Genomic DNA, 230686 nt, shown 5'->3' with positions numbered 1-230686 from the left:
GATTCCAGTGGCTTTCTTCTCCTTGGAGATGTCTTCTATACAGCTTATTACCAGGCTTATTGCTTCTGAAACAGGGATAAGCTCTGATAAGCTCCGTACAGGAAAACTCAATGTGGAGGACTTCGAACGCCTCAATACCAAGACTCAGGAACTCTTAGAAGCTCCTTTGTATATCGACGATACGCCTTCACTTTCTATCTTTGACCTCCGTGCCAAGGCGCGCCGTATGGTATCTAAGTATGGGGTTAAGATTATCTTTATTGACTACCTTCAACTAATGACGGCCAATACGACCAACAAGGGGGCAGGGAATCGTGAACAAGAGATCTCAACCATCTCTCGTAACCTCAAGGCGCTGGCAAAAGAATTGAATTTGCCCGTGATAGCGCTCTCTCAACTTTCGCGTAATGTCGAGAGTAGGCCAGGACATAAGCGCCCTCAGCTCTCTGACCTTCGTGAGTCTGGAGCGATTGAGCAAGATGCGGATATCGTTACGTTTCTCTATAGACCAAGCTATTATAACTTAGAAACATGGGATGATAGCGCACAGACTCCTACGGAAAACCAAGCCGAATTTATTGTTGCTAAGCACCGTAATGGTGGCTTAGACAATATTCGCCTGCAGTTTGTCAATGGGGTCTTTAGCAATCTCAAAAACCTTTTGTATGCTGAGGAACAGACCGACCAGGTACAATCCTTCTCTTCTAAATATAATAATCAGGAAGAGGAAGCTTCTTCTACAGGACTCCCTAAGGGAAATCCTAACAATGCTTTCGGCTCAGGAAGTGATATTCCTGATGTACCTTTCTAAAGGATTTTATTTGATAAGTTTCGCTATATCTCGGAACTTCTCGTGCTTAGCAGTTCTCAAAAGTGAAAATAAGGCTCCCTCTACACAGGTGAGCCTTCCTTGTGCTTGTTCTATCATCTGAAGTCCTATTTGTTTGTTTTCCAGAGTACGTGAGGAGACTGCATCACAAGGGACAAAAACTTCATAACCTGCTTGAATCAAATCCTCTGTGGTTTGCCAGATACAGATATGGGTCTCTATTCCTATTAGTAGGACTTGCTTGCGCTGGTGACTTTGGATTTTTTGCGCAATTTCTTCAGTGGCATAGGCTGAAAAAGTACATTTTTCCATAGGGGACAGTCCACTGAGGCATTCGGCAATTTCTGGAGTGGTCTGTCCTAATTTCTCCGGAGTCTGTTCTACCCAAGTGATAGGGATTTCTAAGTGCCTAATACCTTTGATAAGGGCACTTGCTTTCGATAGGACAGTTTCACTCTGGTATACAATCTGGGATAACTTGCCCTGAAAGTCAAGTATAACTAATTGAGTATCATTGATTGATAACATAATTTTGAATTTGTGTTTTTGATAGTACAAAGATATTAAAAAATCATAAATGTTGATTAAAAAAATTAATGAAATAAAATTTTTACAAATAGTTGCTTATAACTCCAAAAAGTATTACCTTTGCAACCAAAAAGTAAGGGGTTTTTCTCTATAGAATTATGGAAGAATGGATACAAAAAATAGAATTATTACTTCCTCAAGTGCAGCTATATGTACGTTCTTTAGAAGAAAAAAATAGTATGCTATTAGGGCAAGTTGAAGCTCTTACTCATATGCTTGACAAGGCTCAAAGTGAAAAACAAGCCTATGAACAAAAGTATGAAGCCCTAAAGGTAACCCAAGCTCTTTTAGGCAGTGATGAAAAAAGAACGGAAGCCAAACTCAAAATAAATAGCCTTATTCGCGAAATAGAACAATGTATTGTCCAACTTTCTCAAGATAAGTGACCCAATAATGAGTGAAAAATTACGCATATCCTTAAAAATAGCCGATAGGGTATATCCTTTGAAGATTTTTCCTGAACAAGAGGAAGCCTATCGTAAGGCTACGCAAAGGATCAATGAGCAGATTAGGTTTTTTGAGCAAAACTTTCCAGTGAAGGACAGACAAGATTCCTTAGCTATGTGTGCTATTTCTTTAGCCATGCCTCTCTCTCATGAAGGCTTGACTGAAGAATACCAAACAGAAGAAAATATTGAAAAATTAAAAAATATATATCAAACACTGACAGAACTAAGTAATAAAGATTACTGCCTGCAAGAATAGTTTTTTTGGTAAACTCAACAGAAAATAATTCAGAAGGGTGAGTCAAGCCACCAAAGCGTGCCGTCTTCACTTGGCGGATACTTGAAGGGCTTGGTAGCTCTAAATATGCTTTTAGGAGTTTATTCATATGATTTCTTCTTGCAGGCTTTTTGTATAATTATTTTATTTTTATGGAAATAACAACATTAGTAGTAGGTGCCATTATTGGAGTATTCATAGGGGGTATTTTGGTGTGGTTTGTCCTGAAGAAAAAACAAGAAAAATATGCTTTCAAGGTAGTGAAAGATGCTCAAGAAGAATCACAGAATATCCTTAAGCAGGCTAAAGTAGAGGCTGAAAATATTAAAAAAGAAAAAATCTACCAAGCTAAAGAAAAATTCTTGGAACTTAAGTCTGAACATGAAAAACTGATTCTTTCTAAAGAAAAGAAAATATCTGAAGCAGAAAAGCGTATTAAGGATAAAGAATCTCAAGTATCCAATGAACTGGCTCAAACTAAAAAACTCAATGAAGAGCTTGAACAGAAAAATCAAGAGTGCGCTCATCGTATGTCTTTGGTAGATAAAAAACAGGAAGAGGTAGACAGGCTGCACAAGAGTCAGGTGAAACAGTTGGAGGTAATATCTGGACTAACTGCCGAAGAAGCTAAATCTCAATTGGTAGACTCTCTCAAGAATGAGGCTAAGACCGATGCTATGGCTTATATCCAGACAACTATCGAGGAGGCCAAGCTTACTGCCCGTCAGGAGGCCAGAAAGATTATTATCAATACTATACAACGAATAGGTACGGAAGAGGCTATTGATAACTGTGTATCTGTATTCAATCTTGAATCAGATGATGTAAAAGGACGTATCATCGGTCGTGAAGGACGCAATATACGTGCTTTGGAGGCTGCCACTGGAGTGGAAATTATTGTAGATGATACTCCCGAAGCTATTATCCTTTCTTGCTTCGATTCCGTACGTAGGGAGATTGCACGCCTCTCTCTTCATAAGCTCGTGACTGATGGGCGTATCCATCCCGCTCGTATTGAAGAAGTCGTAGAAAAAACAACTAAACAGGTAGAAGATGAAATTGCTGAAATAGGTAAGCGCACCATTATTGATTTAGGAATACATGGCTTGCACCCCGAACTTATCAAAGCGGTAGGGCGTATGAAGTATCGTTCGTCTTACGGACAAAATCTCTTGCAACACTCTCGTGAGGTGGCTCGCTTGTGTGGACTCATGGCTGCCGAATTAGGACTTAATGTCAAATTGGCTAAGCGCGCAGGGCTTCTTCATGATATAGGTAAGGTTCCCGAAACAGATACTGAAACTCCTCACGCTCTCTTGGGTATGGAGTGGGCTCAAAAATATGGGGAAAAACCTGAAGTGTGCAATGCTATAGGGGCTCACCATGATGAGATTGAGATGACTTCTCTGCTTTCTCCTATTGTACAAGTATGTGATGCAATCTCAGGAGCAAGACCAGGAGCACGAAGACAAGTGCTTGATTCTTATATCCAGCGCCTTAAAGAATTGGAAGATACCGCTTTCTCTTTCCAAGGGGTTAAAAAAGCTTATGCAATTCAGGCGGGTCGTGAACTGCGTGTGATTGTCGAAAGTGAAAAGGTATCCGATGAAAAAGCAGCGGAACTCTCCTTCAATCTCTCTCAGAAAATACAAACGGATATGACTTATCCTGGTCAGGTAAAAGTTACCGTTATCCGTGAAACAAGAGCTGTGAATATCGCTAAATAATGAGAAATTTATATAAAAGATAGTAGTAATTAGAAAGAAGTTAAGGTTTTTCTTTGCTTCTTTCTTTTACTTTATAGATTTTTATCCTGAATTGTTTTGCTGGTTTAAAATAAATATTGTAATTTTGCCCCGTTAATCAAAAAGAGAAAGTGAAATATTGCTATCTGAATATCCTTTTTTTGTGCTTGATAGCTTGTTCTCAAGTAGTTACTCCCCCGAAGAAACTCTTATCGGAAGAGGAGATGGAAGCTGTGTTCTATGATCTGGCCTTGCTCAATGCGGCCAAAAGCATAGACGCTACTTTCTATGAGCAGAGCGGTATACTCACCTCAACGATGTTGTATAAAAAATATGGGGTAGATAGCTTACAATTGGCAGAAAATATTTCTTATTATTCCTCCGACCCCCAGAAGTGTAATAAGATACTCTCCGCCGTGAGTATGCGACTGAATAAGGAGGATAGCCTATTGCAAAAACAGCTGACACCTCCTCAGCCACCCTCCCCTCAGGAGGAATTGCCCTCTGATACTTTAAAATAAGATGTATGAAGTGGATCCCTGTCTCTTTTGAAAATAAGGATTGGATATCTTTCCTATTTGTAACAATCTTAGCTCTTTTGGCTTTTATAAAGACATATCATGTCTTTCGATTCAAGGAGTTTCTGAATCTATTGGTCAATAATAAGTATATTATTATATTCAATAAAAAGGAAAGAAGTGGCGTACTCTTTACCTTTTTGTTATTACTGGTACAAGGAGGGATACTTAGTGTAGCGATTTGGCTATTGTTAGAATTTTTTGCTATAAAAATTTCTTTTTATAATATACCTCAGCAGTATCTGGTGATGTTGGGAGTGGGACTTTTTATATTCTTGAAATTTATCTTTCAGCGATTCGTAAGTTATGTGTTTGATTTTGACACTTTCTCTCGTTCCTTCCTGTTCATTCGCTTAAGCTATTCTAATTATGCCGCTTTTGTTTTGGTATTTTTACTTTTTTTGAATATATATGCCACTGGAAATAATATATATCTCTTGGCTTTTTCATTAGTAATATTTTTGTATATACAAATTCTTGGAGTCATTTCATTTGCCAAGCTATATAAAAATGAAATAAAACAATATTGGTATTATTTTATTTTGTACCTTTGCACCTTTGAAATAGCACCTTATGTTTTTGTTAATTATTTGATTATATCTCAATAAATAAAGATTTTATGAAAGTTAAAACAATCTTGGTTTCTCAACCTGAACAATCAGAAAATTCACCTTATCATCAGATTATAGAGAAATACAAAGTAAAAATTGATTTTCGTCCTTTTACTGAAGTACAAGGGGTAACAGGAAAAGATTTGAGAGCGCAAAAGATTGAACTTCAACAACATACGGCTATTATTCTCACCAGCAGGAATGCCGTAGATCACTTCTTTAGAGTAGCCGAGGAAATGCGCTTTAAAGTGCCTGACACTATGCGCTATTTCTGTCTCTCTGAAGCGGTAGCTTTCTATCTGCAAAAGTATATAACTTATAGAAAGCGAAAGATTTATGTAGGAAAGAAGGATTTTGCGGATCTTATTCCTTTCCTTAAAAAGCATAAGGAAGAAAAATTTTTCTTCCCAACCTCTGAGCTCTTGAGCCCTGCCATAGAAAAGTCATTGAATGATCTGAAAATTAATTGGAAGCGGGGAATCTTGTTTAAGACAGCTCATGCCGATATTACCGACCTAAAGGATGTAAAATACGATGTTATCGCTTTCTTTAGTCCAGCAGGGGTCGAGTCCCTCTTCCAGAATTTTTCTGACTTCAAGCAGGGAACTACTCGAGTGGCTGTCTTTGGGGCTTCTACTCTTAAAACAGCTGAGGAGGCGGGCTTGCGAATTGATATTCAAGCACCTCTGCCTGAGACTCCTTCTATGACCATGGCTCTCGAAAAATATTTAGAGAAAGTAAACAAACGATAAAAAAGAAAAACTACTCTTTTGAAGTAGTTTTTTCTTTATAAATCAATCACTTAAAAGGGATAGAAGGCGTCTTCTATATGTTCTAAGTGATACTCGGCATTGTTTTTTACAATAGAGATGATGTCAAACCTTACTTCCATATCTAAGTCATTGATCTTGATATAGTGATTGGTGGCTTTGGCCAATAGCTGTATCTTATGGGGGTTGACAAAGGAATAGGGCTCTCCGAAATAGGCTGATTTTCTTGCCTTTACCTCTATAATCACAAGAATATTATCCTTTTTAGCGATGATATCTATCTCGGCACTCTGCCAATAGAAGTTCCGTGCTAAGATTTCATAACCTGAGTTTTTGAGGTAGTTGGTGGCTTCCTCTTCGGCTTCTTTGCCAAAATCATTATGTTCTGCCATAGTTTATTTTGTTTTTAATAAATAGATTTTTATGATATTATCGGATACTTACTTCATGCAAAAGGCCTTACAAGAGGCTCAAATTGCCTTTGAACAAGGGGAAGTGCCTGTGGGGGCTGTTATTACTATCGGGGAGCGAATTATTGCTAAGGCTCATAATCTTACCGAAAAACTTACTGATGTCACTGCTCATGCCGAGATGCAAGCCATTACAGCTGCAAGTGAGTATTTAGGGGGTAAGTATCTGATGGATTGTACTTTATATGTAACCTTGGAACCCTGTGTCATGTGTGCAGGGGCGCTCTATTGGAGTCAAATAGGCAAGGTGGTCTATGGAGCTACGGATTCCAAGCGGGGTTACCATCTTTTTGGTAATTTGCTACACCCCAAGACTCAGGTAGTACAGGGAGTGTTGGAAGAGCCTTGTAGCCAGATAGTTAAGGATTTCTTCCTTCAAAGGCGTCTCTAATCTTCTTCCTTCTCAGCACGGCTATAGGCATTGATGATTTCCTTGACCAAGGGGTGGCGTACTACATCTTTATCATCCAAGAATAAGGTGCCTATCCCTTTGATTCCTTTTATGATATGTAGGGCTTCACTCAGTCCACTGTTTACCTTCTTAGGGAGGTCTACCTGTCCAGGGTCTCCTGTGATGATGAACTTGGCATTGCGTCCCATACGAGTGAGAAACATCTTCATCTGTACATAGGTGGTATTCTGTGCCTCGTCCAAGATTACAAAAGCATTGTCCAAGGTACGCCCTCGCATGAAGGCTAAGGGAGCTATCTGAATGGTGCCATTCTCTATGAAGTTATTGAGCTTGTCGATAGGAATTATATCCATCAGGGCATCATAGAGGGGTTGCATATAGGGGTCAAGCTTGTCCTTGAGGTCTCCCGGAAGGAAGCCCAAGTTCTCTCCTGCCTCTACTGCAGGGCGTGTGAGGATAATACGCCTGACTTGCTTGTCTTTCAGCGCTCTTACCGCAAGGGCTACACTTGTATAGGTTTTACCTGTACCTGCAGGACCTATGGCAAAAACCATGTCGTTTTTCCCAATGAGCTCCAATAATTTTTGCTGATTAGGGGTCTGGGCACGGATGATCTTCCCTTTTACTCCATGAACAATGAAGTCTTTGTCCAAAAGGGTAGAGGGTAACAAAGTGCCATGATCAGAGGTGAGTATACGCTCAATCACATTTCTATCCAAGTGATTGTATTTTTCCAAATGTAGAGTAAGCTGTTCTACACGTCTCTCAAACTCATCTAAGATGGCTTCTTCTCCGAAGATGTGAATCTCATTACCACGAGCTACAATTTTTATTTTTGGGAAATAGCTCCTAAGTAGTTCGATATTACTGTTCTGTTCTCCATAGAACGACTGTGGATTTACTTCTAATAAAAGGGTTCTCTGGTTCAAATCTTACTTTTTTGGCAAAAGTACGTATTTTTTTGAATTGTGAGTAAATAAAGTGTAAAATCCTTTTTTATGTCAAAATAAATTCTTTTCTTTGTCATGTGGAAAGATTATTCAAAATGAAAACCTTATGAAACACTTACTTATTTTATTCTTCCTCCTTACGACCAATGCCTTTGCGCAAACTCCTCTTGGAGATTATGCCGTAGTAAAAGACAAAGACGGCTATGTAAACATTCGCGCCAAAGAAAATGTAAAAAGCAAAATTGTAGGTACTTTGCCTAACAATACACTTGTGTATGGTTTCTTTGATAAAGAATTTAACCCTACTAACTGGATTGAAGTTGATAAAGGGTATGTGCATCAAAGTCGCTTGAAAAAAATATTTGACTTTCGTGCTATAGAAGGAAAAGTGCAAGGCAATAGTCTCGTCTTTGATGATAAGGACGTAAAAGTAACCATTACCAAACAGAAGTTCGACAAAACCAAGCACAAGATTACTAAGAAAGGCCAGGGAAGTTATGAACAATTAATCATTGATGGTAAAGAAATAATATATGGAGAATCCGGTTCACTAACTCAAGACCATTACAAAAGTATTACTGTAACTATGAAAGGTAAGAACGTACCTATCCCTAAAAGTGCTTATGATGATTTGCATGGAATTTTATATGACAGATATTTAAACAGATTTATATATTACGATGAGGAAGCTGAAGCACTTTATATTTATGCAGTTAATGGCGAAGCTGGTTTAGCTTACCAAGTGTGCTGGCAAATAGTAAAAGGCGAGTACATAACCCGTATCATCGGAGAACAACTATAGGACAACCACTTTAATGATGTAACTAAAAATTACCAAATATATGACACCAACAAATAATAAACTTAAAGTACAAGATGTTGAAATATCTTTAGCTACAATAGACAATCAGGACTATATTTCATTAACAGATATGGCTAAAGGTAAAAATGATGAAGCAAGAGCTGCTGATATAATAAAAAACTGGATAAGAAATAGAAGTCATTAGAATTTTTAGGTACTTGGGAAATACTTTATAACCCTAATTTTAAAGTGGTCGAATTCGACCACTTTAAAAAAGAAGCAGGATTGCCAACATTTACTATTAGCGTTTCAAATTGAGTAGAGAGTACAAATGCTATTGGAATTTTATCACGAAAAGGAAAATACGGAGGAACTTATGCCCATAAAGATATTGCTTTTGAATTTGGAGCAGCTATAAGTCCTGTTTTTAAACTATATCTGATAAAAGAATATCAACGTCTCAAAGAGTTAGAGAGCAATCAGTACAATTTGGAATGGAATGTGAAAAGGATTTTAAGCAAGGCTAACTATCATATCCATACCGATGCTGTTAAAAACTATATACTTCCTACTCTTTCTGAGCTAAAAGAGGCTTTTGTATATGCTGATGAAGCCGATTTGCTAAATCTCGCTATGTTTGGCTGTACGGCTAAACAATGGAAAATAGCTAATCCTGAAAGAGCATTAAAGGGTGAAAATATAAGGGACATCGCCAGTATTAATGAATTAGCTATACTCAGCAATATAGAGAGTCTTAATGCTTCTCTGATTAAACACAATATTGCCAAAGAAGAACGTTTTAAAATTTTAGTAGAAACCATCAAAGAACAACGTGCTGTTTTAGACAAAGTAGATTATCTGAAATCTATTAAAAAACTTTCAAACGATACTTATATAAGTATGGAAAGCAACAAACAACTTGATAAATAGCTTGTTATCAATTACTTTTTTAATATGAAACACTTACTTATTTTATTCTTCCTCCTTACGACCAATGCCTTTGCGCAAGGGCCTTTTGGATATTATGCCGTAGTAAAAGACAAAGACGGCTATGTGAACATTCGCGCTAAAGAAAGCGTAAAAAGCAAAATTGTAGGCACTTTGCCTAATAATACACTTGTGTATGGTTTATTTGATACTACACAAGATGAAACTGGTGAAGAGATATTTTTTAATTGGATTGCTGTAGATAAAGGCTATGTGCATAAAAGTCGCCTAAAGATGATAGGCGAATTTCCTTCTATTGGCAAAGGTAAAGAGCAAGGCAATAGTATCACTATTGCTGGTAAAGGCATTAGTGTAACTATTACTACCCAAAAGTTTGATAAAACCAAACACAAGATTACTAAGAAAAAACATAAAGAGTATAGTGAGTATATTATTGATGGAAAGAGAGCTCAAGGGTTAGATGGAGGTTTGTTTTTACCTGAAAACCATTACAAGAGTATCACTGTAACTATCAATGGCAAAAACGTACCAATCCCTAAAAGTGCCTATGATGATTTGTATGAAGTATGGGTACATCCGTATAATAATATGGTATATTATGATAAGGAAGACGATGTACTCTATATCTTTGTTCGCTGTGGTGATGGCGCTTTTTCTTATGAAGTATGTTGGCAAATAGTAAAAGGTGAGTATAAAACCCGTATTATAGGACAACCTTTCTAGTCTCACAGAATTTGCTAATCTGCTAATTTTCTAATTTGCTAATTAACACTATGAATATACAAAATCTTTTTAAAATAGCGTGGCGAGCCCTTTTGCCTAACAAAACAAGGGCTATGCTTATGATGCTGGGCATCATCATTGGGGTGGGCTCAGTGATAACAATGCTTACCATTGGCGAGGGCTCTGGTGTGAATACTGAATATTTGTCCATACGCTAATGGAGTATAGCTGAGGGGAGTATGTTTGGTGAAGATGAGATTACTAATTTTGCCAAATAGGTAATTAAAATAATAAGAACTGATGAAAATAAGTTTACAAAATAGAGAATTTAGGCTATGGAAGTTTTCCATTAGTCATTCTATGTTGTTGATTAGGAGTTGTAAGAACGCGTTTTTTTCTAATAACATAGACCTTTATTTTGCTGATGTAAAACTCATAAAATTTCATCAGTTTTTTCGAGCAGAGGCACTTACTTCGTATATAGCTGATGAGGATATGGATATTTTAGAAGATTGTAACAAAGCGAATATTCCTTTTAACGAAGACCAAATTTTTGTTTTTAGAGGAGAACAGCAAAAATGTTATATTATTGCTTCTACTTTTCAAATGGAAGAAAACACAAATGAATTAATGGAAGTATCATTTTGATATGGGAAAACAAGTACACTTTATTCCTTTCGATATAGAAGATAAATTTCCTTTTCGGTTGGAGTTTATTGAAAAGACAGTTTTCAAAAATACCTATTTTCAGATAACTTACTTAAAGTTTAAGGGGTGTATAAATACCCCTGATGAGCAACAATTATTGAGCTACTTTATAGAAAAGAATTTAGATGAAAACGCTAAAGCTGTATGTCGCATTTTAGATTTTACAGAATTGATTTTCAATACTATTCCTAATATAAGAGAGGAAGTGATTATCTCACTTCAAAAAGTATTTTCCAATCCTTTTACAAGCAAACTGGATGCTATCAATTTTTTGATAGAAAAGAACATCAAAAAGTTTCCCAATGCCTCATATAAGCATTATGAGCAATTGCCTAAAATGGAAAAATTAGAACGAGATAGCCAGCTAAGCAAAGTAACAATAGAAACATTGCTATCTGAAAATGATACTATTGGAATGCTTAAGCTCATAGGTATTTATCCTTATAAAGGAAGTTTAGAGGCTAATTATATTCAGAACAACATAGATATATTTGTAGAACTGACTCCTATACAAGCACTTATAGTAGATGTTACCGATTTCAGTTTAGAATATGATTGGGATAACGATTTGTGTGACCTAAAACCTACCCATCCTAAATATGAGCATATACCCATTTATTATTTGGATAAAGAAAAGCGTGATTTTATGTCAGAACACAATAATATTATTTTCAATCTAAATGAAATTAATGGATTATAAGAATTTTGAAAAGAATTACAGAAATGAATACTATAACAGACCTCACAGCTATCTGTGCCATACTTAAAGAATTCAAAGTGGATAGTGTTCTTCTGACTCAGTATACTCCTACATTTAGGAGAGTAGTGCTATACCTTACAGAAAAGGACACAACAGCAACTTTATATCTTATAGTTATAGGAAGTAAATATATACAAGGAAATTTCAGCTGGCACAATCCTTCTTTTGAGATTACCTATAATGAAATAACCCAAGAATATCTTATTGAAGATAAGGCAAATGGGTTTTGTCTTATCTGTGATGGAGGAGTTATACTTGTAGAGAGTACTAAAGGAAGTAGTTTTGAAATTATACAATGAAACAATGTATTTGTAACCAATTAGCTGATATTGTAGAGGGGGAATCAATCAAAAACTTTCAAGGTAAAATAGCTTATAAAGAGATAGCTTTTTATCCTACACAATGGGTTACCCTTTATAAATGTGAATGTTGCCATACATTTTGGAAAGAAGCCTATAAAGCAACAGGACACGGAGAAGTGCCATTTCTTACGAAAATAACTTTACCTCCCTATGCTACTGCAGAAGACCTGCAAAAATGTATGGTTATTGTTAGAGAAATATTAGATAGCAAAGCTATTACTATTAATGAGGAACACTGTCAAGCCTTGGCTTTAGAAGTTATGGGTATTTCTTATGCCAAAGGAGGTGACTATTCCCCTGAAATTATCAAGAGTTTTGCCGAAGGTTATTTGAAAATAGTTGAAATATGAAATTACAAGCAACTCTATACATTCCTCAAGATAAGGAAGATTTTCATATAGATATTTATGATGAACAAGCCCCTGACTATCAAATAGCAGAAATATTCAGAAAAGGTGATAAAACGATTATTGATATATACAACAATCCTAATGATACCCATAAAGAATTGGATTTGAAAGAATTTATTGAGGTACTTTCAAAGTGTTATAATAAATTGAAAATGTGATTATTACAAAGTTTTGATACAGTAACGAATAACTTTATCTCTTTATGTTACAGATGAAAAAGAAAACTACAATATATGGAAAGCTCCTATATATAACAGTATTTGTAGCACTGTATGGGCTTTTCCGTTTTCAGGCAGAACTTACCGAACAATGGTATAGTACAGGAATTTATCCCTATATAGGAAGGACAGTACGTTTTTTGTTAGGTTGGATTCCCTTTTCTGTAGGAGATATTCTATATACAGTACTTCCCTTGGGAGCTATCCTCTATATAATCAAGTATTTTGGAAAGATACGTAAGGCACCTCTTCGATTTCTTAAAAAGGTAGGGGAGAGTCTTGTTCTGGTAGTGAGTTTGTTTTATTTTCTATGGGGATTCAACTATTATAGGCAACCCCTATCGGTGCAGTTGGGTTGGGATTTTTCCTATACCGAATCAGAGTTGGAAGCAGTTACCAAGAGGCTTATCATAGAAGCTAATACCTTACATAAACAATTGTCCACTGCTGACACACAAGCGGTGCAAATGCCTTTCGCCCCCAGAGAAGTCTATGAGAAAATACCTCAGGGCTATAGCAAGCTTTCTGATAAGTTCCCGAGATTCGCCCTATACACCCTTAGTGTCAAATCCTCTTTATATAGCAAGGCGCTTACCTATATGGGGTATAGTGGTTACCTGAATCCCTTCACAGGAGAAGCTCAGGTCAATGATTTGGCTACTCATTATAGTTTCCCTGTGACAGCAGCACATGAGGTTGCCCATCAACTGGGATATGCCTCCGAAAAGGAAGCTAATTTTATAGGCTTTTTGGCCATTTACCATCACAGGGAACCTTACTTCAAGTATAGTGCAACACTTTTTGCTCTACGCTATGTGCTCAAGGAGGTCAGGCAGTTGTCGCCTGAGCGGCACAAGGAGTATACACAGCAGTTACGTGCTGGGGTCTTACAGAACTATACAGAAGCTTTTGAGTTTTGGAGCCAATATGAGAATCCTATGGAAGAGGTGTTCAAGAATAGTTATGATACCTTTCTCAAGGCCAATGCCCAAGAGGGAGGAATACAGAATTATGATTATGTGACAGGTATGCTGATCTACTACCTCACTCATATAGATAAGTGAAAAAGGACTGCCTATCTCAGGGCAATCCTTTTTCTTATCAATTTCTCAGAAAAGTCCATGTATCGAAGTATCTATACGCTGGATTACTTCTCCTAAATCTTCTGGATTCTTTACGAAATCCATATTATCGACCTCTACAATGAGGAGTTTTCCCCTATCATAGCTACGTATCCAGTCTTCATAGCGCTGGTTGAGCCTATTTAGGTACTCTATGGAGATACTATTCTCATATTCGCGACCTCTTTTTTGGATTTGATTCACTAAGTTAGCAATAGAACTCCTCAGGTAAATGAGCAAGTCAGGTGGCTGAATGAAACTTTCCATAAGTTCGAAGAGCGAACGATAATTACAGAAATCCCTTTCTGTCATGAGCCCCATTGCATGCAGGTTGGGCGCAAAAATGTAAGCATCCTCATAGATGGTCCTATCTTGGATAAAGTTCTTTTTGCTTTGACGAATATCCACAATTTGGCGAAAGCGACTATTGAGGAAAAATACCTGCAGGTTGAAACTCCATCGCTCCATATTGGCATAGAAATCATCCAGATAGGGATTGTCGGACACATCTTCGTAATGTGCTTCCCACTTATAATGCTTGGCAAGAAGCCCTGTTAGGGTGGTTTTCCCCGCCCCTATATTTCCAGCAATAGCAAAGTGCATCTTAGTTCTCCTTATTTTCTTCGTCCAATATACACTTGATCATAGAGGTATTCTTAATGCTTTGGATAGTGAAAGCACTTTGAATATTGGAGATAATATCCAATTTCGAGATCTTGTGAACCACAAAGTTCTGATAGTCTTTCATATCCTTAAGAATAAGCTTGAGCAAAAAGTCATAAGGACCAGCCATGTAATAGGCCTCCTGTACTTCGTCCAAATTGCGAACATATTGTTCAAACTCCTCAAAGAGTGTCTCCTGATGGCGTACAAGCTTCACTTGGCAATAGGCTACCAAGGTCTTCCCTAAGGCATCGGGATTGACTACAGCTACATAATTTTGGATTACATTCAGCGCTTCCAATTTCTTGATACGCTCATGTACTGGGGTGATAGAAAGATTCACTTTCTTAGCGAGCTCCTTGACGGATTGCTTGCTATCACGTTGTAATTCATCTAATAGAATTAAGTCGATTTGGTCAAATGAAATCATATATTTTGTGTATTTGTGTGCAAAGATACGAATTTTTTTCTATAAAACACATGCTTTATTCTATAAATAAAACTTAAAAATATCATGAGTTATTCTACTTTGATCCAGCTGCCTTTGTTATGGGTGTTATACTTAGCATCATACATGGCCTCTGCAAAGCTGCCTGGAAGGTAGTAAGTACCCTTATAAGAGGCGTTGAGCTGGAGGGTGAACTTCTTGGTTTCTCCTGCCTTAAGTCCAAAATAGATATGGGCTCTATCATCGCGGATATCGGCATAATCCCACTTGCTACTATCGGTATCATAGTCGGTAAAGCGGGTGTTCACAATCTCCCATCCGGAGGGGACAAATTGAGTAAGAGCAATGTTGGACACGGCACTCTGAGTGGTGTTTTTCACCGAAATCTCACAGGTAAAGCTGGTTCCTTGTGGTAGAGATTCTACAGAAAGACTGCCATTCTTATTCGAATAGTGAGTGCTTACCGAAAGACCATTCTCTTGTACCAATTCTTTTCCTACAGGGAGGATACCACTGCTTACTACGCGAGCATAGAGGGTTACTGCCGATTTGTTCTGTACGCTAACCTTATGGTTACCTATCTGTGAGGAAAGGGCTTTTGAGGCATATCCGGTGGAACTGCTCGTAAGGCTACCTGAGTCTTTTCCTTCTTGGTAGGTAGCTGTCCATGACTTGCCGGTCTTGTTCTTGGATACATAGAGTGCCATGGCATACAAGCCATAAGCAGTTGTCTGGGTACTAAGCCACTCACTGGAAGAGAGCTTTTCTGAAATCTTCAATGCCAACTCAGCAGCAATCTGTGATTTGCCTAAGTATAGGGCAGTCTCCAAGGACATGGCGTTGTTGCGTATAGGAGAGCCATAGCCGTAGTAACTGTCTTCACTTCCACTATCGAAGGTTACCTTGCTAAATAGGGAGGCGGCTACATTTTTTTGTCCAGCTATAGCATAGGCTGCTGCCAAGCGTGAAAGGGCTTCGTTGGAGATACTGCTGGTCTCTCTCAATCGGTTCATGGAGGCCATATCGGGACTCTTAGCAAGGGCTAAGGTATAAAGGCGATAGGCCTGATTGAAGGTGGAATGAGCTCCATTATACGTCCAGTTGCGAGCCATAGTCTTTTGGTAGTTCAACCATTTGGATTTGCTGCCCATAGGAAGAGAAAATCCTTTCTTCTCGGCTTCTATATAGAACTGCCCGATATAGGAGGTTACCCACTCATCGGCATAATCGGAACCTTGCCAATACGAGAAGCCTCCATTGGAAAGCTGATGCTGAGAGAGCTTGCGTATGGCTGCACTTACATTCTGTTGTACCTCTTGCTGTTGTTTTGAAGAAAGATTTTCAAAATCAGACAGATACAACTGAGGGAAGGCGCCTGAGGTCACTTGTTCCCCACAGCCATGTGGGTATTCTATTAAGTACTTGAGGCGCTGGGAAAGGTTCACTCCAGGGAAGGAGGATAGCTCCAAAGTGCTTGTATTGGTTCCTTTTTCTCCAAATACCTCAAAGGCAATACTTTGCGAATTATTGGGCTGTAGGATTACGTTCTTTACTTGGTATATCTTAGGATTAGGATTGAGTACATCCATATCCACACTATAGGTGGATTTTTCTCCACCGGAGAGGGCTTCTACGGTGATTTTGCCTATTCCTATTTCTTTTACCTTTAGGGTGAAGTATACCATTTTTTCTCCTGGCTGGTCGAAGCTCACTTGTTGAGTGCTACTGCTGAGGGAGAATTTATCATTTGTCTTTACACTGACACTAACATTTTTCACCTGTTTTTCGTTCGCAAAGACAGTAACAGGCAGGGTGATAGTCTCTCCAGGTACGGCTTTTCGTGGAAGAGAGGCCAATACCATCACAGGGCTCTTGATAGTAGCGGTTTTCTCAGCGCTACCAAAAGCATTATTTTTCACATCGGAAGCCACTACCATCACACGGGCAGAGCCTATATAGTTAGGTAGCTTGATCTGATGGGTCTTGGTGCCACCACTCAGGGTGAAGGGACCTTCTACGATACTTAAGGCCTTGAAGCGATTGGCTTTTTTGGTATTTCCAGCTCCTAAATCTTCGTCACCACCTATACTAAATATCTGATTGATAGTGCCTCCAAAGGCTCCGATAACATCGTTGTAGATGTCCCAGGTTTTCACTCCTAAAGCAGCCTTGGCAAAGAAGGTATTCCATGGGTTAGGGGTCTTGAAGCGAGTAAGGTCTAATAGACCGTCCTCTACGATAGCCAAGGAGTAGGTCATAGGCTTGCCGCTCTTTTCTCTGACCTTGATAGTTACTTGTTTCTCAGGGCGAAGTACTTCTGGCATTTCTATGATAGGCTCTATCTTGGTCTTAGGATTATATACCGAGATAGGTGCGATACCATATAGGCGGATAGGGGCATCATTCTTGGTCTGAGCATGGGGTTGTAGGAGGGTTACATATAGGTACACATTAGGTGCCATATCCTCTGATACAGGAACCTCATAAGTGGTTTTTCCTTTTTGGGTATTTACCCAGTAGGTTCTGAGCACTTTGCTACCATTCTCAACGGAGATAAGGGCACGTCCGTTAGCATCTGAAGGGAAGGTAACGATGGCTTTTTCCCCCACCTTGTAGTCCTTCTTGTTAGTGGTGAGCATGAGCATAGTAGCTTCAGTACCTGTATTCTCTCCACTTTCTCCCCAAGAGTAGAAGCGTGCATCGATACCAGCTTCGTGCTTACTTTGGCTGTCTTCTACCAAGAGGAAGTAGCGACCTGATTCTCCATTTTTTATTTGGATATTGAAAGTAGCTTTTCCGTCCTGTCCTGTAGTGGCTTCGGTGCTGAAGGCGGGACTTTTGGAGTCTGAGGAATTATAGCTGGAGATATTGTATTCTGAGATATCCCACCACCAGTTTTTCTCTATTTTATAAGCATAGAGCTTTACCCTATGGCCTGCCACAGGTTTTCCTTCCTCGGAGAGGACTATTGTTTGGAATTTGGTAGCCTTTCCTGTCTCATAGTAATAGTTGTCATTAGGTGCTTTTATCCCTACATAGGTAGCAAAAGGAGAATAAGTAGCCGAAGTCACATCGGTACTGAAGTCTCCGCCTTGCTCATTGGCTTTGGTCAGGAAGTTTATTCGAAGCATCTGGGTAGCATTTTCCAGCTTCTTGGGTTGGAAGAAGAAGGAAGCACTACCTCTTTCATTGGTTTGTCCCTCAAAGATAGGAATCTCTTCAGAGGAAGAAGGGAAAGAAGTATTGTTAAAGGTGTAACTTTCGTAACCTTTGAAAGGATTTACTTTCGGATAAAGTTTTCCTGTAATCTCTACTTTTACATTACTTGCAGGAGTACCTTGTAGCCAGTCTACTTGTAGAGAAGCATTTTGTCCCTCGTTGGAGATAAATTTCTCAGACAGACTATTGTTGATTTTGAGTCTGTTAGGCTTGATCGTCTCTATCTTAATTGTTTTGGAGTAGGTAGAAGCTCCTACTTTTATCTGGCATGACCAATTTCCTGTAATAGCCTCAGGTTGTGTATGAAGGGTAAAGAGGTAGTGGTTTTCAGTGGTAGAGTTCTTGACCAACTGTTGTACTACTTTTCCATTAGGATCGGAGAAAGTGAGCTTGATAGGAAGGCTCTCAGGTAACTTATTAGCAAAGTCATTGAAGATAAAGCCTACAGAGATAGTATCTCCAGGACGCCATACTCCGCGCTCAGTATAGATGTATCCACTACGCCCTTTCTCTAATTCCAGACCTCCTACCTCATAGTTGCTCACCGATTGGGAGGCGCCATCTTCTATTTTGACATAGGTAGTGTTGTTGTCCTTGTAAGCAACAGCAAAGTAGGCACGTTTTTGAGTAGTCATAAGGGCTTTCCCTTCATTGTTGGTAGTGGCTTCTGTAAGTTTCTGTTGCTGATAGTCAAAGAGGGCTATCTTAGCTCCATTTACAGGTTCGGTAGTAAGAATATTATTGACTACCACGGTATAGTCATTGTTCTGACCACGCTTTACCACTACTCCTAAGTCAGTGGCCAAGATATTGGTTTCTACTGATTTACGGTAGTAATAACTGTCCTTACAAGGATCGTCTCTTTCCTCCCAGTCATAGTCATAATCGTAGTCGTCATAGTCATAGTAATCACTATTGCCGTCTTCTTCTAAGACCAATAGATTTTCTTCCTTGATAGGAGTTTTGTCGTTGTTACAATTTAGAGCATATTCTTTTTTGAAGTCAATCTTCACACGATAGATAGCTCCAGGTTCAGGAGTGATAATCTTGGAGAGGTCTATGGCATGAGTACTCCATTTGGAGAGGGAATTCTTGGTGGTAGCCTGTATAGGAACTACCTTTTGGGCAACTGTAGCTCCCACTCGACGAAGGCGATAAGCGCCACCCAAATCATTCTCCTGAAGGAATTGTAATACGTTGTTCTGATAGATTTTTAGTACACTAATCTCTACTGCTTTTAGGTTGATTGTCTGGAAATTAACCTTGAGGTTCTGTGAGCTGGGTAGGATAGTACCATTGCGTACCAATCTCACCTGTGGCTTGATAGGGTCAAAGGCAAGTTTTCCAGAGAAATCATACTTCATGCGTTCTCCATATTGGCTTTTAATTCCTTGGAAAACAGATATTTTTACTTCGTTCTCAAAGTTTGAGTCGGCATATACTTTCAGGGTATTCCCAGAGGTAGAGAAGCGGAAATCTCCATCATAGTTTTCGGCAGCTATCAGTCCTCGGAATTCTTGATTTTTCTGCAAGGGAGCTGAAAATACTATATTGAAAGAATTGTTTTCCCCTTCGTTTTGCAGAAGCTGTACCACTCCAAAATCGTTATTGGTAGGGATATTCAGTGAGCTGCTGCCACTACTTTCTATATCATATTGACTACCATTCCATTCTATAATCAGGGTTTGGCTCTGATCGGTAGGGGTGGGAATGCTGTCAATAATAATAGGTATTTCAGTATTTTTTTCGTTGGTCAAGGCTCTTACACTAAGGGATTTCCCATTGATATTCGCTTTTACGATATCAGAGACAATCTCAGGGGAGAGATTGTCACTAGCTTCAATAGAGGCGTTAAGGAAATAGTAGTTCTGGTTATAGGATTGCAAATCACGTACATTTACCTCGAATTGAAGGCTTTTGGTACGGATATGAAAATAGAAATTGGCCAAGTCTTTTTTTACTTTAAAGAGCTTGTCCACATGGAAAGTGATTTGGTATTCCTTGTTATGTTCTAAAGGATTTTCAGGGGTAAATTTTACGAAATTCCCATTGATAGTTGTCTTTCCTTCTACTTTAGGAGAGAAGTCGAAGAGCTTATCTACCTCCACCCCTTCAAGTGCTTTACTATCCAATTGGGTGAGGACTACTTCGATAGGGGCATCTGCAGAGATGGATCCTGAGCTAAAACCAGAGATATACTCTTTGAAAAGAGTAGGATCACTGTCTTTGAAACCGCCCTTCTTGGCACATGAGGCTACCAAGAATAAGGCAATGAAAAAGGTAAAAAAGTTCTTCATTGTTTTGAAATTTATTAAGGTGTTAATTTTGATTTTTCTTTAGGAAATGCCTTATCCAAGTATTTGGAAAAGAAAGACTTTCGAAGGGCAAATGTAAAAAAATTTTTTTTATTATACAAGCATTATTTAAAAAAAGTGAAGAACACCTTCGAGTGAAGAATAAGCCCCTTGCTTATTCTTTATTTTTTCACTTCTTCTTATTATCAAAAAAGAAGTATCTCCCAGAGAATGGAAAATACTTCTTTTTGAAATTAATTTAAAACTTAAAAAATGAGGTTTATCGTTTGATCACCCATTCTCCTTTTTCTAAGAGAGGAATGGCTTGCTTGTACTTCATTTCTTTGATTTCTCCGTTGAGGATATTCTGAATGGTCACCTTGTCATTACGTCCTATTTTAGGTTGTTCACGTACGATAGGCTCTGTTACCTGAGGAGCAGGGGAGGCTTGTTGTCCTACCTCTCTGTTTCTCTGTGCTAACTCATCGGAGTTGAGCACTTCCTCCTTGGAAGTTTGTAAGTGTTCAGGGGCACGTCTTACCTCATGAGCTTCTTGTACAGGTGGCTCCGCTGTAGGGAGTTGTGCATGGAAAAGGAAGGAAACAATTTCCTTATTCACCTTGTCCACCATATCCTTGAAGAGGTTGTAAGCCTCGAACTTATAGATAAGAAGTGGATCTTTCTGCTCATGAGTGGCCAACTGTACAGATTGTTTGAGTTCGTCCATCTGTCTGAGGTGGGTTTTCCAAGCATCATCAATGATGGCCAAGGAAATATTTTTTTCAAAATCCACAATGATTTGCTTACCTTCGCTCTCGTATGCCTCCTTCAGGTCAGTGGTGATATTGATACCCTTCTGTCCGTCAGTGAAAGGAATAACAATACGTTCGAACTGATTGCTCTGATCCTCATATACATTTTTGATCACAGGATAAGCAATAGCAGCATTGCGATCACATCTCTCTTTGTAAAGAGCAAGGAGTTGTGGATAGAGGACTTTGATAAGCTCTTTTTGAGGTTTTTTATGAAAATCTTCTTCAGATATTTTAGGTTCTATACCAAAATATTTGAAGTGTTCATACTCAAAATTCTTATAGTCATTTCCAGGCTTGTTGCTCTCTAAAATAGCCTCACAGGTATCATAGATAATATTGGCAATATCTACCTGTAGGCGCTCTCCATATAGGGCATGGCGACGACGCTTATAAATCACCTCACGCTGTGCATTCATTACGTCATCATATTCGAGCAAACGCTTACGGATACCGAAGTTGTTTTCCTCTACTTTTTTCTGTGCTTTCTCTACATTGCGAGTGATGATAGGATGTTCTAATACCTCTCCCTCTTTGAGACCTTGTCCTAAGCGGTCAAGGAACTTAATGGCACGCTCCATACCATAGAGGCGCATAAGGTTATCCTCGAAGGAGACAAAGAACTTAGAGCTACCGGGGTCTCCCTGACGTCCAGAACGACCACGTAGCTGCCTATCCACACGGCGGGAGTCATGCCTTTCGGTACCGATAATGGCTAATCCTCCAGCTTCCTTCACCTCATCGGTGAGCTTGATATCCGTACCACGACCAGCCATGTTGGTAGCGATGGTCACTACCCCCTTCTTACCAGCTTCGGCTACAATTTCAGCTTCCTTCTTATGAAGCTTGGCATTCAAGACATTGTGAGGGATATTGCGAAGCTTGAGCATACGGCTTAGTAGTTCAGATACTTCTACAGAAGTAGTACCGATAAGTACAGGGCGGCCTGCCTGAGATAGGCTAACTACCTCTTCGATAACTGCGTTGTATTTCTCACGTTTGGTTCTATAGATTTGGTCATTTTGGTCTTTGCGAGCGATAGGACGATTGGTAGGGATTTCCATTACATCCAGCTTATAGATTTCCCAAAACTCACCTGCTTCTGTGGTGGCAGTACCTGTCATACCAGCGAGCTTGCGGTACATACGGAAGTAGTTTTGTAGGGTGATGGTCGCATAGGTCTGGGTAGCGGCTTCTACCTGTACGTTTTCTTTCGCCTCAATAGCCTGATGCAATCCATCGGAATAGCGGCGACCGTCCATGATACGGCCTGTTTGCTCATCTACGATAAGGACTTTATTGTCAATAACTACATATTCTATATCTTTTTCGAATAGGGTGTAAGCCTTCAGCAATTGGTTTACTGTATGGATACGTTCACTCTTTTCTCCAAATTCTTGATAGAGCTTGTCCTTAAGAGCATTTTCTTCTTCCTTAGGAAGGTTCTGTTTCTCTATATTGGCAATTTCAGCTCCGATGTCAGGCATCACGAAGAAGTTTTTATCTTCCCCTTGGGACATCTCATTGATTCCCTTATCAGTGAGTTCTATTTGGTTGTTTTTCTCGTTGATAACAAAGAGTAGATCCTCATCTATCTTATGCATTTCTCGGTTGTTATCCTGCATGTAGTAGTTCTCAGTCTTCTGCAAGAGCTGCTTCATACCCTCTTCACTAAGGAACTTGATGAGGGCTTTATTCTTAGGTAGACCGCGGTGTACACGGAGTAAGAGTACGCCTCCGTCCTTTGTATTGCCCTCTGTGATGAGTCTCTTAGCCTCGGCAAGGACATTGGTTAAGTGCTTGCGTTGTTTCTCCACAAGGGCTTCTACTGCAGGTTTGAATACATCGAACTCATGGAATTCTCCACGAGGCATAGGTCCAGATATAATAAGTGGTGTACGAGCGTCATCGATAAGCACTGAGTCTACCTCATCGACAATGGCGAAGTTGTGAGGGCGTTGTACCAGCTCGTCTGGAGTATGTGCCATGTTGTCACGTAGATAGTCGAAACCAAATTCGTTATTGGTACCATAAGTGATATCCGCTGCATAGGCCATACGGCGACCTGGAGAGTTAGGCTGATAATTGTCAATACATTCTACTCTGAGTCCATGGAACTGAAAGAGAGGTGCCATCCAAGCGCTATCTCGGCGAGCCAAATAGTCATTGACTGTGACTAAGTGTACTCCATTGCCAGTGAGAGCATTGAGGTAGAGAGGTAAGGTTGCTACCAATGTTTTTCCTTCCCCAGTCTGCATCTCAGCAATCTTTCCTTGGTGAAGAGCAATCCCCCCAATAAGCTGTACATCATAGTGTACCATATCCCAAGTGATAGCCTTTCCAGCTGCATCCCATGAGTTTTTCCAGAGGGCTTTTTCTCCTTCGATAGTTACATAGTCTTTTAGGGAGGCAAGTTCTCTGTCATAAGGAGCGGCGGTTACCTCAATAGTAGAATTGTCTACAAACCGCTGTGCTGTTTCTTTCATAACGGCAAAAGCTTCAGGAAGAATGTCATTGAGGACTTTCTCTCCAGCTTTGTAAGCCTCATCAGTCAGCTTATCTATTTCAGTATAAAAATCTTCTTTTTGGTCAATGTCTTCGGTGGTATCCGCTTGTGCTTTGAGTGATTGAATTTTTTCTTCATACTCCTTGCGAGCGGTGGCTATACGCTCCTTGAACTCTGTAGTCTTTGCTCGTAACTGATCGTTAGTCAATGACTTATACTGAGCCTGATGGGCGTTGATTTGAGTTACCAAAGGGGCGATCTCCTTCATATCTTTCTTGGCCTTATCACCGACAAAGATTTTTATTAATGAACTTATAAAACTCATAAAATGTATTTGATTAATTTTTGATTAAATAAATTTTAAAAAACGGTATACCCTATTCAAAAAATATACCATAGTTAATTTAGCTGACAAAAGTACAAAAAATATTGGTTACCCATCAAAAAAAACTGACATTTTTTCAGTTTTTGATTGAAATTAGGATTAAAATAAAGTAACTTTCTGATTTTCAATATCTATATGTAAGGAGGTGTTGAGGTTCTATATCATTAAAGTATATGGGAAATCGTTTTAACTTGTTATTAGTATTTTTACTATTGACTTTACTTCTTAAAAGTTGTAATTTTGCCTCTGGATATTTAAAGAATTTAGAAATGAGGGGTAACCCTATATCCTGAATAATCTTATACAAAATGAAAAAGCAAATAATTCAAGTGCTTTGGTCTATTGCCAATGGAGTAGGTCAGAAGCAAAATGAAAAAATTGTCTACCCTTCCATACGGGAACAACTTAGTGCAATCAAAACTCTCATGAGTATCAAAGGCTGGGAAGAAGAGCTCCTTGTACTACAGCAGACAATATCTGTACAACAAAATAGTATGGATAATCAAGAAATACTTTCTGTAAAAACCATGGATACTACGTCTGTTGTAAATGAAAAAACTGAAAGTAAGGAGGAATTCATAGCGCCTTCTATTGAAAAGGAGGCAGTATTACCCTTGAAGGAAAAAGATGAATTGCCCTCTACATTAGAGAAGAACGAATTGTCCTCCACTTTAAAAAAGGATGAATTGTCCACTACTTTAAAAAAGGGCGAATTGCAATTCGCCCCTACAGTTGATGATCCTATCGCATCGTTGCCCGCTTGTTGGCGCAATGCTTTTGGATAGGAGTCAGGCACTCCACTGATTGGTAGGGAGTAGTTGGATTTTCTCCTTGTCCAACAGAAGGGTGAGTACATGTAGTATCTCCCATTCGTGGTAAGAGCTCTTACGACAGAGTTCCTGTGAGGACATGGGATGGCTGCTTACAAGGCGTAGTATTTCTTCGGATATGGATTCGACAGAGGCCTTTGAGAGATTTTTCTGTTTGCGTGCGATACAATAGGAACAGATTCCACAATCTTCCTTTGTCTCTTCTGAAAAGTATTCCAGAAGAAATCGCTGGTTGCACTTTTCTTCTTGCTCTATATAGGCGAGGACTTCATTGCATTGGTTTACTTTGTTCTCATTATACCACCTCACCTGTGGGGAGATGTAGTTGATGGTTCTCTCGTCATCACGAGGCATGAGAAAGGTAATTTCAGCATCAGTGTTTTCACTACGGTAGCTGATAATACCATCTTGTTGTAGTTTTTCTAATTTTTGCTGAATCTCTGGAGAGGTCAGGTGTAGGTTGCCAGCTATTTTTTCTATTCTGAAGGAAATAACTTGTTCGTGTATCCCTGAGTATTTGCGCATGAGAAAAAAAAGCAGTTCTTTTAGCTCGGTGTTGTTGTCTAAATAGTCAATTACCTCACGACTTGAGAGGAGAATCTGTACATTGGCTTTTCGGAAGAAGGCTTGGCTTAGGGAGAGTACCCCATTGCGGTCTAATACCTCCAATCCTTGATAGATTTTCAGAGCATCCATCTGTGTTTTGGAGGCAAAATCAGCCAAGTTGAACAAATGGCTTGTTCCTTCGCCTTCTCCAGTAGCGATGATAAAGTGGCTACATAGCTTGGGGTAGAGTTCTTTGAGAAACTCAGGGGACACTTGGCTCCTCTGGGTATCCACTAAGAGTTTTTTTACATCATTATCGTTATATAACACAATAGCAAAAGCCTTGTGTCCATCCCTACCTGCCCTACCTGCTTCTTGGAAATAGTCTTCCAAGGAACTGGGCAAATCCCAATGGATAACGGTGCGTACATCGGCCTTATCAATCCCCATTCCGAAGGCATTAGTGGCGACCATCACTTGCACATCGCCTAATTTCCACATGCCTAAGCGTTTGCTCTTTTCCTCCACAGGCAATCCTCCATGGAAGCTTGTAGCGGTGAAGCCTTCCTCAGTCAGATGCTGTGCCAGTTCTTCACTAAGTCGGCGGTTGCGTACATACACAATGCTACTTTCTTTGTTTTTGAGAAGAATACGAGTGAGGCGTTCCCACTTATCATCTATACAGTAGGTCATATAGGCTAAATTGGAGCGGATAAGACTCCCCTTGATGATCTGAGCTTGTGGAATCTGTAGGTGTTCTATGATGTCCTTTTGGACTCTTTCAGTAGCAGTGGCTGTAAGGGCTATGATAGGGAGGGTAGGGAACCATTCTCTGAGGTTTTTGCAGGCTAAATAAGCAGGACGGAAGTCCTTTCCCCAGTGGGAAATACAGTGCGCCTCATCGATAACTATATAGTTCAGTGGGGTACTTTTTAGATAGAAGATTACTTCCTCATTTGCAAGTCGTTCAGGGGAAAGGTATAAGAATTTGTAGGCTTCATGTTGCACATTGTGCATTAGTCGCTCTATTTCATAGTAGGGAATACTTCCTGTGAGGGCTAAGGCAGGAATACCATGCTCTGAGAGGTTCTTGACTTGGTCTTCCATGAGCGAAATCAAGGGAGAGATTACCAGACAAATACCCTTTTTGACCATGGCAGGGACTTGAAAACAAATAGACTTTCCCCCGCCTGTAGGTAGCATGGCTAAGGTGTCTTTTCCCTCAAGGATTGAAGTCACTATGGGCTCTTGTGCTGGACGGAACTGCTCATATCCCCAATGTTTCTTAAGTATTTCTAAGGCAAGTGGGTGCATAGGAAAGGACTTTTTAAGAGGACAAAGGTACAAAATAATGACTAATTATCAAGGATTAATTTTTTACTTGTGTAGGTGTAAAAAAAGTACTACCTTTGGCCGTTATTAGGAAAAAAATGAAAAAGACCCTACGTATAGGTACTCGAGATAGCGAGTTGGCACTTTGGCAAGCCAAGAAGGTACAAACACTCTTAGAAAATTTTGGATATACCACCTCTTTAGTCCCCGTGAAGTCGCAGGGTGACCTCTCTTTAGATATTCCTCTGTATGAGATGGGAATCACTGGGGTATTCACTAAGGTGCTCGATGTGGCTATGCTACAGGGCTCTATAGATATAGCCGTACATAGTATGAAGGATGTTCCTACTTCACTCCCCAAAGGGATTGTCAAGGGTGCCGTACTTACCCGAGCCAATGTGCAGGATGTCTTGGTCTATAAGGACGGTTTAGACTTTCTCAGCCAAGAACAGGCTACCATAGCCACGGGAAGTCTTAGGCGCAAGGCTCAGTGGTTGCGCCGCTATCCTACCCACCAAGTGGAGAATCTCAGAGGAAATATTGCTACTCGGCTTCACAAGCTACATGAGCACTCTTGGCATGGGGCTATCTTTGCTGCAGCGGCATTGGAACGCTTAGCGCAAGACCACCTACAGCGCCTCTCCCTTGAGTGGATGACTCCTGCTCCTGCGCAAGGGGCTATCTTGGCGGTGGCTATGGATAGTGATCCTTATACTTTAGAGGCTCTCTCTTTGATCAATGATCCCAAAGCCGATACAGAAACCCAGATCGAACGCCGCTTTCTCAAGCGCTTAGAAGGAGGTTGTACAGCACCTATTGGCGCCAAAGCTACCCTCGAAGGAGACACCCTTTCCTTCGTAGGAAATCTCTTTTCTTTGGATGGAAAACAGGCTGTAGAGGTCAGAAAATCTATACCCACCCATAGTATAGGAAGTTTTCCGGAAGATTGTGCCCAAGAACTGCTCCATAGTGGCGGAGAGGGTATCATGCAAGAAATACGCAAAGTAATGAATATCCAAAAATAATGTTGGTAAAAATCTTTAATTTTGTTTCCAAACACAAATTTTTCTCTTTATTATGCTTGGTTCTTTGGATAGGAATAGCATTGTGGGGAGTGGTGCGCTTACACTTTGAAGAGGATATCACCAAGGTACTTCCACAGAATGAAAAAACCTCTCTTACAGCTAAGGTGCTCAAACAGCTGAACTTTTCCGATAAGGTCTCAGTGATCATCACTCAAGAGGCAGAAGGGGATTTCGCTACTATGCAATCATTTACCGATGCACTCTGTGACAGTCTTCGCCAGCGAGTTCCTAATTATTTTTCTGATATTCAAGGAATTGTACCAGAAGAAGAGGTGGATGAGGCTTGGGGATTTGTCTATGAGCACCTGCCTTTGTTTTTGGAAGAGGAGGATTACCAATACCTCTCTCGAAAGTTGGAACCCGATAGCCTGCGTGCTTTGGTGGGAGCTCACTATCGCATGATGCTCACCCCTGCGGGTATGGTAGCCCAGCAGTTTGTTCGTAAGGATCCTTTTTCCCTAACTTTCAGAGGACTTCAGAAGCTCCAGCAGCTCAATGTAGGTACAGAACTCACGCTCACTCAAGGGTATCTGACCACTCAAGATCAGCGCCACATCCTCTTTTTTCTTAACCCTACTTTTGATGGAAATGATACAGAGCACAATGCAGCCTTTGTAGCTGCTTTGGAACAATTGCAGAGAGAATTCAATCAGCAATATGTAGGTAAAGCTTCTTGTGAGTTCTTTGGAGCGCCCTTTATCTCGGTAAGCAATGCCACACAAATCAAAACAGACATACTCACCACAGTACTGATCTCTCTTTCAGCCTTGTGCCTGCTTCTTATCTTCTTCTACCGAAGTGTTACAGTGCCTGTGATTGCTTTTATACCCTCTCTCTTTGGAGTACTTACAGCCTTGGCTTTTCTCTATGTACTCAAGGGAAGTATTTCAGCCATCTCTATTAGCTTAGGGGCAGTATTGCTGGGAGTGACTATCGATTATTCTTTGCATATCCTCACCCACTACAAGGCGACTCAGGATACACAAGAGCTCTATCATTCGGTAACTACTCCCATACTACTGAGTAGCATCACGACAGCGATTTCTTTCCTATGTCTCCTCTTTGTACATTCCGAGGTTATGCAGGATTTGGGAATATTCGCCTCTGTAGGGATTATGACCTCCGCCTTACTCTCTTTGGTGATGATTCCTCATTTCTATAGGAAAAATAAAAATATAGAAGCCCGCAAAACCATACTCGATAGGGTAGGGGCATATCCCTTCCATCGTAATAAATGGGTGGTAGCAGGGGCTTTTTTGCTTATTGCAGGGAGTTTTGCTGCCTTTCATGATGTGAGATTCAATGGGGATATAGCTTCTGTTAATTTTCTCAGTGAGCGCTACCAGAAGGCACAGACACATTTGGAGAGCCTTACCGATAGTAAGTATAAGTCGCTCTATACCACTGCTTATGGAAATTCGTTGGATGAGGCACTGACACAAAATACCCAGCTCTACCATGCCCTCACCCAGCTAAAGGATCAGGGTAAGCTCCAACAATTCTCCTCCTTAGGGGGAATCATACTCCCCTTGGCAGAGCAGCAAAGGCGCTTGACACGATGGAGGACTTTCTGGAATGTAGAGCGCTGTGCTACAATTGAATACACTCTGGCAACTCTTGCACAAGAAGCAGGGTTTAAGCCTGCTATGTATACTCCTTTCTTTGCCTATCTTGGTGAGCCTAAGCAACCAATAACCGATTTGCAAACCTATAAAGCGCTTTCGGCTATTCCTATTGGGGATTTTATTACTGAAAAGGACGGCTTCTATACAATAGCCAATCTGGTTAAGCTTACCGAGAGACAGCGTACAGCTTTTATTGAGCAGATACAACGGCAGACTCCTACTATTGTCATAGACCGCAAACAGATTAGTGAAACTTTCTTAGGCAAACTCAAGGATGATGTCGTGGCTTTGGCTACCTATGCCTCCTTTGCGATTTTCTTTATCCTCCTGCTCTTCTTCCGCCGTATAGAGCTGGTGCTACTTACTCTTATTCCCATAGCTCTTACAGGGGTAGTGACTACGGCGCTAATGAATCTATTTGGCTTGGAGTTCAATGTCTTTAGCATGATCGTCTGTACCTTAGTACTGGGGCATTCGGTGGATTTCAGTATCTTTATGACCTGCGCCCTACAGAAGGAATATTCTACAGGCAAGGATGAACTCCCAGTATATAAGGTGTCGGTATTGCTCGCTTCTATTACTACTTTCTTAGCCATAGGGACTTTGATTTTTGCTAAGCATCCCGCCCTGAAGTCTATCGCGTCAGTATCTCTGATTGGGATATTTTCAGCCTTGCTTTTGACTTTTGTTTTCTATCCTTCTCTGTTTAAGTTTTTTATTAGTCGTCGCCCAGAGAAGGGGCTGTCACCTATCTCATTGAGGATATTTGTAAATACCATTTTGTCTATTACTTATTATGTAGTCTTCTCTATAATTCTTTCGAATATAGGGTGGTTACTTCTAAAAATATTTCCCACGAGGAAAACGCTCTGGTTGCGTACCTTGGCTGCCAAGCTCACCACCTCGGTACTCTATTCGAATCCCTTTGTGCGCAAGCGGGTGGAAAATCCCTCAGAGATTGATTTTTCCAAACCTTCGGTGATGATTGCCAATCACAGCTCTTGGCTTGATACCCTTGCCATAGGCATGCTCACCCCACGGGTAAGTTATATGGTCAATGATTGGGTGTATCATTCCGTAGTATTCGGTCGTTATGTACAAGCGATGGACTTTTACCCAGCCTCTGAGGGAATAGAAAAAGGAATGCCTATTTTTGCTAAGAACTTTGCCAATGGCTACTCCGCTATGATCTTCCCAGAGGGTAAGCGCTCGGAGAGCAATGTGATTCACCGCTTCCATAAGGGGGCTTTTGTGGTAGCTGAGCACTTTAAAAAGCCACTGACCTTAGTCTACATACATGGCAACTCTGAGGTGCAGCCCAAGGGAGATTTCGTTATTTATGATGGTAGCATCACCGTAGTAGCTGCCGAGCAGATAGCTCCCGATGATCCTCGTTTTGGCTCGTCCCCAAGAGAGCGTGCTAAGGCAATAGGCAAGTACTTTCGAGAGCAATTTTCCCTACTACGCCAGCGTATAGAGGGAGAGGACTATCTTAAGAAAAAGCTTTTTCTGAGCTACTTGTACAAAGAGCTTTATATAGTAGATGCCGTCCGTGCTGATTTTCAAAAGCGCAAAGGGCAGTATCATCGTCTTTCCCTTGCCCTGCCTCAGGAGGGGATTATCCTTCACTGGGCAGATGACTATGGTCAGGCAGATTTCCTATGGTTGCTGACCCACCCTCAGCGCACCCTTATCACCATAATTGCTGATGATCATAAGCGCGCTATCGCCCAGCAATCCTACCTCACTCGCATTCGTAAGATACAGTACTACAAAGAGCTCCCCGAAGGAGTTTCCTACGATTGGGAAGTGGATACGAGAGAGGGGAAAGAGGTGGTTAATAAAATGACAAATTAGTGATTAATCTTGTTTATTACAAGAAAAAAACCTATATTTGCGCGGCTTAAAAACTGAACAAGATTAAATTTATCATATATGAAGACCATCAATGATATCTCTTGCAAAGGCAAGAAAGTGTTGGTGCGTGTGGATTTCAATGTACCTGTCAATGAACAATTTGAAATCACCGATACCACTCGTATTGAGGCGGCTAAGCCTACGATTATGAAAATCGTAAGGGATGGAGGTAGTGCTATTCTGCTCTCTCACTTTGGACGCCCTAAGGGTAAGGATGATAAGTATTCTTTCTCTCACTTGGTAAAACAAATTGGTCAAGTATTGGGGTTACCTACTCATTTTTCGCCTGATTGTATAGGTGATGTTGCTGAAAATACAGCTAAAAACCTACCTGTAGGGGAGGTACTCCTACTGGAAAATGTACGCTTTTATCCTGAGGAAGAAAAAGGAGATGAAGCTTTCGCCGCTAAGCTCGCTAAGCTTGGGGATATATATGTAAATGATGCTTTTGGTACAGCTCACCGTGCCCATGCTTCTACTACAATCTTAGCCAAGTTCTTCCCTCATGATAAGTACTTCGGTTATCTCCTTGCCAAGGAAATAGAAAGTATCGACAAGGTGATGAAATCAGGTGAAAAACCTGTAACGGCTATCTTAGGAGGCTCTAAGGTATCTTCCAAAATTACCATCATAGAAAATATTTTGGATAAGATAGACCATCTAATCATTGGTGGAGGGATGGCTTTTACCTTTGTCAAAGCACAAGGAGGACAGATAGGTAACTCTATCTGTGAGGAAGATAAGCTGGATTTGGCTTTGGATATTCTTAAAAAAGCTAAAGAAAAGGGTGTACAAGTACATCTCCCTGTGGATGTAATAGCGGCTAATGACTTCAATAACAATGCTTCTACTCAGTTAGTGCCTGTCGACCAAATCCCTAATGGATGGCAAGGCTTGGATGCTGGAGAAAAATCCTTGGAAATCTTCAAGAAAGTAATCTTGGCTTCTAAAACTATTCTTTGGAATGGCCCTGTAGGGGTGTTCGAAATGCCTAATTTTGCCAAAGGGACTATTGCAGTAGGCGAATTTGTCGCTGAAGCAACAGCAAAAGGAGCTTTCTCCTTAGTAGGAGGTGGTGACTCAGTAGCGGCAGTGAAACAATTTGGCTTCGAAAACAAGGTGAGTTATGTCTCTACCGGTGGAGGTGCCATGTTGGAAAGTTTGGAAGGAAAGATACTCCCAGGTATTAAGGCTATCAATGATTAATAGTAAATGATAAAAGGAATAAGGGCGAATTTTGATTCGCCCTTGTTTTATATAAAAAATATATAAAAATAAAATAGATTTCTTAATTGGATGATAATTTTTCTCCTATAGTAAAAAAATATTCCATTTTAAAAAAACTTTTAGAAAAAGTATTGTAGTTTTGCATGATATTTGTGGCAATGATCAATGTTTAGTGATTAGTGTCGGTGTAATAATAGTACTAACTATTGATAATTGATCATTAATCATTAATAATTAACCATTGACTATTGATAATTAATCATTAAAAAATTGGATACAAAAGAAATTTTAAAGAAGGTAAGAAAGATAGAGATAAAGACCAAGAGGCTGAGTGACAACATCTTCGGAGGGGAATATCATTCTGCTTTCAAGGGGCGTGGAATGACCTTCAGTGAGGTACGCCCTTACCAATATGGAGATGATATCCGTAATATTGATTGGAATGTAACAGCTCGCTACAACGAAACCTATGTCAAGGTCTTTGAAGAAGAGCGAGAACTTACTCTCATGCTACTGGTGGATGTCAGTGGTAGTGAGCTCTTCGGTTCTTTACAACAGTTCAAAAATGAGATACTCACTGAAATAGCGGCTACCTTGGCCTTTGCCGCCCTGCAAAACAATGACAAGACAGGACTTATACTCTTCTCTGATCAGATAGAGCTCTATATCCCACCTAAGAAAGGGAAATCTCATATCTTACGTATCATACGAGAACTCATTGAGTTTCAGCCTAAGAACAAACAGACGGATATAGCCAAAGCTTTTGAGTTTCTCAATAAGATAACTAAGAAGAAAACCATTACTTTTGTACTATCGGATTTTATAGGGAATGATTACCAAAAACCTCTACAGATAGCCGCTCGTAAGCATGACCTGACAGGTATACGCTTATATGATCCTAGAGAAATGACCCTGCCTAATGTAGGGGTGATATTGGCCAAAGATGCTGAGACAGAAGAACTCTCTTATATAGATACTACCTCAAGCAAAGTACAAAAAGCTTATGAGGCTTTCTATAAGGAGCGAACCAACTATTTCGAGACAACCTTCCGGCGCTTGGGAGCAGGAATACTTCAGTGCCGTACCGATGAGAGTTATACCAAGAAACTATTAGGATATTTCAAATATAGGGCTTAAGCTATGCAAACAAAAATATATCTCCTTTTTCTGCTGTTGCCTTTCCTCTCTTATGGGCAACAGGTGAAAATTTCTGCAGCCCCTGATCGCAGTGAGATGAAAATAGGGGAACAGATTCATTATAAAATTGCTGTAGAAGCCGACTCTACCGCCAGGGTTTCTTTTCCTGATGCGCAACAGTTTGCTCCCTTTGAGGTCGTTAGCCAGACTCCTGTGGATACTTTCAAGGAGCGTGACCGATTCCGATTGATTAAGGAATATGCTCTCACTCAGTTCGATTCAGGACATTATACCCTGCCTTCGCTGCGAATTGGGGTTAATAAGGATCAGTACCAGACCGATTCTCTCTCTTTTGTGGTTCATGATGTGGTCTTGGATACTATTAAGCAGCCTCTCTATCCTATAAAGCCAGCTATAGAAGTAAAAAAAGCTAAGAGTGATAGCTCTTTTTGGTATTGGATAATAGGAGGAATTGTATTTTTGGCTGTACTTTTTAGTCTTTATTGGTTTTTTATCAGGAAAAAGAAAGGTCAACAATTGGATACTGAGGCAGCACTACCTCCTTTTGATAGAGCATTACTCAAGCTCAAAAACTTGCAAAATTCTCGCTATTTGTTAGAATCCAATCACAAGGAATATTATTCCGTTCTCACAGATATTATTCGTAAGTATTTGGAAGAAGAGATACATATCACCGCTACAGAAAGTACCACTGATGAGCTTTTGGCCAAACTACAAGTATTCTTGGATGCAGGAAAGCTCCATCTCTCTTCTCAAGTAATGGATGAACTCAGAACGGTATTGAAGAAAGCCGATTTGGTTAAGTTTGCCAAGTCCAAACCCGAGGATTACGAGGCTGAGAGTGATCGCAAGGCTATAGAGTCTATCGTGGTAAAAACCAATGAAGGGCTACCTGATATGACTCAAGAAGAGGATATGCAGGACGAATATCAGCGTATAAGGCTTGAAAAACAGCGAAAAACAAAGCGCAGAAAATATATAATCACCCTATCGGCAGCGGTAGTACTGCTTTTTGCATTGTTAGCAGGTACTTGGTATGCCTTTACCATAGGTAAAGAAAAGACTTTCAATACAGAACATTGGGTCACTAGCTCCTATGGCTATCCTGCTATTACTCTTTCTACTCCAGAGGTGCTCAAAAGGGAAAAGAAAGCCAATGAGTTAGACCGGTTCACTTATATTACCTCCGACAGTCCGATTTCTATCATGTTGATTACTAATAGCTTGAAAGAATATCTAAGCGAATTTTATACAGGACAAGAAGGGGAGGCTTCTCAAGAAAGAACCCAAGAAGAGCTCAACGAATTGGTACTTAGGATGATAGAAAAGGAGCTAAAGAAATACTTCAAAGGAGAGAATATACTCATAAAAGATGATACTTACACCACAGCACAAGGAGTAGCTGGGCATAAGGTATTTGGCTCTTTTACACAAAAGGAAAAAGAGGTAAGAAAGATGCGTTATCAGAGTTACTTCTTTATAAGAGGAGAGGCTATTCAGATGATTCTTTTTGCCTATCCTGAGGATGAAAAGACAGTAAGTAGCTCCTTGGTTGAGAAAATTATGACAACTGTAAAAATGTAATCAAATGAAATTGGTATTTGCTACTCATAATAAGAATAAACTAAAGGAGGTACAGAGTATGCTCCCTGCTGATATAGAACTCCTTACCTTGGACGAAATCGGCTGTTTTGAGGATATTCCTGAGACTTCTCCCACTATAGAAGAAAACGCATTACAAAAGGCGCTATATGTAAAAAAGAAATATGGATACGATGTCTTTGCTGATGATACAGGCTTGGAAGTCGAGGCTTTGGACAATGCTCCTGGGGTATATTCAGCACGGTATGCTGGGGAAGAGAAAAATAATGAAGCTAATATATCCCTATTGCTTAAGAATATGGAGGGTAAAGGGGAAAGACAGGCTCGCTTCAAGACTGTTTTTGCCCTTTGTATAGGGGAACAACATTATTCTTTTGAAGGGATAGCTCAAGGGGAGATCACTCAAGAGCGTAGGGGAGAAGGTGGTTTTGGTTATGATGCTGTATTTTTACCCAAAGGGGAAAAACTTACTTTTGCCCAAATGACTCCTCAAGAAAAAAATAACATAAGTCACCGAGGAAAAGCCTTGGATAAATTAGTAGCTTTCTTTCAAAAAAAGAAATTATAAGAAATAGTAGGGAGGAAGATATATAAGAAGTATTATTGTCGGGGTGGCAGGATTCGAACCTACGACCTCCTGGTCCCAAACCAGGCGCGATAACCGGACTACGCTACACCCCGAAGGTGATCACGACAGGATTCGAACCTGTGACCGTCTGCTTAGAAGGCAGATGCTCTATCCAACTGAGCTACGTGACCTCAAATTTAAAAAATTAACTATGCCACAAAAAATAAAGTCGGGGTGGCAGGATTCGAACCTACGACCTCCTGGTCCCAAACCAGGCGCGATAACCGGACTACGCTACACCCCGAATAAGTTAAGATAAAAAAGCGGAGAGACTGGGACTCGAACCCAGGCGACAGTTACCCGCCGACAGATTAGCAATCTGCTCCGTTACCACTCCGGCACCTCTCCTAAACCATAACTATAAACTCACTATTGCAAATAATAATAACTCTTAATTGCGGGTGCAAAGATACAACTTTTTTTTGTATTTACAAATATTTTGAATGATTTTTTTTGATTAAAAATAAAGAATTGAAAATCAATATAGTTATATCAAGGAAAGAAAAACTGCCCTCTTTACAAGAGCAGTTTTTACAAATAGTATGACACTCTTTTCGGAATTATTCCAGTAGAAATGCTCTCCCTTAGGCTTCTTCCTCCGCAGTGACAGCTTCTTCCTTAGCTTCTTTTAGGCGAAGTTCTTTTAATTTTTCTTCCCATAGAGTTAAGGATTCTCGATGATCATGAAGGCTCTTTACTGCCTCTCTCATCAGAGGATGCTTTTCGTCCATATTGGTGAAGAATTGTAAGTTGTTCTCCAATTGTAGAATTTCCTTACGGGTATCTTCTATTTTCTTGCGAATGAAGATTTCTTCTCGCATAAGAGAGTTACTTCCTTCAGGGAGATGATCAAGCTTGTTATTGTATTTGATAAGTTCTATTTGCTTTTTATCGAAATTCAATTTCTTATAGATAGCCTCCATAATTTTATTGAATCGGGTGTCTACCATACGCAATCTTTCAGGAAGTTTGCCTAAAGCATTCCATTTTTCTTGGAAATCTTCAAGGACTTTTATGTCTTCCTCTTTATTGCCTGTAAGGACGAAAGCTTTTAGCTGATCAAGGAGTGCTTTTTTCTGTTCTATATGAGCATCTTCTTCCTTGTGCTGTTTCTTTCTTTCCTTGTGTAGTCTGTCGAAATAATGGTTACAAGCGCCTCGGAATTCTTCCCACAAGGCATTGGAGAGCTTGCGAGGGATTGCTCCTATCTGTTTCCAATCTTCTTGGATTTTTTGGATAAGAGGGGTTACCACTTCCCAGTCAGAGCTATCTTTGTGCTCATTGGCAATAGCAATCAGTTCTTGGCGTTTTGCTATGTTCTCATTTTGAGTCTTTTTATTCTCTTTGTAGAAGTGATTCTTTTGCTTGCTGAAAGTGCGTATAGCCTCGATGAATCGCTGCCAAATAGGTTCTGAATCTTCCTGAGGTACACGACCTATCTTTTGGAACTCTTCGCGCAATTCGTTCACCCTTGCAATGGCTTTTTGGTAATCATTGTGAGAGGAGAATTGTTGTTTGTTGATTTCTTCTATTTGGCTAATTACGCCCAATTTTTTATGTTTGTTATCTACAAAAGAAGCCTCTAAGCGCTTGAGGAAGGCTTGTCGCTTATCGTGAATTTCCTTAGTAATAGTACTGAACTCTTCCCATAGCTTTTCACGGTATTCTTTTTCCACAGGTCCGGTTTCCTCCTTCCAGATTTTGTGAAGAAGTTGTAATTCGCGGAAAGCCTTCTGAATATCAGCTTCCTGAAGAAGTTCTTTTGCTCTTGCTATCAGTTTGTTTTTCTTTTCCAAGTTTTGCTTGAAATCGTTTTCTTGATAGTTACGCGTGAGGCTCAGATAGTCAAAGAAGTTATCTGTATGATGATTGAAGTTATTCCAAATGTCATTATAATGTTCTCTAGGGACAGCTCCTATCTCATACCATTTTTTCTTCAGGTCAAGGAATTTGCGCAAGAGGGTATTGGTATCCCATGCGATATCGTCCTTGCCCAAGGAAACAAGATTCTTTATTTCATTGATAATCTCTTGTTTACTTTCTAAGTTTTTCTTGAGATCTCCTTCTATTTGTTTTTGATAAGCAGCTTTTTGTTGTTTGTATAGCTGATAAGTTTTGTAGAAGGTATCACGAATAGGAAGGGAGAAAGAAAAATCTTTTTCTTCAGCCCCCTCTTCGCTTAGGAATTGTTGTTTTTTCTCTTCTATAAGCTGAGCATAGTGGTTATCAAAGGCTTTTTTAATAGCCTCTACGTGAGTCTTGATAGAAGGGATTTTTTCAGTATCTATGAGTTTTTTCAGCTCATGCTGTAGTGTTTCCAAATCCATATTCTCATAATTGAGCATAGGAATATCATGTCGTTTTTTCTCCTCCGCATCTTCGGCACTGCGAGCATTCTCCTGCTGGATTTCATTTAAGAAATCGGGAGATGATTCAAGAGAGGTGTTTTCTAGCTTCTCCTGCAAGGGAGTTTCCAAAGAAACTTCGTTGATGGATTTTTTTTCGTTTTCTGACATTGAATGAAATACTATTGTGATTAATTTTCCCCAAAATTACAATTTTTTCGTCAATTTGCCAAAAAAAATCGCAAAAAAATTGTAAATATCCTGAAAATAAAGACGAGGGACTCTTATAAAAGATTGAAAATAAATACAATAGAAGACTGAAAAAATTACTTTTTTCTTTGAAAAATATCGGAAATACAGCTACAAGCGACGATGGCAGCGGTCTCCGTGCGTAATCGGTTAGGGGATAAAGAGATAGGTAGGAACCCCTTGGAGCATGCTTTTTGGATTTCTCTTTGAGAAAAATCTCCTTCAGGGCCTATGAGTACCCAAAGATTGGTGGTCTCTTGAGGAAGCTCCTCAAGCCTATCCAATAGGAGTACACGTGCTCCTTCTTGGCAGTGGGCGACATATTTTCCAACACTATTACTCTCTATGGTATCCAACCATTCAAGTAGACTTATGGGAGGGTTCAGTTGTGGCTTATAGCATTGTAGGGATTGTTTCATGGCCGAGAGGAGAATTTTCTCAAAGCGTTCAGTTTTGATTGTCTTTCTTTCAGAGTGATCACACAGGATAGGCGTAACCTCATGTACACCTATTTCAGTGGCTTTTTCTAAGAACCACTCATAGCGTTCGTTCATCTTGGTAGGGGCAACAGCTATATGTAAATGGTAAGCTGGGGTAGGGGCGAGGCTATGAGAGAGGATATGGGCAGTGCATTTTTTGTCTGTAATATATTGTATTTGTGCTTCATACAGGTATCCTCTGCCATCGGTGATGAAGAGTAGATCTCCGGTTTTTTTTCGTAATACCTTGTGAATGTGGTTGCTCTCTTCCTTGTCAAAGGTAACTTCTTGTACTTGAGGATATAGGGAATCGTTGTAGAATAATTGCATGGTTTTTGGGGCAAAGATACTATTTTTATTTGATATATACCTTAATATCTTAGGTTAAAAAATAGTTTGAATAAGTTGGAAAATTATTTTGAATATCAAAATATTTTTTATACTTTTGTTCCGTAAAACAAATAATCTTTTGCTAAGGTTAAAGATTTGTTATTTTTTTAGATTTCTTGTTTTTTTAAACGAATTTTACGGCAATTTTCTAAAGCAGTTATGGATAAAACCATTTCCCAATATAATAAGGTAATAGCACACTGTCAGTCTATTTTTTCTTATAAGATGAAGGATTATGGGAGTGCATGGAGAACCCTTCGCTTGCCTTCACTTACGGATCAGATATATATTAAAGTACAGCGTATACGCACCCTTCAGGAGACTAAAGAACGAAAAATACAGGAAGATGAGACTACCGAGTTTGTAGCAATAGTCAATTATTCCATCATGGCACTGATACAAATAGAAAAATCAGTAGTTAATGAACCTGATCTGAATTACGAACAAGCACTATCCCTCTATGAGCAGATGGTGGAGGAGACACGCGCACTAATGCTCCGCAAAAATCATGATTACGGGGAAGCATGGCGCAGCATGCGTATTAGTTCTCTAACGGATTTGATCTTTCAAAAAGTTCTTAGGATCAAACAAATAGAAGATAATGATGGAAAAACGCTTATCAGTGAAGGAGTTAAGGCTAATTATCAAGATATGATAAACTATGCTATTTTTGCACTGATTCTTTCGCAAGAAAATAATATAAAAAGCAATGAAAAAAATTAGCGTTTCTTTGGTACGCCTCTTAGTAGGGGTGGTATTTATTATTAGTGGTTTTGTGAAGCTGGTCGATCCTATAGGCTTCTCTTTCAAGCTGGAAGAATACTTCGAACCCCATGTACTTGACATGCCCTTTTTTATTCCTTATGCCTACCCTATAGCTATTTTTGTGGTGGCATTTGAACTTATTCTGGGAGTGTTGTTGCTTTTGGGGTATCTGAGAAATTTTACGCTACTTTCTCTCTTAGGGCTAACTATTTTCTTCGGTTTTCTTACCTTCTATAGTGCTTATTATAACAAAGTTACAGATTGTGGTTGTTTTGGAGATGCACTGAAGTTTACCCCTTGGGGATCTTTTACCAAGGATATGGTACTCTTGGTATTGGCAGCTGCACTGTGGTATGCTCGTGGATATATAAGCCCTCTCTTCTCACCCCAAAAATGTCTTACTATATTGGTAATCACGGTGCTTGCTTGTATGGGATTGGTATACTACACTCACAATCACTTACCTATAATTGATTTTCGTCCTTATAAAGTAGGGGTGGATATCAATAAGGCAAAGGAAATTCCCGCCAATGCTCCCAAGGCAGTATATGATTATCATTGGAAATTCAAAGTAGGGGACAAAGAACAGATTATTACCACTCAAGGGGCTTACCCCGAAGTGGAAGGAGGTACCTACATTTCTGTAAAAACAGAGCTGGTTTCCAAGGGGTATGAGCCTCCTGTTCACGATTTTGTGATAATGAAAGACGGAGAGGATGTTACCAATCAAATACTTGCCGAACCCAAGTTACTTTTGGTTACTTCTTATGATCTGGGAAAAGCCAATTTGGAGGGTTTCCGTCCTATCAAAGAACTGACAGATAAGGCTCTCAAGCAAGGGTACAAGGTCATAGGACTTACTCCTTCTCCTGAGAAAGCTCAGGAACTATTGGGACAATATGGACTTTCTTTTGATTTCTATGCGATGGATGTTACCCCGCTGAAAACAATGGTTCGTGCCAATCCAGCGGTGATTCGCTTAGAGAGAGGTACGATCAAGCAAAAAGTAAATTATAACGATACTCAAAAAATAGATTTGTAATGGAGAGACCTCAAGAGGAAATGTCTTTTCTTGACCATTTGGAGGTGTTGCGCTGGCATGTGATTCGCTCTATCGTTGTTGTCATCACTGTAGCTCTCTTGGCCTTTTTCTTTAAGAGTTACATTTTCAAATATGTGATTCTACCCCATACCATGGGGGACTTTCCTACGTACAAATTTTTCTGTGAGATAGGGCGGTTCTTAGGTTCTGAAACAGATTTCTGTAATGACCGTTTGCCACTGGTGATACAGAATAGAACGATGACAGGACAGTTCTCGGCCACCCTATGGATTTCATTTTGGACAGGTATTGTAGTTGGATTCCCCTACCTGATGTATGAGATGTGGCGCTTTATCTCCCCAGGGCTCTATGAAAAGGAGAGAAAAATGGCACGAGGATTCATAGGGGTTACTTCTGTATTATTCTTTGTTGGGGTACTTTTTGGGTACTATGTCATAGCCCCTCTATCGATTCATTTCTTTGCTACCTACTCTGTCGTAGGAGGAGAGCAAATGGTTAAGAATGAGATAGATATAGCTTCTTATATAGATATGCTACGCTCTTCAGTTATCTCTTGCGGGCTTATCTTTGAGCTACCTGTGATAATCTATTTCTTAGCAAAATTAGGAATTGTTACTCCCGACTTCATGCGCAAGTATCGTAAGCATGCCATTATAGTTACCTTAATCGTTGCTGCAATTATCACTCCCCCTGATGTGGCTAGTCAGGTGATCGTCTCTATTCCTATACTTATACTCTATGAGGCAAGTATATTTGTGGCCAAATATGTACAGAAAAGACAAAAAATTAAATTAAATTGATATACCAAAAATGAATTTTACTCCTGATTTAGAGCAGATACCTCATTGGTTGACGTTAAAAAAAATCTGTAAGGCACAAGCCGTATTGGACTTGCTTATCTGTGGACAAGAGTTCGAGACTTATCACCGATATGCACCAGCTATTCAAGAAGAATATGAGGGACAAGAAGCACGTATAGGCTTTGATTTTGAGGAAGAAGATGGCCCTTCCCTTCATTTGTTCTTCACAGAGAAAGGGTGTATCATCGTCCCCAGTGTCTGTGAGAATTTTCAGACAGTTTCAGCTGATTTTGAAAAACGAATTCCTAAGGAATTTCAGGCTTTCTATCGAAAAAATTATCACGAACAGGATATTCCTTTTGTGATCTATGCTCAAGAGAATAAGCCTTGGGAACTTATCTGGCAGTTCGAGACTGAGCAAGAGATATTTACCCTAAAGCACCTCTCGACTGATCCAGAGTTCTATAAGGATTGGGCTACTATTTTCTTTGGAGAGGAAACAGAATATCTCAATGATGAAGCTTCTTTGGAGACTATCGAAAAGCTGTACAAAGGGGAAGTACTCACAGAGAAAATGGTGTATTCTATAGTATCCAATGTACAAGATTGGCTTTTCTTAGAAGAGGAATTCAATCACATGCCTTATCGTTTTGATTTCTAAAAAATAAATCACCTTACTCTTGAGAAGAGTTCTTTTCTTTTTTAGTCTACTATAATGCAACTGAGAGAATTATTAAGAAATAGTAAAATAAGCTTACGAACCTATAGTATTTGCCTACAGCAACAGTGGCATACCTTGGACGATATTCGCAATTATTATCGCGAACAGGGGCATTTTATGTCTGTAGAAAATACAGATACTTATATAGAGGAGGAGCTTAAAAGTATTATATTTACGACTTTTGAAGAATCCTTTTCCGACATTCCCTATGAACCTTCTCACTTCAGTATAGATACCTTGTCGCCTGCTGCTCAAGAGATTCTCCAGGAGTATATAGGGATGCTCACAGAGTCCCTCTCTCCTAGACTAAAAACTGTGATTAATACCTATTTTAGGCAAGGAGTACCTTTGCAGATTTTCTGTGAATATGCCTTAGATCCATTGTGTAAATCTTTTAAAATGAAAGGAATAGGACGTAGAAATGGAGGGGAATTTCATGCCTATTTCGAGCATATAAAGAAATTTGTTACTGCACTATCCACAATAACAGATCCCGAGCAGTTGCCTGAGTTTAAGAAAAAGTTTTTTATACAAAGTATCTATCCTATAGAGAAAATTCCTAAGGAGGTGACCCTATTGGGAATTTTTAAAATTGTAGATTATTTTCTCAAGACTCCAGCCTTGTTCGATGAAAGTAAAATAGCACTTTTTTCTAAGGCGTTTAGGATCTATAATCAGACACAAGGTGCAAAGCTTAAGACCATAGGCAAGCAGATGCAGATTACTCATGAGCGAGTAAGGCAAATTCGCAATCAGGCTGTTTTAGATTTTCTTAGCAAACTAATAATCATTCAGTCCTTTGAAACAGATCTATTCGCTCGTGGTCAGATAGATATTTCCTCGGAAGTACTCTCTCTCTCCCCTGAGCAAGTACAATGGATCAACCAACAGAGCCATACTGATTTTACGGAGAATTTTATTTATTTTATTCTTCATATCTATTTAGAGCGATTCAGTATAGTAGGGAATCTTGCCGATGTATTGTATCTGCGCTTTTCACAGAAGAAAACCAGACATAATTGGAAGGGAATCTATTTGGTTTCCAGTGAGATAGCATCTGTGCTACCATGGGAAAAGCTGATAGAGAGTGTAAGTGAACTCCTTAAGGAAAAGGTAGAAAAGGACTATGGCTTGCCATTAAAGGAGTACCTGCTAAAGTTTAGGAAAGCAGATGCTGCTCTTTGTGAGCGAATGATACCTATAGTAGCTCATGTACTAAAGGGAGAGTTTTCTCTCAGAGTAGAAGAAGGGATGCTTATCATTCCTCGCAATACTTACAAACAGATTCATGAGTATGCTTATGAGGCCTTGGATATATTAGGGAAACCCTCATCAGTGAATGAAATTACAGAAAAAGTTAAAGAGCTATATCCCAATACTCATATTACCCATACAGGAGTTCGTTCGGCACTGAGAAGAGCCTATGGCTTTATTCCTATGGGGAGAAGTAGTTACTTCGGGCTCAAAAAATGGGAGAAAAGTATAAAGAATTTCAAAGGAGGAACCATTAGAGACATCGTCAGGGAATATTTGCAAGACAAGAGTTTGCCCATCTCCCTTAAGGAAATCATTCAATACTTAGCCCCATATAGGCCTAATGCCCGTTCTAAAAGTGTATTGACCAATCTCAAAGCTGATGCTTCGGATACTTTTGTTTTTTTCCAGCGATCCTATGTAGGGCTGAAAGGAAAAGAATACCCTGAAGATTACGAGATTATCATAGAAAAGGCAGTAAAAAAGCGTACATGGGAGGAGAATTACAACTCATTGTCTGATTTTGTACAGAAAAATGGTCGCTTGCCCATGTCCTCAGAGAAAACACCACAGGCCATTATTCTATACAGATGGATCAGTGTACAGAAAAACCTTATGAAGAACCATAGGCTTACCCCAGAAAAGGAAAAATTATTTCAAGAATTGATCAAAGTAAAATATGAAAACACTAAGAGCTGAAAATATAGTCAAAGAATACAAAGGAAGAAGAGTGGTCAAAGGGATTTCTTTGGAAGTAAAACAAGGAGAGATCATAGGCCTTCTGGGGCCTAATGGAGCAGGGAAGACTACCTCTTTTTATATGATAGTAGGTTTTATAAAGCCCAATGCTGGGCATATCTATCTGAATAATACAGAGATTACTAAGTTTCCTATGTACAAGCGTGCTCAGCATGGGATAGGATACTTAGCCCAAGAGCCCAGTGTCTTCAGAAAGATGAGTATAGAGGATAATATACTTTCGGTACTACAGCTTACCAAGCTCAGTAAGAAAGAACAAATCCATAAGATGGAGTCCCTTATTGATGAGTTCAACCTAGGACATATTCGCAAGAATAGGGGAGACCTACTCTCTGGAGGGGAGCGCCGACGCACCGAGATAGCACGTGCCTTGGCTACTAGTCCTGACTTTATCCTCTTGGATGAACCCTTTGCAGGGGTAGACCCTATCGCAGTGGAGGATATACAGAATATTGTTTTTCAGCTCAAGAACAAGAATATAGGTATTCTTATTACCGACCACCGTGTAGAGGTAACCCTCCCAGCCACAGACCGTACTTACCTTATGTACGAAGGAGGCATACTCAAGGCCGGCCTACCAGAGGAATTGGCCTATGATCCTATGGTACGAGAAGTGTATCTGGGGAATAACTTTGAACTTAAGAAAAGAAATTAAAATATTGATAACGAGTATTTTATAAAATAAACACACATAAAATTATAGTAAAATGTCAGATATTCAACAACTTACAGACCTTACCACGCAAGTGCGTAGGGATATTTTGAGAATGGTACACGGAGTTAGCTCTGGACACCCAGGCGGCTCATTGGGCTGTGCTGAGTTCTTAGTCTGCCTATATAATGAGGTAATGGACATCAAGCTACCTTTTACGATGGATGGGAAGGGAGAAGATTTATTTTTCCTTTCCAATGGGCATATTTCGCCTGTATTCTATAGCGTATTGGCTCGTCGGGGTTTCTTTCCAGTCAGTGAACTATCTACCTTTCGTAAGCTCAACACACGCTTACAGGGGCATCCTACCCCATGCGAAGGTTTGGAAGGGATACGTATAGCCTCAGGTTCTTTAGGACAAGGCCTTTCAGTGGCCATAGGCGCCGCTTTGGCTAAGATGCTCAACGGAGACCCTCACCTTGTCTATACCCTGCATGGAGATGGAGAACTACAAGAAGGACAGATATGGGAAGGAATGATGTATGCTGCTGGCAAAGGGGTAGACAACCTTATCGCAACCGTCGATTACAATGGCAAACAGATAGATGGGCCTACCGATAAAGTACTCCCCTTAGGAGATCTCAAGGCTAAGTTTGAGGCCTTTGGCTGGAGTGTGGTAACCATAGAAAAAGGAAATGATATCGCGGCTATCTTGGAAGGACTCAAAGTAGCAAAAGCACTTACAGGCAAAGGAAAACCTGTATGTATACTCCTTCACACCGAGATGGGACATGGAGTAGACTTCATGATGGGTACCCATGCATGGCATGGCAAGGCACCCAATGATGAACAATTGGCCAAAGCATTGGCTCAGAATCCCGAAACCCTTGGTGATTATTAAGCATAAAAAAAGGCTGTCCTACTGGGGCAGCCTCTTTTTTTCTCTAAGAATTAGACTCTTACACGCCATCCGAAAGGATCTTCAGACTTATTATATTGTATATTAAGTAAGAATTCTTTGATACGCTTGGCGTAACTATCCTCCAAATCAGGTAAACGATATTCCTTACCCTCATAGCCAAATGCATTTACGGGACTGATTACCGCTGCGGTTCCACAACCAAAAATTTCCTTGAGGGTACCTTTGCTGGCTGCTTCCAATACCTCTGTTACTGTGATAGAGCGAGATTCAATGGCAATGCCCAACTTCTCAGCTACAGCAAAGACACTCTTGCGAGTGACCCCATCCAAGATACGTTCGGTAGGAGGAGGAGAGATTAGGGTATCTCCTATACGAATTACCACATTCATGGTACCACATTCTTCTAACTTCTGGTGAGTAGCATCATCCGTCCAGATAATTTGTTGATAACCTTCCTCTTTAGCCAAGGCAGTAGGGTAGAATTGTCCAGCATAGTTACCTCCTGTTTTAGCAAACCCTACACCTCCATTGGCTGCACGACTATAGTGATCGGCTATTTTTACCTTTAGTTCTCCCCCTTTGTAATAGCTCTGTACAGGAGAGGTGATGATCATAAAGCGATATTCAGTAGAAGGATTGGCTTGTACTCCAGCAGAAGTTGCAATCATGAACGGACGTAAGTATAGAGCATTACCCAGTCCTGGTTGTATCCATAGCCGGTCTAAATCCACAAGAGTTTTTAGTGCCTTGTCAAAAAGTTCTTCAGGGAACTCTGGCATGGACATACGCTTACAAGATTTGTTCATGCGCGCATAGTTTTCCGTAGGACGGAAGAGGAATACCTCCCCGCGGTCATCTTTGTAAGCCTTCATTCCTTCGAAAATGGTCTGTCCATAGTGGAATACACTAAGGGAAGGTTCCACAGAGAAAGGTCCATAAGGCACTATACGAGCATCTTGCCATTGTCCATTCTTATAATCACAGATGAACATATGGTCAGAGAAGATTTTCCCAAAGTTAAGTTTTGAGAAATCAACCTCAGATAGCCTACTTTTGGCTACTTTTTCAATAGAGATGGGAAGATTGGTTGTATCCATTATATTCTTTTTTAGCGCAAAGATACGAAATTAATAAGTAATGGCTTATAAATCACGATTAATTAACGTAATTTTGATTTTGTCTCTTGATTCCTCCCTAAATCATGCTATACGAGTTTGTAACTTTAAACATATCGTTACAATCTTTTCAATTCCTTTTACGGAAAATATCTGTAGTAAAAACTTCTAATTTGTATTCATGCTTTAGCTATTTAGGTTTTATTTCTTTATAAAACCCTTTTTTATTTTTTTGTGCTAAAATGTTTGTATTTAAAAAATTAAGTACTACTTTTGTGCCACATATAAAGTACTAATAAATGAAGAAGTATACCAAAAAACTAACAATTTTTCTTGCGCTTTCCCTCCTTGTAGGAGCTTGTGGAGGCAGCGAACCCGAAAAAACAACAACCCCTATCCCCACCACAGATATTTCTGTAGAAGGAGAAGCTGTAGCCGCAGAGCTTACCTCTCCACCTCATGTACCTAAGCCAGTAGGCACACGTAAAGCGATGAAGCTAAAAGTAGATCTGGAGATTATTGAGAAAGAAGGAGAAATCATGGATGGTACCAAGTATCTCTTTTGGACTTTTGGAGGTACTGTACCAGGAAGCTTTATCCGTACTCGAGTAGGTGACGAGGTAGAGTTTACTCTGAAGAACCACCAAGACAACAAGCTTCCCCACAACATAGACCTCCATGCTGTAACAGGCCCTGGAGGAGGAGCAGAAGCCTCTTTGGTAGCTCCCGGTCAGCAACGTACCTTCAGCTTCAAATGCCTTAACCCAGGACTCTATGTATACCACTGTGCTCAAGCCCCTGTGCCCTTGCACATCGCCAATGGGATGTATGGACTGATCTTAGTAGAACCCGAAGGAGGACTCCCCCCAGTGGATAAAGAGTACTACGTGATGCAAGGAGACTTCTATACCGATGGATCCTATGGTGCAGGCGGTACTCAAGCCTTCAATCAAGACAAAGCCTTGGCTGAAAAGCCTGATTATGTAGTCTTCAACGGAAAGGTAGGTTCCCTTACCCAAGATGGAGCTCTTACAGCCAATCCTGGAGAAACTGTCCGCCTATTTGTAGGAAATGGAGGGCCTAATATGGTATCCTCATTCCACGTAATTGGAGAAATATTTGATCGTGTACATGTAGAAGGAGGAAAACTTACCAATGAAAATGTACAGACTACCCTTATCCCTGCTGGAGGGGCTGCTATTGTAGAGTTCAAAGTAGATGTGCCAGGCTCCTATGTACTGGTAGACCACTCCATCTTCCGCGCTTTTAACAAAGGAGCTTTGGGATTATTGGTAGCCAAAGGGGAAGAGAATCGTAAGATATATGGTAAGAATGAACCTAAACCCTACGTATCGGATGTCACTATAGCAGTAACTCCTAAAGAAGATGTTATTGTCAATAAGACAAAAGAACAACAAATAGCCGATGGGAAGGTAATCTATACCAAGACTTGCGTGGCTTGTCACCAAGCACAAGGACAAGGATTAGAGGGAGCTTTTCCTCCACTAGCCAAATCAGACTTTCTTAATGCAGATGTAGATAGAGCTATCGACATAGTACTACACGGAAAACAAGGAGAGGTAACCGTAAATGGGAAGAAATATAACAATGTAATGACCCCTCAGCCACTTTCTGTACAAGAAGTAGCCGATGTACTTACCTATGTGTACAACACTTGGGATAATAGCAAAAAGGTTGTTACCCCAGAAATGGTACAAAAGATAAAAAAATAACAAGATAAAAAGGGGGGCTTTTTGTGCCCCCCTTATTTTTTACTCACTTATGAAAAAACGACTATTAGTCTGCTTGCTATTCTTACTTGAGGGCATATATGCACAAGATCCTACCCCTATGGTAGAGATAAAGGGGGGGAGCTATATCCCTATGTATGGCGTCAAGGAAGGACAGAAAAAGACCAAGGCGGTAAGGGTAGCCTCATTTTTCTTGGATGTATATCCGGTTACCAATGCCCAATATAGAGATTTTTTAGAGAAAAACCCTCAGTGGCAACGTTCTAAGATTAAGGGAATCTTTGCTCAAAAGAGCTACCTTGTAGCTTGGAAAAGTGATTTGGATTTTTCTCCCCTAGATTCTGAAGCTCCTGTGACAAATGTGTCTTGGTTTGCTGCTAAAAAATATTGTGAATGCCAAGGGAAACGCCTTCCTACAATAGATGAATGGGAGTATGCCGCCCGAGCTGATGAGGCTTCGGCAGATGCGCGTAAGAAGAAAAGCTATTCCGATTATATCACCCATTGGCTACAGACCCCCAACACCTATGCTAACAAAATAGGAAGTACCCAAAAGAACTATTGGGGGGTGTATGATATGCATGGTCTGGTATGGGAGTGGGTGAGTGATTTTAATAGTGTGTTCTTCTCAGGAGAGGCACGCAAGGATAATTTTGGAGATGATGGTCTCTTCTGTGGGGGGAGTGCTCTGAATGCTACCGATCTTACGAACTATGGAGCCTTTATGCGCTATTCCCTTCGTGGTAGCCTCAAGGCCAACTATACTACAAAAAACTTAGGGTTTAGATGCGCAAAATAATGATTAATGTTCAATGATCAATATTTGTGTTTTTTCTCTTAACCCCTTGAAAATAGGTAAAAAATAACAATTAATAATAAACCATTATGAAAAGGTTTTTCCTTTTGGCTATGGGGGTTATATGTCTCCAAGCCTGTAAAAACAATACAACAGATACGGCTAAGGAAGCCGAAACCCCTTCTGAGACGGTAGAGAATACCGCCACAAAATCTCAAAAAGAAGAGGGGGGAGCTACTGAGATTTCAGATCTCTCTATCTATAATCTTCCAGATACTTGGACTACACAGAATGGAAATCAGGTACAGTGGAAGGATTTCCAAGGGAATGTCCTGGTGGTGGTGATGATTTATACCTCCTGCAAGGCAGCATGCCCTATCCTTATTGCGGATATGCGTGAGATACGCAAAACCGTAGAGGCCTCAGAAGCTCCTCACAAAGAGAAGGTAAAGTATATCTTGGTAAGTATAGATCCTAAGGTAGATACTCTAGAACACCTCAAGAAGTTTGCCCAAGAGAGCCATATGGATGATGACCAATGGGTATTCTTGCGTTCGGATGAAGAAAAGACCCGCGAGTTTGCCGCTGTGTTGGCAGTGAATTACAAGCAGATATCTCCTGTGGATTTTTCCCATTCGAATATTATTAGTGTCTTCAATACAAAAGGAGAGCTCGCAGCCCAACAAGAAGGCTTGGGAATAGACCGCAGTAGCATAGTTCAACAAATAAAAGAACAGCTTGAAAAAATCAATTAATCTCCCTTTTTGAGAATCAGTAGAGATATAAAAAAATAGAGAGAACACTTTAGAAATTAATTATAAATTCGTAACTTTGCGAAAAATAATTTCTGTAAAATTCTATGGAATACGTAAGTGTTTTTGAAATGCTTAAGATAGGGGTAGGCCCCTCCAGTTCCCATACCTTGGGACCTTGGCGTGCAGCAGAAGCTTTCCTAAAGGAGCTAAGGCAAAGACAAATATTAGAAAAGGTACAACATGTGCGTGTGGATCTATATGGTTCTCTTTCACTCACTGGGAAGGGACATGCCACAGACTTAGCTGCTATGTTGGGGTTGAGTGGTACTGATCCTGAATATATACCTGTGGATAGTATCAGTACTATCATAAATCAGATAGGTAAGGACAAAAAATTACACTTAGCAGGGGAGCGATTTATTGATTTTGATCCAGCAACAGATGTTGTTTTTAATAAGAAATTTCTTCCATTCCATGCCAATGGGATTACCTTTACCGCAACAGGAGAAGCAATAGAAGACTATGCCTCAACCTTTTATTCCATAGGGGGAGGATTTATCGTTAAAGAAAAATCAGAAGAGAGTGCAGTAGAGAAAAAAGAAGATCAGAGGCCATTTCCTTACGAGTTCGAATCTGCAAAAGAGCTCCTTGCTCACTGTCAGCGAGAAGAAAAGAATATATCCGATATCATTTTTGAAGATGAAAAGACCCTAAGAGAAGAATCCAAGATCCATTCGGAGCTACTTCGGATATGGCATACAATGATAGAATGTGCCTATATAGGCTGTCATACAGAAGGAACTCTGCCAGGAGGGCTGAATGTAAGAAGGCGTGCCTTCGATATTCATAAGAAACTCATGGGCGAACATCTGCCCTATACCAATTTCGAAGGATGGCTTGGAGCTATTCGTCAAAAGAAAGTAGATTTTAGAGAAATACTCAAGTGGGTAACCTGTTTTTCCCTTGCTGTCAATGAGGTAAACGCCTCTTTGGGGCGTGTAGTTACAGCGCCTACCAATGGTAGTTCGGGGGTTATTCCTGCCGTATTACTCTATTACTTAGCCATAGATAATCCTCAGGCAGGTGACAGGGAGATAGAGCGTTTTCTGCTTACCTCGGGTATTATAGGAAGTCTCTTCAAAAAAGGGGCTACCATCTCTGCCGCTATGGGAGGCTGTCAGGCTGAGATAGGAGTTTCTTCAGCCATGGCGGCAGCGGGACTATGTGAATTATGGGGAGGTACTCCAGAGCAGGTGATGATTGCCGCTGAGATAGCGATGGAACACCATTTAGGTCTTACCTGTGATCCTATTGGAGGCTTGGTACAAATTCCTTGTATAGAGCGTAATGCCATGGGAGCTATCAAAGCGATCAATGCAGCCGAGCTGGCACTGGATACAGATCCAAAGAATGCCAAAGTTCCTTTGGACAAAGTAATTCAGACTATGTGGCAAACAGCTCAGGATATGAATACAAAATACAAAGAAACTTCCGAAGCAGGACTTGCGGTAGCGGTGAGTATGGCTGATTGTTAGCCTATAGAGATACAAAAAGCCTATGAATAAGAAAGAGAAGCTACACTTTATCACCGAGACCTTGGAGAAGCTATATCCAGATCCTCCTATACCCTTGGATCACAAAGATCCATATACCCTACTGATTGCAGTGTTGCTCTCTGCCCAATGTACCGATGCGAGGGTGAACCAGATCACCCCTTTGCTTTTTGCTAAGGCGGACAATCCCTATGATATGATCAAGCTCACCCAAGAAGAGATACAAGAGATCATAAGACCAGTAGGGCTATCCCCTATGAAGTCGCATGGCATCTATCATCTATCGCATATCCTTATAGATAAGTATGGAGGGGAAGTTCCTCAAAGTTTTGAGGCCTTGGAAGCGCTGCCATCGGTGGGGCACAAGACAGCCAGTGTAGTGATGAGTACTGCCTTTGGTGTGCCAGCCTTTCCTGTGGATACCCATATACATAGGATGCTTGAGCGCTGGGAAATATCCAATGGTTCCACAGTCGTACAGAGTGAGAAAGATGCTAAGAAGTTTTTCCCAAAAAGCAAATGGAATAAGCTTCATTTACAGATTATTTACTATGCACGCGCCTATTCGCCTGCGCGCAATTGGGATATCACTAAGGATATTATCACCAGTGGTATAAAAATGGCAAAGAAGAAAAAATAGAAAAATGAAAAAAGGCTAAAAGTGAGAAACTTTTAGCCTTTTCTAATGAAAAAGATTGGTTTTAAGCAATTTATTTACATAGCTTGGAAGAATTCTTCCATTTTTTCTTTTTCTTCACGAGCCAAATCAGGGTCAATAAGGATACGGCCGCTGTGCTCATCGGTAATAATCTTCTTGCGGGTAGAGATTTCTACCTGTACTTGAGGAGGGATGACAAAGAAAGATCCTCCAGAAGCACCACGTTCTACAGGTACGATAGCTAAGCGATTTACCACACTATTTCTGATACGCTGATAGGCACTAAGCAAGCGAGGTTCTATCTGAGAAGAGATTTCCAAGGATTTCTTCAAAAGTGTTTCCTCATCTTTTTGAGTTTCTTCAAGGATAGAGGAGAGCTCTTCCTTCTTATGTTGTAAGTGTTTTTTACGCTCTTCTAATTGGTCTTTTATCTTAGCGATAGAGAGTTTTTTCTGTTCTATCTCTGCTTTGAATTCCTTCAAATGTTTTTCAGCTAATTGGATTTCGAGCTCTTGGAACTCAATTTCCTTAGATATAGCATTGAACTCACGGTTGTTGCGAACATTTTTTTGTTGTTCTGCATATTTTTTGATAAGCCCTTTGCTCTCTTCGATGAGATTTTTCTTGGTAGAAATGTCAACATTTATCTTCTCAATATCATTGACAAGACGTTCTGCACGGCTTTCTAATCCAGCCACTTCATCCTCCAAATCTTCTACTTCTAAGGGGAGTTCGCCGCGTACGTTTCTTAGTTCATCTATCTTACAATCAATAAGTTGTAAGGCGTATAAGGTTCTTAGTTTGTCCTCTACGGATACTTCTTTTTTCGTCATAACTATAAATAGTTGATAGGATTTGTATTTGTATTCGCTAAATAAAATGCAAAGATAGGAAATTTTTTCGTAAGTTGTTCCCATAAAAGCATTTTTGTGAATTGTTCACTTTCATAATGTCCAATATCAGCCAAAAGTATCCTACCTTCAGCCTTAAAAAACTCATGATATTTGACATCAGCTGTGATATACGCATCGCACCCAGCCTTCAGGCAAGCTCCAATAGCCGAAGCTCCACTTCCCCCTAAGACGGCTACTGTCTGTATTTTCTTTCCTAAGAAGGGAGAGTGCCTGATACAAGAGGTCTGCATACGTTCCTTTACATACAAGAGGAAATCCTTTTCCTCCATAGGCGTGGGGAGCTGGCCAATCATACCCAAACCAATATGTTGGTGCTCGTTCTCCAAAGAAAGAATCTCATAAGCCACCTCTTCGTACGGATGGTGCGCAAAGAGTGTTTGCAACATTTTGGTTCTTAGATGCTTAGGGAATATGATAGAGATGCGAGTTTCTTCTTGTTGCTGGAATACCCCTCTTTCCCCAATAGTAGGATGGCTGTGCAGGTTGCCCTGATAAGTACCTACTCCCTGTAGGTTAAAGCTACAATGAGAGTAATTACCTATATTGCCTCCTCCCGCTTCAAAAAGTTTTTCCCTCAGTGTTTGGGCATGCTCAGAAGGAACATAAGTTATCAATTGCTCAATAGTATGAGGTTGAGGAAGGAGAATTTTTCTCTCAGAGAGTCTTAATTGGTCACAGATACGAGCATTGACTCCCCAGAAAGAATTATCTAAGGCTGTGTGTAGAGAATAGATAGCTATATGGTGCTCAATCGCCTTAATTACAGCACGCTCTACATAAGTTTTTCCTGTAAGGCTTTTAAGCCCACTGAAGATAATGGGGTGAAAACTTACAATAAGGTTACAGTCCCTTTGGATGGCTTCCTCAACCACTTCTTCCAAAGTGTCCAAGGTGATAAGAGCCCCCCTGAAAGGCTCTTGAGCATTTCCTACTAATAGTCCTACATTGTCAAAACTCTCTGCATAGTCAAGCGGAGCTAAAGTCTCCAAGTACTGGATGACATCTTGTATTTTCATTTGTTAGATAAAGAATTAGTCCTATCTTTTTAGAAAGTATTATTTTTGGTAAGGTCACTTACCTTGAGATATTTGGAAGAAGCGAGATACCTTTTGTTGGTATAATAAGCGAATACCATAGTCCCTTCTTTGATAGTTTCAATCACCTGTTTGTAGATGTCAGTAGGGAGTACTGGACATCCCAAACTGCGTCCATAGCGTCCATTTTTTTGAAAAAAATCCTCATTCATATAATCGGCAGTGTGGATAACAATCCCACGCTTATAAGCATTAGAATTGTAATTGCGTTCATCTCCGTAGAGCTTAAGACTAAAGCCAGCATCTCCATTGTAAGTTTTACCTGTAACATAGAAGCCTAAGCTACTCTTGTGAGATTCATTTTCATTGGAAAAATAAGTAGAGGAAGACATCCCAGTCTTTTTCCCATGGGCTACATAAGTGTAATAGAGAATTTTTTTAGCCTCCAAGTCAATAGTATAGAAACGTTTTTTATCGCTATCCTTTGTGAAATCAATGATAGATAACAAGCGTTTTTCATTGAGTTTGTTCTTTAGCTTCATGTTTTGATATCCTATGTATGCATACCGAAAAGCCTTAAAATCAAGATTGTGTTCGCTTCCCTTGATATCGATATATAAGCGCTTGATAGCATACTCGAAATTGTCATGAGGAGCAAAGAGACTGTCCTTGATAATCTTAGTAATCTTGGGGGAGATGGGTTTGGATGCCTGACTATAAGAAGAAAAAGAAGCCAAACAAAAAGAAATGAGACAAAAATAGACAAAATTTTTCATATTGGATAAAGAAACTTATTGATAACGAGGCAAAATTCCGAAAAACTATGGAAATATACAAATGTATTTTATGTTAATCTGTTAATAAGTTTTTAGTATGTTGATAATTAATAAAGAACTTTAATTCATAAAAAACTAAAAATGAATTAATTGTATTTTAAATTAATAATAAAAGTGTTTTTAAATAGATAACAAACTTTAACCTTTTAAAACAAAACTTTAACTTACATGAGATTAAAAAGTTTTAGAAAGTATTCAGTTTATAATAAGTGTTAAAGTTATTTTTTAGAAAATATTTGGTTGGAGGATGTATGTGTTTTTCTAAAAATGATATAACACCAATTTCCTACTGCTATAAAGAAAAGAGTGCTGAAAACCACTAAAAGAATAGGGTAATTATTGGGGAGGAACCACTGAGCATAGATGGCTATACCCTTGTAGGTGATTAGTGTTTCGGTGCCTATAAAAGCAGTAGTGTAGAGAGAGAGACTCCACCAAGGGAAGCGTATATGTAAGTTCTTGCTTAGGAAATGGAGCACCCCAAAGGCAATGACACCTAAAAAAGTAAAGTGTAAATAGCTGATGATAAACTCTCTATTGGGGAGAATCACTTGAGCAATCCAAGGAAAAGATCCTAAGAACATTAGGAGTGTTTTTATAGCCCATAACAAAAGGAAGGCTTTCATGAGGAAAGCGGGTTTTTCCAATTGGTTATAAGCTTTATAAATCTCGAAAACACTGATCAGGAGTAGGAATCCAGATATATTGCCAATAATATATAGCAAAGGATGATCAAAGAAGCCTACCCAAGATAGGGTTACAGACCCTATAGTACCTAAGATAAAGCAATAGAAAGCTTTATAGAGTTGCTTGTTAATCAATAGACTTTTGTGTTCGATTTCCCCTACCAAAAGGCTCAGGATTACGGCTAAGAACCAACCATTATACTGAAAGTGTAGGAAAAAATATAGGGCACTATTGTACCAATCCCCTTTGCCTGTCTTGACAATAGCTACAGGGAGCAACCAGATACCGATACTTGATAATACCAAAAAATAGATCCCCCAGCGGACAAAGCGCAGGGATAAGGGATGTTCACATACAGGCTCTACACTCTTGGAAAGGGTAAAGCGCAAATGAACGAACTTTTTACTCCTTTTGAGGAAAAATATGCTGAAGGCATAAGTGCAGAGTACAAAAAGAGAAGAAAAGATAATAGAATATAGGTAATACCCGCCAAAAGGGAAAGTAAAAAGCATTCCTAAAATGGTCACTTGGGTACAGAGAAATAGAATACGATAGGGCTTTCTGTCTTCTTCTTTGAGGAAATATTGACAGATGAGAGAAGTGAGTATAGTATATATCCAGCCTAATAGTCCCACATGAGAATGTGAATGTGTTACATGACGAACATTGAAAAAAGTGTTCGTAACGTAAGACATCCTAAGGGAGAAACCCAGTAGTACGGTGATGATAAAGTATAGAAAAGCCCACTGAATATCTTTGCGAGTATTCATAGATAATATCTCTGTAGTAACAGAGGGCAAAGTTAGAAATTAATTATGAAATAACAACCTTTAGAAATACTAAAATTTTAGGTGCTAAGGGCAGTGCTTTTTTATCTGTACCCCAGTTAAAGTCTAAAAAAATAGTCTGCCTAAGAGAAGGCAGACTACTCAACACTAATAAAAATCAAACTTTAAAGGTATGAATATAAATAAATATACTTTTATAAGAAATAGCGTTCTTTTTCACCATTTTTGTTTTGTACAATGATGGCATAGCGCTGTGATTTGTTGTTCTCAAGGATACTCTTGGCACTATCAATGTCTTTTACTTCTTTTCCATTGATAGAAATTAGTACTTTTCCGTCCAAATTAATTCCATTTTCTGCATACAGAGGACTTGTTTTGGTTATTTTGACTCCTTCTTTTAGTTTGAAATCCTTTTTATCCTTGTCAGAAAGGTTTTTGATAATAATACCTAAGTCATTGGCTATAAAGGAATCATTTTTCTGGAGTTTTACAGTGATTTCTTTTTCTTTACCATCCCTGAGAACTACGATATTGACATTGTCATTAGGTCTTTTGGTATTGATATGTCCGCTAAGGTCGGAGAAAGAGCGTATCTTGATGTTGTCCATCTGAGTGATGATATCTCCTTTTTTGATTCCCGCCTTCTCAGCACCAGAACCATCTTCTACACTATCGATATAGAAACCTTCAGTTTGTTTGGTTTTGAGTTTTTCAGCTGTCTCAGAATTGAGCTCAGTACCCGCAATACCCAAGACACCACGCTGTACATTTCCGTATTCGATAAGGTCTTCTACTACCTTCTTGGCTATATTGCTTGGTACAGCAAAAGAATAACCTACGAAGGTACCAGTATTGGCAGAAGCAATTGCAGTATTGATACCGATAAGATCTCCATTAAGATTCACGAGAGCTCCCCCACTATTTCCAGAATTGACAGCAGCATCCGTCTGTATATAAGACTCTATCTTTCCGTTGTACTGGTTGCCTAAGTTTCTTGCTTTGGCACTGATAATCCCTGCCGTAACGGTAGAGGTAAGGTTAAAAGGATTCCCTACGGCCAATACCCATTCGCCAATCTGAGTATTATCTGAATCGGCAAAAGAAAGGAAAGGCAACTTTTCAGGAGCTTTTATCTTGAGTAAAGCAATATCAGAACTGCTGTCAGAACCAATGATTTCTGCCTTGTACGTTTGGTTGTTATTTAAGGTTACTTGTACAGAAGAAGCCCCATTGATCACATGGTTATTAGTAACAATATATCCATCAGGAGAGATAATCACTCCAGAACCTGTTCCAGCCAATCTTTCCTTACCTCCTTGCTGAGGAGTGTTTCCACTGAAGAGGTCAAAGATAGAAGTGATCTCTGGCGCTATGGTCATATTCTTTACATGGACAACACTGTTGACAGTCTTCTTGGACGCATTGATAAAGCTATTCTCATCAAAGTTGAAGTTGGCTACTTGACGGAAATTTGTCTGAGCCACATGAGTACTATCTCCTTGAGAAGAGAAAGAAAAAGTACTATTCTCTTGATTTTTAGTAATAAAATGATAGCCACCTAAGGCAATAGCTCCGCCCATAATAGCGGAAATAACTGATGTAAAATATTTTTTCATATCTAAAATCTTAAAATAATTAATAATATCTATTTTTTTAACTCTAAAAATACGAATAATGCTTATCAAAAACAATGCCAAAAAGAATAGGATTAAAAAATTAACAAGAATTTAATGTATCTTCTAATTTAGTTCATTGATATTCTTATCAATAGCTTTTGGGTAGGAAGAATAGAGGAGGAAATAAAAATGTCAGTTATATTGGTCAGGTAGAAAAAAAATTGTAATTTTGTACCAAATAAATATATAAGTAATTCGACTCTTTTATGAAGCCATTAAAGGAGAAAACAACTGCTTCAGAGAATGATTCCTTAGTAGATAGGGTAGAGAAGCATATTATTGAGTATATTAAGGAGAATGCGCTAAAGGCTGGAGATGCACTGCCTAAGGAATTGGAATTTGCCGAGACCTTAGGAGTGAGCCGTACAGCGATAAGAGAAGCCATGCTACGACTTAGGACTTTAGGCTTGGTAGAATCTCGCAAGCACAGAGGGATGGTCATTCTGGAGCCTGATTTGGTGCACAATTTTGAAAAGATGCTCGACCCTGCTTTGGTAGATGTAGGGCGACTTTCGAACCTCTTTGAGCTTAGGCTGATGCTGGAAGTAGGTATGGCAGACTTTGTATTTGCTCGTAAGACCCCTCGACAACTTAAGGACTTGGAGGATATAGTAAAAAACTCAGAAGAACAGCGCTGTGATAGTTTTAATTTCTCTATAGAAGAGGAACGACAATTTCATGGAAAACTGTATGAGATGGCAGGGAATGATATTTTGAAAAAATTTCAGGATGTCTTTATGCCTATTTTCCAATATGTACATGATCTGAATCGTTATCAAGCCGCTTATATACTCCCCGAAGGGGGCAAACAAGTTACCCACCGAGACCTCTTAGAAGAACTCAAGCAAGGTACTCCTTTTTCTTTCAGAGAGCTTATGAGAGAGCATCTCAATGCACACTATATCAAAGTATTGGGGATTAGTTACTAATCCCCAATACTACTACTCGCTGATTGAACCTTTTATAAAAATAGGGAATTTTGTAGAGCATTCTAAAGATAAAAGGATAACGCCCTCGGTTGTAATCACTCATAAAATATTCTCTTTCTACATGTAGGGCAGGGTGCCAGTGCTCAAGTGTGTGACTATCTCGCTCACTCCATCTAAATTCGGGGCGCTGTTCCTTGTCCATAGAGCCGAGAGAATCGTGATTTTTGGCATGACCCACAAGACTGTAAGCCAACATGTCAAAGAGAAGGGTAGCCTTCTCGCACTTTTGACAAAGGTTCTCAAAGAAAGCCTTCACTTGTGCACGCTCAAAGTACATCAGTACCCCCTCTACAATGATAAGGATGGGCTTCTGATGAGCCTTGATGGTTTCTATCCATTGGTAGTCAAAGAGGGAAAGAGGGATAAAGGTACGCCTATCATTCTCCTCGAAGAACTTTTTACGCAATTCAATCACTTCCGGCAGATCCAATTCGTACCAATGGGTCATCGTAGGGCTTCCCAAGCGTTCGTAGCGAGCGTCTAAGCCAGCGCCCAATTGTATTACTACCGCATCGGGATGGGCAGAGATGAAGGTTTGAGCTTCCTTATCTATAAGGCTTGCCCTGAGACAGACCCCCGCTTGGCTGAATTTAGATTTGTTGAACTTGGAAAAGTCATAATCTATCTGAGGAATCATCTCTTCGGCCTTCTTGTCTATGAGAAAGGGAGGGGAGTAGTGGTGTTCCTCAGCTTTTGCCCATAAGGTAATGAGCATGGTTTCAGGTATTTTTCCTAATTTCATAATTCTATTCAAAAGCGTGGAAATAAGCGGGATTTCCCTGAGTGCTAAGGAGTTGTTGTAAGGCTCCTGTAGCAGGATCAAAGGAAAACAGACCTACCTTATCGGTTCCAAAAGCACCGAAGACAGCATTAGTTCCTACTTTGTTAATGGATATACTATGCCCATCGGTGAGAGGAATACCCTCTATCTTTTTGATTGTCTTAGCATGAAGGTCAATGAGAACAGCCAAAGCACTTTTGGCAGTATAGGGGTTTTGGGAAGCTAACTCATGAATACCTACATAAGCAACTACTTTGTTATTACCCACATATTGAGCACTGAAGACAGAAGCTGCCTTATACTCAAATCCCTCAATAGCAGTAGTGGAGATATCCCAAGACCTATTGGTGTCAAACTCAGTGGCTCCTTTAGGAATACAGATAAAGCCACATTTTTTATTTGCAGGATTAAATCCAAAGTATCCCACCGTAGCTATGTAAATATCACCTGCTTCATTAGTGAATATCATACCACTACATTGGGACATAGGGCGTGTAGGAAAGGTAAGTTTTGTCTCTTTTTCGGAGGCTATCTTCTCTACCTTATCGGTTTGGATATCAATAATCGCTACATCACTCTGCTGATAGTCAGCATAGGGCTGCCAACCTTTTCCAGAGTCTACTTGGGTGAGACATAAGTAGTATTTGCCATCATGGATAAGTCCCATAGCAGGCTCAGGGTTGGTATCTCCATGAGCATATTGGTTTAGGGCAATTTCCCCTGTTTTCTCCATGGTTTTGGGATTGATGATCCATACAATTCCTTGTCCATAGAGCGGTAAGTAAGCCTTGGTATCACTTACTTTTTCAAGGTGTCCTACCATAGAGTTAGCAGGTGCAGGAAGGTTAGCCCCTTTGGTGAGTTTTTTAGTAGCGGAGTCATAGCTCCAACGGGTTATCCCCCCGACACCTTTCATGGTATCAAAGATATAGACGTCATTACCTTCTACTTGTACAGAGGAGCCAAACTCTATTTGTTCTCCTTGAGAGTTGTTTATATCTCCTACAAGTTTATCAGTCAGCTGTATATAGGAGACACCACTCATTCCATCCTCATTTTTTACAGAGGTTTCCAATAAGTATTTACCACTACTTTTAGAAGTGTGAGCAGCCACTTCTTCTTTTTCATCTTTCTTGCAGGCAGTACCCAGTACAGCGCAAGCACATAAGGTTAAGAAAAATTTTGAATACATGATAATATGATTTTTAGTTGATTTTAGAATATAAGTCGGAGTTTTACCCCTCCATTGATACCTGGGAGGGGACGGTTGAACTCGGTGAGTACTTTTTGGTCAGTAAGATTGCGTATTTTTCCTGAGATAAAGAGTTTGTTGTTGAGAAAACTATGCTCAAAGCCCAAATCAAAGGTCATACTACGAGGAATACGACGCTTGTCGAGCTGGGTCATCTCAAAATCATAGTAATATTCTTCAACAAAAGCATAATCCAAGAAGATACGGGTATTTTGTCCCAAACCCCCAAAGAGGTTTTCTCGGTGGAACTCCAAGCCTATATTGCCCATGAGATAAGGGATATTAGGCATACGCTTGTCTTTGGTAGGATTGGGTATAGTGCTGGCAGGCTCATAGTCGCGTATGTCCCTAAGGTCTTGATAGGTGGTATTTACATAAGCATAGAGGGAGGGAAGAATGTCCGCTTTGGCTTCGAACTCGACTCCTATGGTGCGCATTTCCCCGAAGTTTTGATACTGAGCTCCTATAAGTCCTGCAGTATAGCGGATCATATCCTTCAGATGCATATAGAAAAGATTCAGCTCGATCTGAGCATTGCTTGGGTGCTTGCCTACCAGATCCAGTAGGCAGCCCACATTGATATTAGTATTGCGCTCAGGGAGCAAATCTCCACTGGGGACAATAGCAATCCCATCGCCTAAGAGTTCGCTCTCTGTAGGGATACGGACATCATGCCCTACGGATAGTTTTCCCATAAAGGACGGGAGAAAACGATAACGCAAGGCATCACTGATTCCAAAGCTGCTTTTGTTCAAATCTACATTGTACTGACCAGGAACAAAGAGGGGTGCCCTCTGGGTATGCATGGTATAGAGATAGTAGCGCCCTGTAAGAGAGTTGAGGAAGACATCATCGGAAGTACGGAAATCATACGTTAGCCCACTGACCCAGCTGAGCATGTGAGAATCAAAATTCACTTGCTTACCCAGACTTTGCTTCTTGAGTTCGTCCTTAGGGGTACCTTTGGCAACAGAGAGTACTGTATTGAAATTCAAGGAGTGGTTTTGATTGATCAGATACTCCAAGTTGGTCTTATTGACAAAAGAAAACTTTCGATCATCGGAATCCGAAGGGAAATTGTAGCCCACTTCACCCCCATAGCGAGAGGGAGTAGGGTAGGAGGCTCCATCCCATTCGTACCGGCGGGTAGCCTTGTCTATGAAATTCATCTTGGTGAATACCAGTCCATTGAGCATGTCAAAGTTGAGCCCATCCAAGAAAAAATGGTCTTTTGTTAGCTTGGTTGCCAATCCTGTCATAAGTGAACGGCTATGTGCCTCACGGATATCATACTCTATCCCTTGAATTTCTTTGTAAGTTTTGACCACAACAGGCTCTACTTCTACCTCATCAAACCACCATTTGTGAGCTTTAAAACTTCCCCCTACTAGTATTTTCTGGTATTTATCATGATTACGAGTGATATATAAGCCCTTGCGGTAAGGAGATTCAAAAGTATAGTTGTTATCAGCAGTAGTATAGCTACCGCCAATCCCAAAAGTAAGGCCTTTTTCCTTGAGGTTGCGCTTGAAGACCGCTTGCAGCTTATGTGTATAGAAGGACTCCAACCCATAGCTCAGGTCGGCATATTTCTCAGGATACTCACGAATGACGATATTGACCGCCCCACCAAGAGAGGAACCACCGAAGCGGGCAGGTACTACTCCTTTGTAGATCTCGATACGGTCAATCATATCCACAGGAATATCATTGATGTCAATATAATCTGTCTGTTCGCTCAAAGGGAGTTCGTCTATAAAAAAACCGATACGCTTGCCTTCCAAGCCACGTACAGAAAGGCGAGAGGAACTTCCTACCCCGCCAGAGGAGCGGATGGTAACCCCCACAGTCTTAATCAATATGTCCTGTACGCTGCTCACAGTACCCCGCATATTGGATAGGTTAATTACAGTAACAGGCATGGCTTCCTCTTTTTTCTGGTGAGCAATAGTCTTGGCAGTGAAGACCATTTCTCCGATTTCTTGCTTTTCTTCCTTTAGGGATACACTCAGGTGTGTTTGTTCAGTAATATTAATCCTTTTGCTTACACTCTGATAGCCAAGATAATAGAAAGATACAGTGTAACTGCCTAAGGGCAGGTTGTGTATCTGATAGAAACCTTTATCATCTGTAGTGGTACCTTTGTTCAAGTCCTTGATGATGATTTCAGCATTGATCAGGGGCTCTCCAGTGCTCTTATCAAGTACTTTTCCAGAGAGAACTCCTTTGTTTTGGGCTATCAGAGTGGGAGAAAATAGTAAAAATAGATAGAAAATCTTTTTGAATAACATAACTTTATCTCTTTGATTGATGGTGTTTTAGATATTTTTGTTTTGTTAAAAAGGGAAATAGATTTGTCAGTATCAGGGAAATTATTTATTTTTGTTCTAAATTACTAATAAGGTTGAGCAAACTTACGTTTTTTGTTTTTATTCTATTTTAATCTCAATAGCAAAGATTTTAATCTCAATAGCAAAAATAAGATGAAGCGATTATCAATATTAGATATGCAGGAGCTGAGCGTAGCGCAAGTAGAGGTTCCACTCATAAAGAGTGAACAGGAGATGGAGGCTTATTATGGCAGGCTTCAGAATAAGATAGGGACATTCATCACCCAAGGGAAAGAAATAGGACAGCATACCTATTATAATTGGACAGCACAAGTAAATGACAATTATTCTTTTGAAGGACGTATGGCCATTCCCTCAGTACGTTTTTATTTTGTAACGAAGTCCCAGAAAGGAATATTTGTAGATATAAATGGGCAACTTTTTTCCTCCAAACAAGGAGGGCATAATCTTTTCTTCTGCAAGGAAGAATGCTTAGGAAGGGATATTTTTCTCAAAAATGATACCTTGGAAGTGATTACCATAGCTGTAAGTGAGGCAGAATTTTCCCAAATGGCAGAAAAATATCCTGATACCTTTAAGAATATCTATGAAAGATACCAAAAAGGAGGGAATTTTTTGCTCAATAATAGGGGTAGTTTCTGTACTTCTATGCAGATGCAGGCTATTTTGCAGCAATTAGACAATACTCAGCTCTTGGGTAAGGCCGCAGGTGCTTATGCCGATCTTAAGGTATTGGAATTATTCTTGTTGCAGCTTCAGCAGATGGAGGTACAAAAGTACCAAGCCTATCAGTACTGTAAGACCCATACCGATATAGACAAGATACATGAAGTAAGTGAGCTGATTGTCAGTGATTTGCTACATACTCCCTCTATCAGTGAGTTGGCTCGGGAAGTGGGAATGAATGAGAAAAAACTCTGCTATGGGTTTAAGGAAGTTTTTGGCAATACCATTTTTGGTTATTTGTATGATTATAAGATGAACTTAGCCCAACAGCTATTATTATATACAGATAAGTCCATCAGTGAAATAGCCTTTCAGTGTGGATATGAGTACCTTTCACACTTTTCTACAGCTTTCAAGCGTAAGTTTGGCATGACTCCGCAGGGGGTAAGGGGGCAATAAATAGAACCTACCAGTATCCTCCCACTAAGAAGGTAAGTCGAATAAAGGTGATAACAGTATCAGCCTCAATAGTCAGGGGAGCGTCCAAGCTTTTAACTTCCTCATCATTGATAAAAACAGTAAAAAGCCCATCGGTAAATGCCAATAATGCCGTATCAAGAGCTGTGTCTAAGTCTGCCAGAGTCCTATTCTCTTTTTCTCCAAAGGTGATTTTCCCTCCTTGGGCTTGCTCGCCTATCTCTTGGGGAGAGAGGAAGGGTAGGAGAGAGGTTTCCTCCCGTGACTCATTGAAGCGTTCCACCTCGCTCCTCACACACTCGGTGATGAGTTCCCTCAGGGTGTGGGGAGTATGAGCCAAAGTTACCTCTACTAAGTGTACTTTCTTCTTGCCTAATCTCTTTAGCTGTATTTGCATACTATAAATATAACGGAGTTATAGTTGTCGGATTCCTTTGAGGAAAATCCAACGCATCAGTAGGATTTCCTTTCCCTCTTGCTCAAAAGCTGCAAAGCGGGGAGAGAGTAAGATAGAGAGAATCCCAGTAATTGCAAAAGTTACTGCATAGGAAAGCTCAGGAAAAAAATAGAGAATCCCTAAGCGAATAAGGATAAATAAGGCTCCAAAACAAAGAAAATTGAAGAGGAAAGCTCGTACTTTAGCCGACATAGTAAGGTATTTTAGGTTAGCATCTTCTGCCGTGAGGGCAGGCAAATCCTTGGAAAGCGCCACAGCTGCTCGCCAATAGCCCTATACTTAGGGCTATACATACAATCTTAAACCAATTTTTCATTCTTATAATTGTTGCAATTTTTATTTGTAGACACCATAACTGGTGTATTTGTCCATTCTCTTTTCGATAAGTTTTTCCACTGAGAGTTTGGAGAGTTTTTTAAAGGTATCCTCAATAGCTTTCTTGACACTTTCGAAGACTGCTTCTCGGTCGCGATGCGCACCGCCAAGAGGTTCTTTGATAATTTCGTCGATAAGGCCATTGTCTTTCATATCCTTAGCGGTGAGTTTGAGGGCATCAGCGGCACGCTCCTTGTACTCCCAAGTACGCCAAAGGATCGAAGAGCAAGATTCAGGAGAAATTACGGAATACCAAGTATTCTCCAGCATAAATACCTTGTCACCCACCCCTATACCGAGTGCACCTCCAGAGGCACCTTCGCCTATGATAAAGACAATGATAGGCACTTGCAAGCGCGCCATTTCTAATAAGTTGCGTGCGATAGCCTCTCCCTGACCTCTTTCCTCAGCTTCTATACCAGGGTAAGCACCAGGGGTATCAATAAAGGTAACTACAGGGATATTGAATTTCTCGGCAGATTTCATCAGGCGTAAAGCCTTGCGATATCCCTCAGGGTTGGGCATCCCAAAGTTGCGATACTGGCGACTTTTGGTATTATTCCCTTTTTGTTGGCCTATAAACATATAGGATTGGTCTCCTATTTTTCCTAAGCCTCCGATCATGGCCTTATCGTCTCCTACAGTACGGTCACCATGGAGCTCCAAGAAAGTATCTCCACAGAGCGCCTTGATATAATCAAGAGCATAAGGGCGGTCAATATGTCGGGATACCTGTACACGCTGCCATGGAGTAAGGTTCTCATAGATCTCTTTTTTTACCTGTTCTAAGCGCTTGGTAAGCTTCTTACAAGTGTCAGAGACATCTACATTACTTTCATTTCCAAGGGCAATACATTTATCTAATTGTTCTTCGAGTTCCTTGATAGGTTGCTCAAAATCTAAATATTCCATATTCTTTAAGTTTGAAAGAAAGTAGCAATAAAAGCTACACTATTAGCGGTGCAAAAGTACGTATTTTTTTCGAAAAAAGCAATAATTAAGTTTTGAGTTTTAAGTTTTAAGTTTTGAGTTAGTCTTTAATCATTGATCATTAACCATTAACTGATTAGGTTCCATATTCCCTTATTCTTTTTGAGCATATTCAGGGTATGGGCTACCTGCAGGTGGGCGGGGTCAGTCAGTTCAGGGTCTACACGGATAAGGTCAGTGGCATAGTCACGAGCTACTTTCAGTAACTGGCTGTCCTTGACAAGGTCAGCTATTTTCAGAGAGAGCACTCCACTCTGCTGCCTACCCATGAGGTCGCCAGGGCCTCGTAGCTTCAGATCTACTTCTGCGATTTGGAAGCCATCACAAGTGGCCACCATGGTCTCCATACGTGTACGAGAGTCATGACTGAGCTTGACATCGGTCATCAGTATACAATAGCTCTGCTCAGCCCCTCGTCCTACCCGTCCTCTCAATTGGTGTAACTGAGAGAGTCCAAAGCGCTCAGCACTCTCTATAAGCATAACCGAAGCATTGGGAACATTGACTCCTACTTCTATCACAGTAGTGGCGACCATAATCTGCGCTTTACCTTCTACAAAAAGCTGCATCTGAGCTTCTTTTTCTTCAGGTTTTAGCTGCCCATGTACCATTGCTATAGTGTACTTAGGGGGTGGAAAAGCACTACAGAGCTGCTGGTATCCTTCGGAAAGATTCTTAAAAGACAGCGCTTCTGATTCTTCAATCAGAGGGTACACCACATATACCTGTCGTCCCTTAGCAATCTGATCATGAAGAAACTGGTATACCTTAGCCCTATGGGTATCATATTGGTGCAATGTCTGTATAGGTTTTCTGCCAGGAGGAAGTTCGTCGATAACCGAGACATCCAAATCCCCATAGAGGCTCATAGCCAAGGTGCGAGGAATAGGAGTTGCTGACATGATTAGCACATGAGGAGGTAGAGCATTCTTGTGCCAGAGCTTAGAGCGCTGTTCTACACCAAAACGATGTTGTTCGTCTATGATAGAAAGGCCTAAGTTGTGGAACTTGACCTTGTCCTCCAGTAAGGCGTGGGTACCTATGACAATCTGTAGTTGCCCATTTTCCAGTTCTTCGAGAATCTTCCTGCGCTCCTTGGTTTTTGTGCTACCAGTCAGTAGAGCGGGCTGGATATCCATGGGGGCAAGTAGAGAAGCTATGGACTGATAATGCTGTTGCGCAAGAATTTCCGTAGGAGCCATCAGGCAGGCCTGGTATTGATTATCCAAAGCTAAGAGCATGGCAAAAAGCGCTACGATTGTCTTCCCAGCTCCTACATCTCCTTGTAGAAGGCGGTTCATCTGTGCTCCTGTAGCCATATCGCTACGTATCTCCTTGATAACCCGTTTCTGAGCATTGGTCAGAGGGAAGGGAAGGTGCTTATGGTAGAAGGTGTTAAAATAATCCCCTACCAAAGGAAAGGGATATCCTTTTAGCTTTTTGTTGAGATAGTTTTTCTGGATTAGTTGTAGCTGTATATAGAAGAGCTCTTCTAACTTCAGGCGGAACTGAGCTTTGGATAGAAGTTCTTGTGACTGAGGGAAATGTATCTGAAAGAGTGCTTCTCCCTTAGGAAGTAGTCGCAGGGAGGTAAGCAGCTGAGGTGGGAGTGTTTCGAAAAAATTCTTGCCAACCTCCTGAAAGAGCGATTCTATGAGCTTGCGTATCACCTTTTGAGTGATTCCTTTTTTGGTGAGCTTCTCTGTAGAAGGATATACTGCTTGTATATTTCCCTGAAGGGAATGCTGATGCTCCTCAAGTGTTTCCATCTCAGGATGTGCCATGGAGAATACCCCAGAGAAGGGGGTACATTTGCCAAAAATCACATAAGGAACATTTAGGAGCAAGTGATCCTTGATCCATTGAGAAGGACGAAACCACACCAATTCCATGTTGCCAGTCCCATCGGTAAAGGTGGCCACCAAGCGCTGTTGAGTTTTGTTTTTCCCCTCGACCGTTTTCAGGTGAATGATACGCCCGACGACCTGAACCTCGGTTGTGGTTTCTCTCAGATCTTGTATTTTGTAATACTGTGTTTTGTCAATATATCGCGTAGGAAACAGATGTAGCAAATCTTGAAAATTAGCCACTTGAAGTTCACTCTTGAGCAAGAGCGCTCGCTGAGGGCCTACTCCTCTTAAGTATTCAATAGGTGTCTCCAGCATACGAATAAAAGGTTTTAATCATTGACAAGGTCTATCGTAACAATACCATCAGGATCGATCTTCTTGAGTACCACTTTCTGTAAGGTATTGACCAGTTCAGGAGCGAAAGGAGTTTTTACCTTTACATAATTCTCGGTGAATCCATGCATGAATCCGTCCTTATTATCACTCTCGAAGATCACTTGATGGGTAGATCCGAGCTGCTGTTCGTAGAAGTGATGACGCTTCTTAGCAGAGAGGCCACGGAGCATACGGCTTCGCTTGGCACGTACCTCACTGGGGACTACTCCCTCCATTTCCACCGCCTCGGTATTGGCACGTTCGGAATAGGTGAATACATGTAAGTAAGAGATATCCAGCTGGTTTAGGAAATGGTAAGTCTCCAAGAAATGTTCGTCCGTCTCGCCAGGGAAGCCCACAATCACATCGACCCCGATACAAGCATCCGGCATGAGTTCACGGATTTTAGCTACACGATCCTCATAGAGCTCGCGGAGATAGCGGCGCTTCATCTTCTTGAGGATATCATTGCTTCCACTCTGTAGTGGAATGTGAAAATGTGGAACAAAGCTGCGGCTCTGGGCTACAAAAGCAATGGTCTCATCCTTGAGTAAGTTAGGCTCAATAGAAGAGATACGCAAGCGCTCAATTCCCTCAACCGTGTCCAAGGCTTGGATCAGCTCCAAGAAAGTGTGTTCGTGCTTTTTGTTGCCAAATTCTCCTTTGCCATAGTCTCCTATATTGACTCCAGTAAGAACGATTTCTTTGATGTTATTCTCGGATATCTTTTTGGCATTTTGCAAGATATTCTCAATGGTATCACTGCGAGAGATACCACGAGCCATAGGGATAGTACAGTAAGTACATTTGTAATCACAACCGTCCTGAATCTTGAGGAAAGCGCGAGTACGGTCGCCTATAGAATAGCTTCCTACATAGAAATCAGCCTCATTGATATCACAGGAATGAATCTGCCCCTTGTTGAGCTTGGTCAGGTCGTCAATATACTGAGTGATGTTGAATTTTTCCTTGGCACCCAATACCAAGTCCACCCCATCGACAGCGATGAGGTCTTCAGGCTTGAGCTGGGCATAGCAGCCTACTGCGGCTATAAAAGCATTTTCGTTGTGCTTAAGCGCTTTGCGAACAATCTGCCTGAACTGCTTGTCTGCATTTTCCGTTACGGAACAAGTGTTAATGACATAGATATCAGCAGGTTCCTCGAAATCCACCTTGTCAAAACCTTCATTCTCAAAACTGCGGGCAATGGTAGCCGTTTCAGCAAAATTCAGCTTGCATCCCAAGGTATAAAAAGCAACACGTTTTTTCATAAGGGTAAAAGAAATTTGGGGGCAAAGATACAAAAAAATAATGATTAATGATTAACGACAAGGAGCGAAAGTTTTTAGAAGAAACCGTATTTCTATCTAAAAAAGAAGTATCTTTGTACGCTGTAAAAAAATAGCTATCATGGAGCAAACACATACTTTCTTAGATACTACAAATGGTGATTTCTTACTGATAAAAGGAGTTGTAATTACAAAAGATACCACCTACTCAAGCCTTCGTTTGCAATTCCCCTCTCATAAAATATGGGAAGTAGGAACTGGGTATTATTGGATATATTTTGATAAATGTCTCTTCGAAGGAAAACTATTCTATGTGGAGGTTTGTTTCAAAGGAGAAAGCCTATCCGTTATAGAGTTTTCTATGAATGAGCGACAAACCACTTGGGAGAATTGGAGCGAGGCTTATGAACTACAAACAGAGAAATATTATAAACAATGGCTCACCACCCATATAGGAGAAGAACGCTTTTTCGATTGGGGTAAGGTAGGAGTTCATTATGACCGCAAAGGAGGAAGTACTTTTATGTGGGTAAACTATTTAAGTTAGGTAACATATGGAAAATAACAAACTTATCCCTTATATAGAAGAAGCTTATAGGCTTTTTGCCCCCTATAACATTAGCCTTCCACTTACAGTCTGTGATTGTGGCAACTGTATCACTGAGAAGGAACAAAAGCTATTGATAACCAAGCATTTGCGAGAGCTTTCTAGGGATTTGATAGAAACCTATATCAGTGCCATGTTTGACAATGAAGACAAGGCTATAGTAGAGCTTCGTTATTTCCTGCCCCGTATGTTGGAGCTACTTTCGGTAGGGGAAACACTCTATATAGATGAGGGCTTTTCCCTCTCTCGTTGTCATTTTGAGCGCACTCATATATGGAAAGAGGGAGAAATAGCTTTTATGGAGCGCTTTGCAAAAGCCTTTTTCGAAGAAGTACTTGAGGGTGAGTGTCCCCACCTATATAGCACAGCAGAGGATTGGTTGGTTTGTTTTGGCTTGAGTGGCTTACCTATAGCTCCCCTTTTGGAGACTTGGCTACAGCAATCCGGTAAGGTAAAGGCATTGTACGACTTTCAAGAACTTCTCACCTATAGCTTACACCATATAGGAATAGTGTTCAAGCATAGCTATTTTAAGGACAAGCGCCCAGAGCTCAATGAGCAGATAACCACTTGGCTTACGGCACCTCATACCCAGCGCACCTTCCTACAAGCCACAGAAAATCTACTCCTTTCCGATGTAGTATTGGAAGAGGAGGTAGTCTTCGCCTTAGAAACTCTGTATAACCAACTGAGACAATTGAGTGAAGAATGAAAAACGAAAAGTGAAGAATAATCATACTCACTCACCCAGCTATGGGTACTTGCTGGCTTTATTTATTACCTAATTCTAAACTTTTTCTTTTCTCTTTTCCTTAAATTTTGTACCTTTGTACTGCCTAAAAATATAATATTATGGATATAGCACAGTATGTATTAGATTTTGTCAATCAAACACATCGTTCTATTTTCCTAACTGGAAAAGCAGGTACAGGGAAGACAACTCTATTGCATCAGATCATTGCAACTACTTACAAAAATGTAATGGTAGCAGCCCCTACAGGGATTGCAGCCCTCAATGCCAAAGGAGTTACCCTACACTCTCTTTTTCAGTTGCCGTTGGCTACCTTTGTCCCTACTTATAAGGAAGAAGCTGCTTGGCCAGGTAACCTCAATATAGTGACCTCCAAGACCCTTATGAAGCAGCAAAAGATGAATACCTATAAGAGAAGAGTACTCCAAAAATTAGAACTCTTGATTATAGATGAAGTGAGTATGCTCCGTGCTGATACCTTGGATATGATCAATACTGTTCTAAAGTCCATAAGAGGTTCTTCGGCTCCTTTTGGAGGGGTACAAGTACTTTTTATAGGTGATTTGCTACAGCTTCCCCCTGTGGTGAAACAGAGCGAATGGGATATCTTGCAGCATTATTACAAAGGAATCTCCTTTTTCCATGCTAAAGTGATAGAGGAAAATCCTCCCTTGTATTTAGAATTGGAAAAAGTATACCGACAATCCGATGAGGACTTCGTGCAGATACTCAATCACTTGAGAACCAATGAAATTACTCAGAAAGATATACAAACACTGCAACAGTATATACAACCTACTTTTAAGCCTTCTTATAATGATGGCTATATCACCCTGACTACCCATAACTACAAGGCAGATCAGCTCAATGCAGCTGCTTTCAGTGCTATTAAGGCGCCAGTATATACCTATCAGGCGGAGGTGAAGGATGAGTTCCCTGAATATCTCTATCCCTTGGATACCCAACTATCCCTGAAGGTAGGTGCTCAAGTGATGTTTGTCAAAAATGATTTAGAGATTCCTAAGCGCTACTACAATGGAAAAATAGGTGAAGTGGTATACCTTTCCAAGGATGAAATACGAGTGAGACTTTCGGGCGAAGATACTATTATTGAGGTAGGGAAGTATATGTGGGAGCATGTTCGGTATAAGAGCAAGACCAATTCCGAGGAGATAGAGCAAGAGGTATTGGGGACTTTTACTCAGTATCCTTTGCGCTTAGCATGGGCTATTACAGTGCATAAAAGTCAAGGGCTTACCTTCGATAAAGCCGTGATTGATTTGGCCGATGCCTTTGCTTCAGGGCAGACTTATGTAGCTCTCTCACGGTTAAGAAGCCTTGATGGACTTGTCCTGCTCTCCTCCCTCAATGCCAAAGAATTCTTTACCGCTACCGATGTGATAGACTATGCCTCGCAGAAAGCCGATCCAGATACCTTAGCCGATACTTTTTCCTTAGAAAGAAAAGCCTTTTTGGAGAAAGAAGTACTTAAGACCTTCTCTTGGTTGGACTTAGCGGTACAATGGGGGGCACATGTCAATTCGTATAAAGTGGAGAATGCTCGAAGTCTCAAGAGTCAGTTCCGCCAATGGGCTCAGGAGCAGGCTAAGACTTATGATACCATAGTGCAACATTCGGAAAAGTTTCTCAACCAGCTCAAGGGAATCCTCTCCCAACCAAACTATGACAAACACTACTTATTGGAGCGTTTTCACAAGGCTTATGATTATTTCTTTCCACAACTGGAACGATTGACAATAGAGACTTTCTATACCCACTTGCAAGTAAATGGAAAAAAACAAGTGAAAGCCTTTAGCGAAGAGCTTACCCAGTTAGAAGATATACAGATAGACGCTATTACTCAGTTACTTAAAACAAAAATTATCTTAGAATCCATGATAACTCCTTCTTCAGAACAGGAGGAAAAGAGAGCATTCGAGAGAGCTAAGAACTATAGAGAGCGCTTGATAGGACGTGCTTTGGAGAAGTGGAGAGAGGATTCACTTAATGGAAAATTCTCAACAGAAGAACCTACCCTTGTTGCCGAAGGAAAGAAGGAGAAAAAGGGGAAAAAGGAAAAAGCAGAGAAGATATCTACCTATGCCCGTACCTTAGAGCTTTGGAGAGAGAAAAAGAATGTGGCGGAGATTGTGGCAGAGCGAAAGCTTACCGAATCCACCATCTATGGTCATCTGACTAAGTATGTAGAAGAAGGCGTTATTTCCATAGAGGAAGTACTTTCTTCCCAAAGATTGCAACACCTACAGGAGACCTTGCCCACTATATCCGAGGAAGAAACCCTCAATGAGCTCAGGGCAAGAGTAGGGGAGGAGTATAGTTTTGGAGAGATAAAGCTCTTCAGAGCATATTGGTTTCGTCAGAATAAAATCAAAGAAGCATAAAAGAAAGAGGCTATTTTCAAATCAAGAAAGTAGCCTCTTTTATTCCTTTAGAAAAAGTTCTTCATTCAAAACCTATTCTTCATCTATAGGGATATTTTTGATTTTGCTTACAAGGAAGGTGAGTTTTTCATCCTTATCAGCATAGTCTACCGAGATAGTGTCTCCTTCTCTCACTTCGCCTAAGACAATCTTTTCCGCGATTTCATCCTCTATAAAGCGTTGAATAGTACGCTTGAGAGGACGAGCTCCAAACTGTTTGTCATATCCTTTTTCAGCAATAAAGTCCTTCGCCTTGTCTGTGATACGTAGTGAGTATCCCAGTCCTTTCATTCTATCCAATAGTTTTTGGAGTTCTACCTGGACAATACCTTTGATATTATCCTTGTCAAGAGCGTTGAACATCACCACATCGTCAATACGGTTGAGGAACTCAGGAGCAAAAACCTTTTTAAGAGCCCCCTCTACAACAGAGCGTTCGTACTCTTCCGCTTGGGCTGTTTTAGCCATAGTGGAGAAGCCGACTCCCTGTCCGAATTCCTTCACTTGTCGGGCACCGATATTGGAAGTCATGATGATAATTGTATTGCGAAAATCTACTTTTCTGCCTAAGCTATCGGTAAGGAAACCATCGTCCAATACCTGTAAGAGCATATTGAATACATCAGGATGAGCCTTTTCGATTTCGTCCAAGAGGATAACAGAATAAGGCTTACGGCGTACACGCTCAGTGAGTTGTCCTCCTTCCTCGTGACCCACATATCCGGGAGGAGCTCCGATAAGACGAGAGGTTGTGAATTTTTCCATATATTCACTCATATCCAAGCGGATAAGAGATTCCTCAGAATCAAATAATTCACGAGCCAAGATTTTGGCCAATTGTGTTTTTCCGACCCCTGTTTGTCCTATAAAGATAAAGGAACCGATAGGTCGGTTAGGATCCTTAAGTCCGGTACGGTTACGCTTGATAGCTTTTACAATCTTGGAAATAGCCTCTTCTTGTCCGATGACCTTCTCTGTAATGATCTGTTCCAAGGACGAAAGTTTCTTCATCTCGGATTGTTCCATACGGGTGATAGGCACTCCACTCATCATGGAGACTACCTGTGCTATATCGTCGAAACCTACTTCACTACGGTTCTTAAGAGACTCTTTTTCCCAAAGTTCTTTTTCATGGTCTAACTGCTTGTATAAGGTACGTTCGTTGTCTCGATAACGAGCGGCTTCCTCATAGCGAGCTCCACTTACAGCCTCATTCTTAAGCTGTTGTATCTTAGCGATTTCTTCCTCTAAGGCTTCCACCTTTTTAGAGACCTTTATCTGAGAGATGTATACACGTGCTCCAGCTTCATCCATAGCATCTAGCGCCTTGTCTGGGAGGAAGCGGTCTGTAATATATCTGGAGGTAAGCTTCACACAAGCCTCAATAGCCTCGGGAGTATATTTTACATGGTGGTGGTCTTCGTATTTTCCCTTTACATTATTGAGGATTTCTATAGTTTCTTCATAAGAAGTAGGCTCAATAATCACCTTTTGGAAGCGGCGCTCGAGGGCACCATCCTTCTCGATAGATTCCCGATACTCATTCATCGTAGTAGCGCCAATGCATTGGATTTCTCCACGTGCCAAGGCAGGCTTAAACATGTTAGAAGCATCCAAGCTACCAGAAGCGCTTCCGGCACCGACTAAAGTATGAATCTCATCTATGAAGAGGATAACATCCTTATTCTGTTCCAGTTCGTTCATGATAGCCTTCATACGTTCCTCAAACTGCCCGCGGTACTTAGTTCCAGCTACTAAGGAGCCTAAGTCCAGGGTAACCACTCGCTTGTTGAACAAGGCGCGTGATACCTTACGCTCTATGATACGCAGGGCAAGCCCTTCGGCTACAGCACTTTTACCTACTCCAGGTTCTCCTATGAGCAGTGGGTTATTCTTTTTTCTACGGCTAAGAATCTGGGAGACACGCTCTATTTCCTTGAAGCGTCCCACTACAGGGTCTAGTTTCCCTTGCATGGCCATGGCTGTTAAGTCTTTACCAAAATTATCTAAAACAGGTGTATTAGTTTTTTGGTTAGGATTATTTTTCTTAGAGTTAGAGGCTGACAAAAAGTCAGGTTTTGCATCCTCCTCGTCATCTTCGTAAGCATAAGAATCAGAAAAAGCCTTTTCGTCCTGTTTCTTTTCGTTGTTAATGACCTCAAATTGCTGTCTTACATTCTCATAATTAATCTTTTCCAAATTAAGCAATTTGGTAGTGGGATCGCTCTGATTCCTTAAGATACACAAAAGAAGATGAGCGGTATTGATCTGGCTATTTTTGAAAGTTTTCTGTTCTAATACAGTTGCTTTCATAGCTTTGTCAGCTTGTAGGGTCAGTGGGATACTTTTTTCCATTTGTGTGGCAGCAGTATCCGAATAAGAATTGACAGAATTGGCTAAAGATTCTGTTTTTCTCTTCAAAACAGAGAAGTCAGCATGTAGCGCTGTGAGTATGTCAAAAGCACTTCCTTCGGTTTCTTTAAGGAGCCCCAATAGTAAGTGTTCTGTTCCTACGGCACTATGTTTCAGGCGGATAGCTTCAAGCTTTCCGCTATTGACTACATTCTTTACTCTTGGTGAAAAGTTATCATTCATAAGTTGGGTTGTCCTTTCTTTTTATATGGCTAAATTATAAACTTTATTTCATATGGCAAAAATAATGCCATTAATTTTTTGTACAATAGCTATAATATAGCACAGAAATATTTATTTGTTAAAAAAGTAATATCTGCAAAGAATATTTTATCTTAAATTTTCGATACTTTTTTGAATAGTTTCTATCTTGGCCAAGGCATCTGCTTCTTTCTTTCTTTCGTTCTCCACCACTTGTGCAGGAGCGGAGTTGACAAACTTCTCATTGGAGAGTTTGGCACGTACTGACTTGAGGAAGCCTTCTGCATAGGAGAGCTCTTTTTCCAATTTTTCAATCTCTTGAGCTACATCGATCTTGTCCAAGATAGGGATAAAGTACTCATTGGATTTCACACGGAAAGAGATAGCTCCTTCGATGGTTTTTTCTGTATAAGAAATAGAGGAGATATTTCCTAATTTCTGTATGATACTATCCCACTGATTGCCTAAGTGCTCATTGTCAATAACTGATAGACTTATTTCTTCTTTGAAAGCGATGTTTTTTTCCTTTCTTATGGTACGAATACCAGAAATAATCTCTTGAACAAACTCAAAAGTATGTAATAAGGACTCATCAAAAGCCTCCTCTTTAGGATAAGAAGCTACAATAAGTGCTTCTTGAGTGCTTCTTGGTGCTATTTGTTGCCATATTTCTTCGGTAACAAAAGGCATGAAAGGGTGTAAGAGTTTTAGGTTCTCTTCGAATAAGGAAATTACTTCACGGTATGTTTCCTTATCAATAGGGCTACCAAAAGCAGGCTTGATCATTTCCAAAAGCCAAGAACAAAAATCATCCCATACAAGCTTGTATATCTTCATTAGTGCGTCCGAGATACGGTATTTGCTAAAATCATCCTCAGTTTCGCTCAGTATTTTTTGAAATTTGTTTTTGAACCAAAGAATAGACTGTTTGGCATAATCTGGTTGTGGTATGTCAGCCACCTGCCATCCTTTGATCAGGCGGAAAGCATTCCATATCTTATTGGCAAAGGCACTTCCTTGTTGGCAAAGAGCTTCATCAAAAAGTAAGTCATTTCCAGCGGAGGACGATAGCAAGAGCCCTACACGTACTCCATCGGCACCGAAATCCTTGATAAGCTTTAGTGCATCAGGCGAATTGCCCAAGGACTTGGACATCTTGCGGCGGAGCTTATCCCTTACTAATCCTGTTAGGTAGACATTGGTAAAAGGTTTTTCACCGGCAAATTCGTATCCTGCGATAATCATTCTGGCTACCCAGAAGAAGAGAATATCAGGACCTGTTACCAAGTCTTGAGTAGGGTAGTAGTACTTAAACTCCTTGTTGTCAGGATCTAGCACCCCATTGAAAACACTCATCGGCCATAGCCAAGAGGAAAACCAAGTATCAAGAGCATCCTCATCTTGGCGAAGATCCTCCAGAGTGAGGTTCGGGTTATGGTTTTTTTCCTTAGCTAAAGCAAGCGCTTTTTCCTTGGTTTCGGCCACTACATAATCCTCCTTGCCAGTTCCATAGTAATAAGCAGGAATTTGTTGTCCCCACCAGAGTTGGCGAGAGATATTCCAATCACGTACATTCTCCAACCAATGGCGGTAGGTATTGTCAAAGCGCTTAGGGTAGAGTTTGATCTCTTCCGATTCCAAAACGGCTTTCAGTGCAGGCTTAACCAATTCCTCCATCTTGAGGAACCATTGGTCTAAGGGGCGCTGTTCGACCACAGCTCCTGTACGTTCGGAAGTACCTATATTATTGGTATAGTCCTGAGTTTTGGCAAGTAACTTTTTCTCTTCCAATTCTTTGACAATTTCTCTACGAACCTCAAAGCGGTCTTTGCCCTGGTAGTGCATCCCCTGTTCGTTGAGTTTGCCATCATCGGTAAAGGTATCTAAAATAGGCAACTGATATTTTATACCTATCTCATAATCATTGATATCATGTGCAGGTGTAATCTTGAGAGCTCCAGTACCGAATTCCATATCTACATATTCATCTTGGATAATTGGTACAGCGCGCCCTACTACAGGGACAATTACTTTTTTCCCATGTAGGTGCTTGTAGCGCTCGTCATTAGGATTCACACACACAGCCACATCTCCAAAAATCGTTTCAGGGCGGGTAGTGGCTACAGTGAGATATTCCTCGGAATCCTCTACTTTATATATAAGGTAGAAAAGCTTTCCATTCTGTTCTTTGTAGATAACCTCTTCGTCCGAAAGAGTAGTCTTAGCTTCAGGATCCCAATTGACCATACGATATCCACGGTAGATGAGTCCTTTGTTATACAGATCGACAAATACCTTGATGACAGATTGGTATAGCTCATCATCCATGGTGAACTTGGTGCGATTCCAGTCGCAAGAGCAGCCTAATTTTTTTAATTGTTCAAGGATAACCCCTCCATACTGATGAGTCCATTCCCAAGCATGTTTGAGAAATTCCTCACGAGAGAGATCACTTTTTTGGATACCCTGTTCTTTGAGTTTGGCCACTACCTTAGCCTCGGTAGCAATAGAAGCATGATCGGTACCAGGTACCCAACAAGCATTCAGTCCCATAAGGCGTGCACGGCGGATAAGTACATCCTGAATCGTATTGTTCAGCATGTGCCCCATGTGCAAGACACCCGTTACATTTGGTGGAGGGATAACTATGGTGTAAGGGGTTCTCTCATCGGGGGTTGAGGAGAAAAAACCATTTTCCATCCAATAAGAATACCACTTATTTTCGAAATCTTCAGGAGAATATTTTGTTGTAATTTCCATCTTTGGCATGATATTTGTTAGTGTATAAATGTCGCTATTGATTTAGGGGACAAAATTAAAAAAAAAAAATCATATATAATTGGTTTTTTAAAAAAGTATCGTAATTTTGCACCTGCATTCAAAGCGAAGAAACTAAATAGTAATTATAATTTTTAGAACAATGAAAAAAATTTTATTTTTCTTACTTGCTGTAACATTTGGATTTGTTGCACAAGCACAAAACAAAGCTGAAATCAAATTCGTAACTGAAGAGATTGACTATGGTACCATAAAACAAGGTGCTGATGGGCTTCGTGTATTTGAGTTCAAGAACACAGGAAAAGCTCCTCTTGTAATCTCTGGAGCAAGCTCAAGCTGTGGATGTACAGTGCCTTCTTATCCTAAAGATCCAATCGCTCCAGGAGGAACTGGTAAGATTGAAGTAAGATATGATACTAACCGTGTAGGTGCTATCGCTAAAACTATCATGGTTACTTCCAATGCTACTGATACTCCTAACGTAGCCCTTAGAATAAAAGGGAAAGTAGAATAATCAGGAAAAGTTAAGATTTAATATTAACCAAAAGCTGTCTTACAAGACAGCTTTTTTGCTATCATTACTTTATGAAACGAAATCCAAATATAGTACCTCTTTCCAAGGATCATCACTTTGGCTTGCTCCATGTATGGAAGATAAGACAAGGGTTGAAAAAAGAGATAGCCCCAGCACGGATAGCTCAATATGTCGTTTTCCATTGGGAGCATGAGCAAAAAGCACATTTTGAAGAGGAAGAGAAATATCTATTCCCCTATATCACCAACAAGCTCATAGATCAGGCCTTGGAGGAACACGACCTCTTAAGAGACCTTATTGCACAGATAACCACTCAGCCTACTGCGGCGCTATTAGAGGAATATGCTACCCGCCTCAATGATCATATCCGCTACGAAGAGAGAGTGCTCTTTCCCTATATGGAAGAAAATCTCTCAGAAGAACAGCTCACAGAGATAGGAAAAAACCTCTCAGCAGATCCCCATACAGAGGAAGAATCCTATAGTGATGAATTTTGGCAATAGTTTGTAAAATATACCAATATTCAAAAAAAATAATGTATCTTTGCACCCTAAATAAATATAGTTATGATATTACCTATTGTAGCTTATGGAGATCCTGTACTAAGGAAGGAATGTATGCCTATAGCCAAGGATTATCCAGAGCTTCCCAAGCTTATAGAAGATATGTATCAGACCATGTATCACAGTAATGGTGTAGGGCTTGCTGCTCCACAAGTGGGGCTTGCCATCCGCCTTTTTGTGGTAGATACAGAACCTTTTTGTGAGAATGACGATCTGAGTGATGCTGAAAGAGATTATTTGAAGGGCTTTAAAAAGGCTTTTATCAATGCTAAAATTCTCAAAGAAGAAGGAGAGCCATGGCCATTCAGCGAAGGGTGTCTCAGTATTCCAGGTATTAGTGAGGATGTCCTACGCAAGCCCACAATAGTAATTGAGTATCAAGATGAACATTTTGCGACCCATACCGAAACCTTTTCAGGATTGGTAGCCAGAGTGATTCAGCACGAATACGACCATATAGAAGGTATATTGTTCACTGACCACCTTTCTTCATTTAAGAAACAATTGCTTAAGAACAAGCTTAACAATATAAGCAATGGAAAGGTCAAAGTAGGTTATAAAATGAGATTTTTCGAAACCAATAAGAAAAGAACCCGTTAAAATATAATTACACATGAAGTTAAATCAGATATTAACTATTTCAGGCAAACCAGGTCTTTACCAATTACAATCTCGTACTCGTTCAGGATTCTTAGCTCTTTCCCTTCTTGACCAGAAGCGTATCAGTATAGGACTTCGCAACAATGTGAGTCTGCTCTCAGAAATTGCTATTTATACCTTGGAAGGCGAGAAACCTCTTGAAGAAGTATTCAAAGCCATAAAAGAAAAAGAGAATGGGCAAAAAACAGCCGTTTCTCACAAGGCAACAGAGGATGAATTGGAAGCTTATTTCTTCTCTGTAATTCCTAATTATGATGAAGATAAGGTATATCCCAGTGATATAAAGAAGATTATACAATGGTATAACATACTTATTGACAAAGGATTCCTCGAAGAAGAAGCTCCTGTAGCCTCACAAGAGGCTGAAGCCTAAATCTATATAAAAACTAAGCATACACTTTGTAAGATTATTTTTACAAAGTGTATTTTTTTGTGTAAAAAAGTAGGAAATTTTTTTGTATTTTTTAAAAATAAAATTATAATTTTGCCACAATGAAACTCAATAGATATTTTTTTTCAAAACGAACTATAGGGATACTTTTCTGTATTCTCTTGGCAGCACTTACTTGGTTGGTAGGAAAGTTATCCAAGGAAGCGACCCAGCAATATACTATTAAGTTACGCTACATGGAAGTGCCTACTGAGAGATTTGTAGAGATGGAGGCATCCCCTACAATAAAAGTAAAACTCAGGGGAGTAGGTTTTTCTTTGTTCAAATATACCTTCTCGCCCCCAGTGGTTTCCCTCTCAGTACACAAGTTGAAAAAAGTAGGAAGAGATAAGTATGTTTTTACAGAAAATCTAAAACAGCAGCTTAATAGGCAGTATTTTCCAGATGTGAGAATAGAAGAAATACAGCCAGATACTATAAAAATATATTTGAAAAAGATAAAGCAGAAGAAGGTGCCTGTAAGATTACAATTTTCAGGAACTTTACAAGAGGATTATCAAGTAGATTCTTATAAAGTATTTCCTGATTCGGTTGTAGTGAGTGGTTTGGCTGCCGATTTGGATACCATCACAGGAGTCTATTTGCAGAAGAAATATAAGAGGAATGTAACCACCTCTTATTCAGGAGAAATACGCATTACTGATACCCCTAAGCTGCATTATGATACAGACAAAGTAACCTTCTCCCTACAAATGGTACATGTAACTGAGCAAGAAATTAAGGCCAAGGTGCAACTCATACACCAGCCCTTCTCAGTAGAAGTGAAGCTATTTCCAGAAGAAGTACCCCTATTGCTCACAGGAGATGTGGAGACCATACGCAATCTCAAGCCAACGGACATTACTATAGTAGCAGATTATAATCAGCGTAAAGATAGATATATACCATTGGAGGTAAGGAAGAAACCCGCATCCTTGAACGTGAATTTTACCGAACAAAAAGAAGTAGAATACCTTATAATACACGAATGATAGCAACTGTAGGACTTACCGGAGGGATAGGTAGTGGCAAGACAACTATAGCCAATCTGTTTGCTTTACACTTTTCTATACCTATATACATAGCCGATACCAAGGCAAAGGAACTTGTGGCGAATAACAAGCAACTACAGCAGGAAATAGTCGCTCTCTTAGGAGAAGAAGCCTTTGTGGAGGGAAGGTACAATACCTCCTTTGTAGCTCAAGAGGTTTTTTCTAATAAAGAAAAATTGGACAAACTCAATGCTATAATACATCCTTATGTGCAGCAGGACTTCCTCCAATGGAAGAAATCCCAGCAGGCGCCCTATGTGATCAAAGAAGCTGCTATCCTCTTTGAGAGTGGCTCCTACCGAGATTGTGATTTTATTATTATGGTAACCGCTCCATTAGAAGAGCGAATAAAAAGAGTTATGCTTCGTGATAAGATTGATAGAGAAACGGTAGAAAAAAGAATAAAAAATCAATGGAATGATGAAAAAAAATAGAATTATCAACATTTGTTATTGAAAATAGAGAAATCGATAAAAATTTGGATAAAATCGAAATAATTCATTCTAAAATAGTGAAAATGACAGCTGAAAATGTAAGAAATTAACCAAAAAGTTAAACGTTGTTAAAAATGAATTATATAAAAAAAATAATTATAATTTTGCCTGATGAATAAGAGAAGTTATATTGTTACTTTAATATTAATGCCTATAGCTCTTATAGGTCTTATTTCTATTCAGTTTTATTGGGTTAAGGGCTCTATAGATAATAAAGAAGAAGCTTTTACCCATTCGGTGAAACAGGCTTTGAATTCAGTTTCAGAATCGGTAGAACTGAAGGAAATAAATAAGTATATCACCCGATTCATAGAATTGAAAGGAAAAGATAGCTTAGGTTCTTTGAAATCCTCACAGATTCGTGATTTGGTTTTTGTTCAAGAGAATAAGAATACAAAGGAGACATTCACTTACAAGCATCAAGTATTGGAGGAAGGGTATACCGTACCTTCGGAGCTTTTCAATTTGCCTAAAGGAGATACTACTCAGATACGCAATTATGTAAGCCGACAGACCTCTCGTACTTTTGGCCCTAGTAAAGGGTTAGACGGACAGCGATTCAGTAGTACCACTATTAAGGAAAAGACAGGTCGCATTACCTCCTTTGACAAAGCCATGTTCGAGGAACTCTTTCGGGAAGTTTCAGTGAAGCTCTCTATAGAGAATAGGATAACGGCTTCGCAGCTGGAGATACTCATAGAGAGAGAGCTTAGAAACAGAGGACTGAACTTAGATTTTGAATTTGCCGTATATGATAAGTCTCTTTCTGTAGATAAGGAAAAAACCTCTGTTGCTAGTTCGAGGTTCAACCCTTCAGCAAGGAATATGTACACCATACCCTTGTTCAGAAACCAAGAAGGAGAATCTCATTATGAGCTAAAGGTACATTTCCCTGATAAGCAACGCTATCTGCTATCCTCAGTTATCGTAATGGCTATTTGGGTATGTATTTTTACAGCAATTATCATCTGGGCATTTGCCAAGACCTTTATCCAGATGCGTACTCAGAAACAGATTAATGAAATCAAAACCGATTTTATTAATAATATGACCCACGAGTTCAAAACTCCTATAGCCACAATCAATTTGGCTTTGGATGCGATGAAAAACCCCGTGGTGATGAAGGATACTGAGAAAATGTCTTTCTATCTGAAAATGCTCCGAGATGAGAATAAGCGTATGCATGCCCATGTGGAAAATGTCTTGCAGATCTCAAAGCTCGACAAGAACCAAGTAGAAATAGAGAAAGAGCCACTGGATGCTCATGAGCTCATAGACAATGCCATCGCTCATGTACAGCTACTGATCGATGATAGAGGAGGAAAGATCAAGAAGCACTTACATGCAGAAAACTCAGATATATTAGCCAATGAAATGCACTTTACCAATGTGATTGTCAATATATTAGAGAATGCTATTAAGTACTCACCGCAGGCGCCAGATATAGATGTCTTTACAGAAATTGCTCATAACAAATTGGTGATCCGTATACAGGACAAAGGACAGGGAATGAGCAAGGCTGTACTGAAGAAAATCTTTGAAAAATTTTACAGGGAACATACAGGCGATTTGCACAATGTAAAAGGTCATGGGCTCGGGCTTGCTTATGTAAAGCGTATTGTAAAATATCACGATGGGGAAGTATATGCCGAGAGTGAAAAAGGAAAAGGAAGTACGTTTGTGATCAAGGTGCCCCTTATCATCTAATAAATGAAATTTTGTATAAACGTAAAAAAATATATTATTTTTAAATGTTGAAATTATGGAAGCAGTTAATAAAAAAATTCTTCTTGTAGAAGATGACCCAAACTTTGGGACCGTATTGAAAGATTACCTATCCATGAGTGGCTTTGATGTTACTTTGGCCAAGAACGGGATGGAAGGTTTTGATAAGTTCCGCAAGGATCCCTATGATATGTGTATTCTTGATGTTATGATGCCTTACAAAGATGGTTTTACCCTCGCTAAGGAAATTCGTGAAAAGAATGAGAAAGTGCCTATCATTTTCCTTACAGCAAGAACTATGCGTGAGGATGTGATCAAAGGATACAAATCAGGAGCCGATGATTACTTAAATAAACCTTTTGATTCAGAAGTATTGCTCATGAAGATTCGTGCAATGCTCCAAAGAAAGTCAATTGATACAGTAATAGATAGCAAAAAATTCGAATTCCAAATAGGAGACTTTTTCCTAAACTCTAAGCTTCGTTTCCTACGCTACAGAGATGAAGAACCTCTAAAACTCTCTCCTAAAGAAAATGAATTATTGCGCCTATTAGCCCTTCATGAAAATGATTTGATGCCTCGTGAGTTGGCACTGAACAAAATATGGAAAGATGACAACTACTTCACTTCTCGTAGTATGGACGTGTATATAGCAAAACTCCGTAAATATCTCAAGAAAGACGAGAATGTAGAAATTGTAAATATCCATGGCGAAGGTTTCCGACTTCTTACAGGAAAAGAAGAGGAAGAAGAAAACGCCTAATATAGCATAAAAAGATAAAATAACAGGTAATAGGCAAAGTGTTTTTGTTTGTTACCTGTTATTGCATATACAGCTGTGAACACTGGCTGGTTTTTACTCACATACTCGCTTATGCGACTTTATCTAAATAAAATGGTTTCTCTAAAAGAAAAAAGAAATACCTTCCCCAAGGCAGAAAGATTGTGTAATTACCATAGGGTAAACAAGCTCTTCCGAGAGGCAAAGGTATTGAAAAAATATCCATTGAAGCTCCTATATACCCCTATAGAAGGCTCTACACAACCTACCCAACTGCTCATCAGTGTTCCTAAAAGGCTTATGAAAAAAGCAGTGGATAGGAATAGAATGAAGCGCCTGATAAGGGAGAGCTATCGCCATCAGAAGTCGCTGCTCTCTACAGAGCGTACCTACTCCTTGGCGTTGCTCTATATGAGCAAGGAAGAACTTTCCTACAGAGAGATCTATGCCTTGGTGGGAGAATTGTTAAAAGAACTCTCTACACAAGACTGATTTCTAAGGAAAAAAGGATTGAGAAAAAAAATATGAAAAAAACATGGAAATGTCATATTTTTTTGTACATTTGCCACTACAAATTAAAGTTATATTATGAATTTACATGAATATCAAGGAAAGGAAATTCTCTCAAGCTTCGGTGTACGTGTACAGCGTGGTATTGTAGCCACTACAGCCGATGAAGCTGTCAAAGCAGCAGAAAAGCTTACAGAACAAACAGGAACACAATGGTATGTAGTAAAAGCTCAAATCCATGCAGGAGGACGAGGAAAAGGAGGAGGCGTGAAGCTTGCTAAGAACTTGGAGCAGGTTAAAGAAATTTCTTCCCAAATCATAGGGATGCATTTGGTAACTCCACAAACCCCTAAGGAAGGAAAAAAAGTACACCAAGTACTTATCGCTGAGGATGTATTCTACCCAGGAGAAAGCGAGCCTAAGGAATACTACATGTCGATCCTACTGAATCGTGCTAAAGGAAAGAATATGATTATGTATTCTACCGAAGGAGGTATGGATATAGAAGCAGTCGCTGAAAAAACTCCTCACCTAATCTTTACTGAAGAGATAGACCCAGAATTGGGATTGCTCCCTTTTCAAGCAAGAAATGTAGCTTTTAATTTAGGACTGGAAGGAGAGGCTTTCAAGGAAATGGTCAAGTTCGTAACTTCACTATACAAAGCTTATATCACTTCTGATGCGAATTTGTTCGAAATCAACCCAGTGCTCAAAACCTCTGATAATAAAATACTTGCGGTAGATGCCAAAGTTACCATAGATGATAACGCTCTTTTCCGTCATAAGGACTATGCCGAATTGCGAGATACTCGTGAGGAGCGACCTATCGAGGTAGAAGCCAAAGCCGCGGGTCTTAACTATGTAGACTTGGATGGTAATGTGGGATGTATGGTCAATGGCGCTGGTCTTGCGATGGCTACCATGGACCTTATCAAACAAGCGGGAGGAGAACCTGCTAACTTCTTGGATGTAGGAGGTACTGCCGATGCCGCTCGTGTAGAAACAGCTTTCCGTATCATCCTAAAAGATCCAAATGTAAAGGCAATATTAGTGAATATCTTTGGAGGTATCGTACGTTGTGACCGTGTAGCACAAGGTATTGTAGATGCTTATAAGAATATGGGAACTGATATTAAAGTGCCTATTATCGTTCGCCTACAGGGAACTAATGCTGAGATTGCCAAAGAGATTATTGACAAATCAGGATTGGCTGTGCATTCAGCTATTCAGTTCCAAGAAGCAGCTGACAAAGTAAAAGAAGTACTAAAGTAACCAAGTATCATATTGTAATAGAAAGCCTTGTTATCAAGGCTTTCTTTTTAATGTTAAATAACTTATGTATAATTCAACTATTATAGGAACAGGCTATTATGTGCCAGAAAATATTGTAACCAATGATGATCTCTCTAAGCTGATGGATACTTCCGATGAGTGGATTAGAGAGCGTACAGGGATAGAACAACGACGATTTGCCACCCGAGGGAAAGATACTACTACCTCCATGGGGGTACGTGCCGCCGAGAGAGCTATAGAAAAAGCGAAAATAAATAAGGAAGATATCGATTTTCTTATCTTTGCGACCCTTAGTCCCGATTATTATTTCCCTGGTTGTGGGGTTTTAGCTCAGAAAGAGTTAGGTCTTGGTACCATAGGAGCTTTGGATATACGCAACCAATGTTCAGGCTTTGTATATGCCCTATCAGTAGCAGATCAGTTTATCAAAACAGGGATGTATAAGAATATCTTGGTAATAGCTTCTGAGATGCAGTCGCCCGCCTTAGACCTCAACACACGAGGGCGCAATATGGCAGTACTTTTCGGAGATGGGGCAGGAGCTGTGGTACTCTCTCGCACTACCCAGGAAGGTAAAGGTATTCTCTCTTCACACCTACACAGTGAGGGTGCGCATGCAGAGGAATTGGCTATCGTTACCCCTGGAGTAGGGAAGAAGTGGGTTACCGATCTTATCAAGGAAAATGACCCAGAAGATACCTCCTATTACCCTTATATGAATGGACAATTTGTCTTCAAGAATGCTGTGGTACGCTTCTCAGAAGTGATTATGGAGGGGCTTAAGGCTAACAACCTTACCGAAGGGGATATAGATCTATTCATCCCCCACCAAGCCAACTTGCGTATATCCCAGTTTATCCAACAGAAATTCAAACTTTCTGATGCTCAGGTGTTCAACAATATTCAGAAATATGGGAACACGACAGCAGCGTCTATAGGAATAGCCTTAGCGGAAGCGGTGGAACAAGGACGTGTCAAGGAAAATGATTTGCTTGTCTTAGCTGCTTTTGGTAGTGGTTTCACTTGGGGAAGCGTAGTGATTAGGTATTAGTCCTTTATGCGACTCCTTGATTAAGAAGCTAATTATATCCTTTTAGAAAAACATTTAGAGCCCTGAGTACCTTCAGGGCTTTTTTATATATTTACACTTTGGTTTATTATTTCTACTTGTGAATTGCTTTCAAATTCGTAACTTTTTGATCTGAAAAAAACTACTAATATGGGTGTAAAAGTATAAGACTACTATTACCCACTCAAACAATAAAATAAAGGAATTTATAGTCTTTCCAAACAGGATAAAAAGGATAGTAAGTGGGAGTAAAACAAGGTTTTTCTATTTCTATTATATGTACAATAAAATCTTTAGTGAAATTAAATAAGGGAGCTTTAAGCTCCCTTATTTAATTTGCTGCATAAAAGAAAAACAATATCTTATACATCGAAATCTTTCCAAGTTTTCATTACTTCCCTAATTACCTCCCTGATTTCTTCATAAAGAGGTTGGTTATCTAATAAATCCTTTAGTTCACTACCATACTTCTCAATAATTCGTCTCTGAGCTACTCTATTGACGAGCATTTCCATATCCCCTTGCTTTACAAAAGGTATTAAATTATCAAGGAAATTTCGGTACTCTTCAAATTCGTCCTCTCCCAAAACCTCCTGAATAATTTCGAAAGCTAAGCTTCCATAATTTAAACGTAGATATTCGCTTAGGATAATCCTCATATTTCCTGTTTCCAGGTCTACAAGTTCATCCTTTAGTTCATTATTGATGATATTATCAATAAACTCTCTACTGGGTTCGAAACCTGGTCTGTTATAATAGAACCAGGTATCTATATCATTTCTTAATTTATCTTGAAACATGGCAAATTAATTTTAATGTATTATATTTAATATATGTATTATAATTATTATTATTTTGTATTATTTTTTTCTATAAAGAAGGTTTTTGAATAGTCTACATAGTTTAAATCCAACATAAAATTAGTAGGAGCTGTTTTTTTGTTATAATAGAATTTTTCTCCCTTTTTTATCTTGCATAGAAATACATAATTACCTTTCACTCCTGATATATTTAGTTCATATCTTGGAATTTTTTTAGAGGATCTTTCTATGACTTCTTTTTCAATCATGGAAAGAGTTGGTTGCACATTAAAATCTTTGAGAGTATCAGCTAAAGCAACAAAGTGATAATCATTATTAAATTTTTCAACCTTGGCGAATGGTTTTCCTCCATATAGGATTTTTCCATCTTCATCATAGGCTATATACTCCCCTTCAAAATCACTTACAGAATTATAAGAAGGAGAAAATACGGAGGGAGTACCACCATTACATCCTGCCAAGAATGTAAGAATTAAGCTTAGTTTTAAAATACTTTTCATTTTAATTTGACTTTGCAAAGATACAACTTTTAAAATATTTGTACAAATATTTTAAAGTTGTGAATTGCTTTCAAATTCGTAACTTTGTGACCTCAAACAACTGGTAAAACAAATATTGTACATCTTCGCGTTGTGAATTGCTTTCAAATTCGTAACTTTGTGATCTCAAACAACCTTTCTTTGTAACCTCAGTTTCCTTATACAGTTGTGAATTGCTTTCAAATTCGTAACTTGTGATCTCAAACAACATCGCCCAAATGCTGATACCCTCAAGCTAAGTTGTGAATTGCTTTCAAATTCGTAACTTTGTGATCTCAAACAACACCTTTCGGCTGTCAAGTCCTACTGAATTAGGTTGTGAATTGCTTTCAAATTCGTAACTTTGTGATCTCAAACAACAACACGGGCTACGCTTTCCGGTTGGTGGTTGTGAATTGCTTTCAAATTCGTAACTTTGTGATCTCAAACAACATTATTTCATAATCAAATGCTGTATAGTGTTGTGAATTGCTTTCAAATTCGTAACTTTGTGATCTCAAACAACGACTATCTAGTATATATTGTTTTTTGCAGTTGTTGTGAATTGCTTTCAAATTCGTAACTTTGTGATCTCAAACAACTTAACATTACACGCCAAGTACAAGCGAGGGTTGTGAATTGCTTTCAAATTCGTAACTTTGTGATCTCAAACAACATAACATTCAGCCTTATGGAGAATACCCGCGTTGTGAATTGCTTTCAAATTCGTAACTTTGTGATCTCAAACAACCTTTCAATCTGCAAGAAAAGTTCGCAGAGTTGTGAATTGCTTTCAAATTCGTAACTTTGTGATCTCAAACAACTAAAGAAGTATGGTTTCAAGGAAGATTGGGGTTGTGAATTGCTTTCAAATTCGTAACTTTGTGATCTCAAACAACCTCTATACAAAGGAAAAAGGTGGAGATATGTTGTGAATTGCTTTCAAATTCGTAACTTTGTGATCTCAAACAACACAGATGAAGATCTTACAGGTACGAGAGTGTTGTGAATTGCTTTCAAATTCGTAACTTTGTGATCTCAAACAACGTGTTCAGGGAAACCCCAACCCTAATTGGGTTGTGAATTGCTTTCAAATTCGTAACTTTGTGATCTCAAACAACCTCAATCTTTAAAAAGAGATTGATTGTCTGTTAGTTATCGTAAAAGTTCAAAAAGAAAAAACCTTCTCTTTTATTCTATCAAGGGAATAAAAAGGAAGGTTTTTCGTTTTCTAAAATTTAAAAAAGAGAGAGTTGAATGCACTCCTTTGGAGGAGCTTTTTTCGCCTGACAATAGAAGATTTCTATTCCTTCAAATTGCTTGTCGGTGATAGTCAGTATAGCTACTTTTCCATAAGGAGGTAGCCATTGCTTGACACGGTTGATATGTACCTCGGCATTCTTCTTGCCAAGGGGACATGCCGCTCATCGCAGCTGATAAGGATTACATTATTCTTCATGAGTTCCTGTATCAGCTGGTGAGAGAGGGTAATTTGGTAATGATCAAGCATCAGTAGCCCTATATCTTCTATAGGGACACTGCCTTTTTCTTCTTTGGTTTCAGGGTCAGTAACCTTTAATTGTTTGTCTTTCAGCTTCAAATAAGCTGGGTTACCTATATAAATAGAACGGTATAACATAGCTTATTGATGTTAAGTATTTTAGGCTTTACTAATATTCCCTAAACGGTCTACTTTTAGTTTGATACAGACTTCTTTTATTTGAATTCCTTCCAGACTTGCTGTTTTAGTATCATAAGAACCAGATAATTTATCTCCTTTTCTTTGCAAATCAACTTCCTTAGGGAAAATAGCTTTTGCAATTCTATTAGGCGTAAAATAACAAGTAGAAGAAAAATCATTTACATTATATATCCTCTCTTTTTGTTCTTTAGAAAGGTTTCGGAAATCAATATTTTCTATGATTTCTCCTTCTATAGGGACATATACCAAGTCATTGGGAGATAGGCTAAAGAGCAAGAGGTCTCCTTTTTCATTATACTCAGGGACAGAGGGCAGACCTTGTTTCTGGCGTTCAATCACTTCATTGAGCGGAATAGTTGCGAAGGAACGCTTAGCCCCTTGATATATGCCAAAATATAGATTAGAAGCTCCCTGTACATATTTTTTATATTTTCTACCTTTTTCTCCTAATGCAAATCGACCACTTCCCTTTTCATAGATTCTTACTTTATAGATAGGTTTATGAGGCTTCCCATCATTATAAATAGATAAATTTTTATTAAGTTCTTCTAATCCTTCGGGGGAAAAGGCTATTTCTGGACTTCCTTTATACTTAAGATAATTAAGTAGTATCTTTTGAATTCCTGTGTCTGTAATTTTTTTTATTCTTTTGTCATCAAAACTACTATCAACAGTTTTTCTAGTAGCAGTAAGTATATCATTCTTAGTTATTTTTTCTCTATCTAAATAAATTTTACCTGAAATGGTTTCCTCATGCAGAGGTTTTCGGATAGCCCAGTTAGTACCCTCCTGCTTGACCATTTTCTTAATATACTTACCATTTTCTTCTACCCAACGTTCATAATAGTTGGTGGCTTTGTTAATCACACGTAGGTTTTGTTTGAAACTTACCACAATATCTTCTAAGGCAACTCGTACTTCTTGAGTAAAAGTATCCCAAGGTTTTTTGAATATCCAACTATAGTTTCCTTCACTTCTATTATTGTACTTTTTGATGCAAAGTTTTTCTCTAAGTTTGTCACGTTCTTCTTGTTTTTCCTTTTTATCTTTTTCCTTCTCCAAGGCATGTTGGTTGTTTATATAGTTAATATGCTCTCGGGTAGTACAAGCTATAATTATGGCATCCATAGCGTGATGACGATGATCTATACGCTTCTTTTGGAAACTCTTAAATTGATCATTGATAGGAACTACGGGAATTTTCTTCTGTTTTTCTATACTATATATTGTAAATTTTTCTTTTTGTAACAAATTATTCATTCGTTCAAAACGAGGCAAGATAAGGTTATCCCATATATCATTAAGTCCCCAATCCTGTCTGAGGATAGAGGTAATTTTACCTGTGCATAGAATAACATTTTTGGAATGAACCCCTTCGTCTTGCTCATCTGAACGTACTATCTTAGAAAGAATTTCCGAAATAAACTTACTGATGTAGCACGTATCATTCATTTGGCGAGCAACCATTTTTTCAGGAATTTCTTCTAAAAGAAGTTTCTTTGTTTTTTCAGGGTTGTTACTATAATGTTCCTTTATAAATGTTCTGTATTGTTCCTCGGTAAATATTTTTATGGTTTTATTTTCCTTGGAGAGTTCTTTAACTATTCTTCCTCCTTGATTTTTAATGAATTCTAAACCTAATTGCCGGTCTTTGTAAGGAGCTTTATTTACAATAGATTCACAGACGACTTTATTAGAAAGACTATCGTCGAAAAATCGACTTTGTGGGATAATATGTTCTATTTCATAATTATCTGTAAAGAGATTTTCGGGGGAGATAATCTGTCCTGTGTAAGGGGATATATGTTTCTGTTCCAACCATAGTTTATATTTTTCCTGATGTGTAATAGAGTAAGCTCTTGTATTATACTTTTCCAATTCTTTAAGTTTTTCCTTAATAGATAAATTGATATCTTCATTCTTTTGGTTTTGTTTGGATAGTTTTTCTCTTTCTTTAGCGGTTTTCTTAAGCTCTCTTCCGAGTTCTATATGAATTTCATTAAAGAAACTGGCTTGTCCTTGTCCATATTGTTGCCAAATATCTCTGACTACACGTAAGGTTTCCATAACTACCTGTTCTACTATAGGGTTTCTAAGCGAATGTTGCTTGAACTCATTGAGGTAGGTCTCCAAATCATTTACTGAAGTCCATTTCTCAAGAGAAGAAGCCTCAGCATGTCGGTTATAGACAATATATTGAGCCAGCCAAAGAGGTAAGTCTTGAAAATCAGTTTCCTTTTCAAGCTGATACTTTTCGGCTTTTTCTCGGAGAATAGTACGTATTTCTTCATTTTCTACTCCTGTGATAAGGTCTTCTATACGCTTTTGAGTATTCTTATCAATATGGTTGAAGTCCCAATGAGCGCCAAAACGCATCAGAGGAAGTAGTTTTCGGATAGCTTTTTCGGAAAAACTACCATATTCACTGGGGTAAGGATTGAATTTCTTGAAACTCTCTACAAAAGAATCTTTATCTAAGTGATGTTTTTGAGCAAATTTCTTTAGGCCTTTCTCATATGCGACCTTATCTTTAACCGAATAGATCAAATGCCATAGCAGGTATTCTACTTCTGAGGAAAGGAAATCATCAGGTAAGTTGGCTACTTTTTCTAAATGTCGCTTAAGCTCATATCTGGTCTCATTCATAGGATATTTCTTGGACGATTTTTCTCCTATATCATATACATAGTTCCAGCGATAAGTATCTTTCCATTTCTTCAGCTCACTCTTTAGTGCTTTTTCTTTGGCATTTGGATAAGTTTGGTTAAGGAAATACTTTAGTAATTCCTCACAATCAATCTCTTTTTGAGCCATTAGAAACTCAAAGAGTTGCTGTTTGTCTTCTAAGGTCTTTATAAATTGATGGGTTACTTCTTGATCACTATCTATCTCGTATATTTTGAGGTTTTGCAACCATTGGAGTACTCTAAACTCTTGATAATAGGGGTTAGATTTGGGGCATACCTTCAAAGGGGCTTCTTTACGAGTATGGCTATCCTTATCTATGTAGGAACGAGATTCCAAGCTACAATTAGCAAGAGTTGATTTCTGCCTGCGCAAAGGGCGTTGATAGAAAATGATATCTTCTACAAGCAAATGTACAAAATCTCTTGCTGCGAGATTTCGCTGTTGTGCTTCATTCTTGCTATAGAGTTCTCGAATACAATCGGCTAACAATTGATCTGTAAATAGTTCAGGCTGTAGAGCTATTTGTTTTTCTAAAATAGCCTTTAGTTCTTCTTTGTAATATTTTCGCTCAATGGTACGGACTAATTTCCCTTTGATTTTTTCATTAGGGTTTTGCAGAATATGATCATAGATATAGCATCCTACTGTTTTATTTCCAATACTATTTTCGGTTTTAATTTTTATCTTTTTGTAGTATTTATCCTGTTCTTTCTTATCCATCTTATCAATTTCATCAAAAGTAGGTAGATATGAAAGTTTTACTTTTTCAGCCCCATTTTTTAAAGAAGTTCGTTCTATTATGAATTCTCTATCCTGATTAATCCAGTTATATACAAAATCATTATAAAAAGCAGCTTGGTATACCAATCCATTTTCTAAAATTATATCATACCAATACTTATTATATTTTTTATCTTTATCTTTCTTAATAACAGATATAATTTTTGAGGAAATAATCTCAAAATCATTCTCCTTATTTCCCTCTTCTTCACGTAATTGATAATACCCTCTCTTTTGGTTGAAGTTCAGAATAATCCAAGCCAACTCTTCTTTGCTGATTTTCTGTGAAAGTGCTTTTTTCCTAAGGTAATAAATTGTCCAGTCATAGGGAATTTTGCTTTCTTCTCCATTCTTTTTAGTATAGAATAAGTCAGGCTGATGTGATTTAAAATCACTCAACATCTCTTGAAAACTATCCATAAAGAGGAATTTCCCTTCGTTATAGGCTATTTTAGGTTCTGTATTATCTACAAATTTGCCATATCTCTTTGAAAAATCAATCTGCTTATCATAGTGAGTAGGCAGGAAGCCTAAAATATGGAGTACCCTATGAAGACGTTCACGACGTAGCAAATGCCGTTCTCGACAATGTCGTGCATTTCTATAGGAGGTTCTTTGAGCAGTCGGAGAAATAGTAATTCCTTTTCCAAAATCACTTAAAACTTTCTGATCCATAGGGATAATTCTACTTCCTGCGGCAATAATTCTTTTTGTTTTTTGCAAGAGATCTAGCTGAATAAGCGCCCAACCAATGGAGTTGGAACCTATGTCTAATCCTAATATGTATTTTATGTATTTCATATATTTAATAAGTTTAATTCGCTACAAATTTAATAAAAAAATTTCATATTTAAGTTTGTTATTTAGAAAAAAAGTTGTACTTTTGTCCCATATTTGAAAGCAACTCACAATAAGGATTATTCCGTTGTGAAAACATCTAAAGGAGCCCCTATAGTAATATAGGGGTTGTTTTTATATCTTTGCACTTTATTTTTCACCTTTCACTATTCATTCTTCACTTCCCATGACAGATACCTATAAAACCATCACTCAACCCGTTACTAACATTATCTATAAGGATAAAAGTAGTAAGTTTATAGGTTATTTGTACCCTATTACTACCGAAGAGGAAGTAAAAATGCACTTGGAGGCCATAAAGAAAGAACACTTTTCTGCACGACATTGGTGCTATGCTTATCAGTTGGGCAAAGAGCAATTTACCTATAGAGCGAATGATGATGGAGAACCCAGCGGCACGGCAGGGCTACCTATCTATAGGCAGATACAATCCTTTGAGCTGACCAATGTCCTACTGATTGTAGTGCGCTACTTTGGTGGGATTAAGCTGGGCGTGGGCGGACTTATTACCGCCTACAAAACCACCGCTCAGCTCACTCTTCAAGAGGCTGAGATAGAGGAACGCACCATTGACCTTACTTACCAAATTGTCTTTGATTATAAGGATATGAATAAGGTGATGAAAATCATCAAGGATAGGAACCTGACTGTTGTTTCCCAGACCTTAGAACTGAACTGTACGCTCCTTGTAGAGGTGCGTAAGGCTGAAGCCAGCTATGTAGAACAGCTTTTTGAGCAGCTTTATGAAGTTACTATCACACCGATAGAGGGATAAAGTTAGTAAAAATTAAATAATAAAAGAATGAACACACAAGTAGAAGATATTTTAGATAGGATATTACAATCTTATTCTCAGGACGTATTTACAAAAAATATTGAATTTATAAGAAAGACGAATGCTAATTTAGAGAATGTAGATACCATACAGAGTATAAAAACATTGGCAATATTATTAGAAGTATTGGGAAATGCAGAATTAGCTTTACAAACCTCTAGTATAATTGATAAAATAGAGTTTACAGGGGATATGCTTATCTGGGAAAAAGTGAGAGATGTTCTGATATTAGAATACTTCATATATCAAGAAAGGAAAGAATTTCAAAAAGCTAAAGCCCTTATGGACAAAATGGCTCTAGTATTTGAAAGAGGAGATGAAGCTCAACAACGTAAATCTAAGAGAATATTGGATAGGGTGCTAAATGGATCTCTATTACATACGGAAGAAATAGAAAATGCAATAAAACGCAATGATATTAAGGCAGAGATTCATCATCATTACCTCCAATATAATATACTTAAATATATGAAAATTAGAGGAGGCTCAGAAGCTTATCCCATTGAAAAGTTGGATCCTATGATTGAGGAGGAAAAGCAATTTATTGCAAAGCATATTGATAAGGCTTTTTTTAACTGAACCTTATTTTGTAAAGAAAATAGTGTTTTTTTATTGACTATTTTGTAGGGAAGACGTATTTTTGTAGATTGCCTACATGGACAAAAAACTATCTGAATAAAAACAGTATTATGGCAGGAAATACATTTGGGCATCTTTTTAGGCTCACTACCTTTGGCGAATCACACGGAGAGGCTATAGGTGGTGTGATTGATGGTTGCCCTGCGGGAATCGCATTGGACTTTGAGGAAATACAAAGGGAGCTTGATAGGCGTCGGCCTGGGCAGTCAGCTATTGTAACCCAACGTAAGGAAGCTGATAAGGTACAGTTTATTTCGGGTATCTTTGAGGGAAAGACCACAGGGGTACCTATTGGATTTATCATAGCCAATACCCAACAACATTCTCAGGACTATGACCACTTGAGGGAGCTATATCGCCCCTCTCACGCGGATTATGTGTATGAGCAGAAATATGGCTTGCGCGACCATCGTGGGGGCGGACGTAGTTCTGCACGGGAAACAGCTGTTCGCGTAGTGGCAGGAGCTATCGCCAAGCAGTTCCTAAAGGGGATAAAAATTACTGCCTATGTATCAGCTGTAGGGGAGTTGGCATTGCCTGAAAAGGATCACCAATTGCTTGATTTTTCCCAAATAGAAAAGAATCCTGTACGCTGTCCAGACCCTGTGTTGGCAGAGCAAATGGAAGCCTATATCAAAGAGGTACGCAAGGACGGAGATACCGTAGGAGGGATTGTTTCTTGTGTCATACAAGGCGTTCCTGTGGGACTGGGTGAACCCGTTTTCGATCGCCTGCACGCTGAGTTAGGGAAAGCAATGCTCTCTATCAATGCTGTAAAAGGTTTCGAGTACGGAGGGGGATTCGCCTCTACTAGAAAAAGAGGTAGCCAAAACAACGATATATTCCTACCTGATGGAACGACTCGTACCAACTACTCGGGGGGCATACAAGGGGGCATTTCCAATGGGATGGATATCTATTTCCGAGTAGCCTTTAAGCCGGTGGCAACCCTTATGCAAGAGCAAGAGACAATCAATAGGGCAGGGGAGGTGGTGCAGTTCCAAGGAAAAGGCAGACACGACCCCTGTGTAGTACCTCGTGCGGTACCCATCGTAGAGGCGATGTCTGCCTTGGTGCTTGCCGATTATTTGCTGATACACAATGCCTATAGGGAGCTTTCTTGAAGCTTTTCCTGAAGCTCCTTGAGTAGGTCTCGATAGTGTGCCGCTTGAATGAAGTCCAATTCTTTGGAAGCGGCTTCCATCAGCTTGCGAGTTTGTTGTATTTCTTTCTCAAGTTCTCCTCTGCTCATAGGTTTGGTAGGGGAGTGTTCTTTCTTTTTCGGGGTATTCTCGTAATGAAATTCTGTAATGGGGCTTTTGCTGAGCGCATTTTCAATCTTTTTATGGAGAGGCTGAGGGGTGATGCCGTGGGTAAGGTTATAGTTCATCTGCTTTTCCCTTCGGTAGGCAGTTTCCTCAATGGTTACGCGCATACTGTCGGTAATTTTATCGGCATACATAATTGCACGTCCGTCTATATTACGGGCAGCGCGTCCTACCGTTTGCGTCATAGAACGAGCTGAGCGCAAAAATCCCTCCTTATCAGCATCCAAGATAGCGACCAAAGAAACCTCAGGCAAATCCAATCCTTCCCTGAGTAGGTTCACTCCTATAAGTACGTCAAAAAGCCCTTTTCTAAGGTCTTGCATAATCTCGATACGCTCCAGCGTATCCACATCACTATGCACATAGCGACAACGTACCTCCATCTTGGTTAGGTACTTAGTCAGCTCCTCGGCCATACGCTTGGTAAGGGTGGTTACCAGTACGCGCTGGTCTTCCTCTACACACTTCTGTATTTCTTCCAAGAGGTCATCTATTTGGTTTTTGCTTGGGCGTACCTCTATCTTAGGGTCGAGCAAACCAGTAGGGCGAATGACCTGTTCCACATATACGCCTCCGCACTTCTGCAATTCGTAGTCTGCGGGGGTAGCACTCACATAGATCACCTGATTCTGTAGCGCTTCGAACTCTTCGAACTTAAGCGGACGGTTGTCCATCGCTGCAGGAAGGCGGAAACCATACTCTACCAAGTTCTCTTTTCTACTCCTGTCGCCCCCATACATAGCGCGTACTTGGGGAACGGTAGCGTGGCTCTCGTCTATCACCATAAGGAAGTCCTTAGGAAAATAATCTATTAGGCAGAAAGGGCGACTCCCTGGGGGACGCCTGTCCAAGTAGCGCGAATAGTTTTCTATTCCAGAGCAATAGCCAAGCTCACGTATCATCTCTAAGTCAAAATTAGTACGCTCTTCCAAACGCTTTGCTTCCAAGGTTTTTCCTACCGATTGGAAGAACTCTATTTGCTTGACCAAGTCATCTTGAATATCACGAATAGCGGCCTGCAGCACATCGGGAGAGGTAACAAACATATTGGCAGGGTAGATATTGAGTTTATCCAAGCGTTCTATGGTCTTGTTCGTCTCGCGGTCAAAGGATTCTATTAGTTCGATTTCATTCCCGAAGAAATGTACCCGAATAGGTGTTTCACTATACCCAGGGAAGACATCAATAACATCCCCCTTTACCCTGAAGTTTCCGTGAAGGAAGTCGGCCGTAGTACGCGCATAGAGGCTTTGTACCAGTTGGTGCATAAACTTGGTACGGGTGAGCGTTTGCCCTTCTTCTATAGAGATGACATTCTTCTGGAACTCCAAAGGGTTTCCGATACCATACAGGCAGGACACAGAAGCTACCACGAGCACATCGCGACGGCCAGAGAGTAGGGCAGAGGTAGTACTAAGGCGCATTCGCTCGATATCCTCATTGATAGACAAATCTTTCTCTATATATACCCCAGTAACAGGGATATATGCTTCTGGTTGGTAGTAGTCATAATAGGATACGAAGTACTCTACTGCATTATTGGGGAAGAAAGCCTTGAACTCATTATAGAGCTGAGCCGCAAGGGTTTTGTTATGCGCTAAAACCAAAGTAGGCACCTGTACCTGCTCTACTACATTGGCTATGGTAAAAGTCTTTCCAGAGCCTGTAACCCCTAAGAGCGTTTGGTATTTTTCTTGGTCATTAATACCATTCACTAAGGAGGCAATGGCTGCAGGCTGGTCGCCCATAGGTTTAAAATCGGATACTAATTGGAATTTCATTTGAGGTAATGTTCGTACATCATCTTAACGCCTTTTTCTAAGGAAACCGAATGTTTCCAACCTAAGTTGTGTAGCTTGGTAGGGTCGGTGAGTTTTTTCATAGTCCCATCAGGTTTGGAGCTATCGAACTCTATTGTTCCCTTGTAGCCAATAGCTTCACGAATCAGTTCGGCAAGAGCTTTAATACTTAGATCGGAACCAGTACCTATATTGATATGAGTATTTCGTATTTCCTTGTTATCGGTAGTATAGGTGTCCTTAAAGTTGATACGTTCCATGATAAACACACACGCATCGGCCATGTCCTCACTCCAAAGAAACTCTCTCAGAGGTGTGCCAGTACCCCAAAGTTCTACTTTGTCCTTGAATATACCATATTTGGCAAGTGCCAAGATAATATCTTCTTGTTTGCTCTCTCCTGTGATATAGCCCTCAATAGGGCGCTTGTTGAGGTCTTTTTTGATTGTCTGCCAATCATTCTCAAGGAGGGCTTTGGCCAAGTGGATCTTACGAATCATAGCTGGCAATACGTGAGATTTCTCTAAGTCAAAATTGTCATTAGGTCCATAGAGATTGGTAGGCATTACTGAGATAAAATTGGTATCATATTGTAAGTTATAGCTCTCACACATCTTGATGCCAGCAATCTTGGCAATGGCATAAGGCTCATTGGTATATTCCAAAGGAGAGGTAAGCAAACAGTCCTCAGGCATAGGCTGAGGAGCTTCCTTAGGGTAGATACAAGTACTACCCAAGAAAAGAAGTTTCTTTACTCCATTCTCATAAGCTGCATGGATCACATTATTCTGAATCATGAGATTTTCATAGATAAAGTCTGCACGATAGGTATTATTGGCCAAGATACCTCCTACTTTGGCAGCAGCCAAGAATACATACTCGGGCTTTTCTTTTTCAAAGAAAGCATTGACTTCTTGTGTATTGCGCAAGTCTAACTCAGTGTGAGTACGTCCTATGAGGTTTGTATATCCCTTATTTTTAAGATTTTTCCAAATAGCCGATCCTACAAGACCTCGGTGTCCAGCTACATAAATTTTCGCATTTTTGTTCATAATAGTGTAATAAGTAAAAAAAATCAATTTAGAATAACCAAGAAAGTATTCTAAATTGATTTTTCATAGTTGTTAGTTTATAAATGATTAATCGTCATCAACTTCCTTAGCACGTTCTTTGATAGCGGATTTCTGTCCTTGTATATCCACCATGTATTCTTGTCCGTTTTCAATGAGTAGTCCTTGGGTAGTTCCTTGAGCATGAAGTACATCCAAGTCAATTACTTGCTTGTCCATAAGGTAGGTTACTGACTCATGAAGGGTATGACCGATGACAAACTTCTTAGCCCCCATATTCTTAGCGATGGCAGCAAACTCATTTTTGTCAATAGTTTCCTTACCATATCCGCGGTACCAGGTAGGACTTTTTCCACGCATATAGACTACAGAACGCAAAGGATCCACCCCTGCTCTGTCCTCTACATTATCGAAGTAGAAGCTTCTGGCGAACTTATTAATACCCTCTACTCCAAGGTTAAGATCACTTACTTCCTTGGAAATACCAGCATGGATAAAGATATAGTCCCCAATCTTTTCTAAGATATTTTTAGTAGCTAACCAACGGCCTAACTCTGTATTAGGTTTGTACAAATCGTAGTATTCTACGCCCATAAGTTTGGCATTTTCAAGGTATTTCTTGCGAGTGTAGCGGAAGTCATTCTTCATATTCATGAGGTCGTGATTTCCTAAGATAAAATGCACTTTTCCCCCTGCTTTTTCTGCTTGTTCTTCCAAAGAGTAGATAAGCCAAAGTGTCTGATTGACTAACAACCCACGATCAAAGAAATCTCCTACAGTTACCAAATGTCCTTTACCAAAAGTCCATTTGTAGTTTTTGTCCATCACTTTGTTGGCGATAAGGAACTGCTTGAATTCCTGATAACGTCCCTCTATGTCAGAGATAGCAATGAGCTTTTCAGGCATTTGATACACAGAAGGTTGGTTCTGTAGTAGCTCCTGTACTTTAAAAGAGAAATGCTCTTTGTTGTCTACATAACATGTGAGTTTTTTTCCTGCAATAGGATTCTTGAACGTCTCACTTACCAGAGTCGCTTGTTGATTTTTTTCAACAATTTGTTTTACCACTGCCTCTGTCTGGGTGTAGAAGATGTAAGGCCCATCAAAATCCGCTTTTGAGGTATCAGCCTTCAACCTTTTCTCAGAATAATGCACTTTTGTCTGTGCATTTACGGATAGATTACTGCCCAAGGTAAGCAATCCCATAGCGGCAGCATACATAAAATTAAATCTTCTCATAAAATAATAATATGAATTTGTGTTTTATTATATTACGTGTTGTATTTTTCCTCTATTTCTTCAGTGCTGATAGGCTCTAAGCTATTCAGATCCGTTTTATATAAGGCATTGATTTTGGAGAAATAGGCATCAATCGTTATGTTGAGCTGTTCTGTTACATTTTTCCAACGAGCTATAAACCAATGAGTGAAAATAGATAGTTTTTCTTTTCTATATTCACTTAAAAGGTCTTCTATTTGGGCTTCCTCAAGAGAGGTTTCATATAAAAGATCTTCCAAGATCTCCTCCTGCGAGGCATACCTATCCGAAGGAAAGTGATTTTCTTCCCTTTCAGTAAGGAGTAGGCATATGTCTGAGATTATTTCACTCTTTTCCCCTAAGGCATAGAAAGAAATAGACATGTCGTCATGGTCATACTCAAAGCAAAAAGCCCTCACATCTGTTTCATCTTTGCCTTCAAGGTAGGGAATGGTACTATTGGTAAGTAACCCTTTCAAATCCTCTTCCATAAGAGGAGAGCACTTTTCTAAGTCACTGATGAAGATATGTCTGAGCTTTTGAGTAAGTTCCATAGAGTCTTTTTTTATTCGAAATAATTCATAATAGTAAAACCACCTTCCTTAAGGTAGGCATCCCGCTTAAAGAGCTTGATATCGGAACGCATCATATCTTCCACCAATGATTTGAGATCATACTGAGGTTTCCAACCCAAGACAGTTTGTGATTTGGTAGGGTCTCCTATAAGCAAATCCACTTCGGTAGGGCGGAAATACTGAGGATCCACTAATACTACAGCTTCATTTTTAGCTATTTTTTCTTCTATATGAGGGAGGTATTTTTCGCCTACTTTTTCAGAGAAAACTACTTTATCCACCGCGGTGATATATCCTTTTTCCTCGATACCTTCACCCTTGAATTCTACGGTGAGGCCAATTTCCTTTCCAGCCAAAGCAATGAAATCACGGATAGCCGTAGTGATACCTGTAGCGATTACATAGTCAGAAGGTGTATCTTGTTGTAGGATAAGGTACATAGCCTTGATATAATCCTTGGCATGTCCCCAGTCACGCTGAGAGCTGAGATTTCCCATATAGAAACGCTCTTGCATACCCAAGGCTACACGGCTTAGGGCGCGAGTTACCTTGCGTGTCACGAAAGTTTCCCCACGGATAGGCGATTCATGGTTGAAGAGAATCCCATTGGAAGCGTGCATCTTGTATGCTTCACGATAATTCACGGTAATCCAGTACGCATAGAGCTTAGCCACTGCATAGGGAGAGCGTGGATAGAAAGGTGTTCTCTCACTTTGTGGTACTTCCTGTACCAATCCATATAGTTCTGAAGTAGAAGCCTGATAGATACGTGTTTTCTCAGTTAGCCCTAATAAGCGTACAGCTTCCAAGATACGTAAGGTCCCCAATCCATCAGCATTACCTACATACTCAGGGGTTTGGAAGCTCACATGTACGTGGCTCATGGCTGCCAAGTTGTAGATCTCATCAGGTTGTACCTCTTGGATAAGGCGGGTGATGTTCATACTATCGGTAAGGTCGCCATAGTGCAAGATAAGATTGCGGTTTTCTAAATGCGGATCCTGATACAGATGGTCAATACGATCTGTATTAAACAAGGACGAACGGCGCTTCATGCCATGTACTTCATAACCTTTTTTTAGCAGGTATTCAGCGAGATATGCGCCATCCTGTCCTGTAATTCCTGTAATGAGTGCTTTTTTTGCCATTAGTGATTTGTTTGTGCAAAGGTACGATTTTTATTGATTTATAAGTAAGTTTTTCGCTAAATCTTTTGCTTCTATAATATTGTCCTCAATAGAACAATATGTCCAACTTCCATAACGTCCAATAGAATAGATATTATTTTGAGCCAACTGTTTTTTATATTTTCCTACACTTTGAATTCCTTTTTGGTTAATATGAACATAGGCAGGATCCATTACTACAGAATGATAATCTATAAGTTCTTCATCTTTTACTACACCTATTTTTTTCAAATCTTTGAGGACCTTATGTAGGTACTTTTGTTCATCTTCTATAATAAAACTGTTAGGGAATCCCATTTCTATATATAGAGACATTTTTGAAGTACCTAAGATGTTATCATAATATCCCATACGATAGAAGCAGATTTCTTTATCAGGAATATATACCCAACTACTTTCTGTGTCAGATCCTTTTTTATTGAAACCTAAATTGAAAACTAATACTTTGTTCCAAGTAAAATATTCTTTAGTATAGGAAATATCACAAAGTTCTAATAATAAAGGAAAAGGTATAGTGGAAATTAGGTTGTCATACTTTATTTCTCGTTTATTTGTGTAAGCGATTTTGTTATGAATATCTATTTTTATTACTTTTTCGTTCAAAGAAACTTTAGTATCATCTACATTTTTATAAAGAGAATTAATATATTCAATAGCTCCTCCTGTTGGATATACAAAGTACTCATTATAGGAAGTACTTGCTTGTTCTTTAAAGTTTAAAATAATTTCTTCCTTATTAGCTTTTGGGAAAAATCTTCCCATGGCATTGGCATCTAAACTATTTAGATCACAAGCATAAAGTTTTTCATTGTAAGGAATGAGAAATTTTTCAGCAATACTTCTGCCTAATTTGGCATATACCATGTCTTTGAAAGATTCTATATTCCCATATTCATCTGCTTTGAATAAGTCATATAAACAATCTATAAATTCGTCTTTTTCAAGTTGATGTATGTTTTTCTGGAAAGGGAAATCAATATACTTACCCTTATATAGAATTTTTGTATTTTTCTTAACTTTTTTAAGTGTTTTGGGATCTATATATTTACATATTAATTCCTTTAATTTTTCATCCCTAAAATGGAAAAAATGACCAGAATAGTCCCAAACAAACTCTCCTCTTTTTATAGTTTTACAATATCCACCAATCTCATTGGTAGCCTCTACCATACAATAATCATTCTTGGTAAATGTTGCATATGAAATACCAGATACACCAGCACCTATAATTAAATCCATATTATTTTCTATATTTTAAGAAACCATTTATAGCCCAACAGCTTAAATAGTATAAACTTTTTATTAAACCTAACTTTTCAACTTTGTAATAAACCATGAACTGAGGTTTAATTACTTTCTTTTTATTTCCTGTAGTACTGCTTGCGAAAACGCGATAAGATGCTAAAATATCTTTATTTCCATAAGCTATTTTTATTTTCTTAAGTGCCTGTAGCCAAAACACAAAATCATCTCTCAAACTCTTAAGCTCTTCTTTAAAATATTGCTCTCCTATCTGTGTTTTATCATACAAAGCTGTAAGACAGGAAATAGAACATGTTTTTAACAAATCAGTATAAGTTACTGTTTTTGGTACAATAAAAGGGTCTAGTTTCTTTTCACCTTTTTCATCTATTCGTCTATAAGAAGAAAATACTAAAACGGCATTTTTCTCTTTTAAAAAATTAAGTTGTTTCTCTAAAAAATTATTATCCCATAAGTCATCAGTATCAAGAAAACAAATATATTGCCCAGCTGCATTTCTAAGGGCATTATTTCTTGCAGCAGCTGATCCAGCATTGGGTTGATTGATTAGTTTTATTCGTTTGTCCTTTTGAGTATATTCTTTTACAATCTCAGCACAATTATCTTTTGATCCATCATTTACAATAATCATTTCCCAATCACTATATGTTTGGGCAAGTACAGACTCAATAGTTTGTGCAACATATTTTTCTGCATTATACATTGGAGTAATGATAGATACTAAATGTTGTTTCATCTTTATTTTTTTAATAGATTTATCAGTTTACTAATACAATTTTCGGCTTTTAATATAGAATTTTTTACTTTATTATGAACAGCATAATTAAACGACTCCTCAATGCTTTCAATATTCAAAGGGTTAAAAACAATAGAAGGTTCACATACCGCATAAGTGTAAGGTAAATTGGCTCCAATAATCTTACAATCAAATTCAATTCCTTCAATCAAACCTAACCCAAAACTTTCAGAAGTTGATGGAAAAATAATAAATTCACTCTGTTTATAATATTTCACTAAGGCTTCTTGAGAAACATATCCTAAATTTTCTATAGGATAGTTTTGAGCAATCTTGATATTAATAAAATTTTTAACTTCTGTAAAGTTATCACTTACAGTAACTATTAGTTTCCCTTTCTTATACTTATCATAAAAATTACAGAAAGCATCTATCAGGCGAAGGTGATTTTTATTAGGATAAGCATTACTTACATATAAGAAAGAATTGGGAATTTTTTCAATATTCCCAATATCTTCATTCTTTTTGAAAGACTTATAGAAAGGAATGATTTCTATTTTATTTTTGTTTTCTCCATACTTTTCTATCATTTTCTGTTGTACATACAAAGATTGCACAATCCATTTGTTAGTATTATTTTTCCATACAGAAAGGATTTTTCTTTTTAGAAAAAAAAGGAATCTATTTTTTAAAGAGAAATCTTTCTTAGAATAAGAAATATAATTTATATTCTGAAAATATGTGAGAACATCACTTTTCAATTTAATAGGAGGAGGGATATTGCCAAAACAAAACACTTTACTAAATCTATTTTTGTTTTTTTTGTAAAAATTCATTCTATCAAAAAAACCCGATTTTAAATATAGTATAACATTTGTAGATTTTACAACATATTTTTCCTTTTGAATACGCTTATCTAACAGATAAAAAATTTGCTTATCTGTTTTTTCTAATTCTTCGATGAGATAATCTAAGAGAATTTTTCCTCCTCCAGTATTTATGTATATAGCATCAATTAGTAACACTTGTAATTTTTTCTAAAATAAATTAATATCAATAAGATTTCTTTTAAGCTGTTCAGTTATTTTAGAAATATTCATTTCTTTTTGTATAGAATCAAAATCAAATGACAAATCTTCCTTTCTAATTGTTTTCAAAATTGTAGCCATTTCTTCAACTGAATTAACTAAAAAGCCAAAACGTCCAAATTTTCTAAAAATATATTCAAAATAATCATTTTTAATAGCTAAAATGGGTTTTCTCATATTTATTGCATCCATAATAGCGCCACTAGCTATTAATTTATAGGAAGTTTTAGGGTAAAAAAATAAGATAATATCTAACTTTTCTATTCTTTCTTCTAATTCATTTCTTGGGATCATATTTTTTCCTCTATTTTTAGGGATATCTATTTTCATAGAATCAAAAATATATGACTCATAGAAGATTCTTCCTGTTATAGAAAAGTCCACTTTATCAGGACCTATCAGATTATATAATTTAAAAAAGTCTTCTCCTCCTTTTATTTTCGAAAAAGTGCCAACTGTTCCAATTTTTATTTTCTTATTATTAAATGGAAGTTCTGAGTTTTCTTTTCTTCTAAAGAAATAAGAATGGTCTATAGAGATAAAAGATTTTGAAATATTATTAGGAATTACACTCTTTATATTTGATAATATAGAATCCCCCATTACTACAAATTTTATTTTAGGGTGCATTTTTATTTGTTTATTTAAGAAAAAATTTTTTCCAAAATAAGTCAGAATTGTATTTAGAAGTCCATATTGTTTTGTATCAGATATTAGGAACTCCATTTCACCATGACAAAATATAAGGATATTCCTATTAAAAAATTTATTGAAAAAATTTATACTTCTTACAGAAAATAAATTATTATAGTTAAATACTAAAAGATCATTTTTTCTACTAGAAATTATGAAGTATAAATTGTAAAAAAAACTTAAGCAAAATGTTAAAAATGCACGAATACCAGAGTGGGTTGTGATTAGATATAGATTTCTTTTTCTAACGTTCTTAACATCAATATGGTTTTCTTTCAAAATATTTATCACATCACTCATATTTCTTTTTTCGCCAGAAAAAATAATATCAGAGTACAAATTGATTAACATAGCCAATAGAGATGCATTAAAAATAGCATGCATCTTATTTGTGCAGATTGTGTCTATATATTTGACCCTCATATACAATAAGTTTTTGTAAAAATCTAAATAAAAATAAAGTTATGAAAAATATGACTACTATTATCAGATTAAAAGCATATTCCCCTGCTACACCACTTAGTGTAGGGCCAACTAATAATAAATATGCTAACTCTTTATTATATTCAAATTTAATTCTTAATAAAATTCCATATATTATTAGTGATACAATGATGATAGAAAAAAGATTTAAAATAAAAGCTATTGGTGAATTATACAAAGAAAAAATTAGAATTCCTGTTGTTCCTAACATAAATGAAGAACCATCAGGAGTATCAGGTAACAGAACTTTTTCAGGAGTTTTAAAACCTCTTTTTTCATAGGAAGTACTTATAGCAACAAGCATTCCCTTTTGATAAAAATAATTATCAAATGTTTGAGCTAACAAAAAATATGTAAAAACATTATCTACTAAAATCGCACTGTTGGAAAAACTAGACATTCTTCCTATCAATTTTCCTGCAATAAGACTTTGATTTTCTATCTTTTTTTCATTACTATTCCTTATAATATCTCTTTGTGAATAAGCAAATTCCACAATAGCTGGGAAAAAAGCAATTCCTATAAGGACAAAAACGATTTTTTTCTTTATAATTCTTATAATGCTATTGAAATATTTTATTAAAAATAATAAAAAAACACTGTAAATTACACCAAAAGACCCTCTCAATATACCTATTAACAGCATTAAAAATATTGTTAAAATCAACGCTCCTTTATTTTTCTTAGGGAGTAAAAAAAACAGAAAGGATCCCCATAAAAAAGAATTAAATCTTAAAAGAATTTGTATGAAAAACTTAATAACAATAGGGGCTTCATATGGAGGCGCACCAACTCTATTTACGTCGAAAATAATAGTTGCAAATACATGTAATAATAAAATTATGTAGACAAAGTTTTTAATATATTGAATATCAATATATATACTTTTTCTTCTTTTTTCCTTTTTTTTGAAATATTTGTAAATTTTCCATTGGACCCAATAAGGTAATATGCAAAAAAAAACAATGAGGGTTAAAAAAATAAAGTCTAAATTCACTGAAACATTCAAAAAATCTCCATTATAAGACCCTACAAATATAGCATGAAGATAACTTACTAAAATGTAAAAAACATTTAAGTAGAAAATAACACGCACTCCCTTATAAGCTTCTTCCTTTTTTATCAAACTTGTACTATTTTAATTTAAAAAAATATTTTTCATATTACTTCTAACAAAGTCTAAATTATCTTTGAAAGAATATTTGAATTGTAAAAATCTTATTGGAGTTATCAAAAACTCATATAGTCCATATAACCAAAAAAACTTTGAATGATTAAGTTTAAAATAAAGTGTTTGACTATTTTGGACAATCTTTCGTTTCCAATTGGAATAACTCATACTTCCACCTTCCAAATGAATTATTTTTGTAATATTTGTGATATAATGAGAGCATCCTAATTTCATAAGTTTATACTCCATATCTGTTTCTTCATAATAAAGAAAAAAGCGCTCGTCAAATCCTCCTACCTTATCAAAACTTTTTTTTGATAAAAACATATCGGCTCCTGTTACCATATCTACTTTAGTCAGGGTGTCATTGTAAGAAAATTTTTTAAATGTACTTTTATTTGTTTTAAAAATCTTATTTAGAACTCGTAATGGATTATCAAAAATATACCTCCAAATGGTAGGGAAATCACCCCCAGAATGTATGAGATTTAAATCTTTATTTACTAAAGTACAACCTAAAACTCCTATATGAAGTTTTCCTTGATTTTCTATATAAAAATCATATAGTTTTTTAATACTATTCTCTATAAGTAAGGTGTCACTATTGAGTAAAAATAAATATTCGCCTTTAGCATATTTAGCACCAAGATTATTAGCTCTACCAAACCCTAAATTTTCATTAGGTTCTATCACTTTTACTAAAGGAAAGGTTGCTTTTATAGCTTCTACTGAATTGTCGGAGGAAGCATTGTCTACTACAATGATCTCAAAATCTATTTCTGTTGTATGATCATAAATAGATTTAAGACAATCCAAAGTAAGTTGTTTAGTATTATAATTGACTATGATGATAGAAACCATTTTTAAATTTTATGGAGTAAGGCGGTTAAACTATTGACTTGAGTTCTAGCAATTCGTTTTATAAGATTAGTATTGTTTATTTCATCACTAATTTTAAGTATAGGTAATTCTTTTACTTTTAGCTGATTGGCATATATATAAATATTAAAAAGTCTTTCCCCCATATATCCAAAAATACGTTTTTGGACAGAATTGTAATTGGTTATGTTAATCTCTTTCTCAGCAATCACTAAAACAGAAAAAAGCCATTGGCAATATCTATCAAACTCTTTCCAAGACATTAAAAACATATTATAGTGACTTAGTTTGTTATTATGATGAATAACTTTACTAAAAGCTTCCTTATATTTATCTTCACAATGAATATTAATTATTTCTTCTAATTTACGAATATCTTCACTTAAGTGATGAATGCTATAATCAATGTATAGTGGATATTTATAAGTTATTTTCTTAGGAATAAAGATGTAGCCTTTCTCCAATTCTTTTAAAACATTTTTAGGAACTGACAAATCTAATTTTGCAAAATTTTTAGAAGGAATAATCGTGCTGTGTGCTATCATATTCCCCTGCTTATGAAAATCAAAATATCTCCTATAATGGCAAAGTCCAATATAATCTACATTTTTTAAATTCTTCCAAGCCCAATAGATACCTGTAAGTTCACAATAACTTTGGTTTTTTTCACTTATGTTATCTCCAGTATTGTCACCTTGTACTCCTAAATCTGTATTAGATATAGCCTTACCTACTTGTATAGGTAGATAAGGTGATTGAGTTGCCATTACATCTTTTTTATGGCAACAAACTAATACTTTAATATTTTTATCTTCACTCATAAGTCTATTATTTTTTTTCTTCTAATATAGATATATGCTATTATAGAAACTAATGACTCTACAACTACATTGGTAGCTGTAAGTGTATATAATGATATAGAATGGAATCCATAAAGTGTCAAAACGATTAATGAATAAGAAAAAGCTGATAAAAAGACAATTCTTGTGAAAACTTTATTATATCCAAAAGGTAACAAGGTTAATATCATTAATACGTTGCTTATTCCTATGATAGGTACTGTTAGGAATAGTATTCTTAATACTATTTCATTCCCTCCAAAGTAAGCTACAATCTCATTTGAAAATAAAAAAACCATTAAATATAAAAAACTATTCATAAGAATTGAACCTTTGAGAACTTTCCTTAAAAAAGAACCATTCTTCTCTAAAGATATTTTAGGATATAAAACCTGATTAATCATTCCCTGAGGAACTTTTCCCATATTAGTAATTTTTTCAGCTAAATCATAATAAGTAACCTCTCGCATACCCAAAAAATGACCAATAATAATCTTATTGGCATTTACATATATCTGAATAGAAATATTAGATATAAATAAATGGTATGATGATTTTATATATTCAATAAGTGTTTTTAAAGGAACTCTTATTAATTGTAATTTGTATTTTCTATATAATAAAGAGAAACTAATAATTCCCGCCAAAAGAGCCCCAATTCCATTCAGCAAAGGGAAAAATAAATAGTCATCAGGTGATTTTATAAATACAAAAATCATTCCTATAAACAAAACACGTATTCCAAAATTGATAAAAGTAATATATTTCATTTCTTCTATTCCCTGAAAAAACCAAGTAGGAAATAGAATTTCATTGAGACATATCCAAAAGGATAAATAGTATAAGCTATAATCCATTTTGGAGGTATAAAACATATAACATGATATTAATAATAATGAAAGTATCAGAAATAATGTTTTGATAATAGTCACTGCACTAATAATTTCACTCAACTTTTTAGGGCTATCTCTATGTAAACTAACGTCTCTTGCTGCAGTGAAATTAAAACCAAAAACAACTAAAATATTAAAATAAGTAACTACAGCCTGTGCAAATACTACAGTTCCATACATCACCTCTCCTAAAGTTTTTACCAAATAAGGATAAGTAATTAAAGGAGTAATTAATGAGAGTATTTGTAAAAAAGACAAATAAGAAAAATTTTCAATGAGCTTTTTATGTTGTTTTAGTTTATCAAATACCATCCTATCAGCTATTTATTGTTTTTACTCTCTGTAATGCTGAAGCAATTACTTGATGCATATCATAATACCTATATTCTGCCAATCGTCCTCCAAAAATAACATTGGTCAAAGTAGAAGCTTTCTCTTTATACTTATTATACAACTCTTGATTAGCTGTATTATTTATAGGGTAATAGGCTTCTTTTTCTCTATCCCAATTCTGAGAGTATTCCTTGGTAATAACTGTATGTTTTTGTTTGCCAAATTCAAAGTGTTTATGTTCCACAATCCTAGTGTAGGGCGTTTCAGCATCAGTATAGTTCATCCCTGCGCATCCCTGGAAGTTTTCCATCTCTAAAATTTCTGTTTCAAATCTCAAAGAACGATATTCCAGTTCACCAAAGCAATAACCAAAGTACTCATCAATTTTACCAGTATATACAACAGTGTTAGCTATATTATCATAATAGCTCTTATTTTTAAGGTAATCTACTCCTGTTTTGGTTTCAATACCTTTGAGCATATTCTCTATAATAACATTGTATCCCCCTATAGGAATACCTTGATATCTATCATTAAAATAGTTATTGTCAAAAATATAACGCAAAGGTAATCTTTTGATAATAAAAGAAGGTAATTCTGTTGCTGGTCGTCCCCACTGCTTCTCTGTATATCCTTTGATAAGTTTTTCATATACATCTCGCCCAACTAATGAAAGAGCTTGTTCTTCTAAGTTTTTAGGAGAAGAAATACCACTTTCTTTAATCTGTTTTTCTATAATTTGTTGAGCTTTTTCAGGTGTGGTAACTCCCCATAATTGGTAGAATGTATTCATATTAAAAGGCAAACTATACAATTTACCCTTATAATTAGCTACAGGACTATATATAAAATGATTAAATTCAGCAAACTGATTTACATAATTCCAAATATCTTTATCATTAGTATGGAAAATATGTGGTCCATATTGGTGAACTTGTATTCCCTTTATCTCTTTACAATATACATTTCCTCCTAAATGTTCTCTTTTATCAATAACTAAACATCTTTTTCCTTTTTTAGTCATTTCACAAGCGAACACAGCTCCAAAAAGCCCAGCTCCAACAATTAGATAATCATATTCTTTCATTACCAAATATTATTTCTCAACCCTTCAATGAATTCCTTTATATGTCTCTTGGCTTTCCAACCCAATGCTTCTGTTTTTTGGGTAACTACTTCAGCGGTCATACGGTTTCCCTTACGTTCGGGAAGCATTTGTATCTCACCTCCAAATAACTTCGCTATCTCTAAAACAGTATAAGTTTCGGGACTTCCTATACCAAAACCATCTCCATTACCTTTTTCTCCTACAATAAGTAATCCAGATACTATATCCTCAATATGAGTAAAGTTACGTTGTTGCGTACCAGGGCTTACTACAGTAAGGGGTTCTCCTTTCTTCATTTTTTCAGTAAAGAGTGCAATAAGGGTTGCATATTTACCAGTGCGGATCTCACGCTTACCATAAACATTGTAAAAATAAACAATAGCATACTCTAAACCATACCAATTACCATAGTTTTTCACTAACTCTGTGTTGGACGATTTACTCCAAGCATAAGGACTTTGATCTTTACCTATACCTCCATCACCAAACTTAGTGCTACTGCCCGCATATACCAACTTACACTTATGTTTTCGACAGAATTCCAATACTTTAAGAGTACCTATTTTGTTAAATAATAATACTTTATCTATATCATCAAAACTCTGTTCTACACGAGAATATTCCCCCAAGTGATAGACAAGATCAGGGATAAAGTCGATCAGTTCAAAGATATGTTCGGTACTCCCTTCTATATAAGTGACACCTTCTACATGGTTTTCTCGACTTCCTGTAAAATAGTTGTCTAATGAATAAACCTGATTGTTAGGGTTTTGAGCTAAGGCCTCACAAAGATTAGAACCAACAAAGCCTGCCCCTCCAGTTACTAATATTTTCATGTTATCTATTACCTGATTAAACTCCTATTTGTATATATTCAAACCCTTTGTTAGGTAAATCAAAAGCATTATACTGATTGCGTCCATCAAAGATTACCTTTTCTTTTAGTAACTTGCCGATCTCTTCAAAATCAGGTACACGGAACTCTTTCCATTCGGTAAGGAGAAGGAGGGCATCGGCTCCTTTGAGAGCATCATATTTACTTTCTACATAAGTTAGCTCAACACCTTTTAGGTAACATACTTTGGCTTCATGTACAGCTTTAGGGTCATAGGCTTGTATCTTAGCGCCTCGTTTTACTAATTCCTTGATGATATAGATAGCAGGAGCTTCCCGCATATCATCCGTTTCTGGTTTGAAAGAGAGCCCCCATACAGCAAAGGTTTTTCCTGTAAGGTCTTCTCCATATTTTTTTATCACTTTTTGTGCAATGACATATTTCTGACGATTATTGACATTGTCCACAGATTCTATAAGCTCAGCTTTGTAATTGACTTCCTCAGCCAATTTCTTTAGAGCCAAAACATCCTTTGGAAAGCATGAACCTCCATATCCACAGCCAGGATAGATAAAACTGTAGCCAATACGACTGTCTGACCCTATCCCTATACGTACTTTATTCACATCAGCACCTACACGCTCACAGATATTGGCAATCTCATTCATAAATGAGATTTTAGTGGCTAACATAGAATTGGCAGCATATTTGGTCATTTCAGCCGAACGAATGTCCATTGCGATAAAGCCATCATGTTGCATAAAGAAAGGTGCATAGAGAGCCTTCATTTGGCTTAATGCATAGTCGCTATCAGCCCCTACTACAACTCGGTCAGGTTTCATAAAATCTTGAATAGCTTTACCTTCTTTGAGAAACTCTGGGTTGGATACTACATAAAACTCATGAGAGACACCTCGCTTATCCAAGGCTTTCTGTACAGTAGTATGTACCTTATCAGCAGTACCTACAGGTACAGTCGATTTATCTACAATGATGAGCTTTCCCTGCATGGTCTCTCCAATGGATTGTGCTACAGAAAGTACATATTGTAAGTCAGCAGAACCATCATCTCCCATAGGAGTACCTACAGCAATAAAAGCAATCTCAGCATCTTTGATGGCTTCACCTATTTCTGTTGTAAAAAATAAATTCTTATTAGCTACATTATTGAGTACCATGGCCTCTAACCCTGGTTCATAGATGGGGATAATTCCCTTTTTTAGATTTTCTATTTTTTCTTTATTGACATCTACACAAGTAACTTTGTTGCCCATTTCAGCAAAACAAGTACCTGATACCAAACCGACATAACCGGTTCCAATAACTGCTATTTTCATGTAAAAAATATTTTTGGCAAAGTTACAAAAAATGTTTTAATAGATAGGGGTGAGTGTTGTTAAATTCACTAAAAAGAATTATATACTCATAATCTCAGCTATACGGATAAGATCTGGATCAAGCTTGCTCTCTCCTCCTTTAATGGCTTTTTCTAAAGGGGTGAGATCAATCTTGTCATTATTGATACCTACCATATAGTTAGACTTACCTTCGAGGAGAGATTCCACAGCTTTTACCCCCATACGGCTCGCCAATACACGGTCAAAGCAGGTAGGGGCACCGCCTCGCTGGATATGTCCCAATACAGTGACACGAATATCGTAATCGGGGTTTTGCTTTTCTACATATTTTTTAAGTTCGAAGACATTCTTTCCTGTAGTGTCTCCTTCGGCAACTACAATAATATTGGACATTTTTCCTTTATTGTGGTTGATCTCTATCTCGCTTACAAGTTCTTCCAAGGTGCTATGTTGCTCAGGAATAAGGATTTTTTCGGCACCTCCTCCTATACCAGAGTTCAGAGCGAGGAAGCCAGCATCACGCCCCATTACCTCGATAAAGAACATACGATTGTGGGAACTGGCGGTATCACGGATCTTGTCGATGGCTTCTACTACGGTATTCAAGGCTGTATCATAACCTAAGGTATAGGTAGTCCCATAGATATCGTTGTCAATAGTACCAGGGATTCCCATGACAGGAAAACCAAATTCTTGATTGAAGAGAAGAGCACCAGTGAAAGATCCATCTCCACCAATAACTACTAAGGCATCAGCTCCGGCTGCAACAAGATTTTCATAGGCTTTCTTACGGCCTTCAGGAGTGCGGAAATCCTTAGAACGTGCTGATTTAAGAAAAGTACCTCCTCGGTTGATGAGATTGCGTACACTACGAGCATCTAAGGGAGTAAAGTCATTCTCTATCATTCCTTGGTAGCCTCGGTATACTCCTAATACTTCTATATTGTGATAGACAGAGGTGCGTACTACTGAACGTATGGCGGCATTCATCCCTGGAGCATCTCCTCCTGAGGTGAGGACGGCTATTTTTTTTATGTTTGTCATAATCGTTATAATTGGTATTATTTATTGGGGCAAATTTACGGAAAAAATCTATAATAGCCCCAAAAATAAAAGTTTTTTCTCTATTTTTTATATCTCTGTGGTAGTCAGAGGGTTTATTCAGAAGCAAACTGCATATTGTACAGGTTTTTATAGTATCCGTTGGGAATTTCAAGTAGCTGTTCATGAGTACCTTCTTCTACGATATTTCCTTTGTTCATGACAATGATCCTATCGGCCTTGCGAATGGTGGAGAGGCGGTGGGCAATCACAATTGAAGTACGCCCTTGGGTGATCTTCTCTGTAGCTTGCTGTAGGAGCTTTTCCGAATGCGAGTCCACTGAAGCGGTAGCCTCATCAAGGATAAGAATTTTTGGCTTGTGTACATAGGCACGCAGGAAGGAAATCAGTTGTCGCTGTCCGGCAGAAAGTACAGCTCCTCGCTCCTTCACATCAAAGAGATAGCCGTTGGGCAGCTGTTCTATGAAGTCGTGAATGCCTATTTCCTTAGCTGCTTCTTTGACCTGTTCTAAGGTGATGTTCTCATCTCCTAAGGTGATGTTGTAGAAAATACTATCGGCAAATAGAAAGACATCTTGGAGGACAACGCTTATCTGTTTGCGGTAGTTTTCCAGATTATAGTCGTTGCAATCCACCCCATCTATGAGTATTTTTCCAGAATTGGCCTTATAAAAACGAGAGAGGAGCTGTATCACGGTGGATTTTCCTGCTCCAGTAGCCCCGACAATGGCTATAGTTTCTCCTTGTTGGGCAGAGAAACTGATTCCGTGAAGTATTTCTTCTTCTTTTTTGTAACCAAAGGTAACCTTGTTAAATTGAATATTTCCTTCTATGTCTCTGCAGATACCTCCTTGAGCATCTTCTTGGTTTTCCTTGCCCTCCTCCATAATATCAAAAACACGTCCGGCGGCAACCATCCCCATTTGTAGTACAGTAAACTTGTCTGCAATATGGCGCAGTGGACGATATAGCTCCTGAACCAATTGGACAAACATAAAGATTACCCCCAGACTGGCCATTTCATGGTGGGCAACTTGTAAGCCTCCATACCAAATAACCAAAGCAATAGCAATAGAACTTAATATTTCAGCAATAGGAAAGTAAATAGAGTTCTGGAGGATATTGCGCAACCACGCTTTTTTATGTTTTTCATTAATCTCTTGAAAGGCTTTGTACTCCTGCTCCTCTCGGGTGAATAGTTGGACAACTTTGATTCCTGTGATGCGTTCCTGTACAAAAGAATTCAAGTTGGCTACCTCTCGACGGATGTCTGTAAAGGCAGCTTTGCTCGCCTTCTGGAAGAGATGGGTAGCATAAATGATAATTGGTAAAGTCAGGAAAGTAAGGAGTGATAATTTCCAATCAGTCAGCAACATCAGGGACATAATCAGTAGCATTTTGAGGATATCCGAAATAATCTCAAAAAATCCTGCACTGAAAATCTCTCCAATACGTTCTAAGTCATTCACTGCACGAGTAATCAATACTCCTACAGAGGATTGGTTGTGGTACTTCATATTGAAGCGAAGCATTAGAGAGAATAACTTCTTTCTCATGTCATAAATCACCATTTGTCCTATCCATCCTGAGTAATAAGCAAAAGAAATCTGAGAGATAATTTCTGATAGGAGAATCCCCACCAAGAGCAAACTGGCATATAATAAGCCTTCGTAGTCCTTGGGAACAATATAAGTATTGATAATTTCCTTGGAGATATAAGCCCTCAGAGAACTTGCTCCTGATATATAGATGGATAGGAAGGCTACTAAGGCAAATATCCATTTGTATGGTTTGGTGTAGCTAAAAAGTTTTTTTAAGATACTGAAATCGTTGGCTTTAGTTTTTTGTTGAGACATTTTGTTTGTATGATTATCTAGTAGAGTAGCTCGAGTCCTTACTTATCGGTGTGCGAGCATATCTGTATGGTATTTAAGGCTATTGTTATGTGCTTCTAAGGTTCTGGTATAGAATTAAGGATCATTTTTTATATTAGTTACAGCATATAAGTTTCAGCATTTTTTACACAGAAAAAGGTCAAGCTAGATAAATATATGCTTTTTCATACTTATGTGGTAATTAAAAAAAGAGTAGCTTTTTCCCCATCAAAAATCGTTCCAAAAAGGTTATTTTTAGAATTGTTTTTTCTTTTTGATAAATATTTTTCTGATAAGCAAAAATACAGCTATTAAGAATAATAAATGATGTAAAGGATCCATCATTATTAAAGGAAATCCTTCTGAGATGTCGAACATACGATCACTATAATCAGAAGGGGACATACGAATATTCTCGAACATTTCTCCGAAAAAGAAAATGTAGCTTACTGTACAGAGCATCCAATTAATAAAGCAAAAGTATAAAAACTTATTCTTTTTGACAAATAAAAAAGTAATCAATAGGCTTACTAAGTAAAGCAACACAGTAGGAGATAATAAGTAAAAATATTCACGTATTGTCATAGTTTGTAGGTTTTTAAAATGAATAATTCTCTTATGTTTTCTATTTTTTCTCCAATATTATCTTTCTATATACATAGAGTAGGGGAAGAGAACATATTATCCCAATTCCAATATTAGTAAGACTAAGAATTTCCACAAAGATAAGTTGAAAAGTTTCTTTCACATATTTTACAACCTGCGAATAATTATAAAATGACCGAGAGTAATTTATCAATATGAAAAATAATTTTAACACGAAAAGGATAATAAAGCTTGAAGCAAACCAGTTTACAAAAAATTTGAGATAGAACCTTATTCCATTTTTGATATATTTCTCTGCAGGAAGAAGCGTTAAGAAAAAAGTAAAACTCAATAAAAAGGGAATAATAAGATCAAGAATAAATCCTATCTTATAAGAGTCCGTCACCTCTTCTTTGTTAGCAAGAGCAAAAGGTATCATTGAGATGATTAAGAAAAGAGTACTTAATGCAAGGGCAAGCTTTAATTTGTTGAGAAAAGAAGTTTCTTTTTTCATATTCATTATTTTTACTTATCCTTTATGTATTTTTTTAGTACTATATAGGAAGAGACAATAATAATACAAAAATAACTAGTGGTAGAAAATCTAAAATAAAGTAAATCCATAATATATGTTATTTTTGAAACCTCTTCATTTGAGTAAATAGATATAGTTTCATCATTGAAAATTTGTTTTCCAAAATGATAAATAATATCAACGATGGTGGCTATAAATATAAAACAACTGTAGAACAGAATGTAAAATGAATAAGTATCCTTCTTTATTTTCCTAAAAAGTATGAGTAATATAAAAAATATGAGCACTAAAGAAAGATAATTGAATTGATAAATTAAGAATAGTATGAGTACCTCTTGTTTGTTTTGATATCCTAAACAAGGAAGAAACATCATACATTCAAAAAACAGCAAAAATAATAAGCTGTAGATTGCATATTTTTTTATATATAATACGGTTGATTCCATAATATTATTTTTTTAATAGGAGATGAGTATTTAGAATTATATTTTGTGGTTTGCATATTTTTTTAGAATGAAAAAAGAGGAAACTATATAAACAGAAATGATATCAGTGTCCAAAAATCTGCTGAGAAATAATTGCATTATTTCCTCTCTCTGTGAGAATAATTCGTTCCAAAAATGGTATTCAAAACGTTCATCTCTTCCTATGTAAAATTCTATACATTGGTATATTACAAATGATATAACGGATAAAAGATGAAAACAAATATAAAATAGTGTATAGAACTTATAGGTATCCCTTTTTTTCTTTTCACATAGTAAAAGCAAAGCAAAGAATACAACAAAAGAGATAATATCTACTCTCTCTAATTGTATCATCTCTTTAAAATTATCCATATTTATAGTATAAAATATAGGTATATAGAAAATGAATTTACCAATAAGGACAACTAAAATACTATAAAGAAAATATTTTGTGATTTTTGAAATTATGTTATTCATATTTGTAAATTTTTATATGTTATCGTATTTATTTTTATTTGAAATCATTGTCATAAGGTTATGGTGATGTGGTAAAAAATATTTTAATAGTTTCTGATAGTAAGATTTGTTATATTCAAAAATTTCAATGCGTCTGACTATAAAATGTATTAAAAAATATTTTGTAACCTATTTCTTATTATCTAAAAATGATTTTATTAGTTGTGTGATTTGATTTATAATTTACATTATTCTCCTTTGAAAGTAGGAATCCAATTTAGCTGAGAAGCTATATAGCAAAATATATTAAGCAAACCAAAAAGTATTACTACATAAATCATCCACTTTCCGCCAAATACTTTATAATTACTATTAGGGAATTTCTTTCTGCTGGCACATGCTAAAAGTGCAGGTATGATAATCATCCAAAAACTTACAGCGAGCCCAGCGTAAGCAATTGCGGTAACAAATCCATAAGGATAAAAAAGACTCAATAATAAAGGAGGCAAGAAGGTAACCAAGGCAGTTTTTATTCTTCCTCCTAAGTGATTACCCCATTTGAACAAATCGGATATATAATCAAAAAGCCCTAAGGTTACTCCTAAGAAAGAACTGGCTATAGCCATATAAGCAAAGAAGTCAAGGACTATGCTTATGGACAAAACGGGGATATATCGATTTAAAGCACTTAGTAAAGTGGCTACATCGCCACCTTTGGATATGATGGGAGCAAATTCTCCTCTGGGAAGGTTGCCTTGTACCGCCATCTGCCAAGATATGTAAATAATAAGTGCTAAAAGAGACCCGATAAGTATTGAATAGATTACTTTTTTACTCTTCTTATCATAATAATTGACCAAAGTAGGTACACAAATATGATATCCAAAGGATACTAAGCAGGTAGGAATGGCTGAAAATAGATAAGGAAGGTAGGAAGTTTCCGTATGTGCTACTGTATTGAGTAAGATCTCGCTCTTGGCAGAACTTAGCAATCCTGTTGTCGATAAGAAAAAAGCTATCACCATACCAGAAATAAGAATTGTGCTCATCCTGTCCACTGCCTTAGTAGAAATACTTACAAAAAGGGCTAATACAAAGCAGAAAAGAAGAGCTGAAAAAGTATGATTGATAGGAAGTTCTGGAACAAACCGATTGAGCAAACTCTTGGTGATGCTTCCTCCTGAGGTAATATAAGCATATGTAAGGATATACAGGGTGAAGGCCACCGAAATTCCATTGAATATATTCCAGCCTTTTCCCAATAGTTGGGTTGTGATTGTGTCAAAATTAGCACCTTTCTCAAAGTGAAGATTGGCTTCTAAAAGCATTAATGCCGATAGGGTGGTGATGCCCCAAATGATAAGGAATAAAATCACCGAACCGAGAAACCATATCCCCGACATAGCTGTCGGATTGGCAAGCATTCCTGCACCAATAGCAGTTCCTGCGATGATCATTGACCCACCTAAGAGTGAAGGAAGTTTTTTTTGTTTCATTTTTTGTTTATTTATGGTTCTATTGCTCACTATCTGTTATTTATTCCCTGTGAAAATGGGTATAATTCCTGTCTGTATGCCTATTTGTATTGCTATATTTAGGATACCGATAATTATTATAAAATAAATAAGTGGTGTTCCTCCGAAAGTACGATAGGTGGTTGCCTCAGGGAATTTCTTTCTGCTGGAGCGCACCATCAGTGCTGAAATCATTATTGAGGAGAAGCTCACAGCAACTCCAGCATAAGCGATGGCGGTAACAAATCCATAAGGATAAAAAAAACTCATCATCAGTGGAGGGAGAAAGGTAACCAGGGCAGTTTTTATTCTGCCCCATAAGGAGTTGCCCCACTGAAGCAAATCTGTAATGTAATCAAAGAGCCCCAAGGTTACTCCCAAGAAAGAACTGGCGATAGCCATATAGGCAAAAAAATCAAGCACTATGCCAATGGTTTGTGTCGGGATATATGTACTTAAAGCAGCCAGAAGGGCTGCTACATCCCCTCCCTTGGCAATGACAGGTGCAAATTGTTCTCGAGGAAGGTTTCCTTGTACAGCCATTTGCCATAATATGTATATGAGAAAGGCAATTCCGGTACCTATGAGAATCGATTGTATAACCAACCGGCTTTTCTTGTTATAGTAACTCACCAAGCTGGGTAAGCATACGTGATATCCAAAAGATACCAAGCACATAGGTAAGGCAGAAAGTAGATAAAGAATATAGGAAGACTCCTTTTGCGCGGTAGTATCGAACAGTACAGAGGGGCTCACCGAACTTAGTAAGCTTGTTGTTGAAAGGAAGAAGGCAATAATCATACCTGTGATAAGAATCGTGCTCAATCGGCTTACGGCTTTGGTAGATATACTGACAAATAAAGCTAACGCAAAGCAAAATAGTAGGGAACTTTCCTTATGGGAAATTCCTAGTTCTGGTACAATCCGATGTAAGAGATTTTCAGTGATTCCGCCTCCAGAGGTAATATACGCATACGTGAGTATATAAAGGGTGAAAGCCACAGCAAGTCCGTTGGCTATATTCCAGCCTTTTCCTAAGAGTTGGGTAACCATTGTGTTAAGATTAGCCCCTTTAGGAAAATGCAGATTGGCTTCCATAAGCATCAGTCCAGCCACTACGGTGTAGAACCATGTAAAGAGGAACATCATGAGAGAACCTACAAACCATATCCCCGACATAGATGTAGGGTTGGCAAGCATCCCTGCACCAATAGCAGTTCCTGCGATGATCATTGCCCCGCCTAAGAGTGAAGGAAGTTTTTTTGAGGTCATTTTTCTTGCCTAATTATACATTATCTGTTACTTGTTATCCATTACCTATTTAAAGGTTGGGATAATCCCCATTTGTATTCCTATTTGAGCTATTATATTGATAAGCCCAAAGAAAATAATAAAGTAAACCATTCCTTTTCCTCCATACACTTTATAAGAAGACTCAGGAAACTTCTTACGGCTGGCCTGTACCAATAGAGCGGGAACTATGGCTGCCCAAAGAGTAGCTGCCAATCCTGCATAACCAATGGCGATGACAAAGCCATAAGGAAACTGTAAGCTCAGTAGTAGAGGAGGGAGAAAGGTCAGTAAGGCTGTCTTAGCCCTTCCCCAGGGGGTGTCAGGTAGCTTGAGCAAATCCGCTATATAATCAAAAAGTCCTAAGGTTACCCCCAAGAACGAACTGGCAATAGCCATATAAGCGAAGAAGTTTAGAGCAATACTTATATATTGGATAGGTATATAGGCACTTAGTGCTTCCAAAAGAGCCGCTACATCTCCACCCTTGGCTATGACAGGAGCGAATTTGTCTCTTGGGAGGTTTCCTTGTACTGCCATTTGCCATAATATATAGATAAAAAGCGCTAAAAGAGTTCCGATAAATATGGATTGCATCACACGGCGTCCATCTCGATTATAGTATTTGACCAAGCTGGGAACATTTCCATGAAAGCCAAAAGAGACTAAGCACACAGGGAGTGCTGTAAGCAAGTAGGGGAGATGTGCTGTTGTATTTTTATTTTGAATATCCAACAATATATGACTGCTTACCGAAGAGAGTAGTCCAGTTGTTGAGAGAAAGAAAGCAATGATCATACCTCCAATAAGAATAGTGCTTAGCCTGTCTACAGCTTTAGTAGAAAACCATACAAAAAGGCCTAATACTAAGCAAAAAAGCAAAGATCCTATGCTTCTAGAGATTTGTACTTCTCCTTGTAGGCTATTAATAGCATTTTCAGTAATACTTCCCCCAGAGGTAATATAGGCATATGTCAGGATATAGAGCACAAAAGTCACAGAAAGCCCGTTGAGAAAATTCCATCGCTTTCCAAGCAAATCTGTAACAATGGTATCAAAACTAGCTCCAGTAGGGTAGTGGAGATTGGCCTCCAAGAGCATAAGTCCGGAAGTAGTCATACAGAACCAAGTATAAAACAGAATGATTGCCGAACCCACAAACCATATTCCTGCAGTAGAGGTAGGATTGGCAAGCATTCCAGCCCCAATGGCCGTTCCGGCAATAATCATAGCGCCTCCCAGTAGGGAGGGAATTTTTTTTTGAGTCATGTTTTAGTTTGATTTACAATAACATATATAATAGAAATCCCTGTAAAAGAGCATTGATAATCAGCGCCCAGAGTACCCAATAGCCTCGGCGCTCATCTTCCACGCTCTCCTGCATATAGTGTTGTACTTTTTCATATAGGACATCGCTTTGCTTCTGTGGGGAAGTAAGGGTAGGAGTGGCTACAATATCGGCGACAAAGCCTACCATAGGAGTAAAAGAAAGCACAAAGAGCAGGTGCTTTTGGAAAGCCTTGGGAATCTTAGGAAGAAAACGCTGGAAGGTATCTTGTAACTGCCCTTTACTGATAATTTTTTCAGTGGTATTCTCTGCTTTTTGGAAAATACTTTCGAATACTTTTTGAATCTGAGGTTGAAATTGATTGAAAAGATAGGAAGCATATTCCATTTTAAGCAAATCAAAAACTTTTCTGATGGCGATAAATACAAATAGTACACCTATTCCTATCATAAGAAGCAGGAAAAATAGTTTTTTATAAGCAAAAGTATGGCTAAAAAGTAGATAAACCCCCACCAAAAAAAAGATAAGATTCACTATGGTAAAGAATAAGATATTCTTTACAGACTTTACCCCAGAGCCAATTCCTAACACACTCATTTCTTTAAATATTTTCAGAGGATTAGAGCTCCTCTGTAGGCGTTTGAGTTCGTTAGAGAGTTCTAAAGACCCCTCTGAGTTCTCTTTATTTTTTTCCAGAGTTTCCATAAGTGATATTTTTTTGCAAAGGTATAAAAAAATTTTTTTATTAAAAATATAGTTGTACTTTTGCAAAAAATTTTCCGTTGAAAAAACTAATTTTATTTTTGTGCCTTTTATGTGGTATATCCTCTTGTGGTATCTATAATTTCACAGGAGGAAGCACAGGGAATGCCAAAACTTTTCAGGTAAATTTTTTTCAAAATAGAGCGCCATTGATAGAGCCAGGAATGGATAGAGAGTTCACTTTCTACCTACAGGATTTGATTAATAATCAAACAAATCTTTCGCTTACCAATAGCAATGGAGACTTGGTCTATGAGGGAGAAATAACAAACTTTACAGTGGCTCCTATGGCTGCTACAGCTGATCAGCGAGCAGCACAGAACCGCCTTACAGTAACAGTCAATGTGCGCTTTACTAATAATAAGGAAGAGGACAAGGATTTCGAAAAACAGTTTTCTCACTATTACGATTTCCCTGCCAATGCGCAGCTTAGTTCGGTTAAGAGTGCTGCTTTTGAGGCTATTTTTGAGCGAATAGGACAGGATATTTTTAATGCTTCTTTAGCGAATTGGTAAAATGACAGCAGCAGAACTCTCTCTTATCATGAAGCAGCCCAATCATATCACCTTGTCACAGGTGTATGAGCTGGAGAATATCATACACGAATACCCTTATTTTCAGGTAGTAAAGGCTGTGTATCTGAAGATATTATATGCACAAGAGAGCTATCGTTATAATAAAGAACTGAAAATAACAGCTGCTCATATAGGCAATAGAACTTTATTGTTTGATTTTATCACCTCTTCTTCTTTTAAGGAAAAGAAAGATTTCTTTAAGAAGAGTTCCATGCCCAAAACTTATGCTGATGAGGCCATTCCGTCAGAGTTTACCACTTATGTAACGGGAGACGCCTTTGAACGAAAGGAGTATTATCCTATAGAGAATCGCAATGCATCTTCTGTGAGAACGGAGCAAGGTGAGCAGACAGAGCAAAATGATATAAAGGGCTCTTTTGTTCCCACTTCAGAGCAGACAAGAGGTGAGGAAGAGGCTTTACAGATGGGTAAGCCTATAGAATTTCAAAAAGCAGATAAGCATTCTTTTGCCCAATGGTTAGAAGTGACACGCTACAAACCTATTGATAGAAGAGTCCATGCAACTGCTTCAGTAGATTTACCTTTTGTGGATAAGAATATATTTGAGGAAGGGGATGCCCGTGCTAAGAAGTTTGATCTGATAGACAAATTCTTGGAAAGCAATCCTAAGATAGAAGTTAATAAGGATTATGATACACCGAATGCAGTGGAGATTGTGGAGAAGAAAGATATAGGACGACAGTTCATGACTGAAACTTTGGCAAAGGTATACCTTGAACAAGGAAAATATAGTGAAGCTATTCAGGCTTACCAGATATTAATGCTTAAAAATCCAGCTAAAAGCGGTTATTTTGCAGAACAAATTGCAATTATTAGAAAATTACAACAAAATAAATTATAATTATGCTAACATTCAACATTGTTTTAGGGCTTATTCTATTGGTATCTTTCTTATTGATATTAGTAGTCATGGTGCAACAGCCTAAAAGTGGAGGTCTTTCATCTTCTTTTGGAGGGAATGCACAGATCGTAGGAGGGGTAAAGAAAACAGGAGATTTTCTTAATACAAGTACATGGACACTAGGGGTGTCTCTTATTGTACTTTCCCTTATCAGTAATCTTATTCTTACCAACGCACATCCAGAGCGAGGCGGAAGTGTTTTAGATGGGGTAAGCACACCTCCTGTCTCTACACAACAGCCTGTACAGACCCCTCCAACACAACAACAAAGCAATCCTCAAAAATAAAATGTAATAAAAATCAAAAACAATATTAATTTATATTAATATTGTTTTTGTTGTTGTTAATATAACTTTTTGAAAAGAGGTTTGTATAGGAGGCTATCTTTCTGATAGAGAGTGTCTAATATTACTATGGTAGAACCCTTGGTATGGTATTAGAATTTATAAATTTTAAAAATAGAGATATATAAAATGTTGATAACTTCTGCGGAATAACTCCTTGTAGAATTGAAATAATCTCTATATTTGCAATTACAAATAAAAGAAATAAATTTTAAAATAAAACGAAAGATGAAATTAAGACTATTCCTATTATTATTAGTTAGTGGGATGCAGGTATTTGCACAGGTGGGCAACTCAAGAGAAAGTAAGAACCACTTGAAGGATATGAATCTTTACGGAAAAGTAAAGACATTCAAAATAACTCCCTATAAATTAGTAGATTATTTTGGAAAAGTAACAAAAGGAGATAAACAAGACTTCTGGAGAGGAGATGTAGTCATTGTTTTTGATGAGCAAGGCTACAAAGCAGAGAATAATACCTATAATAAGGTAGGGCAACTCTCTCAAAAAGTAGTCTATAAATATGATGCTAAAGGCAAACGTACTTCTCGTGACTTATATAACTCTTATGGTAAGTTACAGATGAAATTCCTTTATGTATATGACAATAAGGGATACAAGACTGCCTATAATAGCTATTCTCCTACAGGAGAACTCAACGATTCTTATCTATATAAAAATGATGATAAGGGACGTATGATTGAGGAAACTTGGATTAAAAAGGACAAATCTTTCGGATCAAAATATACTTATGAGTATGATAAGTTAGGAAAATTGATAAAAATGTGCCAATATACTACTTCTGAAACTCAAGTGGACAACTGTACTTCTTACAAGTATGATAAATTGGGGCAAATAGTGGAGATGGAAATTTATAGTAATAATGCTCTATCAAGAAGAAGTGTTATTACATATGATGACAAAGGTAATGAAAAGGAAATAAAATACTATGATGGTAAGGGAGTATTCTTGGAAGAAAGAGCTTACGAATATAAGTTTGATAAGCATGGAAATTGGATAGAAAGAATAGAGTACATCAATCAGTTCCCTAAGAGTTTCTTAGAAAGAGAAATTACTTACTATTAGGATTGTTTTTATTTGACATATGTTTAGAAGGGGTTGTTCTATTTCTCATAGAATAACCTTTTTTTATTTTTTAATAGATAAAATCATGCAAGAAAAAAGAGAAAAACAACTACAGGCCTTTGGTCGCCTATTGGATATTATGGATGAGCTTCGTGAGAAATGCCCATGGGATAGGAAGCAAACCATGGAAACCCTTCGTCCCCTTACTATAGAAGAATTGTATGAACTTACCGATGCCATTCTGGCAGATGATTCTCAAGAGATTAAGAAAGAATTAGGGGATCTTCTTCTGCATATAGTCTTCTATGCTAAGATTGCAAGTGAGAAGAATTTGTTTGATATAGAGGATGTTATCCAATCCATCTGTGAGAAACTTATCCAGCGACACCCTCATATCTATGGAGATGTATCGGTAAGGAATGAAGAAGAAGTCAAGCAGAATTGGGAAAAGATAAAACTACAGAAGGGAAGTAAAGGAGTACTTTCGGGAGTTCCTAAGAGCTTACCTTCCTTAGTCAAGGCTTATCGGATACAGGAGAAAGTGGCCGGAGTAGGTTTTGATTGGAGCAATAGGGAAGAGGTATGGAAGAAGTTTCAAGAAGAACTCTCTGAACTTGAGGCAGAGATAAAGAAAGGAGATTCACAGAAAACAGAAAAGGAAATGGGAGATGTCTTCTTTAGCTTGGTTAATTATGCTCGTTTTTTGAAAATAAATCCCGAAAATGCTTTGTCGCTAACTAATGAAAAATTCTTACAACGTTTTGATTTTATTGAGAGTAGCGCTAAGTCGCAAGGTAGAGATATCACCGATCTCACTCTTGAGGAAATGAACGATCTATGGGAACAATCGAAAGTCTATTTCTATTAAATAATTGTTAATGTTGTGTAGATATTTTTTTCTATAATTCAGATATACATAGTATTGCTTTTTGGTAATAAAAAGACATTGTTAAATCTTTTGATAAGTGGGTGGGTATTGGAGTTTATTTTATATCTTTGCGCACTGAGAAACGATTTGTATAACCATGAGATTCTACCTAATAATTGCCTTATTATTAGGTATCTTTTTTACAAAACAAGGAACAAATAAACAAGAAAGGACAAAATAATGAACCAAGAAAATGACATTTGGTGGCTTAATGACGAATCTGAACAGATACTCAATCGCGGGTATTTGCTCAAGGGAGAAAGTGTAGAAGGCGCAATAGAGCGTATCACGAGTGCTGCAGCTAAGCGATTGTATAAGCCTGAGTTACAACCTGCATTCAAAGAAATGATTACTAAGGGTTGGATTAGTTTTTCTTCTCCTATATGGGCGAATATGGGTACCGAGAGAGGACTGCCTATTTCCTGTTTCAATGTACATATTCCAGATAGTATAGAAGGGATCACCCATAAGCTTGGGGAGGTAATTATGCAAACAAAGATAGGTGGAGGTACCTCTGGATATTTTGGAGAGTTGCGTCACCGTGGTTCTGCCGTTACGGACAATGGAAAATCCAGTGGTGCGGTGAGCTTTATGAAGCTATTTGATTCAGCTATGGATGTAGTCTCTCAAGGAGGCGTACGTCGTGGCGCTTTCGCAGCTTATTTAGACATAGATCACCCAGATGCAGAGGAGTTCCTACAGATAAAAGATACAGGCTATCATATACAAAACCTATTTTTTGGTGTGTGTGTGCCAGACTATTGGATGCAAGAAATGATTGAAGGGGATACTGAGAAGCGAAAGCTATGGGCAAGAGTCTTGGAATCACGCCAGCAAAAGGGGCTTCCTTATATTTTCTTTACAGACAATGTAAACCGTAAGCGCCCACAAGTGTATAAGGATAACAATATGTTCATCCATGCCAGCAATCTTTGTAGTGAGATCATGCTTCCTTCCAGCGAAGAGGAGTCTTTCATCTGTTGTCTTTCTTCTATGAACTTAGAACTCTTTGATGAATGGAAGGACACCAAGGCAGTGAAGTTGGCTATCTTTTTCTTGGATGCAGTACTCTCTGAATTCATTGAGAAGACCAAAGGGAACTACTACCTACAGTCAGCACGTAACTTTGCCATTCGCCATCGTGCAGTAGGCTTAGGGGTATTAGGTTATCATTCTTACTTACAGAAGAATATGATTCCTTTTGAAAGCTTTGAGGCTACTCAGTTCAACGCTCGTGCTTTTCAGCACATCCAGAGTGAGGCAGAGAAAGCCACTCAGGAGTTGGCACACATCTATGGAGAGCCAGAATTACTCAAGGGATATGGCAGGAGAAATGCTACCACTATGGCCATAGCACCTACTACATCCAGCTCAGCTATCTTAGGACAGGTATCTCCAGGGATAGAGCCTTTCTCTAGCAACTACTACAAAGTGGGGCTCTCTAAAGGAAACTTTATGCGTAAGAACAAATACCTCACTCAACTCTTGGAAGAAAAAGGACTTAATAATGAGGATATTTGGCGAAGCATACGTCTTTCTGATGGTTCTGTGCAGCACTTACAAGAACTCACTCAGGAGGAAAAGAATGTATTCAAGACCTTCAAGGAAATATCTCCTATGGAGATCATTACCCAAGCGGCACAGCGCCAACAGTATATAGACCAGTCTCAGAGTCTAAATCTCAACATACCACCTACCATGCCTATAAGGGATGTGAACAAGGTGCTTATTGAGGCTTGGAAGTTAGGAGTAAAGAGCCTTTATTACCAGCGCAGCCAGTCGGTAGCCAAGGAGATGATTATGAACTTTGTCAATTGTAGTAGCTGTGAGTCTTGATTTAGATGTTAGTAGTTAGATTTTAGGTGAAATTAAGCATTATTATCATTGAACATTCATCATTAAAAAAATATTACGAATTATTAGTCAAATTGATTAATAATTCGTATTTTTGCTTTATGATATGTGGAAGAAACTTTTAAAAGATTTTGAGCATTACCTAAAGATAGAGAGAGGGATGTCTCCCAATTCAGTACAATCCTATCTCTTTGATTTAGAGAAGCTCAGTGACTATATAAACCTTCATCAGATAGAGGAGCGTCCGGAAAATATCTCGGCAGAGACACTCAGAGAGTTTGTCTATCAGCAGAGTAAGGAGCTACAAGCACGTTCTCAATCACGGCTTATATCCTCTTTGAAGAGTTTTTTCAAGTATCTGCTCTTGGAAAACTATCGGGAAGATTTCCCTATGGAGTACATAGATACTCCTAAATATGGTATGAAGCTACCTGATACCCTCTCTGTCGAGGAAATAGATGCGCTTATTGCAGGGATAGACCTTTCCACATCGGAGGGGCATCGCAATAGGGCTATTATAGAAACTTTATATGGGTGTGGGCTACGTGTATCAGAGCTGGTAAACCTACACCTCTCAGACCTTTTTTTCGAAGAAGGATTTATACGAGTATTGGGTAAGGGAGACAAACAGCGCTTGGTACCTATCAGTGAGTATACACAGAAACAGATAAATAACTATATACAGCATCAGCGCAAGGAAGTCCCTCAAGTGAAGGAATTTACTGATATAGTATTTCTCAATAGGCGTGGCAAACAGCTCACCCGAGCGATGATCTTTACCATAATAAAACAGACAGCAGCTGCCATAGGGCTGACTAAAACTATCAGTCCGCACACCTTTAGGCATTCTTTTGCTACCCATTTGTTGGAGAATGGAGCTAACCTTAGGGCTATTCAGCTTATGTTGGGGCATGAGAGCATTACCACAACAGAAATATATACACATATAGACCATTCTTATCTTTCACAAGTGGTAAATACTTATCACCCAAGGAAATAGAAAAGAGAAATAAGAAAAAATATTTTAATTTATTTTGATATATGATACGAAAATATCTATTATTTGCTATGCTTGCAACCTCTGTGGGAGCCATAGCACAGACTGAAACTTCTGGGCGTTCCCTCTATCACGCTGAGGCTACTAAGTACAGTGCCTTGGATCATACCAAGCTACGTGTATCTTTGAATTTTGAGAAAAAAGAACTCTATGGAGAAGAGTGGCTTACTGCAGCCCCTTATTTCTATCCGACCGATTCTCTGATGCTGGATGCACAAGCTATGCTGATCCATAGTGTAAATCTCAGTGATAAGAAAGGAACTATAGGAAAACCACTTACCTATAAATATGATAAGGACAGACTCACTATTCGCTTGGACAAAACCTACCAAAGAGGAGAAAAATATACCATATACATTAAGTATACAGCTCAACCAGAGAATGTAGGCAAACATGGTAGTTTGGCTATTAGTGATGCTAAAGGGTTGTACTTTATCAACTCCAACAAAGAAGATAAAGACCGTCCTATACAAGTATGGTCACAGGGAGAAACTAAAGCCAATTCTTGTTGGTTCCCTACCATCGATGAGACCAACCAGAAATCTTCTCAAGAGATATACATCACAGTACCAGACAAATTTGTCACTCTCTCCAATGGGGTACTTTCCTCTTCTAAAAGAGATGGAAAAGGGATGCGTACCGACTATTGGGTGATGAATCAAAAACATGCCCCTTACCTCTTCTTCCTTGGGGCAGGAGAGTATGCAGAAGTTAAGGACAAACCATGGAGAGGTAAAGTGCCTATCGTGTACTATGTAGAAAAAGAATATGCAGATGTAGCTAAGAGAATCTTCGGAAAGACCTCTGAAATGATAGAGTTCTATTCTAAAAGATTGGATTATGACTACCCTTGGCCAAAATATTACCAAATGACTGCTCAAGAGTACGTAAGTGGAGCCATGGAAAATACTACAGCTGTACTACACAGCTCTATGGCTCAGCAAGATGCAGAATCTCTCAACGACCAGAATATCTGGGAAGCTACTATAGCACATGAGCTTTTTCACCACTGGTTTGGAGACTTAGTAACTGCAGAAAGCTGGGCTAACCTTACTGTAAATGAGTCTTTTGCTAACTATTCTGAATATCTTTGGTTAGAACACAAATATGGGAAAGACTATGCAGACTATCATATGAACCGTGATATCACAGGTTATAAGAATAGCGGCTCTTTTGATAAGGACTTAGTACGCTTCAACTACAAAGAACGCGAAGATATGTTCGATGCCGTATCCTATAACAAAGGAGGAGGGATCCTCCATATGTTACGTAACTATTTGGGTGACAAGGCATTTTTCGAAGGGATTTCTAAGTACTTAAAGAACAATCAGTTTGGAACAGGAGAAGCACATCAGTTACGTCTTGCTTTGGAAAAAGTAAGTGGACGTGACCTCAACTGGTTCTTTAACCAATGGTATTTTAATCATGGAAATGTAGTGATGACTCCTAAAGTAACTTATGATAGTGCTAAAGGAGAAGCTGTATTGGAAATTGCTCAGGATGAGAAACTTATGTTTCAATTTCCTTTAGAGGTAGACATCTATGACGCAGGAAAATATGTGCGTAAAGAGGTATGGGTGGACGCCAAAGCCAAGAATGAGTTCCGCTTTAAAGTATCTCCTAAGTATAGCCTAATCAACATTGACCCTCGTGGACTGATCGTAGGAGATGAAGCTGCTTACAAAACACCCGAACAATATCTCTTCCAGTACCAAAATGCTAAAGACTATAAGAGCCGTAACCAAGCCATTGAGTATGCTGTTACTACAGGGAATTCAGATATTCTTCTCTTAGCTCTAAAAGATCCTTTCTTCCGCTTGCGTATCAAAGCTATCCAAGGACTCAGACCTGACAACGTAGCACAATGGGCACCTGTGGTAGAGAATTTGGCACAGAATGATCCAGAAAACTTGACCAAGGCAGCTGCTATTGCACAACTCTCTCGCCTAAGAGATGCTAAATACAAATCCTTGTATGAAAAATCAGTGAAACTTCCTTCACGTGCTGTTAAAATAGCTGCAGCTTCTGCCTTAGTAGCTTTAGACCCTTCTCAAGCAGGGCAGTATATTGATATGATCGACTTAAAAGGACTTAGCTTTGAACAATTTATGCCCTTCTACCCTTATATACTTAAGAGCCGCAATGAGAAATATTTGCCTGTATTATTGGATAAGGTTATCTATTACCCATTGTACCCAGAACAATATCAAGCTCCTATCAAAGAAGGATTTACCTGGCTGATGAGTGTAGACAATACAGAATATACCAAGAAAGTAACCAAATCACTAAGCAATGTATTTGGCTGGTTGAATGAAGAACAGAAAAAACACTTACATGCAGTAGCTGAAGAAGGACTCAAAATAAAGGAAGATCTCCTAAAGAAAAATCCTAATTCTCAGTCTATCAAAGCACAGGTGGAACTGTTGAAAAATATCAAATGGTAAATGTAGCGTATAATTGATTTTTATTTTTAGGTTAAGTAGGTCATTTCTTTTTGGGGTGACCTACTTAATTTTTTCCTATGGAATACTTCTAATTCAAAAAAAAGATGTACATTTGCACTTGTTATTAAATAATAGAAAATGAAAAAAATACTTTTAATAGGAATTTTATTAGTCGTTTCTTCCTGTAAAACCAATCCTTTTACAGGAAAACAAACTTTGAACTTCATGTCGAATAGTTCACTTTTCCCAACCTCATTTTCTCAATATAATGAGTTTCTCTCTACCAGTAAGGTCATTAAAGGTACTCCCGAGGCCGAGATGATCAAGCGTGTAGGAGAGCGTATTGCTAAGGCATCACAACTATGGTTGGATAGAAATGGGTATAAGAACTATCTGAAGGACTACCGCTGGGAATACAACTTGGTAGAGAACAAAGAGCTCAATGCGTGGTGTATGCCAGGGGGAAAAATTGTATTCTATACAGGGATACTTCCTATAGCTAAGAATGAGCGTGGTATTGCTGTGATTATGGGGCATGAGGTAGCCCATGCTTTGGCTGATCATGGAGCACAGCGTATGAGCGCTTCTACCCTTCAACAGATAGGAGCATTGGCGGGAAATGTACTACTAAGCAATAGCAAATACCTTAATGAGTTTAATACCGCCTATGGCTTAGGTACCCAAGTAGGGGTAATGCTCCCCTTTAGCAGAAGTCATGAGAGCGAAGCCGATGCTATAGGTCTTCAGATTATGGCACTGGCAGGCTATGATCCAGATGAAGGGTATAAACTATGGGAACGCATGAGTGCTGCCTCAGGAGGAGGAAGCTCCAGCTCACTTCTAAGTACTCACCCTTCCAATCAGTCGCGTATTGCTCACCTTAAAGAGTTGGCTCCCAAGGTGAAAGCAGAAGCTAAGAAATATGGAGTGACCCGATTCGAATAATAGAAAAATAACCATTAAGAAAAAGGAGTATTTGTTTGCTCCTTTTTTCTTTTTTATTACCTTTGTACCTTATTCTTTTATTTATGACAAATATCCAATTCATTAAGGCTCAAGTGTCCACCACTGAAAAAGCTATTGAGAATACACTGACTTTGCTTTCAGAAGGCTGTACGATCCCCTTTATAGCACGCTATCGCAAGGATAGAACAGGCAATCTGGATGAGGTTGCCATTGAGAAAATAGCTAAAGCACAAGCCGATTACGAAAATATCTGCAAGCGTAAGGAGACCATTCTTTCCAGTGTAGAGGAACAAGGAAAGCTTACCGAAGAACTCCGCAAGCGTATAGAAGCCTCCTATGAGCTGACAGAATTGGAGGATTTATACCTTCCCTATAAGAAAAAGCGCAAAACTAAAGGCGATGTAGCTAAGGAAAATGGTTTAGAACCCTTAGCTAAACAGCTCATGAGCCAGAGAGTGACTGACATGGAACAACTTGCCTTGCGTTATCTTTCAGACAAGGTCGCTACAGTCGAGGATGCTCTACAAGGAGCATCGGATATCATAGCCGAGTGGATCAATGAAAATATGTATGTGCGCCGTACTCTCAGAAGGGTTTTCCAACGAAAAGCTCAGCTCTGTACAGAAGTAGCCAAAGGTAAAGAAAATGACGAAGAAGCTCAAAAATATGCTCAGTACTTTGATTGGAGTGAGCCCCTATCCAAGGCGCCTTCCCATCGTGTATTGGCTATGCTACGTGCTGAAAAAGAAGGATTTGTTCGCCTTAAAGTACAAGTAGAAACAGAGGATACCCTTCCTTTTATAGAAGAAACTATCATCAAAGGCAACGGTCAGACCGCTGACTTTCTAAAAAAGGCCATCAAGGATAGCTATAAGCGTCTTTTAGAGCCCTCTATCTCCAATGAAACTCTCCAAGAAGTTAAGGACAAGGCAGATGCCAAGGCCATAGAAGTCTTTTCAGATAATCTTTCTCAACTATTACTCTCTTCTCCCTTAGGAGAAAAGCGTATATTGGCGATAGATCCAGGATTTCGTACCGGATGCAAGGTAGTTTGTTTGGATGAAAAAGGAGATTTATTACACAATGAAACCATTTTTCCACACGCCCCTCAGCACGAGACTGCTATGGCAATGAAGAAAATTCGTACAATGGTCGAGCAGTATCGCATAGAGGCTATTAGTATAGGTAATGGTACCGCTTCGAGAGAGACAGAACGCTTCATCAAAGAGATTTCTTTCCCTCATCCTCTACAGGTCTTTGTAGTCAGCGAAGCTGGAGCATCGGTGTACTCAGCCTCAAAGATAGCTCGAGAGGAATTCCCTACATACGACGTAACGGTGCGTGGTGCCGTCTCTATTGGTCGTAGATTGTCCGACCCCTTGGCAGAGCTGGTTAAAATAGAACCTAAGAGTATAGGAGTAGGCCAGTACCAACATGATGTAAACCAAACCCTACTCGAGCAAGAACTCGATGCTACAGTGATTCGCTGTGTGAATAAGGTAGGGGTAAACCTCAACACCGCCAGTGGCTCCCTGCTTAGTTACGTATCGGGCATAGGGGAGAAAATGGCAGAGAATATTGTTGCCTATCGTTCGACCAATGGAGCTTTCCGTCGAAGAGAAGACCTCAAGAAGGTACCTCGCTTAGGCGATAAGGTCTACCAACAGGCTGTAGCCTTTCTAAGGGTACACAATAGTGAAAATCCGTTGGACAACTCGGCAGTACACCCCGAAGCCTATCCTATCATCAAGCAAATGGCTAAAGATTTGGGAATCTCAGTAGAAAAGCTCATAGGAAATAAGCAAGCTATCTCAACTATTGATATAAAAAAGTACAAAAATGAAGAAGTGGGAGAACTTTATCTCAAGGATGTGCTCAAGGAATTGGAAAAACCAGGTCTTGATCCGAGAAAAACCGCTAAAGTATTCGAATTTGACCCCAATGTAAAGACTTTTGATGATGTGAGAGTGGGTATGATACTACCAGGAATTGTTAATAATATCACTGCCTTTGGCTGTTTTGTGGATATAGGTATCAAGGAAAGTGGTTTGGTACACATCTCTCAGCTCAAAGATGGCTATGTGTCAGAGGTAAGTGAGGTGGTCAAGCTCCATGAGCAAGTGCAAGTAAAAGTCACTGAAGTGGATACTGCCCGTAAGCGTATTTCCTTGAGTATGATACTATAACCAAAAAACAAAGCAAGTTAAGAAAACGATGAATATAACACCCCCAAAGGCTCCTAAGCGACAGACGATATTGGAGGCACACTCCGACAAACGTATAGATAACTATTTTTGGCTCAATGAGCGAGATAGCCCTGAGGTATTGGCATATCTTGAGGCAGAAAATGCCTATTTTAAGCAGCAGACTCAGCATACTCAAGCTTTAGAAGAGACTCTTTTTCAGGAGATGAAGGGACGTATCAAAGAAGATGACCAGTCGGTACCCTACAAGTACAATGGTTATTGGTACTTCTCTCGTTTTGAACAAGGGAAGGAATACCCTATTTACCTACGCCAAAGGGACGAAGAAGGAGCAAGAGAAGAAGTGCTTTTTGATGTCAATCAGATGGCGGAAGGGCACAAGTTTTATCAGTTTGCCGAATATTCCATAAGCCCTGATAACCAGTGGGCATCTTTTTCTGTGGATACCCGTGGCAGACGAATGTATTCCCTTTTTATCAAGAACTTGAAAATAGGGGAGATCCTTCCTACCGAGATAAAAAACACCGATGGAGGGAGCTGCTGGGCAAATGATAGCAAGACCCTTTTCTATACCAAAATAGATCCTCAGACTCTGCGTTCGCATAAGGTATATCGTCATCGAGTAGGGCAGACTTCCCCTAAGGATGTATTGGTTTTTCATGAAAAAGATGAGACCTTTAATACTGGCATCTTTAAGTCAAAATCAGAGCAATATCTTATCATTGAGTCTGATAGCACTCTTTCTACCGAAAGCCGCTTCTTGGATGCCTCCACACCTGAAGGCGTCTTCAAGATATTTCAACCTCGCCAAAGGGGATTGGAGTATGATATTGCCCATTATGGAGAATATTTCTATGTGCTGAACAATGCTGATGGAGCGACTAATTTCAAGTTGGACAAGACTCCTATCACTCATACCGAGCTTGAACACTGGAGCGAAGTACTCCCTCATAGAGAGGATACTCGCTTGGAGGAAGTGGATATCTTTAAGGAATATTTGGTAGTTACCGAGCGTTCTCAGGGGCTTTCTCAGTTAAGAATCATCCGCTGGGATGGCACCAAGGATATGTATTTGCCTTTTGACAACGAGACCTATACGGCTTCTACAGGGCTCAATTTGGATTTTGATACCCATTGGCTGCGCTATATCTATAATTCTATGACAACTCCTTACTCTATAATAGATTATAACATGCTTACTTCAGAACAGCAGGTCAGAAAGGAGCAGGAGGTGCTGGGAGGGAAGTTTTCCAAGGAGAATTACCACTCGGAGCGTATCTGGGCAACAGCTCCTGATGGAGTTAAGGTACCTATTTCATTGGTCTATCGTAAAGGGCTAACTTTAGATGGCAGTCACCCTCTATTACTTTATGGCTATGGTTCTTATGGCATCACTATAGATCCCTCTTTTTCGACTACACGCTTGAGCTTGCTTGATAGAGGATTTGTATTTGCTATTGCACATATACGAGGCGGAGAGTACTTAGGTCGTCCCTGGTATGAAGCAGGGAAGCTCATGCAGAAGCAAAATACCTTTACTGACTTTATCGCCTGCGCTCGACACCTGATAGGGGAGAAATATACCAGTGCCCAGCATCTATACGCTATGGGAGGATCTGCAGGAGGATTGCTTATGGGAGCGGTAATCAACCAAGCTCCCGAGCTTTTTCATGGAGTGGTAGCCAATGTCCCCTTTGTGGATGTACTCACTACCATGTTGGACGATTCTATTCCCCTTACCACAGGCGAATATGATGAATGGGGCAACCCTAATGACAAGGCTTATTATGATTATATGAAGGCCTATTCTCCCTATGATAATGTACAGCGTAAAGCCTATCCACATCTGCTGGTGCTCACAGGTTATCACGATTCTCAAGTACAATATTGGGAACCGGCCAAGTGGGTTGCCAAGCTTAGAGAACTCAAGACAGATAACCATATCTTGCTCTTTTATACCGATATGAGTTCAGGACATAGTGGTGCTTCGGGGCGCTATGAAGCACTTCGGGAAATAGCAAGAGAGTATACTTTTCTCTTGGATTTGGAAGGAATTTATCTATAGTGAAAAGTGTAGGGGCGAATTGCTCACATACTCCACTCCACCAGCTTGTGGACTTTGCCCCTACACCGATTCATACCAACTTTTTGTAAACCATTTCCTATTGACTACAAATATTATTCTTTTTCTTCTTAATTTGCATGATAAGAGAACTTTTTCTCATTTTTTCCGAAAAAGAGCTGTAAGAAATGTGTCAGTAGGAGGAAGAACTTTTGAGTGAAAAGGAAAGAGCATTTTAGTAATATGTATAGTAGATATTTATTGAAACTCTTAAAATAAAGACAAAAAAGAATTTTTATAAGAATTAATGTTGTAATTTTGTGGTCAGAAAGTAAGTACTTATTTCTATGAAAAAAATACAACTATTAATGATACTTTTCCCTATAATAGCTTTCTCACAAAAGGCTGAAAAAGAGGTTTCTAAAGCAGAACTAGCCAAGAGGGAGAAGGCACAGCGGCAGTCACAAGCCTTTGCCTACCAAGGGTATCAGGCGGAAAAAGCACATAAGCTATTGGATTCAGAAATGGATTATAGAAAAGCTATATCCAAAAACAAAGAAAATGCAGTAGCTCAATATAATATGGGTGATGTACTCTATTCTCAAGAGGCTTATAATGAGGCTACTCATTATTATCAAGAAGCATCGGTCAATAAAGAAGCATCTAAGGAGGACAAGCATAAGGCATTTCATAACTTAGGCAATTTGGCTATGCAAAACAAAAAATATGAAGAGGCAGTACAATTCTACAAAGAAGCTCTTAGAAACAATCCTACCGATGAACAGACACGCTATAACTTGGCTATAGCTAAAGAAAAACTCAAAAAAGAACAACAAGAGAACAAAAAAAATCAAAATAATCAAAACAATCAACAAAATAAAGATAATAAAGATAACAAAGATAATAAAGATAATCAAAATAAGGATAATAAAGATAATCAAAATAAAGACAATAAGGACAATCAAAACAAGGATAACAAAGATAATAAAGATAATCAAAACAAAGATAATAAGGACAATAAGGATAACAAAAATCAAGGAAGTCCTGAAAGGGATAAACAAGAAAATAATAATCAAGATAACAGAGAAGGCAATACCCCAGAGGAGGGAGAGAGAAAAGAGCTTTCTGCTGAACAAATGAATCGTATTCTCAATGCCATCAATAATGAAGAGAAAAAAACTCAAGAGAAGCTCAATGCGAATAAAGTGAAAGGGAAGGCAAAGAAATCAAATACGAAAGATTGGTAAATACTTATATTGGTTCCTACAAAAGTAGTTTATGCGTAGTTTTTTATTTCAAATATTATTTTTTTCATTCACTACCCTGCTTTCTGCACAAGGAGTATCCTTCAGGGCAGAACCCTCACGTAAGTCTTTAGGGGAAAATGAGCGCTTGAGGGTCGATTTTATCATGAATAGAGAAGGAGATAATTTCACCCCACCTTCGTTTGAGAATTTTGAATATTCAGGACCTACCCAATCCGTTTCTAATTCTTGGATCAATGGTGTACGCAGTTTTTCCAAGACCTATACCTACATGCTACAACCCAAGAAGAAAGGGAAACTCACCATAGGGGCAGCATCGGTCATTATAGAAGGTAAAGAGTATAAGACTAAACCCCTCACTATAGAGGTAACCAATCCTGTGGCCAATCCCCGAAGTGCACAAACGACTCCTCCAACCAGTCCCTTTGGTAATAATAGCCCTTTTGGCAACTTCCCCTTTGGCTTTGATCCTTTTGGAACAGAAGAGGTACAACCTATGGAAATCATAGAACCTACCAAGGAAGATCTCTTTATCACAGCAGAAGTGTCTAGTAATCATGTATTTGTAAATCAGCCTGTTACTATTACCTATAAGATGTACTTATCAGCTCGTTTTGGCATTGCAGGCTTTGAAAGTATAGAAGATCCACGCTATGCCAACTTCTGGAGCCAACAGCTATTGGACAAACTACAAGTGACTGAGGTAATGCACAATGGAAAGCTCTTCCGTTGTATTACCCTCAAGCAAGTATTGCTATATCCTCAACAATCAGGAGAACAGGAGATTTCCCCTCTTTCTACCTCTTTCGTATTACAATTGCCCTCCAATCAGGTAGATTTCTTTGGAAACCGCTCTTATGTAACTCGTAGCAGAAGACTGCAATCCAATGCGCTGAAGATAAAAGTATCCCCCTTGCCAGAGGAAGGTAAGCCGGCCAACTTTTCTGGAGCTGTGGGTAAGTTCTCCCTATCGGTGAATTTTCCTACCCGTACAGTCAATGCTGGAGAAACTGCTCAAGGAGAGGTGATTATCTCAGGAAAAGGGAACTTCAAACTCTTTGATATGCCTAAACTGACTTTCCCACCAGCCTTAGAGGTATATGCTCCTAAGGAAGAAGAGCATCTGAACCACAGTGCTACGGGAGTCAGTGGAGATATCACCCATACCTATACCATAGTACCCCAATACAAAGGAAAATTCCCTATTGCTCCATTGAGTTTTACCTTTTTCGATCCAGAGACACAGAAGTATGAGACTCTTACCTCAGATCCTTTGACCATAGAAGTACCCAATGGAGAAGAATATAATGCCACTTCCCCAGAAAATACCTCTGAGGTTGCACAAGAGAAAGGCCAATTCGCCCCTCTTAAAACAGAAGCAAAACTTGCTCCGATCAATCGAGCAGTATTCTTTGGGTCAGGCTTATTCTACCTATTATGGCTTTTACCGATAGTTCTGATTCCTATAGTACTTCTCCTTAGGTACTTCTATCAAAAAAGAAATGATGATACTGCTGAGAATAGAAGCCGTAGAACAAACCGATTGGCTAAGAAATACCTATCAGCAGCTAAGAAAAATATCCATAATAAGGAACTTTTCTACGAATCCATGGAAAGAGGATTACACACCTATCTCAAGGCAAAACTTCATATAGAGACCAGTGAATTGTCCAAAGATAAGGTGCGAGAGTTACTTGAGGAAAAACAAGTAGAGAGCAGTGCAATAGCCAGATTCTTGCAGCTACTTTCCAACTGTGAAATGGCTCGTTATGCTCCTTATACACAGGCTGATATAGATAATGATTACGAGCAAGCAGCCTCCATCATAGCCTTACTAGACAAACAATTATAAAGATATAATCATGAACTCAACCACAGAAATTCCCTTAGTAAGCAGAGAGCTTAGCTGGCTCTCCTTCAACGAACGTGTATTACAAGAAGCCAGTGATGCCCGAAATCCACTGGTAGAGAGGCTACGCTTTGTGGGGATTTTCTCCAACAACTTGGATGAGTTTTTCCGTATACGCTATGCTATAGTCAAGCGAGATTTCAAGTTGATCAAAGATAAGGAAGCCGCCAGTAAGGCACAATTGTTCTTAGAACAGATCAATGAGCAAGTAGTCCTACTACAGCAGAAGAGCCTCGCTATACTCGAATGTATAAAGGAAGAACTAAAGAAGGAAAAGATTTATATTATCAATGAAAAAGAACTTCTACCCCAGCATGTGGAGTATGTGAAGGAATATTTTATCAATACCATCAGTCCTGCTCTTTTTACCATTATCTTAGATGAAGTAGCGGCTTTGCCTACTCTTAAGGACGATGTGGCTTACTTGGCTGTAAGGATGTTGCTCAAAACAGAGGAAAAAGAGAAAACAAAGATACAATATGCTCTGATAGAACTGCCTAAGACCTTAGACCGCTTTGTGGTATTGCCTAAGGTGAATGGCAATAACTATATTATTCTCTTGGATGATATTATCCGCTTTTGCTTGACTACACATTTCTACATCTTCCCTTGTGAGGAGATTTCAGCCTATATGATCAAGATCACTCGTAATGCTGAACTGGACTTGGATACAGACCTGAATAAGAGCTTTATAGAGAAGATTTCCCACAGTGTAGAAGGGCGCAAACAGGCTGAGCCTGTACGCTTTATCTATGACAAACTCATAGACGAGCAGATGCTTCATTTTCTAAAAGAGAAAATGGGTATACAAGCTACTGATAGTATCATTGCGGGAGGGCGTTATCACAACCGACGTGATTATATGAGTTTTCCCGCTTGTGATAATCAAGGATTGCTCTATCCTCCTTTCTATCCCTCCCCCATTAGGAAACTTAGGGTAGAGGAAAGTCTCTTTGCACAAATCGCTCAAAGAGATTATCTGCAATATACTCCCTATCATAGTTTTTCGTACTTGATTCGCTTCTTAAGAGAAGCAGCTTTAGATCCTAAGGTAAAGACAATCAAAATTACTATTTATCGCTTGGCCAAACAGTCTCAAGTGATTAACTCACTGATCAATGCTGTTAAGAATGGTAAGAAAGTAACAGTACAGATAGAGCTCCAAGCTCGTTTTGATGAGACTGCCAATATTCACTATGCAGAACTCTTACAGCGAGAAGGAGTTAGAATTATCTTTGGAATACGAGGGCTTAAGGTACATAGCAAAATAGGAGTGATAGAGCGAGAGGAAGCAGAAGGAATACGCCGTTATGGCTTTATTAGTACAGGTAATTTCAATGAGGATTCAGCTAAGATATATACTGACTATACTCTTTTTACCGCTCATAAGGAGATATTGGAAGATGTGGATCGGGTATTTGCTTTCTTTGACACCCCATTTCAGATATTCCAGTACAATCATTTATTAGTTTCTCCTCACTATACCAAAAATACTTTTCTTTCACTTATAGATAGGGAAATAGCTTTGGCTCAGCAGGGGAAAGAAGCTTTTCTAAAGCTTAAAATGAATGGTCTTACGAGTAAAACTATGATAGAGAAGCTCTATCAGGCCAGTCAAGCGGGAGTCAAAATACAGATGATCGTTCGTGGAGTGTGCTCCTTGGTACCTGGTCTTAAGGGAATAAGTGAACATATAGAGGTTATCAGTATAGTGGATCGCTTCTTAGAGCATTCTCGCTTGTATATCTTTGGGAATGGAGGAGCCCCTATTTATTATATTTCTTCAGCAGATTGGATGTCTCGCAATCTTAATAATAGGGTGGAGGTTTCTTGTCCTATTTATCAGGAGGATATACAACAACAGTTATGGGATACTTTCCATTTGGCTTGGGAGGATAAGGTGAAAGCACGTGTTATAAATCAAGCACAAGATAATGTATATCGCTCTAAAAAAGAAGGAAAATCCTCTCAAGAGGCTATCAACGAATATTATATAGGTAACAGATAAAGTTAGTGAGTGCTCACAACAGGGTATGTGAGTAATAATATGAATCAATAGTTAAAATATTATTCGTTAATTTTCTAATATGTAATAAACTCATATTTCTACCCTGTCGTTGGTCAAGTCCTATGCTGATTGGCATAAGTTACTCGTAGAGACGCAATTTATAGTGTCTTAGAATATCGTATTAATAAATAATATCTCAAGAAAAGGTATGAAGCAGGGGCGAATTGTAATTCGCCTTTTTGCATATAATGTGATTTGTCCTCCTTGTATAATATATCCTATATATGTGATGCTATTTTTATAGATGAAAGTAGTAGGTAAAAAAATAAAGACTATTTTGTTATCAAAATAGTCTTTATTAATAGTAATTTTAAATATTTCACTATGAGCAAATGATTTTTTTAAGCTACTAATGAATTAACATGTTTCATTAGGTTGCTTTTTAGATTACCCGCTTTATTTTTATGGATAATGTTTCTTTTTGCTAACTTATCAATCATAGAAACTACATTAGGTAAAAGTTCTTTAGCTACTGAAGCATCAGTAGTAGTGCGTAAACGCTTGATAGCATTACGAGTAGTTTTATGTTGGTAACGATTTCTAAGGCGAGCTGCCTCGTTTCTTCTAATTCTTTTGATTGCTGACTTATGGTTTGCCATTTTCTTATCTCAATTAAAGTGGTACTTACTAAAATTACTAAAAAATATGTAGTCCGTAGGGGAATCGAACCCCTGTTACAAGGATGAAAACCTTGCGTCCTAACCCCTAGACGAACGGACCGCGCAATTCTAAAACATAATTTTAAGTAGTAGTCCGTAGGGGAATCGAACCCCTGTTACAAGGATGAAAACCTTGCGTCCTAACCCCTAGACGAACGGACCATTGAGTGGTATTATGTTTCTCAATTGCGAGTGCAAAGGTACAACTTTTTTTTAATCTGCAAGAGTTTTCAACAAAAAAATTAATTTTTTTTTCATTTTTTTCTTTTTCTGTTGATTATCAGTATTTTGTATTGTTCAAAAAATAAAGGTAAAGGTTAGGATTTAGTTTCTAATAGTAGGAAAGACAATCATCCATTATTGTTTTTTATATCCGAATAGTTCTATTTTTGTGCCTTCAGGAATAAGGTAATATACTTCCTTGTTAGTACAGTCCTCTTTTAGTGCTGGATGTAAATCTTTTTCTAAGTATATTTTCCGTACTCTTTTTACAGCAGGCTCGAAGATTTTTTTACTAAAGGATAATTTTTTAGCTCTATACATTTTGTAAGAGATAATAGTGTCATTTTCTATATTCCCAAAAATAACATCTGTGTAAATACCTGCATTATGTAGTCTCCCAAAAGGCAAATTACCTCCTAAGTTAAAGAAATGATCTTGAAAAATGAGCTTATTATCCTCTAAGAGGAAAAAACCTCCACCTTCTAAGTGTATTTTTATTGCTGTTTTGGTATAACAAATTCCTTCGTCATTGGGTTTAGATAGTTTTTCGTTGTCAAGCTCTATATAAGAACGAAAGACCTTTCCTGAAGGATGAAAAATATACAAGGAAAGCATGGGATATGGTTCCTCTTGTATATATATTCTATTATATTTTAAAGAAGTAGAATCTTTATAATGGGTTTTATTGCCTATTTTACAGAAAAAATCCTTATAGTAAGAAGAATATATGATATCTTTATAATTGATTTTCTCTTGTCGGAGAAAATCTTTGAACATTTCAGTATTTTCTTCTTTTATTGTCTTGCAGCTAAGTAATAAGAATAATATAACTATAGTCAAGCCCTTTGCTTTGGAAAGGAGTTTTTTCATATTAATCAGTTATTAGTCTTTATTACTGGTGCCAGTATGGTGCTGCAGGGGAGAATTGCAATTTGCCTCCCCAAAAAAGAATTTTTTGAACAGCTTTCATGGTAGGAAGAACTGCAAGCGCACGACAGCGCATGAGATCATTAACCATTGATGATCATTGAGTTAGAATTGGAAATAGATAAAAGGTTGTGGGCCTGCAGAAGCAGTGGCATAGATAAGCCAAAATACAAAAGCTAATACTACAGATTTGAACAATAGAGGCATTCTTTGAAATAAGTTACAGAGACCATTGCTCCACTTCTGAGGAAGGAAATGCCAGAGGAAACCTATGACAAGTAGCAAACAGATATTTCTATATCCCTCAATGATGACCCACCATTGGTGTGGATCATAGGTGATCTTGGAGATATTGGTGATGACCTCCATAGCTGAGGATAAGTCTTTAGCTCGGAAGAATATCCAACAGAAGGCTACAAAATGGAAAGTGATAATTATTGATACTAACGAAAAAAGCCATTTCCCAAAAGTTTTCTTTTCTGGATTTTTTTCAGGAAATATCTCACGGAAGGACTTATGGAAAGCCAAAGCCAATCCATGAAGAGCTCCCCAAATGATAAAACGTATATTTGCTCCATGCCAAAGGCCTCCCAATAACATGGTAGTTAGTTGATTGAAATGACTTCTAAGAGATTTTCCCTTGTTCGGAGATAGTAGAATAGAGACTTCAAAGAGAACAATCACGCCAAAGACTGCCAATAAGGGAATCAGGCTTTGTTTGCTCACTCCATACGCCCACCAGATGGTAGCTGCAAAGAATAGGGTAGGGAATAGGTAACCCAAGAAAGAGCCCTTGCGGTTCCCTCCTAAGGGAATGTACAAATAGTCCTTGAGCCAAGTGGAGAGTGAAATATGCCAGCGATGCCAAAACTCTGTGATATTTTGCGATTGGTAAGGAGTTCGGAAGTTAATCGGAAGAGTGAAGCCCATCAGTAATGCTAAGCCTATGGCAATGTCCGAGTATCCAGAGAAATCACAATAGATTTGCAGTGAATACCCATAAGTGGCCATCAGATTTTCAAAGGGAGTATAGCTATTGGGGGCATCGAATACACGATCTACAAAATTGATAGATATATAATCCGAAATCACAGCCTTTTTCAAGAGCCCTCCTATGATAAGGAAGAGGGCATAGGAGGTTTCCTCCTTGGTTAGTGTTACTTTTTTATATATTTGAGGGATAAAATCCTTAGCCCTTACAATAGGCCCCGCAACTAACTGAGGAAAGAAAGTCACAAAAAAGGTGAAATCCAAAAAGTTCTTAGCCGGAGCGATTTCCTTTCGGTATACATCTATGGTATAGCTCATGGTTTGAAAGGTATAGAAAGAAATACCGATGGGCAAGGCTATATTCTGGAACTTGAGATTGCCATTAAAGAGTTGGTTGAAGTTCTCAATGAGGAAATTGGTATACTTGAAGTAGCCCAACATAGACAAATTCGCCACCACACTTAGCACTAAGAAAAAATAACTGACATGCTTATTTTCCGAATTTCTGTGCATAAGAACAGCGATGATATAATTCACCACTGAGGAAGCTAATAATAGAATAAAGTACTCACCTCCTGCTTTATAATAGAAGAAAAGAGAAAAGAGCACTACATATAATGTGCGGAAATATGTGTGCTTTTTAGTGAGTATGTATATTAAATAGAAAACAAGGAATAGTCCTAAGAAAAGACTACTATTGAAGAGTAGAGGATATTCCTTATTGTAAAGGAACCAACTCTTTAGCTGCTCCCAAGAGCAGAGGTCAAGCAACCATCGTTGCACGTCTGTTATTTTCAAAAGTATAGATTATTTTTGCTGATTTTTATATTTTAGATAGTTACTCATCAGGGCATCGAAGAGCATGCCTCCTTGTTCCACATAGCCTGCATGGGTGTAGTGTACACGGTCATGAGCGATTAGGTTCTGAGCAATAAGGGAGGACATAGCCTCACTTCCTCCTAATATTTTGTAGAGGTCGAATACCCCATAATTCTTTTTCACAGAGTTGTCAATCAATATATTAGCATATTGCTCACAATAAGGATTAGGAAGCTTCTTTTTGAACAAAGAAGGTGGAGGGGAAGTGAGCAAAATAGGGCAATCTCCATAATGAGAACGTATCTGCTGAATGAAAATTTCTACTTGTTTGTCATAATCTTCGGCAGAAAGTCTCGAAAAAGTTTCATTGGTACCTAGGGAAACAATGATCAAGTCGGGCTGTAGTGCTTGTATCTGTTCGAAGAACAAGTTACACTTGTTATAATCAGAGAAGCGAGCCCCATTCACACCAATAGTATGATAGATAACTCCATTTTGGTTATTTTCCAATACAATTCCATTGAGTGCAAAGTAAGAACTTTCTGTATTGGGGGTTAGGTATATCTTGTCAAATCCTTCTAAGTTGTTATAAGTATAGCCATAAGGAGTATCTGCCTTGTTGGTAAGAGCTTCAAATCCATTGAGATTCACCGATTGCTCAGTGGAAGTATTGCTGACAATTTTCTCTTGAGAAGGAATCTTAAGGATGGCATTTTCCTTGATAGTATTTCCTTTTATGCGGTTTGCCTCTTGTATTTTCTTTTCAGTAGTTTTGTATTTTCGGGATAGTCCATAGAGTGTTTCTCCTTTTTGTACCTTGTGAAGGATCATCTTTTGGGAGATGTGAGAGGATACTACCGCTGGCTTGATAGCTACCCCCATTTTGTTGGTAGCCACTTCAAAGAGATGTTTGTTGTGAGGGGTGAGTACACGCAAGGAATTGAAAGAATAATCCTTATTTTTTACATTGAGTTCTATGACAAAATTTTTGTTATTGGTCAAAAGCGAATACCCTGCAATACCAATGGCATCGGTATCTGTTCTGCTCGTATTCTTTTGGCTATCCCAAGTGATATTAGACGAAAAACGTACATAACGTTCGCCATTGGTACGAATCAGCGAATAAGGAAAAACAATCCCTAAGCCTCCATTTCCGAACTGAGATTGGAACTGTTGGCGTATTTCATTGGTCATGGCATCTCCTTGTATATGAGAATCCCCTATGTGAACAATATTTAGCTTTTTGTTTTTATGCTGATCCAATGTATTGAGCTTTTCAAAGAAAGGATCTAATGCCTTTGGGTTGTAGATGTATTCATACTCTACAGGGGCTTCCTCTGCTTTAGCTTCATTAGAGGACACAGGAGGTACTCCTAAGGTCTTATGATTGATCTTAGAATACAATAGCATGGTGGTTACCATAGCACCTGAAAGTGCAAAAACTCTTAATAATTTGGTTCTCTTTCTCATTGTTTAGTGTTGTTTTATTGAGAGTAGGAAACAAGATCTACTCACAAAAATTGTGCAAATATAGGACTTTTGTATTTTATTTAACTATATATCTCTTTTTTTAAGATTTTAAAATGAATTTCCTTAAGTGAATATATTTGTTAAAACACTAAAAATCAGTAATTTATATAGATATTTTTAAGAAATAGATACTTTTGAAACATAGTTATCCACAAAAAATATCAGTTGTTCATAACTTATTCTAAGTAAGTTTGTCCGCAAAAAGAGTTGCGTACTTCCTTATTGTCTGTTTGTCAAAGTAAGGTTCTTCATCAATACGTCCCAGAATAGGAAGCTTCGTATAGGATGAAATCCAAGATTCAGTAGCTGGATTTTCAGCGCCACTGAAAAGGATACCAAAAATGGAGAGACCTCTTCTTTGTAGTGCTTCTACAGAGAGAAGTGTGTGATTGATACTGCCTAAGTAATGCCGAGAGACCAAGATAACCCTATCAGAAGGGGCAATCAGTTCCATCATGATATCATGATCATTGAGTGGAACAAAGAGTCCTCCAGCAGCTTCTATGACCAAAGGGCGAGAGGTCACAGGGCGTACAATCTTGTCTTTCTCTATAGTAATACCCTCCATTTGAGCCGAGAGGTGAGGACTAGCAGGGTACTCAAACTCATAGGAAGAGGGGAAGAAGTGGGTCTTAGAATTGGAAATAAGCTCTTTTACCTTCATGGCATCAGAAGCATGTTTGTCTCCTGATTGTATGGGCTTCCAATAGTCTGCTTGAAGGGCTTCTACCACTATGGCAGAAGTGAGAGTCTTGCCTACTTCGGTAGAAATACCTGTAATAAAATATGTATGATTCATTATATTCTTGAAGTAGCTTTTTCAGTGCACAAAGATACAAAAAATATTTTTTCGAAACTACCAAAATTGTTGAAAAAATTTTTTTCATAGCGAATCTATTTCTTAAGATAAAGGGAGGTTTATTTTTAATATATTAATATTCAGTTAGTTGTCTCTGAGTTATATCATTAAAAATTCAGAAAGTATTGTTTTTTTGCTTTTAGTGTAGAAAATAATTTGTACTTTTGTACTCAAAAAGAAACCTTGTGTCAGCTATATTAACACTCTCTAAAACTACGACAAGGAAAGCCACAATTATCCAAGAAGGAAAAGAAGAAGTAATCGTTGTCTATTATATCTAACTTCTCTAATCCATCCCCCTAATCCTTAAATGATGTCCGAATTAGCTCTTCAAGTACAAACACTTCCCGATAATCCTGGTGTCTATCAATTCTATGATAGCACAGATACTATTATCTATGTAGGGAAGGCAAAAAATCTTAAAAAACGTGTTTCTTCTTATTTTAACAAAGAACATGACTCGCCTAAGACACGAGTATTGGTAAGCAAAATTGTCCGTATAGAACATATAGTGGTAGCTACTGAAAATGATGCTCTACTACTGGAAAACAACCTGATTAAGAAGTATCAACCTCGCTATAATATTCTTCTGAAGGATGGGAAGAGCTATCCGTGGATTTGTATTTCCAATGAGCGTTTTCCTCGGGTATTCTTTACGCGTAAGATGCTTAAGGATGGCAGTACTTACTTTGGCCCTTATACGAACCTGAAGATAGTACGTACCCTCATAGACCTTATCAAAGACCTTTACCCTCTGCGCAATTGTAGGTTAGACCTATCACAGGAGAATATTGATAAGGGCAAATTCAAGGTTTGCTTGGAGTATCATATCAAGAACTGTCAAGGACCCTGCGAGGGCTTGCAGAGTGAAGAGGAATATAATCACAATATACAGCAAATCAAAGAAATACTCAAGGGGAATCTCAAGGAAGTGATTGCTTATTTTAAAGAAGAAATGCAGGAGCATGCTGCGGCACTGCGCTTTGAAGAAGCTCATCAGATTAAGCTCAAGCTGGAGAGTTTGGAGAACTACCAACACAAATCGACTATAGTGAGCACTAAGATCCACAATGTAGATGTGTTCTCTATCGTTTCTGATGGAGAATATGCCTATATCAACTTCTTGCAGGTAGCACATGGGGCTATTGTCAGAGGACACACCTTGGAAGTAAAGAAAAAATTAGAGGAAACAGAGCAAGAATTGTTAGAATTGGCGATTGTAGAGCTTCGGGAGCGTTTTCATTCGGCTTCTAAGGAGCTGATTGTACCCTTTCCTCTCACAATGGAGTTTGCCGAAACGCTTACGATTCCCAAGGCAGGGGAGAAGTTTCAACTCTTGCAACTCTCTGAGCGCAATGCACAAGCCTATCGTCAGGAGAAGTTCAAACAAGTAAAAATTACCGATCCTGAGCGACATACCAATCGCCTACTAACTCAGATGCAGCGAGACCTTAGGCTCTCTGAACCTCCTGCTCATATAGAGTGTTTTGATAACTCCAATATACAGGGTACCAATCCTGTAGCTGCTTGTGTAGTCTTCAAGAATGCCAAGCCTAGTAAGAAGGACTATCGCCATTTCAATATCAAAACAGTAGAGGGGCCTAATGACTTTGCTTCGATGGAGGAGGTGGTTTATCGTCGTTACCGTAGGCTATTGGATGAGGATGAACCTCTGCCACAGTTGATTATTATCGATGGAGGAAAAGGGCAGTTAGGAGCAGCTCTAAAATCGTTAGAACTTTTGGGGTTGAGAGGTAAAATAGCTATAGTAGGAATCGCTAAGCGCTTGGAAGAAATTTTCTATCCAGGGGATTCTGTTCCCCTATATTTGGATAAGAAATCAGAAACGCTCAAGGTCATTCAGCACCTGCGCAATGAGGCACACCGCTTTGGGATCACTTTCCACCGACAGAAGCGCAGTGCCAGTGCTATTCATTCTGAATTAGAGCAAATCAGTGGAGTAGGTAAGCAGACACAAGAAGCTCTACTCAAGCAATTCAAATCTGTAAAGCGCCTCAAAGAAGCCTCCAAAGAAGAAATTATCGCTTGTATAGGACACTCCAGAGCCCAGAAAGTATGGGAGTATTTCCACCCATAGGGGCAAATTGTAATGTCCTTGAATTGTAATTCGCCTAATTCGCCCCTCTCCTTTAGAGAGGGGCGAGAGGCTAAGAATTATTTCCTATGCAAATCATATAATAAGGCTAATCCCTTGATTGTATGATATTTATCATCTATTTGTATTTTTTCTGTTAGTTTACTGAATACATGCCCCACGCCACCGGTGGAGATGACTAAGAAATCACTTTGGTAGGTTTGCTTGATACGTTCTATAAGTCCCTCAACCATAGCTGTATAGCCATAGATCATACCACTCTGCATACAAGTCTCCGTATCCATACCTAAAACAGATTTGGGTTCATTCAGCTCTATATAAGGCAGTTGTGCCGTGCTGTTAACTAAGGATTGTAAGGAAGTAACCACCCCAGGAGCAATGATTACCCCCAACATCTGTCCCGTTTCAGCAACTCCTGTAAGAGTGAGTGCTGTGCCAAAGTCAATGATAATTTTCTTCTGCTCAGGGTAGAGATAGTGTGCGGCTACAGCATTGGCATATAAGTCAGTACCCATTTGGTTAGAGTGATGTGTGACCTCACTGGGTGTATCGCGATTCACAATAAAAGGCTTTAAGGAAAAAGTCTTTTGTAGCATCTTAGCGATAATTTGCGTTTGCTGAGGTACTACAGAACCCACTACTATCTTTGTAATTTTTCCAAAAGCATTTTTGTACTGTTCCTTATAGGACTGAAAACTCATATAGAATTCTCCAGCCGTACGATACGGCTTGGTCGCAATTGTCCAAGACAGATGCACTTGTTGTCCTTCTACGACGGCAAAGCGAATGTTAGAATTGCCAATATTAACAGCTAATAACATGTAAACAATGAATTATATTATTGATTATCAGAAGCGAACCATTCAGCAAAAGAGCTTTCAGTTTCCTGTAAGCGGAGGCTGTAGAGGGAGATATTCTCAGGCAAATGTTGCTGTAGGCGTTGGGCAAAATCGGCAATCAACATCTCGCTGGTAGGCTGGTAGGGAAGTAGCACGATGCGGTGTCCTTCTCCTTGAAGTTTTTCGGCCAAGGCGCGGTGAGGACTATTCCCATTGAAGAAGATAGTGTGATCCGCCTCTTTGATAATATGCTCATTGACAATCTCCTTGATATCACCGAAGTCAATAACCATTCCATTTTTGACATGAGAACTATCCTCTATAGGACTGCCGACGACCGTTACCCAGAGTTTATAGCTATGTCCGTGAATATTCTTACACTTGCCATCATAGCCATAGAGGGCATGACCAGCTTCAAATTCAAATTTTTTAGTAATGCGTATTTTCGTCATTAGCTATTGTATTTTATGCGTTCTTTTATAGGCGTTGAGAGTATTTTTCATCAGCATAGCGATAGTCATAGGGCCTACACCTCCAGGCACAGGGGTGATGTAGCTGGCTTTCTCTTTTACATTTTCGAAATCTATATCTCCTACAATACGGAAACCTTTCTTAGAGGAGGGATCTGCTACTCGAGTGATACCCACATCGATAATTACTGCTCCTTCCTTGATCATTTCAGCTTTGAGGAAGTTAGGGCTTCCTAAGGCAGCTATGATGATGTCTGCTTTCTGAGTAAGAGCAGCGAGATTCTGGGTGCGGCTATGGGTGAGGGTAACGGTGGCATTCCAAGGTTTTTGGGAGAGAAGGATACTGATGGGACGACCTACAATATCTGAGCGACCGATAACTACGACATTTTTCCCATCAGTGGGAATCTGGTACTGGGAGAGAAGCTCCAAGATACCATAGGGAGTGGCAGGGATGAAGGCCTCCAAGCCCAAGGCCATGCGCCCAAAGTTGGTTGGATGAAAACCATCTGCATCCTTGTCGGGGTTGATTGCCAAGAGCACTTCTTGTTCCTTGATATGCTTAGGTAGTGGCAGTTGTACGATAAAGCCGTCTATGGTGGTGTCTTGGTTGAGTTTTTGGATTTCTCCAATTAATTCCTCTTGGGTTACACTTTCAGGGAGGTTTACCACAGAAGAGGCAAAACCTACGCGCTCACAAGCGGTGACTTTGTTGTTTACATAGGTCATACTAGCACCATTTTGGCCGACTAATATAGCCACTAAGTGAGGAGCTCTGTGGCCTTTTTCTTTGAGATAAGCAACTTCTTTGGCAATGTCTTCTTGTACTTTAGTTGCTGCTTTTTTTCCGTCTAATAATTCCATCTCTTTTAAGGGGTTAATAGTGGGGGTGAAAAGTGAAAAGAAATCACTGTTGACTGACATTTTATAAAGAATGTAGGAGCGAATGGCATTCGCCCCTACATCAAAAGTAATTGTTCTATTAAAAACTATTTTTTTAATAATTAAATATCAATAGCTTCTCCATAAGCAGCTGCTACGGCCTCTTTTACTCCTTCGCTCATGGTAGGGTGAGGGTGTACTGCTTTGAGGATTTCGTGAGCGGTAGTTTCGAGCTTGCGAGCCACTACAGCTTCGGCAATCATATCGGTAACACCGGCACCGATCATGTGGCAGCCAAGCCATTCGCCATATTTGGCATCAAAGATTACTTTGATGAATCCTTCGGTAGTTCCCGCTGCATTGGCTTTACCAGAGGCAGTGAAAGGGAATTTACCTACTTTGATTTCATAACCTTTTTCTTTGGCTTGTTTTTCAGTAAGCCCTACAGAGGCGATTTCAGGAGTACAGTAAGTACAGCCAGGAATATTGCCATAATTGATAGGCTCTACATGTAAGCCTTTGATCTTTTCTACACAGAGGATACCTTCAGCAGAAGCCACATGTGCCAAAGCCTGCCCAGGGACTACGTCACCGATAGCATAGTAGCCAGGTACATTGGTTTGGTAGAACTCATTGACTTGAATTTTGTCTCGTTCAGTTTTGATACCTACTGCTTCCAAACCAATATTTTCTATATTTGTTTTGATACCTACTGCAGAGAGAAGAATATCAGCTTCAAGAATTTCTTCACCTTTAGCTGTTTTTACATAAGCTTTTACTCCTTTTCCTTTGGTATCTACTTTAGTTACTTCAGAAGAAGTCATCACATTGATACCCATTTTCTTGAAGCTCTTTTCAAGTTGTTTGGAGATTTCTTCATCCTCTACAGGGACAATATTAGGCATGAACTCAACCACAGTCACTTCAGTACCCATAGAGTGATAGAAGTAAGCAAATTCGATACCTATGGCACCACTACCTACAATAATCATCTTTTTAGGTTGTTCAGGGAGAGTGAGAGCTTGGCGGTAGCCAATGATTTTTTTACCATCTTGAGGAAGTGCTGGTAACTCACGAGAGCGAGCTCCAGTGGCGATGATGATATGGTCAGCACTGTATTCAGTAGTCTTGCCATCAGCGGCTTTTACTTCTACTTTTTTACCAGGCTTTAGAGTACCATAGCCATTGATCACCTCAATTTTATTCTTTTTCATAAGGAACTGAACCCCTTTGCTCATAGTTCCTGCTACATCGCGGCTACGCTTTACGATAGCAGAGAAATCCTTATCAAAACCTTTGTCTTTTACCTTGATACCATAGCTATCAGCATGCTTGAGGTATTCGAATACCTGAGCTGATTTCAAGAGAGCTTTGGTTGGGATACATCCCCAGTTGAGGCACACCCCACCCAGGTTTTCTTTTTCAATAATCGCTGTTTTGAAGCCTAACTGAGAGGCTCGGATAGCAGTAACATATCCTCCAGGACCGCTACCTAATACTATAACATCGTACTTATTCATTGTAAAATATTTTATGTTCTGAAAAACGGCACGAAATTACGAATTTTATTTTTTATAAAGAAAAATTTTTTGCAAAAAAAAACATGATGAAAAATAAGTGTCTAAAAATCAATATGTTAAAAAATATAATGTTTTTTCAGTAAAAACATTTTCAAAATTCAAAAAATAATCTTATTTTTGCGGGTGAAAAATGAAGCAATTATGCAGTATCTGTATAGCAATCTTTCGTTTGAATTATTATCATTATTGATTGTATTGCAATCATTCGTAGTTTCCTATTTGATTATACCACGTATTATCTCCATTGTCAGGACTAAGAATCTTATGGACAATCCTAACCAGAGAAGTTCTCATAAGGAGCGAACTCCAACTATGGGGGGAGTGGCTTTTTTTGCTAGCATTGTCTGTAGTTTGTACTTACTACAAGCTCATGATGCATATAAGATAGGACTTTCTTTGGCAGTAGGACTCTTGATATTATTTTATATAGGTGTAAAGGATGATTTGGTGGGAGTGGCTCCTTCTACCAAGATTATAGGGCAGATGCTTGCTTTTATTTTTATGATGGATAGCAGTGAGCTGGCTATCAATTCTTTCAATGGTTTTTTAGGAATCTATGAACTCCCCCTGTGGTTTTCCTATGCCTTAGGGGCTTTTATTATTATCTCCATAGTTAATGCTTTCAATCTCATAGATGGGATCAATGGTTCTGCTTCCATGTTAGGAATCATGATATTTGCAGCTTTTTCCTTTATCTTTTATCAGACAAAGGATTATTATTTTGTATTACTTTCTCTAAGTTGTATTGGTTGTTTGTTGGCTTTCCTCCGTTACAATATATCTAATAATAAGAGCAAAGGTATCTTCATGGGGGATACAGGCTCTCTTCTGATAGGGCTTATTATAGGGGTCTGTACTTTGCGCTTTTTGAACTTATCGGTAGAGGATCTCCTTTTAGCCAATGTAAAGTATTATAATAAGTTTGTCCTTATATTTATTATTCTATTTATTCCTTTTGTGGATACTATGCGTGTTTTTCTTATTCGTATTCTCAAGCATAGAAGTCCTTTTTTTGCGGATAGGAATCATATACATCATATTATGATTGACTATATGAAGCTTAGTCATATACAAGCCAGTTTATTATTGGCTTTCTTTAATCTAATTGTTTTTGGGTTGTTCTATGTGGCTAATTTATATTTTTCCACCACTACTTTGTTTGTCTTGTTGATTCTTTTCGTCATAGGAACTACCTTACTTGTTTTTTACTATAATAGGAGCTTTGCTGTAAGGCGCAACAAGCAGAAAATACAAAAGATTTTAGACAATACTCCTATAGGAAGGAAAAAGAAAAGATGTAAGTCGTAAAAAGAAAGAAACTGTCCAAAAAGTCGAAAAACACTGCATTTTAAAGTATAAATTGTTTAATTTGAATATTTAAAAAAATTACTTCTTTGATAATCAGTTGTTTTTATTTTTTTAATAGGCAAATTTTATTTGCCCACTAAAAAGAAGACTTTTTGGACAGTTCCTTAATTATATGGATTATTTTCCAAATATCTGAATAATCTGCTGTGCTAGCTCATTCCCTATACGATCTTGTGCCTCAGTAGTGGCTGCTCCTATATGAGGGGTGAGGGAGATGCGCGGATGCATCAGTATACGAATGGAAGGGGTTGGTTCACCTTGGAAGACATCCAAGCCCGCAAAGGCAACCTTCTCATGCTCCAAGGCATGTAAGAGTGCTTCCTCGTCCACTATACCACCTCTGGCTACATTGATGATTCCTACACCATCCTTCATCAGTTGGAACTCTTTTTCTCCTATCACAGCCTCCTGTTGTGTAGGTAGGTGTAGGGTGATAAAATCGGATTGCTTGAGTAGTTCTTCCTTACCTATAGTCTGTAGAGTAAAATCCAAGGTACGCCCGTCAAAGAAAGAAAGGGTAATGGTCGCCTCCTCGTGGTGAGGATCATGGGCAATTACCTTCATTCCTAAGGAAAGAGCTATAGCTGCAACAGCTTTTCCGATACGTCCCAAACCTATGATACCCAATGTCTTTCCCTTGAGTTCTTGACCTTTGGCATAGTTTTTCTTCAGTTGGGCAAAGTGAGTGTCTCCTTCTAAGGGCATGTTACGATTGGCATCATAGAGGAAACGAACGCCAGAGAAAAGGTGAGCAAAAGTCAGTTCTGCTACCGAATACGAGGAAGCATTGGGGGTATTGATAACCTTGATTCCTTTCTCTTGAGCATATTTAACCTCTATATTGTCCATACCTACGCCCCCACGTCCGATGAGCTTCAGGGAAGGACAAGCGTCAATAAGATCCTTCTTGGCCTGTGTAGCTGAGCGTACTAAAAGGATTTCTATCCCTTCTTTGTTGATGAAATCAGCTAACTGATTCTGAGCAACTTTTGTTGTAATTACTTCAAAACCAGCTTCTTTTAGGGTTTTTATAGCCTCAGGGCTAATACCATCATTAGCTAATATTTTCATAAGCAATATTTATACAGTTTTTTCAAAATGTTTCATGACTTCTACCAGTAGCTGTACGCTTTCTATAGGCATAGCATTGTAGATAGAGGCACGGTAGCCTCCTACACTTCGATGACCTTTGATACCACTGATGCCAGCTTCTGTCCAAAGAGCATTGAATTGGTCAGTAAGTGTTTCATCCACAAGGTTGAAAACTACATTCATCCTTGAGCGGTCTTTACTCTCAGCATAGCCCTTGAAGAGAGGGTTTCTGTCTACTTCTTCATAAAGGATACGTGCTTTTTCCTTGTTTCTCTCCTCAATGACCTTGATTCCTCCTTGCTCTTTGATCCACTGCATGGTAAGCAAGCAGGTATATACTGCGAAAGTAGGAGGTGTATTGGTCATACTTTCGTTTTTGATGTGTACTTGATAGTTCAGATGAGTAGGAATCTTATGACTTACTTTTCCTAAAATATCTTCACGTACGATAACCAAGGTAACCCCTGCAGCTCCTATATTCTTCTGAGCGCCCGCATAGATTAGGGCAAACTTATCCATAGGCATTTCCTTCGAGAAAATATCTGAGCTCATATCAGCTACTAAGGGAACTTCTACTTCAGGATAGTGGGAGTATTCGGTACCATATATAGTATTGTTGGTGGTGATGTGGAGGTAATCAGCATCTTGAGGTAGGGCGAAGTCGGTCGGGATATTTCGGTATCCGTTCTCACGAGAAGAAGCTACCACTGAAGTAGCTCCGACAAACTGAGCCTCGGTAAGAGCTTTGTGTGACCAAGTACCAGTATCGATATATGCCCCTTTTCGCTCTAATAGGTTCAGCGCTGAAGCATAGAAATGTAGGCTCGCTCCACCATGGAGAAATAAGGCTTGATATCCCTTACCAGTAAGACCCGAGAGCTCCAAGGCCAAGGCTCTGGCTTCTTCCATGATCGCGATAAACTCTTTGCTACGATGGGATATCTCCAAGATTGAGAGTCCTGTATTACCCAATTCCAATATAGACTGTGAGGCTTTCTCAAAAACAGAAGCGGGAAGAATAGAAGGTCCTGCACTAAAATTATGTTTTTTCATAAGTTGTTGCATTTTACTTAATTATAATTAGTTGAATTGAAATAAAGTACAAATATATCTGCTAATAAATACATTATTTCAAAATAACGTTGCAAAAGTAGGACGAAAAAATAAGGTGCGCAAATTAATTAATACTATTTAAGAAAGCTAAGGTATCCACTCCATCGGCATAATCGGTGAGCGATGGTACTTGGGTTTGTCCAAAAGGAATAGCTTCAGGAATTTCCTTAGAGCCAACAACACATTGCAGAAGTTCACGTTCCTTCTCAAGTCGCTGGCTGAGGATAGTAAGGTCATCATACCTCTCATAGAAAAGAGTAGCGATAGGAGAGGCATATTTCTCGTCTTCTTTGAGCAAGAGAAAACCATTTTCCAAGAGTGGACACAAGCTCATGAGATATACTGCCTTGTTATAATCATAGTTGTTGATATACTTTTGGTGATCTAAGAGTGTGTGATAAGGGTAGATAGCCTGAAAGAAAGGGGCAAAATCATAATCCCTTGGGACAAAAAGTTTGGAGACACTGCGACAACCCAAACCGAAGTACCTAAAGATGTCTTCGCCTAAGCGATATAGCTCCTTAGGGGTCTCTTTGCCCGTAAGTATAGCTACCGAATTGCGGTTTCTGCGAATGATATGAGGCTTCCCTGCGAAATAATATTCGAAATAGCGGGCAGTATTGTTGCTCCCTGTAGCAATGACAGCTTCGAAATCGGTGAGTCTTTCCTGAGTAAAGGAGATGAATTCTCCTATCTCAGGGGCTATCTCAGTGAGCTCTTGGACGATAAAGGGCAGTAATACTGTATCATGAGAGGAGAGCTTAACCACGGCTTTATTGCCAGATAAAATTACACAAAGTAGGTCGTGAAAGCCTACCATAGGGATATTTCCAGCCAAGATTAGAGCAACACGCTTAGGGGTTTTCCCTTCAAAGGAATAAGCTGAAAGCCACCTTTGGAGCTGCTCTTGAGTTAGACACTCTGCCCAATGTTGAAGTGCAAAGAGACAATTATCTCGGTCAAACCACGCATTGTGTAGGGAGGCTCTTTCAAGAGCAGCTTCCATGCGAGGGTATATTGGAGCTTTTTCTCCTATAGAAAAATATTCTTTCAATCGTGCACCTAAAGCGGTGAAGGCTTGTATTTTGGACATTTTTTTAATGATTAATGATCAATGATTATTCCTCTACCCCCCGAAGGGGGAACTGCGCATCGGTCACTGAAAAACGTTGCAAAGATACAATTTTTCCTGCAAAAATCAAGAATGTTTTTTAGTGAAGAGAGAAGAATGAATAGGAGTGTTGTGTCACTTCTGTAGGGGCAAAGTTCGCGAGATAGTACAGCGGGGTATGAGTGCAATTTACTCTTTTATGTGATGCAATTCATCCCTACTTTCCTAAGGAGAATTATTACCTATTACCTAATGAAACATATTACTTTAAAAAAAATGCTACTTTGTTTTGCATAGTACCAAAAAATGTTGTAACTTTGCAGCGTCAAAACAAATGTTTATGGAAGCGATTAATTTAGAGAAAATCAAAACCCAAATGCGTAAGGGTGTTTTGGAGATGTGTATCCTTTCAATTATCCACAAGAGAGAAGAAGCCTATGCATCAGACATTATGGAAGCACTCAAGCAGGCGGATATGATCGTGGTAGAGGGGACGCTATACCCTCTGATGACACGACTTAAGAATGCTGCCTTGCTCAACTATTCTTGGCGGGAATCCACCGCAGGCCCCCCTAGAAAGTATTATACACTTACTGACAAGGGAAATGACTTTCTTCGAGAAGCCCTTGCCTCTTGGAATGAATTACAAACAATGATAACCAAACTTATTTGATCATGGACCAAACACATAATATCAGTTTAGGCGGTTTCTCTTTCGTGATAGAGAACAATGCCGCTAAGGAACTTTCTTCCTATTTGGCTAAGGTACGCCAATTCTTAGGGGAATCTCCCGATACGGACGAGATCCTCACCGATGTAGAACAACGCATGGCAGAGCTCCTCAGAGTACGTATGCAAAATACTGAGGTAGTGACTTCCTCCGATGTGGCTTATCTCATACAAGTGATGGGACAACCTGAACAATATGTAGATACAGAGACTCAGGAGGACATCCCCTCAAAAAAGGCTAAATTCTCATTCTCAGGGAGAAGGCTCTATCGAGATGGTGAGGATGAGAAAATAGCAGGGGTGCTCTCTGGGGTGAGTCATTATTTCCAAATAGATGTAACTCTCTTGAGAATCATTTACTTATTGCTCTTAGTGGCCAATGGTATACTCTTTTTGCCGTCAGCATCTTTTTGGGTGTTGCTCTATATTATCTTTTGGGTAGTGGTACCTAAGGCCAATACTACTACGGAGAAGCTTGAGATGAAGGGTGTCGAAGCTAATTTGGATACAATTTCTTCCTTCAAGACACAATCTCCCCTCAAGCAGCAATGGTGTAGGAGCCAGACAGATAAAAAGATAGCAGGGGTCTTGGGCGGATTGGCTGTATATTATGGTATAGGCAGTACACCGCTAAGGATAGGATACCTCCTTTTCTGTTTGCTTTTGGTGGCTACCAGAAGTGTAGGCATGCTTTTCCCTATACTACTTTACCTTGTCCTATGGTATTTGCTTAAGAAAGAAAAGGGAGACGAAGAGAAAGAAGAAGAACGTGATCTTGTAAGGGAAAAAGAGGTGAAACCTCATAAAAAATCTTTCTTTTGGAGCTTTTTCGGTATACTATTTAAAGTAATAGGATATTTTATCGCCACTATCTTCTTTGTTTGCCTCTTTTTAATATTAGTAACAGGGTTACTTAGTATATTTGGAGTAGGAGTTGCTGGTGGAATTACTTCAGTATTTCTCTTGGACTATCTTCCATTTGTTTTTTCTCCTATAGAGCAAGTTCTTTTCTATGTGATTTGGGGAATGGTCTTTGTACTTTTCTTTTCTGTATTGGTACTTTTCTGCTACAAGATTTTTTCCAAGGGACATTACAACACGCCAAAGGCTTGGTTCTTGGCTAATGTCTTACTATTTGTCTTGCCACTATTAGGGGGAATTGCCTTTGCTTCCAGTGTAGGTAGAAAATTTGTCTCTAATAATACCGTAGAAAATAAAATAGTGATAGATTCGGATACAGATACTCTTTTTCTTAATGAAAAAAAGACAGCTTCCTTCTCCACTATGAATATAGATAGTGCAGGAAATGGGGTAAGCGGAGAGGTATACTTTATAGGTATATACCCCACCCAAGAGGCACATCCTTTTCTACTGATAAGCACTTCTTCCCAAGGGAAAAATACAGATGATGCCCAGCTACATGCTCAAAATATAGATTTTCCTTTGGAGATTAAGGATAACCAATTGTGGATTCCTGATGGTTATTTTCTGCAAAAAGGAAAACCTTATCGATTTCAAAGGGTGAATATAAGGCTCTTCGTTCCTAAAGGGAAGAAGGTGGTAAGTTATTCTATGATTTCTAAGAGGAGAGGTCTGGGTCTTCCTAATGGAACTTTTCAAGTAGAAAATGATAGTATCATAAAATTATAAAAAGGAAAATATTTCTTCTGTTTTTTTAAAGGGAATAGATATATTTGATTAGATGAAAAAGAGATACTTAGAAGTATCTCTTTTTTTATTATTGTTTGTTATCATTTATCAGCTTAAGCTGCCAATAATTAAAGGAAGAAAAATATTCATTTTTTTCTATCAATTTTTAGGTTTAATCACTCTATAAAATCAAATTATAATAGTCATTACTCTTACCTAAAGCAAATTAATCTTCTGTCCTCTTATTTTTAAAGGTCTCAATTTTATAAGGATTTTAAGGGTTAAGTTTTAGTCTTCCGAAAACTCAAAAATTCAAAACTCAAAAATTCAAAAAAAAGTATTATTTTTGCACTTTGTAAATAAGAAAAGTATGTTAGCACGCTTAGATATTGTAAAGCAACGATTTGACGAGGTTTCAGACCTGATTATCCAACCCAATATCATCGCTGACCAGAAGCGATATGTACAGCTCACCAAGGAATATAAGGAGCTCAAGCAGCTTATGGACAAGCGTCAGGAGTATATCACTGTAACGAGGAATATCACCGAAGCAGAGGAGATTATCAAGGAAAATATAGATCCTGAGATGACCGAAATGGCACGTTTGCAGCTGGAGGAAGCTAAGGAGAGGCTTCCACAACTGGAGGAGGAAATCAAGTTCTTACTTATTCCAAAAGACCCTGAAGATAGTAAGAATGCGGTGATGGAAATTCGTGCAGGAACGGGAGGGGATGAGGCTTCTATCTTTGCTGGTGACCTATATCGTATGTATAGCAAATACTGTCAGGATAAGGGATGGAGTGTGTCAGTAATGGATATGAATGAGGGTACCTCTGGTGGGTTCAAGGAGATTATTCTAGAAGTCAATGGGGAGGATGTGTATGGTACGCTCAAGTTCGAAGCGGGAGTACATCGAGTACAACGAGTGCCACAGACCGAGACTCAGGGGCGTGTACACACTTCTGCGGCAACGGTCATGGTACTCCCCGAAGCTGAAGAGTTCGATGTAGAGTTGAATATGGAGGATGTCAAGATTATCCGTACCACCTCCACTGGCCCAGGAGGACAATCTGTCAATACTACCTATTCTGCTATCCAATTGCAGCACATTCCCACAGGGATAGAAGTGCGTTGTCAGGATGAGAAGTCCCAACATAAGAACCTAGACAAGGCACTGAAGGTACTACGTTCTCGCCTCTATGAGATGGAACTGGCCAAGAAGATGGAAGCAGATTCTGCACGTCGTAAGAGCATGGTATCCAGTGGAGATAGAAGTGCTAAAATACGTACCTATAACTACCCACAAGGGCGTGTAACAGATCACCGTATTGGCTTGACTCTCTATGATTTGGGTAATATCATGAATGGGGATATTCAGCGCCTTATCGATGAACTTCAATTGGCTGAAAATACCGAAAAACTAAAAGAAGGGGACATTTTTTAATGATCAATGCCTAATAACTATTCTGTTACTCATGTTATTAGCCGTTAGTCAATATAACGTTCAAGCGCTGGTGCGATTCGCACCAGCGCTTAAATATTAAGCTATTAAATATTCATTATCAAAGGATATTGAGCACCTGTTCCTTTATTTTCTCCAATTCATTTTTCATTAGTACGACGATTTGTTGCATCGCGGCATGGTTGGCTTTGGAGCCTAAGGTGTTGATTTCACGCCCCATCTCCTGCGCGATGAATCCAAGTTTACGTCCGTTGGACTGTGTTTCTTCCAAGGTAGCGAGAAAGTAATTCAAATGGTTGGCCAAGCGTACCTTTTCCTCGGTAATATCCAATTTTTCAAGGTAGAAAATTAGCTCTTGTTCAAAGCGGTTTTCATCCACACGCTCTCTTATTTCGTCAATAGCGCGCTCCATACGGCTACGTATGGATTGGAATCGTTCTTCATCAAGCACTTCCACCTGCTGTAAGAGATCTTGTATATTGGAGATACGAAGCGAGAAATCCTTCTTGAGGATAGCCCCTTCCTTAGAGCGGAAGTCTTGCAAATGTTCCAGTGCTATAAGTAGTTGTTTTTCTATCAGAGCAAATTCCTCTTCATTCACCTCTTCCAGAAGAGTTGATATAGCCTCGGGGAGACGCATGGCTATTCCAAGGAGATCTACAGAAGAGGCCTCAGGAGTTATTGTCTGTAGCTGCTCCATATATCCTCGTACAACAGCCGTATTGATCAGGGTAGCGCTTGACTGAGAGGTATTCTCCACGGTGAGGGTAAAGTCAATTTTACCCCTCTCCAAGCGATCGGAAATCACTTTCCTTAGCAACAATTCCTTTTCTCTATAAGCCTGAGGGATACGGACATTCAGGTCAATAGCCTTACTATTTAGAGACTTTATCTCAAGAGTGATTTTTTTGTTTTCCAGCTGAAGGGTACTCTTCCCAAAGCCGGTCATAGACTGTATCATTGTTGGTGTGTTTTCTAAGGGCAAAGATAGTAAATATATTTTTAAAGCAGGTAAAAAATCCTTTAAAATTGTGTATTGTAAATTTATTTTGTACATTTGCAACGTTTTTTATTTAAAAGGAAATCCATCACATGGACATTCAATCTGTTAAACAACGTTTTGGCATAATAGGCAATGACCCTAAGCTGAACTTGGCGATAGAAAAAGCCATTCGTATAGCTCCCACCGATGTTTCGGTACTTATCACTGGCGAGAGTGGGGTAGGGAAGGAAGCCTTTGCTCGTATCATACATACCCTATCGAGCCGTAAACATGGCAAATATATCGCAATCAACTGTGGAGCTATTCCCGAGGGGACTATTGATTCTGAGCTCTTTGGATTCAAGGCAGGGAGCTTTACCCATGCTGGTAAGGAGGATAAAAAGGGGTATTTCGAAGAAGCGAATGGAGGAACTATTTTTCTGGATGAAGTAGGCGAACTTCCTCTTTCAGCTCAGGTTAGGCTCTTAAGGGTCTTGGAAAATGGTGAGTTTATTCGAGTGGGAGACTCCACCCCTCGCAAGACCGATGTACGTATTGTTGCCGCTACCAATGTCAAAATGCAGGAGGCTCTCAAGAAGGGACGCTTCAGGGAAGATTTATATTATAGGCTCAATACGGTAGAGATATACCTGCCGCCACTGAGGGATAGAAAGGAGGATATTCATCTGTTATTTAGGAAATTTGCTTCTGATTTTGCTCAGAAATACCGCATGCCTACCCTACAACTCTCTGAGGGAGCTGTAAGGGAGCTTTTGCGTTATCGTTGGCCGGGGAATATTCGCCAGCTAAGGAATATAGCGGAGCAAATCTCCGTGGTAGAACCTAAAAGAGATATTTCAGCCGAGACCTTGCTTTCATATTTACCTCAAGAGGGGGGGAACCACCTGCCAGCTACTGTAGTACAAGCTAAGGGAGAAACCGACTTTACCTCCGAGAGGGAAATTCTCTACAAGGTTCTCTTCGATATGCGCAATGACTTGAATGATCTCAAACAGCTGACTTTTAAGCTCATTCAAGAAGGAAATACCCCCAAAGTACAGGAGGAAAATCAAAATCTAATACATAAAATATATGGTTCTCAGCCAGTTACTTATTCTTCGGAGGAGAATGAACCTGCTATGATGCTCCTCTCTCCAGAGAAAACGACTGTTTCTCGTGGGCACAATACCTATGATTTTGCTGAAGAAATCCAAGAAGAAGAACCTATCTCATTGCAAGATAAGGAATTAGAGCTTATTCAAAAATCTTTAGAGAGACATAAAGGTAAGCGCCGAGAGGCTGCCAAGGAGCTTGGAATTTCTGAAAGAACACTTTATCGCAAAATAAAACAGTATGATTTGGAGTGATTTTTTACTTCATTATGAGAAAAATATCATATTTTATTCTATAAAAAAATAAGTGGACTAATATAAAATAATAAAAAGGATTATCGGATGTAATATTAGGTAGAAAAATTTGTTTATTTCAAAAAAAAAGGTATTTTTGCTAAACAATTAATTCTATTACAAAATGAAAAAAATGATAATCCTTGTAGCCTTACTACTGACAGTGTTGGTACAGGCTCAAAGCTATGATGCTTACTTCACTAAGGAGGCATTGCGATTGGACTTTTACCTCTATGGTACCAAGAGTACAACCTATGCTTCTCTTAAAGGAATGAAGAAAGAACCCCTTTTTGGTGGTTCTCATACCCACCTGATACATCCCAACCAAGGGGAGTACAGAGTACAAGTATTGGAAATAGGCTCTGGAAAAGTGCTCTTTTCCAAGGGAATGGTTACCCTCATGGAAGAGTGGCAGGGCATGGAGACCGATGCTACTAAGACTGAGTTTTTTGAAATACCTTGCCAAACACCTTTTCCTAAGGGACCAGTAGAGGTAACCTTTGAGAGAAGGACTAAGGAAGGAAATTTCCAAAAGATTTTTACCACTAAGGTTGATCCCACAGACTATAGAATAGTCAAGGAAGTTCCAGTGAAATATCCTATCAAACCTATTTTGCAGAATGGTTCCCCACAGAAGAAGGTGGATATAGCTGTGATCCCTGAAGGGTATACTCAAGAGCAAATGGACAAGTTTGTCGCCGATGTCAAGAGGCTCTTTGACTACCTTTTTGCAACTCCTCCTTATAACAAACACAAAAAGGACTTCAATATTCAAGCTATCTTAGCACCTTCTCAGGAGAGCGGAACAGATATGGAGGGGAGTCCTACTACTTATAAGAATACGTTACTTGATTCTCATTTCTATTCGTTCGGTATGGACAGATACCTCACTTGCCCATCCTTGTTCAAGGCTGCCGATGTAGCTGCTGCAGTGCCTTATGACCAACTCTTTGTAGTGGTTAATACCAAAGAATATGGAGGAGGAGCTTTCTATAATGTAATCAATCTGAATGTATCAGACAACAAATACGCAGAAAAGACCTTTGTACATGAGTTTGGACATGGCTTTGTGGGCTTGGCCGATGAGTATTATTATGAAGGTGAAGAAGGTATGGCTGACCGCTACAACCTCAAGGTAGAACCTTGGGAAGCGAATATCACTACTTTGGTTAATTTCCAAAGCAAATGGAAGGATTTGGTAGAAAAACAAACACCTATTCCTACACCACGTACCGAGCAATACAAGAATAAGGTAGGTGCTTTCGAGGGAGGGGGATATCTATTCAAGGGAATGTACAGCCCTATGGAGGATTGTAGAATGAAGTCCATACAAAGCAATGAGTTCTGCCCTGTATGTAGCCGTGCTATAGAGAGAATGATACAGTTCTATACAGAATAATTAAGAAAACGCAGGAAAAGTATGATTAAAGGTTTTTCTAAACTCACTAAAGAAGAAAAACGGCAATGGATATGCCAACAATATCTTAGCGATCCGTCCCAGTCAGAGGTCTTTACTTCCTATGACCTTAGAGACGAGAATCTACAGAAGCTACATGATGACTTCATAGAGAATACAATAGGGAATTATATGTTGCCTTTTGCAGTAGCCCCTAATTTTCTCATTGATGGACATTACTATACAGTACCTATGGTACTAGAGGAGAGTTCTGTAGTGGCAGCTGTGAGCAAAGCTGCCAAATTCTGGTCAGAACAGGGAGGATTCCTCTGTCAGGTACGAAGTATGGAGAAGGTTGGGCATATCCATTTGTTCTTCGAAGGAGACAAGCATGAGCTATTCCAGTTCTTTAGTACTATAGAGCCTTTGTTGTATGAACAAACACAAGGAATTACTGAGAATATGCGTAAGAGGGGAGGGGGAATATCTTCCATTATCCTCAAGGATATGACAGATTCTTTGGAGCATTATTATCAAGTCTTTGTCACCTTCCTCACAGGCGATGCGATGGGAGCTAACTTTATCAATTCCTGCTTGGAGAAAATGTCTCAGACTATTGAACAAGAGGCTATTACTCATCTTTCTCACGGGGCTTTGGAGGTGCTCATGAGCATTCTCTCGAACTATACCCCCCAGTGCTTAGTCAGGGCAGAGGTCTCAGCTCCAGTGAGTAGGATGTCCTTCAATGATATAGAAGGCAAGGTCTTTGCTACCGATTTCACTCGTGCAATAGCGGTGGCCAATGCGGATGTATACAGAGCGGTGACGCATAACAAAGGGGTGATGAACGGAATCGATGCGGTGGTGATTGCCACAGGGAATGACTTTCGTGCTGTAGAGGCAGCTGTACATGCCTATGCAGCTAAGGAAGGACGCTATAAGAGCCTGACACAAGCCTATATAAAAGAAGATATCTTCCATTTTAGCATAGAGATTCCTTTGGCTATAGGAACAGTAGGAGGGCTAACCAAGCTTCATCCTATGGTGAAAACAGCCCTACAGATTCTGGAAAATCCTTCTGCAGAAACCCTGATGAAGGTGATCGCTTGTGTAGGTTTGGCTCAGAACTTTGCTGCAGTGAGTTCCTTGGTAACCTATGGCATCCAGAAAGGGCATATGAAGATGCACTTGGCCAATATCCTGAACCAATTAGGGGCTACCCCAGCACAGAAACAGGAGATCATCGCTTACTTCAAGGACAAAACAGTCTCCCATAGTGAGGTAGTACAAGCCTTCAATAAGGTAGCAGGAGTAGTGCCTCATCAGTAGAACTCAGTGAATACTCATTGGTGTTTCAACTCTTTATTTGCATTCTTGCCTAACTAATTGTCATTATGATCATTTCCTTGAGTATATCATAATAGGAGATAGAGCCACTTTCTACCCCCTTGCTTTTGAGATCAGCATTCTTGACAGTCTCCATACAGAAGCTAATTTTCTTTAGGGGATAATTGGCAGCGGCTTGGCGATAATCCTTGAGAAAATAAGGATTGACTCCCATCATTCGGGCGAGTTCGTTCTCTCCCTTACTGGTATTAGTGGCAAAAATAAATAGATTCTTGAAATACCTATATAAGTTTTCCGTGATCATAGCAATAGGATTATCTTTTTGATTCTCATTGAAGTACTTGATAATCTGCATAGCCTTGGCAAAATCCTTTTTGCCTAAGGCATTCTGTAGTTCAAATACATTGAAATCTTTGCTGATACCTATATTTTGTTCTATATGTAAGGGGGTGATTTTTGTTCCTTTAGGTAGGATTATTTTGAGTTTGTTCAGTTCATTAGCGATACGACTAAGGTCAGTCCCTAAGAAATTGATTAATAGCTGAGCGGCTACTGGCTCTATGGAATAGCCAAAGCCTTTGAGATAGCTATCTACCCACTTGAGGGTCTCACTCTCATAGAGTTTTTTGCTCTCAAGGCATACATATTTTTTCAGTTCCTTAGCCAGCTTGGTCTTCCCATCTATCTTACCATATTTGTAGCAGAGGACAAGAATAGTTGTCTGTGAAGGATTTTCTACATAAGGGAGTAGCTGGGAGATAGTGCGACTCAGATCCTGAGCTTCCTTGACGATGATCACCCTTCTGGCAGCCATCATAGGGTACTCACGAGCATAATGGATAATGGTATCTACAGAAATATCTTTTCCATAGACAATCTGTTGGTTGAAAGCTTTTTCATCCTCTCGTAGCACCTCTTGTTCTATATAGTTGCTGATTAGGTCAATAAAAAAAGGTTCTTCTCCTGCCAAGTAATAGATGGGGCTATATTTTTGAGCCTGAAGATCAGCTAAAATTTTTTCTGCTTCGTTCATATGAGTTTGTACTATTTTTGTATATTTGCCCTATGCAAACATTGAATTTCCCGCTATGCGAATTTCGGTTCAAAAGTAGTGAAAATAAACGATATATTTTCGATATTATTCGAAAAAAATTTGTGGTACTCACACCTGAGGAATGGGTCAGACAACATACTATACACTTTCTACTCAAGGAGAAGCACTATCCTCAGTCCCTTATGAGCGTAGAGAAGCGTATCTATATCAATCACTTAACCAAGCGGTATGATATAGTTATCTATCGCTCCGATGGGAGTATTTTTCTTGTAGTAGAGTGTAAGGCGCCACAGGTGGCTATCACCCAAGAGGTGTTTGACCAAATAGCAAGATATAATATGCAACTTCAGGCAGAAAACTTAATGATTACTAATGGCTTGCAACATATTTTCTACCAAGTAGATCTCCTCAAGCAAGCCTATGTCTTCCTCAGGGAACTGCCAGAATTTTAATTAATAAATAAAAAATTAATCATTATTATTAGAAAAATAATCATTAATTTTTCGTATCTTTGCCGCCCAAAAGACAAGTTATACCTTATGAAGTTATCACATGCCAGCCTTATCATTCTATTGATACTAATTGCTGATCAGGCAAGTAAGATATATATAAAAACTCATTTTATGCTTGACCAATCTATAAATGTATTTGATTGGTTTCATATCCGCTTTGTCGAAAACCCCGGGGCGGCATGGGGAATAGGTATCCCAGGAAAGTACGGAAAACTGATCTTAACCTTATTTAGAATGGTAGCCATTGTGGGAATAGGGTATTGGTTATGGGATACTATAAGAAAAAAAGGTTCAAAGATACTTATCATCTCGATAGCGCTGATTTTTGCTGGTGCTTTGGGGAATATCATTGACTCGGTATTCTATGGAGTGCTTTTTGACCACAGTATGAATAATGTGGCTACCTTCCTAAGTGACCATCCTTATGGCTCCCTTTTCCATGGAAAGGTAGTGGATATGCTCTATTTCCCACTTATAGATACTACACTTCCTGAGTGGATACCCTTTTATGGTGGACATAGATTTACTTTTTTCGATCCTATTTTCAATATTGCTGATACTTCTATCAGTGTAGCTGTTGGATTGTTGATAATTTTTAATAAGCAAGCATTCAAAAAGTAAAATAATAATAAAATAAAGAATGTCTTATTTTTGTAATGAAAATACTATTATTGTTATGAATTATTATTAATAAATGTATGTTTTTGACTTTTGATTTAATGTTTAAAAAGAAGAAAAAAATGCGAAAAAGAGAAAAATAAAAAAATAAGAAAAAAAAGTAGTAAAAAATTTTTAAATAAGAAAAAAGTTTATACCTTTGTGCGAAAATTAAGCAAGTAAATTAAAGTAAATAGTAATTTTATGGATACAAATTTATTCGAAACGTATGTAAAAGCTATGCACCAAGAGGTGCCAGGTTTTATTTCTATCACTGTGGTAAGTACAAATGATGGTAATACTATTGCTTATGAAGCGGGCTCTAATGTAGATAACCGCTTATCAAGTGCTTTTCAAGTAGAAATCTTGAGACAAGCTACTAAAGCATTAGGATATGTTGAAGGGCTTAATGATAAAAATATAGATCGTATTGAAATCGCCCTTAAGGAACAGCTACATGTATTGTTCTCTTCAAGCAATCGCCAGTTCTTAGTTCACCTAATCCTTGATGGTACTAAGTATAATATTGCTATTACTAAAATGTTACATGAGAAATTCTTCAGAAGTGTAGAAGAAAGTTATGTACCATCTGCAGAAGAACAACAAACAGTGAGAAGAAGATTGTTCTTCTAATCAATGTATTACCCTAATAACAAATTGCTCTTCTAAGTGAAGGGCTTTTTGTGTTGTTACTCTAAAAAAACATTACACCATGAAGTATTTTGTATTATCAGCAATGCTGTGGGGACTTGTAAGTTGTGGAAATTCGAATCCTAAAGCGACCGATACCCCTTCTCCAGCTCCCCAAAAAGAGACAGTAGCCAAGGAAAACTTGGAAGAGGTAACCCTCAGAATAGAAGGAATGACCTGTGCACATGGTTGTGCGGCTACCATTGAGAAAAATCTCAATAATACCGACGGAGTACAAAAGGCAACCGTTGATTTCGATAGCCAGACAGCCGTAGTTTCTTTCGATAAAGCCAAACTTTCCAAAGCATCCATTATCTCTGTCATAGAAGAGAGCAATGGAGGAGAGGCTTATAAAGTAATCTCTCAATAGGAGACCCATAATATAGAATAGTAGTAAAGTAAAATAGTTAAAAATGTTATCAAATTCTAGCAAATATGCTATCAATGCGGTGCTTTATTTAGCCATAAATTCCTCTGTAGATCGCAAAAAAGGTGTCAAGGAAATATCTGAAGTGCTGCATATTCCCACTGCTTTTTTGGCCAAACTATTACAGATATTGGCTAAAAAGAAAGCCATATGTTCAGCTAAAGGCCCTGGGGGAGGCTTTTATATCACTCCGGAAAACCTCAAAGCTCCTTTGGCTGATATAGTCCGCTATATAGATGGCGGGGACAAGTTCTCTATCTGCCTACTTGGGATTAGATCCTGCTCGGAGGAAACACCTTGTCCCATGCACTATGCAGTAAAACCCTTCAGAGATGAGTTCCTACAAGAATTAGAACGACATAATATAGAATATTTTGCTGATAAGATAAAAAGAGGAGAGGCCTATTTGATCATATAATGATCATAGGCCTCTGGCTTTTTTAGAAATGAAAGTTTAGCTGAATATTTCCTATCTTTGCCAACCGACTCTCCCACCACTGCTCCTTTGCATTGGGGTCAAAACTGTTGTTGTCTTTGCGAAGGTTATACTTGATGAAAAATCCAGGTTCTGTGGAGATAGAAAAATTCTTATTTAGCTGATATTGTATACCAAAGAATGGATTTATAGCGATACTGGTAAAGTGTTGTTTCCTATCCTTATAATATAGATATCTCCCCCATAGGTCTATTCCATAGTAGAATTTCCAACTCTTATAATCCTTAAAGAGCTTATCCATTCCTACCTTTAGTGCTATCTCATAGGTACTATCTTTGTTGGATTCTGCTCGGTAATCTCCAGCTATACGATATGCTATGGTAGGACATTTCAGATAGCGATATTCCAATAGAAAGCTATTGCTATCAGTAGGAAAAGCAGAGTTAACGAACCGAGAAATTCCTATTCCTATCTGATGAGGGTAGAAAGTCTTTGTTTTTAGGGTGTCTCTCTTGAGAGAGTCTCTACTAAAAACAACATTGCTCTCTTGAGCGAGAGCAATGTTCATAAATAATACGATTAAAAAATATTTTTGCATGTAATTATTTGTCAAATCGTTTGAAAATCTCAGTTACTCTTTTTCCAAAATCAGAGACATATTGTTCAGCTTTTTCTCGACTTCCATCAGAGTATATAAAGTAGATTACTCCTTTACCATTTTCTTTTTCATATTTTACATCAGCAATTTTGCCATTACCTCTGTATAGATCAGCCTTTACAAAAGTATTGATTTCATCAGGAGTAAGTTCGTGATTTTGATCTTTTGTTATCTTATTGATACTTTTTGCATCTACCACTCCTTTAATCTGTAATTCGCCTTGAGTAGCTACAAAAGAAATATGATCAATTACTTCCATACCAGTAAGATTTTCATAATCAGTTGTATTGAGTTTCACATCAGCATGCAAAGCAGTAGTACAACCCTCTGCAGAGGCGAAAGCAAAGTCAAAAGCAAAATTACCAGCTCCTTGTTCTCTGAACTTAATTGTGGTAGTGAAAGGATTGGTAAAGATAGAAAGGTTTACTTCTGTAGGCATGGTGAAGTTAGTACCCTTCTTATAAGAAGCCTTGTTGAGGGTTACTTCGAATACTTTGGTACCATCTACAGTAATAACCCCATGAGCCTTGGTAGGAAGAAAAGATTCTTCTCCTTCATAAGATACAGAAGTATCTTCATATTGGTCTATGATAAGAAGTCCATTATTGGTAGTAGCTTCTTTGGTAGCAGGGAATTTTAGAGTAATATTAGCACTATTGGCTGTCTTTTCCCATAGTTCCTTGTTTTTACTCCATACATAAGTACCTTTGAGTGCTTCAAACTTGAATTTGTTAACTCCATCTCGTAGGGCATCTGCATAGTGTTGGTTGTCAAATTTTTCTCCTAAGATATTGAACCACGTCTCCTCTCCATCGGGATTATTTCTGTCAAATCCTTTGAAAAGACCATCATAGAAGAAGTTAGCAAAGCCTCCATCATTGGCTTTTTTAAGGCAGTTGTAGAAGTTGTCCATAGTACTTTTTACTATGGCTTTGGATTCTTCAGGAGTATATAATTTATCTCCCTCATCGTCTTTTCCACAAGTGGCGAAAAGAATACTACCTAAAAAGGCAATAGCAATGTTTCTTAATTTCATGTTTAATTTTCTTTAGAAATTCGTTGCAAATGTATAATTTTATAAATATACACACAAAGAATTTAACATTTTATTTACCTTCCTAACAGATGTCTGATTTTCATACTAATAACTCCAAAGATGGCTTCTCTAATGATCGAGAGGTTCATCTTTGACTTTCCGCGTAGGCGATCGGTAAAGACGATGGAGATCTCTCGAAGGCAGAATTTCTTTACATAGGCTTTGTACTTCATTTCTATTTGGAAAGCATAGCCTACAAACTTGATTTTGTCAAAGTCAATATTTTCCAATACTTCTCTTCGATAGCAGATAAAGCCTGCTGTGGGGTCTTGTATTTTCATTCCTGTAATAAGCTTTACATAGAAAGAAGCCCCATAAGAAAGTAGAATGCGCCTTAGTGGCCAATTGACTACATTCACTCCCTTGATATACCGAGAGCCTATGGCCATATCGGCATGCTCATCCTTGCAGGCTCTGTATAGGCGGATGAGGTCTGCTGGATTGTGTGAGAAGTCGGCATCCATCTCGAAGAGGTAAGCATATCGTTTCTCACTCTGAAGTCCCCAAAGAAAGCCATGTATATATGCTGTACCTAAGCCTGATTTTTCTTGTCTTACTGTAAGGAATAAGCGATCAGGGAACTCCTTTTGGAGCTCCCTTACCATATCAGCGGTACCATCGGGGGAATTATCGTCTACGATAAGTATATCGAAATGAGGTGCTTGTAGGAGCGTTACTCGTATAATACTCTCTATATTCTCTATCTCATTGTAGGTGGGAATAATCACCAAGCTGTCTGAAAATATTTCTACTAATGAAGTAGTCAATTTTAATAATTAATTATTAATGTTCAATGATTACTATTTTCTCGTTAAAATTGATAGTCCTTAAATCTATTAAAGAACTTGCAATTAAATGTTTATCAATTCAAAAGTGTTTCTATTTTCATAGACCAATTTTTTGATTAATGTACTTATCTGTTAGTCAATCATTGAACATTAATCATTGTTTAATATGCTTTTGCGAACAACACACGTCCTTTGGAAGGTTTGCCTGAATAGATACAAGTACCTGCTTCCTCTTTTTGGTCTAAAGGAATACAGCGAATAGTCGCTTGTGTCTCTTCTTTGATCTTTGCTTCCGTCTCAGGGGTACCATCCCAGTGGGCAGAAAGAAAACCTCCTTTGCTTTCAAGTATTTCTTTGAACTCCTCATAGCTATTGACTTCTGTGATATGACTATCGCGGTAAGCTAAGGCTTTTTGGAAGATATTCTCTTGTATATCCTTAAGGAGTTCTTCTATGTGTGCAATGATGTTATCTCCAGATACACTCTCTTTGGTTAGGGTATCACGACGGGAAACCTCGTAGGTATTGTTTTCTAAGTCGCGTTGTCCAATAGCTAAGCGTACAGGTACTCCTTTGAGTTCGTATTCATGGAACTTGAATCCGGGTTTTTGAGTGTCATCATCGTCGAATTTTACGCTGATATTACGTTCCTTGAGAGCCTTCATTAGTGGGGTAATTCGCTCACGGATGGCCTGTAGCTGCTCTTCTCCCTTGTATATAGGTACAATGACCACTTGTATAGGAGCCAAAAGTGGAGGTAGTACTAAGCCATTGTCATCACTATGACTCATGATCAAGGCCCCCATAAGTCGGGTAGAGACTCCCCAAGAGCTTGCCCATACGTAATCCAAGACTCCTTCTTTGTTGGCAAACTTTACTTCGAAGGCCTTGGCAAAATTCTGCCCCAAGAAGTGAGATGTACCAGCCTGCAAAGCTTTTCCATCCTGCATGAGGGCTTCTATACAATAAGTATCATCAGCCCCAGCAAAGCGTTCACTCTCAGTTTTATGTCCACGAATCACAGGGACACCCATATATTTTTCTACGAAGGTAGCATATACATCGTTCATTTTTTGGGCTTCTTCCACAGCTTCCTCACGTGTGGCATGGGCGGTATGTCCTTCTTGCCAAAGAAACTCAGCGGTACGTAGGAAGAGGCGAGTGCGCATCTCCCAACGCACAACATTTGCCCATTGGTTAATGAGCAAGGGAAGGTCACGGTAGGACTGTATCCAGTTCTTATAGGTGTTCCAAATAATGGCCTCACTGGTGGGGCGAACAATAAGCTCTTCCTCCAGTTTTGCCTCTGGATCTACCATAAGTTTTCCTTTTTGGTTAGGGTCTGTCTTGAGACGATAGTGCGTTACTACAGCACACTCTTTGGCAAAGCCTTCGGCATTTTTTTCCTCCGCCTCGAAATAACTTTTGGGGACGAAAATAGGAAAATAAGCGTTTTGGTGTCCTGTATCCTTGAACATTTTGTCTAAAATGTCCTTCATTTTCTCCCAAATGGCATATCCGTAAGGCTTGATAACCATGCAACCACGCACGCCTGAATTTTCGGCAAGCCCTGCTTTTACTACTAATTCGTTATACCACTTAGAGTAATCTTCTGCTCTTGATGTTAAATTTTTACTCATGCTACTATGTTTGGCACAAAAATTGTATATTTGTGCAAAAGTACAAAATAATTTTGATACTGTGTTCTCTTTGGAAATGATATTTTTTAAGAAAAACACAAGTTACTGAAAACAAATGTTTTAAATTACATCACTATGAAAAAGACGACAATTATTAATTATGGTGTAGGAGCTTTGATAGCTCTTACAGGCCTTACCTCTTGTGGAGGGGTATATACCGGTATGGGATATGACGATGGTATTTATGGAGATAAAGCACCTCGCCCTTCCTATGAAAGGGACGACTACGAGCGTACTCCACGTACTTATCGTGAACAACTAAACCAGAAGATAGCTGAGTATAAGGACTTTGAGCATCAGGCACAGCGTCTATCTCCTTCCTACACTCCTTTGACTAATGTAGATGGTTATCGCACAGATAGTTCCTCTCAGGCCCCTACTTACAATTCCTATGGCAGCTGGGGAGAGAATGCACGCCCCTCTCAGGTGAATGTCTATAACTACAGCGGTTGGGGCTCTCCTTACTATTGGGCTCTGGCGCTTGGGGAGGTTATTATTCTTCCTCCTACTACCCTCGTAGTGGCTGGAGCTGGGGTATCTCTCTAGGTTCTTATGATCCTTATTGGAGCTGGCGCTACTATGACAGTTATTACTATCCTTATTATTACGGGTATAACTACTATTACCCTTACTATTATGGATATAATTATTACTATCCTTACTATGGGTATAACTACTATTACCCTTATTATGGATATGGCTATTATTATCCTTCTTATCGCTATGATAGGGAAAATAATAATTACTATTACCAAGACCCTTATGGAAATACTTCTCGTAGGTACTCACCTACTAATGGACGTCGAGGAGATAGTAATCGTTATGACAACTATAACTATGATCGAGGTACTACCCGTTCTTATGACAACTCTTCCCGATCTTATCATGAGAATTATAACAATTCCTCAAGAGGGTATAACTATGGCAACTATAACAATAATAGTTATAACAATTCCTATGATAATTCTTCCCGCTCTTATCATGAAAGCAGTAGCTATGGAGGAGGAAATAGTGGAAACAGCGGGAATAGTGGAAATAGTGGAAATAGTGGCTACCAAGGTACAAGAAGAGATTATTAATCAATTATAAGTAAAAATAAATAGAAAATGAAAAAAAATATACTAACCATAGGTTTTTGTTTAGCAACTACCTTTGCCTTTGCCCAAAATCATACTGATGGATTGCGTTATTCTATGGAGGAACTCTCCGGAACAGCACGTTTTAAGGGGATGAGTGGGGCTTTTTCCTCTTTGGGGGGTGATTTTTCCTCTATCTCACAGAATCCTGCAGGGAGTTCTATTCTTACCAGAACGGAGTTGTCTTTTTCTGCAGGGACAGCCTTTACTGATAATAAGGCCACTCCCTTAGGCGGCACAGCGAATGGAAAAAATAGTATTTCTTCCAATGATGTGTATTTCAGTCAGTTTGGGATCGTATTCCCTATTCCTTTAGGTGATGAAGGATGGCGAAATATGACTTTTGCTTTTAACTATCAACAAACGAATAATTTCAACCCTAATGATTGGGGATATACCTATACTCCTGATAAAAACATGGGGGATTATTTTGTAAATAGAGCCAATGGTATCACCCAGCAGAATCTTTTTCTGAATAACTACTATAAGTCAGGAGGTCAATGGGTAAGAGAGTTTCAGGGATTGAACAATATCTATAGTCGCATGGGGAGAGCTCCTCAGCCTGAAAAATATCGTGATGCCTTGCTTGGATATACTGCCGGCTTGATTGGTCCTAAGACAGCTCCAGATGGAATCCCTCCAACAGCAACGGATTCAGAGGCTAATGCAGCTTTGAACGAAAGAGAATATAAGAAAAATATCTCCGATGGGGCTACTACGATGCGAACTATCAATCAATATAGCGAAGGAGGGGTAAACAAATACAACTTTAACTTTGGGGCACGCTATGATTTCTTTTCCTTTGGGATCAATCTTAACTCTCATAGGGTGGATTATAGGGTAGTTTCTGAGCAAAGAGAAGAATATCTTAACAATACTGCTAATATACGCTCGGCTGTTTTCCAAAATGACCTTAAAACTACAGGGAGTGGATTCTCTATGCAGTTGGGAGCTATCGCTGAGGTGTATGAGGGAGTGCGTATAGGTCTTAGCTATACTTCTCCTACTTGGTATACGCTACAAGATGAGACCTCACAGGCTCTGTGGACAAATACCTCTGACAATAGAACCTATCCCGCTACACCAAATGTAACTAATATTTACGAAAAATACCAATTCCGTACCCCTGGTGCTTGGACAGTGGGGCTTAGCTGGGTGTGGAACAAGCAGCTGATCGTAAGTGGGGATTATACCTATAAGGGGTATGGAAATATGCGCTTTACCACCGATAATCTCAGATCAGAAAATACTGTGATCCAAGATCTATTGGGCGATACTTCTTCCTTGCGTTTTGGAGCGGAATACCGCTTACCAGTAGGTAAAACAACTCATTTGTTCTTCAGAGCGGGAACACGCTATGAACAAAGTCCTTATAAAAGAAGTTATTTCAAAAACCTCGGTCAGGATCGTCCTATGGACGACCTCTATGGATTCTCTGGAGGGCTTGGCTTATCGTTCTCTGGATTGCGCTTTGACCTCTCCTATGACCGTGCTACACGAACCCACCAACAGGGACTTTACTATGCGACCAATAGTGATAGGGTACAGGTAGACAATACTTTGGATAACCTTTTACTCACCGTTTCTTTTAAGCTTTTTTAATTTGTTGATGTAATAGATGAAAAAGAGGCTACCTGAAAAGGGTAGCCTCTTTTATGTTTTTACTTATTATTCTTTGCCACCAAAAGCTTTTACATCTTTTATAGTGACATCTCCTTCGGAGAGGATTAGCAGGCGTTCCACTACATTTCTCAACTCTCGAATATTCCCTGTCCAATCATATTGCTGGAGCTGTTCTATAGCCTTGGGTTGAAATTTTTTACTGGTGGCTTGTTCCTCATTGATTTTATCCGTGAAATAGCTAACTAATAACGGAATATCATCTCGCCGTTGGTTCAGTGAAGGTACTTCCAAAAGAATAACGGCCAAGCGGTGATACAAGTCCTCTCGAAAGCGTCCTTCAGCAATTTCCTGTTTGAGGTCTTTGTTGGTAGCAGCAATTACTCGTACATCTACCGAAATATCCTTTTCACTTCCTACTTTGGTGATTTTCTTCTCCTGTAGGGCACGTAGCACCTTGGCTTGTGCCGAGAGGCTCATATCACCAATCTCGTCCAAGAAAATGGTACCCTTGTCTGCTGCTTCGAACTTACCTACTCGGTCTTTTACAGCCGAGGTGAAAGAGCCTTTGATATGTCCAAAGAGTTCACTTTCTATCAGTTCAGAAGGGATGGCGGCACAATTGACCTCTACCATAGGCTGTGAGGCACGCTCACTACCCTGGTGCAGAGCACGGGCAACGAGCTCTTTACCAGAACCATTAGGACCTGTGATGAGTACTCTTACATCGGTAGGAGCTACCTTTTCGATCATTGCTTTGATTTTTTGGATAGGAGCACTTTCTCCGATCATTATATCTGAGGCAGTGGTCTTCTTGGTTGTCTTCCCTGTAGCTTTGGGCTTTTCTTCCTCTTGGGGCTGGGGTGTCATAAGAGCATTACGTACAGTAGTGAGTAAGCGATTCAGGTCAGGTGGTTTGGCTATATAGTCAAAAGCTCCCATTTTCATCGCTTGTACAGCTGTTTCCAAGTCGCCATGTCCAGAGATCATCACTACCCTAAGGGTAGGGTAGAGCGCTTTAGCTTCCAAGAGTACTTCTAAGCCATCTTTCTTGGGCATTTTGATATCACAGAGCACCAAGTCATAGGCTGTTTCACGAATTTTCTCCATGGCTTCCTGACCATTGCTGGCCTCTGTTACCTCATAACTCTTGTCCTCCTCACTCAGGATACTGCCCAATACCCGTCGGATAGAAGCCTCATCTTCTACTAATAGTATCTTAGGCATAGGTTTTTATTTTACATCAATCACCAGGGGAAGTACAAACTCAGAGGATACATTTACTTGATTCTTCTTAGCTGGAATAATAGGAGGAAAATTTTCTGTTTCGCTCATTAACAATTCTCCTAAGGAGGGAAGAAGTTCTTTGGTTTTCTCGGACATTTCAACTTCTTTTACACTAATTATACCTTCGTTGTTGATCAGTAAGGTTACTTTAACTGTATCCGAAAGTGCATCACCGATGGCCAATTTTTGGCTGTTGAGCATTTCTTGGTAAAGCTTGGAAAGGTTTCCAGTGAAGCACTTGAGTTTTTCGTCCTTAGTGGCAATGTCCTCACACTCTTTGAAGGATGGATTTTCGTCCAGATCCTTTCCTAAGGCCTCAAAACGTTCTGCCGCCATTTTTTGTTCTTGCTCTTCCTGAGTCACTTCGGGTTCTGCAGGCTTACTCTCTTGGCAAGCATAGAGACTTACGCAGAGTATGGATAATAATATTTTTTCATAAAGCTATCTTTTTAGGGGGTAAAAATACAATTTTTTTTCTTTATATATTTTGTATGTTGAAAAAAGGTTTATCTGTAACCTATACTATTTTCTAACTAATTAAAAATCAATGCCTCCGTTGTCTTTTCCATCTCCTGTATTGGAAGTATCACCATTGGGGAGGGTTGCGTCGGGGTTGGAGGCATCGAAGCCATTACCACAGACTATATCTATTTTGGAGTTTTCCAAGAGCTTATCTCCTTCATAGAGTACTTTTTTCCCGTCCTTGTCGAGGGTTCTGGGTTTTACTTCTTTTCCCCTATAGAACATCTGGAGCACCATATCCTTACCTATATTATTGACATAGGTAATCTTTCCCACTTGGAACTTAGCGGATTTTAGGTTATCCTCAGCGGTAGAGAGTGGCATTTGTATCACATTGGGCACAGTGATCTTGCGATAATTGGCAGGATTGAGTGTTAGGTATATTTTTCTATCTTTTTTTACCTTTTCATTGGGTTCAGGGGTTTGGCTTACCACAGCATATTTGGGGAGATTTGGGTCATAAGCCGCTGAATCAATCACTTCATAGCGTAAATGATTTTTTTCTAACAGTTCCTGTGCTTCACTTAGGGTAAGGACTTTCTCTACTTTCCCTCCTTTTTCACTCATCTTGGGTGTTAGGTCAGGCACTACGACAAACTCGCCATGCCTTGTCCAGCTATCAAGCGAGAGAAGGGTAATATATATAAGCGCAAAGATCAGCAAGAAAGCTAAAAAAAGTTGAAATCCCCAGAAGCGAACATTCTTGTTCTGCATCAAAGAGGAGAGATAGGCTTTTATTTTTTCCATAACTTAGGTATTTTTACGTTTTTGATAAATTCTTTAGTTAAGCAAATGGTCAATGCACTCATGTACCTTGTCACTATTCCAGCGGGTGTTGCCAAATCCCTGAGCGACAACTTTATTATTCTGATCTATGATATACCCCGAAGGAATTTTTTCTGGGTCAAAAGGCATTTTCACTTCTTGAATAAGATAAGTGACCTTGAAAGTGAACTTTCGATCTTGTTGTTTCTGCTCTACAGGCTCAGGAAGCTCGTTAGTAATGATATAGAAATCAACCTTTTGGTGATATTTATTATAGAGTTTTTGTACCCCAATAAGGTCAGCTATACTCATAGCTCGCCATGAGGAAAAGAAATAAACAAACTTCACCTTACCATTTGAGCGAGTGAAGGGAAACTGCTTGTTATCCCTATCCTTGAGAGTCCAATCAGGGTCTATACTATATTGTTTGTCCTTGGGCAAAATCTCCACAGAGGATGCAAACAATCTCTGTAAGAGGATCTTGGATTCATAACCTAAGTTGGTTACGAAGAAGGAGGCAATAAAAGCAAAAAGCAATAAATTCAGAATTGTACGTTTCTTCATCAGTTATCGTTGTTTTTAGGGGCAAAGGTACATAAAAAAAATGGTACAGAGGCAAAAGATGTTAATCTTTTATAGGAATTTGTTTTGCAAAGGGGTGCTTTCTCAGGTAATATTCCAAAAGATGTGCTTTCTCTGGCGTGTGCTCGATAGGGAGAATGAGTTTTTGGAGGATTTTTTTCGAGAGCTGATAGTTCAGTTCTATGAATCCGTACCCTCTCAAGCGCCCTTCTTCTATGTAGATGACACTGCGCTCCTGAACACTACGCCCTTTATCCATGATGACAAAAGTTCTTCCTGTAAGTGTATAGTGCTCGAGGGCTTGATGTACTCTTTGGTTGTAATCCTCTACAGCTTCGTCGCCCATACAAGCCCCTGCACACTTACCTATAGAGTGGTTGTAACAATAGGTACGTGCCTGAGAAAAGCCATTAAGCTTGGTGCAGAGCTCATAGCGTTCGGTCATCTCAAAGAGTAGGTTAAGCCCCTCTTCCTGACTTTCAAAGATAGCCAAAGCCTCTTGTTTAGGCGTCCTTAATTCCACCGAAAGGCATAAGTAACCCCGCTTATCCTTATGAGAGACCAAGGCAAAGGGAAAGGTTTTTTTCTTCTTCTTTGTTTTGAAATGAACGGTTATGTGTTTGTGTTCTTCCTCCTGCTTGAGGGTTGCTATTAAGTCTGTCCCTGTAAGTTCATACATGACCTTTCCTACTTGCTGTTGTAGAAAAATATCTCTCTTTCCCTCACCTGTAAAGTGTTCATTGACACGTTTGCGGATATTCTTACTTTTGGACATATACAAGAGCTTTCCCTTCTTATCATATAGGTAATAGATTCCCAATTGGTTGGGTAGTCCATCGAGCATGGAAAGCAGATGCATGGGTAGGGGAGAGAGGTCTTGCTTGACAAACTCACTGAGGGCTATCTTTTGTGTATCCCTATCCAAAAGAAGCTTGAAAAGGTGTACTGTAGCCATAGCATCTCCATTGGCACGATGCCTATTGAGCAAAGGAATCCCTAAGGATCGGGTGAGCTTTCCCAGGCTGTAAGAAGGTTCATCGGGCAGTAGTCGCTGGGACATCTCCACTGTACAGAGAGTACTACGCTGATAATCAAAACCTAACCTGCGAAACTCTAAACTCAGTACTCGATAATCAAAAGAGGCATTGTGGGCAACCAAAATGCAATCTTCGGTAATCTCCACAATACGCTTGGCTACCTCATAAAACTTAGGTGCCTGACGCACTGTTTTGTTGGAAATCCCTGTGAGTCGTACCACAAAATCGTCTATTTTTTTCTCTGGATTGATCAGTGAGATGAAGCGGTCGGTCACCTTTTGTCCATCAAAACGATAGATAGCAATCTCCGTAATAGCCTCTTCTCCCATCTTTCCTCCAGTGGTCTCTATATCTATAATTGCGTACAAAGCTGTTTTTTTAGCGAGGGCAAAGTTAGTAAATCCCTATCGTAAAAACAAATTATTCCTCAGAAATAAAAAATATAAAAAAAGTATTATTATATGACAAAAAAATCATACCTTTGTAGCTTTAAAAAAATATTTATGCTAATTAAGATACTTGATAAGGAGTTCCGTCCCTATCTCTCAGCTCAGAGAATAGCTACAGAGGTAGAAAGGCTTGCCAAGGAGGTAGAGGAACAAATGCAAGGGAAAACACCCCTTTTCATCTCTATCCTCAATGGATCATTTATGTTTGCTTCGGATTTTATTCGCGCTTACCAAGGGGATTGCCAGGTGTCTTTTGTACGTTTTTCCTCCTATGAGGGACTACAAAGCACCCACAAAGTAAAGCAACTCTTTGGGCTTCCTTTTGATATAGAAGGGCGTGATGTAGTGGTCATAGAAGATATTGTAGATACTGGAAATACCTTGGAGGAAATATATAACTTCTTTGCGGACAAGAAGGTAGCATCCTTACGGATAGTAACTCTTTTCTTCAAGCCTGAGGCTTATAAGAAGGATTTGGCGGTACACCATATAGGATTCTCTATCCCAAACCGATTTATCGTAGGATATGGATTGGATTATGACGAACTGGGACGAAATCTCCCTGAAATATATCAATTAAATATAGAAAACATGAAGAATTTGGTTTTGTTTGGCAAACCAGGAGCTGGAAAGGGGACACAAGCCGCTTTCCTAAAAGAAAAATACGGATTGGTACACATCTCCACAGGGGATTTGTTCCGCCACCACTTAAAGAATGGTACCGAGTTGGGGGTATTAGCTCAATCCTATATGGACAAAGGTCAGTTGGTTCCTGATGAGGTAACCATCAAAATACTTCAAGAAGAAATAGAAAAGAACCCCAATGCAGGAGGCTTTATCTTTGATGGTTTCCCTCGTACCATTGCTCAAGCAGAAGCCTTGGATACTTTCTTGGCCTCCAAACAAATGTCCATCAGTGCTACCCTTGCCCTCGATGCGGACGATGAGGAGCTTATCAAAAGATTAGTAGAGCGTGGTAAAGTAAGCGGTCGCTCCGATGACCAAGACGAAGGCAAGATCCGCAACCGTTTTGTCGAATACAACCAAAAAACTGCTCCACTGATTGACTTCTATAAAAAACAGGGCAAATACCATCCTATCAATGGTATTGGCTCTATTGAGGAAATCACCCAGCGCCTCTCTAATGTGATAGATGTGTTGTAAGAAATATCTATAAAAACAAATCTCTAACCTTATGGTTAGGGATTTTTTTATTGTATATTGGTATAATTTATTGTATATTTGCCACTTGTTGACAAGCTACAAGAAATGTATTATAGGGGGGTATGAGTGCTAAAATGAAATGTAAGAAATAGTCTTATGAGTTATTATATAATAAAAAGTTACAGTAAAGATATTACGGAAGAGAATTTTATGTTGGAAATGATGGATCTTAAGGATAATCGTTGGTTAATCAATTATGGAATGCAATTAGAAGAATCCTTTGATTACATTAATTTTAAGATGTATGGAGAAGAAAAATTATTCTTTGATCAAGATATTATGACTCCTTATTTTGGGATTTACTTGTTAAGTGAAAGATTCCAAGATGTTATTTTGCAAAATTCTAAGATAAGTGAGGGGATACAATTATTGTCTTTTAAGCTCTTTAATACTGATGACAAAGAGATAAAACACAATTATAAGATTATCAACTTCCTACAAACAGAAGAATGTATTAATTGGGAGAAATCATACTTTAAGATAAGAGATGAAGCGAAGAAGAGTTATATTTTTCTTGATACTGTTTTTGATCCTTTGAAAATAGCTACACTTACCAAAGATTTGCTCTGTGTGGATAGTGAAAAGAGTATTTTTGTTTCTGAAGAAATAAAAAAGGAATGGGAGAAAATGAATTTGAATTGTCTTACTTTTTCGCCAGTAAGTTAGTTAAATAGGGGAGATATGTTGAATGGGTTACTAAAGTTTCAACTCTTTATCAATCAATGTAATGGAAAATAATTAGTACTTACCCGTTGTGCATTTCAAATAATAGAGGCTTTTAGATTGAGAGTTTCTCTATATAATATAAACTTATTCATGTGTTGTATCAATGTTAAAGATGTTATCTTGCTGATATCATTGTTTCAAATCCTTCAAAATAATTTTGCATAATTGAAAATTAAAAATATGAAAAATCTCAATATAAATATAAGATGTAATATTTATATAGTTCTCCTACTATTTTTATGTTATAATAGTGTATTTGCTACAACAGCTTTTGTTGCGATGCCTGGTACAGGAGGGCTTAGTATTTCTACCCCGCATTATATAATTGCTTTTTTTAGAACAATTCCATATTCATTGGCACAATCTCTGTTTTTTGAAGACATAGATATTCCTTTTCTATTCAAGACCTATTTTTATATTTCTATATTGTTATATATCCTTATTCCTTATTTTTTGTATAAGGAAAAGAAAGGGAAACCCTATTTTTATCATTATGATATAGAAGATAAAACCTATTTTATATTAATAGATGTAATAATGCTTCTTTTATATGCTCCTTTGTTACTTATAGGGTGTATGATGTTTTCTTTTTTTTCTTTATTCAATATCATTCCTTTATTTTTATTTGTTTTAGGGGTAAGAATATACCAATATAGAAAGAAATTGAACTTTATAGTAAAGTTCAATTTCTTTCAAAAGCATAGAAGATAATATTTGGGGAGGTACTTTTAGAAATCAATAGGACAATTCTAAAGCTTTAAGAATGGCATTAGCATTGCGATAGGTGATTTGGATTACACGAGGGACGGTAACTTTAGGGTAATTGGAAGGATTGAGAGTTAGGTTTTTCTATCTTTTTTACTTTTTCATTAGGTTCTGGACTTTGACTGAATTTTCGAAGGAAAGAATATTTATTCCTATTAGAGATAGTATTGATATTGATAAGTAGAATAAAGATTACAAAGAAGATCCCCACAAGTATATATGAGTTGCTTGTGGGGATTTACTTTAGTTATACCTCGTATTTGAGGTTATTGATGATAAAATCTTGACGTTCGGGAGTGTTGTTCCCCATATAGAAATCTAATAATTTCTCTATATTCATGGCCTTATCCATCATCACAGGGTCAAGGCGCATATCCTGACCAATAAAGTGCTTGAACTCATCAGGAGAAATTTCTCCAAGTCCTTTGAATCGAGTGATCTCTGGGTTTTTGAGCTTTTCTATGGCAGCAATACGTTCTTCTTCTGAATAACAGTAGATAGTTTCTTTGCTATTGCGTACACGGAATAGGGGTGTTTGTAGGATATATACATGTCCTTCCTTAATCAGTTCGGGGAAGAACTGAAGGAAAAAGGTGATGAGTAGCAGGCGAATGTGCATCCCATCTACATCGGCGTCGGTCGCAAGAACGATATTGTTGTACCGCAGATTTTCTATGGAATCTTCTATATCCAAGGCCGCTTGTAGGAGGTTGAACTCCTCATTCTCATAGACAATTTTTTTGGTTTTTCCAAAAGAGTTCAGCGGCTTTCCACGTAGGGAGAATACTGCTTGAGTATTAGCATCGCGCGAGGTGGTGATAGATCCCGATGCAGAGTTTCCCTCAGTAATAAAGAGGGTACTCTCAAGGGCTTTTTCATGCTTACTATCAGTGAGATGAATACGGCAGTCACGTAACTTTTTGTTATGTAAACTTACTTTTTTAGCTCGATCACGAGCAAGCTTGCGAATGCCGGAAAGCTCCTTACGCTCTCGCTCTGCTTGAAGGATTTTCTTCTGGATTTCTTCGGCAATCTCTGGCTGCTTGTGTAGGTAGTCATCCAAGTGCTTTTGTACGAAATTGGTGATATAGGTACGCACCGTAGGCAAGCCATCTCCCATTTCAGTGGAACCAAGTTTTGTCTTAGTTTGACTCTCAAAAACAGGTTCCATTACCTTGATAGAGATAGCCCCAATGATAGACTTACGAATATCCGAGGCATCGTACGGTTTGTTGTAATAGTTGCGCAAGGTGGCTACAATAGCTTCACGGTAGGCAGCTAAGTGAGTACCTCCTTGAGTGGTATTCTGTCCGTTGACAAATGAGTAATATTGTTCGCTGTATTGGCTTTGGCTATGAGTAAGAGCAATTTCAATATCTTCCCCTCTGAGGTGGATAATAGGGTAAGCAAAGTCTTCCTCATTGTTATCCTCCAAAAGCAGGTCTTTTAGTCCATTCTCAGAGAAGAATTTTTCTCCATTGTATACAATTACCAGTCCTGGATTCAGGTAGGTGTAGTTTTTAAGCATTCTCACTACATACTCTGAGCGGAATTTGTAGTTCTTGAAGATGGTGCCATCAGGGACAAACTCTACCAAGGTACCTCGTCTTTCATTGGAGGCTTTCAAGGGAGATTCTTCCTGTAGGACTCCTAAGGAGAAGGAGGCACTTTTCTTCTGTCCATCGCGCACAGAAGCCACATAGAAGTAGGACGAAAGCGCATTGACTGCTTTGGTACCTACCCCATTGAGCCCAACCGACTTTTTGAAAGCGCGAGAGTCATATTTTCCTCCTGTATTCATTTTTGAGACTACATCTACTACCTTGCCTAAGGGAATACCTCGCCCAAAGTCACGTACAGAAACCTTGTTGTCCTCTATACGTACCTCTATCTGCTTGCCAGCTCCCATGACAAATTCGTCAATGGAGTTGTCAATGACCTCTTTCAGTAGGATATAGATCCCGTCATCGGCAGAGGAACCATCGCCGAGCTTCCCTATATACATTCCAGGGCGCATACGTACATGCTCCTGCCACTCGAGGGTTTGTATATTATCGTCTCCGTATTCAGTAATGGGTTTGTTAAAATCTATGGGTTCCATGTGTGTTTTTAAGGGTTATAAAGGGATAATGTTTAATCGTTTTTTGTAATTATTAGAAATAATAGGATTCTCTATTTCAAACTTTCTTTTTTTGCTTAGTTCTAAAAAGTCTTGTTCCTTATCTATACCTACAAACTTTCTGACTAACAAATTAGCCGCAATACCTGTAGTTGAACTTCCTGTAAAAGGGTCTAATATCCAAGCGTTAGTTTGGGTAGAAGCTAAAATAAGTCTTGTAAGTACTGATAAGGGTTTTTGAGTGGGGTGTTTGCCACACGACTTTTCCCAAGGAGCAATAGCAGGGAAACGCCATACATCTTTCATTTGCTTATTGCCATTCAGCTGTTTCATTAGTTCGTAATTGAAGTAATGAGGTGTTTTTTCCTCTTTTCTTGCCCAAATGATTTGCTCAGTAGAATGGGTAAAGTACCTACAAGAAAAGTTAGGGGGTGGATTGGTTTTCTCCCAAGTGATAATATTGAGTATTTTAAAACCTAATTCTGTAAGTATTTGCCCTACAGAAAAGATGTTATGCATCGTACCACTAATCCAAATAGTAGCCTCTTCTTTCATCACTTCGCGTACTAAAGTAAGCCATTGCCTATTAAAATCATTTACAAATGCTATTCCTTTTGATTTATCCCAATCTCCTTTATCAACGCTTACAATCTCGCCATTATTTACAGTAAGTCCTCCGTTTGATAAAAAATAAGGAGGATCTGCAAAGACCATATCAAACTTACGATGAAACTGTGGTAACAGCTCCATCGTATCTCCGTGAAGGAGGTAAAATGATTTGTCTTGAGATTTGAAATAGGGGGTAAGCATTATTCAGGAACAGGTAAACCTAATTTTATTAATGGAATATACTCAAAGAAATAATAACAATGTACACTATGAATATAGTCTAAAACATCTTTGTATTCGGGCTTTCTAAACCAATCACTTAATAGATAAATGTATTCTACTTCTATATTTGCTTTTGATAAAAGTTTTTGGTATTGTTTTCTTTTAAAATCACAAGTTTGCAATTTTTCATCTACTGACCCTGCTACTTGTTGGAATTTGCATTCAATTATGAATAATGTATTTGCTATAATTACAAATATACTATCATCGGGTAGTAATCTTTTAGAAATTAATTGTTTCCAATCAATATCTAACTCTTTTAGGAAATCATAGAAACCGTATTTTTTAAAAATTCTTCCGACAAGTTCTCCTTTGTAAAAAACATTATTTTCTTTTACTTCATAACCTTTTTGAGAGTTTAGAAATTCTGCTAAATCAGTTTTACCTTCAAAAGCTAAACCTGTTTTTGTATTTCCTCCTCCTCTTCCTCCGTAAATCATATAGTTAAAAAATTATTAGTATAGTTGTTAATTAATAATTCATTTAATACCCCTCGTTTTTCAGAGTTAGCATTGATACTTCTCTTAGCTAATACGCGTTTTATCTCAAAATCAGCATATAGGATGTCAAAAAAATGATTATTTTTGTCTTTCCCTCTCACATCTGAATTACTGAGTATCCAATAGTGATTCAGGTTGTCTAATTTTTGGCAGAAATCTCTTAATCTAATTTGTTCGTTATCGTCAAAATTGTCTTTTGCATAAGCATTGAAGTTAGAGGTCTCGCTCAAAGGTTTGTAAGGAGGGTCAAAATAGAATAAAGTATTTCCTTCTGTGTAATGAATAGTTTGCTCGAAATCACCACATATAATTTCCACCTTTTGCAATGCTTTACTTACTGCTAAAATGTTTTCTTTATCGCAAATCATAGGTCGTTTGTAACTACCTATAGGCACATTGAACTCATTTTTACTATTTACACGATACAAACCATTGAAACAAGTGCGATTTAAGAATATAAATAAGGCTGATTGCCTTAGTTTATCTTCACTTCTACTATTAAACAAGGCTCTTTTTTCATAATAGTATGCTTTTTTAGCCTCTTGTTGATCTTCTAAAGCGTGGTATTCTCTTTGTAACCTCTCAAGAATAATAATTAAGGAGTCAGGTTCTTCAATAATGGTTCTATAAGTATCTATCAGTTCTTTGTTAATATCATTGATAATTGCTTTCTTCATATTAGGAAACTCACTGAGCAGCCAAAATAGGACAGCACCACTCCCTACAAAAGGTTCTATGTAGGTAAATGGTTCTTTGAAAACAATCTCAGGTAAATTGTTTTTAATTTGTTCGATCAATTGTGTTTTACCTCCTGCCCACTTTAGAAAAGGTTTGGCTGTATAATCTGTTAGAGACATTTTTTAATTTTGTAAAATATTTATTTGTATATATTTAGAAGGGAAATAGAATCTTCTTCTCTTTGTAAAAGGCTTTTTATTAGACAAGGCAAAGGTATAATTTTTTCTTTCTTTACCAAAATAAAATAATTCACAATGGCATGATATATTTTTGTATCTTTGCAAAAAAATTGATCTCAATGAAAATACATATTACCAATGAAACCAATCGCCTACGAGCGGTTGTCTTGGGTACCGCTCAGAGCAATGGTCCTACCCCTACTGCCCAGGAGGCATATGACCCTAAGTCCTTAGAACACATACTTGCGGGTACTTATCCAGTTGAGGCTGATATGGTTACTGAAATGGAGGCTTTTGCTCAAGTACTCACAAAGTATGGGGTAGAGGTATATCGCCCTGAACTTATAGAGGACTGTAACCAGATTTTTACCCGTGATATTGGCTTTGTCATAGAAGACAAATTCATCAAGGCTAATATCCTTCCAGAACGTGAAAATGAGTTCCAAGCCATTGAGTACATCATAAAGCAAATCCCAGCAGCTTCCTATGTAGTACCTCCTACACAGGTACATATAGAAGGGGGTGATGTGATGCCTTGGAATGAGCATATTTTAGTAGGAACTTACAAAGGATCTGATTATCAAGAATATAAAACTGCTCGTACCAATATGGCTGGGGTAGAATTTCTCAAAGAGTTGTTCCCCAACAAGATAGTGAAAGAGTTTGACTTAGTCAAGTCCAAAGATCCTCGAGACAATGCTCTTCACTTGGATTGTTGTTTCCAACCAGTAGGTACTCACCAAGGGATTATTTACAAGGGTGGTTTCCGTCAGGAGGCGGACTATGAGTATCTGGTAGAACTTTTTGGGCGTGAAAATCTCTTTCATATAGAACGAGAAGAAATGTATCAGATGTTCAGCAATGTCTTCTCCATAGCACCAGATGTAGTGGTGACAGAACGAAACTTTACTCGCTTGAATGAGTGGCTTCAGGACAATGGGTTCACTGTAGAGCGGATTCCATATGCAGAAATCTCTAAACAGGAGGGGCTTCTACGTTGTTCCACTCTGCCACTATTAAGAGATTAATCCATACATTCTAATCTCACTTATATATTTATGGAAATAAAGCATTTTTGGTACAAACTCTATGCTAAACAAGGGCTACTATATAAGCTTTTTTTGGCAATAGTTGTAGTGGCTGTGATTGTCCTTCTTCTGCCCAAAGGGAGCAAGTTCTCTTATGAGTTCCAAGCGGGTAAACCATGGCTACACCCTTCCTTATATGCTCCCTTCGATTTTACCCTGAAGAAGACCAATGAGGAATTGGCTCGGGAAAAAGAACTAATTAAGGAGCAATCACCTACTTATTTCTTTAAGGATACTACCCTTCTGGGGGCTGCCCGGAAGAATTACTACCAGAAAGCACTTTCTTATTTCGCTACAGTGGAGGCTTCTCAGCGAGAAAAACTCTTACAAAAAGGGGAAGATTTCTTAAAAAAGGCCTATCATCATGGGGTTTTCTACTCCTCTCAGGAGGTTACTGATAAGAAGATATTCTTGGTAGAGGGAAATGAGGTGTTTACTTTTAGTATACATGATTTCTTCTTTCTCAATCAGACCAAGGATGAAATTCATAACTATTTCAAGGGGGCATTTTACCAAGAGCATTTGGATACTTATTATGCTATCTTCTCGGAAGTGATCCTGCCAAATATATTCGTAAATGAGCATTTTACGCAGCGAGCACTGGAGGAGAACCTCAAGAGGATTGTCCATTCGCGTGGGGTGGTAAAGCAAGGACAGCTGATTATAGAAAAGGGACAGCTCGTCACAGGAGATAGGCTCACGATGCTTGTCTCTTTACAGAAGGAATATGCACTAAATAGTTCGGAGAATCTTACAATATTCTCCCTTATGGGGTATGTCCTTATTGTGGCTATGTTGGTGAGTATGATCTTGCTTTATTTGTATCACTTCAAAGAGGAAATGTTCACCAACAATAATATAGTGACACTTATATTCACCACAGTATTGCTTTTTGTAGCAGGTGTTTCGTGGACAGCGAGGATCAATGCAGATTATATCAATGCACTGCCTATATGTATTTTTCCTATAGTGATGAAAGCCTTTTTTGACCAGCGTGTAGGAATGTTCCTATACATAATCACGTTGATTCTTATTGGCTTTATTGTGCCTAATAGCTTCCAATTTATCTATACCAATGCGATTGTAGCAGGCGTACTTCTGCTTGATACTAAGGGGATGCATTATAGAATCAATCTTTTTATGATGATTACCTATATAGTGGTAGCTTATATAGTGACATATCTATGCCAACTGATGATCTCTACCGGCAGCTTACGGGATATTCATTACCCTACCTTGGGGCTTTTTATTCTTAATGGTTTCTTGACGCTCTTCGTACAGCCTCTCACATATCTGTATGAAAAAATATTTGGTTTGGTATCCAATGTCTCTCTGCTGGAGCTTTCCGATACCCATAATAAGTTATTGAGGGAGCTTTCAGAAAAGGCACCTGGCTCTTTCCAACATTCTTTGCAGGTGTCCAACTTAGCCGAGGCCAGTGCATTGGCTATTGGTGCTAATGCGATGCTGGTGAGGGTAGGGGCTCTTTATCACGATATAGGAAAGATGAAAAATCCTCTCTACTTTACTGAAAATCAGAAAACATCTGTCAATCCACATGATGAACTCACACCTGTAGAGAGTGCCAAGATCATCAAAAACCATGTCATAGATGGGATAGAAATGGCTCGAGCGAATAATATTCCTGATCGTATCATCGATTTTATCCGTACTCATCATGGCAATAGCTTGATTTATTATTTCTACAAAAAGCAAATAGACTCCGGAGAATCTTTTGCTGAGGAAGATTTTCGCTATTCAGGACCTATTCCTTTCTCTAAGGAAACGGCTATTCTGATGATGGCTGATTCGGTGGAGGCCGCCTCTAAGAGTTTAGTCAATCCTACCACTGATGCCATTGATACCCTAGTGGAGAATATCGTAAAAAGACAGATAGAAGAACGTCAGTTTCTCAATGCAGATATTACTTTCAAGGATATTGAGAAGATCAAGAAAGTTCTTAAGGAAAAACTCTTTAATATATACCACTTAAGAATTGCTTATCCTAAGTAGTTTTACAGAAAAAAGAAGAACGAAGAGAGAAGAATGAAAAACAATGAGTGTTTTCTTGGGTACATTTTTCACTTTTCATTCTTTTTGAAAAAAACAAGAGGCTGTCCCCCAAAAACAGCCTCTTGTTTTATTTTTCTATTTGCTTATTCGAAGTAATGATAATGGCGAACAATATTCATCTCTTTGTCCAAAGGCTTTCCTTCTTCTATAAAGTCATAGAGGGCTGTAGCTGTATAAGGAGCTAAGAGAGCTCCATGTGTTCCCAATCCGTTAAGTATGAATAAATTTTTATACTTGGGGTGTACTCCCACTAAAGGACGGCGATCCCTTACAGTAGGGCGAATTCCAGCTACTTGTCCTGTAATATGATAGGGGCAGGAAATGAGCTGGCGTAGCTTCTGTTCTAGGATTTCTCTACCTCCAGAAGTAGGGGAGGGGTCTTTGTCATCATTGTCATAGGTAGTCCCTATTTTGAAGGCATTTCCTCCTAAGGGAGCAATAAAGCCATCGGACTTCACTACACCCTCCAATTGTAGCATATCTGCTTCAAAATTTAACAATTCTCCTTTACTGCCAACCATAGGTAAGGCCCTAAAGAAAGGGTTTTCTACCATACCATATCCTTCGCAGAAGACAATACGCTTGGCTGTAATTCCTCTATATCGTACCCCTTCTTCTAAAAATTCTAAGGCATCATAATCAAATTTTTCTTCTAAAAGCTTCTCTTCCTTGAGTAGCTTTTCCCTATAGGCAGGAATCAAAATTCGGGTATTAACCATGCCTGTATGTAGCACTTCTCCTACACCAAAAGGAGTTTTTATGTAAGGAGATACCTCTTGTAAAATATCTGTGGAGAGGTATTCTGAGAGAATAGGCTTATCGGAGGCTACAAACCAATTATTTTTTTCTTCGACAGAGGTGAATTTTCTCAACACGCGTACCTTATAGAGAAAAGAGGTCTGTAATTTTTTCTCTATTTCACGGAAGAAAGGTAAGAGTAAGGTCATCTGCTCCTGAGCTTTCCATACAGGAGTGAAGCGCTTGAGAATTATAGGATTGAACATAGCCCCTGCAACGGTGGTTACAGGAGCAGGATTATCATTGAATACAACAAAGGATTTCTGGTTTTTCTCAAGCAAGTGTACCAAAGAGCTACCTGCAAAACCAAATCCTACAATAATATAATCTTTCATTATTGATTTTGAGGTTGGTATTTATTTGATTTTTCTGTGAAGTAGATGATATTCCACCAATCCGTCTATAGGCTTACGAAGGATTTTACCTATCTTGAGGTTGTTCTGAGCGAATACTTCTTTTACAATATCTTGTAAATAGAAAGCGATACTTCCTACAAAATTGATAGGTACTTCCTTACGAGCTTCATATTGTACCACCCAGTGATCAATAAAGAGTTGCAGTCCTTCGCGGATAATTTTCTGACAATAATCATCATTTTTGTTCTCTACCAAGAAGCGTGCAAAAGTAGCTAGATAACTATTAGGATTAGGTAATTTGTATAGATGAGACTTGATAACATCGGAGTTGAGCTCATATTCATGTTCGAACTTGTTTCTGAGGTGCTCTGGCATAATTTTGAAATAATAGTCTACAATTAGCCTCTTTCCAAAGAAGTTCCCACTACATTCGTCCATAAGGGAATAGCCCAAAGAATCCACTGCTTGGTGGAGTTTTTTTCCATCCCAGTAAGAACAGTTAGCTCCTGTTCCTAAGATTCCTACAATGGCCTTTTCTCCGTCAGCAGTGGTAGCGTGTACAGCGGCATAAGTATCCTCCTTAACTACAATAGTAGCATTGGAGAAAAAGCGTTGTAAAATAGCGTGAAGGAAGGTACACAAGCGCTCTGTACCACACCCCGCTCCATAGAAATATACATGGCGGGCACGCTTACGGTTATCATTGAGTTGCTCGTTAGTAGTGAGTCGCTCCATAACAATTTCCTCGGTAAGTACCTCTGGGTTAAGACCAAGAGTCTGGGTGCCAAACTCTTTCATTCCTTTTTCGTTCAGTGCTGTCCAATCGGCTTTGGTAGCACCACTATCTACTATAAAAATCATTTTTAAAAGTATTTAGTTAATTATATCTTATTTGATTTAAAAAAAAGACGCATGTTTTTTTCTTGAAAGCATACGTCTTTTTAATAAATTATAGAGAGGCTACATGTTGAGCTAAATCTACCAATTTGTTAGAATAGCCAGCTTCGTTATCATACCAAGAAACTACCTTGAAAAAGTGATCGTTAAGCTCGATACCTGCTTTTGCATCATAGATAGAGGTGTTGGTACAGCCTACAAAATCTTGAGATACTACAAGCTCTTCAGTATAACCTAAGATATTTTTAAGTTCTCCTTCGGAAGCTTTCTTCATAGCTTCGTTGATTTCTTTAAGAGAAGTTGCTTTTTTAGTCTTCACGGTCAAATCCACTACAGAGACATCGGCAGTAGGTACACGGAAGGCCATACCAGTGAGCTTACCATTGAGTTCAGGGATTACTTTACCTACCGCTTTGGCTGCACCTGTAGAAGAAGGGATAATGTTGATAAGAGCAGAGCGTCCTCCTCTCCAGTCTTTTTTAGAAGGGCCATCTACAGTAAGCTGAGTAGCAGTAGTAGCATGAACGGTAGTCATAAGAGCTTCTTCTATACCAAAACTGTCATTGATAACTTTAGCAATAGGAGCCAAACAGTTGGTAGTACAAGAAGCGTTGGATACGATAGTATCGGTAGCTTTTGCGCTCTTATGGTTTACTCCCATTACGAACATAGGTGCATCAGCAGAAGGGGCAGAGATTACCACTTTCTTAGCTCCTGCATTCAGGTGTGCTTGCGCTTTTTCCAATGTAGTGAAAAGTCCTGTACATTCGAGAACTACATCTACTCCTAATTCATTCCATTTTAGGTTGTTAGGATCTTTTTCAGCAGTGATACGAATGGTTTTTCCATCTACTACAAGGTTTCCATTTTCTGTTTTTACTTCTGAAGGGAAAGTACCATGAACAGAATCATACTTAAGCAAATAGGCAATATAATCTACTTCTTGTAGGTCATTGATTCCTACTACTTCTACATTGGCACGTTTTGAAATAGCTCTGAAAGCTAAGCGGCCAATACGTCCGAATCCGTTGATTCCAATTTTTAATACTGACATAAATTTTAGTTTTTTAATTATTATAAACGATTAACTTATTTGTGTTCTCTTGAGGATAATTTCTTGGACAACATATAGATACCTATCACCACGAGGATAAGCCCTGCCATGAGTACATATTGTTCTTGAAAGTATCGATATTCCTTTTTGGACTGTAGGTAAAGCAGTGTCACACCTATAATCATCAGGGTATAAGCAACGGTATTTGTTTTCTTTAAAAAGCTCATATTTTTCTCTTATGAGTGAATGCGTAATAACTCCTTAGCCAATTCTATCATTCGCGGGTCTCCAGTATGTTTCTTGGGTTCATCCGATAGCTTAACGGTCTTGACCCACTCGTGGTCGGAGGTAAGTACTTCGGTCAGCTTCATGACAATATTCATAGGGCGCAAACCTACATCATTGGTAAGGTTGGTGCCTATTCCAAAGGAGAAGCCTATTTTACCTCGGCAAGCCTTGGTGATGGCCTCTACCTTTTCAGGAGTGAGTCCATCAGAGAAAATGATATATTTGGAAAGGGGGTTGATGCCAAACTTCTTATAGTGCTCTATGGTTTTGTTGGCAAACTCAATAGGATCTCCACTATCGTGGCGAACGCCATCGAAGAGCTTGGCGAACTTAGTGTCGAATTGTTTGAAGAAAACGTCCGTAGTGTAAGTATCAGATAGAGCTACTCCTAAGTCTCCTCTGTAGACATCCACCCAATGCTCTAAGGACATTGCATTGGACATTTTGAAGCCATATTCGGCGGCATGGAACATGAACCATTCGTGGGCGTGGGTACCAATAGGTTTTACTTGGTACTTCATAGCAAAGTGTACATTGCTACTTCCGGAAAAGTTGTGTCTGTGTGATTTGGTTAGAGTACGCATCACTACATCGTGTACATGATACGAATGCCTTCTTCGCGTGCCGAACTCAGCAAAAATAACATCCAAGGATTCATAATCATGTATCTTGTGGGAGGTCACCTCCTCTATCTTCTGATCGTCCCAAGCTACTGCATGAGTGAGCTTATAGTAGAGCTCACTGATAGTTGCCAAAAGAGGAACTTCCCAGAGAATAGTCCTATACCAATATCCCTCTACACTTACTTTAAGCTCAGTTCCTTCCTGTGAGATATGGACTTCAGAAGGGTCATACCTATATCCTTCCAAAAAGTCAATATAAGCAGGATTCAGGTAAGGACAAGAGGCTTTTAAGAATTTTTTTTCTTCCTTAGAGAGTTTTAGCTGGCTCATATGATTGACTGCTTCTTGCATGGCTTTGGCAAAACCCTCGGGAAACTCATGCCCTCCTCGATTGATAAACTCATACCGCCCTTTTACTGCAGGAAAAAGTTTTACTACTGCACACTGCATGGTGAACTTGTAGAAATCATTATCTAAAATAGAATTGAATATAGTGAAAGAGTCTGTTATTCCCATAATTGTCAATTATTTTTTACTTTTAAAACCACACAAAGTTAAGCATTTATTTTTGAATAAAAAACATTTTCCTAAAATATTTTTCCTATACATTTGTAATATATTGAAAATCAATTTAATAAATAAAATAGTAAAAAAATCATGCAAAAAAGTAAGATTTTTCTTTGTAGTGTATGGAAAATGTTGTACCTTTGCACCCGAATTCAACAACAGGTTGGTTCATTTGGAGAAATGGCAGAGCGGTCGAATGCGGCGGTCTTGAAAACCGTTGAGGGTAACACCTCCGGGGGTTCGAATCCCTCTTTCTCCGCATAGTGCATAATGTTTAGTAACAAAAAGAGGTTGTCCAAAAAGCAATCTCTTTTTTTATTGCCTTAGGATAGGCTAAGCTACTTAGTACTCCCTAAAAATAAAACAGCCTGAGAGGATTCTCTTCTCAGGCTGTATAGTTTTACTAAGGCTTATTTTACTTTTTATCAAGGATATTTTTAATTCTCTTATAGTTTTCTATATCATTGATAGCTAAGTATATATTTTTGAGATTTTCTAAAACTTCCTTGTTAGGATTTTTAGCATTGTTCTTGACATACTCATTGAGGGATTCAGCTGCTAATCTGAATAGATTGTCTTTGTTGTCCTTCAGCTCATTGTATCGCTTGATGTCTTCTGCTGTATTTCCAAGAGCATTCATTTGGTCTACTAAGCCATTGGCTTCTTCGGTATAAGTGAAAGCGTAGTTCAGTGCAGCATCGGCATTATCAGGAGCCAATTTGAGTGTTTTTTGGAAAAATTTTCTTGCCTCAGCAGGTTTTCCCTGTTGTAGACTCATCACCCCGATATTATATTGTACATAAGGATTCTCAGGCTGAAGGTCAGCTGCTTCTCTCATAAGAGATTCGAACTTAGCATGATCTCCTAATTGGTAGTGTACATTGGCCTCCTGTATGATTAGTTCAGGATCCTTAGGGTAGTTCTTACGAGCAAAAGCAAAAGCCTTGAGTGCTTCTTCTTTGTTGCCTTGTTCTACATATAGGTAAGCAATCTTACGGATAATTTCTCCTTTTTTAGAAGGTACTTTCTCTTGAGATGGATTGGTGTAGTTCCCTGTCTTCATCTTCATATCACGGGTATTCTTATCTACCGATTTTTCTACCAATCCTGTCTCTTTGTTTTTAGCTGTATAGAGTGTTTCTGCACCATCATATTTAAGGTCTTTTAGCTCTAAGAAAAACTGTAGAGCCATCTCGCTTTCTTTTGCTTGAGTAGCATATTCTGCTGCATTGTATAGGAATAGGGTATCCTTAGGGCTAAAACGATATACCTGTTCGAAGGCAATAGCTGCATTCTTGAAGTCGTTATTTTGGTAGTATTCTTGCCCTTTATCTGCAGCCAAACGAGCTACATTAGCTGTTAGGCTTTCTAATTCAGCAGGAGTCTTTTTCTCTATCTTTCTTGCTTCCGCCAAAGCCTCGGATGCCTCTTTGAGAGAAGTAGTTACATCTTTTCCAGCAAGCGCTTTTTTGATTCCTAATTCTCCCTTTAAGTAATAGTATTCTGCAGTGCTTTTTTTAGTAGAGAGAGCAACTCTTTTGTTGCTTTCTAATAGGCGTTCTGCTTCTGAGAAATTATCCTTTTCAATGGCTTTCTTTATCTCTTTAAGTTCTTTCTTCTGAGCAAAAGAAGTAGCCACCAAAAGTGATGATGCTATTAATAAAACACTTTTTTTCATTGTAACTTAATTTTTATATTTAACTTATAATTATTTATTCTTCTGTTGGGTTTTCTATCTCTTCGGTAGTATTTTCATCCTCATCTTCTTTCATAACCTTTGCTACTGCGGCAATAGAGTCATTTCCTTTGATATTGATAAGGCGTACTCCTTGGGTAGCACGTCCCATCACACGGAGTCCACTTACAGGGAGGCGAATAGCCATACCCGACTTATTGATAATCATCAGATCGTCTTCTTCCAAAACTGACTTGATTGCTACCAGATTACCTGTTTTCTCTGTGATAGAAATAGTCTTGACTCCTTTTCCTCCACGGTTGGTAATACGATATACTGCTTCTCCTGTCTCTGGTTCATCGATAAAGGTACGCTTACCATAACCATTCTCGGAAACTACCAATACGGTTTCTTCCAGAGGATTTTCTATGGCAATCATTCCGATTACCTCATCTTTGTCACTATCCAAAGAGATACCTCGTACTCCAGAGCCACTACGCCCTACAGCTCTCACCTTGTCCTCTGGGAAGCGAATAGCCTTTCCAGACTTGACAGCTAGCATGATTTGGCTGTTGCCAGAGGTAAGACGTGCTTCTAATAGCTCATCATCTTCTTTGATAGTGATGGCAACGATACCATTCTGGCGTGGACGTGAATATTGTTCTAAGCTGGTTTTCTTAATAATCCCTTTTTTAGTAGCCATGATGACATAGTGACTATTGGTATAGTCTTTTTCCTTGAGGTCATGGGTACAGATGACTGCCTTAACAAGGTCATCGGGTTCGATATTGATAAGGTTCTGTATGGCGCGTCCTTTGGTATTTTTACCTCCTTCAGGAATCTCATACACCCTGAGCCAAAAACACTTACCTTTCTCTGTAAAGAACAGCATATACTGGTGGTTGGTACCTATGAACAGATGCTCTATGAAGTCCTTATCACGAGTAGCAGAGGCTTTTTGTCCTACACCACCACGTGCTTGGGTTTTGTATTCATTGACAGAAGTACGCTTTATGTAACCTGCGTTGGAAATGGTAATAACCACTTGATCATCAGGGATAATATCCTCAATGGAGATATCACCCCCTGCATATTCTATGACAGAACGACGTTCGTCTCCATATTTGGATTTTATTTCCAAGAGTTCTTCTTTGATAATCTCGGTACGGCGTTCTTTGCGAGCAAGGATATCTTCCAAATCAATAATTTGTGCTAATAATTGCTCATATTCTTCTTTGGTTTGAAGGATTAATAGCTTATTGATACGACGTAGCTGTAAGGCTAAGATAGCTTCAGCTTGTATTTCGGTAAGCTCGAACTCGGTCATCAAATCCTCTTTGGGCTTGTCATGAAAACGGATGATTTCAATAGCTTTCCCCATAGTGTCTTCTGTGGCCATCACCTTCATGAACCCTTCCAAGATATGGATACGTTCTTTGGCTTTTTTGAGCTCATACTCAGTACGTCTGTATACTACATCGTGGCGATGTTCTACAAAGTGATATATTAAGTCCTTGAGGTTCAGTTGCTGAGGGCGTCCATTGACCAAGGCAATATTATTGACACTGAAGGAGGATTGTAATGCTGTGTGTTTGAAGAGGTTATTCAGCACTACGTTGGGAATAGCATCTTTTTTGAGTTCATATACGATGCGCATTCCTCCTTTACCTGTTTGATCTACGATATCGGCTAGGCCTTCGAGTTTGCCTTCTTTGACAAGGTTCGAAGTCTGTTCACGCATCGTCTCTGGGTTCACTTGATAGGGAACTTCAGTTACGACAATACAGTCACGACCATTAACTTCTTCAAAATGAGCCTTGGCGCGGATTACTACACGTCCACGTCCAGTCTTGAAGGCTTCTCTTACTCCATCATAGCCATAGATGATTCCACCTGTAGGGAAGTCAGGAGCCTTGATATATTCCATAAGTTCATCGATGGTAATATCTTGATTGCCAAGATAAGCAATTATACCATCAACTACTTCAGCAAGATTATGAGGTGGCATATTGGTAGCCATACCTACAGCAATACCCGAAGACCCATTCACCAGTAGGTTAGGGATGCGGGTAGGCAATACAGTAGGTTCGAGTAGGGTATCGTCAAAGTTCAGGCTGTGATCTACTGTTTCTTTGTCGATATCTATCAGCATATCCTCGGCCATTTTTCTCATTCTCGCCTCGGTATAACGCATAGCTGCAGGAGAGTCTCCATCGATAGAACCAAAGTTACCTTGCCCATCTACAAGCATATAGCGCATGTTCCACCATTGTGCCATACGTACCATTGTGTCATATACGGAAGAATCGCCGTGTGGATGGTACTTACCGAGTACTTCCCCTACGATACGGGCTGATTTCTTATGAGCGGTGTTGCTACGTACGCCAAGCTCGTGCATTCCAAAGAGTACACGACGATGTACAGGCTTCAGCCCATCGCGTACATCGGGCAAAGCTCTTGAGACAATCACTGACATTGAATAGTCAATGTAGGCTGTCTTCATCTGGTCTTCTATGTTAATAGGAATGAGTTTTTCTCCTTCAACCATTGTAAAATTTACTTTTTATTTCAAGGTGCTAATTTACGACCTTTTTTTGATATGAAAAAATAAAAACAAGAAAATAATGCTAAAAATATATTTTTAACATTATTTTACAATTTATAAAACGAATTATCTAATCTACTCTCCTGATGCGGACTTTGCCCCTATAGGATGTGGGTTTCATCACGGACAATCTTCTGTTGGGTGTTTTGGGCAAACTGTTCTAAGAGTATTTCTTTGTCCTGCCCTAAGAAGTCAAAACTATCTTGCTGGGCATGGCGTACGGTGTATAGGACAACATTCTCAGTACAACTGACCTTGAAGCGCTTACTTAGATCTTCCAATAGGAAGGAAAGATTTTTATACTTGTCTTCTATACACAGGTTGAAACTAATAGCTGAGTTTTGTAACAGACTTACTTTGATCTGATAAGTAGCTAAAAGATTGAAGATAAAACTGATATTCTCTTCTGCGATAAAAGAAAAATCCAAGGAGGAGAGCGATAGTAAGTGCTGGTGCTGCTTGCGAATGTAGCAAGGAATCTTAGGAGATAGCTCCTTGACATTGCATACAGAACTCCCTGCTTGCTCAGGGTGTAGGAACGAACGCACATTCAGCGGAATATCCAACCTTTGGAGAGGTTGTAGGGTTTTGGGATGAATTACAGAAGCCCCATAGAAGGCCAGTTCTATAGCTTCCTGATAGGGAATTTTCTCCAATAGCTGGGTCTGTGAAAAGTATCTCGGATCGGCATTGAGCACTCCTGCCACATCCTTCCAGATAGTGACATTTTCTCCCTTGAGGCAATAGGCAAAGATAGCTGCAGAATAATCAGATCCTTCTCTTCCTAAGGTTGTCGTGAAATAGTTGGGGTCACTGCCTATGAATCCTTGGGTGACATACATCAGTGAAGGGTTGATGCTCTCTCGAATGCTACGTTCTGTCTCTTGCCAATCCACTTCTCCTTCTTGGTAATTACTATTGGTTTTTACTAGGTTACGCGCATCAAGCCAAGTGTTACGTATGCCCTTGTCATTGAGGTAATGGCTGATGATCTGAGTGGAGATTAGCTCTCCGAAGCTTACAATTTGGTCATATACAAAGCTATATTTAGGAGATTTGTTTCTCTCCAAAAAAGAGGAAATCTCTCCAAAAAGCCCGTCTATTTTCCAGTAAATAGGGTGATTTTTGTTTTCAAAAAGTGTGTTGATGATTTGGTAATGGAAATCCTTTACTTTGTCAATACTTTGAGCAAGACCTTCCTGATTCTGTTGGAAATAATTTTCTACGACTTCCTCTAAAGCATTGGTAGTCTTTCCCATGGCGGAGATGACAATAAGTATATCTTTTCTTGGGTTCTTTTCAAGAATGGATGCCACATTGCGGATACTATCGGCATCTTTTACAGAAGCGCCTCCAAATTTGTATATCTGCATAAAAAAAGAATTATAATAATTAGGAATAAGGACAAAAAAAGCTATCTTACAAAGACAGCTTTTGATGATAAGAGTGTGCTATTATGCATTGGAAAGCATAGTAGGCATCACGAGCATGTATATTTTTTCACCTTCATCCAATCCGTCGGCAGGAGTTAGGATTCCAGGTCGGTTGGAGTAGGACATTTCTAAAAGAATTTCATCAGAAGAGAGATTGCTTAGCATTTCTATAAAAAACTTAGAATTGAATCCTATTTCCATATCATCTCCTTCATAATTACAAGGAATTGTCTCATTAGCTCTATTGTTGTATTCTATATCTTCAGCAAAGATTTGTAGAGAGTTCCCAACAATTTTGATACGCATCTGATGTGTTGCCTTGCTGGCAAAGTTAGAAATACGTTTGGTAGAGTTTAGAATTAGGTTTCTGTTGACAATCAGTTTGTTAGGATTTTCCTTAGGGATTACCGCTTCATAGTTAGGGTAAGTACCATCAATCAAGCGACATACATAATCCAACTGGTCAAAGGAGAACTTCGCATTGCTTTCGTTGTATTCGATAGTTACTTGTGTCTCACTGCCTGCCAAAATTCCTTTCAGCAGGTTCAATGGTTTTTTAGGAATTACGAAAGCGGCAGGTTGGTCTGATTTGATATCCTGACGCTCATATTTTACCAATTTATGTGCATCTGTAGCCGCAAAAATAAGTCCTTCCTCAGTAAAATTGAAGAATACCCCATTCATAATAGGGCGAAGATCGTCATTTCCTGTAGCAAAGAAGGTACTTTGTATAGCAGTAGCCAAGATATCCCCCATAAGGGTCACCTGTGAGGCGTTCTCTATCTCCACTACCGAAGGAAATTCATTGCTGTCCAAATAGGCAAGAGTATACTTACCATTGTTAGAAACTATATCAATGGTATTGTTATCATTGATAATAAAAGTAAGTGCTTGTTCAGAAAAAGTCTTAAGAGTATCAATCAAGATTTTGTAAGGAACAGCAATACTGATACTGTCAGTACTTTCTACCTCTATCACACCCTTGATTGTTGTCTCTAAGTCAGAGGCTGATACAACTAATTTGTTTTCGGATAATTCAAAGAGAAAATTTTCCAAAATGGGCATAGTGTTATTACTATTAATAACCCCGCCTATGATTTGGAGCTTTTTCAACAAATACGAACTCGATACTATAAATCTCATGATGGTTGTTTGCGTTAGTAAAAATATGTGCAAAGGTATTTCAAAAAAAGCAAACTATAAAATTTTTCACGAAATATTAAGAAAAATGTTTCCTATACCAAAATCTTAATCCTATTCCTATAACACTGAGTAGTACGAGAGGAACGATGAAAGCTATTAGTTTCCAATAAGTTATTTCCTTTTCTAACGTTTTTTTGTTCAAAAAAGGGAGGGTTACTTTCTTATTTCTCAGTTGCAGAAATGCGGTATCGTCCAAGAGGTAATTGACACAATTCTGCAAGAAAGCCTTATTGTCAAAGAACTGATTTGTCCACTTGTCATATCCCAATTCTATGGGTTCTCCCTGTTGGACATCATTACGGATAATATCGCCATCGGAGACCACAATCATTTTAGTAGGAACACTCTCATCCTTTTCCTTGAGCTGTGGAATGGGTTTTACCCTATTTTTGTAGACAGAAGTGAAACTCCCTTCCAAGAGTACCGCTACAGGGAAATTTCCTTTGTCATATCCTTGGGTAGTTTTCTCGGGAAAGTCCAAGACAATTTCTTTAGGGGTTCCTTCTTGTTTGGATAGGGGAGAGGAACTCAAGAGTACCTGTTTTTTGATGCCATTGCTTAGGGTATCTATACTGCTGACAAATTGCATACGAATACCATCTAAGTTTTTGTTGATCAAGTGATTATTACTCGATAGTATCATAGGAGAATATACCCAAGGAATAGGGGTATATTGGGTCTGGCTTCCACTACCTTGTGCTACAACGATTTGGGTAAAATACCAATCATTGATCAGGTCATAGTTCAAGCGAACTCCATACTTGAAGAGTATATCTGTCAGGTTTAGATCTTGTGGCATGGCCATGGTATGTCCTTGTTGCCTGAAGATATCTTCCATGGAGGCAATCACAGGATCCAATAGCCAAAGTACACGCCCACCATTCATGATATATTGGTCAAGGACTTGCTTTTGTTCATCAGTGAATCTCTCTGTAGGTTTGGCGATAATACACAAGTCGAAGTCAGATAGTTGCTTGAGAGTCTTCTCCGGCGAGGTAGCCACAGAGTCCAAGACAAAAGGAGCTATGTGGTAGTAGTCTTGCTCAAAACGAAGAAAGTCAGCGATTTGTATATCTGGTAGGGTGCCATTACTTCGGATAATAGCTATTTTTTTCTGCTTTTCTAAGAGTATCTTGTACAGAGCATCGGAGAAGGCATATTCCAGATTTTGTACGGAGAATTGTACTTTCTCTTGAGAAGATGCCCCTAATTTGTTGCGTAGTAGGGAAACGCGTTCTTGCTTGTCTCCTTGTGTGAGAATTGCCCATGGTAGGATATATTCCTCGGAGGTTTTTCCTTGTGAAGAAGAGGTAATCATAAGAGGAGTGAAGCCCTCCATACTTAGCTTTTGTAACTGCTCATCCGGATTTTTTCCTTCCAAAGGGTTGAGAAATTCAAAATGGATATTCTTATTTTTTGCCTTGTATTCCTCTAATAGTTGTAATGTTTCTACCTGCAAGCGCTTGTATTCGACAGGAATATTCCCTTTGAGTAATACCTTTATATTCACTGGGGTTTTCACTTGCGAAAGTACTTGTAGGGTAGTAGGGGAGAGGGTATAGCGCTTGTCCGCAGTGAGGTCAAATCTCTTATAGAGAATTTGACTCAAAAAGAGCACTGCTGCCAAGACAACCACCACTAAAGAAAGAGAAAGAGTATATTTTTTTAGGGATTTCATTTTTTTTCAGCTTGTAAAAAGAGTTGGGTTACATATAGGAAAAACAAGGTTATACAGAGAAAATATAGAATATTTCTCGTGTCAATCACTCCTCGACTGATATCTTCAAAATGTGCCTTGAAACCTATTGAGAAAAGTAAGTTGTCACTGAAGAGGGTTATGATCTCGTCCAATCCAAAAAAGAGGAAAAAATTAAGAAAAGTAGCAATTACAAAAGCAATAATCTGGCTTTGGCTTAGGGCAGAGGATAGCATCCCCACGGCCACAAAAGTAGCTCCTAATAAGAAAAGGGCTATATAAGACCCTATCGTACTGGCCATATCCATATTGCCTTTGGGCATGCCTAATTGCCATACCATATATACATAGATACCTGAAAAAAGTAACAGGACGAAGATGAAAAAAAGTACAGAAAGGTATTTGGCAAGTACAATCTTCCAAGTGGAAATAGGATAGGTAAAGAGCAAGGGAAACATCCCACTGCGCTTCTCCTCGGAGATAATACGCATGGTTAGCGCTGGAGTAAGAAAAACAAATATCCATGCTGAGAGCAGAAAAAAGGGTTGCAGGGAGGCAAACCCACTCTCAAAGATATTATAATCTCCTGAGAGAATCCATAGAAATAGATTGTTGAAAAGCAAAAAGGCAGCTATCACAACATAGCCTATGGAAGAGGTGAAAAAATATCGAATTTCTTTTTTGAATAAAGCCTTCATTCTTGAAAATGAGTTAACGAAATTTGGGTCAAAAGTACAACTATTTTTTTTCCTGACAAAGATTTTTCCATTTTTTGATATAACGACTTTTTTATAGGAAGAAATACCCGAAGAATGGTCTTCAAAAAAGTTTTTTACAAAATTCATATATTTGGTGAGTGATAAAGAGTAATTTGGCATAATTATTGCATACCAGAGCACTTGTAAATCAAGAAATATAATTAAATATACAATGGAAATGAAAAAAATCTTTTTATTTATTTTTGCTTTTACAATATCTTTTTCTCAAGCACAGAATGCTGATAAGGCAAAAGCTTACTTAGATGAGGTATATAAAAAAGTGACTTCATATAAGAATATCTATATAGATTTTCGCTATTCGTTCGAGAACTCCAAAGAACGTATCAAACAGGATACTCGGGGAAATGTAACCCTCAGTGGGGAAAAGTATTTACTCAACTATATGGGAGTGACCAAAATCTTTGATGGAAAAAAATATATACTATCATTCCTGAAAACGAAGAGGTTACCATAGAGGGAGCTGAGAATAAGGATGAGCAAATGATCATGCCTTCTCAGATGCTGACTTTTTACAAAAAGGATTTTTCCTATAAGTGGGATATAGTACAGCAGGTCAAAGGACGTAAGATCCAGTATATAGAGCTTAAGCCTACCAAACAGGCCTCTGATATCAAGCTTATTCTTTTAGGAATAGATACCACTACTAAGCACATTTATAACCTTATCCAGATAGGGAAAAATGAAGCAAAAACGACTATTACCATCAATGAGTTCAAAACTAATCAGCCTCTGAGTGGTAATGAGTTTATTTTCAATGAAGCTAAATACAAAAAATTAGGTTACTATATCAACAAATAGTCCTATTATAGAAAAATTCTATCTTACATGAAGATATTAGACCGCTACATATTATCCCGTTTTATTTTTAACTTCATCAGTTCTTTCCTTATCATCATGGTGATTTTCATCTTCCAGACGATATGGCTCTATGTGGATGAACTGGTGGGGCGAGGGCTGAGTTTTCTTGTGGTGATAAAATTTATCGCCTTGATGTTACCCAACCTCATTCCGCTAATTCTTCCTCTTACGGTGGTACTTTCTTCTATCATGACCTTAGGTGCTTTTGGGGAGAGTTATGAGTTGGCTGCTATGAAGGCCTCTGGAGTATCTTTGCTCAAGGCTACCCGTATGCTGATTCTTTTCATGGTGCTTCTCAGTATAGGGGTTTTCTTTACTTTCAACAATCTACAACCTTGGTCTAATAGGAAGTTTGTAGCCCTTAGGGATAGTATCAAGAACAAACAACCTTCGCTGGCCATCAGTCAGGGAATCTTTAACAATGTACAGGATTTTTCTATCAAAGTAGCTAAGAAAACAGGGGAGAATGAACAATATTTACACGATATTGTTATCCATAAAGTAGGGATAAACGGGGATACTCGTACGGTCATAAAAGCTAAAAATGGAGAACTCTCAGGACATAAAAAAGGTTCGGATGTACTGCAACTGATTCTCAAAGATGGGTCCTATTATGAAGATGTATATAATGATAAAAGTGATATCACTTTTCCTTTTGTTAAGGCCAAGTTTGAAACTCATGTTCTCAATATAGATATTAGTGCTCTCAATGCCGATATTACTTATGATGAGAATGCAGAGAGGGATTATTATAAGACAATGAATATCAGTCAACTCTCTCATGCTCTGGATTCTATTGTACAGAACTACCAACAAGAAACTAAGGATTTTGGGGAAAACTTTTATCGCCGAACAGGAATTGCTTATATAGCTGAAAAACCAGAAAAAGAAGTCATTCCCTCAGCTCCTATCACGGATATGCAGCAACTAAAAGAGGCTTATAAAACTAAAGGAAGTCTACCTCAACTATATAGCTTAGCTAAGGATAATATTATTTCGCTGGTCAATAGTTTGGATAATAACAAGGATAATGTAGAATATCAGCAAAAGCTCATCAATGTATATCGTCTTACTCTAAGTGATAAGATAGCTTTGGCAATCACTTGTTTTGTACTTTTCTTTGTAGCAGCTCCTCTGGGAGCTATCATAAGGAAAGGAGGGATAGGTATGCCCTTGGTAGTGGCCATAGGCTTGTTTTTATCTTACTATTTTTCAGGGTTATTGACTAAAAATATGGCAACTAATGGGAATATAAACCCTTATATAGCCCCTTGGGTGCCTACTTTCTTCTTGTTGCCTTTGGGGGTATACCTTACTATTCTTGTCAATGAGGACAAGCCTATAGGTAATATCGCTGGATTATTCCATTGGATTAAGCAAAAGGTTTTCAGAAAAAGTTAGCTATTATTTCACCAACTAATCACGTTACTCACTATGCTTGATTTATTAGGCCGTTCCTTATTAGATTATCAAAACGGAGATCGATCTTCGGATGTATATGTACAAACAAATATTTCCCATAGAGAGTATCTCTCTCGGGCTCATTTTTTTCGTTCTTTCTCTCAGATGATTCCTATAGAGCAACAAGCACTTACCCTTTCTCAAGGTCGTACTTTGGATGTGGGAGCAGGTACAGGCTCTCATGTGCTATACTTACAAGAGAAGGGAATAGAAGCAATAGCTTTAGATATCTCTCCTTCGGCCATTGAGATATGCAAGCAAAGAGGGGTGAGGGTGGCTATCTGCTGTGATATATTGCAGTATGAGGGGCAAGCTGATACTATCCTAATGCTAATGAATGGCATTGGATTATGTCAGAAACTTTCTCTTTTGGATACATATTTGCAAAAGTTAAAGACACTACTAACTCCTCATGGACAAATATTACTGACCTCTACTGATATTATCTATATGTTCGACCAAGACGAGGATGGTAGCTACTTAGTGCCTGTCTTTGAGGATACAGATTACTATGGGGAGCTTACCTATACTATTACTTATAAGGGGGAAAAGGAGTCCTTTCCTTGGCTTTTTATAGATTATAATACCTTGCAAAATGCCGCTCATCACAACGGACTTCTCTGTGAACTCATCGCTGAAGGGGAGGCCTATAACTATCTAGCTCGCCTTAGGCGGAAGGCATAACCTTATTGGTTAAGGTTATGCTTTGCCTTTTTGCTTCCTTCATAGATAGAATAATTCACCAAGCGACTCTCTAACTTTCCGTTGAATAGTTTTATCTTGTGCGAAGGGCGTAGCCCTACATGCTTGAGAGCCTCTAAGTTAGAGGTGATAAACCAAGCTTCCGTATTAGGATAGTGTTGCTTGAGGGTGTCACCTATTTGACTGTAAAATAGTTGAGGGTTGATCTCAAGACGCTCTCCATAAGGCGGGTTGAAAGCCATGAATAGAGAAGTTTCTTTCTCCTTTTTTGTTTTGAAGAAATCCTGTTGGATTACTGTTATATATTCTGTAAGTCGAGCATTTTTTATATTTTCTTTGGCTTTAGTAACAGCGGAAGGGGCTTTGTCGTACCCATATAAGTGATAGTTGAACTCTTTGGCCTTAGCGAGGGAACTGTCAAAGATAGTTTCAAAAAGGTCTACATCATAGTCTGTCCACTTCTCAAAAGCAAATTCTTTTCGGTGAAGTGAAGCAGGTATATTACAAGCTATCATAGCGGCTTCTATAAGGAAGGTTCCACTTCCACACATAGGATCTAAGAAATCACTCTGTCCTTTCCAACCACTCAGCAATAAGATGCCAGCAGCCAATACTTCATTGATAGGAGCAATATTAGTTTGGGTACGATACCCTCTGTGGTGAAGTGAAGCGCCAGAGGTATCCAAGGATACAATCACTTGGTTATCACTTTGTATATGTATAAATAACTGCAGATCAGGATGTAGTGTATCCACATTGGGGCGTTTCCCGGTGGTAACTCTTAGCTTATCTACTATAGCATCTTTGGCTCTGAGGGTCATATATTGGGAGTGATGAAACAGATCAGTGGCCAAAGTGACTTCTACAGCAAAGGTCTGGGTAGGGGAGAGTAGCTGCTCCCAATCATACTGATAGAGCTTTTGATAATAATCCTTTTCATTACGTACACGGAACGAATGGATGGGCTTGAGTATCTTCAGGGCTGTACGTAAGCATAAGTTAGCTTTGTACATGAAGCCTTTATCTCCTGAGAAGGAGACACTACGTACTCCTTTTTGTATCTGGGTGGCACCCAAGATCTGTAGCTCTTTTTCTAAAATCTCTTCAAAGCCAAAGAAAGTCTTGGCTACCATAGGGAAATTTTCCATAAAATATAGGGTATTTGCAATTTTATCTTTTAAATATAGGTAGAGTATAGTAGGCGCCAATAGCTATGCGATGTAGCTGCTCATTATCCTTCCTTAGGGCTTGGTCATAGTGAAGGGTATTGCCTACATAGGCCACATAGAATCGTAAGTCTTGGCTCAGTAGGGGAGCATATTGACCTGCTAAGAAATAGATATAGTTGGTACGTAGGGATTCACTTAGTTCTTTTCGGCTTCCTGTAGTCTCTATTCCTATCTTGGTGGTAGCACTCCATCTGTCAGTGATTTGGTAATCATAGCGAGAGACGGCACATTTGTAGACTATATTCTTATGCATGAGGTATGCTTCTTTTGCGAGGCCTTTGTGAATACTTAACAATTTTGATGAGGTTAGTCCAAAATCGGCTCCCATGTACGAATATACCAAATCCAAATAGGCAGTATGTTTGCCTATTTGTAGCTTGTTACCTAAGGAAACAGAATGGGTATAGTATCCTTTGGCAAACTGGGATAGGTTATAGGAATACTTGGTCTTGAATTTTCCATCCCATAGAGAGCTATTCCAATACAAATACCCTCCTATAGGTGCTTTGGAAGCAGTAAACCCTTCGGTGGTGAAGAGGTTGTTTTCCAAATGCTTAGCAAAAGACTCATTCAGGGTATTGTGGAGTTGTATTCCTACTTTGTGCTGGGGGGTAAGCTGATAGGAAAGTTGTAGGCCAGCCAAGAATATATTGGCATAGACTCCGTTGAGGTAGTCGGTAAAGATGTATTCGTATAGTGGGTTGATATCCTGTTCGAAGGAGCCCATAACCGAAAGTTGTTTCCCTATTGTGGCCTCCCAGCGATGCTCCTGATCAAAATGATAGGTTATATATGCATAATCTAACGCATCGGAAGCATTGTCCTGAGAAGTCGGAGAAAAGGCTTTGTTCAATCGAAAACGTACTCTATAGGAGAGGAACTCATTGTAGTCTCCTTGCACATTGAGCCGAGCATTGTCTATCTTGAAATGAGAACCTGAGAGAGCTTCTTGACTATGATAATCAGAGATAGCTCCTCCTCTGAAATAAAGTTCTACATTAAGTTTTTTTGCAGAAAGAGACTCAGAGAGACTGTCTTTCTTCTCTTTTGCAAACAAAACCTGTCCTAAGAGAAATAGAAGAAAGAACAGGTTTCTTATTTTCTTTGTCATGATAGTGTATTATACTAATTTCTATTATTTCTTATAAAGGGGTAGGGTATAGGCCATACCTAAGGCAACACGATGGAGTTGTTCTAATGGGATATTGAGTTCTTTTTTATAATCAATAGTATTGCCTATATAAGCCACGTAGAAGCGGAAATCTTCTGTCCTAAAGGGCTCATATTGCCCTGCACAAGAGTAGATATAATTGGTACGATGGTGTTCACTTAGGATATTTTGATTGCCAGAGAACTCTACTCCTACCTTGGCTGCTATACTCCAATGATCCGTGAATTGATATTGGTAACGAGAGATGAGTCCCTTGTATACCATATTCTTGCGCATGGTATAGTTCGCAGGGACTACCTGTTCGAATTGGTTTAGGGTTTTGGATCCCAAAAGAGCATAATCAGCTCCCATATGTGAGTATATAAGGTCTAAGTATGCTAAGTGATTTCCTATTGTCAGTTGGTTGCCTAAGGAAATAGAATGGGTGTAATATCCTTTGACAAATTGGGAGAAGTCATAGGAGTAATAGGTGTGAAGTTTGTTCTCGAAGAAAGTTCCCATCCAGTATAGATAAACTCCCAAAGGAGTCTTTGAGGCCTTGAAATCTCCAGAAACAAAGCCATTATTGGCAAGGTGTGTGCCAAAGGATTCATTCAGAGTATTGTGCCCTTGTATACCTATCTGATGTCGGTTATTGATTCTGTACCCTGCTTGCAACACAGTCACAAAACCATTGACAACATAATTCAAATGGTCTGAGAAGATATATTCATATAAGGGATTGATATCCAATTCGTAAGAACCTATCATGCCATAGGCTCTTCCTATACGCATTTCCCATTGATGCTCTTTTCCAAAGGTATAGGTAAGAAAAGCAAAATCCAATCCTACAGAGGCATTGTCTGAAGACGTAGGGGTGAAAGGGCGATTCAGGCGCATACGTATGCGATAGGATAGGTTATCGTCATAGGAGCCTTGTAGGTTGAGCCGAGCATCTTCTATACGAAAAGCGGCCGATGAAGGTGTATGAGTGTGTTTCTCCGCACTGAAATTACTATTGATATAGAAGTTGAATAATAGTTTTTGAGCGGACGAGGGGGCGGAAAGTGTATCTGTCTCTTCTGTGTGGGAGACTCGTGCAAAGCTAAAAAAACTAACTAAAAAAAATATAAATAATAGGTACTTCCTCATAAGGAAAATTAAAAAATATAAAAACAAACTGCCTTACGAGGCTGTCCGATGTTTTTCAGTCCCATTATAGGAGTTATTCATTTACTAAAAATCAGGATACTTCGAACAGCCCCATAGAGCAGTCCCCTAAAAAATTAAAAAAACGAAACCAAAAATTATAGTTTGATAGTGAGTACCGGCTTTTGAGAATGGTTCACTATATCTTCACTAATACTGCCATTGAACAGATGCATAAGCACACTCTGTCGTGCAGGAAACATACAGATCAGGTCACTCTGATGATCTTCAGCAAAATGGATAATACCTTCTTCTATAGAGAAATCACTGTACATATGGATATTATGGGATAGTATTTCCTTGTGTTCGGTAGAAAAACTGTCAATGAGTACTTTTATCTCTCTGCTTGAATTGAAGTGGTAAGGAGTATTAATATATACAAAATCAATCTTAGCCCCTAATACTTGGGCAAAAGATATTGCTTTCTGGAAAGCATCTATGTATTTCTGAGAGAAATCACAGGCGAAAACAATCTTTTTCACCTCATTGATATTTGTCTTGTCCTTAATCACTAAAACAGGTACAGAAGAAGTGCGAACGATTTTCTCGGCATTAGAGCCTAAGAAAAGTTCCTTAGACCCAGTAGCTCCTGTGGAGCCCATGACGATAAAATCAATGGATTCTTTTTCCAAAAGGGTCTTTACGGAATTGGTAAGAGTGCTGGTTTCTACCACAGTCTTCACTTCTACTCCTTTGGCTTGGAGCTCTAAGGAGAGCTTCTTTACATTATTCGAAGCCTCTCTCATGAAGAAGAGTTCTTCAGGAAGTACAGAAGTAGATTCTGTAACGAATCGCTGGGGTAGCTCTACACAATGCAATAGAAAAATGGTAGCTCCATTCTTCTTTGCCAAATCCACAGCCACATCTACCGCATAGATAGAATGTTCCGAAAAATCAGTGGGTACGAGAATGTTTTTCATGATAATAACAGTTTTATATTAGACAATCTTTGAATTATTTTACGCCGTAAAATTACGTTTTTATTTCACAAAAAACAAATTTCACTCACACTTTTTTTCTAAATAATAAAAAAATAAATACTAATAAATATAAAAATAAAAGATGATAACTCACAAATTATCCCAATTTTGTTACAGTGCCGCTTTTAATATGTATTTTTGCACAAGATTTAATCTCTATTAATTAGTAATTTTTATACACGTGTTAGATTTTTTATACCCTATAGAGGATTTCTTTACTCAAAAAAACTATATTCCACAAACCATTGGCGGTAGAATACTTAAGCATACCCGCAAGGAAGGATTACCTTCATTGGAAGGGGTGCAAATCGCTGTTTTTTCTCTCTTTAATAGTGAGAATATACTCAAAAACTCTTTTAGAGAGTATTTTTATAGTCTTTATTATGGAAATTGGGATCTTGTGTTGGCTGATTTGGGCAATATCCCCGAGGGAACTACACAAGAGGATACTTTTATAGCTATTCGCGAGACGGTTTCTTTTTTGATGAAACAGGGTATTATTCCTGTCTTCTTAGCCTCTGGGGTGGAGAATACTTATGCACTTTATCGTGCCTTTGACTCCATGGAGCAAATGGTTAATCTCGCTTGTGTGAGTCCACTTTTTGGTTTTGGGGATGAGTATGAAATCTTCTCAGAGGATAGTTATATGAGCCGTATCCTGATGGAGACGCCTACACATCTGAACCACTTTTCGAACATAGGTTATCAAACTTACTATAACCCTCAGGAATCTAAGGACTTATTGGATAAAATGTTTTTCGAGAGCTATCGCTTGGGAGAAATTACTTCTTATATGGAGCAGGTAGAGCCTATCTTGCGCAATACAGACTTGGTAAGTATTGATATGGCTGGAGTACAGGCCGCAGATATTGATATGCCTCAAGGATATGTCAATGGTTTCTCAGCACGTGAGATCTGTGCCATTAGTCGCTATGGAGGGCTTAGCTCTCAGACAGCTGTACTGGGACTATTCAATGTACCTACTTCTGTCAGAGGTCGCATGCTTATAGGTGAGGTGATCTGGTACTTTATCGAAGGGGTCAATTACCGTATCAAGGAGTTCCCTACTATAGAGGATAAGAATTACACCAAACATATCGTTCTCTTGGATGATTTTACCATTGAGTTCTATAAAAGTAACCGCACTGGTCGCTGGTGGATACTTCCCAGTGAGGCTTCCAAAGGAGCATTTATGCTGCCTTGTACAGAAAGAGATTACCAAAAAGCGCTGGAGGGAACTATCCCACTTCGCTGGTGGAATCTTCATCAAAGATCTCTCAGCTAATAAGCTTAATAACAGACAATTATTAAAAATAGAAGAACTAAAAGTATGCTCAGAAAACTGCTTTTTTTCCTGTCTTTTTTCTTCTCAATAGGCCTTTTTGCTCAAGATAGTATCAGCTTTAAGTCCATAAGACCCAAGCCCAAGAAAAAAGATAGTATTACCCTCACTTCCCGAGATTATAAGCGTATTTCCATTTTCAGAGATACCACAGCAGTGGATACCACTCTTACGCTTAAGGCTATGTACCGCCAGAATCCCGTCAGAAGGGATATGTTCGCTTATGTACCTTTTCAGAATATGGGGCAGACTTATACATCGCTGGCCTATGATTACAGGAGTGTAGGGATTTCTTCTGATTTTGGTATGAGGGGGAATCGTTTCTATTTTTCTCAGGCACAGCAGATTCCTTATTTCTATCTGCCTACACCTATGATTGAGTTTTCCTTTAAGTCTGGTATCTCTCAAGGACAGATGTTGCAGTCTTTTTTCTCTGCCAATCTTACCCCTGAGTTTAATCTCTTTATCCGCTACAATGCTTTGCGTTCGCTGGGGGATTATAAGAATATTCTTTCTTCTGTAGGGAGCTTTTCAGCGGGATTTTCTTATTATTCAAAGAATAAAAGATACTTGGCTATGGCTCATTATGCCAATGAGGAGGTGAATCGTCAGGAGAATGGGGGCTTACTCTATCCAGAACAGTTTGGCCAAGGGGATGACCAATTCCGCAATCGTGCTAGGTTAGATGTTGCTCTATCGGGGGTCAATTCAGAGGAAAACCTAAAGCGCTATTTCTTACAACATCAGTATAATTTTTTGCCTGCTTCTCATCGGGAAGGTGGCTCGGAAATATTGCTGAAACATCAAGTAGAATACCAGAGTAGAAACTATTATCACTCTCAGTCAGAGATGGCCTCCAATGGGGTCTTAGGACAGAGTTTTACTCTAAAGAGTCTTCAGGATAAGCACTCACTTAGGGAGCTAACGAATCGCTTAGGGGCAGAGCTTTCTCTACCTTATTTAGGGAAGACTTTTCTCTATGGAAAATCTTATTTCTACAATTATTTTGCTAAGGGAATTTTCGTAGATAACAATGGAAACTTTATTCCTCACCAGATAAAGAATACGGATTATGGTATAGGGGTACAGTGGAGGAAGAATTATAAGGGATTTGCTATCAATGCTCAAGGGGAGCAAATGATCTTAGGAAAGCTCTTAGGGACAGAGATAGCAGGAGATCTTTCTTATACTTTTGATGAAAAAAACAAGGTGATTGCTGGGGTGAATATCACTTCCAAGATGCCTAATTTCAATTTTTTGCTTTACCAAAGCGATTATAAGAATTACAATTGGTATCACTTAGATGATTTTTCCAAAGAAAATATCCAAACTATCTATGGATCGGCTTATACACAATGGGGAAATCTCTCTTTGGATATTACCAATATCAATAATTACACTTATTTCCAGCTACAGCCGGCTTCCTCTAGGGAGAAAAACCAGTCCAAGCCAGCACAGTATACTGGAAATATTCAGTACTTGAAGCTCGTAGGGGAAAGAGAATTTCGCTTGGGTAAGTGGGGATTGGAGAATACTCTGATGTATCAACAGGTATTGCAGGACAATGCTAATGTGTTCAATGTCCCTTCACTAACCACTCGCAATACTTTGTATTTTACTACCTTTATGTTCAAAAAGGCAATGTTCCTCCAGACAGGGCTTACTTTCAAGTATTTTACTAACTATTATGCTTATGAGTATAACCCTCTCTTGGCGGACTTTCAAGTACAAACTCAGGAGAAAATAGGAAATTATTCTGTGACTGATTTTTTCCTCAATGCCAAAGTAAGGACTATGCGTATTTTTTTCACTGTAGAGCACCTCGAGGCACTACTGGGAAAATATAATTATTACGCTGCCCCTAACCAACCTTATCGCGACTGGAAAGTACGATTGGGTATTATATGGTATTTCTTCAAATAGGAATATTACTTTTTTATTTTATTTTTTACAACTTAATTTTTCAATGTATTTAGTAACCCAAAATCTTTATTTTCCTCCAGTAGAACAAGCTGACAAAACAGGGATACTTGCCCTAGGGGGCGATCTGTCTGTACCAAGACTGCTCTTGGCCTACAGAAGTGGAATCTTTCCTTGGTATAATGAGGATGAACCTATCATATGGTGGGCACCGCCTAAGCGTATGGTGGTCTACCCCGAACATTATAGTATGCATAAAAGTATGCGCAATGTATTCAACCAACACAAATATACAGTAACTTTTAACAAGGCTTTCCAGCAGGTGATAATCGCTTGTAAGGATATCTATCGTAAGGACCAGCAGGGGACTTGGATTACCCAAGAAATTATCGAGGCTTACACTCGTTTGTACGAATTAGGGTTGGCTCGTTCGGTAGAGGTTTGGAAGGACGACCAGCTTGTAGGAGGACTCTATGGAGTAGATATAGGCAATGGCATCTTCTGTGGAGAAAGTATGTTCACCAAGTCTTCCAACGCAAGCAAGGTGGCTTTCTATACGCTCTTGCAGGAGCTCAAGGAAAAAAACTACCTGCTCTTGGACTGTCAGGTATACAATGACCACTTAGCTAGTTTGGGGGCTTTCGAAATCCCTCGGGCAGAGTTTATGCAGATCTTATTGAAAGGAAATATCTCACTGAGAGTAAAAAAATTGAAACAGACAAAATAGTATGAAAGAAGATTTTTTACAATACCAAGCTCCTACCTCTCTATATCCTTTGGGATTGGAGGTTGCTCGTGCAGAAGGTTCTTACATTTATGACACTCAGGGCAAGGCTTATTTGGACTTAGTCGCAGGTGTATCAGCGTGTACCTTAGGGCATTGTCATCCCAGGGTAGTCAAGGCTATACAGGAACAAGCAGCCAAGTATATGCATGTGATGGTCTATGGGGAGTATGCTCAGTCTCCAGCTGTGGAGTATTGCAAGCTCTTGGCTGAAAATCTTCCTAAGCCACTGGAAACTACTTATTTGGTCAATTCTGGTACGGAGGCGATTGAGGGAAGTATCAAGCTGGCTAAGCGTGCTACAGGTCGCTCTCAGATTATTGCCGCACGCAAGGCCTATCATGGCAATACACAGGGGTCACTGAGTATCATGGACTATGAGCTACGCAAACAGCCTTTTCGCCCTTTGATACCTGATGTGGCTTGGATTGAGTTCAATAATGAGGCAGAGCTACAGAAGATTACCCACCGTACAGCGGGGGTTGTACTGGAAACTATACAAGGAGGAGCAGGCTTTATCACCCCAGAGAATGACTATTTGGCAAAAGTAAAAAAGCGCTGTGAGGAGGTTGGGGCACTGCTTATCTTGGATGAAATACAACCAGGATTTGGACGTACTGGTACACTCTTTGGGTTCCAAAACTACAATGTAGTCCCCGATATCATTGCCATTGGCAAAGGAATGGCCAGTGGTTTGCCTTGTGGAGCTTTTGTGGCTTCTTATGAGCTGATGCACCTTTTGGCAGATAAGCCTAAGATGTCGCATATCACTACCTTTGGCGGCAATCCTGTAGTGGCAGCGGCTTCCTTGGCCACTCTTAGGGAACTACTCTCTACAGACCTTATGGCACAGACTCTGGAGAAGGAGCAGCTCTTCCGCAAGCTCTTAAGACATCCTAAGATAAAGGCTGTCCATGGCAAGGGACTCATGTTAGCGGCCATTATGGAAGATGAAGATTTGGCCAATCATGTAATTCTCTATGCTCATGAGCATGGGTGTATATTCTTTTGGTTGCTTTTTGAACTCAGAGCAGTGAGAATCTCTCCTCCTTTGACCATTAGCTATGAGGAGATAGAAAAGGCTTGTGCTATGATTATAGAGGCCATTGAGTGTTATCAGAAATAACCTTTTTTATAGATTCCAACCTAATTTTTTTCCTATAATAATTTTTAAGCTATTGTAGGTAACTACCTCTTGCAATTCCTCCATAGGGTCTCCTCCTTGGGATTCTATGGAGGCTACTTTTTCACGAAGTTCTTCTATTTTTTTATTGATGAGCATCTTGCGGAAGTTCAGTATAAGCGAATTGATAGCCACAGCCAAGTCCTCTTCTATGCTTTTGACAACCACATCTTTTCTGCCCCAGTTGTGCAAACGTATTTTTTCTTCTTCCGCTTGGAAGGTTGCTACCAATGAGGCTATCTGTGGGGAAAGTTCGTGGACGATCTTGGAAAAATCTTCCAATCCTTCTTGGTATTTTCGGATGAAAAAGTCGTAAAACTCCTTGAACTCAGGTGTGGTAAGCTCTATCTCATCGGCTTGCAACTCCAAAAAGAGCTTTTCATACACCTTCATCCTTTGGGAGAGCTCTTGGTTTTTTTCTTCCCCTGTTTCCTTGTCATAATACAAGAAATTTTCATAGAAAACACATTCCTTAGTACCATAGAGTAGAAGATACTTGATTAATTCCCTTTCCAAGACCATGATAGGGGATACTCTTTCTACGGGTTGTACTGGGGCTAAGGCTGTTTCTTTCTTTGCTTTCTTGAGCTCTTGTTGTGCTTTGATAAGCTCTCGTTGGTTGATTTGTGAAAGCGAAGCAAAGAGTACATCCTCGGAAATTTCCATGATCTGAGCACACTCTCTTACATAGATTTCGCTCTTGATAGGGTCAGTGATCTTCGAGATACTCTCTATCATATCGCGAATGGTATCGGCGCGTCTTAGAGGGTCATCCTTGGTTTCGGACATGAGCAAGGAAGCCTTAAAGCGGATAAAGTCCTGAGTGTTTGTTTTAAAATATTCTTGGATCTCTTCCAAAGAATTGCTTTTGGCAAAGCTATCAGGGTCTTCTCCTTCGGGAAAGGTACAGATACGAACATTCATTCCTTCGGCAAGGATCATATCCACACCTCGAATAGCGGCTCTAAGACCTGCCGAATCTCCATCGTAGAGTATGGTGATATTTTGGGTAAGGCGGCGGATAAGCCGTATCTGTTCTTGGGTGAGGGCTGTACCACTGGAAGCCACTACATTCTTAATACCTCGTTGGTAGAGCTGTATCACATCGGTATACCCTTCTACTAAGTAGCAACTGTCTTCCTTGGCGATAAAAGGCTTAGCTTGGAAGATACCATATAGTATCTGGCTCTTATGGTAGATATCACTCTCTGGAGAGTTTAGGTATTTAGCTTCCTTTTGTTTTTCCTTGGAGAGGATACGCCCACCGAAACCCAATACACGTCCGCTCATGGAGAGAATGGGGAACATCACTCGCCCTCTGAAACGGTCTATCTTACGATTATCTTCCTTTACAATTGTCAGCCCTGTTTTTTCTAAATGGCTCAGATTCATCCCTTTTTTTAGGGCTTCATCGGTGAAGGCACTCCAGCTATCGGGAGAGTAGCCCAGTTGGAAAACCTCAATCATCTCTGGGGTAAAACCACGTTCCTTGAAGTAAGTTCCTCCTATGGCCTTGCCCTCTTCGGATTCTAAAAGAGTCTTATGGAAATAGTCACGAGCATATTCACTGACAAAGTACAATCCTTCTTTTTCATTGGCTTTGCTTTTCTCTTCCTCACTTTGCTGGGTCTCTTCTAATTCTATATTGTATTTTTTGGCCAAATAACGGATGGCCTCCACATAGGAAAAATGTTCGTGTTCCATAAGAAAAGCAATAGCATTCCCTCCCTTTCCGCTACTGAAGTCCTTCCAAATCTGTTTGGCTGGGGATACGGAAAAGCTCGGGGTACGCTCATTGGTGAAGGGGCTTAGGCCTTTGTATCCAGAACCTGAACGCTTGAGCTGGATAAAATCGCCTATGACTTCTTCTACACGAATGGCATCATATACTTTGTCTATGCTTTCTTTGGTAATCACTTAATTGATTGTTTATTTATTCTATATTTCGTATAATTCTATCGGAAAGCTATCGGGATCTTCCAAAAAGGTAAAGCGCTTACCGGTGTACTCATCGGTGCGGATAGGCTCACACACGACCCCTTGACTTTCCAAGTAAGTAATGGACACTTCCAAATCCTTAACGGCCAATGCCAGATGCCTTCCTCCACAAGCCTCAGGATGGCTCAGACGCTTAGGTGGGGTAGGGAAGGAGAACAATTCCAAGATATACTCTCCATTGAGACACAAATCCAATTTGTAGGATTGCCTCTCTGCTCTATAATGTTCTGCTTGTATCGTAAAAGGTAAGATTTCTGTATAGAAATACTTAGATTCCTCATAATTACTACAGATAATCGCTATATGATGTATTTTTTCTATTTCCATTTTAGACTTTAATAAGGGAGCATTAATCATTAATAAATGATCTCTTCCAAGAACAGCGCATGTCCAGGTACGGAATAGCCTGCTTTAGAACGGTCTTTGCTCAGAAGAATCTGTTGAAGATCTTCCAAGGATAACCTTCCTCGCCCGATCTCTATCATTGTTCCAACAATAGCACGAACCATGTTGCGTAGAAACCTATCTGCGGTAATCCTGAAAATAAGCAAGTTCCCTTCCTTCCGCCAATAAGCTTCCTTTAGCTGACAGTTATAGGTCTTTACATCGGTATTTACTTTTGAAAAACATTGAAAGTCTGTATGTTGTAATAGTATTTCGCCTGCCTTATTCATCAGGGAGAGATCCAGAGGGAAATGTATATAGTAGCTCTGTTCATATAGAAAAGGATTTTTCTCAAGAGCTATGAAATACTGATAGGTACGAGAGCAGGCATCAAAGCGCGCATGTGCATCGTTCTTGACTGGAAATATCTGCTTTATGGCAATTTCCTTAGGCAGAAAGGAATTGAGTTTTTCCACTAAGCGATCAGGTAGGGAAGAATCACTATCGAAATGGGCATAATAATCCCTAGCGTGTACTCCCGTATCGGTACGCCCTGCTCCTACCAGGGCTATTTCTTTTTTGAGAAGCATGGACATAGCCTCCTCTAATTCCTCCTGTACAGAAGGGGAATGGGGTTGTCGCTGCCAGCCACAGTAGTTTTTTCCGTTATAGGATAGTTGTATGAAATAACGCACGAGTATGTCTATATAGTTTGCTACCAAAGTCCCTCTATACTGCCCTTTCCTTGGCGAATAAGCTCAGGCACTCCTGAGGAAAGGTCGATCACAGTGGAGGCTACATTATCTCCATATCCTCCATCTATGACTATATCCACCTTGTCTTGCCATTTTTCAAAGATAAGCTCGGGGTCAGTGGTATATTCCAAGACCTCATCCTCATCATAAATGGACGAGGAGACTATAGGGTTGCCCAATTTCTCTACCAAAGTACGTGCAATGGTATTGTCAGGAATACGAATCCCCACTGTTTTTTTCTTCTTGAACTCCTTGGGTAGGTTGTTGCTCCCTGGTAGGATAAAGGTATAAGCTCCCGGCAAGGCTCGCTTAAGGAGCTTGAAGGTAGTGGTATCTATTTGTTTTACATAGTCCGAAAGGTTGCTCAAATCGGCACAGATAAAGGAAAAATTGGCTTTGTCAAGTTTTATTCCCTTGAGCTGTGCAATGCGCTCCAAGGCTTTGCTGTGGGTGATATCGCAGCCCAAACCATATACCGTATCGGTAGGATAGATGATCACGCCTCCTTCTCTGAGACAGTCTACCACTTTCTGTATCTCCCTCTCATTAGGGTTCTCTGGATATATTTTTATAAACTTAGCCATTCTTAGGTGTTAGGTTTTAAGGGTTAGATATTAGAATTAAGGGTTAATTCATTAGGGCGTAATAAATTGCATCTCTCCAGATGAATACACTTATCTGTAGTTATCTTAGTCAGCGTTAGGGTAGAAACGCAATTTATTGCATCTTAGAAAGTTCGCGAACTTCTTAAGGACAAATTATTCATATACTTCGTAAGGGTGAATTATTCATATACTTTATGAGGGCAAATTGCAATTCGCCCCTATACATGTGTCTCAACATATATTAAGGACGTTCTTCATTTTTATTCCTCCCTCTTTGCCCGCAAAAATACAATAAAATAATGAAAATCACACTATTTCCTTCTATAAAAAAATGTATTCTTAATAAAAGTTAAATTTTATATACCGTAAATTATTGTAAATCAATTTTTTAAAATGATATTTTAATATTATCTTGAAATATTTAGATAAAAAATAAATAGTGAAGTCATGAATAATAGATAAAAAGTCGTACTTTTGCCGAAATTTTCGTAAATGGTAACTATAGAGCAACTTAAAGAACTTAGCCAGCGAGTAGAGAATTTAGAGAAATACCTCCAGATTGACAAGAAAAAAATAGAGATTGCCAATGAGGAGGAGAAGACGTTGGCTCCTGATTTTTGGGATAGTCCTAAGCAGGCACAGCTATTGGTTCAGAAGCTCCAATCCCAGAAAAAATGGGTGACTGATTACGAAAAATCGGCTGAGATGGTCGAAGAACTCCAGATCATGCTGGACTTCTACAAGGAGAATGCTATTTCCGCCGAGGAAGTAGAGGATTTCTATGGGCAGACATTGCTTCATATAGAGAACTTGGAGTTTCGCAACATGCTTTCTGATGAAGGGGATGCTCTTAGTGCTGTGCTACAGATCACCGCAGGAGCAGGAGGTACTGAGAGTTGTGACTGGGCTTCTATGCTTATGCGTATGTATATGATGTGGGCTAACAGACAAGGATTTTCTGTCAAGGAACTCAACTTCCAAGAGGGAGATGTAGCAGGGGTGAAGACTGTAACTTTAGAGATAGATGGCGAATTTGCCTTTGGCTATCTCAAGGGGGAGAATGGTGTACATCGCTTGGTGCGTATCTCGCCTTTTGATAGCAATGCTAAGCGACATACCTCTTTTGCTTCGGTGTATGTGTACCCCTTGGCAGATGATACTATAGAGATAGAGATCAATCCAGCTGATATTTCCTTCGAGACCATGCGCTCTAGTGGGGCTGGAGGACAGAATGTCAATAAGGTGGAAACGGCTGTACGTCTCCGTCACCACCCTACAGGCATTATCATAGAAAACTCTGAAACCCGCAGCCAGTTGGACAACAAGAATAAGGCTCTCCAATTGCTCAAATCACAACTTTATGAAATAGAGCTTAAAAAACGCCAAGCCAAGCGTGACGAGATTGAGGCTAATAAAATGAAGATAGAATGGGGTAGCCAGATACGTAACTATGTCATGCATCCTTATAAATTAGTCAAAGACGTACGCTCTGGCTATGAAACTACCAATGTAGATGCAGTTATGAATGGTGAATTGGACGATTTCCTAAAAGCATATCTTATGCTTATGGGACAACAAAATAATGATCAATGATCAATTGTCAATGCTTAATAGTTAGTCTTTCTAACTTATACTCTTTTTCGAAAAAGGGCATAAGTATTATTAGGATCGAGATTGTCCGGAAATAAAGAATAAATTAACTAAAATACTAAATATCAACTATATAAAACATAGATAACTTAGAAAATTAATAATTAACAATTGACAATTAACAATTAATAAAGATGGCGAAAAATTTAGTAATTGTAGAGTCTCCTGCCAAGGCAAAAACCATTGAGAAGTTTTTGGGCAGTGATTACAAGGTGATGTCCAGTTATGGACATATAGCCGACCTCCCTGATAAGGAATTAGGGGTTGATGTAGCACATGGATTCAAGCCTCAGTACTTGGTCGCTGCCGATAAAAGAAACCTTGTAAAAGCCCTCAAAGAAGAAGTGAAGAAAGCCGATACAGTATGGTTGGCTTCCGATGAAGACCGTGAGGGAGAAGCCATAGCTTGGCATTTGTCTGAAGAGCTTAAACTCTCTCAAGAGAAGACCAAGCGTATTGTCTTCAACTCCATTACTAAGTCCGCCATAGAGCATGCTATAAAGAACCCTCGAGGAATTGACTATAATTTGGTCAATGCCCAGCAGGCACGCCGTGTACTCGACCGCTTGGTAGGGTATGAGCTATCCCCTGTATTGTGGAAGAAAATCCGTAAAGGGCTCTCCGCAGGGCGTGTACAGTCCGTATCGGTACGCCTTATTGTAGAGCGCGAACGCGAGATACAGGATTTCCAAAGTGAAGTCTCTTATAAGATCACTGCTGAGTTCCTTACTAAGGAAGGAAAGCTGATCAAGACCTATACCCATAAGTCCTTTCCTACCCAAGAGGCAGCCAAAGCTTTCTTAGAGAAGAATATAGGTGCTACTTTTTCTGTGGGAAGTCTTGAGACCAAGCCTGCTAAG

The 230686-nt window shown here is 38.8% G+C and carries 198 protein-coding genes, 7 tRNA genes, 3 pseudogenes and 1 CRISPR repeat array (1 of these 209 cut by a window edge); of the genes and pseudogenes, 103 read left to right on the top strand and 105 right to left on the bottom strand.

Going from position 1 to position 230686, the window contains the following annotated elements; genetic code table 11:
* Nucleotides 1–811, top strand: the 3' portion of a protein-coding gene (gene dnaB / locus CAPGI0001_RS07325; RefSeq protein WP_002668547.1) for a replicative DNA helicase. 746 nt of this gene lie to the left of the window's left edge; 811 of the gene's 1557 nt are visible here — the last part of the coding sequence; its start codon lies beyond the left edge, outside the window; it ends in the stop codon at nt 809–811.
* 6 nt (nt 812–817) lie between these two features.
* Here dnaB and CAPGI0001_RS07320 read toward each other — a convergent pair whose 3' ends face one another.
* Nucleotides 818–1357 carry an isochorismatase family protein gene (locus CAPGI0001_RS07320; RefSeq protein ID WP_002668418.1) on the bottom strand — a complete coding sequence of 180 codons (540 nt, stop codon included), beginning with the start codon at nt 1355–1357 and terminating at the stop codon, nt 818–820.
* A 158-nt stretch (nt 1358–1515) separates the two neighbouring features.
* Here CAPGI0001_RS07320 and CAPGI0001_RS07315 point away from each other — a divergent pair, with 158 nt between their 5' ends.
* From CAPGI0001_RS07315 to CAPGI0001_RS07290, 6 genes are all read left to right on the top strand, one after another.
* A complete protein-coding gene (locus tag CAPGI0001_RS07315) occupies nt 1516–1803 on the top strand; it encodes a hypothetical protein (RefSeq protein WP_002668235.1) in 288 nt (95 codons plus the stop codon).
* Nucleotides 1804–1810: 7 nt separating this feature from the next.
* On the top strand, nt 1811–2122 hold the full coding sequence (locus tag CAPGI0001_RS07310; RefSeq protein ID WP_002668129.1) for a cell division protein ZapA: 312 nt from the start codon (nt 1811–1813) through the stop codon (nt 2120–2122).
* 170 nt (nt 2123–2292) lie between these two features.
* Complete coding sequence (rny, locus tag CAPGI0001_RS07305) at nt 2293–3867, top strand: ribonuclease Y (protein WP_002668242.1); 1575 nt, start codon at nt 2293–2295, stop codon at nt 3865–3867.
* A 149-nt stretch (nt 3868–4016) separates the two neighbouring features.
* Nucleotides 4017–4406 carry a DUF4296 domain-containing protein gene (locus tag CAPGI0001_RS07300; RefSeq protein ID WP_002668368.1) on the top strand — a complete coding sequence of 130 codons (390 nt, stop codon included), beginning with the start codon at nt 4017–4019 and terminating at the stop codon, nt 4404–4406.
* Nucleotides 4407–4411: 5 nt separating this feature from the next.
* Nucleotides 4412–5071 carry a DUF4271 domain-containing protein gene (locus CAPGI0001_RS07295; RefSeq protein ID WP_002668461.1) on the top strand — a complete coding sequence of 220 codons (660 nt, stop codon included), beginning with the start codon at nt 4412–4414 and terminating at the stop codon, nt 5069–5071.
* Between the two features lie 11 nt (nt 5072–5082).
* Nucleotides 5083–5826, top strand: a complete 744-nt coding sequence (locus CAPGI0001_RS07290; protein ID WP_002668241.1) for a uroporphyrinogen-III synthase — start codon at nt 5083–5085, stop codon at nt 5824–5826.
* Nucleotides 5827–5876: 50 nt separating this feature from the next.
* Here the strand turns inward: CAPGI0001_RS07290 and CAPGI0001_RS07285 are convergent, their stop codons facing one another.
* Nucleotides 5877–6236, bottom strand: coding sequence for a YraN family protein (locus CAPGI0001_RS07285; RefSeq protein WP_002668180.1), 360 nt, complete (start codon nt 6234–6236; stop codon nt 5877–5879).
* A 31-nt stretch (nt 6237–6267) separates the two neighbouring features.
* On the opposite strand from CAPGI0001_RS07285, the gene CAPGI0001_RS07280 reads away from it, so the two are divergent.
* Nucleotides 6268–6705 (top strand): nucleoside deaminase, encoded by a 438-nt coding sequence (locus CAPGI0001_RS07280; RefSeq protein ID WP_002667969.1) that lies wholly within the window; start codon nt 6268–6270, stop codon nt 6703–6705.
* Here the strand turns inward: CAPGI0001_RS07280 and CAPGI0001_RS07275 are convergent.
* Complete coding sequence (locus tag CAPGI0001_RS07275; protein WP_002668071.1) at nt 6702–7655, bottom strand: PhoH family protein; 954 nt, start codon at nt 7653–7655, stop codon at nt 6702–6704. The two genes, CAPGI0001_RS07280 and CAPGI0001_RS07275, sit on opposite strands and share 4 nt — an antisense overlap.
* A 127-nt stretch (nt 7656–7782) precedes the next feature.
* Between CAPGI0001_RS07275 and CAPGI0001_RS07270 the strand changes: the two genes are divergently transcribed.
* The 12 genes and pseudogenes from CAPGI0001_RS07270 (at nt 7783) to CAPGI0001_RS07230 (ending at nt 13671) form a co-directional block, all read left to right on the top strand.
* Nucleotides 7783–8478, top strand: coding sequence for a hypothetical protein (locus CAPGI0001_RS07270; RefSeq protein WP_002668422.1), 696 nt, complete (start codon nt 7783–7785; stop codon nt 8476–8478).
* Nucleotides 8479–8518: 40 nt separating this feature from the next.
* A complete protein-coding gene (locus CAPGI0001_RS13440) occupies nt 8519–8683 on the top strand; it encodes a KilA-N domain-containing protein (RefSeq protein WP_282632031.1) in 165 nt (54 codons plus the stop codon).
* Nucleotides 8684–8814: 131 nt separating this feature from the next.
* A pseudogene (locus CAPGI0001_RS13520) lies at nt 8815–8886 on the top strand (hypothetical protein); the annotation flags it as partial.
* A gap of 93 nt (nt 8887–8979) precedes the next feature.
* Nucleotides 8980–9408 carry a hypothetical protein gene (locus tag CAPGI0001_RS13355; protein ID WP_248601308.1) on the top strand — a complete coding sequence of 143 codons (429 nt, stop codon included), beginning with the start codon at nt 8980–8982 and terminating at the stop codon, nt 9406–9408.
* A 24-nt stretch (nt 9409–9432) separates the two neighbouring features.
* Nucleotides 9433–10149 (top strand): hypothetical protein, encoded by a 717-nt coding sequence (locus CAPGI0001_RS07260; RefSeq protein ID WP_002668065.1) that lies wholly within the window; start codon nt 9433–9435, stop codon nt 10147–10149.
* Nucleotides 10150–10199: 50 nt separating this feature from the next.
* Nucleotides 10200–10367, top strand: coding sequence for a hypothetical protein (locus CAPGI0001_RS12950; RefSeq protein ID WP_002668590.1), 168 nt, complete (start codon nt 10200–10202; stop codon nt 10365–10367).
* An 82-nt stretch (nt 10368–10449) separates the two neighbouring features.
* Nucleotides 10450–10797 carry a hypothetical protein gene (locus tag CAPGI0001_RS07255; RefSeq protein ID WP_040359909.1) on the top strand — a complete coding sequence of 116 codons (348 nt, stop codon included), beginning with the start codon at nt 10450–10452 and terminating at the stop codon, nt 10795–10797.
* Between the two features lies 1 nt (nt 10798).
* Nucleotides 10799–11557 carry a hypothetical protein gene (locus tag CAPGI0001_RS07250; RefSeq protein ID WP_002668228.1) on the top strand — a complete coding sequence of 253 codons (759 nt, stop codon included), beginning with the start codon at nt 10799–10801 and terminating at the stop codon, nt 11555–11557.
* 23 nt (nt 11558–11580) lie between these two features.
* On the top strand, nt 11581–11916 hold the full coding sequence (locus tag CAPGI0001_RS07245; RefSeq protein WP_002668091.1) for a hypothetical protein: 336 nt from the start codon (nt 11581–11583) through the stop codon (nt 11914–11916).
* Between the two features lie 242 nt (nt 11917–12158).
* Nucleotides 12159–12329, top strand: a complete 171-nt coding sequence (locus CAPGI0001_RS13500) for a succinylglutamate-semialdehyde dehydrogenase (RefSeq protein WP_211205498.1) — start codon at nt 12159–12161, stop codon at nt 12327–12329.
* Nucleotides 12326–12547, top strand: a complete 222-nt coding sequence (locus CAPGI0001_RS07235; protein ID WP_002668297.1) for a hypothetical protein — start codon at nt 12326–12328, stop codon at nt 12545–12547. The genes CAPGI0001_RS13500 and CAPGI0001_RS07235 overlap by 4 nt, the downstream gene beginning before the upstream one ends.
* 44 nt (nt 12548–12591) lie before the next feature.
* Nucleotides 12592–13671 (top strand): DUF3810 domain-containing protein, encoded by a 1080-nt coding sequence (locus tag CAPGI0001_RS07230; protein ID WP_002668168.1) that lies wholly within the window; start codon nt 12592–12594, stop codon nt 13669–13671.
* A gap of 45 nt (nt 13672–13716) precedes the next feature.
* On the opposite strand, the gene CAPGI0001_RS07225 is transcribed toward CAPGI0001_RS07230, so the two are convergent.
* From CAPGI0001_RS07225 to secA, 4 genes are all read right to left on the bottom strand, one after another.
* Complete coding sequence (locus CAPGI0001_RS07225) at nt 13717–14331, bottom strand: deoxynucleoside kinase (protein WP_002668258.1); 615 nt, start codon at nt 14329–14331, stop codon at nt 13717–13719.
* Nucleotide 14332: 1 nt separating this feature from the next.
* Nucleotides 14333–14821 carry an Lrp/AsnC family transcriptional regulator gene (locus tag CAPGI0001_RS07220; protein ID WP_002668093.1) on the bottom strand — a complete coding sequence of 163 codons (489 nt, stop codon included), beginning with the start codon at nt 14819–14821 and terminating at the stop codon, nt 14333–14335.
* Nucleotides 14822–14910: 89 nt separating this feature from the next.
* Nucleotides 14911–20355 carry an alpha-2-macroglobulin family protein gene (locus CAPGI0001_RS07215; protein WP_002668503.1) on the bottom strand — a complete coding sequence of 1815 codons (5445 nt, stop codon included), beginning with the start codon at nt 20353–20355 and terminating at the stop codon, nt 14911–14913.
* Nucleotides 20356–20632: 277 nt separating this feature from the next.
* On the bottom strand, nt 20633–23995 hold the full coding sequence (gene secA, locus CAPGI0001_RS07210; protein ID WP_002668359.1) for a preprotein translocase subunit SecA: 3363 nt from the start codon (nt 23993–23995) through the stop codon (nt 20633–20635).
* 368 nt (nt 23996–24363) lie between these two features.
* Between secA and CAPGI0001_RS12610 the strand changes: the two genes are divergently transcribed.
* Nucleotides 24364–24840, top strand: coding sequence for a hypothetical protein (locus CAPGI0001_RS12610; RefSeq protein ID WP_002668437.1), 477 nt, complete (start codon nt 24364–24366; stop codon nt 24838–24840).
* A 3-nt stretch (nt 24841–24843) separates the two neighbouring features.
* Here the strand turns inward: CAPGI0001_RS12610 and CAPGI0001_RS07200 are convergent, their stop codons facing one another.
* Entirely contained in the window at nt 24844–26745 is a 1902-nt protein-coding gene (locus CAPGI0001_RS07200; protein ID WP_002667940.1) for a RecQ family ATP-dependent DNA helicase, read from the bottom strand.
* A 116-nt stretch (nt 26746–26861) separates the two neighbouring features.
* On the opposite strand from CAPGI0001_RS07200, the gene hemC reads away from it, so the two are divergent.
* From hemC to CAPGI0001_RS07170, 6 genes are all read left to right on the top strand, one after another.
* The gene (gene hemC, locus CAPGI0001_RS07195; RefSeq protein ID WP_040359906.1) at nt 26862–27788 is read left to right on the top strand and encodes a hydroxymethylbilane synthase; all 927 of its coding nucleotides are present in this window, start codon (nt 26862–26864) and stop codon (nt 27786–27788) included.
* Nucleotides 27788–31330, top strand: coding sequence for an MMPL family transporter (locus CAPGI0001_RS07190; protein ID WP_002668270.1), 3543 nt, complete (start codon nt 27788–27790; stop codon nt 31328–31330). The genes hemC and CAPGI0001_RS07190 overlap by 1 nt, the downstream gene beginning before the upstream one ends.
* A gap of 78 nt (nt 31331–31408) precedes the next feature.
* On the top strand, nt 31409–32596 hold the full coding sequence (locus CAPGI0001_RS07185; protein WP_002667945.1) for a phosphoglycerate kinase: 1188 nt from the start codon (nt 31409–31411) through the stop codon (nt 32594–32596).
* Nucleotides 32597–32887: 291 nt separating this feature from the next.
* Nucleotides 32888–33754 carry a DUF58 domain-containing protein gene (locus tag CAPGI0001_RS07180; protein ID WP_002668429.1) on the top strand — a complete coding sequence of 289 codons (867 nt, stop codon included), beginning with the start codon at nt 32888–32890 and terminating at the stop codon, nt 33752–33754.
* A gap of 3 nt (nt 33755–33757) precedes the next feature.
* Nucleotides 33758–35359, top strand: coding sequence for a hypothetical protein (locus tag CAPGI0001_RS07175; RefSeq protein ID WP_002668319.1), 1602 nt, complete (start codon nt 33758–33760; stop codon nt 35357–35359).
* 4 nt (nt 35360–35363) lie between these two features.
* Nucleotides 35364–35945: a non-canonical purine NTP diphosphatase gene (locus tag CAPGI0001_RS07170; RefSeq protein WP_002668102.1), complete on the top strand. Its 582-nt coding sequence runs from the start codon at nt 35364–35366 to the stop codon at nt 35943–35945.
* Between the two features lie 38 nt (nt 35946–35983).
* Here the strand turns inward: CAPGI0001_RS07170 and CAPGI0001_RS07165 are convergent.
* The 6 genes from CAPGI0001_RS07165 to CAPGI0001_RS07140 all read right to left on the bottom strand — a co-directional run bounded on the left by CAPGI0001_RS07165 (nt 35984) and on the right by CAPGI0001_RS07140 (nt 39408).
* A tRNA-Pro gene (locus CAPGI0001_RS07165) sits at nt 35984–36058 on the bottom strand.
* 4 nt (nt 36059–36062) lie between these two features.
* A tRNA-Arg gene (locus CAPGI0001_RS07160) sits at nt 36063–36136 on the bottom strand.
* Nucleotides 36137–36174: 38 nt separating this feature from the next.
* Nucleotides 36175–36249: transfer RNA gene (locus CAPGI0001_RS07155), tRNA-Pro, on the bottom strand.
* A gap of 20 nt (nt 36250–36269) precedes the next feature.
* Nucleotides 36270–36353: transfer RNA gene (locus tag CAPGI0001_RS07150), tRNA-Ser, on the bottom strand.
* A gap of 236 nt (nt 36354–36589) precedes the next feature.
* Nucleotides 36590–38521 carry a DUF349 domain-containing protein gene (locus CAPGI0001_RS07145; RefSeq protein WP_002668349.1) on the bottom strand — a complete coding sequence of 644 codons (1932 nt, stop codon included), beginning with the start codon at nt 38519–38521 and terminating at the stop codon, nt 36590–36592.
* Nucleotides 38522–38676: 155 nt separating this feature from the next.
* A complete protein-coding gene (locus CAPGI0001_RS07140; protein ID WP_002668476.1) occupies nt 38677–39408 on the bottom strand; it encodes a 16S rRNA (uracil(1498)-N(3))-methyltransferase in 732 nt (243 codons plus the stop codon).
* A 219-nt stretch (nt 39409–39627) separates the two neighbouring features.
* Between CAPGI0001_RS07140 and CAPGI0001_RS07135 the strand changes: the two genes are divergently transcribed.
* Genes CAPGI0001_RS07135 through CAPGI0001_RS07105 form a run of 7 tightly spaced genes read left to right on the top strand, consistent with a single transcriptional unit; the run spans nt 39628 to nt 46383 of the window.
* Nucleotides 39628–40191: a DUF1599 domain-containing protein gene (locus CAPGI0001_RS07135; protein WP_002668187.1), complete on the top strand. Its 564-nt coding sequence runs from the start codon at nt 39628–39630 to the stop codon at nt 40189–40191.
* Entirely contained in the window at nt 40178–41275 is a 1098-nt protein-coding gene (locus CAPGI0001_RS07130; protein WP_002668136.1) for a BT_3928 family protein, read from the top strand. The genes CAPGI0001_RS07135 and CAPGI0001_RS07130 overlap by 14 nt, the downstream gene beginning before the upstream one ends.
* The gene (gene tatC, locus CAPGI0001_RS07125) at nt 41275–42096 is read left to right on the top strand and encodes a twin-arginine translocase subunit TatC (RefSeq protein WP_002668352.1); all 822 of its coding nucleotides are present in this window, start codon (nt 41275–41277) and stop codon (nt 42094–42096) included. The genes CAPGI0001_RS07130 and tatC overlap by 1 nt, the downstream gene beginning before the upstream one ends.
* Before the next feature lie 10 nt (nt 42097–42106).
* Complete coding sequence (locus CAPGI0001_RS07120; RefSeq protein ID WP_002668218.1) at nt 42107–42757, top strand: hypothetical protein; 651 nt, start codon at nt 42107–42109, stop codon at nt 42755–42757.
* 54 nt (nt 42758–42811) lie between these two features.
* Nucleotides 42812–44770 carry a helicase associated domain-containing protein gene (locus CAPGI0001_RS07115; RefSeq protein WP_002667972.1) on the top strand — a complete coding sequence of 653 codons (1959 nt, stop codon included), beginning with the start codon at nt 42812–42814 and terminating at the stop codon, nt 44768–44770.
* A complete protein-coding gene (lptB, locus tag CAPGI0001_RS07110; protein WP_002668457.1) occupies nt 44751–45485 on the top strand; it encodes an LPS export ABC transporter ATP-binding protein in 735 nt (244 codons plus the stop codon). The genes CAPGI0001_RS07115 and lptB overlap by 20 nt, the downstream gene beginning before the upstream one ends.
* A 52-nt stretch (nt 45486–45537) precedes the next feature.
* The gene (locus CAPGI0001_RS07105; RefSeq protein WP_002668286.1) at nt 45538–46383 is read left to right on the top strand and encodes a transketolase; all 846 of its coding nucleotides are present in this window, start codon (nt 45538–45540) and stop codon (nt 46381–46383) included.
* Between the two features lie 50 nt (nt 46384–46433).
* Here the strand turns inward: CAPGI0001_RS07105 and CAPGI0001_RS07100 are convergent, their stop codons facing one another.
* Nucleotides 46434–47501, bottom strand: coding sequence for a branched-chain amino acid aminotransferase (locus CAPGI0001_RS07100; RefSeq protein WP_002668115.1), 1068 nt, complete (start codon nt 47499–47501; stop codon nt 46434–46436).
* Nucleotides 47502–47818: 317 nt separating this feature from the next.
* Between CAPGI0001_RS07100 and nirK the strand changes: the two genes are divergently transcribed.
* From nirK to CAPGI0001_RS07075, 5 genes are all read left to right on the top strand, one after another.
* Nucleotides 47819–49252, top strand: a complete 1434-nt coding sequence (gene nirK / locus CAPGI0001_RS07095; RefSeq protein WP_002668532.1) for a copper-containing nitrite reductase — start codon at nt 47819–47821, stop codon at nt 49250–49252.
* A 49-nt stretch (nt 49253–49301) separates the two neighbouring features.
* On the top strand, nt 49302–50069 hold the full coding sequence (locus CAPGI0001_RS07090) for a formylglycine-generating enzyme family protein (protein ID WP_002668366.1): 768 nt from the start codon (nt 49302–49304) through the stop codon (nt 50067–50069).
* An 86-nt stretch (nt 50070–50155) separates the two neighbouring features.
* Nucleotides 50156–50821, top strand: a complete 666-nt coding sequence (locus CAPGI0001_RS07085; RefSeq protein ID WP_002668233.1) for an SCO family protein — start codon at nt 50156–50158, stop codon at nt 50819–50821.
* A gap of 104 nt (nt 50822–50925) precedes the next feature.
* Entirely contained in the window at nt 50926–52356 is a 1431-nt protein-coding gene (locus CAPGI0001_RS07080) for an L-serine ammonia-lyase (RefSeq protein WP_002668057.1), read from the top strand.
* 22 nt (nt 52357–52378) lie between these two features.
* Nucleotides 52379–53014, top strand: a complete 636-nt coding sequence (locus tag CAPGI0001_RS07075; protein ID WP_002668069.1) for an endonuclease III domain-containing protein — start codon at nt 52379–52381, stop codon at nt 53012–53014.
* Nucleotides 53015–53088: 74 nt separating this feature from the next.
* Here CAPGI0001_RS07075 and CAPGI0001_RS07070 read toward each other — a convergent pair whose 3' ends face one another.
* From CAPGI0001_RS07070 to CAPGI0001_RS07050, 5 genes are all read right to left on the bottom strand, one after another.
* Entirely contained in the window at nt 53089–53865 is a 777-nt protein-coding gene (locus CAPGI0001_RS07070) for a zinc ribbon domain-containing protein (RefSeq protein WP_002668398.1), read from the bottom strand.
* 2 nt (nt 53866–53867) lie between these two features.
* On the bottom strand, nt 53868–54962 hold the full coding sequence (locus CAPGI0001_RS07065) for a Nif3-like dinuclear metal center hexameric protein (RefSeq protein ID WP_002668191.1): 1095 nt from the start codon (nt 54960–54962) through the stop codon (nt 53868–53870).
* A 29-nt stretch (nt 54963–54991) separates the two neighbouring features.
* A complete protein-coding gene (locus CAPGI0001_RS07060; protein WP_002668042.1) occupies nt 54992–55756 on the bottom strand; it encodes a murein L,D-transpeptidase catalytic domain family protein in 765 nt (254 codons plus the stop codon).
* Nucleotides 55757–56034: 278 nt separating this feature from the next.
* Nucleotides 56035–57273, bottom strand: coding sequence for a hypothetical protein (locus CAPGI0001_RS07055; protein ID WP_002668549.1), 1239 nt, complete (start codon nt 57271–57273; stop codon nt 56035–56037).
* Between the two features lie 212 nt (nt 57274–57485).
* Nucleotides 57486–58907: a S1C family serine protease gene (locus CAPGI0001_RS07050; RefSeq protein ID WP_040359901.1), complete on the bottom strand. Its 1422-nt coding sequence runs from the start codon at nt 58905–58907 to the stop codon at nt 57486–57488.
* Nucleotides 58908–59173: 266 nt separating this feature from the next.
* Here CAPGI0001_RS07050 and CAPGI0001_RS07045 point away from each other — a divergent pair, with 266 nt between their 5' ends.
* A complete protein-coding gene (locus CAPGI0001_RS07045; RefSeq protein WP_002668494.1) occupies nt 59174–59896 on the top strand; it encodes a FadR/GntR family transcriptional regulator in 723 nt (240 codons plus the stop codon).
* On the opposite strand, the gene CAPGI0001_RS07040 is transcribed toward CAPGI0001_RS07045, so the two are convergent.
* From CAPGI0001_RS07040 to CAPGI0001_RS07030, 3 genes are read right to left on the bottom strand one after another with little or no spacing between them, the layout of a single operon-like run.
* Entirely contained in the window at nt 59886–60671 is a 786-nt protein-coding gene (locus CAPGI0001_RS07040; protein WP_040359975.1) for a class I SAM-dependent methyltransferase, read from the bottom strand. The genes CAPGI0001_RS07045 and CAPGI0001_RS07040 overlap by 11 nt on opposite strands.
* 31 nt (nt 60672–60702) lie before the next feature.
* Nucleotides 60703–61929 (bottom strand): Kelch repeat-containing protein, encoded by a 1227-nt coding sequence (locus CAPGI0001_RS07035; RefSeq protein WP_002668546.1) that lies wholly within the window; start codon nt 61927–61929, stop codon nt 60703–60705.
* 23 nt (nt 61930–61952) lie between these two features.
* Complete coding sequence (locus CAPGI0001_RS07030; protein ID WP_002667998.1) at nt 61953–64280, bottom strand: TonB-dependent receptor; 2328 nt, start codon at nt 64278–64280, stop codon at nt 61953–61955.
* A gap of 192 nt (nt 64281–64472) precedes the next feature.
* Between CAPGI0001_RS07030 and CAPGI0001_RS07025 the strand changes: the two genes are divergently transcribed.
* Entirely contained in the window at nt 64473–65465 is a 993-nt protein-coding gene (locus tag CAPGI0001_RS07025; RefSeq protein ID WP_002668575.1) for a helix-turn-helix domain-containing protein, read from the top strand.
* Between the two features lie 7 nt (nt 65466–65472).
* On the opposite strand, the gene CAPGI0001_RS07020 is transcribed toward CAPGI0001_RS07025, so the two are convergent.
* The 5 genes from CAPGI0001_RS07020 to mtaB form a co-directional block, all read right to left on the bottom strand.
* Complete coding sequence (locus CAPGI0001_RS07020; RefSeq protein ID WP_002668256.1) at nt 65473–65880, bottom strand: hypothetical protein; 408 nt, start codon at nt 65878–65880, stop codon at nt 65473–65475.
* Between the two features lie 18 nt (nt 65881–65898).
* Nucleotides 65899–66195, bottom strand: coding sequence for a hypothetical protein (locus tag CAPGI0001_RS07015; RefSeq protein WP_002667999.1), 297 nt, complete (start codon nt 66193–66195; stop codon nt 65899–65901).
* A gap of 81 nt (nt 66196–66276) precedes the next feature.
* A complete protein-coding gene (locus CAPGI0001_RS07010) occupies nt 66277–67227 on the bottom strand; it encodes an acetyl-CoA carboxylase carboxyltransferase subunit alpha (RefSeq protein ID WP_002668442.1) in 951 nt (316 codons plus the stop codon).
* Nucleotides 67228–67373: 146 nt separating this feature from the next.
* Nucleotides 67374–69470, bottom strand: a complete 2097-nt coding sequence (gene recG, locus CAPGI0001_RS07005; protein ID WP_002668414.1) for an ATP-dependent DNA helicase RecG — start codon at nt 69468–69470, stop codon at nt 67374–67376.
* A 14-nt stretch (nt 69471–69484) separates the two neighbouring features.
* Nucleotides 69485–70801 (bottom strand): tRNA (N(6)-L-threonylcarbamoyladenosine(37)-C(2))-methylthiotransferase MtaB, encoded by a 1317-nt coding sequence (gene mtaB / locus CAPGI0001_RS07000; RefSeq protein WP_002668237.1) that lies wholly within the window; start codon nt 70799–70801, stop codon nt 69485–69487.
* 139 nt (nt 70802–70940) lie between these two features.
* Between mtaB and CAPGI0001_RS06995 the strand changes: the two genes are divergently transcribed.
* From CAPGI0001_RS06995 to CAPGI0001_RS06985, 3 genes are all read left to right on the top strand, one after another.
* Nucleotides 70941–71366: a hypothetical protein gene (locus tag CAPGI0001_RS06995; protein WP_002668097.1), complete on the top strand. Its 426-nt coding sequence runs from the start codon at nt 70941–70943 to the stop codon at nt 71364–71366.
* Between the two features lie 7 nt (nt 71367–71373).
* On the top strand, nt 71374–72138 hold the full coding sequence (locus tag CAPGI0001_RS06990) for a hypothetical protein (protein WP_002667944.1): 765 nt from the start codon (nt 71374–71376) through the stop codon (nt 72136–72138).
* Between the two features lie 140 nt (nt 72139–72278).
* A complete protein-coding gene (locus tag CAPGI0001_RS06985; protein WP_002668153.1) occupies nt 72279–74579 on the top strand; it encodes a helix-turn-helix domain-containing protein in 2301 nt (766 codons plus the stop codon).
* 72 nt (nt 74580–74651) lie between these two features.
* Here CAPGI0001_RS06985 and CAPGI0001_RS06980 read toward each other — a convergent pair whose 3' ends face one another.
* Together CAPGI0001_RS06980 and CAPGI0001_RS06975 are read right to left on the bottom strand one after the other, a co-directional pair.
* Nucleotides 74652–77213 carry an ATP-dependent Clp protease ATP-binding subunit gene (locus CAPGI0001_RS06980; protein ID WP_002668182.1) on the bottom strand — a complete coding sequence of 854 codons (2562 nt, stop codon included), beginning with the start codon at nt 77211–77213 and terminating at the stop codon, nt 74652–74654.
* A gap of 147 nt (nt 77214–77360) precedes the next feature.
* Nucleotides 77361–80000, bottom strand: a complete 2640-nt coding sequence (locus CAPGI0001_RS06975; RefSeq protein ID WP_002668467.1) for a valine--tRNA ligase — start codon at nt 79998–80000, stop codon at nt 77361–77363.
* A gap of 151 nt (nt 80001–80151) precedes the next feature.
* On the opposite strand from CAPGI0001_RS06975, the gene CAPGI0001_RS06970 reads away from it, so the two are divergent.
* The 11 genes from CAPGI0001_RS06970 to CAPGI0001_RS06920 all read left to right on the top strand — a co-directional run bounded on the left by CAPGI0001_RS06970 (nt 80152) and on the right by CAPGI0001_RS06920 (nt 89103).
* Nucleotides 80152–80523 carry a DUF1573 domain-containing protein gene (locus tag CAPGI0001_RS06970; protein WP_002667942.1) on the top strand — a complete coding sequence of 124 codons (372 nt, stop codon included), beginning with the start codon at nt 80152–80154 and terminating at the stop codon, nt 80521–80523.
* Nucleotides 80524–80594: 71 nt separating this feature from the next.
* Entirely contained in the window at nt 80595–81047 is a 453-nt protein-coding gene (locus tag CAPGI0001_RS06965) for a hemerythrin domain-containing protein (RefSeq protein ID WP_002668066.1), read from the top strand.
* Between the two features lie 63 nt (nt 81048–81110).
* Complete coding sequence (gene def / locus CAPGI0001_RS06960) at nt 81111–81707, top strand: peptide deformylase (protein ID WP_002668472.1); 597 nt, start codon at nt 81111–81113, stop codon at nt 81705–81707.
* A gap of 13 nt (nt 81708–81720) precedes the next feature.
* Nucleotides 81721–82140, top strand: coding sequence for a DUF5606 family protein (locus tag CAPGI0001_RS06955; protein WP_002668348.1), 420 nt, complete (start codon nt 81721–81723; stop codon nt 82138–82140).
* 119 nt (nt 82141–82259) lie between these two features.
* Complete coding sequence (locus CAPGI0001_RS06950; protein WP_002668155.1) at nt 82260–83189, top strand: CdaR family protein; 930 nt, start codon at nt 82260–82262, stop codon at nt 83187–83189.
* Nucleotides 83186–83683, top strand: a complete 498-nt coding sequence (coaE, locus tag CAPGI0001_RS06945; protein WP_002668268.1) for a dephospho-CoA kinase — start codon at nt 83186–83188, stop codon at nt 83681–83683. The genes CAPGI0001_RS06950 and coaE overlap by 4 nt, the downstream gene beginning before the upstream one ends.
* Before the next feature lie 171 nt (nt 83684–83854).
* A complete protein-coding gene (locus CAPGI0001_RS06940; protein ID WP_040359893.1) occupies nt 83855–85450 on the top strand; it encodes a sensor histidine kinase in 1596 nt (531 codons plus the stop codon).
* Between the two features lie 55 nt (nt 85451–85505).
* Nucleotides 85506–86231 carry a response regulator transcription factor gene (locus CAPGI0001_RS06935; protein WP_002668520.1) on the top strand — a complete coding sequence of 242 codons (726 nt, stop codon included), beginning with the start codon at nt 85506–85508 and terminating at the stop codon, nt 86229–86231.
* Between the two features lie 111 nt (nt 86232–86342).
* Nucleotides 86343–86741: a ribonuclease P protein component gene (locus tag CAPGI0001_RS06930; protein WP_232781161.1), complete on the top strand. Its 399-nt coding sequence runs from the start codon at nt 86343–86345 to the stop codon at nt 86739–86741.
* Between the two features lie 96 nt (nt 86742–86837).
* Entirely contained in the window at nt 86838–88031 is a 1194-nt protein-coding gene (sucC, locus tag CAPGI0001_RS06925) for an ADP-forming succinate--CoA ligase subunit beta (protein WP_002668555.1), read from the top strand.
* A 64-nt stretch (nt 88032–88095) separates the two neighbouring features.
* Nucleotides 88096–89103, top strand: coding sequence for a 3-oxoacyl-ACP synthase III family protein (locus CAPGI0001_RS06920; RefSeq protein WP_002667978.1), 1008 nt, complete (start codon nt 88096–88098; stop codon nt 89101–89103).
* A 380-nt stretch (nt 89104–89483) separates the two neighbouring features.
* Here the strand turns inward: CAPGI0001_RS06920 and CAPGI0001_RS06915 are convergent, their stop codons facing one another.
* The 4 genes and pseudogenes from CAPGI0001_RS06915 to cas9 form a co-directional block, all read right to left on the bottom strand.
* On the bottom strand, nt 89484–89921 hold the full coding sequence (locus CAPGI0001_RS06915) for a hypothetical protein (RefSeq protein WP_002667988.1): 438 nt from the start codon (nt 89919–89921) through the stop codon (nt 89484–89486).
* Nucleotides 89922–89971: 50 nt separating this feature from the next.
* A complete protein-coding gene (locus tag CAPGI0001_RS06910; protein WP_002668001.1) occupies nt 89972–90442 on the bottom strand; it encodes a hypothetical protein in 471 nt (156 codons plus the stop codon).
* A 56-nt stretch (nt 90443–90498) separates the two neighbouring features.
* A CRISPR array of direct repeats spans nt 90499–91581; the repeat unit is 45 nt; unit sequence GTTGTGAATTGCTTTCAAATTCGTAACTTTGTGATCTCAAACAAC.
* Between the two features lie 272 nt (nt 91582–91853).
* Nucleotides 91854–92099, bottom strand: a pseudogene (locus CAPGI0001_RS06905) (CRISPR-associated endonuclease Cas1); the annotation flags it as partial.
* Nucleotides 92100–92120: 21 nt separating this feature from the next.
* On the bottom strand, nt 92121–96431 hold the full coding sequence (gene cas9 / locus CAPGI0001_RS06900; RefSeq protein ID WP_002668361.1) for a type II CRISPR RNA-guided endonuclease Cas9: 4311 nt from the start codon (nt 96429–96431) through the stop codon (nt 92121–92123).
* Nucleotides 96432–96654: 223 nt separating this feature from the next.
* Between cas9 and CAPGI0001_RS06895 the strand changes: the two genes are divergently transcribed.
* From CAPGI0001_RS06895 to aroC, 3 genes are all read left to right on the top strand, one after another.
* Entirely contained in the window at nt 96655–97263 is a 609-nt protein-coding gene (locus CAPGI0001_RS06895) for an IMPACT family protein (RefSeq protein WP_002668311.1), read from the top strand.
* A 27-nt stretch (nt 97264–97290) separates the two neighbouring features.
* Nucleotides 97291–97902 carry a DUF6707 family protein gene (locus CAPGI0001_RS06890; RefSeq protein ID WP_002668072.1) on the top strand — a complete coding sequence of 204 codons (612 nt, stop codon included), beginning with the start codon at nt 97291–97293 and terminating at the stop codon, nt 97900–97902.
* Nucleotides 97903–98012: 110 nt separating this feature from the next.
* Nucleotides 98013–99086 carry a chorismate synthase gene (aroC, locus tag CAPGI0001_RS06885; RefSeq protein ID WP_002668412.1) on the top strand — a complete coding sequence of 358 codons (1074 nt, stop codon included), beginning with the start codon at nt 98013–98015 and terminating at the stop codon, nt 99084–99086.
* Here the strand turns inward: aroC and uvrB are convergent.
* The 23 genes from uvrB to CAPGI0001_RS06755 all read right to left on the bottom strand — a co-directional run bounded on the left by uvrB (nt 99068) and on the right by CAPGI0001_RS06755 (nt 126633).
* Complete coding sequence (uvrB, locus tag CAPGI0001_RS06880; RefSeq protein ID WP_002668239.1) at nt 99068–101071, bottom strand: excinuclease ABC subunit UvrB; 2004 nt, start codon at nt 101069–101071, stop codon at nt 99068–99070. The two genes, aroC and uvrB, sit on opposite strands and share 19 nt — an antisense overlap.
* A complete protein-coding gene (locus tag CAPGI0001_RS06875) occupies nt 101068–102141 on the bottom strand; it encodes a GDP-L-fucose synthase family protein (protein ID WP_002668354.1) in 1074 nt (357 codons plus the stop codon). Before CAPGI0001_RS06875 ends, uvrB begins: the two co-directional genes overlap by 4 nt.
* 87 nt (nt 102142–102228) lie before the next feature.
* Nucleotides 102229–103398 (bottom strand): metallophosphoesterase, encoded by a 1170-nt coding sequence (locus CAPGI0001_RS06870; protein WP_040359889.1) that lies wholly within the window; start codon nt 103396–103398, stop codon nt 102229–102231.
* Nucleotides 103399–103430: 32 nt separating this feature from the next.
* Nucleotides 103431–103970 (bottom strand): hypothetical protein, encoded by a 540-nt coding sequence (locus tag CAPGI0001_RS06865; RefSeq protein WP_002668478.1) that lies wholly within the window; start codon nt 103968–103970, stop codon nt 103431–103433.
* An 11-nt stretch (nt 103971–103981) separates the two neighbouring features.
* The gene (gene gmd, locus CAPGI0001_RS06860; protein WP_002668338.1) at nt 103982–105139 is read right to left on the bottom strand and encodes a GDP-mannose 4,6-dehydratase; all 1158 of its coding nucleotides are present in this window, start codon (nt 105137–105139) and stop codon (nt 103982–103984) included.
* 30 nt (nt 105140–105169) lie between these two features.
* Nucleotides 105170–106417, bottom strand: coding sequence for a protoporphyrinogen/coproporphyrinogen oxidase (locus tag CAPGI0001_RS06855; RefSeq protein WP_002668367.1), 1248 nt, complete (start codon nt 106415–106417; stop codon nt 105170–105172).
* Between the two features lies 1 nt (nt 106418).
* A complete protein-coding gene (locus tag CAPGI0001_RS06850; protein ID WP_002668550.1) occupies nt 106419–107177 on the bottom strand; it encodes a glycosyltransferase family 2 protein in 759 nt (252 codons plus the stop codon).
* A 2-nt stretch (nt 107178–107179) separates the two neighbouring features.
* On the bottom strand, nt 107180–108202 hold the full coding sequence (locus tag CAPGI0001_RS06845; RefSeq protein WP_002668512.1) for a glycosyltransferase: 1023 nt from the start codon (nt 108200–108202) through the stop codon (nt 107180–107182).
* Between the two features lie 12 nt (nt 108203–108214).
* Nucleotides 108215–109342, bottom strand: a complete 1128-nt coding sequence (locus CAPGI0001_RS06840) for a glycosyltransferase family 1 protein (RefSeq protein WP_248601307.1) — start codon at nt 109340–109342, stop codon at nt 108215–108217.
* A gap of 1 nt (nt 109343) precedes the next feature.
* A complete protein-coding gene (wzy, locus tag CAPGI0001_RS06835) occupies nt 109344–110567 on the bottom strand; it encodes an oligosaccharide repeat unit polymerase (protein WP_002668371.1) in 1224 nt (407 codons plus the stop codon).
* Nucleotides 110568–110579: 12 nt separating this feature from the next.
* A complete protein-coding gene (locus CAPGI0001_RS06830) occupies nt 110580–111473 on the bottom strand; it encodes a glycosyltransferase family 2 protein (protein ID WP_002668197.1) in 894 nt (297 codons plus the stop codon).
* 2 nt (nt 111474–111475) lie between these two features.
* Complete coding sequence (locus CAPGI0001_RS06825) at nt 111476–112312, bottom strand: DUF4422 domain-containing protein (protein ID WP_002668193.1); 837 nt, start codon at nt 112310–112312, stop codon at nt 111476–111478.
* A complete protein-coding gene (locus CAPGI0001_RS06820) occupies nt 112309–113535 on the bottom strand; it encodes an oligosaccharide flippase family protein (protein ID WP_002668392.1) in 1227 nt (408 codons plus the stop codon). The genes CAPGI0001_RS06825 and CAPGI0001_RS06820 overlap by 4 nt, the downstream gene beginning before the upstream one ends.
* Before the next feature lie 4 nt (nt 113536–113539).
* Nucleotides 113540–114643 (bottom strand): UDP-galactopyranose mutase, encoded by a 1104-nt coding sequence (glf, locus tag CAPGI0001_RS06815; RefSeq protein WP_002668284.1) that lies wholly within the window; start codon nt 114641–114643, stop codon nt 113540–113542.
* Nucleotides 114643–115500 (bottom strand): NAD-dependent epimerase/dehydratase family protein, encoded by an 858-nt coding sequence (locus CAPGI0001_RS06810; RefSeq protein ID WP_002668062.1) that lies wholly within the window; start codon nt 115498–115500, stop codon nt 114643–114645. Before CAPGI0001_RS06810 ends, glf begins: the two co-directional genes overlap by 1 nt.
* Before the next feature lie 16 nt (nt 115501–115516).
* The gene (locus CAPGI0001_RS06805) at nt 115517–116836 is read right to left on the bottom strand and encodes a UDP-glucose dehydrogenase family protein (RefSeq protein WP_002667996.1); all 1320 of its coding nucleotides are present in this window, start codon (nt 116834–116836) and stop codon (nt 115517–115519) included.
* A gap of 78 nt (nt 116837–116914) precedes the next feature.
* The gene (pfkA, locus tag CAPGI0001_RS06800) at nt 116915–117901 is read right to left on the bottom strand and encodes a 6-phosphofructokinase (RefSeq protein WP_002668029.1); all 987 of its coding nucleotides are present in this window, start codon (nt 117899–117901) and stop codon (nt 116915–116917) included.
* Between the two features lie 113 nt (nt 117902–118014).
* On the bottom strand, nt 118015–119775 hold the full coding sequence (locus CAPGI0001_RS06795; RefSeq protein WP_002667991.1) for an ABC transporter ATP-binding protein: 1761 nt from the start codon (nt 119773–119775) through the stop codon (nt 118015–118017).
* Nucleotides 119776–120418: 643 nt separating this feature from the next.
* Complete coding sequence (locus CAPGI0001_RS06785; RefSeq protein WP_002668323.1) at nt 120419–120892, bottom strand: hypothetical protein; 474 nt, start codon at nt 120890–120892, stop codon at nt 120419–120421.
* A gap of 1192 nt (nt 120893–122084) precedes the next feature.
* Nucleotides 122085–123332, bottom strand: a complete 1248-nt coding sequence (locus tag CAPGI0001_RS06770; protein ID WP_040359965.1) for an aromatic amino acid transporter — start codon at nt 123330–123332, stop codon at nt 122085–122087.
* 36 nt (nt 123333–123368) lie between these two features.
* On the bottom strand, nt 123369–124622 hold the full coding sequence (locus CAPGI0001_RS06765; RefSeq protein WP_002668551.1) for an aromatic amino acid transporter: 1254 nt from the start codon (nt 124620–124622) through the stop codon (nt 123369–123371).
* A 45-nt stretch (nt 124623–124667) separates the two neighbouring features.
* The gene (locus CAPGI0001_RS06760; RefSeq protein WP_002668085.1) at nt 124668–125909 is read right to left on the bottom strand and encodes an aromatic amino acid transporter; all 1242 of its coding nucleotides are present in this window, start codon (nt 125907–125909) and stop codon (nt 124668–124670) included.
* 13 nt (nt 125910–125922) lie between these two features.
* Nucleotides 125923–126633, bottom strand: coding sequence for a hypothetical protein (locus tag CAPGI0001_RS06755; protein ID WP_002668195.1), 711 nt, complete (start codon nt 126631–126633; stop codon nt 125923–125925).
* 77 nt (nt 126634–126710) lie between these two features.
* Between CAPGI0001_RS06755 and CAPGI0001_RS06750 the strand changes: the two genes are divergently transcribed.
* From CAPGI0001_RS06750 to ppk1, 14 genes are all read left to right on the top strand, one after another.
* A complete protein-coding gene (locus CAPGI0001_RS06750) occupies nt 126711–127205 on the top strand; it encodes an LptE family protein (protein ID WP_002668411.1) in 495 nt (164 codons plus the stop codon).
* A gap of 1 nt (nt 127206) precedes the next feature.
* A complete protein-coding gene (locus CAPGI0001_RS06745; RefSeq protein ID WP_002668568.1) occupies nt 127207–128127 on the top strand; it encodes a hypothetical protein in 921 nt (306 codons plus the stop codon).
* A gap of 2 nt (nt 128128–128129) precedes the next feature.
* Complete coding sequence (gene secG / locus CAPGI0001_RS06740) at nt 128130–128474, top strand: preprotein translocase subunit SecG (protein ID WP_002668058.1); 345 nt, start codon at nt 128130–128132, stop codon at nt 128472–128474.
* Between the two features lie 285 nt (nt 128475–128759).
* On the top strand, nt 128760–129617 hold the full coding sequence (locus CAPGI0001_RS06735; RefSeq protein ID WP_002668189.1) for a hypothetical protein: 858 nt from the start codon (nt 128760–128762) through the stop codon (nt 129615–129617).
* Nucleotides 129618–129702: 85 nt separating this feature from the next.
* The gene (mazG, locus tag CAPGI0001_RS06730; RefSeq protein ID WP_002668389.1) at nt 129703–130485 is read left to right on the top strand and encodes a nucleoside triphosphate pyrophosphohydrolase; all 783 of its coding nucleotides are present in this window, start codon (nt 129703–129705) and stop codon (nt 130483–130485) included.
* A gap of 240 nt (nt 130486–130725) precedes the next feature.
* A complete protein-coding gene (locus CAPGI0001_RS06725; RefSeq protein ID WP_002668453.1) occupies nt 130726–132381 on the top strand; it encodes a ribonucleoside-diphosphate reductase subunit alpha in 1656 nt (551 codons plus the stop codon).
* Between the two features lie 124 nt (nt 132382–132505).
* Nucleotides 132506–133399, top strand: coding sequence for a site-specific tyrosine recombinase XerD (xerD, locus tag CAPGI0001_RS06720; RefSeq protein ID WP_040359879.1), 894 nt, complete (start codon nt 132506–132508; stop codon nt 133397–133399).
* A 41-nt stretch (nt 133400–133440) separates the two neighbouring features.
* Nucleotides 133441–135900, top strand: coding sequence for a M1 family metallopeptidase (locus CAPGI0001_RS06715; protein WP_002668139.1), 2460 nt, complete (start codon nt 133441–133443; stop codon nt 135898–135900).
* Nucleotides 135901–136038: 138 nt separating this feature from the next.
* Nucleotides 136039–136845 carry a M48 family metallopeptidase gene (locus tag CAPGI0001_RS06710; RefSeq protein ID WP_002667987.1) on the top strand — a complete coding sequence of 269 codons (807 nt, stop codon included), beginning with the start codon at nt 136039–136041 and terminating at the stop codon, nt 136843–136845.
* 83 nt (nt 136846–136928) lie between these two features.
* Nucleotides 136929–139052, top strand: a complete 2124-nt coding sequence (locus tag CAPGI0001_RS06705; protein ID WP_040359877.1) for a Tex family protein — start codon at nt 136929–136931, stop codon at nt 139050–139052.
* A 28-nt stretch (nt 139053–139080) separates the two neighbouring features.
* Nucleotides 139081–141135 carry a S9 family peptidase gene (locus CAPGI0001_RS06700; protein ID WP_002668073.1) on the top strand — a complete coding sequence of 685 codons (2055 nt, stop codon included), beginning with the start codon at nt 139081–139083 and terminating at the stop codon, nt 141133–141135.
* Nucleotides 141136–141479: 344 nt separating this feature from the next.
* Nucleotides 141480–142379 (top strand): tetratricopeptide repeat protein, encoded by a 900-nt coding sequence (locus CAPGI0001_RS06695; protein WP_040359874.1) that lies wholly within the window; start codon nt 141480–141482, stop codon nt 142377–142379.
* A gap of 31 nt (nt 142380–142410) precedes the next feature.
* Nucleotides 142411–144249, top strand: coding sequence for a BatD family protein (locus CAPGI0001_RS06690; RefSeq protein ID WP_002668044.1), 1839 nt, complete (start codon nt 142411–142413; stop codon nt 144247–144249).
* Between the two features lie 10 nt (nt 144250–144259).
* Nucleotides 144260–146314 (top strand): polyphosphate kinase 1, encoded by a 2055-nt coding sequence (gene ppk1, locus CAPGI0001_RS06685; protein ID WP_002668149.1) that lies wholly within the window; start codon nt 144260–144262, stop codon nt 146312–146314.
* A gap of 401 nt (nt 146315–146715) precedes the next feature.
* On the opposite strand, the gene rpsT is transcribed toward ppk1, so the two are convergent.
* The 7 genes from rpsT to bioD all read right to left on the bottom strand — a co-directional run bounded on the left by rpsT (nt 146716) and on the right by bioD (nt 152320).
* Nucleotides 146716–146973 carry a 30S ribosomal protein S20 gene (gene rpsT, locus CAPGI0001_RS06680; RefSeq protein ID WP_002668130.1) on the bottom strand — a complete coding sequence of 86 codons (258 nt, stop codon included), beginning with the start codon at nt 146971–146973 and terminating at the stop codon, nt 146716–146718.
* Nucleotides 146974–147022: 49 nt separating this feature from the next.
* Nucleotides 147023–147094 (bottom strand) — tRNA-Glu (locus CAPGI0001_RS06675).
* A 29-nt stretch (nt 147095–147123) separates the two neighbouring features.
* A tRNA-Glu gene (locus CAPGI0001_RS06670) sits at nt 147124–147195 on the bottom strand.
* Between the two features lie 195 nt (nt 147196–147390).
* Nucleotides 147391–148125, bottom strand: coding sequence for a hypothetical protein (locus CAPGI0001_RS06665; RefSeq protein ID WP_002667974.1), 735 nt, complete (start codon nt 148123–148125; stop codon nt 147391–147393).
* 162 nt (nt 148126–148287) lie between these two features.
* Complete coding sequence (locus CAPGI0001_RS06660) at nt 148288–149970, bottom strand: MBOAT family O-acyltransferase (protein WP_040359868.1); 1683 nt, start codon at nt 149968–149970, stop codon at nt 148288–148290.
* Between the two features lie 9 nt (nt 149971–149979).
* Complete coding sequence (locus tag CAPGI0001_RS06655) at nt 149980–151461, bottom strand: GDSL-type esterase/lipase family protein (protein WP_002668463.1); 1482 nt, start codon at nt 151459–151461, stop codon at nt 149980–149982.
* A gap of 241 nt (nt 151462–151702) precedes the next feature.
* The gene (bioD, locus tag CAPGI0001_RS06650) at nt 151703–152320 is read right to left on the bottom strand and encodes a dethiobiotin synthase (RefSeq protein WP_002668083.1); all 618 of its coding nucleotides are present in this window, start codon (nt 152318–152320) and stop codon (nt 151703–151705) included.
* A gap of 370 nt (nt 152321–152690) precedes the next feature.
* Here bioD and uvrC point away from each other — a divergent pair, with 370 nt between their 5' ends.
* Entirely contained in the window at nt 152691–154478 is a 1788-nt protein-coding gene (gene uvrC, locus CAPGI0001_RS06645) for an excinuclease ABC subunit UvrC (protein WP_002668470.1), read from the top strand.
* Nucleotides 154479–154555: 77 nt separating this feature from the next.
* Here the strand turns inward: uvrC and CAPGI0001_RS06640 are convergent, their stop codons facing one another.
* From CAPGI0001_RS06640 to lpdA, 4 genes are all read right to left on the bottom strand, one after another.
* Entirely contained in the window at nt 154556–155317 is a 762-nt protein-coding gene (locus CAPGI0001_RS06640) for a type III pantothenate kinase (protein ID WP_002668292.1), read from the bottom strand.
* 17 nt (nt 155318–155334) lie between these two features.
* Nucleotides 155335–155787: a 6-pyruvoyl trahydropterin synthase family protein gene (locus tag CAPGI0001_RS06635; RefSeq protein ID WP_002668329.1), complete on the bottom strand. Its 453-nt coding sequence runs from the start codon at nt 155785–155787 to the stop codon at nt 155335–155337.
* A 3-nt stretch (nt 155788–155790) separates the two neighbouring features.
* Entirely contained in the window at nt 155791–156669 is an 879-nt protein-coding gene (gene folD, locus CAPGI0001_RS06630; RefSeq protein WP_002668134.1) for a bifunctional methylenetetrahydrofolate dehydrogenase/methenyltetrahydrofolate cyclohydrolase FolD, read from the bottom strand.
* 140 nt (nt 156670–156809) lie between these two features.
* Nucleotides 156810–158207 (bottom strand): dihydrolipoyl dehydrogenase, encoded by a 1398-nt coding sequence (gene lpdA, locus CAPGI0001_RS06625; RefSeq protein WP_002667948.1) that lies wholly within the window; start codon nt 158205–158207, stop codon nt 156810–156812.
* Nucleotides 158208–158408: 201 nt separating this feature from the next.
* On the opposite strand from lpdA, the gene CAPGI0001_RS06620 reads away from it, so the two are divergent.
* Nucleotides 158409–159575, top strand: a complete 1167-nt coding sequence (locus tag CAPGI0001_RS06620; protein ID WP_002668500.1) for a glycosyltransferase family 4 protein — start codon at nt 158409–158411, stop codon at nt 159573–159575.
* Between the two features lie 177 nt (nt 159576–159752).
* On the opposite strand, the gene CAPGI0001_RS06615 is transcribed toward CAPGI0001_RS06620, so the two are convergent.
* The 3 genes from CAPGI0001_RS06615 to CAPGI0001_RS06605 form a co-directional block, all read right to left on the bottom strand.
* Nucleotides 159753–160706: a D-2-hydroxyacid dehydrogenase gene (locus CAPGI0001_RS06615; RefSeq protein ID WP_002668426.1), complete on the bottom strand. Its 954-nt coding sequence runs from the start codon at nt 160704–160706 to the stop codon at nt 159753–159755.
* A 9-nt stretch (nt 160707–160715) separates the two neighbouring features.
* On the bottom strand, nt 160716–161780 hold the full coding sequence (serC, locus tag CAPGI0001_RS06610; protein ID WP_002668010.1) for a 3-phosphoserine/phosphohydroxythreonine transaminase: 1065 nt from the start codon (nt 161778–161780) through the stop codon (nt 160716–160718).
* A gap of 124 nt (nt 161781–161904) precedes the next feature.
* On the bottom strand, nt 161905–162933 hold the full coding sequence (locus CAPGI0001_RS06605) for an acyl-CoA reductase (RefSeq protein ID WP_040359861.1): 1029 nt from the start codon (nt 162931–162933) through the stop codon (nt 161905–161907).
* Nucleotides 162934–163291: 358 nt separating this feature from the next.
* On the opposite strand from CAPGI0001_RS06605, the gene CAPGI0001_RS06600 reads away from it, so the two are divergent.
* The 3 genes from CAPGI0001_RS06600 (at nt 163292) to prfA (ending at nt 166774) form a co-directional block, all read left to right on the top strand.
* Nucleotides 163292–163624, top strand: coding sequence for a PadR family transcriptional regulator (locus tag CAPGI0001_RS06600; RefSeq protein WP_002668548.1), 333 nt, complete (start codon nt 163292–163294; stop codon nt 163622–163624).
* 2 nt (nt 163625–163626) lie between these two features.
* Nucleotides 163627–165330 carry a PspC domain-containing protein gene (locus tag CAPGI0001_RS06595; protein ID WP_002668514.1) on the top strand — a complete coding sequence of 568 codons (1704 nt, stop codon included), beginning with the start codon at nt 163627–163629 and terminating at the stop codon, nt 165328–165330.
* A gap of 370 nt (nt 165331–165700) precedes the next feature.
* Nucleotides 165701–166774: a peptide chain release factor 1 gene (gene prfA, locus CAPGI0001_RS06590; RefSeq protein WP_002667965.1), complete on the top strand. Its 1074-nt coding sequence runs from the start codon at nt 165701–165703 to the stop codon at nt 166772–166774.
* Nucleotides 166775–166892: 118 nt separating this feature from the next.
* Here the strand turns inward: prfA and CAPGI0001_RS06585 are convergent, their stop codons facing one another.
* Nucleotides 166893–167753 carry a YicC/YloC family endoribonuclease gene (locus CAPGI0001_RS06585; protein WP_081451925.1) on the bottom strand — a complete coding sequence of 287 codons (861 nt, stop codon included), beginning with the start codon at nt 167751–167753 and terminating at the stop codon, nt 166893–166895.
* Between the two features lie 131 nt (nt 167754–167884).
* Here CAPGI0001_RS06585 and CAPGI0001_RS06580 point away from each other — a divergent pair, with 131 nt between their 5' ends.
* From CAPGI0001_RS06580 to CAPGI0001_RS06570, 3 genes are all read left to right on the top strand, one after another.
* On the top strand, nt 167885–169141 hold the full coding sequence (locus tag CAPGI0001_RS06580) for a sigma-54 interaction domain-containing protein (protein ID WP_002668238.1): 1257 nt from the start codon (nt 167885–167887) through the stop codon (nt 169139–169141).
* A gap of 163 nt (nt 169142–169304) precedes the next feature.
* Nucleotides 169305–170579 (top strand): M64 family metallopeptidase, encoded by a 1275-nt coding sequence (locus tag CAPGI0001_RS06575; protein WP_002668146.1) that lies wholly within the window; start codon nt 169305–169307, stop codon nt 170577–170579.
* Between the two features lie 21 nt (nt 170580–170600).
* Entirely contained in the window at nt 170601–171905 is a 1305-nt protein-coding gene (locus CAPGI0001_RS06570) for a hydroxymethylglutaryl-CoA reductase, degradative (protein ID WP_002668592.1), read from the top strand.
* Nucleotides 171906–171954: 49 nt separating this feature from the next.
* On the opposite strand, the gene holA is transcribed toward CAPGI0001_RS06570, so the two are convergent.
* Nucleotides 171955–172956 carry a DNA polymerase III subunit delta gene (gene holA / locus CAPGI0001_RS06565; RefSeq protein WP_002668491.1) on the bottom strand — a complete coding sequence of 334 codons (1002 nt, stop codon included), beginning with the start codon at nt 172954–172956 and terminating at the stop codon, nt 171955–171957.
* Between the two features lie 32 nt (nt 172957–172988).
* On the opposite strand from holA, the gene CAPGI0001_RS06560 reads away from it, so the two are divergent.
* From CAPGI0001_RS06560 to CAPGI0001_RS06540, 5 genes are all read left to right on the top strand, one after another.
* Complete coding sequence (locus tag CAPGI0001_RS06560; protein WP_040359856.1) at nt 172989–173429, top strand: type I restriction enzyme HsdR N-terminal domain-containing protein; 441 nt, start codon at nt 172989–172991, stop codon at nt 173427–173429.
* 87 nt (nt 173430–173516) lie between these two features.
* On the top strand, nt 173517–174110 hold the full coding sequence (locus tag CAPGI0001_RS06555) for a lipoprotein signal peptidase (protein ID WP_002668199.1): 594 nt from the start codon (nt 173517–173519) through the stop codon (nt 174108–174110).
* A gap of 240 nt (nt 174111–174350) precedes the next feature.
* Complete coding sequence (locus CAPGI0001_RS06550) at nt 174351–174779, top strand: hypothetical protein (RefSeq protein ID WP_002668108.1); 429 nt, start codon at nt 174351–174353, stop codon at nt 174777–174779.
* Nucleotides 174780–174858: 79 nt separating this feature from the next.
* Nucleotides 174859–175206 carry a heavy-metal-associated domain-containing protein gene (locus CAPGI0001_RS06545; protein ID WP_002667989.1) on the top strand — a complete coding sequence of 116 codons (348 nt, stop codon included), beginning with the start codon at nt 174859–174861 and terminating at the stop codon, nt 175204–175206.
* Nucleotides 175207–175249: 43 nt separating this feature from the next.
* Entirely contained in the window at nt 175250–175681 is a 432-nt protein-coding gene (locus CAPGI0001_RS06540) for an RrF2 family transcriptional regulator (protein ID WP_002668144.1), read from the top strand.
* A 22-nt stretch (nt 175682–175703) separates the two neighbouring features.
* Here the strand turns inward: CAPGI0001_RS06540 and CAPGI0001_RS06535 are convergent, their stop codons facing one another.
* From CAPGI0001_RS06535 to proS, 4 genes are all read right to left on the bottom strand, one after another.
* On the bottom strand, nt 175704–176297 hold the full coding sequence (locus CAPGI0001_RS06535; protein WP_002668295.1) for a hypothetical protein: 594 nt from the start codon (nt 176295–176297) through the stop codon (nt 175704–175706).
* A 4-nt stretch (nt 176298–176301) separates the two neighbouring features.
* Nucleotides 176302–177393, bottom strand: a complete 1092-nt coding sequence (locus CAPGI0001_RS06530; RefSeq protein WP_002668431.1) for a hypothetical protein — start codon at nt 177391–177393, stop codon at nt 176302–176304.
* A gap of 74 nt (nt 177394–177467) precedes the next feature.
* Entirely contained in the window at nt 177468–178220 is a 753-nt protein-coding gene (locus CAPGI0001_RS06525; protein ID WP_002668553.1) for a polyprenol monophosphomannose synthase, read from the bottom strand.
* Between the two features lie 182 nt (nt 178221–178402).
* A complete protein-coding gene (gene proS, locus CAPGI0001_RS06520) occupies nt 178403–179881 on the bottom strand; it encodes a proline--tRNA ligase (protein WP_002668054.1) in 1479 nt (492 codons plus the stop codon).
* A 135-nt stretch (nt 179882–180016) separates the two neighbouring features.
* Here proS and CAPGI0001_RS13495 point away from each other — a divergent pair, with 135 nt between their 5' ends.
* The 3 genes from CAPGI0001_RS13495 to CAPGI0001_RS06510 are packed head-to-tail and all read left to right on the top strand — an operon-like array spanning nt 180017 to nt 182679.
* The gene (locus CAPGI0001_RS13495) at nt 180017–180487 is read left to right on the top strand and encodes a hypothetical protein (protein WP_002668317.1); all 471 of its coding nucleotides are present in this window, start codon (nt 180017–180019) and stop codon (nt 180485–180487) included.
* On the top strand, nt 180391–181020 hold the full coding sequence (locus CAPGI0001_RS13490; protein WP_345908477.1) for a hypothetical protein: 630 nt from the start codon (nt 180391–180393) through the stop codon (nt 181018–181020). The genes CAPGI0001_RS13495 and CAPGI0001_RS13490 overlap by 97 nt, the downstream gene beginning before the upstream one ends.
* Nucleotides 181021–181047: 27 nt before the next feature.
* A complete protein-coding gene (locus tag CAPGI0001_RS06510; protein ID WP_002668455.1) occupies nt 181048–182679 on the top strand; it encodes an OmpP1/FadL family transporter in 1632 nt (543 codons plus the stop codon).
* 66 nt (nt 182680–182745) lie between these two features.
* On the opposite strand, the gene CAPGI0001_RS06505 is transcribed toward CAPGI0001_RS06510, so the two are convergent.
* From CAPGI0001_RS06505 to CAPGI0001_RS06485, 5 genes are all read right to left on the bottom strand, one after another.
* Nucleotides 182746–183924 (bottom strand): sigma-54-dependent transcriptional regulator, encoded by a 1179-nt coding sequence (locus CAPGI0001_RS06505; protein ID WP_002667950.1) that lies wholly within the window; start codon nt 183922–183924, stop codon nt 182746–182748.
* A gap of 6 nt (nt 183925–183930) precedes the next feature.
* Entirely contained in the window at nt 183931–184320 is a 390-nt protein-coding gene (locus CAPGI0001_RS06500; RefSeq protein ID WP_248601306.1) for a hypothetical protein, read from the bottom strand.
* A gap of 201 nt (nt 184321–184521) precedes the next feature.
* Nucleotides 184522–185253, bottom strand: coding sequence for a PASTA domain-containing protein (locus CAPGI0001_RS06495; RefSeq protein WP_002668543.1), 732 nt, complete (start codon nt 185251–185253; stop codon nt 184522–184524).
* A gap of 33 nt (nt 185254–185286) precedes the next feature.
* Nucleotides 185287–185835 (bottom strand): TlpA family protein disulfide reductase, encoded by a 549-nt coding sequence (locus CAPGI0001_RS06490; protein WP_002668157.1) that lies wholly within the window; start codon nt 185833–185835, stop codon nt 185287–185289.
* A 61-nt stretch (nt 185836–185896) separates the two neighbouring features.
* Nucleotides 185897–187258: an exonuclease domain-containing protein gene (locus CAPGI0001_RS06485; RefSeq protein WP_002668240.1), complete on the bottom strand. Its 1362-nt coding sequence runs from the start codon at nt 187256–187258 to the stop codon at nt 185897–185899.
* Between the two features lie 135 nt (nt 187259–187393).
* Here CAPGI0001_RS06485 and CAPGI0001_RS12770 point away from each other — a divergent pair, with 135 nt between their 5' ends.
* The 3 genes from CAPGI0001_RS12770 to CAPGI0001_RS06470 all read left to right on the top strand — a co-directional run bounded on the left by CAPGI0001_RS12770 (nt 187394) and on the right by CAPGI0001_RS06470 (nt 190000).
* A complete protein-coding gene (locus CAPGI0001_RS12770) occupies nt 187394–188503 on the top strand; it encodes an adenylate kinase (RefSeq protein ID WP_002668425.1) in 1110 nt (369 codons plus the stop codon).
* A 156-nt stretch (nt 188504–188659) separates the two neighbouring features.
* On the top strand, nt 188660–189229 hold the full coding sequence (locus CAPGI0001_RS06475; protein ID WP_002668580.1) for an Imm43 family immunity protein: 570 nt from the start codon (nt 188660–188662) through the stop codon (nt 189227–189229).
* A gap of 240 nt (nt 189230–189469) precedes the next feature.
* Nucleotides 189470–190000, top strand: a complete 531-nt coding sequence (locus CAPGI0001_RS06470) for a hypothetical protein (RefSeq protein WP_040359850.1) — start codon at nt 189470–189472, stop codon at nt 189998–190000.
* A 301-nt stretch (nt 190001–190301) separates the two neighbouring features.
* Here the strand turns inward: CAPGI0001_RS06470 and CAPGI0001_RS06465 are convergent, their stop codons facing one another.
* The 4 genes from CAPGI0001_RS06465 to CAPGI0001_RS06450 are packed head-to-tail and all read right to left on the bottom strand — an operon-like array spanning nt 190302 to nt 194421.
* Nucleotides 190302–192155 carry a DNA topoisomerase IV subunit B gene (locus CAPGI0001_RS06465; protein WP_002668274.1) on the bottom strand — a complete coding sequence of 618 codons (1854 nt, stop codon included), beginning with the start codon at nt 192153–192155 and terminating at the stop codon, nt 190302–190304.
* Between the two features lie 15 nt (nt 192156–192170).
* Entirely contained in the window at nt 192171–192983 is an 813-nt protein-coding gene (locus tag CAPGI0001_RS06460; protein WP_002668486.1) for a DNA-methyltransferase, read from the bottom strand.
* Complete coding sequence (locus tag CAPGI0001_RS06455; protein WP_002667967.1) at nt 192983–193504, bottom strand: PD-(D/E)XK nuclease superfamily protein; 522 nt, start codon at nt 193502–193504, stop codon at nt 192983–192985. The genes CAPGI0001_RS06460 and CAPGI0001_RS06455 overlap by 1 nt, the downstream gene beginning before the upstream one ends.
* Entirely contained in the window at nt 193501–194421 is a 921-nt protein-coding gene (locus CAPGI0001_RS06450) for a DNA adenine methylase (RefSeq protein WP_002668117.1), read from the bottom strand. Before CAPGI0001_RS06450 ends, CAPGI0001_RS06455 begins: the two co-directional genes overlap by 4 nt.
* A gap of 179 nt (nt 194422–194600) precedes the next feature.
* Here CAPGI0001_RS06450 and CAPGI0001_RS06445 point away from each other — a divergent pair, with 179 nt between their 5' ends.
* Together CAPGI0001_RS06445 and CAPGI0001_RS06440 are read left to right on the top strand one after the other, a co-directional pair.
* Nucleotides 194601–195509 (top strand): dimethylarginine dimethylaminohydrolase family protein, encoded by a 909-nt coding sequence (locus tag CAPGI0001_RS06445; protein ID WP_002668538.1) that lies wholly within the window; start codon nt 194601–194603, stop codon nt 195507–195509.
* 30 nt (nt 195510–195539) lie between these two features.
* Entirely contained in the window at nt 195540–197582 is a 2043-nt protein-coding gene (locus tag CAPGI0001_RS06440; RefSeq protein ID WP_002668363.1) for an HD family phosphohydrolase, read from the top strand.
* Between the two features lie 143 nt (nt 197583–197725).
* On the opposite strand, the gene CAPGI0001_RS06435 is transcribed toward CAPGI0001_RS06440, so the two are convergent.
* The 5 genes from CAPGI0001_RS06435 to pncB all read right to left on the bottom strand — a co-directional run bounded on the left by CAPGI0001_RS06435 (nt 197726) and on the right by pncB (nt 202174).
* The gene (locus CAPGI0001_RS06435; protein WP_002668559.1) at nt 197726–198775 is read right to left on the bottom strand and encodes an NAD(P)/FAD-dependent oxidoreductase; all 1050 of its coding nucleotides are present in this window, start codon (nt 198773–198775) and stop codon (nt 197726–197728) included.
* Between the two features lie 21 nt (nt 198776–198796).
* Nucleotides 198797–199657, bottom strand: coding sequence for a hypothetical protein (locus tag CAPGI0001_RS06430; RefSeq protein WP_002668451.1), 861 nt, complete (start codon nt 199655–199657; stop codon nt 198797–198799).
* Nucleotides 199658–199745: 88 nt separating this feature from the next.
* Nucleotides 199746–200747, bottom strand: a complete 1002-nt coding sequence (gap, locus tag CAPGI0001_RS06425; RefSeq protein WP_002668264.1) for a type I glyceraldehyde-3-phosphate dehydrogenase — start codon at nt 200745–200747, stop codon at nt 199746–199748.
* 35 nt (nt 200748–200782) lie between these two features.
* Nucleotides 200783–200974, bottom strand: a complete 192-nt coding sequence (locus CAPGI0001_RS06420) for a hypothetical protein (RefSeq protein WP_002668395.1) — start codon at nt 200972–200974, stop codon at nt 200783–200785.
* Nucleotides 200975–200983: 9 nt separating this feature from the next.
* Complete coding sequence (gene pncB / locus CAPGI0001_RS06415; protein ID WP_040359847.1) at nt 200984–202174, bottom strand: nicotinate phosphoribosyltransferase; 1191 nt, start codon at nt 202172–202174, stop codon at nt 200984–200986.
* Between the two features lie 225 nt (nt 202175–202399).
* Here pncB and CAPGI0001_RS06410 point away from each other — a divergent pair.
* Nucleotides 202400–202484: transfer RNA gene (locus tag CAPGI0001_RS06410), tRNA-Ser, on the top strand.
* 156 nt (nt 202485–202640) lie between these two features.
* Here the strand turns inward: CAPGI0001_RS06410 and CAPGI0001_RS06405 are convergent.
* The 6 genes from CAPGI0001_RS06405 to CAPGI0001_RS06380 form a co-directional block, all read right to left on the bottom strand.
* Entirely contained in the window at nt 202641–203903 is a 1263-nt protein-coding gene (locus CAPGI0001_RS06405) for a tetratricopeptide repeat protein (protein ID WP_002668087.1), read from the bottom strand.
* Nucleotides 203904–203937: 34 nt separating this feature from the next.
* Nucleotides 203938–206448 (bottom strand): DNA gyrase subunit A, encoded by a 2511-nt coding sequence (gene gyrA / locus CAPGI0001_RS06400; RefSeq protein ID WP_002668351.1) that lies wholly within the window; start codon nt 206446–206448, stop codon nt 203938–203940.
* Nucleotides 206449–206606: 158 nt separating this feature from the next.
* Complete coding sequence (locus tag CAPGI0001_RS06395) at nt 206607–207878, bottom strand: aspartate kinase (protein ID WP_002668448.1); 1272 nt, start codon at nt 207876–207878, stop codon at nt 206607–206609.
* A gap of 81 nt (nt 207879–207959) precedes the next feature.
* A complete protein-coding gene (gene dnaN, locus CAPGI0001_RS06390; RefSeq protein ID WP_040359841.1) occupies nt 207960–209081 on the bottom strand; it encodes a DNA polymerase III subunit beta in 1122 nt (373 codons plus the stop codon).
* Nucleotides 209082–209157: 76 nt separating this feature from the next.
* Nucleotides 209158–210819 (bottom strand): gliding motility-associated ABC transporter substrate-binding protein GldG, encoded by a 1662-nt coding sequence (gldG, locus tag CAPGI0001_RS06385; RefSeq protein ID WP_002668059.1) that lies wholly within the window; start codon nt 210817–210819, stop codon nt 209158–209160.
* Nucleotides 210816–211736 carry an ABC transporter permease gene (locus tag CAPGI0001_RS06380; protein ID WP_345908476.1) on the bottom strand — a complete coding sequence of 307 codons (921 nt, stop codon included), beginning with the start codon at nt 211734–211736 and terminating at the stop codon, nt 210816–210818. The genes gldG and CAPGI0001_RS06380 overlap by 4 nt, the downstream gene beginning before the upstream one ends.
* A gap of 37 nt (nt 211737–211773) precedes the next feature.
* Here CAPGI0001_RS06380 and lolA1 point away from each other — a divergent pair.
* The 3 genes and pseudogenes from lolA1 (at nt 211774) to CAPGI0001_RS06365 (ending at nt 214619) form a co-directional block, all read left to right on the top strand.
* A pseudogene (gene lolA1 / locus CAPGI0001_RS06375) lies at nt 211774–212414 on the top strand (outer membrane lipoprotein periplasmic chaperone LolA1).
* 27 nt (nt 212415–212441) lie between these two features.
* Nucleotides 212442–213875, top strand: coding sequence for an LptF/LptG family permease (locus CAPGI0001_RS06370; protein ID WP_002668074.1), 1434 nt, complete (start codon nt 212442–212444; stop codon nt 213873–213875).
* A gap of 33 nt (nt 213876–213908) precedes the next feature.
* Nucleotides 213909–214619 (top strand): class I SAM-dependent methyltransferase, encoded by a 711-nt coding sequence (locus tag CAPGI0001_RS06365; RefSeq protein WP_002667943.1) that lies wholly within the window; start codon nt 213909–213911, stop codon nt 214617–214619.
* Between the two features lie 2 nt (nt 214620–214621).
* Here the strand turns inward: CAPGI0001_RS06365 and CAPGI0001_RS06360 are convergent, their stop codons facing one another.
* From CAPGI0001_RS06360 to CAPGI0001_RS06345, 4 genes are all read right to left on the bottom strand, one after another.
* Nucleotides 214622–215785 (bottom strand): THUMP domain-containing class I SAM-dependent RNA methyltransferase, encoded by a 1164-nt coding sequence (locus tag CAPGI0001_RS06360; protein WP_002668126.1) that lies wholly within the window; start codon nt 215783–215785, stop codon nt 214622–214624.
* 22 nt (nt 215786–215807) lie between these two features.
* Nucleotides 215808–216977 carry a porin gene (locus tag CAPGI0001_RS06355; RefSeq protein ID WP_002668321.1) on the bottom strand — a complete coding sequence of 390 codons (1170 nt, stop codon included), beginning with the start codon at nt 216975–216977 and terminating at the stop codon, nt 215808–215810.
* 24 nt (nt 216978–217001) lie between these two features.
* A complete protein-coding gene (locus CAPGI0001_RS06350) occupies nt 217002–218168 on the bottom strand; it encodes a porin (RefSeq protein WP_002668571.1) in 1167 nt (388 codons plus the stop codon).
* A gap of 155 nt (nt 218169–218323) precedes the next feature.
* The gene (locus CAPGI0001_RS06345) at nt 218324–219145 is read right to left on the bottom strand and encodes a universal stress protein (RefSeq protein WP_002668122.1); all 822 of its coding nucleotides are present in this window, start codon (nt 219143–219145) and stop codon (nt 218324–218326) included.
* A 241-nt stretch (nt 219146–219386) separates the two neighbouring features.
* Here CAPGI0001_RS06345 and CAPGI0001_RS06340 point away from each other — a divergent pair, with 241 nt between their 5' ends.
* The 4 genes from CAPGI0001_RS06340 to CAPGI0001_RS06325 are packed head-to-tail and all read left to right on the top strand — an operon-like array spanning nt 219387 to nt 224377.
* Nucleotides 219387–220490, top strand: a complete 1104-nt coding sequence (locus CAPGI0001_RS06340) for a formimidoylglutamase (RefSeq protein ID WP_002668299.1) — start codon at nt 219387–219389, stop codon at nt 220488–220490.
* 45 nt (nt 220491–220535) lie between these two features.
* The gene (locus CAPGI0001_RS06335; RefSeq protein WP_002668446.1) at nt 220536–222470 is read left to right on the top strand and encodes a putative porin; all 1935 of its coding nucleotides are present in this window, start codon (nt 220536–220538) and stop codon (nt 222468–222470) included.
* Nucleotides 222471–222513: 43 nt separating this feature from the next.
* Nucleotides 222514–223194, top strand: a complete 681-nt coding sequence (gene aat / locus CAPGI0001_RS06330) for a leucyl/phenylalanyl-tRNA--protein transferase (protein ID WP_002667980.1) — start codon at nt 222514–222516, stop codon at nt 223192–223194.
* A 1-nt stretch (nt 223195) separates the two neighbouring features.
* Entirely contained in the window at nt 223196–224377 is a 1182-nt protein-coding gene (locus tag CAPGI0001_RS06325; RefSeq protein WP_002668038.1) for an aspartate aminotransferase family protein, read from the top strand.
* A gap of 6 nt (nt 224378–224383) precedes the next feature.
* Here the strand turns inward: CAPGI0001_RS06325 and dnaG are convergent, their stop codons facing one another.
* The 4 genes from dnaG to CAPGI0001_RS06305 are packed head-to-tail and all read right to left on the bottom strand — an operon-like array spanning nt 224384 to nt 228155.
* Nucleotides 224384–226351 carry a DNA primase gene (dnaG, locus tag CAPGI0001_RS06320; protein WP_002668355.1) on the bottom strand — a complete coding sequence of 656 codons (1968 nt, stop codon included), beginning with the start codon at nt 226349–226351 and terminating at the stop codon, nt 224384–224386.
* Nucleotides 226352–226372: 21 nt separating this feature from the next.
* Entirely contained in the window at nt 226373–226759 is a 387-nt protein-coding gene (gene gloA2 / locus CAPGI0001_RS06315; RefSeq protein ID WP_002667954.1) for an SMU1112c/YaeR family gloxylase I-like metalloprotein, read from the bottom strand.
* 29 nt (nt 226760–226788) lie between these two features.
* The gene (truA, locus tag CAPGI0001_RS06310) at nt 226789–227511 is read right to left on the bottom strand and encodes a tRNA pseudouridine(38-40) synthase TruA (protein ID WP_002668415.1); all 723 of its coding nucleotides are present in this window, start codon (nt 227509–227511) and stop codon (nt 226789–226791) included.
* 20 nt (nt 227512–227531) lie between these two features.
* A complete protein-coding gene (locus CAPGI0001_RS06305; protein ID WP_002667984.1) occupies nt 227532–228155 on the bottom strand; it encodes an L-threonylcarbamoyladenylate synthase in 624 nt (207 codons plus the stop codon).
* A gap of 513 nt (nt 228156–228668) precedes the next feature.
* Between CAPGI0001_RS06305 and prfB the strand changes: the two genes are divergently transcribed.
* Nucleotides 228669–229769, top strand: a complete 1101-nt coding sequence (prfB, locus tag CAPGI0001_RS06300) for a peptide chain release factor 2 (RefSeq protein ID WP_002668128.1) — start codon at nt 228669–228671, stop codon at nt 229767–229769.
* A gap of 191 nt (nt 229770–229960) precedes the next feature.
* The coding region (locus CAPGI0001_RS06295) for a type IA DNA topoisomerase (protein WP_002668600.1) at nt 229961–230686 on the top strand (726 nt) is incomplete at its 3' end.

The sequence above is a fragment of the Capnocytophaga gingivalis ATCC 33624 genome (genome assembly GCF_000174755.1).
Classification (GTDB): Bacteria; Bacteroidota; Bacteroidia; order Flavobacteriales; family Flavobacteriaceae; genus Capnocytophaga; species Capnocytophaga gingivalis.
Note: the sequence above shows the minus strand (reverse complement) of the source record. Positions and strands in the feature narration are given on the sequence as shown.

What these genes read in the sequence shown, in the direction of transcription:
- CAPGI0001_RS06820 (WP_002668392.1), bottom strand. Translation starts at nt 113,535, where the DNA reads ATGGTATTTGATAAACTAAAACAACATAAAAAGCTCATTGAAAATTTT.
- CAPGI0001_RS07235 (WP_002668297.1), top strand. Translation starts at nt 12,326, where the DNA reads ATGAAATTACAAGCAACTCTATACATTCCTCAAGATAAGGAAGATTTT.
- CAPGI0001_RS06460 (WP_002668486.1), bottom strand. Translation starts at nt 192,983, where the DNA reads ATGCTTACCCCCTATTTCAAATCTCAAGACAAATCATTTTACCTCCTT.
- CAPGI0001_RS07310 (WP_002668129.1), top strand. Translation starts at nt 1,811, where the DNA reads ATGAGTGAAAAATTACGCATATCCTTAAAAATAGCCGATAGGGTATAT.
- nirK (WP_002668532.1), top strand. Translation starts at nt 47,819, where the DNA reads ATGAAGAAGTATACCAAAAAACTAACAATTTTTCTTGCGCTTTCCCTC.
- CAPGI0001_RS06445 (WP_002668538.1), top strand. Translation starts at nt 194,601, where the DNA reads ATGAAAATACATATTACCAATGAAACCAATCGCCTACGAGCGGTTGTC.
- CAPGI0001_RS06735 (WP_002668189.1), top strand. Translation starts at nt 128,760, where the DNA reads ATGAAATTAAGACTATTCCTATTATTATTAGTTAGTGGGATGCAGGTA.
- gmd (WP_002668338.1), bottom strand. Translation starts at nt 105,139, where the DNA reads ATGGCAAAAAAAGCACTCATTACAGGAATTACAGGACAGGATGGCGCA.
- CAPGI0001_RS06600 (WP_002668548.1), top strand. Translation starts at nt 163,292, where the DNA reads ATGGAAGCGATTAATTTAGAGAAAATCAAAACCCAAATGCGTAAGGGT.
- CAPGI0001_RS06770 (WP_040359965.1), bottom strand. Translation starts at nt 123,332, where the DNA reads ATGAAACAAAAAAAACTTCCTTCACTCTTAGGTGGGTCAATGATCATC.
- CAPGI0001_RS07230 (WP_002668168.1), top strand. Translation starts at nt 12,592, where the DNA reads ATGTTACAGATGAAAAAGAAAACTACAATATATGGAAAGCTCCTATAT.
- CAPGI0001_RS06695 (WP_040359874.1), top strand. Translation starts at nt 141,480, where the DNA reads ATGAAAAAAATACAACTATTAATGATACTTTTCCCTATAATAGCTTTC.
- CAPGI0001_RS06975 (WP_002668467.1), bottom strand. Translation starts at nt 80,000, where the DNA reads ATGCCAAAGATGGAAATTACAACAAAATATTCTCCTGAAGATTTCGAA.
- CAPGI0001_RS12770 (WP_002668425.1), top strand. Translation starts at nt 187,394, where the DNA reads ATGCTAATTAAGATACTTGATAAGGAGTTCCGTCCCTATCTCTCAGCT.
- CAPGI0001_RS07260 (WP_002668065.1), top strand. Translation starts at nt 9,433, where the DNA reads ATGAAACACTTACTTATTTTATTCTTCCTCCTTACGACCAATGCCTTT.
- CAPGI0001_RS06640 (WP_002668292.1), bottom strand. Translation starts at nt 155,317, where the DNA reads ATGTTATTAGCTGTTAATATTGGCAATTCTAACATTCGCTTTGCCGTC.
- CAPGI0001_RS07025 (WP_002668575.1), top strand. Translation starts at nt 64,473, where the DNA reads ATGAAGCGATTATCAATATTAGATATGCAGGAGCTGAGCGTAGCGCAA.
- CAPGI0001_RS07200 (WP_002667940.1), bottom strand. Translation starts at nt 26,745, where the DNA reads ATGCACCCACTTGCCTTAGAAATACTTAAGAAACATTGGGGATATGAG.
- CAPGI0001_RS06655 (WP_002668463.1), bottom strand. Translation starts at nt 151,461, where the DNA reads ATGAGAAAGAGAACCAAATTATTAAGAGTTTTTGCACTTTCAGGTGCT.
- mazG (WP_002668389.1), top strand. Translation starts at nt 129,703, where the DNA reads ATGCAAGAAAAAAGAGAAAAACAACTACAGGCCTTTGGTCGCCTATTG.
- secA (WP_002668359.1), bottom strand. Translation starts at nt 23,995, where the DNA reads ATGAGTTTTATAAGTTCATTAATAAAAATCTTTGTCGGTGATAAGGCC.
- CAPGI0001_RS06570 (WP_002668592.1), top strand. Translation starts at nt 170,601, where the DNA reads ATGATTAAAGGTTTTTCTAAACTCACTAAAGAAGAAAAACGGCAATGG.
- aroC (WP_002668412.1), top strand. Translation starts at nt 98,013, where the DNA reads ATGGCAGGAAATACATTTGGGCATCTTTTTAGGCTCACTACCTTTGGC.
- CAPGI0001_RS06360 (WP_002668126.1), bottom strand. Translation starts at nt 215,785, where the DNA reads ATGGAAAATTTCCCTATGGTAGCCAAGACTTTCTTTGGCTTTGAAGAG.
- CAPGI0001_RS06540 (WP_002668144.1), top strand. Translation starts at nt 175,250, where the DNA reads ATGTTATCAAATTCTAGCAAATATGCTATCAATGCGGTGCTTTATTTA.
- CAPGI0001_RS06665 (WP_002667974.1), bottom strand. Translation starts at nt 148,125, where the DNA reads ATGAAAAAACTCCTTTCCAAAGCAAAGGGCTTGACTATAGTTATATTA.
- CAPGI0001_RS07080 (WP_002668057.1), top strand. Translation starts at nt 50,926, where the DNA reads ATGGAATACGTAAGTGTTTTTGAAATGCTTAAGATAGGGGTAGGCCCC.
- rny (WP_002668242.1), top strand. Translation starts at nt 2,293, where the DNA reads ATGGAAATAACAACATTAGTAGTAGGTGCCATTATTGGAGTATTCATA.
- CAPGI0001_RS07170 (WP_002668102.1), top strand. Translation starts at nt 35,364, where the DNA reads ATGAAATTGGTATTTGCTACTCATAATAAGAATAAACTAAAGGAGGTA.
- recG (WP_002668414.1), bottom strand. Translation starts at nt 69,470, where the DNA reads ATGCTGGAGACACCTATTGAATACTTAAGAGGAGTAGGCCCTCAGCGA.
- tatC (WP_002668352.1), top strand. Translation starts at nt 41,275, where the DNA reads ATGGAGAGACCTCAAGAGGAAATGTCTTTTCTTGACCATTTGGAGGTG.
- CAPGI0001_RS07145 (WP_002668349.1), bottom strand. Translation starts at nt 38,521, where the DNA reads ATGTCAGAAAACGAAAAAAAATCCATCAACGAAGTTTCTTTGGAAACT.
- ppk1 (WP_002668149.1), top strand. Translation starts at nt 144,260, where the DNA reads ATGAACTCAACCACAGAAATTCCCTTAGTAAGCAGAGAGCTTAGCTGG.
- CAPGI0001_RS06430 (WP_002668451.1), bottom strand. Translation starts at nt 199,657, where the DNA reads ATGATTTTTATAGTAGATAGTGGTGCTACCAAAGCCGATTGGACAGCA.
- CAPGI0001_RS06345 (WP_002668122.1), bottom strand. Translation starts at nt 219,145, where the DNA reads ATGAAAAACATTCTCGTACCCACTGATTTTTCGGAACATTCTATCTAT.
- CAPGI0001_RS06895 (WP_002668311.1), top strand. Translation starts at nt 96,655, where the DNA reads ATGACAGATACCTATAAAACCATCACTCAACCCGTTACTAACATTATC.
- CAPGI0001_RS06510 (WP_002668455.1), top strand. Translation starts at nt 181,048, where the DNA reads ATGAAAAAAAATATACTAACCATAGGTTTTTGTTTAGCAACTACCTTT.
- pfkA (WP_002668029.1), bottom strand. Translation starts at nt 117,901, where the DNA reads ATGACAAACATAAAAAAAATAGCCGTCCTCACCTCAGGAGGAGATGCT.
- gloA2 (WP_002667954.1), bottom strand. Translation starts at nt 226,759, where the DNA reads ATGGAAATAGAAAAAATACATCATATAGCGATTATCTGTAGTAATTAT.
- cas9 (WP_002668361.1), bottom strand. Translation starts at nt 96,431, where the DNA reads ATGAAATACATAAAATACATATTAGGATTAGACATAGGTTCCAACTCC.
- CAPGI0001_RS06615 (WP_002668426.1), bottom strand. Translation starts at nt 160,706, where the DNA reads ATGAAAATATTAGCTAATGATGGTATTAGCCCTGAGGCTATAAAAACC.
- glf (WP_002668284.1), bottom strand. Translation starts at nt 114,643, where the DNA reads ATGAAAGAATATGATTATCTAATTGTTGGAGCTGGGCTTTTTGGAGCT.
- CAPGI0001_RS07135 (WP_002668187.1), top strand. Translation starts at nt 39,628, where the DNA reads ATGGATAAAACCATTTCCCAATATAATAAGGTAATAGCACACTGTCAG.
- CAPGI0001_RS07070 (WP_002668398.1), bottom strand. Translation starts at nt 53,865, where the DNA reads ATGACGAAAAAAGAAGTATCCGTAGAGGACAAACTAAGAACCTTATAC.
- CAPGI0001_RS06915 (WP_002667988.1), bottom strand. Translation starts at nt 89,921, where the DNA reads ATGTTTCAAGATAAATTAAGAAATGATATAGATACCTGGTTCTATTAT.
- def (WP_002668472.1), top strand. Translation starts at nt 81,111, where the DNA reads ATGATATTACCTATTGTAGCTTATGGAGATCCTGTACTAAGGAAGGAA.
- CAPGI0001_RS07320 (WP_002668418.1), bottom strand. Translation starts at nt 1,357, where the DNA reads ATGTTATCAATCAATGATACTCAATTAGTTATACTTGACTTTCAGGGC.
- CAPGI0001_RS07225 (WP_002668258.1), bottom strand. Translation starts at nt 14,331, where the DNA reads ATGCACTTTGCTATTGCTGGAAATATAGGGGCGGGGAAAACCACCCTA.
- CAPGI0001_RS06840 (WP_248601307.1), bottom strand. Translation starts at nt 109,342, where the DNA reads ATGCATGCTATTTTTAATGCATCTCTATTGGCTATGTTAATCAATTTG.
- CAPGI0001_RS06890 (WP_002668072.1), top strand. Translation starts at nt 97,291, where the DNA reads ATGAACACACAAGTAGAAGATATTTTAGATAGGATATTACAATCTTAT.
- CAPGI0001_RS06370 (WP_002668074.1), top strand. Translation starts at nt 212,442, where the DNA reads ATGAAGATATTAGACCGCTACATATTATCCCGTTTTATTTTTAACTTC.
- lpdA (WP_002667948.1), bottom strand. Translation starts at nt 158,207, where the DNA reads ATGAATAAGTACGATGTTATAGTATTAGGTAGCGGTCCTGGAGGATAT.
- CAPGI0001_RS06635 (WP_002668329.1), bottom strand. Translation starts at nt 155,787, where the DNA reads ATGACGAAAATACGCATTACTAAAAAATTTGAATTTGAAGCTGGTCAT.
- CAPGI0001_RS06440 (WP_002668363.1), top strand. Translation starts at nt 195,540, where the DNA reads ATGGAAATAAAGCATTTTTGGTACAAACTCTATGCTAAACAAGGGCTA.
- CAPGI0001_RS06465 (WP_002668274.1), bottom strand. Translation starts at nt 192,155, where the DNA reads ATGGAACCCATAGATTTTAACAAACCCATTACTGAATACGGAGACGAT.
- CAPGI0001_RS06620 (WP_002668500.1), top strand. Translation starts at nt 158,409, where the DNA reads ATGCAGTATCTGTATAGCAATCTTTCGTTTGAATTATTATCATTATTG.
- CAPGI0001_RS07100 (WP_002668115.1), bottom strand. Translation starts at nt 47,501, where the DNA reads ATGGATACAACCAATCTTCCCATCTCTATTGAAAAAGTAGCCAAAAGT.
- gap (WP_002668264.1), bottom strand. Translation starts at nt 200,747, where the DNA reads ATGTCAGTATTAAAAATTGGAATCAACGGATTCGGACGTATTGGCCGC.
- CAPGI0001_RS06335 (WP_002668446.1), top strand. Translation starts at nt 220,536, where the DNA reads ATGCTCAGAAAACTGCTTTTTTTCCTGTCTTTTTTCTTCTCAATAGGC.
- CAPGI0001_RS07105 (WP_002668286.1), top strand. Translation starts at nt 45,538, where the DNA reads ATGTCAGATATTCAACAACTTACAGACCTTACCACGCAAGTGCGTAGG.
- CAPGI0001_RS06470 (WP_040359850.1), top strand. Translation starts at nt 189,470, where the DNA reads ATGAAAAATCTCAATATAAATATAAGATGTAATATTTATATAGTTCTC.
- CAPGI0001_RS07280 (WP_002667969.1), top strand. Translation starts at nt 6,268, where the DNA reads ATGATATTATCGGATACTTACTTCATGCAAAAGGCCTTACAAGAGGCT.
- CAPGI0001_RS07055 (WP_002668549.1), bottom strand. Translation starts at nt 57,273, where the DNA reads ATGAATACTCGCAAAGATATTCAGTGGGCTTTTCTATACTTTATCATC.
- CAPGI0001_RS06585 (WP_081451925.1), bottom strand. Translation starts at nt 167,753, where the DNA reads ATGATACAGTCTATGACCGGCTTTGGGAAGAGTACCCTTCAGCTGGAA.
- CAPGI0001_RS12610 (WP_002668437.1), top strand. Translation starts at nt 24,364, where the DNA reads ATGAAAAAGCAAATAATTCAAGTGCTTTGGTCTATTGCCAATGGAGTA.
- CAPGI0001_RS06505 (WP_002667950.1), bottom strand. Translation starts at nt 183,924, where the DNA reads ATGCCTAAGATACTATTAGTAGAAGATGAGGCTTCTATCCGACGGGTA.
- CAPGI0001_RS07065 (WP_002668191.1), bottom strand. Translation starts at nt 54,962, where the DNA reads ATGAAAATACAAGATGTCATCCAGTACTTGGAGACTTTAGCTCCGCTT.
- CAPGI0001_RS06350 (WP_002668571.1), bottom strand. Translation starts at nt 218,168, where the DNA reads ATGAGGAAGTACCTATTATTTATATTTTTTTTAGTTAGTTTTTTTAGC.
- CAPGI0001_RS06355 (WP_002668321.1), bottom strand. Translation starts at nt 216,977, where the DNA reads ATGACAAAGAAAATAAGAAACCTGTTCTTTCTTCTATTTCTCTTAGGA.
- CAPGI0001_RS06535 (WP_002668295.1), bottom strand. Translation starts at nt 176,297, where the DNA reads ATGCAAAAATATTTTTTAATCGTATTATTTATGAACATTGCTCTCGCT.
- CAPGI0001_RS06475 (WP_002668580.1), top strand. Translation starts at nt 188,660, where the DNA reads ATGAGTTATTATATAATAAAAAGTTACAGTAAAGATATTACGGAAGAG.
- CAPGI0001_RS06950 (WP_002668155.1), top strand. Translation starts at nt 82,260, where the DNA reads ATGAAACTCAATAGATATTTTTTTTCAAAACGAACTATAGGGATACTT.
- CAPGI0001_RS06935 (WP_002668520.1), top strand. Translation starts at nt 85,506, where the DNA reads ATGGAAGCAGTTAATAAAAAAATTCTTCTTGTAGAAGATGACCCAAAC.
- CAPGI0001_RS06700 (WP_002668073.1), top strand. Translation starts at nt 139,081, where the DNA reads ATGAATATAACACCCCCAAAGGCTCCTAAGCGACAGACGATATTGGAG.
- CAPGI0001_RS06745 (WP_002668568.1), top strand. Translation starts at nt 127,207, where the DNA reads ATGACAGCAGCAGAACTCTCTCTTATCATGAAGCAGCCCAATCATATC.
- CAPGI0001_RS13500 (WP_211205498.1), top strand. Translation starts at nt 12,159, where the DNA reads ATGGTTATTGTTAGAGAAATATTAGATAGCAAAGCTATTACTATTAAT.
- CAPGI0001_RS06305 (WP_002667984.1), bottom strand. Translation starts at nt 228,155, where the DNA reads ATGGCTAAGTTTATAAAAATATATCCAGAGAACCCTAATGAGAGGGAG.
- CAPGI0001_RS06795 (WP_002667991.1), bottom strand. Translation starts at nt 119,775, where the DNA reads ATGTCTCAACAAAAAACTAAAGCCAACGATTTCAGTATCTTAAAAAAA.
- CAPGI0001_RS06715 (WP_002668139.1), top strand. Translation starts at nt 133,441, where the DNA reads ATGATACGAAAATATCTATTATTTGCTATGCTTGCAACCTCTGTGGGA.
- CAPGI0001_RS06980 (WP_002668182.1), bottom strand. Translation starts at nt 77,213, where the DNA reads ATGAATGATAACTTTTCACCAAGAGTAAAGAATGTAGTCAATAGCGGA.
- CAPGI0001_RS06450 (WP_002668117.1), bottom strand. Translation starts at nt 194,421, where the DNA reads ATGTCTCTAACAGATTATACAGCCAAACCTTTTCTAAAGTGGGCAGGA.
- CAPGI0001_RS07130 (WP_002668136.1), top strand. Translation starts at nt 40,178, where the DNA reads ATGAAAAAAATTAGCGTTTCTTTGGTACGCCTCTTAGTAGGGGTGGTA.
- proS (WP_002668054.1), bottom strand. Translation starts at nt 179,881, where the DNA reads ATGAGTAAAAATTTAACATCAAGAGCAGAAGATTACTCTAAGTGGTAT.
- folD (WP_002668134.1), bottom strand. Translation starts at nt 156,669, where the DNA reads ATGGAATTATTAGACGGAAAAAAAGCAGCAACTAAAGTACAAGAAGAC.
- uvrB (WP_002668239.1), bottom strand. Translation starts at nt 101,071, where the DNA reads ATGAAATTCCAATTAGTATCCGATTTTAAACCTATGGGCGACCAGCCT.
- CAPGI0001_RS06830 (WP_002668197.1), bottom strand. Translation starts at nt 111,473, where the DNA reads ATGGTTTCTATCATCATAGTCAATTATAATACTAAACAACTTACTTTG.
- CAPGI0001_RS06690 (WP_002668044.1), top strand. Translation starts at nt 142,411, where the DNA reads ATGCGTAGTTTTTTATTTCAAATATTATTTTTTTCATTCACTACCCTG.
- CAPGI0001_RS12950 (WP_002668590.1), top strand. Translation starts at nt 10,200, where the DNA reads ATGAATATACAAAATCTTTTTAAAATAGCGTGGCGAGCCCTTTTGCCT.
- CAPGI0001_RS07175 (WP_002668319.1), top strand. Translation starts at nt 33,758, where the DNA reads ATGCAAACAAAAATATATCTCCTTTTTCTGCTGTTGCCTTTCCTCTCT.
- holA (WP_002668491.1), bottom strand. Translation starts at nt 172,956, where the DNA reads ATGAACGAAGCAGAAAAAATTTTAGCTGATCTTCAGGCTCAAAAATAT.
- CAPGI0001_RS06550 (WP_002668108.1), top strand. Translation starts at nt 174,351, where the DNA reads ATGGATACAAATTTATTCGAAACGTATGTAAAAGCTATGCACCAAGAG.
- CAPGI0001_RS06325 (WP_002668038.1), top strand. Translation starts at nt 223,196, where the DNA reads ATGAAAGAAGATTTTTTACAATACCAAGCTCCTACCTCTCTATATCCT.
- CAPGI0001_RS07190 (WP_002668270.1), top strand. Translation starts at nt 27,788, where the DNA reads ATGTTGGTAAAAATCTTTAATTTTGTTTCCAAACACAAATTTTTCTCT.
- pncB (WP_040359847.1), bottom strand. Translation starts at nt 202,174, where the DNA reads ATGGGAATAACAGACTCTTTCACTATATTCAATTCTATTTTAGATAAT.
- CAPGI0001_RS07220 (WP_002668093.1), bottom strand. Translation starts at nt 14,821, where the DNA reads ATGATTTCATTTGACCAAATCGACTTAATTCTATTAGATGAATTACAA.
- CAPGI0001_RS07040 (WP_040359975.1), bottom strand. Translation starts at nt 60,671, where the DNA reads ATGCTCATTACCTTATGGGCAAAAGCTGAGGAACACCACTACTCCCCT.
- CAPGI0001_RS06810 (WP_002668062.1), bottom strand. Translation starts at nt 115,500, where the DNA reads ATGAAAATATTAGTAACTGGAGGGGCAGGCTTTGTTGGTTCTAATCTT.
- xerD (WP_040359879.1), top strand. Translation starts at nt 132,506, where the DNA reads ATGTGGAAGAAACTTTTAAAAGATTTTGAGCATTACCTAAAGATAGAG.
- CAPGI0001_RS06865 (WP_002668478.1), bottom strand. Translation starts at nt 103,970, where the DNA reads ATGGAACTTACTCAAAAGCTCAGACATATCTTCATCAGTGACTTAGAA.
- CAPGI0001_RS07255 (WP_040359909.1), top strand. Translation starts at nt 10,450, where the DNA reads ATGAAAATAAGTTTACAAAATAGAGAATTTAGGCTATGGAAGTTTTCC.
- aat (WP_002667980.1), top strand. Translation starts at nt 222,514, where the DNA reads ATGTATTTAGTAACCCAAAATCTTTATTTTCCTCCAGTAGAACAAGCT.
- CAPGI0001_RS07140 (WP_002668476.1), bottom strand. Translation starts at nt 39,408, where the DNA reads ATGCAATTATTCTACAACGATTCCCTATATCCTCAAGTACAAGAAGTT.
- CAPGI0001_RS06455 (WP_002667967.1), bottom strand. Translation starts at nt 193,504, where the DNA reads ATGATTTACGGAGGAAGAGGAGGAGGAAATACAAAAACAGGTTTAGCT.
- CAPGI0001_RS06760 (WP_002668085.1), bottom strand. Translation starts at nt 125,909, where the DNA reads ATGACTCAAAAAAAAATTCCCTCCCTACTGGGAGGCGCTATGATTATT.
- CAPGI0001_RS06920 (WP_002667978.1), top strand. Translation starts at nt 88,096, where the DNA reads ATGTATAATTCAACTATTATAGGAACAGGCTATTATGTGCCAGAAAAT.
- CAPGI0001_RS06530 (WP_002668431.1), bottom strand. Translation starts at nt 177,393, where the DNA reads ATGAAATTAAGAAACATTGCTATTGCCTTTTTAGGTAGTATTCTTTTC.
- CAPGI0001_RS07020 (WP_002668256.1), bottom strand. Translation starts at nt 65,880, where the DNA reads ATGCAAATACAGCTAAAGAGATTAGGCAAGAAGAAAGTACACTTAGTA.
- sucC (WP_002668555.1), top strand. Translation starts at nt 86,838, where the DNA reads ATGAATTTACATGAATATCAAGGAAAGGAAATTCTCTCAAGCTTCGGT.
- CAPGI0001_RS13440 (WP_282632031.1), top strand. Translation starts at nt 8,519, where the DNA reads ATGACACCAACAAATAATAAACTTAAAGTACAAGATGTTGAAATATCT.
- CAPGI0001_RS07270 (WP_002668422.1), top strand. Translation starts at nt 7,783, where the DNA reads ATGAAACACTTACTTATTTTATTCTTCCTCCTTACGACCAATGCCTTT.
- gldG (WP_002668059.1), bottom strand. Translation starts at nt 210,819, where the DNA reads ATGAAATCCCTAAAAAAATATACTCTTTCTCTTTCTTTAGTGGTGGTT.
- CAPGI0001_RS07290 (WP_002668241.1), top strand. Translation starts at nt 5,083, where the DNA reads ATGAAAGTTAAAACAATCTTGGTTTCTCAACCTGAACAATCAGAAAAT.
- coaE (WP_002668268.1), top strand. Translation starts at nt 83,186, where the DNA reads ATGATAGCAACTGTAGGACTTACCGGAGGGATAGGTAGTGGCAAGACA.
- CAPGI0001_RS06965 (WP_002668066.1), top strand. Translation starts at nt 80,595, where the DNA reads ATGAAACGAAATCCAAATATAGTACCTCTTTCCAAGGATCATCACTTT.
- CAPGI0001_RS06940 (WP_040359893.1), top strand. Translation starts at nt 83,855, where the DNA reads ATGAATAAGAGAAGTTATATTGTTACTTTAATATTAATGCCTATAGCT.
- CAPGI0001_RS06785 (WP_002668323.1), bottom strand. Translation starts at nt 120,892, where the DNA reads ATGAAAAAAGAAACTTCTTTTCTCAACAAATTAAAGCTTGCCCTTGCA.
- CAPGI0001_RS06985 (WP_002668153.1), top strand. Translation starts at nt 72,279, where the DNA reads ATGGATATAGCACAGTATGTATTAGATTTTGTCAATCAAACACATCGT.
- CAPGI0001_RS07295 (WP_002668461.1), top strand. Translation starts at nt 4,412, where the DNA reads ATGAAGTGGATCCCTGTCTCTTTTGAAAATAAGGATTGGATATCTTTC.
- CAPGI0001_RS06495 (WP_002668543.1), bottom strand. Translation starts at nt 185,253, where the DNA reads ATGGAAAAAATAAAAGCCTATCTCTCCTCTTTGATGCAGAACAAGAAT.
- CAPGI0001_RS06765 (WP_002668551.1), bottom strand. Translation starts at nt 124,622, where the DNA reads ATGACCTCAAAAAAACTTCCTTCACTCTTAGGCGGGGCAATGATCATC.
- CAPGI0001_RS06990 (WP_002667944.1), top strand. Translation starts at nt 71,374, where the DNA reads ATGGAAAATAACAAACTTATCCCTTATATAGAAGAAGCTTATAGGCTT.
- CAPGI0001_RS07045 (WP_002668494.1), top strand. Translation starts at nt 59,174, where the DNA reads ATGAAGCCATTAAAGGAGAAAACAACTGCTTCAGAGAATGATTCCTTA.
- CAPGI0001_RS13495 (WP_002668317.1), top strand. Translation starts at nt 180,017, where the DNA reads ATGAAAAAGACGACAATTATTAATTATGGTGTAGGAGCTTTGATAGCT.
- CAPGI0001_RS07075 (WP_002668069.1), top strand. Translation starts at nt 52,379, where the DNA reads ATGAATAAGAAAGAGAAGCTACACTTTATCACCGAGACCTTGGAGAAG.
- CAPGI0001_RS07050 (WP_040359901.1), bottom strand. Translation starts at nt 58,907, where the DNA reads ATGAAAAAATATTTTACATCAGTTATTTCCGCTATTATGGGCGGAGCT.
- lptB (WP_002668457.1), top strand. Translation starts at nt 44,751, where the DNA reads ATGAAAACACTAAGAGCTGAAAATATAGTCAAAGAATACAAAGGAAGA.
- CAPGI0001_RS07215 (WP_002668503.1), bottom strand. Translation starts at nt 20,355, where the DNA reads ATGAAGAACTTTTTTACCTTTTTCATTGCCTTATTCTTGGTAGCCTCA.
- CAPGI0001_RS06805 (WP_002667996.1), bottom strand. Translation starts at nt 116,836, where the DNA reads ATGAAAATAGCAGTTATTGGAACCGGTTATGTCGGTTTGGTATCAGGT.
- CAPGI0001_RS06595 (WP_002668514.1), top strand. Translation starts at nt 163,627, where the DNA reads ATGGACCAAACACATAATATCAGTTTAGGCGGTTTCTCTTTCGTGATA.
- CAPGI0001_RS06710 (WP_002667987.1), top strand. Translation starts at nt 136,039, where the DNA reads ATGAAAAAAATACTTTTAATAGGAATTTTATTAGTCGTTTCTTCCTGT.
- CAPGI0001_RS06955 (WP_002668348.1), top strand. Translation starts at nt 81,721, where the DNA reads ATGAAGTTAAATCAGATATTAACTATTTCAGGCAAACCAGGTCTTTAC.
- CAPGI0001_RS06500 (WP_248601306.1), bottom strand. Translation starts at nt 184,320, where the DNA reads ATGGCGGCAGAACGTTTTGAGGCCTTAGGAAAGGATCTGGACGAAAAT.
- CAPGI0001_RS06855 (WP_002668367.1), bottom strand. Translation starts at nt 106,417, where the DNA reads ATGGATTTAATTATAGGTGCTGGTGTATCTGGTATTTCATATGCAACA.
- CAPGI0001_RS07250 (WP_002668228.1), top strand. Translation starts at nt 10,799, where the DNA reads ATGGGAAAACAAGTACACTTTATTCCTTTCGATATAGAAGATAAATTT.
- CAPGI0001_RS06420 (WP_002668395.1), bottom strand. Translation starts at nt 200,974, where the DNA reads ATGAGCTTTTTAAAGAAAACAAATACCGTTGCTTATACCCTGATGATT.
- CAPGI0001_RS06705 (WP_040359877.1), top strand. Translation starts at nt 136,929, where the DNA reads ATGACAAATATCCAATTCATTAAGGCTCAAGTGTCCACCACTGAAAAA.
- CAPGI0001_RS06995 (WP_002668097.1), top strand. Translation starts at nt 70,941, where the DNA reads ATGGAGCAAACACATACTTTCTTAGATACTACAAATGGTGATTTCTTA.
- CAPGI0001_RS06365 (WP_002667943.1), top strand. Translation starts at nt 213,909, where the DNA reads ATGCTTGATTTATTAGGCCGTTCCTTATTAGATTATCAAAACGGAGAT.
- secG (WP_002668058.1), top strand. Translation starts at nt 128,130, where the DNA reads ATGCTAACATTCAACATTGTTTTAGGGCTTATTCTATTGGTATCTTTC.
- hemC (WP_040359906.1), top strand. Translation starts at nt 26,862, where the DNA reads ATGAAAAAGACCCTACGTATAGGTACTCGAGATAGCGAGTTGGCACTT.
- CAPGI0001_RS07285 (WP_002668180.1), bottom strand. Translation starts at nt 6,236, where the DNA reads ATGGCAGAACATAATGATTTTGGCAAAGAAGCCGAAGAGGAAGCCACC.
- bioD (WP_002668083.1), bottom strand. Translation starts at nt 152,320, where the DNA reads ATGAATCATACATATTTTATTACAGGTATTTCTACCGAAGTAGGCAAG.
- CAPGI0001_RS06825 (WP_002668193.1), bottom strand. Translation starts at nt 112,312, where the DNA reads ATGAGTGAAGATAAAAATATTAAAGTATTAGTTTGTTGCCATAAAAAA.
- CAPGI0001_RS06405 (WP_002668087.1), bottom strand. Translation starts at nt 203,903, where the DNA reads ATGAAAAAAAGTGTTTTATTAATAGCATCATCACTTTTGGTGGCTACT.
- CAPGI0001_RS06605 (WP_040359861.1), bottom strand. Translation starts at nt 162,933, where the DNA reads ATGTCCAAAATACAAGCCTTCACCGCTTTAGGTGCACGATTGAAAGAA.
- mtaB (WP_002668237.1), bottom strand. Translation starts at nt 70,801, where the DNA reads ATGAAAAAACGTGTTGCTTTTTATACCTTGGGATGCAAGCTGAATTTT.
- CAPGI0001_RS07035 (WP_002668546.1), bottom strand. Translation starts at nt 61,929, where the DNA reads ATGTATTCAAAATTTTTCTTAACCTTATGTGCTTGCGCTGTACTGGGT.
- CAPGI0001_RS06725 (WP_002668453.1), top strand. Translation starts at nt 130,726, where the DNA reads ATGAACCAAGAAAATGACATTTGGTGGCTTAATGACGAATCTGAACAG.
- CAPGI0001_RS06575 (WP_002668146.1), top strand. Translation starts at nt 169,305, where the DNA reads ATGAAAAAAATGATAATCCTTGTAGCCTTACTACTGACAGTGTTGGTA.
- CAPGI0001_RS06490 (WP_002668157.1), bottom strand. Translation starts at nt 185,835, where the DNA reads ATGAAGAAACGTACAATTCTGAATTTATTGCTTTTTGCTTTTATTGCC.
- CAPGI0001_RS07060 (WP_002668042.1), bottom strand. Translation starts at nt 55,756, where the DNA reads ATGAAAAATTTTGTCTATTTTTGTCTCATTTCTTTTTGTTTGGCTTCT.
- uvrC (WP_002668470.1), top strand. Translation starts at nt 152,691, where the DNA reads ATGATGTCCGAATTAGCTCTTCAAGTACAAACACTTCCCGATAATCCT.
- rpsT (WP_002668130.1), bottom strand. Translation starts at nt 146,973, where the DNA reads ATGGCAAACCATAAGTCAGCAATCAAAAGAATTAGAAGAAACGAGGCA.
- CAPGI0001_RS06435 (WP_002668559.1), bottom strand. Translation starts at nt 198,775, where the DNA reads ATGAAAGATTATATTATTGTAGGATTTGGTTTTGCAGGTAGCTCTTTG.
- CAPGI0001_RS07010 (WP_002668442.1), bottom strand. Translation starts at nt 67,227, where the DNA reads ATGGAATATTTAGATTTTGAGCAACCTATCAAGGAACTCGAAGAACAA.
- prfA (WP_002667965.1), top strand. Translation starts at nt 165,701, where the DNA reads ATGTTAGCACGCTTAGATATTGTAAAGCAACGATTTGACGAGGTTTCA.
- CAPGI0001_RS07315 (WP_002668235.1), top strand. Translation starts at nt 1,516, where the DNA reads ATGGAAGAATGGATACAAAAAATAGAATTATTACTTCCTCAAGTGCAG.
- CAPGI0001_RS06930 (WP_232781161.1), top strand. Translation starts at nt 86,343, where the DNA reads ATGCGACTTTATCTAAATAAAATGGTTTCTCTAAAAGAAAAAAGAAAT.
- CAPGI0001_RS07030 (WP_002667998.1), bottom strand. Translation starts at nt 64,280, where the DNA reads ATGTTATTCAAAAAGATTTTCTATCTATTTTTACTATTTTCTCCCACT.
- CAPGI0001_RS07090 (WP_002668366.1), top strand. Translation starts at nt 49,302, where the DNA reads ATGAAAAAACGACTATTAGTCTGCTTGCTATTCTTACTTGAGGGCATA.
- CAPGI0001_RS06970 (WP_002667942.1), top strand. Translation starts at nt 80,152, where the DNA reads ATGAAAAAAATTTTATTTTTCTTACTTGCTGTAACATTTGGATTTGTT.
- CAPGI0001_RS06870 (WP_040359889.1), bottom strand. Translation starts at nt 103,398, where the DNA reads ATGAGAAGATTTAATTTTATGTATGCTGCCGCTATGGGATTGCTTACC.
- CAPGI0001_RS06560 (WP_040359856.1), top strand. Translation starts at nt 172,989, where the DNA reads ATGCAAACATTGAATTTCCCGCTATGCGAATTTCGGTTCAAAAGTAGT.
- CAPGI0001_RS06755 (WP_002668195.1), bottom strand. Translation starts at nt 126,633, where the DNA reads ATGGAAACTCTGGAAAAAAATAAAGAGAACTCAGAGGGGTCTTTAGAA.
- CAPGI0001_RS07120 (WP_002668218.1), top strand. Translation starts at nt 42,107, where the DNA reads ATGAATTTTACTCCTGATTTAGAGCAGATACCTCATTGGTTGACGTTA.
- CAPGI0001_RS07185 (WP_002667945.1), top strand. Translation starts at nt 31,409, where the DNA reads ATGAAGACCATCAATGATATCTCTTGCAAAGGCAAGAAAGTGTTGGTG.
- CAPGI0001_RS06395 (WP_002668448.1), bottom strand. Translation starts at nt 207,878, where the DNA reads ATGCAGATATACAAATTTGGAGGCGCTTCTGTAAAAGATGCCGATAGT.
- CAPGI0001_RS06910 (WP_002668001.1), bottom strand. Translation starts at nt 90,442, where the DNA reads ATGAAAAGTATTTTAAAACTAAGCTTAATTCTTACATTCTTGGCAGGA.
- gyrA (WP_002668351.1), bottom strand. Translation starts at nt 206,448, where the DNA reads ATGGTTGAAGGAGAAAAACTCATTCCTATTAACATAGAAGACCAGATG.
- prfB (WP_002668128.1), top strand. Translation starts at nt 228,669, where the DNA reads ATGGTAACTATAGAGCAACTTAAAGAACTTAGCCAGCGAGTAGAGAAT.
- CAPGI0001_RS06850 (WP_002668550.1), bottom strand. Translation starts at nt 107,177, where the DNA reads ATGAAACAACATTTAGTATCTATCATTACTCCAATGTATAATGCAGAA.
- CAPGI0001_RS06545 (WP_002667989.1), top strand. Translation starts at nt 174,859, where the DNA reads ATGAAGTATTTTGTATTATCAGCAATGCTGTGGGGACTTGTAAGTTGT.
- CAPGI0001_RS07085 (WP_002668233.1), top strand. Translation starts at nt 50,156, where the DNA reads ATGAAAAGGTTTTTCCTTTTGGCTATGGGGGTTATATGTCTCCAAGCC.
- dnaN (WP_040359841.1), bottom strand. Translation starts at nt 209,081, where the DNA reads ATGAGATTTATAGTATCGAGTTCGTATTTGTTGAAAAAGCTCCAAATC.
- CAPGI0001_RS06580 (WP_002668238.1), top strand. Translation starts at nt 167,885, where the DNA reads ATGGACATTCAATCTGTTAAACAACGTTTTGGCATAATAGGCAATGAC.
- CAPGI0001_RS07115 (WP_002667972.1), top strand. Translation starts at nt 42,812, where the DNA reads ATGCAACTGAGAGAATTATTAAGAAATAGTAAAATAAGCTTACGAACC.
- CAPGI0001_RS06875 (WP_002668354.1), bottom strand. Translation starts at nt 102,141, where the DNA reads ATGAACAAAAATGCGAAAATTTATGTAGCTGGACACCGAGGTCTTGTA.
- serC (WP_002668010.1), bottom strand. Translation starts at nt 161,780, where the DNA reads ATGAAAAAACATAATTTTAGTGCAGGACCTTCTATTCTTCCCGCTTCT.
- CAPGI0001_RS06555 (WP_002668199.1), top strand. Translation starts at nt 173,517, where the DNA reads ATGAAGTTATCACATGCCAGCCTTATCATTCTATTGATACTAATTGCT.
- CAPGI0001_RS07245 (WP_002668091.1), top strand. Translation starts at nt 11,581, where the DNA reads ATGAATACTATAACAGACCTCACAGCTATCTGTGCCATACTTAAAGAA.